Annotated in this window: 187 protein-coding genes, 1 other RNA gene and 1 riboswitch (1 of these 189 only partly in view); of the genes, 89 read left to right on the top strand and 99 right to left on the bottom strand. The window is 45.2% G+C overall.

Annotation, left to right across the window (positions count from 1 at the left end):
• Window positions 1-152 precede the first annotated feature (152 nt).
• The 4 genes from FEM55_RS10870 to FEM55_RS10855 all read left to right on the top strand — a co-directional run bounded on the left by FEM55_RS10870 (window position 153) and on the right by FEM55_RS10855 (window position 4,659).
• A complete protein-coding gene (locus FEM55_RS10870) occupies window positions 153-2,216 on the top strand; it encodes a BatA domain-containing protein (protein WP_138281345.1) in 2,064 nt (687 codons plus the stop codon).
• Between the two features lie 104 nt (window positions 2,217-2,320).
• Complete coding sequence (locus FEM55_RS10865) at window positions 2,321-3,460, top strand: 5-(carboxyamino)imidazole ribonucleotide synthase (RefSeq protein WP_138281344.1); 1,140 nt, start codon at window positions 2,321-2,323, stop codon at window positions 3,458-3,460.
• Window positions 3,461-3,477: 17 nt separating this feature from the next.
• The gene (gene purE / locus FEM55_RS10860) at window positions 3,478-3,963 is read left to right on the top strand and encodes a 5-(carboxyamino)imidazole ribonucleotide mutase (protein WP_138281343.1); all 486 of its coding nucleotides are present in this window, start codon (window positions 3,478-3,480) and stop codon (window positions 3,961-3,963) included.
• 66 nt (window positions 3,964-4,029) lie between these two features.
• Window positions 4,030-4,659, top strand: a complete 630-nt coding sequence (locus FEM55_RS10855; protein ID WP_138281342.1) for a LysM peptidoglycan-binding domain-containing protein — start codon at window positions 4,030-4,032, stop codon at window positions 4,657-4,659.
• 254 nt (window positions 4,660-4,913) lie between these two features.
• On the opposite strand, the gene FEM55_RS10850 is transcribed toward FEM55_RS10855, so the two are convergent.
• The 3 genes from FEM55_RS10850 to FEM55_RS10840 form a co-directional block, all read right to left on the bottom strand.
• A complete protein-coding gene (locus FEM55_RS10850) occupies window positions 4,914-9,005 on the bottom strand; it encodes an FG-GAP-like repeat-containing protein (RefSeq protein ID WP_138281341.1) in 4,092 nt (1,363 codons plus the stop codon).
• A 301-nt stretch (window positions 9,006-9,306) separates the two neighbouring features.
• Window positions 9,307-12,195, bottom strand: coding sequence for an outer membrane beta-barrel protein (locus tag FEM55_RS10845; protein WP_138281340.1), 2,889 nt, complete (start codon window positions 12,193-12,195; stop codon window positions 9,307-9,309).
• A 163-nt stretch (window positions 12,196-12,358) separates the two neighbouring features.
• Entirely contained in the window at window positions 12,359-15,970 is a 3,612-nt protein-coding gene (locus tag FEM55_RS10840) for a PAS domain S-box protein (RefSeq protein ID WP_138281339.1), read from the bottom strand.
• Between the two features lie 87 nt (window positions 15,971-16,057).
• Between FEM55_RS10840 and rsmA the strand changes: the two genes are divergently transcribed.
• Together rsmA and mgtE are read left to right on the top strand one after the other, a co-directional pair.
• On the top strand, window positions 16,058-16,858 hold the full coding sequence (rsmA, locus tag FEM55_RS10835; protein WP_138281675.1) for a 16S rRNA (adenine(1518)-N(6)/adenine(1519)-N(6))-dimethyltransferase RsmA: 801 nt from the start codon (window positions 16,058-16,060) through the stop codon (window positions 16,856-16,858).
• A 59-nt stretch (window positions 16,859-16,917) separates the two neighbouring features.
• Window positions 16,918-18,270 carry a magnesium transporter gene (mgtE, locus tag FEM55_RS10830; protein WP_138281338.1) on the top strand — a complete coding sequence of 451 codons (1,353 nt, stop codon included), beginning with the start codon at window positions 16,918-16,920 and terminating at the stop codon, window positions 18,268-18,270.
• An 11-nt stretch (window positions 18,271-18,281) separates the two neighbouring features.
• Here the strand turns inward: mgtE and FEM55_RS10825 are convergent, their stop codons facing one another.
• Window positions 18,282-19,703, bottom strand: coding sequence for an L-serine ammonia-lyase (locus FEM55_RS10825; RefSeq protein WP_138281337.1), 1,422 nt, complete (start codon window positions 19,701-19,703; stop codon window positions 18,282-18,284).
• 236 nt (window positions 19,704-19,939) lie between these two features.
• On the opposite strand from FEM55_RS10825, the gene dtd reads away from it, so the two are divergent.
• Both dtd and FEM55_RS10815 read left to right on the top strand, forming a co-directional pair.
• The gene (gene dtd / locus FEM55_RS10820) at window positions 19,940-20,392 is read left to right on the top strand and encodes a D-aminoacyl-tRNA deacylase (RefSeq protein ID WP_138281336.1); all 453 of its coding nucleotides are present in this window, start codon (window positions 19,940-19,942) and stop codon (window positions 20,390-20,392) included.
• 31 nt (window positions 20,393-20,423) lie between these two features.
• Window positions 20,424-20,750: a nucleotide pyrophosphohydrolase gene (locus FEM55_RS10815; RefSeq protein WP_138281335.1), complete on the top strand. Its 327-nt coding sequence runs from the start codon at window positions 20,424-20,426 to the stop codon at window positions 20,748-20,750.
• Window positions 20,751-20,820: 70 nt separating this feature from the next.
• On the opposite strand, the gene odhB is transcribed toward FEM55_RS10815, so the two are convergent.
• The 8 genes from odhB to FEM55_RS10775 form a co-directional block, all read right to left on the bottom strand.
• Window positions 20,821-22,446 (bottom strand): 2-oxoglutarate dehydrogenase complex dihydrolipoyllysine-residue succinyltransferase, encoded by a 1,626-nt coding sequence (gene odhB, locus FEM55_RS10810; RefSeq protein WP_138281334.1) that lies wholly within the window; start codon window positions 22,444-22,446, stop codon window positions 20,821-20,823.
• Between the two features lie 51 nt (window positions 22,447-22,497).
• A complete protein-coding gene (locus FEM55_RS10805) occupies window positions 22,498-25,260 on the bottom strand; it encodes a 2-oxoglutarate dehydrogenase E1 component (protein WP_138281333.1) in 2,763 nt (920 codons plus the stop codon).
• A gap of 113 nt (window positions 25,261-25,373) precedes the next feature.
• On the bottom strand, window positions 25,374-26,297 hold the full coding sequence (locus FEM55_RS10800) for a PorP/SprF family type IX secretion system membrane protein (RefSeq protein ID WP_138281332.1): 924 nt from the start codon (window positions 26,295-26,297) through the stop codon (window positions 25,374-25,376).
• A 107-nt stretch (window positions 26,298-26,404) separates the two neighbouring features.
• Window positions 26,405-29,626 (bottom strand): hypothetical protein, encoded by a 3,222-nt coding sequence (locus tag FEM55_RS10795; protein WP_138281331.1) that lies wholly within the window; start codon window positions 29,624-29,626, stop codon window positions 26,405-26,407.
• Window positions 29,627-29,642: 16 nt separating this feature from the next.
• On the bottom strand, window positions 29,643-30,716 hold the full coding sequence (locus FEM55_RS10790) for an NAD(P)/FAD-dependent oxidoreductase (RefSeq protein WP_138281330.1): 1,074 nt from the start codon (window positions 30,714-30,716) through the stop codon (window positions 29,643-29,645).
• 9 nt (window positions 30,717-30,725) lie between these two features.
• Complete coding sequence (cmk, locus tag FEM55_RS10785; protein ID WP_138281329.1) at window positions 30,726-31,427, bottom strand: (d)CMP kinase; 702 nt, start codon at window positions 31,425-31,427, stop codon at window positions 30,726-30,728.
• A 238-nt stretch (window positions 31,428-31,665) separates the two neighbouring features.
• Window positions 31,666-32,262: a LutC/YkgG family protein gene (locus tag FEM55_RS10780; RefSeq protein WP_138281328.1), complete on the bottom strand. Its 597-nt coding sequence runs from the start codon at window positions 32,260-32,262 to the stop codon at window positions 31,666-31,668.
• Between the two features lie 3 nt (window positions 32,263-32,265).
• On the bottom strand, window positions 32,266-33,642 hold the full coding sequence (locus tag FEM55_RS10775) for a lactate utilization protein B (RefSeq protein WP_138281327.1): 1,377 nt from the start codon (window positions 33,640-33,642) through the stop codon (window positions 32,266-32,268).
• A 244-nt stretch (window positions 33,643-33,886) separates the two neighbouring features.
• Here FEM55_RS10775 and FEM55_RS10770 point away from each other — a divergent pair, with 244 nt between their 5' ends.
• A complete protein-coding gene (locus FEM55_RS10770) occupies window positions 33,887-34,282 on the top strand; it encodes a T9SS type A sorting domain-containing protein (protein ID WP_138281326.1) in 396 nt (131 codons plus the stop codon).
• Window positions 34,283-34,335: 53 nt separating this feature from the next.
• Here FEM55_RS10770 and FEM55_RS10765 read toward each other — a convergent pair whose 3' ends face one another.
• The 7 genes from FEM55_RS10765 to FEM55_RS10735 all read right to left on the bottom strand — a co-directional run bounded on the left by FEM55_RS10765 (window position 34,336) and on the right by FEM55_RS10735 (window position 40,782).
• A complete protein-coding gene (locus tag FEM55_RS10765) occupies window positions 34,336-35,112 on the bottom strand; it encodes a (Fe-S)-binding protein (RefSeq protein WP_138281325.1) in 777 nt (258 codons plus the stop codon).
• Between the two features lie 99 nt (window positions 35,113-35,211).
• Window positions 35,212-35,904 (bottom strand): endonuclease/exonuclease/phosphatase family protein, encoded by a 693-nt coding sequence (locus FEM55_RS10760; protein WP_138281324.1) that lies wholly within the window; start codon window positions 35,902-35,904, stop codon window positions 35,212-35,214.
• A 116-nt stretch (window positions 35,905-36,020) separates the two neighbouring features.
• On the bottom strand, window positions 36,021-36,359 hold the full coding sequence (locus FEM55_RS10755) for an L-rhamnose mutarotase (RefSeq protein WP_138281323.1): 339 nt from the start codon (window positions 36,357-36,359) through the stop codon (window positions 36,021-36,023).
• A 6-nt stretch (window positions 36,360-36,365) separates the two neighbouring features.
• Window positions 36,366-37,196, bottom strand: coding sequence for an amidohydrolase family protein (locus FEM55_RS10750; protein WP_138281322.1), 831 nt, complete (start codon window positions 37,194-37,196; stop codon window positions 36,366-36,368).
• 43 nt (window positions 37,197-37,239) lie between these two features.
• A complete protein-coding gene (locus FEM55_RS10745; RefSeq protein WP_138281321.1) occupies window positions 37,240-38,109 on the bottom strand; it encodes a fumarylacetoacetate hydrolase family protein in 870 nt (289 codons plus the stop codon).
• Window positions 38,110-38,199: 90 nt separating this feature from the next.
• Entirely contained in the window at window positions 38,200-38,973 is a 774-nt protein-coding gene (locus FEM55_RS10740) for an SDR family NAD(P)-dependent oxidoreductase (RefSeq protein WP_138281320.1), read from the bottom strand.
• 153 nt (window positions 38,974-39,126) lie between these two features.
• Window positions 39,127-40,782, bottom strand: coding sequence for a UxaA family hydrolase (locus tag FEM55_RS10735; protein WP_138281319.1), 1,656 nt, complete (start codon window positions 40,780-40,782; stop codon window positions 39,127-39,129).
• Between the two features lie 158 nt (window positions 40,783-40,940).
• On the opposite strand from FEM55_RS10735, the gene FEM55_RS10730 reads away from it, so the two are divergent.
• The 4 genes from FEM55_RS10730 to FEM55_RS10715 all read left to right on the top strand — a co-directional run bounded on the left by FEM55_RS10730 (window position 40,941) and on the right by FEM55_RS10715 (window position 45,574).
• Entirely contained in the window at window positions 40,941-41,852 is a 912-nt protein-coding gene (locus FEM55_RS10730) for an AraC family transcriptional regulator (protein ID WP_138281318.1), read from the top strand.
• Entirely contained in the window at window positions 41,849-43,477 is a 1,629-nt protein-coding gene (ade, locus tag FEM55_RS10725; RefSeq protein ID WP_138281317.1) for an adenine deaminase, read from the top strand. The genes FEM55_RS10730 and ade overlap by 4 nt, the downstream gene beginning before the upstream one ends.
• Window positions 43,478-43,635: 158 nt before the next feature.
• Window positions 43,636-44,217 (top strand): RNA polymerase sigma factor, encoded by a 582-nt coding sequence (locus FEM55_RS10720; RefSeq protein WP_138281316.1) that lies wholly within the window; start codon window positions 43,636-43,638, stop codon window positions 44,215-44,217.
• Between the two features lie 85 nt (window positions 44,218-44,302).
• The gene (locus FEM55_RS10715; protein ID WP_138281315.1) at window positions 44,303-45,574 is read left to right on the top strand and encodes a replication-associated recombination protein A; all 1,272 of its coding nucleotides are present in this window, start codon (window positions 44,303-44,305) and stop codon (window positions 45,572-45,574) included.
• Here the strand turns inward: FEM55_RS10715 and FEM55_RS10710 are convergent.
• From FEM55_RS10710 to FEM55_RS10700, 3 genes are all read right to left on the bottom strand, one after another.
• Complete coding sequence (locus FEM55_RS10710; protein WP_138281314.1) at window positions 45,568-45,804, bottom strand: hypothetical protein; 237 nt, start codon at window positions 45,802-45,804, stop codon at window positions 45,568-45,570. The genes FEM55_RS10715 and FEM55_RS10710 overlap by 7 nt on opposite strands.
• 633 nt (window positions 45,805-46,437) lie before the next feature.
• A complete protein-coding gene (locus FEM55_RS10705) occupies window positions 46,438-46,638 on the bottom strand; it encodes a hypothetical protein (protein ID WP_138281313.1) in 201 nt (66 codons plus the stop codon).
• Between the two features lie 247 nt (window positions 46,639-46,885).
• Window positions 46,886-47,386, bottom strand: a complete 501-nt coding sequence (locus FEM55_RS10700; protein ID WP_138281312.1) for a hypothetical protein — start codon at window positions 47,384-47,386, stop codon at window positions 46,886-46,888.
• A gap of 760 nt (window positions 47,387-48,146) precedes the next feature.
• On the opposite strand from FEM55_RS10700, the gene FEM55_RS10695 reads away from it, so the two are divergent.
• Together FEM55_RS10695 and FEM55_RS10690 are read left to right on the top strand one after the other, a co-directional pair.
• Window positions 48,147-48,776 carry a response regulator gene (locus FEM55_RS10695; RefSeq protein ID WP_138281311.1) on the top strand — a complete coding sequence of 210 codons (630 nt, stop codon included), beginning with the start codon at window positions 48,147-48,149 and terminating at the stop codon, window positions 48,774-48,776.
• 153 nt (window positions 48,777-48,929) lie between these two features.
• Window positions 48,930-49,406, top strand: coding sequence for an ankyrin repeat domain-containing protein (locus FEM55_RS10690; protein ID WP_138281310.1), 477 nt, complete (start codon window positions 48,930-48,932; stop codon window positions 49,404-49,406).
• Window positions 49,407-49,564: 158 nt separating this feature from the next.
• Here FEM55_RS10690 and FEM55_RS10685 read toward each other — a convergent pair whose 3' ends face one another.
• Together FEM55_RS10685 and FEM55_RS10680 are read right to left on the bottom strand one after the other, a co-directional pair.
• Window positions 49,565-50,116 (bottom strand): ferritin-like domain-containing protein, encoded by a 552-nt coding sequence (locus FEM55_RS10685; RefSeq protein ID WP_138281309.1) that lies wholly within the window; start codon window positions 50,114-50,116, stop codon window positions 49,565-49,567.
• Window positions 50,117-50,162: 46 nt separating this feature from the next.
• Window positions 50,163-50,612 (bottom strand): hypothetical protein, encoded by a 450-nt coding sequence (locus FEM55_RS10680; protein ID WP_138281308.1) that lies wholly within the window; start codon window positions 50,610-50,612, stop codon window positions 50,163-50,165.
• Between the two features lie 198 nt (window positions 50,613-50,810).
• Between FEM55_RS10680 and FEM55_RS10675 the strand changes: the two genes are divergently transcribed.
• The gene (locus FEM55_RS10675) at window positions 50,811-51,122 is read left to right on the top strand and encodes a hypothetical protein (protein ID WP_138281307.1); all 312 of its coding nucleotides are present in this window, start codon (window positions 50,811-50,813) and stop codon (window positions 51,120-51,122) included.
• 15 nt (window positions 51,123-51,137) lie between these two features.
• On the opposite strand, the gene FEM55_RS10670 is transcribed toward FEM55_RS10675, so the two are convergent.
• The 5 genes from FEM55_RS10670 to FEM55_RS10650 form a co-directional block, all read right to left on the bottom strand.
• Window positions 51,138-52,802, bottom strand: coding sequence for an ArnT family glycosyltransferase (locus FEM55_RS10670; RefSeq protein WP_229209194.1), 1,665 nt, complete (start codon window positions 52,800-52,802; stop codon window positions 51,138-51,140).
• Between the two features lie 32 nt (window positions 52,803-52,834).
• The gene (locus tag FEM55_RS10665) at window positions 52,835-53,065 is read right to left on the bottom strand and encodes a hypothetical protein (protein WP_138281306.1); all 231 of its coding nucleotides are present in this window, start codon (window positions 53,063-53,065) and stop codon (window positions 52,835-52,837) included.
• Between the two features lie 14 nt (window positions 53,066-53,079).
• Window positions 53,080-53,499 carry a response regulator gene (locus FEM55_RS10660; protein ID WP_138281305.1) on the bottom strand — a complete coding sequence of 140 codons (420 nt, stop codon included), beginning with the start codon at window positions 53,497-53,499 and terminating at the stop codon, window positions 53,080-53,082.
• Window positions 53,465-55,618, bottom strand: a complete 2,154-nt coding sequence (locus FEM55_RS10655) for a PAS domain-containing protein (RefSeq protein ID WP_138281304.1) — start codon at window positions 55,616-55,618, stop codon at window positions 53,465-53,467. The genes FEM55_RS10660 and FEM55_RS10655 overlap by 35 nt, the downstream gene beginning before the upstream one ends.
• A gap of 365 nt (window positions 55,619-55,983) precedes the next feature.
• On the bottom strand, window positions 55,984-56,223 hold the full coding sequence (locus FEM55_RS10650; protein ID WP_138281303.1) for a hypothetical protein: 240 nt from the start codon (window positions 56,221-56,223) through the stop codon (window positions 55,984-55,986).
• Between the two features lie 186 nt (window positions 56,224-56,409).
• Here FEM55_RS10650 and FEM55_RS10645 point away from each other — a divergent pair, with 186 nt between their 5' ends.
• Window positions 56,410-56,781 carry an SPW repeat protein gene (locus tag FEM55_RS10645; RefSeq protein WP_138281302.1) on the top strand — a complete coding sequence of 124 codons (372 nt, stop codon included), beginning with the start codon at window positions 56,410-56,412 and terminating at the stop codon, window positions 56,779-56,781.
• Window positions 56,782-56,855: 74 nt separating this feature from the next.
• The gene (locus FEM55_RS10640) at window positions 56,856-57,386 is read left to right on the top strand and encodes a DUF4142 domain-containing protein (protein WP_138281301.1); all 531 of its coding nucleotides are present in this window, start codon (window positions 56,856-56,858) and stop codon (window positions 57,384-57,386) included.
• A 113-nt stretch (window positions 57,387-57,499) separates the two neighbouring features.
• On the opposite strand, the gene FEM55_RS10635 is transcribed toward FEM55_RS10640, so the two are convergent.
• The gene (locus tag FEM55_RS10635) at window positions 57,500-58,249 is read right to left on the bottom strand and encodes an OBAP family protein (protein ID WP_138281300.1); all 750 of its coding nucleotides are present in this window, start codon (window positions 58,247-58,249) and stop codon (window positions 57,500-57,502) included.
• A gap of 267 nt (window positions 58,250-58,516) precedes the next feature.
• Between FEM55_RS10635 and FEM55_RS10630 the strand changes: the two genes are divergently transcribed.
• On the top strand, window positions 58,517-58,969 hold the full coding sequence (locus FEM55_RS10630; protein ID WP_138281299.1) for a YsnF/AvaK domain-containing protein: 453 nt from the start codon (window positions 58,517-58,519) through the stop codon (window positions 58,967-58,969).
• A 44-nt stretch (window positions 58,970-59,013) separates the two neighbouring features.
• Window positions 59,014-59,907 (top strand): YsnF/AvaK domain-containing protein, encoded by an 894-nt coding sequence (locus tag FEM55_RS10625; protein WP_138281298.1) that lies wholly within the window; start codon window positions 59,014-59,016, stop codon window positions 59,905-59,907.
• 77 nt (window positions 59,908-59,984) lie between these two features.
• On the opposite strand, the gene FEM55_RS10620 is transcribed toward FEM55_RS10625, so the two are convergent.
• The 25 genes from FEM55_RS10620 to FEM55_RS24945 all read right to left on the bottom strand — a co-directional run bounded on the left by FEM55_RS10620 (window position 59,985) and on the right by FEM55_RS24945 (window position 91,510).
• Window positions 59,985-60,548: a hypothetical protein gene (locus FEM55_RS10620; RefSeq protein WP_138281297.1), complete on the bottom strand. Its 564-nt coding sequence runs from the start codon at window positions 60,546-60,548 to the stop codon at window positions 59,985-59,987.
• 72 nt (window positions 60,549-60,620) lie between these two features.
• Window positions 60,621-64,409: a metallophosphoesterase gene (locus FEM55_RS10615; RefSeq protein ID WP_138281296.1), complete on the bottom strand. Its 3,789-nt coding sequence runs from the start codon at window positions 64,407-64,409 to the stop codon at window positions 60,621-60,623.
• A gap of 41 nt (window positions 64,410-64,450) precedes the next feature.
• A complete protein-coding gene (locus FEM55_RS10610; RefSeq protein ID WP_229209193.1) occupies window positions 64,451-65,224 on the bottom strand; it encodes an SdiA-regulated domain-containing protein in 774 nt (257 codons plus the stop codon).
• Window positions 65,225-65,342: 118 nt separating this feature from the next.
• Window positions 65,343-66,566 (bottom strand): Pycsar system effector family protein, encoded by a 1,224-nt coding sequence (locus FEM55_RS10605; RefSeq protein WP_138281295.1) that lies wholly within the window; start codon window positions 66,564-66,566, stop codon window positions 65,343-65,345.
• Window positions 66,567-66,594: 28 nt separating this feature from the next.
• Window positions 66,595-69,003 carry a GAF domain-containing protein gene (locus tag FEM55_RS10600; protein WP_138281294.1) on the bottom strand — a complete coding sequence of 803 codons (2,409 nt, stop codon included), beginning with the start codon at window positions 69,001-69,003 and terminating at the stop codon, window positions 66,595-66,597.
• Between the two features lie 149 nt (window positions 69,004-69,152).
• On the bottom strand, window positions 69,153-70,439 hold the full coding sequence (locus tag FEM55_RS10595; RefSeq protein WP_138281293.1) for an NAD(P)/FAD-dependent oxidoreductase: 1,287 nt from the start codon (window positions 70,437-70,439) through the stop codon (window positions 69,153-69,155).
• A gap of 203 nt (window positions 70,440-70,642) precedes the next feature.
• Complete coding sequence (locus FEM55_RS10590) at window positions 70,643-71,371, bottom strand: methyltransferase family protein (RefSeq protein WP_138281292.1); 729 nt, start codon at window positions 71,369-71,371, stop codon at window positions 70,643-70,645.
• On the bottom strand, window positions 71,368-72,117 hold the full coding sequence (cmoA, locus tag FEM55_RS10585; protein WP_138281291.1) for a carboxy-S-adenosyl-L-methionine synthase CmoA: 750 nt from the start codon (window positions 72,115-72,117) through the stop codon (window positions 71,368-71,370). Before cmoA ends, FEM55_RS10590 begins: the two co-directional genes overlap by 4 nt.
• Before the next feature lie 78 nt (window positions 72,118-72,195).
• A complete protein-coding gene (locus FEM55_RS10580; protein WP_229209192.1) occupies window positions 72,196-72,774 on the bottom strand; it encodes a DUF4833 domain-containing protein in 579 nt (192 codons plus the stop codon).
• A gap of 8 nt (window positions 72,775-72,782) precedes the next feature.
• Window positions 72,783-73,691, bottom strand: coding sequence for a PfkB family carbohydrate kinase (locus FEM55_RS10575; RefSeq protein WP_138281290.1), 909 nt, complete (start codon window positions 73,689-73,691; stop codon window positions 72,783-72,785).
• A gap of 49 nt (window positions 73,692-73,740) precedes the next feature.
• Window positions 73,741-74,454: an HAD family hydrolase gene (locus tag FEM55_RS10570; protein WP_138281289.1), complete on the bottom strand. Its 714-nt coding sequence runs from the start codon at window positions 74,452-74,454 to the stop codon at window positions 73,741-73,743.
• Window positions 74,455-74,498: 44 nt separating this feature from the next.
• Window positions 74,499-75,578 carry a lysylphosphatidylglycerol synthase transmembrane domain-containing protein gene (locus tag FEM55_RS10565; RefSeq protein WP_138281288.1) on the bottom strand — a complete coding sequence of 360 codons (1,080 nt, stop codon included), beginning with the start codon at window positions 75,576-75,578 and terminating at the stop codon, window positions 74,499-74,501.
• Complete coding sequence (locus FEM55_RS10560; protein WP_138281287.1) at window positions 75,559-76,536, bottom strand: CDP-alcohol phosphatidyltransferase family protein; 978 nt, start codon at window positions 76,534-76,536, stop codon at window positions 75,559-75,561. Before FEM55_RS10560 ends, FEM55_RS10565 begins: the two co-directional genes overlap by 20 nt.
• Window positions 76,536-77,405, bottom strand: coding sequence for a hypothetical protein (locus FEM55_RS10555; RefSeq protein WP_138281286.1), 870 nt, complete (start codon window positions 77,403-77,405; stop codon window positions 76,536-76,538). The genes FEM55_RS10560 and FEM55_RS10555 overlap by 1 nt, the downstream gene beginning before the upstream one ends.
• Window positions 77,406-77,476: 71 nt before the next feature.
• Window positions 77,477-78,190: a nucleotidyltransferase family protein gene (locus FEM55_RS10550; RefSeq protein ID WP_138281285.1), complete on the bottom strand. Its 714-nt coding sequence runs from the start codon at window positions 78,188-78,190 to the stop codon at window positions 77,477-77,479.
• Between the two features lie 35 nt (window positions 78,191-78,225).
• The gene (locus FEM55_RS10545) at window positions 78,226-80,751 is read right to left on the bottom strand and encodes a DUF5686 and carboxypeptidase-like regulatory domain-containing protein (protein ID WP_229209191.1); all 2,526 of its coding nucleotides are present in this window, start codon (window positions 80,749-80,751) and stop codon (window positions 78,226-78,228) included.
• A 136-nt stretch (window positions 80,752-80,887) separates the two neighbouring features.
• Window positions 80,888-81,892, bottom strand: a complete 1,005-nt coding sequence (locus tag FEM55_RS10540; protein WP_138281283.1) for an NAD-dependent epimerase/dehydratase family protein — start codon at window positions 81,890-81,892, stop codon at window positions 80,888-80,890.
• Complete coding sequence (locus FEM55_RS10535) at window positions 81,889-83,010, bottom strand: GNAT family N-acetyltransferase (RefSeq protein WP_138281282.1); 1,122 nt, start codon at window positions 83,008-83,010, stop codon at window positions 81,889-81,891. The genes FEM55_RS10540 and FEM55_RS10535 overlap by 4 nt, the downstream gene beginning before the upstream one ends.
• Window positions 83,007-84,212 (bottom strand): serine palmitoyltransferase, encoded by a 1,206-nt coding sequence (gene spt / locus FEM55_RS10530; RefSeq protein WP_138281281.1) that lies wholly within the window; start codon window positions 84,210-84,212, stop codon window positions 83,007-83,009. Before spt ends, FEM55_RS10535 begins: the two co-directional genes overlap by 4 nt.
• A 744-nt stretch (window positions 84,213-84,956) precedes the next feature.
• Complete coding sequence (locus tag FEM55_RS10525; protein ID WP_138281280.1) at window positions 84,957-85,571, bottom strand: TetR/AcrR family transcriptional regulator; 615 nt, start codon at window positions 85,569-85,571, stop codon at window positions 84,957-84,959.
• 156 nt (window positions 85,572-85,727) lie between these two features.
• Complete coding sequence (locus FEM55_RS10520; RefSeq protein WP_138281279.1) at window positions 85,728-86,951, bottom strand: acetate/propionate family kinase; 1,224 nt, start codon at window positions 86,949-86,951, stop codon at window positions 85,728-85,730.
• A gap of 1 nt (window position 86,952) precedes the next feature.
• Window positions 86,953-89,058 carry a phosphate acetyltransferase gene (pta, locus tag FEM55_RS10515; protein WP_138281278.1) on the bottom strand — a complete coding sequence of 702 codons (2,106 nt, stop codon included), beginning with the start codon at window positions 89,056-89,058 and terminating at the stop codon, window positions 86,953-86,955.
• Window positions 89,055-89,576, bottom strand: coding sequence for a DUF421 domain-containing protein (locus FEM55_RS10510; protein ID WP_138281277.1), 522 nt, complete (start codon window positions 89,574-89,576; stop codon window positions 89,055-89,057). The genes pta and FEM55_RS10510 overlap by 4 nt, the downstream gene beginning before the upstream one ends.
• A 173-nt stretch (window positions 89,577-89,749) precedes the next feature.
• Window positions 89,750-90,718 carry an FAD:protein FMN transferase gene (locus tag FEM55_RS10505; protein ID WP_138281276.1) on the bottom strand — a complete coding sequence of 323 codons (969 nt, stop codon included), beginning with the start codon at window positions 90,716-90,718 and terminating at the stop codon, window positions 89,750-89,752.
• Between the two features lie 627 nt (window positions 90,719-91,345).
• A complete protein-coding gene (locus FEM55_RS24945; protein ID WP_171036530.1) occupies window positions 91,346-91,510 on the bottom strand; it encodes a hypothetical protein in 165 nt (54 codons plus the stop codon).
• 44 nt (window positions 91,511-91,554) lie between these two features.
• Here FEM55_RS24945 and FEM55_RS10500 point away from each other — a divergent pair, with 44 nt between their 5' ends.
• The 3 genes from FEM55_RS10500 (at window position 91,555) to FEM55_RS10490 (ending at window position 96,408) form a co-directional block, all read left to right on the top strand.
• A complete protein-coding gene (locus tag FEM55_RS10500; RefSeq protein WP_138281275.1) occupies window positions 91,555-93,153 on the top strand; it encodes an amidase in 1,599 nt (532 codons plus the stop codon).
• Between the two features lie 58 nt (window positions 93,154-93,211).
• Window positions 93,212-94,924 (top strand): hypothetical protein, encoded by a 1,713-nt coding sequence (locus FEM55_RS10495; RefSeq protein ID WP_138281274.1) that lies wholly within the window; start codon window positions 93,212-93,214, stop codon window positions 94,922-94,924.
• 233 nt (window positions 94,925-95,157) lie between these two features.
• A complete protein-coding gene (locus tag FEM55_RS10490; protein ID WP_138281273.1) occupies window positions 95,158-96,408 on the top strand; it encodes an asparagine synthetase B in 1,251 nt (416 codons plus the stop codon).
• Window positions 96,409-96,661: 253 nt separating this feature from the next.
• On the opposite strand, the gene lpxB is transcribed toward FEM55_RS10490, so the two are convergent.
• Both lpxB and FEM55_RS10480 read right to left on the bottom strand, forming a co-directional pair.
• Window positions 96,662-97,771, bottom strand: a complete 1,110-nt coding sequence (lpxB, locus tag FEM55_RS10485; protein ID WP_138281272.1) for a lipid-A-disaccharide synthase — start codon at window positions 97,769-97,771, stop codon at window positions 96,662-96,664.
• A 295-nt stretch (window positions 97,772-98,066) separates the two neighbouring features.
• Entirely contained in the window at window positions 98,067-98,486 is a 420-nt protein-coding gene (locus tag FEM55_RS10480) for a 6-pyruvoyl trahydropterin synthase family protein (protein WP_138281271.1), read from the bottom strand.
• 187 nt (window positions 98,487-98,673) lie between these two features.
• On the opposite strand from FEM55_RS10480, the gene rfaD reads away from it, so the two are divergent.
• From rfaD to FEM55_RS10465, 3 genes are all read left to right on the top strand, one after another.
• A complete protein-coding gene (rfaD, locus tag FEM55_RS10475) occupies window positions 98,674-99,639 on the top strand; it encodes an ADP-glyceromanno-heptose 6-epimerase (protein WP_138281270.1) in 966 nt (321 codons plus the stop codon).
• A 167-nt stretch (window positions 99,640-99,806) separates the two neighbouring features.
• Complete coding sequence (sufB, locus tag FEM55_RS10470) at window positions 99,807-101,252, top strand: Fe-S cluster assembly protein SufB (RefSeq protein ID WP_138281269.1); 1,446 nt, start codon at window positions 99,807-99,809, stop codon at window positions 101,250-101,252.
• A gap of 109 nt (window positions 101,253-101,361) precedes the next feature.
• Window positions 101,362-103,632 (top strand): monovalent cation:proton antiporter family protein, encoded by a 2,271-nt coding sequence (locus FEM55_RS10465; protein WP_138281268.1) that lies wholly within the window; start codon window positions 101,362-101,364, stop codon window positions 103,630-103,632.
• Here the strand turns inward: FEM55_RS10465 and FEM55_RS10460 are convergent.
• Entirely contained in the window at window positions 103,625-104,521 is an 897-nt protein-coding gene (locus FEM55_RS10460) for a 1-aminocyclopropane-1-carboxylate deaminase/D-cysteine desulfhydrase (RefSeq protein ID WP_138281267.1), read from the bottom strand. The genes FEM55_RS10465 and FEM55_RS10460 overlap by 8 nt on opposite strands.
• Window positions 104,522-104,562: 41 nt before the next feature.
• On the opposite strand from FEM55_RS10460, the gene FEM55_RS10455 reads away from it, so the two are divergent.
• Entirely contained in the window at window positions 104,563-105,594 is a 1,032-nt protein-coding gene (locus FEM55_RS10455; RefSeq protein ID WP_138281266.1) for an RluA family pseudouridine synthase, read from the top strand.
• A 49-nt stretch (window positions 105,595-105,643) separates the two neighbouring features.
• On the top strand, window positions 105,644-106,087 hold the full coding sequence (locus FEM55_RS10450) for a GNAT family N-acetyltransferase (RefSeq protein WP_138281265.1): 444 nt from the start codon (window positions 105,644-105,646) through the stop codon (window positions 106,085-106,087).
• Window positions 106,088-106,308: 221 nt separating this feature from the next.
• Here FEM55_RS10450 and trmD read toward each other — a convergent pair whose 3' ends face one another.
• The 10 genes from trmD to fabG all read right to left on the bottom strand — a co-directional run bounded on the left by trmD (window position 106,309) and on the right by fabG (window position 116,721).
• A complete protein-coding gene (gene trmD / locus FEM55_RS10445) occupies window positions 106,309-106,983 on the bottom strand; it encodes a tRNA (guanosine(37)-N1)-methyltransferase TrmD (RefSeq protein WP_138281671.1) in 675 nt (224 codons plus the stop codon).
• Window positions 106,973-107,533, bottom strand: a complete 561-nt coding sequence (gene rimM, locus FEM55_RS10440; RefSeq protein WP_138281264.1) for a ribosome maturation factor RimM — start codon at window positions 107,531-107,533, stop codon at window positions 106,973-106,975. The genes trmD and rimM overlap by 11 nt, the downstream gene beginning before the upstream one ends.
• An 87-nt stretch (window positions 107,534-107,620) precedes the next feature.
• Window positions 107,621-108,178: a 30S ribosomal protein S16 gene (locus tag FEM55_RS10435; protein ID WP_138281263.1), complete on the bottom strand. Its 558-nt coding sequence runs from the start codon at window positions 108,176-108,178 to the stop codon at window positions 107,621-107,623.
• Window positions 108,179-108,321: 143 nt separating this feature from the next.
• On the bottom strand, window positions 108,322-109,830 hold the full coding sequence (locus FEM55_RS10430) for an OmpA family protein (RefSeq protein WP_138281262.1): 1,509 nt from the start codon (window positions 109,828-109,830) through the stop codon (window positions 108,322-108,324).
• A 57-nt stretch (window positions 109,831-109,887) separates the two neighbouring features.
• Window positions 109,888-110,284: RNase P RNA component class A (rnpB, locus tag FEM55_RS10425), an RNA gene on the bottom strand.
• A 109-nt stretch (window positions 110,285-110,393) separates the two neighbouring features.
• A complete protein-coding gene (locus FEM55_RS10420) occupies window positions 110,394-111,734 on the bottom strand; it encodes a DUF4403 family protein (RefSeq protein WP_138281261.1) in 1,341 nt (446 codons plus the stop codon).
• 94 nt (window positions 111,735-111,828) lie between these two features.
• Window positions 111,829-112,812 carry a Smr/MutS family protein gene (locus FEM55_RS10415; protein WP_138281260.1) on the bottom strand — a complete coding sequence of 328 codons (984 nt, stop codon included), beginning with the start codon at window positions 112,810-112,812 and terminating at the stop codon, window positions 111,829-111,831.
• Window positions 112,813-112,880: 68 nt separating this feature from the next.
• Window positions 112,881-113,837: a DUF2279 domain-containing protein gene (locus FEM55_RS10410; protein ID WP_138281259.1), complete on the bottom strand. Its 957-nt coding sequence runs from the start codon at window positions 113,835-113,837 to the stop codon at window positions 112,881-112,883.
• Window positions 113,824-115,899 carry a VWA domain-containing protein gene (locus FEM55_RS10405; protein WP_138281258.1) on the bottom strand — a complete coding sequence of 692 codons (2,076 nt, stop codon included), beginning with the start codon at window positions 115,897-115,899 and terminating at the stop codon, window positions 113,824-113,826. Before FEM55_RS10405 ends, FEM55_RS10410 begins: the two co-directional genes overlap by 14 nt.
• Window positions 115,900-115,974: 75 nt before the next feature.
• The gene (gene fabG, locus FEM55_RS10400) at window positions 115,975-116,721 is read right to left on the bottom strand and encodes a 3-oxoacyl-[acyl-carrier-protein] reductase (RefSeq protein ID WP_138281257.1); all 747 of its coding nucleotides are present in this window, start codon (window positions 116,719-116,721) and stop codon (window positions 115,975-115,977) included.
• Between the two features lie 369 nt (window positions 116,722-117,090).
• On the opposite strand from fabG, the gene FEM55_RS10395 reads away from it, so the two are divergent.
• A complete protein-coding gene (locus tag FEM55_RS10395) occupies window positions 117,091-117,804 on the top strand; it encodes an SDR family oxidoreductase (protein WP_138281256.1) in 714 nt (237 codons plus the stop codon).
• A gap of 46 nt (window positions 117,805-117,850) precedes the next feature.
• On the opposite strand, the gene FEM55_RS10390 is transcribed toward FEM55_RS10395, so the two are convergent.
• The gene (locus FEM55_RS10390) at window positions 117,851-118,924 is read right to left on the bottom strand and encodes a hypothetical protein (RefSeq protein ID WP_138281255.1); all 1,074 of its coding nucleotides are present in this window, start codon (window positions 118,922-118,924) and stop codon (window positions 117,851-117,853) included.
• Window positions 118,921-119,559, bottom strand: coding sequence for an ABC transporter ATP-binding protein (locus FEM55_RS10385; RefSeq protein ID WP_138281254.1), 639 nt, complete (start codon window positions 119,557-119,559; stop codon window positions 118,921-118,923). The genes FEM55_RS10390 and FEM55_RS10385 overlap by 4 nt, the downstream gene beginning before the upstream one ends.
• Window positions 119,560-119,883: 324 nt before the next feature.
• Between FEM55_RS10385 and FEM55_RS10380 the strand changes: the two genes are divergently transcribed.
• The 3 genes from FEM55_RS10380 to FEM55_RS10370 all read left to right on the top strand — a co-directional run bounded on the left by FEM55_RS10380 (window position 119,884) and on the right by FEM55_RS10370 (window position 124,182).
• On the top strand, window positions 119,884-120,915 hold the full coding sequence (locus FEM55_RS10380; RefSeq protein ID WP_138281253.1) for an isoaspartyl peptidase/L-asparaginase family protein: 1,032 nt from the start codon (window positions 119,884-119,886) through the stop codon (window positions 120,913-120,915).
• Between the two features lie 150 nt (window positions 120,916-121,065).
• The gene (locus FEM55_RS10375) at window positions 121,066-122,487 is read left to right on the top strand and encodes an alpha-L-fucosidase (RefSeq protein WP_138281252.1); all 1,422 of its coding nucleotides are present in this window, start codon (window positions 121,066-121,068) and stop codon (window positions 122,485-122,487) included.
• A 231-nt stretch (window positions 122,488-122,718) separates the two neighbouring features.
• Window positions 122,719-124,182 (top strand): alpha-L-fucosidase, encoded by a 1,464-nt coding sequence (locus FEM55_RS10370; RefSeq protein ID WP_138281251.1) that lies wholly within the window; start codon window positions 122,719-122,721, stop codon window positions 124,180-124,182.
• 631 nt (window positions 124,183-124,813) lie between these two features.
• Here the strand turns inward: FEM55_RS10370 and FEM55_RS24940 are convergent.
• Window positions 124,814-124,966 carry a hypothetical protein gene (locus FEM55_RS24940; protein WP_171036529.1) on the bottom strand — a complete coding sequence of 51 codons (153 nt, stop codon included), beginning with the start codon at window positions 124,964-124,966 and terminating at the stop codon, window positions 124,814-124,816.
• Here FEM55_RS24940 and FEM55_RS10365 point away from each other — a divergent pair.
• The 11 genes from FEM55_RS10365 (at window position 124,965) to cobA (ending at window position 139,753) form a co-directional block, all read left to right on the top strand.
• Window positions 124,965-128,300 (top strand): SusC/RagA family TonB-linked outer membrane protein, encoded by a 3,336-nt coding sequence (locus tag FEM55_RS10365; RefSeq protein ID WP_229209190.1) that lies wholly within the window; start codon window positions 124,965-124,967, stop codon window positions 128,298-128,300. The genes FEM55_RS24940 and FEM55_RS10365 overlap by 2 nt on opposite strands.
• 42 nt (window positions 128,301-128,342) lie before the next feature.
• Window positions 128,343-130,007 carry a RagB/SusD family nutrient uptake outer membrane protein gene (locus tag FEM55_RS10360; protein ID WP_138281250.1) on the top strand — a complete coding sequence of 555 codons (1,665 nt, stop codon included), beginning with the start codon at window positions 128,343-128,345 and terminating at the stop codon, window positions 130,005-130,007.
• Between the two features lie 285 nt (window positions 130,008-130,292).
• On the top strand, window positions 130,293-131,465 hold the full coding sequence (locus FEM55_RS10355) for a sulfite exporter TauE/SafE family protein (RefSeq protein WP_138281249.1): 1,173 nt from the start codon (window positions 130,293-130,295) through the stop codon (window positions 131,463-131,465).
• Window positions 131,466-131,667: 202 nt separating this feature from the next.
• Entirely contained in the window at window positions 131,668-132,855 is a 1,188-nt protein-coding gene (locus FEM55_RS10350; RefSeq protein ID WP_138281248.1) for a trans-sulfuration enzyme family protein, read from the top strand.
• A gap of 39 nt (window positions 132,856-132,894) precedes the next feature.
• Window positions 132,895-133,122, top strand: coding sequence for a UPF0175 family protein (locus FEM55_RS10345; protein WP_138281247.1), 228 nt, complete (start codon window positions 132,895-132,897; stop codon window positions 133,120-133,122).
• The gene (locus tag FEM55_RS10340) at window positions 133,115-133,573 is read left to right on the top strand and encodes a PIN domain-containing protein (RefSeq protein WP_138281246.1); all 459 of its coding nucleotides are present in this window, start codon (window positions 133,115-133,117) and stop codon (window positions 133,571-133,573) included. The genes FEM55_RS10345 and FEM55_RS10340 overlap by 8 nt, the downstream gene beginning before the upstream one ends.
• 2 nt (window positions 133,574-133,575) lie before the next feature.
• Window positions 133,576-134,277, top strand: a complete 702-nt coding sequence (locus FEM55_RS10335; protein ID WP_138281245.1) for a phosphoadenylyl-sulfate reductase — start codon at window positions 133,576-133,578, stop codon at window positions 134,275-134,277.
• Window positions 134,278-134,313: 36 nt separating this feature from the next.
• Window positions 134,314-135,267, top strand: coding sequence for a sulfate adenylyltransferase subunit CysD (gene cysD, locus FEM55_RS10330; protein WP_229209189.1), 954 nt, complete (start codon window positions 134,314-134,316; stop codon window positions 135,265-135,267).
• A 69-nt stretch (window positions 135,268-135,336) separates the two neighbouring features.
• Window positions 135,337-136,581 (top strand): sulfate adenylyltransferase subunit 1, encoded by a 1,245-nt coding sequence (locus FEM55_RS10325; RefSeq protein ID WP_138281244.1) that lies wholly within the window; start codon window positions 135,337-135,339, stop codon window positions 136,579-136,581.
• Window positions 136,582-136,681: 100 nt separating this feature from the next.
• Window positions 136,682-138,907: a ferredoxin-like domain-containing protein gene (locus tag FEM55_RS10320; protein ID WP_138281243.1), complete on the top strand. Its 2,226-nt coding sequence runs from the start codon at window positions 136,682-136,684 to the stop codon at window positions 138,905-138,907.
• Window positions 138,908-138,979: 72 nt separating this feature from the next.
• A complete protein-coding gene (cobA, locus tag FEM55_RS10315) occupies window positions 138,980-139,753 on the top strand; it encodes a uroporphyrinogen-III C-methyltransferase (RefSeq protein ID WP_138281242.1) in 774 nt (257 codons plus the stop codon).
• On the opposite strand, the gene FEM55_RS10310 is transcribed toward cobA, so the two are convergent.
• Window positions 139,750-140,091, bottom strand: a complete 342-nt coding sequence (locus FEM55_RS10310) for a hypothetical protein (protein WP_138281241.1) — start codon at window positions 140,089-140,091, stop codon at window positions 139,750-139,752. The genes cobA and FEM55_RS10310 overlap by 4 nt on opposite strands.
• Before the next feature lie 105 nt (window positions 140,092-140,196).
• Here FEM55_RS10310 and FEM55_RS10305 point away from each other — a divergent pair, with 105 nt between their 5' ends.
• The 11 genes from FEM55_RS10305 to FEM55_RS10255 all read left to right on the top strand — a co-directional run bounded on the left by FEM55_RS10305 (window position 140,197) and on the right by FEM55_RS10255 (window position 154,655).
• Window positions 140,197-141,096, top strand: coding sequence for a lysophospholipid acyltransferase family protein (locus FEM55_RS10305; protein ID WP_171036528.1), 900 nt, complete (start codon window positions 140,197-140,199; stop codon window positions 141,094-141,096).
• A 100-nt stretch (window positions 141,097-141,196) separates the two neighbouring features.
• Window positions 141,197-142,111, top strand: a complete 915-nt coding sequence (locus FEM55_RS10300) for a lysophospholipid acyltransferase family protein (protein ID WP_138281239.1) — start codon at window positions 141,197-141,199, stop codon at window positions 142,109-142,111.
• Window positions 142,104-143,081 carry a glycosyltransferase family 9 protein gene (locus FEM55_RS10295; protein WP_138281238.1) on the top strand — a complete coding sequence of 326 codons (978 nt, stop codon included), beginning with the start codon at window positions 142,104-142,106 and terminating at the stop codon, window positions 143,079-143,081. Before FEM55_RS10300 ends, FEM55_RS10295 begins: the two co-directional genes overlap by 8 nt.
• Window positions 143,082-143,135: 54 nt before the next feature.
• Window positions 143,136-144,035 (top strand): carbon-nitrogen hydrolase, encoded by a 900-nt coding sequence (locus tag FEM55_RS10290; RefSeq protein WP_138281237.1) that lies wholly within the window; start codon window positions 143,136-143,138, stop codon window positions 144,033-144,035.
• Between the two features lie 768 nt (window positions 144,036-144,803).
• Window positions 144,804-147,962, top strand: coding sequence for a SusC/RagA family TonB-linked outer membrane protein (locus tag FEM55_RS10285; RefSeq protein WP_138281236.1), 3,159 nt, complete (start codon window positions 144,804-144,806; stop codon window positions 147,960-147,962).
• A gap of 30 nt (window positions 147,963-147,992) precedes the next feature.
• On the top strand, window positions 147,993-149,474 hold the full coding sequence (locus tag FEM55_RS10280) for a SusD/RagB family nutrient-binding outer membrane lipoprotein (RefSeq protein ID WP_138281235.1): 1,482 nt from the start codon (window positions 147,993-147,995) through the stop codon (window positions 149,472-149,474).
• Between the two features lie 42 nt (window positions 149,475-149,516).
• Complete coding sequence (locus tag FEM55_RS10275) at window positions 149,517-150,089, top strand: hypothetical protein (protein ID WP_138281234.1); 573 nt, start codon at window positions 149,517-149,519, stop codon at window positions 150,087-150,089.
• A 143-nt stretch (window positions 150,090-150,232) separates the two neighbouring features.
• Complete coding sequence (locus FEM55_RS10270; RefSeq protein ID WP_138281233.1) at window positions 150,233-151,420, top strand: pyridoxal phosphate-dependent aminotransferase; 1,188 nt, start codon at window positions 150,233-150,235, stop codon at window positions 151,418-151,420.
• A 290-nt stretch (window positions 151,421-151,710) separates the two neighbouring features.
• Window positions 151,711-152,805 carry an AEC family transporter gene (locus FEM55_RS10265; protein ID WP_138281232.1) on the top strand — a complete coding sequence of 365 codons (1,095 nt, stop codon included), beginning with the start codon at window positions 151,711-151,713 and terminating at the stop codon, window positions 152,803-152,805.
• 24 nt (window positions 152,806-152,829) lie between these two features.
• Window positions 152,830-153,411: a Hint domain-containing protein gene (locus tag FEM55_RS10260; RefSeq protein WP_138281231.1), complete on the top strand. Its 582-nt coding sequence runs from the start codon at window positions 152,830-152,832 to the stop codon at window positions 153,409-153,411.
• Window positions 153,412-153,596: 185 nt separating this feature from the next.
• Window positions 153,597-154,655 carry an agmatine deiminase family protein gene (locus FEM55_RS10255; RefSeq protein ID WP_138281230.1) on the top strand — a complete coding sequence of 353 codons (1,059 nt, stop codon included), beginning with the start codon at window positions 153,597-153,599 and terminating at the stop codon, window positions 154,653-154,655.
• Window positions 154,656-154,719: 64 nt separating this feature from the next.
• Here FEM55_RS10255 and FEM55_RS10250 read toward each other — a convergent pair whose 3' ends face one another.
• Together FEM55_RS10250 and FEM55_RS10245 are read right to left on the bottom strand one after the other, a co-directional pair.
• Window positions 154,720-155,436 (bottom strand): hypothetical protein, encoded by a 717-nt coding sequence (locus FEM55_RS10250; protein ID WP_138281229.1) that lies wholly within the window; start codon window positions 155,434-155,436, stop codon window positions 154,720-154,722.
• A gap of 102 nt (window positions 155,437-155,538) precedes the next feature.
• The gene (locus FEM55_RS10245) at window positions 155,539-156,342 is read right to left on the bottom strand and encodes a glycoside hydrolase family 25 protein (RefSeq protein WP_138281228.1); all 804 of its coding nucleotides are present in this window, start codon (window positions 156,340-156,342) and stop codon (window positions 155,539-155,541) included.
• Between the two features lie 182 nt (window positions 156,343-156,524).
• On the opposite strand from FEM55_RS10245, the gene FEM55_RS10240 reads away from it, so the two are divergent.
• Window positions 156,525-156,905 carry a T9SS type A sorting domain-containing protein gene (locus FEM55_RS10240; protein ID WP_138281227.1) on the top strand — a complete coding sequence of 127 codons (381 nt, stop codon included), beginning with the start codon at window positions 156,525-156,527 and terminating at the stop codon, window positions 156,903-156,905.
• Between the two features lie 79 nt (window positions 156,906-156,984).
• Here FEM55_RS10240 and leuS read toward each other — a convergent pair whose 3' ends face one another.
• Window positions 156,985-159,852, bottom strand: a complete 2,868-nt coding sequence (gene leuS, locus FEM55_RS10235) for a leucine--tRNA ligase (RefSeq protein WP_138281226.1) — start codon at window positions 159,850-159,852, stop codon at window positions 156,985-156,987.
• A 284-nt stretch (window positions 159,853-160,136) separates the two neighbouring features.
• On the opposite strand from leuS, the gene FEM55_RS10230 reads away from it, so the two are divergent.
• The 7 genes from FEM55_RS10230 to FEM55_RS10200 all read left to right on the top strand — a co-directional run bounded on the left by FEM55_RS10230 (window position 160,137) and on the right by FEM55_RS10200 (window position 171,293).
• Complete coding sequence (locus FEM55_RS10230) at window positions 160,137-160,808, top strand: porin family protein (protein WP_138281225.1); 672 nt, start codon at window positions 160,137-160,139, stop codon at window positions 160,806-160,808.
• A 165-nt stretch (window positions 160,809-160,973) separates the two neighbouring features.
• The gene (locus FEM55_RS10225) at window positions 160,974-162,464 is read left to right on the top strand and encodes a helix-turn-helix domain-containing protein (protein ID WP_138281224.1); all 1,491 of its coding nucleotides are present in this window, start codon (window positions 160,974-160,976) and stop codon (window positions 162,462-162,464) included.
• Window positions 162,465-162,599: 135 nt separating this feature from the next.
• Window positions 162,600-164,180, top strand: coding sequence for an NAD(P)/FAD-dependent oxidoreductase (locus tag FEM55_RS10220; RefSeq protein WP_138281223.1), 1,581 nt, complete (start codon window positions 162,600-162,602; stop codon window positions 164,178-164,180).
• A 124-nt stretch (window positions 164,181-164,304) separates the two neighbouring features.
• Window positions 164,305-164,958, top strand: a complete 654-nt coding sequence (locus FEM55_RS10215) for an NUDIX hydrolase (RefSeq protein ID WP_138281222.1) — start codon at window positions 164,305-164,307, stop codon at window positions 164,956-164,958.
• A 171-nt stretch (window positions 164,959-165,129) separates the two neighbouring features.
• Window positions 165,130-167,928: a DNA gyrase/topoisomerase IV subunit A gene (locus FEM55_RS10210; RefSeq protein WP_138281221.1), complete on the top strand. Its 2,799-nt coding sequence runs from the start codon at window positions 165,130-165,132 to the stop codon at window positions 167,926-167,928.
• A gap of 204 nt (window positions 167,929-168,132) precedes the next feature.
• On the top strand, window positions 168,133-168,726 hold the full coding sequence (locus FEM55_RS10205) for a SanA/YdcF family protein (protein ID WP_138281220.1): 594 nt from the start codon (window positions 168,133-168,135) through the stop codon (window positions 168,724-168,726).
• Between the two features lie 143 nt (window positions 168,727-168,869).
• Complete coding sequence (locus FEM55_RS10200; protein ID WP_229209188.1) at window positions 168,870-171,293, top strand: DUF5686 family protein; 2,424 nt, start codon at window positions 168,870-168,872, stop codon at window positions 171,291-171,293.
• Here FEM55_RS10200 and FEM55_RS10195 read toward each other — a convergent pair whose 3' ends face one another.
• Window positions 171,294-172,271 (bottom strand): ABC transporter ATP-binding protein, encoded by a 978-nt coding sequence (locus FEM55_RS10195; RefSeq protein ID WP_138281218.1) that lies wholly within the window; start codon window positions 172,269-172,271, stop codon window positions 171,294-171,296.
• Complete coding sequence (locus tag FEM55_RS10190) at window positions 172,271-172,846, bottom strand: nitroreductase family protein (RefSeq protein WP_138281217.1); 576 nt, start codon at window positions 172,844-172,846, stop codon at window positions 172,271-172,273. Before FEM55_RS10190 ends, FEM55_RS10195 begins: the two co-directional genes overlap by 1 nt.
• A 229-nt stretch (window positions 172,847-173,075) precedes the next feature.
• On the opposite strand from FEM55_RS10190, the gene FEM55_RS10185 reads away from it, so the two are divergent.
• A complete protein-coding gene (locus tag FEM55_RS10185) occupies window positions 173,076-173,396 on the top strand; it encodes a heavy metal-binding domain-containing protein (RefSeq protein WP_138281216.1) in 321 nt (106 codons plus the stop codon).
• A gap of 6 nt (window positions 173,397-173,402) precedes the next feature.
• Here the strand turns inward: FEM55_RS10185 and metF are convergent, their stop codons facing one another.
• Window positions 173,403-174,359 (bottom strand): methylenetetrahydrofolate reductase [NAD(P)H], encoded by a 957-nt coding sequence (gene metF / locus FEM55_RS10180; protein WP_138281215.1) that lies wholly within the window; start codon window positions 174,357-174,359, stop codon window positions 173,403-173,405.
• A gap of 410 nt (window positions 174,360-174,769) precedes the next feature.
• Window positions 174,770-175,228 carry a GNAT family N-acetyltransferase gene (locus tag FEM55_RS10175; protein ID WP_138281214.1) on the bottom strand — a complete coding sequence of 153 codons (459 nt, stop codon included), beginning with the start codon at window positions 175,226-175,228 and terminating at the stop codon, window positions 174,770-174,772.
• A gap of 124 nt (window positions 175,229-175,352) precedes the next feature.
• Here FEM55_RS10175 and FEM55_RS10170 point away from each other — a divergent pair, with 124 nt between their 5' ends.
• Window positions 175,353-176,069, top strand: coding sequence for a YebC/PmpR family DNA-binding transcriptional regulator (locus FEM55_RS10170; RefSeq protein WP_138281213.1), 717 nt, complete (start codon window positions 175,353-175,355; stop codon window positions 176,067-176,069).
• 6 nt (window positions 176,070-176,075) lie between these two features.
• Here the strand turns inward: FEM55_RS10170 and FEM55_RS10165 are convergent, their stop codons facing one another.
• A complete protein-coding gene (locus tag FEM55_RS10165) occupies window positions 176,076-176,522 on the bottom strand; it encodes a transcription elongation factor (RefSeq protein ID WP_138281212.1) in 447 nt (148 codons plus the stop codon).
• Window positions 176,523-176,679: 157 nt separating this feature from the next.
• Here FEM55_RS10165 and FEM55_RS10160 point away from each other — a divergent pair, with 157 nt between their 5' ends.
• The 4 genes from FEM55_RS10160 (at window position 176,680) to rlmB (ending at window position 180,731) form a co-directional block, all read left to right on the top strand.
• Window positions 176,680-177,600, top strand: a complete 921-nt coding sequence (locus FEM55_RS10160) for an aspartate carbamoyltransferase catalytic subunit (protein ID WP_138281211.1) — start codon at window positions 176,680-176,682, stop codon at window positions 177,598-177,600.
• 138 nt (window positions 177,601-177,738) lie between these two features.
• Window positions 177,739-178,629 (top strand): SDR family oxidoreductase, encoded by an 891-nt coding sequence (locus tag FEM55_RS10155; protein ID WP_138281210.1) that lies wholly within the window; start codon window positions 177,739-177,741, stop codon window positions 178,627-178,629.
• 120 nt (window positions 178,630-178,749) lie between these two features.
• Window positions 178,750-179,985 (top strand): GWxTD domain-containing protein, encoded by a 1,236-nt coding sequence (locus FEM55_RS10150; RefSeq protein WP_138281668.1) that lies wholly within the window; start codon window positions 178,750-178,752, stop codon window positions 179,983-179,985.
• On the top strand, window positions 179,961-180,731 hold the full coding sequence (gene rlmB, locus FEM55_RS10145) for a 23S rRNA (guanosine(2251)-2'-O)-methyltransferase RlmB (protein WP_138281209.1): 771 nt from the start codon (window positions 179,961-179,963) through the stop codon (window positions 180,729-180,731). Before FEM55_RS10150 ends, rlmB begins: the two co-directional genes overlap by 25 nt.
• Window positions 180,732-180,886: 155 nt before the next feature.
• Here the strand turns inward: rlmB and mnmA are convergent, their stop codons facing one another.
• The gene (gene mnmA, locus FEM55_RS10140) at window positions 180,887-181,990 is read right to left on the bottom strand and encodes a tRNA 2-thiouridine(34) synthase MnmA (RefSeq protein WP_138281208.1); all 1,104 of its coding nucleotides are present in this window, start codon (window positions 181,988-181,990) and stop codon (window positions 180,887-180,889) included.
• Between the two features lie 123 nt (window positions 181,991-182,113).
• Entirely contained in the window at window positions 182,114-183,157 is a 1,044-nt protein-coding gene (locus tag FEM55_RS10135; RefSeq protein ID WP_138281207.1) for a hypothetical protein, read from the bottom strand.
• A 208-nt stretch (window positions 183,158-183,365) separates the two neighbouring features.
• On the opposite strand from FEM55_RS10135, the gene FEM55_RS10130 reads away from it, so the two are divergent.
• A complete protein-coding gene (locus FEM55_RS10130; RefSeq protein ID WP_138281206.1) occupies window positions 183,366-184,142 on the top strand; it encodes a glycerophosphodiester phosphodiesterase in 777 nt (258 codons plus the stop codon).
• A gap of 31 nt (window positions 184,143-184,173) precedes the next feature.
• Here FEM55_RS10130 and FEM55_RS10125 read toward each other — a convergent pair whose 3' ends face one another.
• Together FEM55_RS10125 and FEM55_RS10120 are read right to left on the bottom strand one after the other, a co-directional pair.
• Complete coding sequence (locus FEM55_RS10125; RefSeq protein WP_138281205.1) at window positions 184,174-184,950, bottom strand: M48 family metalloprotease; 777 nt, start codon at window positions 184,948-184,950, stop codon at window positions 184,174-184,176.
• A gap of 68 nt (window positions 184,951-185,018) precedes the next feature.
• Window positions 185,019-186,071 carry a homoserine O-acetyltransferase family protein gene (locus FEM55_RS10120; protein ID WP_138281667.1) on the bottom strand — a complete coding sequence of 351 codons (1,053 nt, stop codon included), beginning with the start codon at window positions 186,069-186,071 and terminating at the stop codon, window positions 185,019-185,021.
• A 161-nt stretch (window positions 186,072-186,232) separates the two neighbouring features.
• Window positions 186,233-186,339, bottom strand: a riboswitch (SAM riboswitch).
• A gap of 140 nt (window positions 186,340-186,479) precedes the next feature.
• Between FEM55_RS10120 and FEM55_RS10115 the strand changes: the two genes are divergently transcribed.
• Entirely contained in the window at window positions 186,480-187,421 is a 942-nt protein-coding gene (locus tag FEM55_RS10115) for a M20/M25/M40 family metallo-hydrolase (protein WP_138281204.1), read from the top strand.
• A 285-nt stretch (window positions 187,422-187,706) separates the two neighbouring features.
• Window positions 187,707-188,495 carry a PhzF family protein gene (locus FEM55_RS10110; RefSeq protein ID WP_138281203.1) on the top strand — a complete coding sequence of 263 codons (789 nt, stop codon included), beginning with the start codon at window positions 187,707-187,709 and terminating at the stop codon, window positions 188,493-188,495.
• 9 nt (window positions 188,496-188,504) lie between these two features.
• Here the strand turns inward: FEM55_RS10110 and FEM55_RS10105 are convergent, their stop codons facing one another.
• Window positions 188,505-189,389, bottom strand: a complete 885-nt coding sequence (locus FEM55_RS10105) for a DMT family transporter (RefSeq protein ID WP_138281202.1) — start codon at window positions 189,387-189,389, stop codon at window positions 188,505-188,507.
• A gap of 72 nt (window positions 189,390-189,461) precedes the next feature.
• Between FEM55_RS10105 and FEM55_RS10100 the strand changes: the two genes are divergently transcribed.
• Window positions 189,462-190,853: an OmpA family protein gene (locus FEM55_RS10100; protein WP_138281201.1), complete on the top strand. Its 1,392-nt coding sequence runs from the start codon at window positions 189,462-189,464 to the stop codon at window positions 190,851-190,853.
• A 707-nt stretch (window positions 190,854-191,560) separates the two neighbouring features.
• On the opposite strand, the gene pth is transcribed toward FEM55_RS10100, so the two are convergent.
• Window positions 191,561-192,121 (bottom strand): aminoacyl-tRNA hydrolase, encoded by a 561-nt coding sequence (gene pth / locus FEM55_RS10095; protein WP_138281200.1) that lies wholly within the window; start codon window positions 192,119-192,121, stop codon window positions 191,561-191,563.
• Between the two features lie 66 nt (window positions 192,122-192,187).
• On the opposite strand from pth, the gene pyrR reads away from it, so the two are divergent.
• Window positions 192,188-192,727, top strand: a complete 540-nt coding sequence (pyrR, locus tag FEM55_RS10090; RefSeq protein WP_138281199.1) for a bifunctional pyr operon transcriptional regulator/uracil phosphoribosyltransferase PyrR — start codon at window positions 192,188-192,190, stop codon at window positions 192,725-192,727.
• Between the two features lie 10 nt (window positions 192,728-192,737).
• Here pyrR and FEM55_RS10085 read toward each other — a convergent pair whose 3' ends face one another.
• Window positions 192,738-194,285 carry a hypothetical protein gene (locus FEM55_RS10085; RefSeq protein WP_229209186.1) on the bottom strand — a complete coding sequence of 516 codons (1,548 nt, stop codon included), beginning with the start codon at window positions 194,283-194,285 and terminating at the stop codon, window positions 192,738-192,740.
• A gap of 161 nt (window positions 194,286-194,446) precedes the next feature.
• On the opposite strand from FEM55_RS10085, the gene argS reads away from it, so the two are divergent.
• The 4 genes from argS (at window position 194,447) to FEM55_RS10065 (ending at window position 198,309) form a co-directional block, all read left to right on the top strand.
• Window positions 194,447-196,225 (top strand): arginine--tRNA ligase, encoded by a 1,779-nt coding sequence (argS, locus tag FEM55_RS10080; protein WP_138281198.1) that lies wholly within the window; start codon window positions 194,447-194,449, stop codon window positions 196,223-196,225.
• Between the two features lie 107 nt (window positions 196,226-196,332).
• Window positions 196,333-196,917 (top strand): glutathione peroxidase, encoded by a 585-nt coding sequence (locus FEM55_RS10075; RefSeq protein WP_138281197.1) that lies wholly within the window; start codon window positions 196,333-196,335, stop codon window positions 196,915-196,917.
• Window positions 196,918-197,013: 96 nt separating this feature from the next.
• Window positions 197,014-197,394, top strand: a complete 381-nt coding sequence (locus tag FEM55_RS10070) for a DUF5618 family protein (protein WP_138281196.1) — start codon at window positions 197,014-197,016, stop codon at window positions 197,392-197,394.
• 21 nt (window positions 197,395-197,415) lie between these two features.
• Window positions 197,416-198,309, top strand: a complete 894-nt coding sequence (locus tag FEM55_RS10065; RefSeq protein ID WP_138281195.1) for a 1,4-dihydroxy-2-naphthoate polyprenyltransferase — start codon at window positions 197,416-197,418, stop codon at window positions 198,307-198,309.
• A gap of 3 nt (window positions 198,310-198,312) precedes the next feature.
• Here FEM55_RS10065 and FEM55_RS10060 read toward each other — a convergent pair whose 3' ends face one another.
• The 7 genes from FEM55_RS10060 to FEM55_RS10030 form a co-directional block, all read right to left on the bottom strand.
• Window positions 198,313-200,097, bottom strand: coding sequence for an SGNH/GDSL hydrolase family protein (locus FEM55_RS10060; RefSeq protein ID WP_138281194.1), 1,785 nt, complete (start codon window positions 200,095-200,097; stop codon window positions 198,313-198,315).
• A 68-nt stretch (window positions 200,098-200,165) separates the two neighbouring features.
• A complete protein-coding gene (locus FEM55_RS10055; RefSeq protein WP_138281193.1) occupies window positions 200,166-200,615 on the bottom strand; it encodes a DUF4920 domain-containing protein in 450 nt (149 codons plus the stop codon).
• A 46-nt stretch (window positions 200,616-200,661) separates the two neighbouring features.
• Window positions 200,662-204,123, bottom strand: coding sequence for a T9SS type B sorting domain-containing protein (locus FEM55_RS10050; protein ID WP_138281192.1), 3,462 nt, complete (start codon window positions 204,121-204,123; stop codon window positions 200,662-200,664).
• 17 nt (window positions 204,124-204,140) lie between these two features.
• Entirely contained in the window at window positions 204,141-204,761 is a 621-nt protein-coding gene (locus FEM55_RS10045) for an ABC transporter ATP-binding protein (RefSeq protein ID WP_138281191.1), read from the bottom strand.
• Between the two features lie 45 nt (window positions 204,762-204,806).
• A complete protein-coding gene (bla, locus tag FEM55_RS10040; RefSeq protein WP_138281190.1) occupies window positions 204,807-205,712 on the bottom strand; it encodes a class A beta-lactamase, subclass A2 in 906 nt (301 codons plus the stop codon).
• A gap of 211 nt (window positions 205,713-205,923) precedes the next feature.
• Window positions 205,924-207,129, bottom strand: a complete 1,206-nt coding sequence (locus FEM55_RS10035; RefSeq protein ID WP_138281189.1) for a hemolysin family protein — start codon at window positions 207,127-207,129, stop codon at window positions 205,924-205,926.
• A complete protein-coding gene (locus FEM55_RS10030; RefSeq protein ID WP_138281188.1) occupies window positions 207,126-207,365 on the bottom strand; it encodes a hypothetical protein in 240 nt (79 codons plus the stop codon). The genes FEM55_RS10035 and FEM55_RS10030 overlap by 4 nt, the downstream gene beginning before the upstream one ends.
• A gap of 225 nt (window positions 207,366-207,590) precedes the next feature.
• Here FEM55_RS10030 and fbaA point away from each other — a divergent pair, with 225 nt between their 5' ends.
• The gene (fbaA, locus tag FEM55_RS10025; protein ID WP_138281187.1) at window positions 207,591-208,670 is read left to right on the top strand and encodes a class II fructose-bisphosphate aldolase; all 1,080 of its coding nucleotides are present in this window, start codon (window positions 207,591-207,593) and stop codon (window positions 208,668-208,670) included.
• Window positions 208,671-208,732: 62 nt separating this feature from the next.
• Here fbaA and FEM55_RS10020 read toward each other — a convergent pair whose 3' ends face one another.
• A complete protein-coding gene (locus FEM55_RS10020; protein ID WP_138281186.1) occupies window positions 208,733-209,137 on the bottom strand; it encodes a winged helix-turn-helix transcriptional regulator in 405 nt (134 codons plus the stop codon).
• Between the two features lie 97 nt (window positions 209,138-209,234).
• On the opposite strand from FEM55_RS10020, the gene FEM55_RS10015 reads away from it, so the two are divergent.
• From FEM55_RS10015 to FEM55_RS10005, 3 genes are all read left to right on the top strand, one after another.
• Window positions 209,235-209,867 carry an NAD(P)H-dependent oxidoreductase gene (locus tag FEM55_RS10015; RefSeq protein WP_138281185.1) on the top strand — a complete coding sequence of 211 codons (633 nt, stop codon included), beginning with the start codon at window positions 209,235-209,237 and terminating at the stop codon, window positions 209,865-209,867.
• A gap of 36 nt (window positions 209,868-209,903) precedes the next feature.
• A complete protein-coding gene (locus tag FEM55_RS10010; protein ID WP_138281184.1) occupies window positions 209,904-210,611 on the top strand; it encodes a DsbA family oxidoreductase in 708 nt (235 codons plus the stop codon).
• Between the two features lie 183 nt (window positions 210,612-210,794).
• The gene (locus FEM55_RS10005; RefSeq protein WP_138281183.1) at window positions 210,795-213,359 is read left to right on the top strand and encodes a DUF5686 and carboxypeptidase regulatory-like domain-containing protein; all 2,565 of its coding nucleotides are present in this window, start codon (window positions 210,795-210,797) and stop codon (window positions 213,357-213,359) included.
• Between the two features lie 12 nt (window positions 213,360-213,371).
• Here FEM55_RS10005 and FEM55_RS10000 read toward each other — a convergent pair whose 3' ends face one another.
• Complete coding sequence (locus FEM55_RS10000) at window positions 213,372-215,228, bottom strand: M1 family metallopeptidase (RefSeq protein ID WP_138281182.1); 1,857 nt, start codon at window positions 215,226-215,228, stop codon at window positions 213,372-213,374.
• 282 nt (window positions 215,229-215,510) lie between these two features.
• Between FEM55_RS10000 and FEM55_RS09995 the strand changes: the two genes are divergently transcribed.
• Entirely contained in the window at window positions 215,511-215,675 is a 165-nt protein-coding gene (locus FEM55_RS09995) for a DUF1328 family protein (RefSeq protein WP_138281181.1), read from the top strand.
• 72 nt (window positions 215,676-215,747) lie between these two features.
• Here FEM55_RS09995 and guaA read toward each other — a convergent pair whose 3' ends face one another.
• On the bottom strand, window positions 215,748-217,277 hold the full coding sequence (gene guaA / locus FEM55_RS09990; protein WP_138281180.1) for a glutamine-hydrolyzing GMP synthase: 1,530 nt from the start codon (window positions 217,275-217,277) through the stop codon (window positions 215,748-215,750).
• Window positions 217,278-217,456: 179 nt separating this feature from the next.
• On the opposite strand from guaA, the gene FEM55_RS09985 reads away from it, so the two are divergent.
• Entirely contained in the window at window positions 217,457-217,648 is a 192-nt protein-coding gene (locus FEM55_RS09985) for a cold-shock protein (protein WP_026628253.1), read from the top strand.
• Window positions 217,649-218,004: 356 nt separating this feature from the next.
• Window positions 218,005-220,449 carry a TonB-dependent receptor gene (locus FEM55_RS09980; RefSeq protein ID WP_138281179.1) on the top strand — a complete coding sequence of 815 codons (2,445 nt, stop codon included), beginning with the start codon at window positions 218,005-218,007 and terminating at the stop codon, window positions 220,447-220,449.
• A gap of 123 nt (window positions 220,450-220,572) precedes the next feature.
• Here the strand turns inward: FEM55_RS09980 and FEM55_RS09975 are convergent, their stop codons facing one another.
• Window positions 220,573-221,763, bottom strand: coding sequence for a phosphoglycerate kinase (locus FEM55_RS09975; RefSeq protein WP_138281178.1), 1,191 nt, complete (start codon window positions 221,761-221,763; stop codon window positions 220,573-220,575).
• A gap of 318 nt (window positions 221,764-222,081) precedes the next feature.
• On the opposite strand from FEM55_RS09975, the gene FEM55_RS09970 reads away from it, so the two are divergent.
• Window positions 222,082-223,767, top strand: coding sequence for a VRR-NUC domain-containing protein (locus FEM55_RS09970; RefSeq protein ID WP_229209185.1), 1,686 nt, complete (start codon window positions 222,082-222,084; stop codon window positions 223,765-223,767).
• Window positions 223,768-223,779: 12 nt separating this feature from the next.
• On the opposite strand, the gene FEM55_RS09965 is transcribed toward FEM55_RS09970, so the two are convergent.
• Window positions 223,780-224,592 (bottom strand): endonuclease/exonuclease/phosphatase family protein, encoded by an 813-nt coding sequence (locus FEM55_RS09965; protein WP_138281176.1) that lies wholly within the window; start codon window positions 224,590-224,592, stop codon window positions 223,780-223,782.
• 371 nt (window positions 224,593-224,963) lie between these two features.
• On the opposite strand from FEM55_RS09965, the gene FEM55_RS09960 reads away from it, so the two are divergent.
• The 4 genes from FEM55_RS09960 to FEM55_RS09945 form a co-directional block, all read left to right on the top strand.
• Complete coding sequence (locus tag FEM55_RS09960; protein ID WP_138281175.1) at window positions 224,964-225,821, top strand: sugar phosphate isomerase/epimerase family protein; 858 nt, start codon at window positions 224,964-224,966, stop codon at window positions 225,819-225,821.
• Window positions 225,822-225,949: 128 nt separating this feature from the next.
• A complete protein-coding gene (locus tag FEM55_RS09955; protein ID WP_138281174.1) occupies window positions 225,950-226,906 on the top strand; it encodes an isopenicillin N synthase family dioxygenase in 957 nt (318 codons plus the stop codon).
• A gap of 51 nt (window positions 226,907-226,957) precedes the next feature.
• Window positions 226,958-228,100 (top strand): chromate efflux transporter, encoded by a 1,143-nt coding sequence (gene chrA, locus FEM55_RS09950; protein WP_138281665.1) that lies wholly within the window; start codon window positions 226,958-226,960, stop codon window positions 228,098-228,100.
• Between the two features lie 111 nt (window positions 228,101-228,211).
• A protein-coding gene (locus FEM55_RS09945) for a serine hydrolase domain-containing protein (RefSeq protein ID WP_138281173.1) crosses the window boundary here: on the top strand, window positions 228,212-230,686 show its 5' portion. It continues 495 nt past the right edge of the window; the window shows 2,475 of its 2,970 coding nt (coding positions 1-2,475); it begins with the start codon at window positions 228,212-228,214; the stop codon falls past the right edge of the window.

The raw sequence follows: 230,686 nt of genomic DNA, 5'->3' as shown, positions 1-230,686 counted from the left end.
AGCCACACACATATCAGAAAGGTGCCGAAATAAAAAGTAGTTAGGAGAATTTCATGTAATTTGTCTTTCTTAACTGCGTTGAATTAGCATCATTCTTTAATCTGCGGTCCGGATTATAGGAACAATTGACAAACACGATAATACAGAACCAAATGAGTTTTCTTTTTCCGTCGTTTTTATGGGGCTTACTGGCTGTGTCTGTTCCGATTGCCATTCACATATTCAATTTCCGGCGAACAAAGCGCATTTACTTTACAAATGTCGCTTTTCTGAAAGCAGTGGATACAAAAACGCGCTCGGTCCGGCAAATCAAGCACTGGCTTGTCATGGCGGCGCGGATTCTGGCCATTGTCTGCCTTGCGCTTGCCTTTGCACAGCCGTTTCTGCCGGCAGCAAACAGCCTGGCCGTAGACAGAAGAGGAATCACGAGTTTGTATCTCGATAATTCTTACAGCATGCAGAACGAGCTGAATACCAAACGGTATCTGGATCTTGCAACAAGCCGGCTGAGCGATTTGCTTGGAATTTTACGAAATGTGACAACGCTTCAGATGGTCACCAATGATTTTTCTTCGCAGGAACAAGGGCTTTATTCTGCCGAGAAATTACGTGACCGGCTTACAACCATCGATTTATCCAATACGCCGAGAACGCTGGAACAGGTTTACAGACGACAGGAAAACCTGATGATCAAGCATCAGAATGCGGGTACCAACCAGCTTTTCTGGTTTTCAGATTTCCAGAAAAGTACTTCCGGCGATTTGTCCGGCCTGAAAATCGATACGGCCAGCAAGCTCTTTCTGGTGCCGATTCAGGCCGTACCCGAAAAAAACGTTTTTGTAGATTCCGCATGGCTGAACACGCCGTTCATACGCGAACTTCAGAATAACATCCTGTTTGTAAAAGTGAGCAATTCGGGAAAACAGGAAGCCAAGAACGTCATCCTGAAACTTACGCTGGACAATACGCAGGCTTCGACCGCTTCGGTAAATGTGCCCGCAAACGGCAATGCAACGGCCAAGTTCAATTTCAACCTGAAAGGAAAAGGCTATAAAAAAGGCCAGATTACCTTTGATGATTTTCCGGTTACTTTCGATAATAATTACTATTTTGTACTCAATGCTTCTCCGCTGATCCGGATTCTGCATATTTACGGGCAGAAATCCAGCGGCAATTACATCGAGAATGTTTATGCCAACGACAGTCTGTTTTCCGTGCAGAGTTACAGCGCACAGAATATAGATCCGGGACTGATTAAAAACTCGGACCTTGTTATTCTGGAAGGCGTGGATCAGCTTTCGGGCACATTGCCGCAGGATCTGACCGATTTTGTACGTAACAAAGGCGGCAGCATTGCCGTTGTTCCTCCGGTAATACCTGTTGCCGAAAATTACAGCCGATTTCTGAGTGGTCTGGACATAAGCGGACTGAGCACAACCGGAACGACCAGTCCGGCTCCGATTGCACTGGCACCGCCGGACAGGAACAATCCGTTTTTCAGCGACGTTTTTGAAGAGTCGGTACGGCAGGAAATCAACCTTAACCTTCCGACAGTTGCTTCCGTCTGGAACTGGTCGGGAGCAGGACAACTGCTGCTTTCGTTACGCAACGGGCAGCCGTATCTGAATCAGGCCACATCGGGAACCGGGAAAGTCTATCTTTTTTCTGCGCCTTTCAATCCTGAAAACGGCAATATTGCGCAGCATGCGATTTTTGTTCCTGTCATGTATAAAATTGCCGCTTCCAGCGTACGCGCACAAAGAACTTCTTTCACCTTTGATGAAAACCCGATCGCGCTGAACCTCAACAACCCGGAAGCCAATGCAGTCTACAAATTGCGCCGGAACAAAGCTGAAATCATTCCCGTTCAGCGCATGACCGGAAATCAGTTATTGCTTGAAATCCCGCAGGGCGATCAGCTCAGCGAAGGTCTGGACGCAGGCTATTTTGAACTGGTCAGAAATGACAAAACGGAACAAATCATTGCGCTGAACCATAACCATGCAGAATCCCGGCTTCAGTATTACTCACCGGATGAACTGCGTTCCATTTTCGTGGGGCAGAAGAATGTAGCTGTTTTTGACAAAATTGATGACGACGCTTTTTCCACGGCTTTTCAGCAGCAGAACATGGGCACCAATCTCTGGAAATACTTTTTATACGGCGCGTTGTTCTTTCTGATGATTGAAGTCGCATTGATCCGGTGGATGAAATAAGCCGGACGGGAATTGCAGCCGTTGCAATTTATTAAAAGATCGCGGCAGGGTTTTATGTTAGCGGTTTTTACACCAATTTTGCAAGACATTACCGATTATTTTAAATGCTTTCATCCCGAATAGGAATTCTTGGCGGCGGACAACTTGGATTGATGCTGCTGCAGGCGGCCATAGACTGGAATCTGGAAATACACGTTCTGGACCCGGATGCCGAAGCCCCCTGCAAAAAAATCGCACCTCATTTTCATCACGGATCATTACAGGATTACGATACGGTTTATAATTTCGGAAAAGAGCTGGATGTAATCACCATTGAAATTGAAAAAGTCAATGTGGATGCGCTGGAAGCACTGGAAAAGGAAGGAAAAAAGATCTATCCGCAGCCTGCCGTCATCCGGAAAATACAGGACAAACGCATTCAGAAGCAGTTTTACATTGAGAATGATCTTCCTACCGCCGAATTTATACTGACCGAAAACCGGAACGATACGGCCCGTCATGCATCCTTTCTGCCTGCTTTTCACAAGCTGGGAAAAGACGGTTATGACGGACGCGGAGTGCAGCGGATTGCCTCAGAAAACGATTTTGACAAAGCATTTGACCAGCCTGGACTGCTTGAAAAGGCGGTTCCGTTCCAGAAAGAACTGGCGGTGATTGTTGCCAGAAATCCTTCCGGAGAAGTGGTTACTTTCCCGACTGTGGAAATGGTTTTTCATCCGGAACACAATTTAGTCGAATACCTTTTTGCCCCCGCTGAAATTGACCCTGAAATTGACCGGAAAGCACAGGAAACAGCCCGGCAAACAGCAGAAGCATTTCAGATTGTCGGGTTACTTGCGGTGGAACTTTTCCTGACTGCCGAAGGCGAAATCCTGATCAATGAAGTGGCGCCGCGCCCGCATAACAGCGGCCATCATACGATCCGCGCCAATGCAACCTCGCAATATGAACAGCACTGGCGCGCCATTCTGAACCTGCCGCTTGGAAGCACGCATGCATACGGCCCGTCGGCAATGGTCAATTTGCTGGGCGAAGAAGGTTTTCAGGGGTCAGCGGTTTACGAAGGTATGGAAACACTGCTGGCAACCGAACAGGTTTTCCCGTTTTTATACTGGAAATTCGTTACCAAGCCATTCCGTAAAATGGGGCATATCACCATTATGGATACGGACATCCGTGCATTAAAAGAGAAAGTGGAATTTGTTAAAAGGAATATAAAAGTCATCAGTAAAGAATCGCACTAAAGAAACGAACATTTGAAATGGTTGGAATAATTATGGGAAGCCTTTCCGACAGGAAAGTAATGCAGGAAGCCGCTGACGCACTGAACGAACTGGGAATTGCATACGAAATGGAAATCGTTTCTGCGCACCGCACACCCGAACGCATGCTGGAATATGCAGTTTCTGCCCGCAGCCGCGGATTAAAGGTAATTGTTGCCGGGGCCGGCGGCGCGGCGCATTTGCCCGGCATGGTTGCGTCACTTACATCGCTTCCGGTTATCGGTGTTCCCGTTTTATCCAGCAATTCCATTGACGGCTGGGATTCGGTACTTTCCATTCTTCAGATGCCTTCCGGCGTTCCGGTTGCAACCGTTGCGCTCAACGGAGCAAGAAATGCAGGCATTCTGGCTGCCCAGATTATCGGTGCAGGCGATGCAGCCGTTGCGGAACGACTGGATCTTTTCAAAAACAACCTGAAACAGAAAGTTGCCGACATGAACGAGCAATTGAAAATGAACTTGTAAAACAACAAGTCTTAAGTAATTTCGTAGATATTAAAAAACACCACATTAAAGAATCTCAACTCAGCTATGGAAGATGAATTCCCCAAGAAAAGAAACATTCGCCCGACCGAGAAATCGAATCTGCCCGTTGTAACGCTGCTTGTATTAGTTCTTCTGGTATTGGCAATGCTTTATGTGGGTTATGAATACATTTCTGACAGTTCCACCAACTCGGAAGAACTGACGTCTATTGTTGTGGATTCCAGTGTGGGCCAGAATGCCGAAGAGCCGGTTCTGGACGAGCCCGCAGACGAGGATGAAGCTGTTGCTGAAACCGGCAGGAAGGCAGAGGAAGAAGAACCTGAAAAACCGGCAAAAAAGGAAACGCCTGCTATTTCAGCATCGTCGCTTGGCGGGCAACAAATAACGCATGCAGTAAAAAGCGGCGAAACCTATTCCAGCATCGCAGCGCGATATAACCTGAAAACAGAAACGTTAAAAGGACTCAATTCTTCCGTTCCGGATATCAAGGCCGGTGTAACCAAACTGAAAGTTCAGGTAAAAGCCGTGCATACGGTTGGTCCGGGCGATATATTAAGGGTTGTCGCCAATGAATACAATGTCAGCAAGGGAGCCATTATGAAAGCCAACGGCAAGACAAGGGATATTTCGGAACGTGGCGAAAAACTGATTATTCCGTTTCCTGAAAAGAAATAAAAAAAGTTTATTGTCTAATAACAAAAAATCCCGAAGCGCGATGCTCCGGGATTTTTGTTATTATCAAAATCTGAACTGATTCAAGTAGTTGCTTGAAACCTGCTGAAATAATTCTTCTTCACAATTTACTTTTCTCTGGATAACCAAGTTGCCAGTTGCATGAAAGTAAAGCATTGTACAAGTTGAAGTTTTAAATCTTCATACAAAAACGATTCTTACAATGCACTTACTTTCTGCTTAACCGACGATTGGTGCTATTTAGTAATCAACACTTTCCTGCTGTTCTTTACACCGTCTTTGTTCGTAATAACAAGGATGTAACTTCCTGCTGAAAGTTCACTTACATTGATCTGCTTTACGGATGTCGTGGACTGATAAACGGATTTTCCGTCAACGGATAAAAGTTGTACACTTTTAATCTCGTAAGCGCTTTCCGATTCAATAAAGAGTATATCAGCTGCCGGATTCGGGTATATGCTGACATCCTTTGCAAATTCCTCTGATTCAGACTTTACCTTTGCTTTAATCGTTTCTGACATGTTGTTAACAGCATTTTCCCGTACAGGTGAAGAACTGTTTCCTGTTACGCATTCGGTGACATACCGCCATGGTCCGTACATCTGTCCTGTCAGTGCAGTGGATGGATCGTATTTTACACGTGCCCGAACTCTGGTGGCGTAAATGCCTCGCTTGGCAATTACATTTTTAAGCTCAGTCCCTTTAAGGCCAAGACTTGCATAAGCATTTTGAATGCCCGTGTATTTTGTGCTGGTTGTAATTACCATTTCAAAGTTGCTGCTAAACTGTCCTCCATTCCACTGTGTTTCCCAAACCAGCTTGCCTTTACCACCACCCAGAAAAGATTTAGCATACAGTCCTGCTCCAAAATCGCTTTGGGCTTTTTGAGACTGATTGATAATCGTTGTTAGATTAGAATTGTACAAGCGCAGGTTATTTCGAAGGTTCTTATTGGATTTATTTCCAAGATAAATCAGGCAGATGCTTTTTTCTGTCTGATTATTGAAGTTAGCATATTTTGAATTAATAGCCAGATCGCTGTGCCCGTCTCCATTGATATCTCCGGCAGATGTTACAGATGAATTCATAGAAAGACTCCCGGCAACCGGTGCAGGATTGAAGTTATTAATGCTTTGTGACGGGCTATTGCTGTCTATGCCATTGCCAGTGATTGGAGAACCATAATATATAATTGATTTCCCCTCAGCATTCAAAGGTGCAACAGTATTCGGAAAGTTTACGATGACATCGCTGTATCCGTCTCCATTCATATCACCGGCACCAGAGACTGAAGTACCCATTTTTGCGCCGGGTTGATTGCTTTCCAAAATGGATGGAACAGAAATTAATTTGTGATTGAGCGCATCTCCGTAGTAAATCATTGCTGCACCCTCTTGTGCCTGTCCATTACTATACAAATTTGCACCAACAATCACATCACTCTTCCCGTCGCCATTCACATCTCCAGCTCCGGAAACACTGATACCCATATTGGCAGCTGCAATATCTTTCTCCAATTTCTGAACTGAATTTTTTGAAATACCTGGCGCTGCACCGTAATAAACAAAGGCAGCACCTTCCTTGTTTTGTCCGTTCGAGTACTCAGGGGCTCCTGTAATAATATCAGCATAGCCGTCACCATTGATATCACCAGCGCAGGATACCGAATAACCAAATTGCGCAAAATCTTTGTCGCTCTCCAGTGTAAGGGCAGCGACCGGGTTAATACCGGCTGCCGATCCATGATGAACAAAAACAGCTCCTTCGTCATATTGCCCATTGGTATAACTCACATCTCCTATCAAAACATCACCATAGCCATCTCCGTTGACATCGCCCGCACTGGACACAGACTTGCCAAACATCAATGATTCGCTCTGTTTATTTTTGATAATGGTGCTTACATTTTTATTGATTCCCTGTGCTGAACCATAATATACAAAGGCTGCGCCTTTATTTATATCAGAGTAGGAAACATCTGCAACAATGATATCGCCGTACCCGTCTCCATTCACATCACCAGCACGGGACACTGAAGAACCAAATGCTGCACTCATCGGTATATTCTCTATGGTTGTACTTGGATTCGTGCTGAGTCCCAAAATAGATCCATGATAGATGAATACGGCTCCCTTGGCATTATACCCCGGAACCCCAACAATGAAATCGCTAAATCCGTCTCCGTTGACATCACCAGCATTTGCAATACTCATATTTGGATAAGCAAACTCCAGCTTAGTCGCGTAATTGTTTTCGCTGATGACGCTATCAGGTTTTCCTAACCAAACAAATGCTGCACCGTCATTTGAATATACATTGTCATACAGAGGTGCACCAACAATCACATCGCTGTAACCGTCGCCGTTCACATCTCCGGCACTGGCAACTATATTACCAAACTGGGCAGAGGCTTGATTACTTTCCAGCATTGAAATAGGAGTGGCTGATAATCCTGCGGCAGAACCATGGTAAACAAAGGCAGCTCCTTCATTGTTCTGACCATTATCATATAAAAGCGCTCCTACAATCACATCACTGTAGCCGTCATCATTGACATCGCCAGCACTGTTTACCGAATTGCCAAACTGGGCTTCAGCCTGATTCTTCTCCAATATAAAAGCCGGTATAGCATCAATGCCCCGATCCGAGCCATAGTGTATGAATACAGCTCCTTCATTAGCTTGTCCTTTATCATACATATTGGCACCGATGATGATGTCACTATATCCGTCTCCGTTTATGTCTCCGGCAGTGGCAGCACTGTGGCCCAAGTATGCATAAGACTGGTTACCTTCCAGTACCTTTATAGCTCCGGAAGTGATGCCCAAAGCCGATCCATGGTATACAAAAACAGCGCCTTCGTCAGTCTGACCATTGTCATACTCGCGTGCGCTGACGAGGATATCGCTATATCCGTCTCCGTTCACATCGCCAGCACCATTGACTCGGTATCCGTATAGGGCAGCAGTCTGATTTTCTTCAAGCAACTTAGGGGTAGGATTTAAGCCGGTAGCGGATCCATGGTATATAAATGCGGCGCCTTCGTTAGCCTGTCCTTTGTCAAACATAGGAGCCCCGACAATAATATCACTATATCCATCGCCATTTACATCGCCTGCCATTCCGACACTGCTGCCCATATTGGCATCAAACTGGTTACACTCAAGTATATTTGCAGGCCAGGAAGCTATACCTTGTGCCGAGCCCAGGTATACAAATGCAGCTCCTTCATTGGTTTCTCCGTTATCGTACATACTTGCTCCGATAACAATATCACTGTAACCGTCCTTATTGATATCACCTGCAGATGAGGCATAAGACCCGAAACGAGCCTCTTTTTGATTCATTTCCAAATGAGGTGCAAATCCTGCAATGCCCAAGGAACTTCCATAATATACAAAGACAGCACCTTCATCAACCTGACCGTTATCAAATTTGGAAGCGCATGCCAGCACATCGCTGTACCCATCCCCGTTGATATCGCCTGCACTGGTTACCACACTGCCCAACCAATCCTCTGCTTGGCCCCCTTTCAGAATCGTACTAGCATTGGTCGGATTACCGTTTGCTATGATCGGGTCAATAGTAACGGGATAAGCAGCATCCTGTACGTCTACGCTTAGTCTTACAGTTCCATTTGCATAGGCCAGGGTTGCAGGCAAAGTTTCTCCATTGGCATCCCAGCAACGGATGTCTTTGTAAACCAGACTGGCCACGCGCTCGCCTTTGCGGTTATTTTTATAGAAAAGCAACTCATTGTTTTCAAGGTCATCAACCTTCAAGCCTTTTGCTGAAAGTCTTACCTGCAGCTCTTTGGTAGCTTTTGGGGTTGATTCAATAATAAAGTTCTGGCGTACGCCATCCGCATTGTTAACAAATTCTTCGGTAAAGCCTGCATGCTTGATCGCAAGGGTAGTATCCTGATTTTTCAGGGTTGCATTGGGTTGAGCCGACAGAATTTTTTTACCATCTGCATAAATACCTTCATTGACCAGTTGCAGTGAAAAGTTATGCCCTGCTGAATCAACACGATTTTGTACAGTCAATACGCCCGGCTTGTAATAGGCACGCAGTCCTTGTCGGCGGTTAGGACTTTGCATTGCTGACTTTTGCTCATCGAAGGAAATGTTGTACTCCCGTTTGACCAGCTGCTGCTGGATATCGGGCAAAGCAGTCGAACCGGCCGGTGCATTTTCCATTTTTTTTGTGGCAGTGACTGTGGTAATACTTTTGCTCTGGGGAACTTCCGGATTACAGAGTAAATAGCCTACTCCTACCAGCAAAGGCGAAAAGACAGCATAGATGCCTGTCCTGTAGTGTTTTTTCATGTGTTTGTTTTTATGATTGTTCAGCAGAAAATTCTGCCATGACAAATATGTAAAAACAGCTACTTTCCAAGCCTTGATAATAAGCAACAGGCAGGCACCAATGAGCAATGGGTAAAACCCGGTGTACAGCAGTATCAGTAAATAAGAACAGCAGATCTAATTACTGAATTTGAAACACCCAGTAACAACATCTGCTATTAAATAAGGATAAGAAGAATTCCTTTTTACATGGTTCACATTTTACCGCACAGCCAATAATCTGGTTCAACCATTGATCTCTCTAGCCCCTAAAAGCCAACAGCTAAAACCCGCCCGCTCCTCTTCCTTCACTGCCCGGAAAATTTCCGCGTGAGCCGTTAAAATCACGGCGGCGGTTTTCATTTTCATTGCGGACCGGCATTTTACCAAAATTACGGAGCGTATAAGTGAAAGTCAGCATGGTGTATTGTGTCAGAACGCGGTTTGTAACATCCTGAACATACGTTTCAGTTACTATGCGGTTTACGCTGTTGTTCTGTTTCAGAATATCAAAGACGGTCAGTTTCAGTTCACCGGCATTATTTTTCAGGAATTTCTTTCCAATGCTCGCATTCCATAATGTGAAATTCCGATTGTATCCTTCGCCCAAGCCGCGGTACGACTGATTATTAACATCACTCTGGAATACAAACCCTTTGCCGAAAATCCAGTTTACCCTTCCGGTTATGCCCTGCGTGTAGTAATTATTGTTCAGATTGGGTTGAATGCTGTTTCTGACGATGTTGTAATTGCCTGAATACGAAACGGTAAAATCAAGCTTTTCACTGATGTTGCTGCTGACGACAAGTCCTTGCGAAACAGCATACGTATTGGAATAATTGGCTATGTCATTGATTCGGCCCGGCGATCTTACATAATTAAAGCCCGAGGTCACATTGATGTTCAGTTTCAGCGGTGCCACCGGCTTGCCGTATGCCAGGAAAGTTCTTGCGTTCCAGCTTCCGTCCACATTGACCGGAGCAGTCAGCTTGGCACCTTGTTCCAGAACGATCCCGTTTGGCAGCGTAGTCGGTTGCTGCGCAATATAGGTGGAATTGACAATGGCATTGTTGGTCTGTGTTACAAAAACCATTGCATTGAAATTGTACGGACGATCCGCTCCCGCCAGTGAATACCGCATATTGAACATATTCCGGTATTCCTGCTTCAGATCGGGGTTTCCCGCCGTAAGCGAAAGCGGATTGCTGTTGTCAATAACGTTCTGAAGCTGTGAAATCGAAGGCTGATTGGTCGAACTCCGGAAAGAAGTCCGGAACTGCGTACCCGATCTGGAACGGTAACTCAGCATAAAACTGGGCAAAAAATTCGTAAAAGACTGATCAACTTCCGAGTTCCGCGGAGCCGTTTGCTGACTGTACAATCCGGTGTTCTGAAAATCAATTCCAAAGTTGGCAGTCCAGCTGTTTTTACGGTAACGGTAACCCAGTCCGGCGCGATTGGTTACATATTTGTTATCAAACGTGTTGGACAAAAGTGAATCAAGATCAGCATACACATTTTCATCCGGAATCATGTTGTACGTTTCCTTTCCTGAATTGCTGTTGCTGACGGTAAGACCGTAATTGAACTGTAGTTGTCCGGTTGTGCTGATTGGTTCGGTGTAAATAAAATTTCCGCCGAGCGTTATGCCTCCTGATGACGTAAAGCTTCTCTGATCAATGGTATCGCCGCGCATGGCCGTATCCGGAAACGACAAACTGCTGTAATACAGATTTTCTGAATAAAGATCGCGTGTTCCGTTCCGGTCATTCAGCTGTGTGTTCAGGTTCAGTGAAATGGTACGGCCCTTTTTGTCAAAAGCATGACGGAACAGCATGTCATTGGTAAAATTATAGGCGCTGTTTTTGTTTGTCTGTGTGTTATCGGAACTGTTCAGCCTGTTTCCGTCGGCCAAAGTTGTAAGTCCGGCTTTTGCACTTGCAGCAATGTTTTCCTGAAAACTCAGCTTTGGCGTGATGATCAGGGAATTTTTGGGATTTATGTTGTATTCAACTCTGAAATTCAGCCGGTGATTGGAGTTGACGCTGGAAGTACGGCTGTCTTCATTGTAAAACTGGTTTGCTGTATTTCCTGAAAGAAAATATTCCTGTTCTGTACTCTGCAGATTGGTATTGCCGGTTCTGTTAAAAAAGTAGCTTCCCGAAACGTCCACTTTCTTGCCGAACTTGCTGGCGTAATTCAGTCCGAAAGAATTTGTTCCCGTTATTCCGCTTTGGTTTCCGACCAGAAAGTTGTTGGAGGCTCCTCCAGAGCCACCTCTTCCGCCTCCGCTGCTGCCCGTTACGCCCAGCAAATCCTGACTGGAAAAGTTCTGCATGTTGATATTATTGCTGAGCCCAATCACCGAAATCCGTTGATTGCCTTTGAAAAAGCTTACATTTCCGCCGGCCTGATAACGGGCATCCAATCCGTACCCTGCAAATACTTTACCGAACTGGCCTGTTTTCCTGTCGGCTTTGGTAACAATATTAATCGTTTTCTGACCACTGCCGTCATCAAAGCCTGTAAACTGCGCCTGATCGCTCAGCTTGTCAAATACTTCAATTTTATCTACAATTTCTGCCGGCAATGATTTTAATGTAAGTGAAGCGTCGTCGCCGAAAAATGGTTTTCCGTCTACCAAAACCCTGTTTACCGTTTCGCCATGCGCTGTTACCGTTCCGTTTGCAACCGTAATGCCGGGCATTTTCTGGATCAGATCTTCGGAAGTCGCGTCAGGATTTGTTTTAAAAGCAGCGGCATTGAACTGCGTTGTATCGCCTTTTTGCTGGACAGCAGTCACTTGCCCGGTAACCTTGACTTCTTTCAGGTTTGCAGTTGCTTCGGCCAATGGGATTGTTCCCATATCCTGCACATCTTCTTTGACCGTCACCATTTTCGAGACGTCTTTGTAACTCAGATAAGTAATTTTCACCCAATAAGAAACCGATTTGCTCAGACCATTGAATGAAAATTTGCCGTTTATGTCGGTCGTAACGTATTCCGGACGTGCATCCGGCGTGTTGCGGCTGACGGCTACATATGCACCCACAACCGGCGAGTGGTTTACGCTGTCAACGACGATACCGGTTAACCGTGCACTTGATTCCTGCGCAAAAGCCGTCAGCGAAAGGCAAGTCAGGAACAGCAGGAAGTATGGAATTCTGGTCATGATTTCTACAAGGTTTATTGCAGTTTAGAGCAGGCATCCGTAACAAAGTTTAATCGCGCAATCCGGATCAACCCTGCAATAGACAGAAGCAACCTGTTTATAGACCAAAGCCTGCAATGAACCGATGAATCCTTTTAACCGGAATTCCTTCCAATCAGAAAAATCAGCCCAGCCATTCCTTAAGAAGCCCGTTGTAACTGGTCAGAAATTTTTCATAGGCATGCTGTAATTGCGGAAGCGCTTCAGACAATGTACTGGTGTCGTTGGATTTCAGGTGCCATTCCGCATCTCTGGCAATTTCAGCCACCTGTGAAACACCCACGGTTCCGGCACTTCCTTTAAGCGTATGCAGATTGCTTTTCACCGTTACGATATCGCCTTTTTCATAGGCTTCCACCGCTTCTTCCACAAGCTGATTGGACTCTGTAACAAAATCCTCAAAAACCGACCAGACCAGATCAGCTCCGCCGATTCCGTTCAGCTGATCAATGATTTCACGATCCAGTACCGGCAATACTTTTTCTTCTGTAATTTCCTTTTGTTTCAGTTCCAGCTTTTTGTTTTCCACATTGCTCATCAGATCTTTTACTTTCCGGATCAGCGTCTGGGCCCGGATCGGTTTGGCAATGTAATCGTCCATTCCCTGACTGATAAAGCGGTCTCTGTCTTCTTTCATGGAATAGGCAGTCATGGCAACAATGGGCGGCAATCCGGCGGGATAAAGTTTTTTCAGTTCCTGCGAAGTCTGTACGCCGTCCATATCCGGCATCTGGATATCCATAAAAATAATATCGTAACCCTTTTCCATACCGTTGGCTTTGACCATTTCAATGGCTTTGAACCCGCTTTCGGCCAGATCCACCTGACAGCCTGATTTTTTCAGGATTTCATTGGCCACTTTCCTGTTTACCGCATTGTCGTCCACAAGCAGGATTTTCGGATGATAATCGGAAAATACATTTTCTATCGGCTGATCTTCGTTCAACTGGCCTATGGTACCGACTTGCGCAATGGATGTTTCCTGTGTTTCGAAGGTAAACCAGAACGTACTTCCTTTTCCAAGTTCGGATTCCACGCCGATATCGCCGTGCATGAGTTCACACAATTGCTTGGAAATTACCAGTCCGAGACCGGTACCGCCGAACGATTTGCGCGAGGAATTGTCTAGCTGCGTGAATGAAGTAAACAGGATCTGTTTGTCCATCGCGCTGATACCGATTCCCGAATCCTGAACTTCCACTTTGATCTTGTAAAAATTCCCGTCTTTTTTCTCCAGTGTCAGAAAAACTTTCACGGCGCCATTTTCGGTAAATTTAAGCGCGTTGGAAGTCAGGTTTGAAAGAATCTGAAGCAACCGCGTCTGATCGGCAATAATGTATTTCGGAATTTCCGGTGCGATGTGATAGGTAAGCGTATTGCCCTTGCTTTTGGCCGTTTGTCCAAACAAAGAAACCAGTTTTAAAAGCAGTTCTTCTACGGCGATCGGAGCTTCGTGAAGTTCCATTTTGCCCGCTTCTATTTTGGATAAATCCAGAATATCGTTCAGAATGTTCAGCAGCGTTTCTGAAGAGCGTTTGATCGTTAGCACATAATCCTTCTGCTCTACATTAAGCGGCGTTTCGCCCAAAAGGTCGATCATACCGATTACGCCGTTCATCGGCGTACGGATTTCATGGCTCATATTGGCCAGAAAACCTTCCTTTACTTTAAGCGAACGTTCGGCATGTTCCTTGGCTTTCAGCAATTCCTGTTCATTGCGTTTCAGCTCGGTAATATCCCGCGCCAGCACGGCGACTTCCGTCGGTTTGCCCTTGTCATTTGTAAACATCAGCATATTGATCATAAACTGACGTTCCGTTCCGTCTTTACGGTACAGTGTGATTTCAAAATTGCGAAGGCTTTTCGTACGCCGCAGGCGGATCAGCGCGGAATGAATGCGTTTCTTATCAGAGAAAAATTCAGTAATCCGGTGACCGATTACTTCATCCGGCAAATAACCGAGCCTTTTCAGTACCGACTGGCTGATCATAGTGATTTCACCTTTGCGGTTAATGCGGCAATATATATCCTGAAGATTTTCAAAAATGCCCCGGAAAAGTTCTTCGCTGTGCCTTAACGACAATTCTGCTTCTTTCCGGCGTGTTATGTCGCGTGCAATTCCCGAAACCTCTTCGATCAAACCGTCTGCATAATGAATTGGATTGAGATAGAATTCAAGCCACATTTCGCCATCATCCTTGCGGTCAATCTTGAATTCAAAATACTGCGGCTCTCCTTTCAGCGCCTGGCGGTACTTTGTTTCCAGCGTTCTCCGGTTGCTGTTGCCGACCATACGCCAGCCAAATTTCTCGGAACTAGACTGCAGCGAAGGCTTCACGCCCAGCTGATTCTGGATCAGATCCGCATAATTCCGGTTAAACGAAGTCAGCTGCAAGGATTTGTTGACAGACCATATCAAATGCGAGCTGCTGTCAAAAATGGCGTTCAGACGGGCTACATACTTGCTGAGTTCTTCTTCGCTCTGCTTTCTGGCAATGGCCATCGCCACTTGCCCTGAAATAAATTCAAGCAGTTCCAGATCGCGCGTATCGAACATATTCGGATCGTCGTACGATTTTACGCCGATGATTCCCGTTACGCGTTCGCCGATCCGGAGCGGAACGCAGAGAAGCAGCTTCGGCGTGGCACCATACAAGTAAAGACTGTTCGTTCTGGCAAGGTTTTCAATGTCTTCTTCATAAAGAAAAAGCGGTTTGTTGGAAGCAATGGCATATTCCGTAAGTCCGTTCCCCAGCCGGCGTTTCCGGAAGCGCACGTGCCCGGTAAAATACTCGTCAACGTAATAGGGAAAATAAATAAAGCTTTTGGTCGAGTCGTAAAGGGCAATAAAAAAGTTTTTTACATCAATGATCTTTCCGAGTTCTTCATGAATGCTCTGGTAAAAATCGTCCAGATTCTGCGTGTTTACGGTCCAGTTGGCAATGCTGTAATACAGGCTCTGCGCTTTTTCCGCTCTGATTTTTTCTGTAAAATCATTTAATATGCAGCGGAACGCCGTTGCCTTTCCATTGTCAAAACGGCAGTTCACACTTCCTGAAACAAATACTTTTTTGCCTTCCTTGCTTAAAAATACGGTTTCAAAGTTCGGATTGGCTTTTCCCTGTTCAATCAGTTTCAGCTGCGCAAGCGCCTGTTCCTTATGCTGCGGATTGATGATATCTTCCATGCGCATGGAAGCAATTTCGTCCAGGCCATAACCCAGCACCTCGCGCCACGCTTTATTTACAAAAATGAATTTGCCGTCGATCGCGACAAGCTGGATCAGATCACTCGTATTGTCGACAAGATCCTGAAGCTGGGAATTGGATTTGGCAATGGAGGATTCCATTCGCCTGCGGCGCGTAATGTCATCCCCGACGAGCGTTATGCACTGGACTTCTTCATCTTCGCGGTGAATCAAAACCGAGTTTATGGAAAAAGTACGCAGCGTTCCGCTTTGTGCCAGAAAAGGAATTTCCCTTTGTTCCAGTTTCCGGATTCCCTGAATGCCTTCTTCCAGCATTTGCCTGATTTCATATTCGTCGTCTTTGGGTATCAGCTTGTCAAATATACTTTGCCCCACGAGATCCGATTCGAGCCAGCCGGTTTTTCGCAAGGCATGCGCACTGATGTTCTGAATGACAAAATCCGGCGAAAAGGTTACTCCGATCAGATTCAGATGCTGCAATGTGGCATGTATAGCCTGCCAGTCGGTATGGGACGAGATCATTTCCATGGTATCCGGGTATTCGTATTTTTAAAATTCCTTCGTGTTCTTTATTCGATAAATCTACGAATTAAGCCGTAATTTTGACTTGTGAAAATAAATTATAAAAATCGGAATGATTCGAAAGTCAGAGCCAAAAAGCATCTTGGCCAGCACTTTTTAAAAGATCTTGCTATTGCCCAGAAAATCGTTGACGGGCTTTCAGGACACGGCTGTTATAACAAGGTTCTGGAAATCGGGCCGGGTATGGGCGTGCTTACACAGTTTTTACTGGAAAAGAACGGTTTCAGTACTTTTGTGATCGAGATAGATACAGAATCTGTCGATTACCTCAACCAGCATTTCCCCGAACTTTCCCCGCGGATTATTTCCGGCGATTTCCTGAAATTCAATCCGGACGAGTTTTTTCCCGAACCGTTTGCCATCATCGGAAATTTCCCGTACAACATTTCTTCGCAGATTTTTTTCCGGGCTTTGCAGATCCGGGACCGGATTCCGGAGATTGTCTGCATGCTGCAGAAGGAAGTGGCGCAACGGATTGCCTCGCCGCCGGGAAACAAGGATTACGGGATTCTGAGTGTCCTTTTACAGGCTTTTTACGATATAGATTACCTTGTTTCAGTTCCGCCGGGCGCTTTCGACCCGCCCCCCAAAGTACAGTCCGGCGTGATCCGTTTACGAAGGAACGCTACGGTTTCACTGGACTGTGATGAAAAGTTGTTTTTCCGGGTTGTAAAAACGGCTTTTAACCAGCGCAGAAAAACGTTGAGGAACGCGTTAAAACCAGTGGGTGAATTTCCGGAACATCCGCTTCTGACGAAACGGGCCGAACAGTTAAGTGTCAACGACTTTGTGGAACTGACCAGACTTGCGGAAAGCCTTACTTCGCAGGCCTGAAATAAACAGATGCTTCATCAAGTCAGAGCCGTTTTGAAAAATGCCAAAAGCCAGTAACAATGACGTTTGAATTAACCAAAGAATACGTAGGCCATGTCGAGGAACTGATTGCTAGAGAAGATGCTGTATCCATCCGTTCCGAAATAGAAAGTCTTTTTACAGCGGATATTACAGGACTTTTGTACGAGCTTGAAACCGAAGATGCCAAATACCTCATCAGTCAGCTGGACATGGAAACAGGAGCCGAAATCCTTGCGGATATGGACCCGCACCGGCGCAAGGAATTCCTGAAGGCTTTTTCATCCGAGGAAATATCCCGTTTTGTCAATCTGTTTGATTCCGATGATGCCGTGGATTTGCTGAACGAGCAGCCGATCCGGGTGAGAGAAGAAGTGATTGCCTTGCTGGAAGACCGCGAACAGGCGCGTTTCATTCTGGATCTGCTTCATTACGACGAAGACGTTGCGGGCGGCCTGATGCAGAAGGAACTTGTAAAGGCAAATGTAAACTGGACTGTAAATGAATGCATTGAGGAACTGAGAAAGCAGGCCGAAGATGTCGGGAAAGTTTATGCCGTGTATGTCATCGACGATGCCGGCAAACTGCTCGGGTTGCTTTCCCTGAAAAAGATCGTGCTGGCGCACAAAAATACGCGGATCGAAAGCTTGTATGATAAAGATGTGATTTTTGTCGAGACGTACAGGCCGGCCGAAGAAGTGGCAGAGCTTATGCAGCGTTATGATCTGGATGCATTGCCGGTTGTGAACGTTCAGGGAAAACTGCTCGGACGTATTACGATTGATGACGTGATCGACGTCATTACGGATCAGGCTAGTTCCGATACGCTGGCCATGGCGGGTATAACGGGCGATGTGGAAGAAGACGATACGATCTGGCAGCAAACCAAAGCGCGCCTTCCCTGGCTGCTCGTCGGCATGACAGGCGGTATTCTGGCGGCCAAATTCATCAGTTTTTTTGAAGGTGACCTCAAAATCATTCCGGCCATGGCTGCCTTTATTCCGATTATCGGTTCCACGGGCGGCAACGTAGGAATCCAGACTTCATCGATTATTCTGCAAAGCCTGGCGGATAAAACCGGCCTGGATACGACGGTTGGTCAGCGGCTGATCAGAATGCTTGCCGTAGCCTTTATCAATGGATTAATAATCAGCTGCATCGTGTTTGGCTTCAATCTTCTGATCGGGAATGAAATGCAGCTTGCACTGGTTGTTTCCACGGCTTTGATGTCCGTTGTATTCCTGGCTTCTTTTATGGGAACGATTACGCCCATTCTGCTGGAAAAAATCGGGATCAATCCGGCGGTTGCTTCCGGGCCGTTTATCACAACGGCCAATGATCTGATCGGTTACGGCGTTTACTTCGGGCTTGCGCATTTGCTTTTAAATCTATAAGATCAATCAGCTCAGCATTCACTAAGGCTGATCGGAATGTTTACGGCCAGTCCGGCTTCGGAGGTTTCCTTGTAGCGGTTGTTCATGTCCAGCGCCGTTTGCCACATGGTTTTAACCACATTGTCAAGGGAAACTTTTGCATTGGAAGGATTGCTTTGCATGGCAAGCTGCGAAGCAGTTATCGCTTTGATCGCGCCCATTGTATTGCGTTCGATACACGGAATCTGCACCAATCCGCCGACGGGATCGCACGTCATGCCCAGATGATGTTCCATGGCTATTTCCGCTGCCATCAGGCATTGTTCCGCCGTTCCGCCCGAAACCTGCGTCAAACCGGCAGCAGCCATGGCAGAAGAAACACCGATTTCCGCCTGGCAGCCGCCCATAGCAGCCGAAATCGTCGCCCCTTTCTTGAATATGCTTCCTATTTCTCCGGCGGTCAGTAAAAACCGGAATACATCTTCTTCCGTACCGCCGCAAAAAGTAAGATAAAACTGGAGAACAGCCGGAATAACGCCTGCTGCGCCATTCGTAGGAGCGGTAACCACGCGGCTGAACGACGCGTTTTCTTCATTAACTGCCAGTGCAAAACAGCTTACCCAGTCCAGTGTGTAGTTAAAACCCTGGCCGCCTGCACGGATCAGATCAATCCAATCGTCACAGCCTGCACACTGTTTTCCATTTAAAAGTTTCTGGTTTAACTCGGCCGCACGTCGCTGCACATGAAGTCCGCCCGGCAGAATGCCTTTGGTCTGGCAACCGTGAAAAATACTTTCCTGCATGACATGCCAGATATTCAGCAAATCTTCGCGTACCCGTTTTTCATCTTTCCAGACTTTCTCATTTTCCAGTACAATTTCCCAGATCGGCTTTCCGGTTAATTGATGCCAGTTCAGCAGATCAGCTGCATTGTCGATTGGAAAAGGAAGTTTTACATGTGGCAGTAAAGCAGTATCGTCACTTTCTCCGCAAACGACAAAACCTCCGCCTGTTGAATAGTAGGTTTCTTCAATGCTGGTTTGGGACTTGGTGACTGCCTTGAAAATCAGGCCATTCGGATGAAAAGGCAACGATTCTGAATTATGAAAGACAATATCGGTTTCTGGTGAAAAAGGAATTTTCAAATCACCGTGAAGCTGAATGGTTTCCGATGCAGCAATTTCATCCAGAATCCGGTCGATGGATGCCGTTTCCATTGTCACCGGATCATACCCGCTCAAACCCAGCATTACCGCAATGTCCGTTCCGTGCCCTTTTCCGGTTTTCGCCAGCGAGCCGTAAAGGTGTACTTGTACGGAGTAAATCTCATCCGCTTTGTTTTTCAGCGATTTGAGAAAAAGCTGTGCTGCACGCCAGGGACCGAGTGTATGTGAACTGGAAGGACCAATTCCTATCTTAAAAATGTCAAAAACCGATATGCGCTCTTCTTTCATGGCAAGTTTCCGGACCGGATTAATTGTTTCCCTAAATTGTAACTTTTCCTGCATCTTTAATATTGTTCCGTAAAATACCTTCTGATAAATGAGCAGGCTGATCTTGCCGGTAAAAATGTTGATACGGATTAAAATTTCACGGCAGAAGCGCAACTTCCTGCGTTAAAAACCTTTCTAACGCTTACTTTTGACATCATACCAAATTCATAACCTGATTCAAATTACGTTTCTTTTTCATGATTGCAGTTATTCAGCGGGTAAGCAATGCATCGGTTACAATAGAAGGAAAAATTCACGGCGAGATCGGAACCGGTTTTCTGGTATTACTCGGCATTACGCATCTGGATAACCGGGAAGATATGGAATGGCTTGGAAAGAAAATTGCCGGTCTGCGCGTTTTCAGCGACGAGGAAGGCAAAATGAACCTTGACCTTAAATCTGTTGACGGCGATATTTTACTGATCAGTCAGTTTACCCTTCACGCAAGTACCAAAAAGGGAAACCGCCCGTCGTTCATCGAAGCAGCCCGGCATGACGTAGCCATTCCGCTCTATGAAAATATGATCACGTTTCTGGAAAATGAACTCGGAAAACCGATCCAGTGCGGAAAATTCGGCGCTGATATGAAAGTAGCACTGCTGAATGACGGCCCTGTAACCATTGTAATTGATTCCAGAAACCGGATCTGATTCTTAATTTTCATCTTTTTAATACAAATTTATGACGCTTGAAGATGCTCAGTCACAAGTGGATATCTGGATAAAAACATACGGTGTCCGTTATTTCTCTGAACTTACCAATATGACGATCCTGACAGAGGAGGTCGGTGAACTGGCGCGCATTATGGCCCGTACTTACGGTGATCAGTCTTTCAAGAAATCGGATCTCGGAAAGGATCTCGGCGATGAAATGGCGGATGTTCTCTGGGTCCTGATTTGTCTCGCCAATCAGACCGGGATTAATCTTACGGAAGCTTTTGAAAAGAATATGGCCAAGAAAACACAGCGTGACAGCACAAGGCATAAAGAAAATGACAAGCTGAACTAAGATTAAACTGCAAACAAAAAAGGGAGAATCAGACGAACTGACTCTCCCTTTTTCTATATCCTGAAACAGATTACATATCCAGCAATAATCGCATCGGATCTTCCAGAAGTTGTTTTACCCTTACCAGAAAGCTTACAGAATCTTTGCCGTCAATCGTCCGGTGATCGTAAGATAACGCCACATACATGATCGGTCGAATTACAATTTGTCCGTCTACAACAACAGCGCGCTCCACAATGTTATGCATGCCGAGAATGGCTGACTGCGGCGCATTAATGATCGGAGTTGAAAGCATCGAACCGAATGTTCCGCCATTCGTAATGGTGAACGTTCCGCCAGTCATTTCGTCCATTCCCAGTTTTCCGTCTCGTGCACGAACGGCAAGCCTCACAATTTCCTTTTCAATGGCTGCAAATGACAGTGTTTCTGCATTGCGGATAATTGGTACAACCAGTCCGCGTGGCGTTGAAACAGCTACTGAAATGTCGCTGTAATCATTATATACCAGTTCTTCTCCATCAATATAGGCATTGATAACCGGGAAGTCTTTCAATGCAATGGTTACTGCTTTGACAAAGAATGACATAAAGCCCAAACCGACTTCATGCTTTTCCTTGAACTTATCCTTGAACTTCGCACGTACGTCCATAACCGGCTTCATATCCACTTCGTTGAAAGTAGTCAGCATGGCCGTTTCATTTTTAACGGCAACAAGCCTGCGGGCAATGGTTTTGCGTAGTGACGACATTTTTTCTCTGCGCTGTCCGCGGGCACCGGCCTGTGTCTGCACAGGAGCAGCAGGAGCAGGTTTGGACGGAGCCGATGCAGACTGTGCAGCTGGTGCCTGTTCAGCAGGTTTGCTGCCCGCTTTCAAAGCATCGTCTTTCATGATTCTTCCGCCTGACCCTGAACCGTTTACATCTTTCGGATCAATTCCTTTTTCAGCAAGGATTTTTGCAGCAACCGGAGATGCATGTTTGTCGCTGGAATTCTTGTCAGCAGCAGCCGGTGCAGAAGCAGGAGCCGCCGTTTGCGGAGCAGAAGCTGCCGCCGGTGATCCGGATCCTTGCTCGATGGTGCAGATAACCGCACCGATCGGAAGCGTATCGCCTTCTTTGCCGACAATCCTTAGAGTTCCCGCAGCTTCTGCCGGAAGCTCAAACGTGGCTTTGTCAGATTCCAGCTCACAGATTATTTCGTCTACTTCCACGTGGTCGCCGTCTTTTTTGCTCCACGAAGCAATAGTGACTTCTGTAATGGATTCTCCTACCGTAGGAACTTTCATTTCGTAAGCTTTTTTTGAACCTGCAGGCGCTTCTGCGACTGGCGCAGGTGCTTGTTGCTGTGCTGCTGCAACGGAAGCAGGCTCGCCGGCTTTGTCCGCTACGTTTTCAGCACCCGCTTCACTTGGAGCCGAGGCTTTCTGCTGTGGAGCCTGCGTTTTGGTTTCTCCGTTGGACGATGAATTTATGGTTGCAATCAGGTCTCCGATATTCAATGTATCGCCTTCCTGTGCTTTGATATTCAAAACACCTTCGGCTTCTGCTGTAAGTTCAAACGTCGCCTTATCCGAATCAAGTCCGCAAATGACTTCATCCATTTTCACAAAATCGCCATCATTTTTGAACCAGTTTCCTATTGTAACCTCCGTAATCGACTCGCCAACGGGCGGTACTTTTATTTCAATTTCAGCCATTTTATGTGCAATCTTGTTATCGAATTAAGTGTCTAAACATTATAGGAATAATCATTCAAAAGCTCTGTTGATGATTTCGGCCTGCTCTTTCGCATGGATTTTGGAAAATCCGGTTGAAGGCGAAGCACTGGACTGACGGGCAATTACTTCCAGAGGTTTGGCTCCTTTATACATTCTCAGCATAAATGTCCAGCCGCCCATGTTGAAGGGCTCTTCCTGCACCCAGTATACCTTAGCATTTTCATATGGTCCGAGCAATGCATCGATCTGGTTCTGCGGAAAAGGATGCATTTGTTCCAGACGGATAATTGCAACATCATCCCGTTTGTCAGTCTGCTGTTTTTCAAACAGTTCGTAATAAAGCTTTCCGGTGCAAAGAAGCACTTTGGTAACTTTTGCCGGATCCGCGTAAGTATCGCCGATGGTTTCCTGAAAAGATCCGTTCACCAGATCATCAATCGGAGAAATACAAAGCGGATGCCTCAGCATGGATTTCGGCGACATCACGATCAGCGGCTTGCGGAAAGGAAATTTCAGCTGCCTGCGGAGCAGATGGAAAAAGTTCGCCGGTGTTGTAACATTGGCAACAATGATGTTGTAATTGGCCGATAGTTGAAGATATCGTTCCGGACGTGCATTCGAGTGCTCCGGCCCTTGTCCTTCATATCCGTGAGGAAGCAGCATAACCAATCCCGTCCAGCGGTCCCATTTGGTTTCACTGGAAGTCACAAACTGATCAATAATAACCTGTGTGCCATTCGCAAAATCCCCGAACTGTGCTTCCCAAATTACAAGTGCATTCGGGTTAGCCATGGAATAGCCAAATTCAAAACCCAGCACGCCATACTCTGAAAGCAGCGAGTTATAAATCATGAACGGACCCTGATTTTCCTGAATATGGTCCAGATTGCTGTATGCAGCGTTGGTTTCGACATCTCTCAGCACGGCATGACGGTGTGAAAACGTTCCGCGCTGCACATCCTGGCCGCTAAGCCTTACAATATTTCCTTCGGCCAGAATAGAACCGTAAGCAAGCAACTCGGCTGTTGCCCAGTTTACTTCTTTCTTGTCAAAAATCATCTGCTCGCGGTCTTTGAGCAGCTTGTCGATTTGTTTCAGCCTGTTGAAATTCTCAGGCGTCGAGATCAATGCTTTTCCAACTTTTTCAAGTACTTCCAGCGGAACACCCGTTTCAGGAGATTTTTCGAAATCTTCCGGTTTCGACTTGCGGAGCGTATGCCATTCCTGTTCCAGTTTCGGCATGGTATAAGGCAATGCTTTTTGCTTTACCATATCCAGCCTTTCCTGAAGAAGCTGTTTGAATTCCTTATCCATATTGGCAGCAAGCTGCGCATCTACGTCCCCGCGGTCTGCCAGTGTTTTCTGGTAAATTTCTCTCGGGTTCTGATGATTTTCAATGGATTTATATAAAACCGGCTGTGTAAATTTCGGTTCGTCTGCTTCGTTGTGACCGTGACGACGATAGCAAACCATATCAATGAAAATGTCTTTGTTGAATTTCTGACGGTATTCCACGGCAAGGCGCATACAGAAAACAACCGCTTCCGGATCGTCTCCGTTCACATGAAGTACAGGCGCATCCACAATTTTGGCAATATCCGTACAGTAAATACTCGATCTTGCATCAATAAAATCCGTTGTAAAACCAACCTGGTTATTGATCACAAAATGGATTGTTCCGCCGGTATAATACCCGTTCAGCGCGGACATCTGCGTTACTTCATAAACAATCCCCTGTCCTGCAACGGCTGCATCGCCATGAATCAGGATTGGCAGCACACGGTCATAATCGCTGTCGTACATGCCGTCGGCACGTGCGCGGATATAACCTTCCACAACCGGATTCACGGCTTCAAGGTGCGACGGGTTAGGCGCCAGTTTCAGATGTACTTTTTCACCGTTCTTGGTTGTGATCTGGCTTGCAAAACCCATGTGGTATTTTACGTCGCCATCGCCCCAGACCTGATCCGGCAAATTTCCTTCGAACTCGTTAAAAATCTGTCCGTAGGTTTTCTGCATGATATTGGCAAGCACATTCAGACGTCCGCGGTGCGCCATACCGATCATTACTTCCACAACGCCCATTTCTGCTGCCTTGTTGATCATGGCATCCAGCGCAGGAATGGTGGTTTCTCCGCCTTCAAGCGAAAAGCGTTTCTGACCTAAATATTTTGTATGAAGAAAGTTTTCAAAAACAACAGCCTCGTTCAGCTTGGAAAGAATATGTTTTTTCTCATCAATCGAGAATGTCATATTGAGTGCTTCTTTCTCTATTTTTTTACGCAGCCAGCTTTTTTGTTCCCGGTCGCGGATATACAGATACTCAAAACCTATATTTCTGGTATAAATTGTTTTCAGCGAATCTACAATCTCGCGAAGCGTTGCAGGACGGCCAAAAACTTCAACTCCGGCTTCAAAGACAGAATCAAGGTCCTCGTTTCCAAGGTTGAAATCGGCAATGTCCAGCTGTGGCTGGCGATCTTTGCGTTTCTGGATCGGGTTGGTTGTTGCAAGCAAATGGCCTCTCGAGCGGTAACCCCGAATAAGGTGCACCACTTCCATTTCCTTGCGGATGCGGGATGGGTCAACTTTGCCTGCAGCAGCCGTTTCCTTGCCGTTTGCAGCACCATTTGTATGACCATTACCGTTAACGGGATATTTTTGTGAAAAGTCGAAACCTTCAAAAAACTTTTGCCAGCCTTCATCTACTGAAGCGGCATCATGCTTATAGGAATTGTACAATTCCTCTATGTAAGCGGCGTCGGAATTTGCTATATATGTGTATTTATCCATCACAAAAGTGAGTATTTCATTTACCGGACAAAGGTACGAGAGTTATGTAAACATTACGAATAAATTATCCTTTTAACTTGTAAGCTGTAATCATTATAACGCACGCATTTAGATCAGTATTTCTGGAATCCGATTGGATTTGGTATAAACTTCAGCATCAGCTCGTGGATCCCTTTCGGACCGGAATAGGTTGCATAAATCTGCTCCGCCTGCCGGGTACTGTAAAAGTATCCGAGCCTGATATTTCTTCCAGCCTGAACTTCCGCAGATACCTGCAGGTAATTCACCTTGGCCGAAAAAGAATTGTATCCGCCGCCTGCGCGGTAAGATGCCCCGATTCCTACTTTTTCGTCAAACCAGAAGCGCGAGCCGATATCAACTCTCAGCTTATGGTCTTTTTCCTGTACAACCAGTGCATGCGGAAGCATCATTACATCGTCGGCAAGTTCATAGCTTCCGCCGGCCATGATGTACAAAGGACGACGGTAAAAGCTGTTAATTGCCTGAGAACCGAATTTCTGTGACAGTATTTCAGGTTTGGAAACGCCGAAGTACAGGTTTTCAGAACGCAGCCAGGCTCCAAGCCCGAAAGTACCGAGCGCTCTGTTCGTACCATTGAAAGTCAGATCCGAAACGGGAAGTACATTGATTCCGCCCTGCGCCCCGATGCCCAGTTTCCATAGATCACTAACAGGAATATGATAAGCAACGGACGCTGAAATGCCGGTTGTTGTAAAATAACTTGTCTGATCGTTTAAAGCCTGAAACCCGATCCCGACTTTTCCGCCGGCTACAGTTCCGTCTGCGGCAAATGTCTGGCTGGAAGGCGAATTCTGGATCGTAAACCATTTTCTTCTGAACATGGCCGTCATATTGAAGTTCTCCCTTACACCCGTAAAACCCGGATTGATGGACATCGGATTCTGTACATATTGTTCGTAAAGTACTTCTCGCTGCGCAAAAGCTTGTTTGAAACTGAGCATGGATAATAACGTTAGACCTATGCAGATGCGGGTTAACGAAACAGGTGTGTTCATGGAATATCGTTTAAGTTTCACCTTTTATTACACTAAAAATGGCAGGGGACGAATATCCCTTGCCATTATAATAGCTGTAAATACCGGATTTATACTGTTTGTTTTTATCAAAAATCGTAACCCAGTGTTACGTAAGGAATTGGCTTGTTGGTGTAGCCGTTGTCCACGCCCCATGCATAATCAAACTTGGCATAGAAGCCGAATAACGTTGTTCTTGCACCGACACCGTAACCCATCAGATACGGATTTTTGAAATTTGTAACGGTTGCACGGAACGGATCTCCCTCACCACCAATAATCTGCGTATTCAAGCTGTTGTTTTCACTGAACGGCCCTTTGCCCGTCCACGCTGTTCCGATATCACCAAAACCAACGATCTGGAAATTGCGGAGGAAGCTGGAAGTAATGGCGCCCCGGTACAAATATTTGACCAAAGGAATGCGCAACTCGGCATTCAGCAACATGTAACTTGTTCCGGAAAGACGGTTCAGATTGAAGCCGCGCAGGTTGGTTGCAAAATCCGCAAAGAAGATATCCCGGTTATCCTGCTGAAAATTAAGCGGGTTTTCTCCGGTACGTGTTTCTTTTTTGTTTCCAAGCCAGTTTTCCATGCCGCCCAGTATGTTTTGTTTCGGAGCCTTGCCTCCTGAATGGCTTGCAGCAGCACGAACTGCAAAAATCAGGTCCCTGTGAATTTTCTGGTAGTGACGGAAATCAATGCTTACGCGGTTAAAGCTTTCATTGCCGTTTGTTAAACCCAGATACGAATCATAACGTATTTTGAAACGCGTTCCCTCGATCATGTTCATGCCGTTTACACGTGAATTGTCAAATACATATTCACTGCGCACACCTCCGTAACTGGAAGCCATATCCGGAGTGGAAAGCATACTGATATCCATATCGATCATGCGTGTGGAAGTAAACATCGGCGACACGGAAAAGCGGCTAGTCGTCGAGAACGGATAGGAAGCTGTGAACATCAGCTGGTTGAAACGATATTTCTGCGGCGTACCTTCACTATCAATGTAAAGACTTTTTCTGTCAACCCGGACACCGAAGTCGATGCGGTAAGTATTGTTGGAATATTCGGCAAACAAGTCGCTGTTCCGGAAGTTGGAAGAGATAAAAAGGCCGGCTTTGATGATATGATTTTCCAGCAGGTCATTCATGGAAATGGATTGTGCATAACCGAATCCGCGAATCGGATCAATCCGCCAGTCGGAACTCGCGTCATTGGTTACAAACAGACCTTTATAAGGATACGGCCCTTTGATGGCAATATTTTCGCGCGTTGCTTTGGTACGCGTAAGTGCGCCCGGCGTGTTCTGGAACGTGCCTCTGCGCTGACGCGATTCAAATGCTTTCAGGACATCTTCATCAAACTCATAATTTTCCGTATCAACCTCTCCGTCCTTCAAAGCCATTTTCGGAGTTTCTGTCTGCGCAGCAACTTTGGCTGCCGAATCTGTTTTTACGGCTGCCGGTGCATTTTTGTCGGCAATCGCAGTGGCTGCTCCATTGCTCAGGACCGGCGTATTAACCGTTGCATTCAGGTCAAAACCGTTTTTGAAAGCAGCCGTATAATAGCCGTCATTCAGATAAGTATAAGCCAGCCCGCCGCCGGATTGCAGCGTAAAGTCCGCATTTCTGATGCTTTGAATATAATTTGTCAGCTGAACACTGCTGTTCGAAGCGCGGCTGTACTTGAAAAGATTGTTTACGCCTTTTGCATTGGAAAGGTAAACAACGTCATTTTCATTCGCATAAACGGGCAGAACTTTGGTCTTGCCGTCCGTTTGCAGCAATTTCAGCAGATCATTCGACTTCGGTGTTCCGTCGTGTTCAAATAGCGAGAACGAACCGGAGATGGATTTGAAACTTCCCTTATCTCCAGTTCCCAGCGAATCGAGCGGACGATTGGAGGAGAAAACAACCCTTCGGGAAGAACCCTGAACAAATCGAGGCGAAAGATCGTCGTAAAGGTCGTTGGTCAGCGGCAGCAGGGAAGCGCGGGCCACGCTGATCAGAAACAGATCATTCTGACCGCCTTTATCCGCACTGACAGCCAGCATCGTACCGTCACTGGATATGTCCATATCCACGATCTGATCCAGGCCTCGGATGTTGCGCCGCAGCTTGACCTTTACCTTTTTGGTGCCGATATTTTCATACATGTAAAAATTCTTGCGGTCATTTTCATTGGCCAGAATGGAAAGCGTATTGTTTCTGGACCAGCCAAGAAGCGGCGGCTGCGTTTTCATTCTTCCGCCGATAATATCGAGTTTTCCCTGACGAATAATTTTCTTGGAACCGCTTTCACTATTGAACAAGTACACTTTGTACCGGCCATTCTTGATTTCACTGACGGCTGTAAACTTTTTATCCGGCGATACTTTGATAACGGCATTGGCGTCCGACGTACTGAATTCATTCAGTTTATACTTCCAGGACGGGTTCGGATCAGCATAAAACTGCTCGGCATTTTTGTTCTGGTTCAGGTAATACGCACGCCAGTCACGCAAAAAGCGATTGTACGATTGGATTCCCAATGTGCTTGTAATACTGGTTTGCTCTGTCCGGATAATCCGCGTAAGGTTCAGGATATCGGAAATTTTGTCTTTCCCGTATCGTTCTGCAATGTAGTTCCAGATGGAATGTCCGATCAGCGTTGCGTCATTTCCCGTCATCAGCGTTGGTTTTCTGACATTGCGGTTTTTGAAGAAATCACGCATGTAGTCGTTCAGTTCCGGCGACCAGCCTTCGGCGATGTAGGCGGCGGTGCCTGCCATAAACCATTCGGGCAGCGTAAGCAACAGTGAACTTTGCAGTGCTTCTTTCATATTACCGCCATAAAGCATGTCATAAACGAAAAGAAGGCTGATATCCTTAATCAGTTTCTTGCGAAAACCAACCTGATCGCCCGTATAGGCAACTTCCACGCGTGACTGGGAAAGATCGAGCTTTTGCTCGTTCAGATTATCCAGTGTGGACAATCCCATATTGCTCTGTTCCAGCTCGGCAGGAGAATTGTAAAGAAATATTTTCACCCGGCTGTAAGGTGTCCAGCCAAGCACATCGGTAATCCTGTCAAATTCACTTTCGGCATATTGCGCCGTCAGTTTTGCCAGTGCAGTTCCACCCTGATAATGATAAATCTCAAAATTGGTTGTTCTGAAAATTTTCCAGTTAAAGGTTTTATATTGAACCCTGTTTTTTCCAAAGGTTTCCTGAGACGGATAACGTTGTGCGATTGATCGGGTTATGAATCCGGAAACTGCTAAAAAACCGACTGTTAAGGCTAATTTGTATATGTGTTTTATGCTCATAGTGCTAAGGCTGACTTCAACGGAAATATAACGAAAAATACCTGTTAATATTAACTAACGGGTTCAATTCTTTGCCGTTTTCAAGGTGCTGAACGAACTGATTTGCAAAATAAGGCGCCAGTGTTACGCCTTTTGTGCCTAATCCGTTGAAAATACCAACTTTATGATACTCCGGATGAACCCCGACAAGCGGCCGGCGGTCTTTGACAGACGGACGGATGCCAGCGGTTTCCGACTCAACCCGGTACGGGATTTTAAGAAGCGATTGCAGTTTATCTTCCAGTTCGGCGGTTGCTGCGGCAGTCGGTTCCCAGTCCAGCGGGTCCCACGAATACGTTGCTCCTATCCTGGCTTTGAATTCCGTTACGGGCAAAATAAAAATTCCCTGATTGATAATTTCCGGCCCAAGCGCCTTTTCTGTCGTTATTTCAAGAATCTGGCCTTTTACAGGCGTAAACGGCAGCCAGTTGAAAAACGCATTTTCATGCGCCATAAATCCCTGACAAAAGATCACTTTCCCGAACGTCCTGTTTTTCCAAATTATATATTCTTCCTGAATGTTCAGATCAGCTGTTTGAAATCTTTCCTCGGTATACAGGTTTTTTTCTATAAAATAGTCCCGGCTGCTATCCAGCAAAACCGGAAGATCAATCCAGCCCGACTGAATTACTTCCAGCCCGCCGTAAGCCGCATCAACATACGCTCGTAAATCGTTGGTTTGCTGCGGTCCGACATACGGAAGAATGGTCGGATCGGCCGTTCTGGCCAGATAGGTATTTTGTTCTTCAATGGAACGAAAAGGCCGAAAAATGGAAGCAGAATGAAAAAACTTCGCTCCAAGCCTTTTTTCAAGATTGGTGTAAAATGCACTTGCATAGGGAAAAAGCGCATCTGCAAGCCAGGTCTTAACCAGCTTTTTACCCGTCAGCGGATTGAAAATCCCGGCTGCAACTTTGGATGATGACGGCAGATTCAAATCCCCGGCAATCTGTATTTTTTTTCCTGCATCCAGCAAATGCCAGGCCAATGAAGTTCCGGCAACTCCCTGCCCGATGATCAGGTAATCAAAATCCGGGTTATTTTTTGACATATTGAATCTTTATTCCGCACTGCGACGCAACGACAGCCCGATTTGTTCATCCGCAAGCCTTACAACCAGCTCCACCTGCTCATCGAGTGTCATCAGCGAATTATCAACGTAAATGGCATCTTCTGCTTGTTTCAAAGGACTTTCTGCGCGGTGTGTATCAATGTAATCCCGCATTTTCAGGTTTTCGGCAATTTCTGCAAGCCCGACGGTTTCTCCTTTTTCAAGCAGTTCCATCTGGCGCCGCTGCGCTCTGATCAACGGATCGGCGGTCATGAAAATTTTAAGTTCGGCCTGCGGAAACACAACCGTTCCGATATCCCGTCCGTCCATGACGATTCCTTTGGTTTTTCCCATCCGCTGCTGCTGCGCAACGAGCGCATGCCTTACTTCTGCAATTGCACTTACATCACTGACTTTTTCAGAAACATACATTTTGCGGATTTCATCCTCCACATTCAGGCCATTGAGATACGTATCATTACGGCCAAGCTCGGCATGTCTTTTAAACGAAATATGGATATTGTTCAGCGCCTGCTGTGTTTCCCTTGGATTGGTGAGGCTGATATGATTCTGCAGAAAGTAAAGTGTAACTGCCCTGTACATGGCACCGGTATCAATGTAAGGATAGTTTAATTGCCTGGCCACCAGCTTTGCAGTTGTGCTTTTGCCACAACTTGAATAGCCATCAATTGCAACGATTATTTTAGGCATACGTATAAAGCGTAGTTTTTAGCAAACGGCTAAAAAGATTTTCATTAAAAGCGAACTTTGCAAAAATAGAAGAAAGTACCGGCGGGAGAGGAATTTAATCGAAGTTTTTGATTTGCCGCCGGATTATTTTCGGAGTGTCCGGATTCCGGTTAGCTGTAAATACCTTATTTTAACAGACATGCATGCACCGTAAACGTGCATGCATGTCTGATTTCAGAATCATGTGCCGCTGGAATTGTCAAAGGACGGGATAATCTTCAATCAGGAATATCACCATGCTTCGGGCACCGTGCGCGCCAATAACCAAAGATTGTTCAATATCGGCTGTTTTGGAAGGGCCTGCTATAAAACAGCCCCAGCCGGTTGTATCACTCAGGCGTTCGTAGGCGTCGTGCATGTTGTTTACAATCGCATTTCTCGGAATCACAAATGCAAGGTTCTGCGTAATGAAAGGCAACGCACGATGCGGCAGATGTCTTTCCGAAATCCATACCGCGCCGTTTTCCGCCACGCCGAACTCTGCTTCCAGAATGGCTATTTCAATCAATTCCAGCTCATGCGGATCAGCAATGTTGAGACTGAAATCCGCCCAGCTGTTCAGGAAAGGGATTGTCGTTGCCCGGTTTGTAACGGAGGCATAAAGCTCATCAGCCTTGGCCTTTAATTCGTTAAGATCTTTAACAACAATTACTTCGGTGTAAATCGCAGAAAGTGTCTCCACAAACTTGCTTTCCGTACTTTCGAAATGACTGTCGAAACGAATTTTTTCGGGCAGAATGGTTTCTGAAGGCATATTCAGCTTGATCTGCTGCAACATTTTATCGCGTGAGTTCATTGTTTATGCTTTACGGTTACGTACATACCAGTCTCTGAAACTTTCTTTCGGCGGTTCCGGCATATCTCTTTGTTTAAACCAGGGATTAAGCCCGTTATTGACCACAAAAGGAATCGTGCGCATAACGGAGCGCCCCAGCCTTCCCGACCACTGGTAAAATCGCGGCTGCGACAATATTACGGACATAGCCTTTATTCCCAGCTCCTTGGATTGCGGAACATGCCCGCCTTTCACCAGAACCTGACGCCATTTATAAAGCTGATCGTGAATATCGATTTTAACCGGGCAAACATTGGAACAGCTTCCGCACAACGTACTGGCAAACGGCAGATCCGCATTTTTGGTCATGTCCAGATTGGGCGCCAGTATGGAACCGATCGGACCGGCAACGGCATTGTGATAGCTGTGCCCGCCGCTTCTGCGGTAAACCGGACAAGTGTTCATGCAGGCGCCGCAACGGATGCATTTCAGCGAATTCCGGAAATCCGGCCTTCCCAATTGCGTAGTTCTGCCGTTATCCACAATAATGATGTGCATTTCCTGACCTTCACGCGGCTTTTTAAAATGGCTGCTGTAAGTAGTCACCGGCTGCCCGGTTGCGCTGCGTGCAAGCAATCGGAGGAAAACACCGAGATGTTCCTGCTTCGGGATTATTTTTTCAAAACCCATGCTGGCAATATGAATGTCCGCAAGATGCGCGCCCATATCGGCATTTCCTTCATTGGTGGCCACTACGAAGCCGCCCGTTTCAGCAATGGCAAAATTAACGCCCGTCAGAGCCGCTCTCCGCGTCAGGAATTTGTCCCTTAAATGCTGCCTGGCCGCTTCGGTCAGATATTGCGGATCGGTTGCGCCGGCTTCGGTTCCGAGATGTTCATGGAAAAGATCGCCGATGTCCTTTTTCTTTAAATGAATTGCCGGAAGCACGATATGGCTTGGCGGCTCGTTGCGAAGCTGGACAATTCTTTCTCCCAGATCCGTATCAATGACTTCAATGCCGCTCTTGCTCAGAAATTCATTCATATGGCACTCTTCGGTAAGCATGGACTTGCTCTTCACCATCTTGCCGATGTTGTGCTGTCTCAATAGTCCGAGTACGATTTCGTTATGCTCTGCTGCATCCGTGGCCCAGTGAATATGAATGCCGTTTTCCTTTGCTTTTTGCTCAAAAGAAACCAGCAGCGTGTCCATATGCGACAGCACGTAGTTTTTTATCGTGGAAGCAGCTTCACGCAATTGCTCCCATTCCGGCAGCAATTTGGAAGATTTATCCCTTTTCTGACGTACAAACCATAATGTTTCATCGTGCCAGTCTACGTACGACTCATCCTTGTTAAAGGTCTCGGAAGCGGTGGCATGTTCAATAATTGTTCTGGACATGATTATAATCACAATTATTTAATTGTATTTTTTAAAGAATATAAATTGTACTTTTCACATTCGTTGCATTATTTAAAGTTTGCACTTTATTAAACAAACAACTTTTTCAAAGCACACAAAAAGGCTATTTTATTGGAATGCAATATGTTATACCTTTGGATCATAAAGTTTTCTGATCAGGGAATAACATCCCCATCAAAGCATAATTAAACTTTTTATAGATACTTTAAGAATTTACACTCCTATGAAAACCAAGAACATTCTATTTGCAGCAGCTCTTTCCGGCTTGCTTTTAACCGGTTCTGCTTTTACCTGCAATGCACAGCAAAACGATGTTACCTCAGAAAAAAGCGCAGTCACTTCCGAAAAGCTGAGCGTTCTGCAGATCAAGCCAATGCAATTCCGCGTTTCCTATTATAATCCGCAAACAAAATCTGTTCTGGTCCGTATTCTGGACACAAACAATAATGTCCTTTTCTCTGAAACCAAAGCCACTGAGAAAAACTATCTTAAGTACTTCGACCTTTCTACATTGGCAGACGGCACTTATACTTTTGAAGTTACAGACGGCAAAGACAAAGCTTCACAAGCTTTTGACATCCTGACAACAACCAGCCGTGTCATTTCTTCCATTAACTAAATCGAACTTCACTCAGATTACTCAAATCTGTAAACTTCGCAATGTACCGGCGTTCATATCATGGGCGCCGGTACTTTTTTTACGGCGCTGTTCAGGATTTCTGCAATGTGCATTACTTTGACATCCGAGTTTCTTCTTTTCAGGATTCCTTCCAGATGCAGCAGACAACTCATATCCGAGCCCGTAATGTATTGTGCATGATGGCGGATATGATCTGCAACGCGGTCTTTTCCCATTTTAACAGAAACCGCTTCTTCACTCACGCAGAACGTCCCGCCAAATCCGCAGCATTCATCCGCCCGGTCCAGCTCGGTCAGTTCCAACCCTTTTACTTTCTTCAGCAAGGAAACCGGTTTGGAAAAAGGCGCCGCATTCAGTTCCGACATCTGCGAAAGATGCAGCCCGCGTTGCCCGTGACAGCCCTGATGCAATCCGACGCGATACGGAAATTCGGCTTCAATGGAATCCACTTTCAATATATCGATAATAAACTCGACAAGTTCATAAACTCTTTTTCGGAGCATTTTAGATTCTGCGGGCTTTTCCTCCACTTTCAGATGTTCCTTGATATGCAGCACGCAGCTTCCCGAAGGCGAAACAATGTAGTCGCAATCAGCAAAAAGATCGTAAAACAGCTTGTCGCATGATTTGGTCAGATGCTCAAACCCGGAGTTGGCCATGGGCTGGCCGCAACAAGTCTGATTCAGGGGAAACGTAACCGTACAGCCCAGCTTTTCCAGCAATTCCAGCGTGGCAATCCCGACCTGCGGATAAAACTGATCTACGTAACAGGGAATAAACAATCCGATTTTCAAACTTGAGTAATTCATCTTAAGTTATAGCAAAAGTATAATGGAGATTGTCAGTTCTTACGATGTGCTTTTTTTATCACATTTCAATTTGCTAACCGCTAAAAGCCAATTGGCTGCTCACCAGAATTCGATTGTGGCAAGAATAGGGTAATGATCAGAAACGTTCGGGTAATTTCTTATGACCTTGTAGTTCTTGACCCGTACTTTGCTGTTCAGCAATGCAAAAATATAATCGAACCGGTCGCCCGGTAAACCTTCGTTCCAGGTTTCAAGCTGTGAACCCTGTGCCGCATCCTGCCAGTTTCGTCTGAAAGAAAAGTAAGGCTGCTCATTGGGTCGTGCGCCCATATCCATGCCCAGAAGCACCGGCTGTATGCTGTTCACCAGCATCTGGTTAATGTAAGCCGCCTGCAGAGCCCTGTCGAATACAGAAGCATATTCCAGCCGTGAGTTACAGAAACGCAGTGTTACATGCCGTGCCGGCTTGATCAGTCCGCATAACAGTACTTTTGTATCAGCGCCGGGTGTGTGCGGCAAATTAATAGTCTGTGTCTTTTCAAACGGCCACGTTGACAATATGCCGACTCCCTGCGAACCGTTGGCCGACTGATCTGCAGCGCCGTATGCATAATGCATGCCGGTCTGGACCGCAATCTGCCGGAGCTGAAACTGCACTTTGCCCTTATTCACCAGGCTGTCCACTGCCTGAAGCGCAATCAGGTCCGGGCGGTGATCCCTGATAATTTTCAGGATGTCCATGAGATTTGGTTCGTCTGCGGTGCTGAGGCCGTGACGAATGTTAAAACTCATTACTTTCAATTCGACGGCCCGCCGGGGCTGTGATGCAGATAACGTTAAGCAAATAATTATAACGAATATCAAATAGCGTGTTCTATTTAACATTAATAACGTTGATTCTCAATTATCTAACTATTATTCAGGGCAAATATCTGTTTCATTAAAATCCACTTTTCACCCGGTTTGGCAGAGGGTAAAGCCTGCTGGTATTTCCACATCAGCTGCTCCCATTCCTGCACTTTCGGGTTGGAAGCATCCATTTGTGCCTTCTTTTCAAAACTGAAATCATCTTCCGCTTCCATGATCATGAACAGCCGGTTTTCCAGCCGGAAAATATCCATTCGCGTGATGCCTGCGTCTTTGATGCTTTTCTCGATCTCCGGCCTGATCTGCTTGTGAAATGCTTCATATTCCGCGATCATGACCGGATCATCCACGAGATCCACAGCCAGACAGTATTTTTTCATACGTTGTTATATATCAAGATTGTAAAAGCCGACTGCATTTTTGCCCATTATTTTCTGAAACTCAGAATCAGAAAACATGCCGAGATAATCCGTCACAATTCCTTTCGCTCCTTCATATTCTGCGGCAACAAGACATACCGGCCAATCGGAACCGAACAGGAGCCGGTCTGTTCCGAATGCTTCGTAAACAACGTCCAGATAAGGCCGGAAATCTGCTTTTTCCCATTCTTTCCAGTTCGCCTCTGTCACCATTCCGGAAATTTTACAGCTGACATTCGGCAACTCGGCCAGCTTCCTGATGCCTGTTGCCCAAGGCTCCAGTTCGCCTACTTTGATCAGGGGCTTCGCCATATGATCGAGTACAAAATGCACGTTCGGCAGCTTTACGGCAAAATGGAACGCTTCTTCCAGCTGATGCTGATGAATCAGAATATCATACGTAAAATCAAAAGCAACAAGCTGACCCACACCTTTCATAAATGCCGGCTGCAGCATAAATCCTTCCGGCTCGGCCTGCACCACATGCCTGAAACCTTTCAGCTTTTCAAACTGTGAATACCTTTCCAGCCGGCTGTACAAATGATCGCCGCGAAGGTCAATCCAGCCGACAACGCCTTTTATAAAATCATTGGCTTCGGCCAGCTGAAGCAGAAATTCGGTTTCGGAATCGGATTGCGAAGCCTGTACCGCCACGCAGCCGTCAACGCCATTTGCATCCAGAACGGGGCCAAGATCTGCAGGCAGAAAATTCTGACGGATTGCCTGCATTTCCGGCGTAATCCAGGAATCTCTTTCTTTATCAAAAATCCAGAAATGCTGATGCGAATCAATGATCATAAACGTGGATTGAAATTTCGAAGAATCGGTTTATTTGCAATATTTAATTCTGCACCGGTTTCCAGGCAATGGCTTCCTGTTTTTGTTCACCGAGCTTTTCTATTCCGAGTTCCACTATGTCGCCCGGTTTCAGATAAACCTGCGGCTTCATGCCCAGCCCTACGCCGGCCGGTGTTCCTGTTGTAATGACATCGCCCGGCAGCAGCGTCATAAACTGGCTCAGGTAACTGATCAGGAAAGGCACCTGAAAAATCATGTCCGAAGTGTTGCTGTCCTGAATTTTCTTGCCGTTCAGGGAAAGCCATAAATCCAGACTGTTTGCATTTTCAATTTCATCCGAAGTAACAAGGTACGGCCCTAGCGGCGCAAATGTGTCGTTGCTTTTGCCTTTCACCCATTGCCCGCCGCGCTCCATCTGGAATGCACGCTCGGAATAATCATTATGCACGGCATATCCGGCCACATACTGCAATGCATCCGCTTCTTCGACGTAACTGGTTCTTTTACCGATAATGACGGCAAGTTCCACTTCCCAATCCGTTTTTTCTGAATTTCTCGGAATAATCACCTGATCGTTCGGTCCGCATAATGCAGAAGTGGATTTGAAGAAAACAATCGGTTCTTTCGGCAGTTCGGTTGCACCCGATTCGTATGCATGTTTGGCATAGTTCATGCCAATGCAAATAATTTTCGACGGACGTGCCACGCATGATCCGTACCGGAAACCCGCTTCAACTTGCGGACAAGTTCCGGAATTCTCAGCCAGCCAGTCACCAAGGCGTTTGATACCGTCTGTTGAAAAGAATTTTTCATTAAAATCTTCACCAAATGCGGATACATCCAGCTTTGTACCGTCGGCCAGTTCTACACCCGGTTTTTCCTGTTCAAAAGCACCAAATCGAAAAAGTCTCATGGGAAAAATGTTTTTGGCTTCCGGTTTTTATGCCTCGGCCATTGTATTGTTAATTGATTAAATTAAAAGTGTGTGGAAACAAATTTGTTTCTAGTTATTCAGCTTTTCAAAACCGCCGTCGATCAGATAATCGCATCCGGTTACAAACCCGGCTTCGTCCGAGCATAAGTACAACGCAAGCGCACCGATTTCCTCCGGCTTCGCCATGCGGCCGATCGGTTGTGTTTTGGACAGTTTTTCAAACATTTCCTCTTCCTTTCCAGGATACGTTTTTGAAATAAACCCGTCCACAAAAGGCGTATGCACGCGTGCCGGAGAAATGCTGTTGCAGCGGATGTTATCGGCCAAGTAATCCTTTGCAACGGATAAAGTCATGGAATAAACAGCTCCTTTGGCGGTAGAATAGGCAAAACGGTCCGGAATTCCGACGGTCGCCGCAATGGACGCCATGTTCAGGATCACGCCGCCGCCGTTGCTTTTCAAATGCGGAATGGTGGCAAGCAGACAGTTATAAACGCCTTTGACATTCACATTCATTACTCTGTCGAAATCAATTTCGGTTGTCGTATCCGCTTTTCCGATGTGCGCAATGCCGGCATTATTTACCAGAATATCGATTTTATGATTGGCAGCAATGGCATTTACAACATTCACAACATCGGCCTGCTTCGAAATATCCACGGCATGCGCCTCGGCCTGGCCGCCATCGGCTACAAGCTGGCTTACAACCTGATTGGCAAGTTCGATGTTCAGTTCCAGAATATGGACGAATGCGCCCTGCTTTACAAAAGTCTGTGAAATGGCAAGCCCTATGCCGCTTGCGCCTCCGGTTATAAGTGCTGTTTTACCGCTTAAATCAAACATGTATCTTGTAATATAAAATGCCCGCTGACATGCAGGGCACAATGAATTTATTTAAAACGCTTTATATATCGTAAAAGGAAAAGGTTTCTCCGGATCGTCTATACTCTGCCAGATCCGTTTCAGCAGCCTTTTTCCTGACTTTTTATTTTGAATCTACAGCGAAACGCCGCGCTTCCACGGAATGAAATCGTCCTGCCCGAGCTGCTGTGCTTTGGTGAGTTCGCCGCTGGCCACTTTGATAACGTATTCCAGCAATGCTTCTGCATTCTGTTCAATGGTCTGTGTTCCGTCCACAACCGGGCCGCAGTCAAAATCGATTACGTCAGGCATTCTTTCGGCCAGTTTCGTGTTCGTAGCCACTTTGGCAACTGGACAAATCGGATTTCCGGTCGGGGTTCCGAGGCCGGTTGTGAAAAGAATGATGTTTGCGCCTGCGGCCGTCTGGCCCGTTGTTGCTTCCACGTCGTTTCCGGGCGTACACACCAGCTGCAAACCGGATTCGGTCGCTCTTTCCGTATAGTTCAGAACATCCGTAATGTAAGCGTTTCCGCCTTTTTTCGCCGCACCCGCCGATTTGATCGCATCCGTAATCAGGCCGTCCTTGATATTTCCCGGAGAAGGATTGAATGCAAATGCAGAACCGACTGCTTCCGCTTTGCCGGCATAATCGCGCATCAGTTTTTCAAATTTGGCCGCTTTTTCCTCCGTCACGCAACGGTTCAGCAGTTCCTGCTCCACGCCGTTCAGTTCAGGGAATTCGGCCAGAAGCGTTTGTCCGCCCAGACCCGTAACAATATCCGAAAGGTGCCCGAGAACCGGATTGGCCGAAATGCCTGAAAATCCGTCCGAACCGCCGCACTTAAGTCCTACGGACAGTTTGGACAAAGGCGCATCCGACCTTTCAAATTCGTTGATTTTGGCAACGCCCATAAATGTTTCCTTGATCGCACCCGACATCAGCGAATACTCGGTTCCTTTCTGGTGTTCAAATGCATAGAACGGTTTGTTGAAATGCGGATCTCTTTTCCGGATCTCGTCTTCCAACGTCTGCAGTTCGGAATTCTGGCAACCCAGGCTCAAAACCGTTATTCCGGCAACGTTGGGATGAACGGCATAAGCCGCAAAAAGCGCGCATAACGTATTGGCATCCGTTCTTGTACCGCCGCAGCCGCCTTCGTGCGTGAGAAATTTGATGCCGTCTACATTTTCAAAAGGACGCTTCGGCTTCTCATACCCAACAGGCGGCCGTTCCGTAAATGCTTCCATGCTTTTGATTTTCCGGATATCGCCAGACTGGTAAAAATGCAGGAATTCCCGTACGTGTTCCCTGTAAATATCCGTCTGCGCATAACCAAGTTCACGTTCAAACGCATCTTTCATAATCAGCACGTTCCGGTTTTCACAAAACACAAGCGGAAGCACAAGCCAGTAATTATAGGTTCCCACGCGGCCGTCTTCGCGGTGATATCCCCGGAAAGTCCGGTTCTGCCATTTGCTGATGTCGGGCGCAGTATAAAAATAAGGCTGTCTGTTGGCTGTGCTGTAATCGTGTGCGTCGTGCTTTAGATTGAAAGTTGTAATAGGTTCGCCTTTTTTAATTGGCTGCGTAGCCCTTCCGACGAGAACGCCGTACATAATGACCGCTCCGCCGGTTTCAATGTCTTCGGTTACAAACTTGTGCTTCGCCGAAACGCCATATTGTAAATGGTAAGGATCGTTTCCCCAAATGGCATCGGTACCCGCCGGCAAATCGCGCAGCGCCACAATCACATTATCGGAAGGATGTATTTTCAAGAGTTGAGACGCCATAGTCTGCAGGAATATATTTAGATCACAAAAGAATTTCGCCGGTATAATTTACAGGCAAATGAACAGAAATATTTCAATACATTGGTTTGTAATACTGGCAAATTTTTCAACTATATTGGCATATATTTCATGTTTATGAATCAATTGTGTAATTATTTGTGAAACCGCTGCTACTCAAGGTTCCAAAAGGATTGCAGAAATCGTTCAGTATACGGCAGGATGTTGTCCTTTATTTTTATGACCGCTGGCATTATCATCCTGAATTAGAGCTTATTCATATTGAACAAGGCTCCGGTACGCAGTTTGTTGGCGACAATATCCGGAACTTCCGCAGCGGCGACCTGCTGCTGATCGGCCCGAACCTGCCGCATTACTGGCGCTGTGACGAAAAATATTTCCAGCGGGAAAGTCAGTTGTACGCGCAGGCAACGGTTGTGCACTTTTCGGAAGAGATTTTCGGCAAGTCGTTTCTGGCTCTTCCTGAAAACAAGGCAATCCATGAACTCCTGACAAATTCCAGACGCGGATTAAAAATAAGCGGCGGCGGAACACAGGAAGTAAAAGCGCTATTGAAAGATCTGCTGAATCAGAAAAGCGGCAATACGGTGATATCATTACTGAGAATTCTGGAAAGCCTTGCGCAATGTGCTGGCGTGGAAATGCTTTCCGAATTGCCGTTTCAGGAAGAATTTGACCCCTATGATACCGACCGCATCAATCATATTTATCAGTATTCCATTCGTAATTTCCAGAAAAAAATTTCCATTGAAGAAATTTCCGAAGTAGCCAGCATCAGCCCGAATTCTTTCTGCAGATATTTCAAGAGCCGCAGCAGAAAAACCTATTCGCAGTTCCTGCTCGAACTCCGTATCGGACATGCCTGCAAGCTGTTGGCAGAAACCAATTTGTCCGTTGCACAGGTTTGCTACGAAAGCGGATTCAACAATTTTGCCAATTTCAACAAGTACTTTAAAATCTACACCGGCAAAAGTCCTTTGCTATATCAGAAGGAATTCCGTAAAATGCCGGTCAGTACCAACCGGCCGTCCAGCCTAAATCCAGTCCCATGAAAGCTAATCTGGTCAATATTTTTGAAAAAAGCATTTACGAAGCAGAAATCCATGTGAAAAACGGCCGGATCAGCAGAATAGAAATTCTTGGACCCGAGGATGCTGCTTTACCTTATATGTTACCCGGTTTCACGGATGCCCACGTACATATAGAGAGTTCCATGCTTACGCCTGCACAGTTTGCCCGGCTGGCTGTTGCTCATGGTACCGTAGCCATCGTTTCCGATCCGCATGAAATCGGCAATGTACTGGGCGTTCCCGGCGTGGAGTTTATGGTGGAAGACGGAAAAAGAACTCCTTTCAAGTTTTGCTTCGGTGCGCCGTCCTGCGTGCCGGCCACGGTTTTTGAAACTGCAGGTGCGGAGATTTCCGCAGAAGAAGTCGGGGCACTGCTTGCGCAGGATGAAATCGGGTATCTGGCTGAAGTGATGAACTTTCCCGGCGTGCTGAACGAAGATCCGGATATGATGGCCAAAATAAACTGGGCGAAGCATTACAACAAAGTCATTGACGGACATGCGCCGGGCCTGCGCGGGGAAGCTGCCAGAAAATATGCGATGAACGGCATTTCAACGGACCACGAATGTTTCACATATGAAGAAGCATATGAAAAAACAGGTTACGGCGTCAAAATCCTGATCCGCGAAGGAAGTGCCGCCAGAAACTTTGATGCACTGATCCCTCTGATTGACGAATTCCCGGAAATGATCATGTTCTGCTCGGATGACAAGCATCCGGATAATCTCGTAGAAGGACATATCAATTTACTTGTAAAACGTGCGCTCGCACTTGGTTACAATATTTGGAACATTCTGCTGGCTGCCTGCGTAAACCCGGTTCTGCATTACACGCTTCCGGTCGGATTGCTGCGGACTGATGATCCGGCGGATTTCATTGTTGTTGATAACCTTCGTGATTTTACGATACTGCAAACGTGGATAAACGGACAGGTTGTTGCCGAAAATGGCACTTCTCTCCTTCCCGACCTGCGAAGCAAGCATCCGAACAAATTCAATTGCGCACTCAAATTTCCGCAGGATTTCCAGTGTACAGTAGAAAACTTGAATGCTAATATCAGAGTTATTGAAGCGCTGGAAGGCCAACTGATTACCAATCAGCTTGCAAGAAGTGCCAAACATGACGGGAAATTCCTGCTTGCCGACCCGGACTCCGACATTCTGAAAATTACGGTGATCAACCGTTATGAAAATGCTGCTCCGGCCGTTGCTTTCATCAAAAACTTTGGGTTGAAATCCGGAGCCATTGCTTCGTCCGTCGGCCATGATTCGCATAACATCATTGCCGTAGGCTGCGATGATGAAAGCATATGCCAGGCCGTGAATTTGATAATTGAAGCAAAAGGCGGCGTTTCGGCTGTCGGGAAAGGAGAAAAACACTTGCTGTCGCTGCCCGTAGCCGGACTGATGAGCGACCTTGACGGCTATGAAGTCGCAAAATCCTATACGGCGATCGATCTTTTTGTGAAGGAAGAACTCGAGTCCACACTGCAGTCGCCGTTCATGACTTTATCTTTTATGGCATTGCTCGTGATTCCGGATCTGAAATTAAGCGATAAGGGATTATTTGACGGAAAAGGTTTTGATTTTGTACCTTTAAATATATAATAAGTTACATTTTATTAAAATTGCATCATTAAACTTTGAAATATAATTTTATGATGAAAATATTTTTTTAATATGTTTTTTTATAAATATATTTACAAGTGTTATTATGACCCTTATTCATAATCATTCCTAACCTTAATCAATTCCTATCCAAAAAAATGGCTCACCTACGCTACAAGCAAGAAGAAGAACTGTACTTCTGGGATCAGTTCAGAAAGGGCGATGAAAATGCTTATGCATGTCTTTACCGTTCTTATGTTCACATTCTTTACCAGTATTGTTCCCAGTTTACAATTGACAAACCGTTGATTAAAGATTGCATTCACGACTTGTTTGTGGAATTGTGGAGAAACCGGATGACACTCGGCGACACTACTTCGGTGCGGTTTTACCTGATGGCTTCCATCAAAAGGAAACTGGTAAGACACCTGAACGCGCAGCAAAAGCACACAAGCAATGAAGATATTCCGGTTGAATACTGGCATATCAACACGCCTTCGCATGAAAATCACCTGATTTCGGAAGAGGAATTCGAATCTACAAACCAGCACCTGAATGTAGCCATCAACGGACTGCCGCGCCGGCAGCGGGAAGCAATCTTTCTCAAATTTTACATGAACCTTAACAATCATGAAATTGCCGATCTGATGAAGATAAATATACAATCTGTTTATAATCTTGTTTTTGGAGCTTTGGGAAACCTGAAAAAACAAATGACACTGGAAAGACTTACTTTCTGAATTATTTTTCAAAATCATTATAGCAAAAGCGTGGCTAACCAAGCCACGCTTTTTTTGTTTATTTACCGGATAAAACAGAACCTGAATGACTCCGATGAACATACCGCTCGCCGAACGCCTTCGCCCGAAAACGCTGGACGATTTTGTCGGGCAGGAAAAACTGCTTGGCCCGAACGGCCCTTTGCGCAGAGCGATATTGCAGAATACGATTCCGTCCATGATTTTCTGGGGACCGCCGGGCGTCGGCAAAACGACATTGGCATTATTGATTGCAGAAACGACGAAAAGACAGTTTTACAACCTCAGCGCAATCAGTTCGGGCGTTAAAGACCTGCGCGAAGTCCTGGCGAGGCCGTCGGGGCTGTTTCCGGCCATATTGTTTATTGATGAAATTCACCGGTATAATAAAAGTCAGCAGGATGCATTGCTGGGTGCAGTGGAAAAAGGCCAGGTTACACTGATCGGTGCCACAACGGAGAATCCGTCGTTTGAAATCAATTCTGCATTGCTTTCCCGCTGTCAGGTTTATATTCTGGAGGCATTTGGCGAAAAGGAACTTAAAGATCTGGTTGCAAGGGCGCTGGAAAAAGATCCCTGGCTGAAAGAAAAAAACATCCGTTTTGCTTCGTACGATGCATTGCTGAGACTTTCCGGCGGCGACGGACGCAAATTGCTGAACTTGCTTGAACTTGTCGTGCTTGGCAAAGGTGAAGAACAGAAAATCGAAATTACAGATGAATGGGTAACGGAGGTTGCCCAGCAGCATATTGCCCGTTATGATAAATCCGGAGAACAGCATTACGATATTATTTCAGCATTCATTAAATCGCTGCGGGGAAGTGACCCGAACGGCGCCGTTTACTGGCTTGCGCGTATGATCGTTGCCGGCGAAGATCCGGCTTTCATAGCCCGCCGAATGCTGATCATGGCATCGGAAGATATCGGAAATGCCAACCCGACGGCGATGATCATGGCAAATGCGTGCATGCAGGCGGTAAATGTGATCGGCTATCCGGAATCGAGGATTATTCTGTCGCAAGTTGCTGTATATCTGGCTACTTCCCCGAAAAGCAATGCGAGTTATCTTGCCATTAACGATGCCATGGAAACAGCCAAAAATACGGCGCATTTGCCAGTTCCGATGCATTTGAGAAATGCACCTACAAAGCTGATGAAACAGATCGGCTACGGAAAGGAGTACAAATATTCACATGATTTTGAAGGCAATTTTACTAAACAGCATTTTTTGCCGGATGAAATAAAGGGAAGCAAGTTTTTTGACCCGGGCAAAAATGCACGTGAAGAGGAAATCCGCAAAAAGCTGCAGAACTGGTGGGGAGATTGGTACAATTACTGATTTCTGGCTTCTTTAAGCTTCTTTTCAAATGCCGCGAATGACAGATCAGGCTTTTTCGGAGTTGCTTTTGAAGTACTCCATTTTGCATTCAGGTTTTCTGCCAGCTTGTTCAGATTCTTTACCGTTTCCTTTTTCCTGAGCATATCGGAAAGCAGCTCGTCATTTCTGCCCGATTCCGGCGTAAGCCCGAAATTCTTGTAATCTTCCAGAGGGGAATGTGTATTTTCCATTGTACGGAAACAAAAGAAGGTAATAGTAAGAACACAGAGTATATACACAAAGATGCATGCAAAGGATTACTTTTCCAGAAAAAAAATCACAGAAGAAAAACTTTTATCGAGGGAATTATAAAATTCGTACATTCCACAGGTTGTTGCCACACGCAGATTTGCCTTTTACCCATTGTACAAACTGCTGAAAACCGGACTGAAGTGTCAAAATGACGATTGCTTTGATGCTGATACGCAACGCTTTATTAAAATCCACAAAGACAGAAATAGAGGAGGAAAACGATCTTTCAGAAGAAATGATACTATTTAATAAAGCAATAAGCCAAATTTGCCTGAAAAGGCCATTTTTCTACTCTAAAAAATGTCATTTCTTAAATAAAAAGCAATGTTTTAAATAAAGAAATGGTTAAATTTGATGTTGAAAACCAGTCAAATGGCTTTCAATAACGTTGAGTAAAATCAGACATCCCGGATACTTTGTTTCTGGGATGTTTTTCATTTACACGAGTTATAAAATTCAAACTTGTTCCGATGAAGAACAGAACAGACTCTTGACGGTGCGAAAGCAAAAAAAAGCCCTATCCGTTTGCAGCATTTCCGGATAAGGCTTCTTGTATATTTATGTATATTTTTTTAATGAAATTCCATCTTTCTTAATCTCGAAGCATTGCGTTTCAAAAACAAACGATCACTGACAGAGTAATTGTTCTGAGAACCGTTATGTGATTTTTTCAGCTCGGAAATGAGCCAGATCGCACAAAAAGCAGTAGCAAGTAAAACGGCTACAAACAAGTATGGTGTAATAAAGTAGATATTTTGAAGGAGCTGTGTCATAAGTCTGTTGATTAGTCAGGCAAAACTGTTTTATAACCTGCATTATCAAACAATCGTGCCAGATTTTATCCGCTTTTTACTTGCAGCTTCTAAATACAATCCTGATTAACAAATTGAATTATAAAGGTTTATCTGACTACACGAACCTGGTGAATTCTGTGGAATATAAGCATTAATATGTGGACATCTGATGAATCCCGCACCCTCTTTGATGACTTATACCGACATCCAATGGTACTTTTTGATGCTAAAAAGTACCATTGATTACTTTCAGATCGCATCCTACAACAGAATTATTGACATACCCCACACTGATGCCTGCAACTTTCGTTGATTTTTTTGGTGGCAGCGGTGTTTTGATGGTTACAATTTTTGAAGTAAGCACCGACTGGGTTCCTGAAAGATATTTGAACTCGATTTCAAGGTTTTTTACCGTTGCCGCCGTTGCATTGTTGATTGTCAGGCTATGTATGGCAATCCCGCCGACCGTATGCCATTCATTTTCCATGATTTTGATATTGTTCAGTAACTTTTCCTTATTGCTGCCAACCAGTGCGGAAATGGAGTCAGCCTGAGTAACAACCTCTGTTCTGGACTTTACAACCGGTTTCTTTTTGAGGAAGTCAAATTGCTTGTAGTAATAAAGGATGTAAATAAAAGCGCAGACGGGGACAATCGCGCTAAGCCATTTAACAGTTGTAATCAAAGTCTTTCTGAACCTGGCTTTACTGCCTCTTTTCCTTGACATAAATAATGATGCGTTAACGATGAATACGTTGAATTACAAATCTGCTTTGGCCGGAATTTTCCTGCGGCCAATCAGGATTGAAATGTTTTCTGCAAATATACAGAACACCGTTTCATATTTCATTTCGAAATAAGTTAATAAAGTAGGTTAACTTATTCTTAATCCTGTAAAATAATGCAGGAAGTAACGGATAGCAAAAGCTACCGGAGTTATCCTTCGGCGGCTTTGCAGACAAATTGCCCGTGGCTTTGTCATTACTGCTTTGTAATCCTACAAGATTCAGCTGTTGTGTTCCATCGTTCCGATGCTTTGTCTTAACCTCCTTAACCAAGTGACAATTTCTTTTCAGCATCAACGCCGTGTGTGACAGTTCCGCAATGACGGCAACGAGCAATTCACATCTTAATTGAATGCAGCTTCCGGAACCATCCCACGCAATTGCAGCTTGCGGCAGGAACAGATTTTCCGAAAGCAACGGATTTTGTTCCCGTTTTCAAATCCGGAACTGCTCTGCTTGCACGGCCTTATGGACAATGCCAAGCACAGAAGTGGAGACAGTATCAGATTGTTATGTTTTAGCAGTTTACCGCAGGATAAAACGATCCTTTTAATTGTCAAACTTTGATCATATTTGGATCAAATGAACATTATACAGATTTATCTGGTAGAAAAACTTCATACACCATGTATATAAAACACCCATAAACACTGCTTATGGGTAAAAACTTTAAATCCATTTGTTGCTATTAAAACCGGTTCTATGAAAATTACTTTGGTTGACGAACTGCCGATACTGACAAGTGCTTTACAAAATCTGTTTCTCCAGCTTCCCCATGTACAATACGTTGACATATTCGAGGACGGCAAGGAATTTCTGGCTAGAAAGAAAAACCATCCACCGGATATTCTGATCCTTGATCTGCTGATTAACGGAAAGACGGGAATCCAACTGGTGGAAATATGCCGGAACACATTCCCGAAGGAAATGAAAATAATAGTCCTTTCAACAATGACCGATTTCCAGACCATCAAACATGCGCTGAAAAAAGGGGCGAACGGCTATATGTCAAAGTGTACGTCCTTCGAGGAATTACAGGAGTGCATTGCGGATGTATGTGACGGCAAACAATACATTGGCCGGGAAATAAGGGATTATCTGATTAACAATATATTTACCGAAGATCAGATTGTAATGCACCTTTCGCCGCGTGAAAAGGAAGTGCTTCAGAAAGTATGCAGCGGACAGACCATCAAGGAAATTGCCCAAGACCTGAAACTGAGCGTACATACGATTCATTATTATCACCGTTGCGTCATGGACAAGATGAAAGTAAAACGGACAGCGGATCTGATTGTGTTTGCGATCCAGAACAAACTTTATATTCCATAGCAGGTTCGTTCATACTTCCATGCAAACGGTATAAAATTGGTGTACGAAATTACCGGACACAAACCGGTACAAAACATGCACTACCCTAAAAGAGCAATCTGGCACGATAAATGCAACAAACCTGAATGAACCTTAATTTTATAAAATCATTCAATGGACAATTTAGATCAGGTTATTTTGCATGCAGCACGTCTTGGAAACACGGAAGTTCTTGAAGAACTGATTAACCGTCAGGTAAATGTAAATACACAGGATGATAAAGGATACACGCCACTGATCATTGCATGCTACAATAATCAATATAATGCCGCCAAATTGTTGCTGGAAGCAAATGCAGATGTAAATGCCAGTGACTTCGGCGGAAATACGGCATTAATGGGTGTCTCCTTCAAAGGCTATTCTGACATTGCGGAATTGCTGATCAGTTATGGCGCAGATCTGAACAAGCAGCATGGAAACGGCGGCACTGCATTGATGTTTGCCACTATGTTCGGGCGAAATGAACTGGTCAGAATTCTACTGAAACACGGTGCAGACCGAAACCTTGTCGATGTCAGAGGCCTTTCTGTTTTCGACCTTGCCGTACAGCAAGGCAATGAAGAAGCATTGATTATTCTGGAAGAGCAGTAATGCCTTTTTTGTATAAGGAAAACAATCAGGCTGAGCAAACCCGATTTAAAATGATCAAAGCGCATTACTGATATTTTGATCGGATTCCGGTTTTACTCAGCCTGTGGGAAAATTATCTTATAAACAGTTTTTTCAATTCATTCCAGGGACCAAACAATTCAGACCTCTTCCGAAGCTTTATAGTTTACGCAGTTTTCTGCAATTTCGGTTAGTATGAAGTCGGCATCTTTTTCTTCGCTCAGAGTCTGGGCAAATACTTCTGCTATATCATTCAAACCGAGCGTTCTGGCAAGCTGAGTCAGACCGCCGTATGTTGCAATTTCATAATGTTTGATTTTCTGCGCAGCAAGAATAATTCCTGCATCCCTGGTTGCAGTTCCGGCTTCCGTTCTTTCCACAATATGCCCGCCTTCTTTGGTAAGGCCCTCCATAGCATCGCATTTTCGTGCTACTGCTTTTTCATTCAAAGTATCAAAAACCTGTTCAATCCTCTGGACATGCTTTACCGTAAGGTCAAGATGCTTCTGCAATGCGCTGGTCAAGTCTTTCAAAGTGGCGGAAGCTATCATTTCAGGGAGCGTTTTTTGCAAATGGTTTTCTGCCCAGTATGTATCCCGGATCAAGTCCAAAAACAATTCATGCAATGCAGGCTCTGCTTTCACCTTTTTTTTTGTCTTGATTTCTGATTCTTCCCGGAACTCATTTTTCATAAATTGATCTGGAATTAGATAACAGTCCTGAAACCGGACGGCGCTATTATTTATTCGGAACAGTTGACTCTGCCGTTCCTTTGTTTTTCCTGTTTTTACCCTTTTTCGAATCTTTGTTCATCGTTCCGTTTGTTGCTTCATTCAGAGACGAACTTTCAGGTGCCTGCGTCGTACTTGCCGCTGTTCCCGTAGCTTGTGGCCAGGCCGAAGTTCCCTGTGCGCTGTTTCCTTGTGTTTGTACGGAATCTCCTTTGGCAGTTCCATGAGACTGATGCGTGTTTCCTATGGCATTGCCGTCGTCTCCGGACATGGTGCTTGCAGCTGTGCCCGTAGCCTGCGGCCAGGCCGAAGTTCCCTGTGAACTGTTTCCTTGCGTCTGTGTGGAATCCTTGCCCGTACGTTTTGTACCTCCGGCGTTGTTATTGGTAGTTTGTGCCATTGCTGTTCCGCCGGCGATCAGCGTAAACATGACAATGCTGGTGATGAATCTTTTCATGATATTGATTTTAAGCTCGTTTTATATTGTAGAATGAGCTAATCAATTATCGTTCCAGAAACCAGAAATATATTCAGCCACGTTCAGGAACAAACTACTTCCCCGCACATTCCGGCCTTGCTGCTGAAAAGGCTGGTTAACTATTTGGTACAGTTTTAATGCTCCTTGTAGAAATCAGAAAACACAACACGAACGGATATGAGTGAGATCAAAGATTATAAAGCGTGGCTTTCCAATGTAGACCTGGAAGGTCATGAAGAAGTATACCAGCTTTACAGTTCAATAACCAACTTTGAAGGTTCCGGTATTTTTTATACGGATAAGAAGGTCAAGAATGACGGGTATGAGTACCGCGTCAAGGCAGATGGCAATGAAGATGTATTGTTCCTGGAATCCGATGAGGCAAAACATGAGTTTTTACAATATCTGGCCAGTGAATATACGGATTCCGATGAAAGTAATATACAGAAGTGGTATGAGCTTAAATCCGAGATCGGTAAAGTAGACTAGTCAGTCCGGATGCATTTACCGGATGTAAAGCAAATACCGCGTTTCCAGCGTTTCATTTCTTTTCTTATCGTTAAGAAAGTTCGGTTTTAGCTTGGTAATACGGTAATATGCCGGTTTTCCTAAAATGTCTGCTTTCACACCCGACCGGATCAGACTGTCACCCAGTGCGGCAGACGTAAATAGATAAGCAGGTTTTTTATCCAGAAAATGCTGCAGACGTGCATGGTCTGGAAGCAATGTTACATCACCCGGCGAGTAGAACTCGAAAGTATACGAAAAAGCACCATAAGCCCCAACAGGAACATGCCTGTCACGAACCGGAATCAGTCCGGCTGCCTTGCGGCCGGACTGATATTCCAGCAAAAAAGGATAAAAAAAGAAAAAAAGAAATACATACATCATGGCGGCTGCAGCATAGCCTTTAAACAAAAAAGACAAAAGCCGTTTTTTGAATTTGATTACGCTTCCAGCCAGCACCAGCAGCAAAGTTATCGTTGCTGCTGTAATCGTATGTCCGATCCCCGTTATATAAAGAAGCCACAAGATGATTGCACCCAATAATAAAACCAGTACAGTCTGGATTTTCACCAGATGCTTCAATACGGAATTTTCAGCTTGCTGATCAATAAAATAGGCCGTAATGATGGCCAGATAAGGAAAAATGATGACGATGTAATGCGGAAGCTGGAATTTGGAAAGCGAAAATAATACGAAAGTTACCAGTGCACTGCCGTAAATGATCCAACGGGCAGGATCACGGTTTTTGTCATAGCCGATCAGATAAGCGATTCCGGCTACAAGCCCTGCCGACCAGGGAAGGAATGCCCATAAAGTCGTATGCAGGAAAAACAGTTTGTTGCCGCTTCCTTTGATTGGCCCGGTATTGAAAAACCTTCCGAACTGGCTGTCCCAGAAAAAAAACCGGATCCCGGAAACATTTGTCCTTCCAAAAACAACCTTTTCAGGATGCATATCAAATTGTACATACAAGCTGTATAGCTCAGGAATGATGAAAACCAGACAAAGTACGGCCATGATCCACCATTTGTAATTCACAAACTGTTTCCATTGCCTTGTCATTATCCAGAAAATAACCCAGCCTCCGCCTATGGTTGCCAGCACAAAAATTCCTTTTGTCATCATGGCGCAAGCCGCAAAAAATGCTGCAGCCACCACATGCCAAAAATTTCCGTTCCGGTAAGCAACCAGCATATGCCACACGGAAGCAATAATGCATGTCGTAAGATAAGGTTCCGCGCGCACGTCGAAATTGGCAAGTGTGCTGTGCAGGGCGACGGTATACAACAGTACGGAAATCCGGGCTACCGAGTCGTCAAAGAGATCTCTGGCTGTAACATACGTATACCATAAACCTCCAAGCCAGAACAGAAATGCCGGTAATTTGTACGCAAAGCCGTTAATTCCCAATAGTTTATAACTGAAAGCCGCCATCCAGAAAGGGAAATGGGGTTTGTCCAGCCAGTCATGCCCGTCACCGAAGAGGTTAATCCAGTCGTGATGCAGTACGATGTGCTTGGCAATGGTTGCGTACAGTGCGCCGTCGGGTTCCATAATATCCAGAAACAATCCCGGAATGTTCAGCAGAATGCCAAGTGCAAGCAGCCATGAAAAATTACGTTTTAATACAATGTCTGCCTCACGCATTTGATTCTTATTCAATTAGTAAGCCATTTTCCCGGTCAGAGCATATTTCAGATCTTTAAACAGGAAGTGACGGTATGCTCAAAAATAGGGTTCTTTGACGGTTTTTCCTGAAAAAAAATCGGAGCAATGTAACTTATGGCCAAACAAAGGCCATTTTCAGGATCGGGCAAATGATTCCTTTTTTCACTTGCATCCGGCCGTACTTTCCAAAGCGGAATGATGTAGCTGTAAAAATCGTCCGGAATAAATCGTTTGGTAAGACTGTCCAGGTCGGACAAAGGTCTGTTTTCCCCTATTTTTTATTGTCAAAAAACGCTTTTACCGGTTCTGCACTGGTTATTTCGAGGCAACCCTGCAGTGTGAGGGGCTTTTGCTGATAACCGATAACCCGATCAAAGCTCAGTGCTTTTTCCTTTTCCGAAAGCTCTGTAGCCGAACTGACCATTACAATCCACAGCCGCTGAAGATACGGACGCTCCTGAATGGCATTCAGAAAATCCCAGCCGTTCATAACGGGCATATTGATATCCAGTAAAATGAGAAATACGGTATTTTCCGGTTCGTACGAATCCAGATAGCTCAGTGCTTCTTTTCCGTTATGAAAAAGGACAGTATCGTGCAGCACACCTGTTTTCCTTAAAAACATCTCGTTCAGAAACAGCATGATCTTGTCATCATCAACCAAAATTATCTTTAACTCCTTTTCCTCCATTGCTGCTTTGTAGTTTATCTGCCTTTTGCGTAATGTCCTTGATCACTACATCCAGTTCCTGCGCCGATTCAAGTATATGATTCAGAATATCCTTTTGGCTAACATCTCCACATGCTCCTGTTTTCAGCAATTCCACCAGTCCCATCAATCGGGCAAGCGGCGCCCTTACAATATGGGACTGCGTCCAGGCAATTTCTTTCAGCTTTTCATTCTGAAGCCGGATCTGCAGCAGGTTCTGCCTGTAATCTGTAATGTCCCTCAGCGACCCCACCGCACGTATGGCAAGTCCCTGCCGGTTGCGCAGGAATATAATACGGTGTTCCACCAGCGCCAGTTCTCCGCTGGCCTTCCGGAAACGAAATTCCGAAACCAGCATTTCCGTACCGGGATTAGCTGCGGCGGTCTTCAGTTCTGCCAAAAACCGTTCCTTGTCATCCGTATAAATATAGTCATACCCTGACTTATTACTGTATACAGTCAGGTCAAAACCAAAAATATCCTGAAAACCCGGCCCCCATTCCACTTTGCCTGTCTCCATATCCCAGTCGTAAATGGCCTCGTTTGCAGCTTTCTGGATCAGTTTATACCTTTCGTTACTTAAAACCAGATCGTTGGATTTGAGAATAGTATCTGTAATATCCCGTGAATTGGTGACAAACCCGTTAATGGCCGGATCGTACGACAGATTTGTTATTGTTGTAACGATCCACCGGTAATTTCCGGTAGCATCCTGAAACCGGTAAGGATTCGTTTTGGTCCGTTTCTGCTGCCTGACTTTCAGAAACAATCCGGCAAGCCTGCTTTTATCTTCGGGATGAATGTACTGGAAGGCATCTTTGCCAATCAGTTCATCGGGATGCAATCCCAGAACATGATAATAACTTTCACCGGCAAACTTGTATCGTCCGTTGCTATCGAGAATGGAAATGAGGTCGGCACCTTCCTGAACAAGCGCCTTGAAACGCCTTTCACTCTGGATCAGCTGTTTCTTTTTTTCCATTTGATCGGTAATATCCTTTACACAGTAAAGGTGTACGCCTGTCACAATATTACGTGTTGCATTCAGGTTTCCCAAAATAGGAGTCCCATCCTTACGCATCAGCTTCACGATCTGATTGGAGATGTTTTCTTGCAAAAGCCTTTTCCCGCTTTCTTCCGGTTCCTGCTCATTTCTGAAAAGATAAAATAAAGTCAGATTATTCAGTTCGCTTTTGGCATAACCAAACATTTTTACCGCCGCTTCGTTTATATCCAGACAATTACCCTGATCGTCTCCGAGGAGAATTGCATCGCTGGTATGATCAAACACAGCCTTGAACTTTTTATCTGCCTTGCGCTTTTCAGTAATATCCTGAATAATTCCTTTGATCCCGACTACCTCGTTTCCGGCATCTGTCAAAAGCTCTATCCGCTGAAAAACCCACTTTACTTCTCCTTTTTCTGTTATTATCCTGTGTTCAAAATCATTGTATCCGCCTTTTTCCAGCGATGTGAAAGTTTCTTCACAAAGCAAATAGCGGTCATCCGGATGAAAACAACTGATCAGATTCTCAAAAGTGGGCACAAAAGTCTGCGGATTTCTTCCGTAGATTTCAAACATTTCCACAGACCAGTAGGAAATATCTTCTTCCAGCCGCCGGGTCCAGTATCCGAGCTTTGCTATTTTCTGCGCATCAATCAGCTTTTCACTCCATACCGACTTTTCTTTTTCCGCTGCAACTTTGGCTGTAATATCCAATGGTAAAATCAATTCCGCTTTTCTGCCATTGATATTGAATAATCTGCTTTGTATTTCTACATCAATCAGCTCACCGTTCTTTTTACGATGCTTCCATATGCCTCTGGAAAAAAAATTCTCCCCTTTTCTTAGCTTGCTTACTTCTTTTACCAGATCCGGAATATCGTTTACCGGCCGGATATCCTTTATTGTAAGTTCCAGAAACTCACTTCGGCTGTAACCATAATTTTTGATTGCTGCCTGATTTACCTCAAGAATCCGGTAGGTCCGCAGGTCGTAAACCCACATGGGCTGTGGATTGAGGTCAAACATATCCTGGTAAATGGTTGCCGGAATAGCCGGCATACGGACTGCTGCTAAATCGTTATTCTCTTGAACCATTGGTATGAACTTGTTTCAGGAGTTTATTTTCCTGAACCATTCGAAGGTGACACCCTGTTTTATCTAAACTCAGTTTGCTGCAATCTAGAATAAATTTTTAAGATATTGTAGAACAATTATTACTATTTAATCGACGTTTTGCAAATTGCAGTTTGCGCTGTTTAACATTTCAATCAAGTACCTCATTTAGAAAAACTTAAAGTATAATTTCCTTCAAACTATTTTGTAGCCGCTTGTATCATCCAAGGTAACATAACAGATTGATGTGACAGATTTTATGGATGGCAACAAACAAAGGGCAACCGGCTGTTGCCGGTTGCCCTTTCTACCAAAATTACTTCAATAAAATAATTTGTTACTGCGGCTTAGTCGTGACCTTCCAGTTTGACAAGCTTGTTATAAAGACCCAAAAGAAGGAATGGAGCTGCCCATTGTCCTACGAATAAAGCCGTGTGTTTGTGATCCGTCAGTTTAAGTGCCAGCGACACTCCCATGGATCCCAGTGCTGCCCACAAGAAAATATCAGAAGGTAATTTGGCAGTCTGTTCTTCTATTGCTGTCGCTACTTTTCCCTCTTTGTGCTCGGGATTGAAATCATTTTCCATACCTAACATTGGTTTTTAAGTTCAATATTTATTTCAAATTGGAGTATTAACAAAAACCATTCCTTCAAAAATCACACTTCAATATTGTTTGGCATATTTTTTATTACGCAAACATGGTTCGGCCGTAAAATATGGCAAGGTCTCGTTTCAATCAACTTGGGTTATAACCTTTAATCATCTCAAACCATGAAAATTATAAGTACAAAAGCACATGCAGTACTCGATTATCTGAGCGGCATTTTTTTTATCGCTTCTCCGTGGATCTTTGGCTTCAACGATGTTCCCACAGCAACCTGGATTCCTATTCTGATCGGTGCAACGACACTTGTCATGTCCCTGTTTACAGACTATGAAGGCGGTATTGTACGCAGTATCCACATGTCCGTGCACTTGATCGTGGATGTTGTTTCCGGCATTTTACTGGTTGCTTCTCCATGGCTTTTCGGCTTTGCAGATGAAGTTTATCTGCCGCATGTAATCCTCGGGATTTTTGCCATCGGAGCCGGCTCACTTACCAGCAGCAATGCTCCTCACCACAGTCCCAATACCATTAACTGATTTCCGGGTTCTTTACCTTTTGGCATCAGGAATTGAAAAAAATTGAAATTCATCAACAACCAAAACCAATCTTAATGAAAAAGCAACATCTTTTATTTCTGTTCATGTCCGTATTGATGCTCACAACAGTAGCCTGTAATGATGATGACGATGATGACAACAATACCGTTGCACAGGTTGACAGACAATTTGTACTCTCGGCAGCAGACGGCAATCTGTTTGAAATAAATTCAGGACAAGTGGCGTCGAGCAAAGGAACTATGGCAAATGTTAAAAGTTATGGTCAAATGATGGTTACCGACCATACGGCGGCAAGTCAGGAACTGATGTCACTCGCGAACAAGAAAAATGTAGAAATCCCGACAACACTTTCCGATGCCAAGCAGGATAAGCTGGACAGTCTTGCAGCCGTTTCGGGAGCTGCATTTGATTCCATATATGTCAACATGATGGTTGTTTCACACATGGAAACGGTTAATCTGTTTGAAAAAGAATCCACCGGCGGCGCCGACAGTGAACTCAAATCATGGGCAGCCTCCAAACTGCCGGCATTGAGACATCATCTGGAAATGGCCGAAGCTATGAAAGATTCACTGGCGAAATAATCAAGATTTCAGTAGCTTTAAACCATCAAAAAAGGATGACGGCATATGTTCGCTGTCATCCTTTTTTGTGTCTTATTCTTAATGTGCAATGTGAAAAGTACGTTTTCAGGTCGTTAATGATGACCTTCTACTTTTTTATTGCTCCATTGCAGTTGTCTTACTTCTCCTTTTTCCCAGGCGTTTGCCAGAGGATCAATGGACGGTGATGGAATGTCCTTTCTGTTTTCCCGCTTCTTGCTTGTTGAAACCCCGAAGTTCTTATCCCGTTCTGATACCATTGCGGTATCAAGCTGGCCATCTTGAGTAAAGCCCATCATCAGCATCGGAGCACCCAGAGGAAGCTGAAGATCGCGGTCGGTGTGCCAGGTGTGAATTGTTTTCCCGTATGTGGAAACCAGCTTCTCCATGAGTTCGTGTTCAACGGCCTCAGGTATGCCGGGTGCAATCAACTCACCGGATTTTACTTCATAAACATGGCTGTGCCAGAGTTTTTTCTCCTCCGCCGGCAGCTTTGCAAACAGCTTTGCAGAAACAATGTATTCAATGCCCATGATTTTGGCATTTTCATCATTTCCGTCAAAAATGATGGCCTGATGCACATCTTCGTTCAGCTGTGTCACATAATGATGCGCTTCCATCTGGCCTTTCATATCACCGTTGTAAAAGTGAAAACCGTCCAGGTATGTGTTCAGTTTTTTCAAAGGCGTTTTATCCTGGATGAGGTCGGCGCCGGCTCCGAGCACTTTGGTTTTTGCCGTCTTTTCTTCACCGGGTGCCTTTACATTGGAATCGGTATTTTCACCGCCGCAGCCCGACAGCACAAGGAACATAAGGAAAGTGGCAGGCAAGTTGATTTTTTTCATAATAAAAGGAGAAAATGGTTGAAACTGAAGGTGCATTTGGACTAAAAATTATGCCTGCGGCTGAACAAGTTCCAGTTGTAAGACATTCCGGAACTGACAATCAGTTGCATACAACCTCCGGCTTTGCGAATTGAAATCTACAAATTGAGTAATTCCACATGCCAAACCAGGCGAATACATCTTGGAACCATTTTTGAAACCATATTATCACTTTAGTTAGTGTGAACTGACCCAAGGACAATTCATCATCATAAATACTGCAGTAACATGATCAATCAGAACGAAAATGGCGAGATCCCGGATTCCGACAGCCGGACAGAGCATTTCAGCGATATTACAGAACAGGAATCCATGGTTATTCCGGTAATAGAAGAGTTATTGCAGATAGATAAAAAAGTAATCGAAACAGGCCGGGTCCAGATCGAGAAAAAAGTGACGGAAAAGGACGTCATGCTGGAACTTCCCCTGATTCAGGAAAGAATAAATATAGAGAAGAAAGAAGTAAATCAGTTTGTGGAAATGGCACCCCCGCCGGTCAGATATGAAGGCGACACCATGATCCTTTCCGTAGTGAGAGAAGAAGCGGTGATTGTAAAAAAGCTGTTTCTGGTCGAGGAGCTACATGTTACAAGATATAAAACAGAAACACAGATGATTTCAAAGGAAACATTGAGAAAAGAAGAACTGATCATCAACCGGTCAGACAGTGCGGAAGAGTAATTTTCAATAGAATAAACTATATTAACTATTTAACGATCAGAGTTATGTCACAGACAGTCATAGGAATTTTCGAGAACAGTACCGAGGCTTATCAGGCCAAACAAACCTTATTAAACCGCGGGTTCAGTCCGGATGATATTGATATCAATCATAACGTAGATACTGAAGACAACCGCAGTACAGATGGACAGGTTACTGATACAACTGACCGTATCGGAGACTTTTTTTCACGCCTTTTTGATACGAATGATGAAACGGACCGTTACACCAAGGCCGGTCGTACGGGTACCATCATGACAGTGCATACCAATAACATGCAGCAGGCGCTGGATGCCTCCAACATTCTGGATGATTACGGCGCAGTGGATGTAAACGAATTTGAATCCAAAATTTCCGGAACAACAGCTTACGACAGCAGCATTACAGCAGATTATAACAACACTTTGCCGGCTGATGTAGAAGTAAACACACGCAATGCAGCCCTGATGTCCGACGTTGCCGATTTGAGTACAAGTTCGGATGCGGTCATTTCCGGTGATGAAGATCTGAACACGGAATCCATTCCGGTAATCAGAGAAACAATCCATATCGGCAAACGCAGTGTCGCTACCGGCGGCGTAAGGTTCAGAAGCAGGATTATCGAGCGTCCGGTGGAAGAAACTATTCGCTTAAGGCAGGAACGCGTTGAAGTGGACCGCACGCCTGTAAACCGGGTAGCAACAGAAGCTGATTTCGCTAATTTCCAGGAAGGAACAATTGAAGTAACGGAAAGTGCCGAAATCCCGGTTGTAAGCAAAGAAGCAAGGGTTGTTGAAGAAGTAAATGTAAATCTCAACACACAGGAAAAAGAAGAAGTAATTCGCGATACTGTCCGCCATACAGAAGTAACGACTGAGGATCTGACTGAAACGGATCGCCGTAGTTCAGGCAACATGTAATTTTGTCAACCTGCTGTTTTAACTTGAAAAACCCGGACGCCGCAGCAAGGCGGCATCCGGGTTTTCATTTATATCGTTCAGTCCAAATGTGCATAACCGTCATTTCCAAGTATATCCTGGCCATGAAATTGCTTGAATTCACTGATAATGGCATTTCTGTCGGCTATATTTCTGGGATCGACGCTGATGATAATGCCGCCTTCTTTTACTCCGTCTTCATACGAGCCTGTATTTTCCTTTTCAACTTTTGAACAGATGATATTACCGATTGCTCGGCCGGTTATTGCTCCCGCTGCTGCACCCGTCAGTCCGGCTATCCACCACGGGCAGGCAATTCTTAACCGGGGAATGGAACCCAGAGTTAGTGCATAAAGTATTCCGGTGATGGCGCCGGCAGTTCCTCCAAGCATGGTACCCAGACTGATTTTAGGTTGTTCGGCCAGCTTGGCCTCCGGTTCCGAATGGTAACCAGACTGGTTGAAATGCTTGTTCAGCGTTTCATCCGACATCAGCAGGGAAATTTCATCGCGTGAATATCCCCTTTTCATCAGTGCATGGTATGCTTTGTCTGCATTTTCCGTTTCTAGAAATACAGCAGATACGGTGCCGTGTGAATCATACGCGTAAGTAGAAGAATCCATTCTGTTTCAGTTTAGCTTGTAGCATGGCAATTGGCCCGGCTACTAAAATTATGATGCCACCAATGGTTTGTTTCAGAACCAGAATCCAAGCTGAAAAGCTATGCGCGGCTTCTCTTCATTCTTTTCTTTCGGGATAAATGCGCCTACCGAAAGTGTCAGAATATCGACCGGTGCAAGCCATATGCCGCCTCCGTAATTATAATGCCAGTTTTTGGAAGGATCATCTTGCAGCCATACGCGGCCGTAATCAAAACTTCCGAAAATGCCGTACGTCAGCGGAAGTGTCGGATTGTAACTGCTGCCAATTTTTACCCGCAGATCGGTATCATGCCAAACGGTGCTTCTGCCGTAAAAACGTTCGGTACGATAGCCCCGCAAACCTTGTCTGCCCCCAATAACAGGCATTTGAAAGAATGCATAGCCTTCTCCGAAATTAACTCCCGTTCCGATTTGTGTAGCCAGAACAATATTTTCCTTTGGATCAAGGCTGTTGTAAAATGCCAGCTGTGCGCGTAAAGCCCCGAAGTTTTTACGGGTTCTCAGATCATTCGTCCAGTTCATACCGGCATGAAAACGGATTCCGGTATGCGGCGCAAAAATGTTGTCCACGCTGCTGAAATCTGCTAGAAACCGGGCTCCGCTGTAATATTTCGTTTCAAAAATCCGGTTGTCTAATCCATTTTCATTGCTGGTTATAAACCGGTTTGCTGTCGCCTGAATATCCGAAAGTTCAAAGTAAGGCCCGAGCGCGATAAATCCGCTGTTTCCTGCAAACCGTTTTTTCAATGCGGGATAAACGTGAAATGCTGTCTGGCGGACGCGGTAATAATCGGCATTGTCAAACACCCGCACCGAATTGTTTCCCAAGCCGGCGAAGTTGAAAGCGTAAGTCGGGCCGCGGTAGTAAGTGTCCAGGTAAAAATCAAAAATCCGCAAGGCATTGATGAAATCGCCGGTGTAATTCAGTTTGAACCCTTTTGTTCCGAATGCATAGCTGCCGCCGAAATTTTGCACCGAAGCATAAGGTTCTTTTTCAAACCCGTACTTTGTCCTGCTTACATTCGCTCCGATCAGCAGTCCGTCGTCAGGATTGACACCGAGAACGGGAAAGGGAATCGCAATGTCATAGTTACTGTCTGCACTTCTGCGGTCGTACACATTGTATCTGTAAAGATTGCTGCGTTTGTCTGCCGTAACGTCGCCTGCATGCACTTCATTATTACCTTTGTCGTCGTAAATAAACGTTTTTTTGCCGCCGGAACTTACGCGTGCACTGTCTGTAAAAAGGTCTTTTCCCTGGCCGCCGATCAACCGTAATCTGATTCCTTTTTTCACATCGCCTTTTACAATGAACTCGTCATTGTCGCCGTTTCCATAAATGTTAATGGTTTTTGTAATGCTGTTTTCAAATATCCGCTGGAAATTACGCTGTCCGATCTGTTTGTTTTTCCCGATTTCAGATACGGTTACGCTTGTCCGGTTATTGTCCATTCTTTCGATTACAAAACGTTCCTTTTCCTCCGTTCCGATGACATTAACGGATTCACTTACAAATTCATAATGCGTTCTTGCAATCTGAAGCAGATGATCACGACGTGATTTTATACTGTTTATCAAAGCGGGTGCAGCCAGTTCCCTGGCTTTACCGGGCCATTCGGCAAAAGAGCTTTCAATGACTTCATCCGTCAGGTTTTTCTGAATAAATTTTACTTCATTTTCCCATTGTTCCCAGCTCAGGCTGTTCAGGAAAGTCCGGTCAAACAAACGTGCGCTCCATGTTGTCCATTTCATGCTTTGTATTTCAGGACTGAAACTTTGAAGCTGCCTTAAGAACGGCAAGGTCAGCCTTGCAACACCCGTAATGGCACCGTCGTAAAGGGAGAAAGCCTGATCTCTGTCGCGCGGGATGGGCCGGTACAATGTCGATCCGTCTTTCTGTTTTGATGCCGACCATGCCCATTGATCGTCATGCCGGTCCCAGTCACCGATCAGAAAGTCAAAAAGGCGCGTTCGTACCGCCCATTGCTCGTCTACTTTGTGCTTGCTGTCGTCCAGCAGATTTTCGACCAGTTCCGGCGAACTGACGATTTTGTCGGGATTTCCGAAAAAGTCGGCTTGTTTCCATCGTTTGCCGTCCGGCCTTTCTTCCAGCAGATTCATGGTTCCGCCAAAAAGCGGATTGTACGTGGCAAGCGCAGGCTGCGCCGGAACATAATACAGTTTTGGGTTGGTATGATACACGTTTACCGCCTCTGCAAGTACAGGCATGGAAAGCGGCGCAAACGGATTGGTGGAAAGAAAGTTATCTTCAACAAGGTATTTGGCAGCAACCATCTGGTTAAACGGAAACGGAAGAAAACGGCTGACATCTTTGGTGAGTCCGCGCATGGCGTATTCCTTCCCGTCACTGCCGCGTAAACGCAGCGAATTGGTCTGGTTTCCCCCACCCTGTTTTACGGGTGTCAATCCGCCTTTGTAACGGTTCAAGTCCAGAACGGGAAACGGGTATTTTTGCAGATAAAGCGGACGATTATGCTTCCCGAACAAAAATTGATGAAACTTTCCGACCGGCTTTACTTGCATACTCGATACGAAACGGCTTACGCTGTCGGCATGCAGGTTATATTCTGTATAAGTAGCCGTTGAATCCCGAACAGAGGCTACTTGCCTTTCTTTGATTTTTTTCCGGAAAACAAGCTTTGCATTTTTGCCGTCCGGCTGCACTTCCCAGTAACTGACCCATGTTTCACCGCCTTCATAAAAGCTGAGCGTGGCATAACCAAGCGCCGAAGCTGAAAACAGCGAACCTTTTCCCAAACCCACCGGACTTGTCTTGGAGCCGCTTCCGCTGACGATGAATTCCTGTCCGTCATTTTCGATAAACTGCAGTGTATGCTCGTGGCCGCTCGCAAAAATGAATTCCCCGTTTTTCTTTGCTCCTGCCAGCAGCGCGGCCCGCAAATCTTTGTAATGCCTGTTGGCCATATCCTGCCTTGACCCGATCGTTGCACGGAACAATGCACTCAGGCTTCCGAGTCCGGGCAATGGAATGTACAGTTTAGGGTTGATTTCGGTAAGCGGAAAAATATGCTGCTTGATCGTGAAGCGTCCGCCGTGCGGGCCGTACGTATAAGGCGGATGATGCATGGCAATAACCACGTTTTTGTTGCGGTACTTGCGGACTGTATTTTCAAATATGAAGCGGAACTGTTCCCTGTTCCTGATTTCACAGCCGTCATTGATCCGGGAATCATGGTCCCAGTTGGTAAGCCACCACTGCGAATCCGCTACGATAACCACCACATTGTCGTTCAGTTCCACCACTTCGGGGCCGGAGCAGCCGTCGAGCGGCAGAAAGTAATCTTCCCAGTTGTCCTTGTCCTTTTTGCCACGACGTTCATTGATGTATTTCTGAACGTATTTTTCCTGTCTTTTCAACCCTTTTACACCCCAGCCACGCCAGTCGTGATTTCCCGGAATGAAAATGGGCCGGCCTTTAAAGTCATTCAATGTTTCCAGCTGGCTGTCGATACGGAATTCGGCCACTTTGCGGGCGGCAGAGTCTTCGGCAGGCGGCATGCCGTATTCGTAAATGTTATCGCCCAGGAAAATGGCCGAGCTGTTTGCAGGTTCCGTTGCCAGTTTATTTTTCAGGTATTCCAGTACCGGTGCCCTGCTTTCGGGTGAATCGTTGCCGGCGTCGCCGATCAGATACATCGTATGTTTCAGTTCCAGAGAAGAATCCGGCGCTTCTTTTTGCCAAATTTCACCTTCTCTGGAAAAACCGGTTTTGTAGCTGGCGCAGGAGAAAGTCCCGGCCACAATTACAAGAAAAATAACGGTTCGAAGAAGTAAACTCATAGGAGTATTGTGAGTATCATTGTCAGATTTACGGATTGCTGTCAGTGTGCAGCAGGCTTGAATTTCAGAATGTTGCCGTTTGACAAATCATCGCCTTCATTGGAAATATACAGGTTTCCGGCCTTGTCAAACGCAATGCCTTCTGGCTGTATAAACACATTGCCGTTCAGCGGAAAAGCATCTTTTACTTTCCAGTTTTTATCCGTGACGACAAGCAGTTTATTCACTGCCGACAAAATATACCAATCGCCGGTTTCAGGGTTCTTTGCTATTCCGGACGGACGAAAGCCCCTGGAAACCTTTCCGGTTATGGCTTTGATTTCATCCACCTGAATGGAAAATGTTTTTACGTTTGTGGAATCTTTAAACGGGTTAAAAATATATCCGGTTACGCTGTCTTTGGAATCATCCTGCGGGCATTTTTTACAAAGTATGTACAGATCGTCCGTGGCATTGTCGGCGTACATGCCTTCGTATTCTCCTTTGGGCAAAATCTTTTTCCATTCCCTGGTTTGTTCCGATTCTTCAAATACCGTTTCGGACAAAGGCAATGTGTACAAAAAGCCGTTGCTTTTCAGGATAACGGCCTGGTCTTTCAGAATGGCAACATCTTCGTAATCTCCTTTTCTGGCAAATCTGGTATGCAGCTGCCGGTTATTTTTCCAGCCCAGCCTGAACAGCTTCCCTTCTTCGTCCTGAACGGCATAAACCGTATCGCTGTTGCCATTCCGAAACGTGATGCCCGAAATCTCGAACAGACTTTCGGGCATGTTGAACTTTTCGGGATTGCCCATATCGAATTTCCCCAAGCTCATTTTTTTCTTTTGTACAGAATTGCAGCTGCTTACGCAAAAGCAGCATAAAGCCAGCCAGATAATCCTTCTATAATGTACTGCCATTTGATTTCAGTTTGTGGCGGACCAGCTTATTCCGTCAATGTTCAAACAGGGTGGAAGCAATTACAAATGCAATGACAGACCCAATTATACCGAACATGAAAACATTGTATGCAATCCGCAGCAAACGATACTTTCTGCCCAGCACCACGCCTTGTGAATACACATCTTTGGTAAGACTTCCGTATAAAAACTCCCTGTCCATCATCATGCGCTGCATGCCGCTGGAAAATTCCTGAAAAGGCATTCTGTAAAAGTTTCCGAAGAAAAGCAGATTCACACTTTTTGCTTCTATCTCTTCCTGCGTGAAAGTACCGTGCGGAATAGACGGCCGTGTAGCCAGTATGGAAAACACCATCGTGATCATGCAGATGGTGAGCAGCAGTGTCGTCGGGATGATCAGATACGTATTGTCTTCCAGCTTGCGGACGAGCACGCTGAGCAGTACGGAAATGATAATGGAAGTGGTCGTCACCATGATATGCGCTTTGTTATCGGCCATATCGCTCAGTCGCTGGTGGTTATTTGAACTGATCCGGAACATGGTTTCTATTCCCTTTTCAGGCCGGTCTCCTTTCGGCTTTTTGCTGTCACCGCCATCAGTAAATTGTTCAGGTAACTGTGTAGTCAGGAAATCCGGCTTTTCTGCTGCCGCAGGAATTTCTTCTTTATCCTTTTGTTTCAGTTTTTCCAGATTTTTATGTTTCTGCGCGTCCAGATTTTCTCGACAGAAATCCGTATGAAAACGGTGCGCTTCCAGCAGCCTGATTGTACTCCGGCGCCATTCCACCTTATCCATTTTCTTTCCGCTCCGTTGCTCTTCTTCTTTGCGTACGAGCTTGTTCCAGTCCGAAAATTCCGGCGTGCCAAAATGGTAAAGATCGGCATCGCAGACAATCTGCTGCAACAGGTTTACAGGCTTTTGCGGCCAGATCGTTGCCAGGATACAGCCTTCCACTGCTCTGACAATGCTTTCCTCCACTTCTTCTTTTACCAGATATTCCGCAGCCAGCTGTGCGCCTCTTCGCTCGTGCCCGGATGCCTCGCCGTTGCTGTAACCGGTATCATGAAACCATGCAGCGGTAGTTACAATGAACGTTTCCTTTTCATCCAGTCGGTAGTGACCGGCAATTTTGGCTGCACTGGAAACTACGGTTTCCGTATGCGCCAGGTTATGATAACTCAACTGCGATAAAGCTTTGGTCTCGAAGAAATGCCGGACATGGTGCCTGACTTTATCAATCTGATGGTTATAATTCATGGAACGGTCAGTTATATTGTAGACAATTTCAACTCCATTCATTCTCCAGGTTAACGCCGATCCGGAGTGCTCTCAAACCTGTGACGCCCTGCAGTTCTTCCAGCTCAAGATATTCAAGATCATCGCATAATGTATTTTTTTCCTGCAGATAACGGATGTAACCCGCATATTCTTCCGAGGATTTTTCATTGAAATACACCATTGCAATCTTGCCGGGCTGTGTAAGGCGTTCTCCTGTTCCTTTGACCCTGACTTTGTCAATCCGCTTTTTGATCACCTGATACCGGATGTTGTAGGCACCTTCCACGTCGAATCGGCGTTCATCGTCCCGGAAACTGATGTCTATGCTGCTTGAATGGATAAAAATCAACTGCGTGGTTTCAAGAGGTTTTTCCATTTTCGGGATCAGCAGACTGGTGATTTTGGTAATGGCTGCCATGGAAGTAAGCTGCCACAGCCGGATATTTTTCAGGTAAAGTTCGCTGAATTTCTGATCCGGCTTAATGGACTGGCCAATGTAAATATCGTATTCAATGCCGTCCGTCCTGAACTTTTCAAAATAACACGGGTAAGACTGCTGTATTTCGCTTTTAAAAAGATCAAGATAAAGGTTTACGGACGAATTGATCTGCTGCATGGACGTTTCCAGTGCCCTTCTGTTGGCAAATGCTGCGCCGTGCTGCTCGTCTGTGATTTCGAAGTAGCAGTCAATAATCTCTTTGATTTCTGATTTTTCCTTGTTGTGGCTTACACTTTCCCGGCTGTATTCGGCCATGCCGTTTTCCCTGAAATGCTGTAAAAACGGATGTGCTTCAAAATCCAGGAAATCACGCACTTTCATTTCATCACTGTCCGTTGTCTGATCATAAATTTCGGAAAACCACTTTTTACATTTATAAGTCATTTCATCGGCCAGCCCGAATCCCAGTTTTTGTTTTAATGCAGTAAAAGTTTCTGTCAATACGGTGAACTGAAGTTGTAAATCTTTTTTGAGTGCAAGGTTTCTTTCAACGGTTGAGTTGCGGATGTCAATAGCGCCGTAAAGCGGGTACACATTCTTGAAATGGATGTTTTCAATAACTGCATTTTGCGGATTGGCTGCTTTGTCTCTCAGAAAATGCCACGCCGTTTCCCTAAACCGCCACTGAACGGCCGGCTGTAAAGAAGTGAATTTTTCCCGGATTACATTTTCAATGTTTGCATTGAATTCATCAATGTAATTTTTCATGATCTGCGAAATCAGCGGCAGTGCAGAATCCAGCCGCGCCAGCACTTTTTCATCAATGCTGTTTTCCATGCGGGAATAAACTTCCAGTACGCCAATGGCCCTGTTATCATAATAAACCGGCAGCAATGCAAACGACTCGATTTGCTGATTTCTCAGCTTTTTGACGAGCTCCTTTTTATGTTCATTCTCCGTATCCAGATTTCGCATAAAAAATAGTTTCGGATCGCGGAAATACTCCGTTGCCATGGAAAGGTACATTTCCTCCGCCGAGCTGCTTTCTGTTGAAGTCTGCATCAGCTTGCTGTACAGCAGCGTATTGCGGTCAAAAACCAGCTTGTTGTTCACTTTCAGAACAGGCAGCATGCCGAAATCGATATGGGCATTTTCAACCAACATTTTCAGCGACTCATTGATATTCCTGAAGTAAGCAGCCGGCTCGTACGACTGTCTTTCCAGAATAGTGCTTTTAATGTGTTCCAGCGCATGCTCGCCCGTCACATCCGTCATGGTAACAATGGAAAATCCTTCGAACCGGAACAAATCGACTGGTAAAAGTCTGGTTATGACATCCAGATTAAACGATTCCATCAGATCCTGACGCATTTCCTTCAGGTTCAGCTCGGGCAGCGCTTCTTTCGGGTATACATCACAAAAACGGTTGTCAACGTTCAGGCGGTAAAATTTCTGCAGGCCGGAATGGTCATCTTTAAGCGTGATGATCATATCGCTGTGATGAATCGGCGGAAAATGGTAAAGTCTTTCCAGAATGAAGGTATAGAGCATCTGCATTTTATGCCGGTAAACGTCTCTGTTGTCATCAATCAGATCACATCGGAGATTGCCGGTATGGTTCTGGTCGGTTATCAGATTGTAAAATCCGGCCGTACCATAAAAAACCACCGGGCCAAGCGGCATGCTCAGTGCCCAGTAAACATTATTTTCATCGGCAACCGGAGGCACAAGCATGCCGTATACAAGACTTAACTGATCTTTATACGCAGCTACTTCTGTCAGCGGAATCTGCCTGTTAAACCCCGGCTCTGCCTTAAGCCGTTCCAGTACAAGTGAGAAAAAGGTTCTTTTTACAGTTTCTTCCTGATCAGCTTTGCTTTCAAGAAAAGAAATAAAGCTTCGGAATGAAACCGAGGAATCAATTTTCTGGAGCCCGTACGGTGTGTTTTGTGTCACATCAACAGTAATGAGTTCCATTTGGTAAAATATTAGGTACGATCTATTCCTCCGGAAAAATCCCGGATCGTTTCAAGGTTTGAATAATGAAGTACAGCTGTTTTTTCCGCCTGTCCTCCGACTCCGGACAGCGCATTTTAATTCATGACAAATGACATCCTTCCGCCGGTCTAGGAATTCTGGACAGCTTCCGCCTTTTTCATGGTCATAGTGGGCTTGATAATCATCCGCAATGACTGGTCTTTAGTAAAGTAGGCAACCATCCAGTTATACAGCGTATTGATCCGGTTACGATGGTTTATCAGAGAAAGAAGGTGAATAAACAACCATGCAAGCCACGCAATTACTCCTTTGAAATGCAGCTTGGGCGAAGGAAGATCCACAACCGCTTTGGCCCTGCCGATAATGGCCATTGATCCTTTGTCGTGATAAGCAAACGAATGAAGCGGCTTGTTTTCCGCAATAAGCTGCAAATTCCTTGCAAGCAGTTTTCCCTGTTGTATGGCAACCTGCGCTACCTGCGGATGGCCGTTCGGAAAGTTTTCGTCCGTAGTCTGAAGACAGGCATCACCGATCGCATAGATATTATAGGAACCTGCAATTCTGTTATGGGCATCCACAAGCATTCTTCTGCCGCGGCCATACGCCTCCGGCGGAATTCCTTCAAACACCTTTCCGGTAACGCCGGCAGCCCAGATCAGCGTTTTGGCTTCGATACTTTCGCCATCTGTAAAAACAACCTTGTCATCCACGAAGTCGGTAACGTGCGTATTCAGCTTAATCTTGACACCCAGTTTTCTGAGCGCCTGCAAGGTATCTTCCTGAGATTTTACGCTCATCGGAGAAAGCAGGGCATCGCCACCGTCCACAAGGTAAATTTCGCTTCCTCTTCCGGCAAGTTCCGGATATTCCTTGCGCAGGATGCCATTACGCATTTCTGCGAACATGCCGGATATTTCCACACCGGTGGGCCCTCCGCCTGCAATTACCACGGTCAGCAGTTTCTTTACTTCTGCCGGATCTTCAGAAACGGATGCTTTTTCCATCTGGAGAAGCATTCTGTTACGCATTTCCAGGGCATCGTCAAGGGTTTTCATCGGTGTGGAATTCCGCTTTACGTTTTCCATGCCAAAGAAGTTTGTTTCTGCTCCGGTTGCAAAAACCAGAAAGTCGTACTGCAGTTCTCCGTTATTCAGAATGATTTTGTTCTCGTTTGGTACTACTTTGAGAAGCTCGCCCATGCGGAAATAAACATTTCCCCTGCCGCGGAGCAATTTCCGGAACGGGTAGCTGATGCTTGAAGGTTCCAGATAAGCCGTCGCAACCTGATATATCAATGGCGGAAAAAAATTGTAATTGTTTTTATCCACCAGTACGATCTCGAACTTATTACTTTTAGCAAGATCCAGGGCAAGATTTACACCGGCAAATCCTCCACCAACGATTACAACTTTCATAACGTTACAGATTTTATTTATTAAGAAGGGTTATTCTGCGAATACATTAATATTCAGTAGGTTAACTAAAATATGAGCCTTTTGTAACCTGTCAAAATAACACTTGTTAAATTATTATTAAGATGCAAAATGACATTGCCATTACAAGAACGCAACCAGATTAACCTTTAAAAAAATGATACCAACAAACACCTGTCAAAAGGTCAGGCAACGGCATCTGTCATTCTTCCTGATTTCTTCAGGTACTTGATGTATCCGTAAACGGCGCCCAGAACCAGCACGATAATGACAAATGTTTTCATCCGGTTTTCCTCATCCGGAACCAGCTGGGGATATTTAAACAACAGAATGGCAATGATGCCCGTCATCCATACGAACAGCGTGTTGTATTCTTTGAGCAGCCAGCGTTTGTAATTGAACCTCATACCATTAAACGTTGCACCGATCCCGTTGAAATTGATCAGCCATCTGTTCACACGCGCACAGTAACTGTCGAACTGCGCACCGAACTTGTTGCGCAGAAAGTTTTCTTCTGCAAGCACAATCGCCTGGTAGATAAAAAGAAACAAAGGCATCACTACGGCAACGTATATAAGGGAATTGGAAAGAATGCCCACACCCAGCAGCATCAGAATGTTCCCGACATACAACGGATTGCGGCAATGCCTGAAAATGCCTTCGGTGACCAGTTTTTCCGCATAAACCTTTTTGTCCTTTCCGCCCCGGATAATGTAAGCAAGGCCAATGGTGATTCCGCGGATCAGTTCACCGGAAAATGTAACAAGCAGTCCAAGGATGATCGGTAACAAATAATATTTTTCACCAAAGGCTTCCGGTGTAAACAACATGGGTGAAGGTATAAAAAGCAGCAGATACAGGAAAATAAACAATACATTCCTGAACCTGAAAAAGAAATTACCGATGGCGATCATGATTTTTTATAAGCTATTAATCCGGAGAAATTATACCATTTGAAGAAGATTTCACAATCCCCGAAGCCGGCTTCTTTCAGCAGAAGCAGGTTTTCAGAAAGCTTGTACGGGATCAGAACGTTTTCCAGTGCTTCTCTTTTCTGGGAAATTTCCATTTCGCTGTAATGATTGCGACGCTTGTAATTGTAATAATATTTAATAAAATCGCGGTTGAAAACGGTGCTTTCCGCAAGTACTTTCTCCACCAGAATCAGAACACCGCCCGGGTTCAGGCCGGCGTAAATATTCCGGAGCAGCCTTTCGCGGTAAAGCGGGCGGACAAACTGAAGCGTAAGGCACAGAATCACCACGGACGCATTCTGGATCGGGAGCGGCTCATGCAGATCACCTGTAACCAGATCGTACGGACGGACAAAATCTGCTTCTTTTAACTTGACATCGCATTTCGCAAGCATTTCAGGTGACTCGTCAATGCCTATAAAGCGGATGTCGGAAGGAATCAGCTTGTCCACTTCGATCATTGTTGTACCTGTAGAGCAGCCGAGATCGTACAGGCAGGAACCTTCCTTCACGTGATCAGCAGCTATTTCCCCCACCATGCGCTGCATTTCATTATAGTACGGAACCGATCTGCTGACCATGTCGTCAAAAACCTTCACTACGGTTGTTCCGAACTTGAAATCCGAAACTTTTGTAATTTCATCCTTAAAGACTTCGTCCTGCTCAAAATCCGGCGAATTTGTCATGTTATCAGTTTAGGTAAGAATTTGATGCTATTATCAACAACTATTTAAAAAACATCAAATATAAATTATTTACCCGTTTCAGGTTGGTTTAATACGCTGAATTATTGTCTTTCCCGTGGCAGTATCCGTTCCTTTCAGTTCGATGTAAAGTACGTTCGGCGACCAGAACGTGCCACCGTCTATATGAATGAAAACCCTGTTCAGGATGCATTCCCTTTTGTTGATGCTGGCATAAACATGATATTCGTCTTTACTGTCTTTCCGAAGGTACAGCGGCATTTTGGAGTAAGCTACAGACCTGAGTTCAAAAGAGGAATTTCCGGTCTGTTTGGAATTGATACCGTATGCAAATTTTCTCTGAAGGTAATTCAGGTCTTTGCGCACGCCTCCGTCCGTATAACGGATCCAGAATGTATTGACCGGATTTTTTTCACTGATCCGCCCCTGCTTGTCCACATTCAGCTGGTAGCAAATGGTATTGGAATTCGGGTCACGCTGAATATAAAACAGCAGTCCGGGAACATTGGTTGGTACCGGAAAGTCATCGGAATCAACGGATTTCTCAGTTGATTTCCTATCAGTGGAATGGCTTTCTGAATACGAAAACAGCACCAGGCAAAATGCCGTCAGTATGCTAAACACGTATTTCATCATCATTAAAATTGTTATAATAACATTGCTTGCGCAATCATTTCCCTGTCGCATTCGCCGGAACGAAGGACTTCTTCCACCATTTCCGGATCGCCGGAAAACGGTCCCGACGACTGGATTTTCAGCGTCGCCATGGCTGCACCGAACTCGCCCGCTTCCTGAACATCCGCGCCCTGCACTTTTTTACTTAAATAACCGGCCATGTACGTATCTCCGCAGCCCGTTGCATCTACGATTGCCGCAGGTTTATAGGCCGGAATCTGGAAAAATGCATGGTCCTTGTAAATCAGCGAACCTTTGCTGCCAAGCGTAATAATCACCTCTTTCACACCCAGATCGGCCAGATACTGCGCACCTTTGCGGACATCGCTCGTGCCGGTCACGACTTCCATTTCAAATTCATTGGCTTTCAGCGTGAACACATGCGGAAGTACTTCTTTCTTTTCGGCCCAGTCTTTATACAGAACCTTTTGATCTTTTACATAGCGCAGAAAACCCTGAATATCCAGTGAAACCAGCCCTTTTGCAGCCAGCTGTTTAACCAGATCGGCAGAAATATCGTCGGAAAGCAACGGCCCGAGATGGAAAATTTTCGCATCAATGGCCGGCATCAGTTCAGGCGTGAAAGGCGCCGCTTTGTGCAGTACATTCTGCTCGCGGTGATCCTGATTAAAGCTGTAAATGTTTTCGAAATAAACCGTGTATTCGCTATCCAGAGAAAATACTTCAATATTTTCCTCGCGCAGGCCGGCGACAATGTGACTTTCCTTTTCTGCCAGTGCAGTTACCAGCGTATAATTTACATCAAACTGCCTGAGTGCTTTTGAAAAGTAAAAGGAAGTGCCGCCCGGCATGTATTTGACGGAATTCGCCGTAACAACCTTATCCAGGGTAATATGCCCTATGGTGCAAATGTCGTACATACTGTTTCTTTTAATTTCCATTGCGGCATTAATCGTGCCACAACAAAGTTTACAATGAACCTAAATTTTTCAGGGTTTCCGGCAATTGTGCAAAATCGGAAATCTCTGCATCTGCATGCTTCTGTTCGTGATCCGTGGCTTCATCCCAGCCTTTCACGTTTATCCAGACACTTCTGCAGCCCAGCTTTTTAGCCGGCAGAATGTCTTTGCTGTACGAATCGCCCACAACAGCGCATGCTGCAGGATCAAAGCCCAGTGCATCAACGCCAAGCTGATAAATCTGCGGATCGGGCTTGCGTACACCCACAACCGCCGATTCCACAACGGACTGAAAATATTCTCTGATTCCAAAATCCTTCAAAACGCTGTTGATATTGCCGTAAAAATTGGAAACCATTACCAGCGGATAATCATTTGCCAGTTCCGCCAGAACCGGCGCTGCTTTTTCTACTGTTGTGCGTGCAAAATGATTGCAGGCACTCGCAATGGCTTGGATGGCTTCATCATTCATGGAAAAGCCTTTTTCCTTCAAAAAAGCAAACTGCTGCTCCACTTTCAGGAACAATACATCGTAAAAAACATGATGCGGTTTGATGATCGGATTCAGTGCCAGTGCCCTTTCACCAAATGTATAGGCACTTGCAAATGCGTCTCTGTCCACATTTACCTGATTCTGCTGATAACTTTCCCACAATACATTCGCCCAATGCAGGCCGTTTGTATCAATTGTTCCGCCGTAATCAAGTAAAATTCCTTTAATCATAATTGTTTGTTTTCAATCATACCCGTTCTAGCGGATACTGTTTTTTATAAATTCTGCTTTCTGAATGTGTTCACCGCCCCGACCGGAACAGGCTCCATGTTTTTATCATCATTATCCTTGTCACTGTTCGGGTTCCTGTTTTTGACCTTGCGGTTAATAAGCGCAAGTCCGATGGCGATCCATACAATTTCACGGATGCGCATGACGATTCCGATAAAAATTCCTTTGGAAGCCAGAAGGCCTACGCTGCTCAGCGCAAGTGCCAGTCCGCCTTCGCGTGTTCCCAGCTGCATCGGAAAAAAGAAAACCAGATTGGCAAACAGCGACGAACCCGAACTCACGATCAATGATTGCGACAAAGTCATTTCCAAGCCGATCGCATGCGCTGTAAAATAGATTTCCGCACAGGAAATCAGCCGGGCTGCAAACTCGTAAAACAGCGAAGCGTAAAATACATTTCTCCGTTCGGCGTATAAAATGCGGATCTGTTCGTCCACCTCAAACAAGTTTTCAGCATTTTTCTGCGCAAAGGCATTCGCTTTTTTTCGGATAAAAGGAATTTTTTCCAGCAAGCGAAAAGTACTTACGGTAAAGCCTTTTTTATACACATTGATAAACCAGTAACCAAGAACCAGCCCCGTAACAAGTAAAAGTCCGCAGCCGGCAAGCATCATATTGTTCAGCGGCACGACGGCCACGATGAGGATAATGGAAGCAAGCCAGAAAATAACATGCGAAAACATGTGCATCAGGCCGTACAACAGCACGGAAGACGTTGCTTTCTGAATGCCAAGCGCGGGCTTCAGTTCCAGAATCCGGTACGGCTCTCCGCCCAGTGCTACAAACGGCGTAATGTAATTGATAGCATAGCCCGAAATCGTAAGCCGCAAAACTGAACGAAAGGAAATATTGCTTTCGGGCATGGCCGGCTCGCGGATAATGGCACGGAACGCAAAGGCATTCAGCAGATAAATCAGCAGCCAGCTTCCGATTACTGGAATAAACCACAATCCGGTACGCTGGATATTTTCCCAGATTACAAGCATTCCGGTGCTATAAATCATATAGCTCAGCGAAACAATTCCTATGAACAGAAAAACAGCTTTATACAGTTTGGTACCCATTCGTCTTTCCGTTCAGGATTTTCTTGTAAAAATAGCGGCTTACTTTTTCCTGATTGACGATCATATAAATCAGGATCGGGTTCAGGACAAACATGTCAAAAAAGAAATAAATCCATGACTGATCCAGAAAAAGCCATAGAAACAGAAACAAAACCCGCGTATTGAACTGGACAATGTTCGTATATTTCATCAACGGCTTGTTGTGCGCACGGAAATCAACGACAAGTTCATTCGGAAGGCCGTTGCGGTATTTGTCCCGTACAAGCGCAAGCAGTTTCTGAAGCTGCGGTGAAAAGCTTTCCTGCAGTTTCGTATAGTTCAGATACGTTCTGGCAATGAATTTCATTCCGAAATCGGAAGACCAGCTCAGGCGGTCGTATTCCTGCTGCAAGTCCCGTGAACTGTCCAGCTCGCTTCCGGAAGTTCCTTTGATAAAGAACAAATGCACATTGCGGTAATAATCCGCCATGGCCGACTGCACCACGTGCGAAGCGCCGGCGAGTACGCCCGGAACCCATATCCATGCACTCCAGCCTTCATTCTGGCTGCGGAGGCAAATGGCAATGTGAATGGCAATAAACCAGAAATCACCCGCGGCACCGTCTAGAATCCGGCCGAGCCGGCTTTTGTCGTTCGTCATGCGGGCAAGCTGCCCGTCGGCGCTGTCGAGCGAATTGGCAAATACCAGCAGCAGCATGCCGATTACATTGATCCAGAGTTCCTGATAATAGAAAAGTATTCCGGCGGCAACCCCGAAGAAAATGCTGACGATCGTAACCGGATTGGGCCTGATGCCTACTTTTGCACAAAATAATGCAATCTGGTAACCGATTGGACGGTAAAACCAGATATCGATCTGTTCTTCGGTATCGCTGGACTTGAGTGAATTTTCGAAAGCTGAACCGGATTTGACTGCCTCCTCTTTTTTTCCGCTTTTGCCTGAAGTAGTTGTCTCCATTAATTCTGGTTGGTAAATTGATTGTAAAGCATGCGTGCGATATGGCCGGCGGCCTGATCCCGGCAGGGTGCAAAACTCGGCCAGTCGTTGAGGTCAATAATCCGGAAACTTCCGTCTTTGCCGACAATGGCATCTCCTCCATAAATAGCTATTCCAACCACTTCCGCTGCGACGGTCGCTACATTTTTTAAATTCTCCGCATCGAACGCATGATAAACAGAATTTCCGTTGATGCTTTGGTAATCAGCGTACTTGTGATGATTGTTATCGTAAGGATAAAACCAGAAGAAAAAATCGGTACCGCGCACGCCGTAAAATTTCACCAGATCGCCGATCAGATGTCCGGAAATAACTGCATCGGGAATATCCCGCAGTGCATACTCGCGCAAGATTTCCTTGGCTTCATCTCGTGTATTTGCAAAGGAAACGTCCTCTTTATGGATTGCATGAAAATCTCCGCGCTTGATCCAGTACCCTTTGCTGTCTATTTTATCAAAAACATCGTTGTCGCTGTAAGAAGTCGGAACAATGTAACTTTCTGCAACCGGAATGTTGTTCAGGTTCAGCGCATTGGTCAGATTGGTGCGGTAACAGTTTTCAATGCCGAATGCCGAATTGATAACCTGCGTTCCGTTTTTTTCAAATTCCTGCAGTTTCCTTACAACTTCTTTTTGACGGGCCATTGTAAATATTTTCTGCTGCGTGACTTCATTCATTCCCAGCAGTTCATCTTCGGAACAAATGCTGATTCCGCATCCCATTTTAACAAGTTCCTGGGCTGTCAGAGAAAAAATGGCATCGTCATTTCCTATATGATTCGGCGAAAACTTCCGGTTACGGTGCACGCCAAGTATTTCTAATTCATTCATGTACGCTGCTGACCGGTAAAAGCCGCCGGTCATTTAAAGGGTAATTTGGTTAATTGGTGTCTGTATTATATTCAGTAGGCATTTTCAGGACTTAAAAAAAGCTCCGCCGTACGAATGTCGCTGACATGATCCACATCCACGATTTTCGAGAACGGATAGGCTTCCAGTCTGATGCCGTTTTCCAGCAATTGCCGCTGAAAATTCCGCATTCTGCTTGTACCATTTTTCACCGCTTTGTCCACAACGGCAATGGCATTTTTTTTCAGACAGTAGATTCCGCCGGACACAAATGAGGTTTGCGTCACATTCTGATCGGTAAATGCAGTAATTCCATTTTGCGAATTTACGCTTACATACAACGGACTTTCATCATCAATGAAAGAAGTAACTGCCATCAAGCCGTCTATGCTGCTGTTTTCCTGAAAATAGTCAATGAATTCGCTGAATTCCTCTTCCTTGAAAACGGTATCCGTTGTTGTAAGGCAAACGGAATCCAGTTCCGGATCGGATTTCAACAGCTCGTAAACACTGTGCAGTGAACTCGGCGTTGATTTTTTAATGATATCAATCGGAAACGTACGGCTTAACTCGGTCAGATGTTTTTCAAGGCTTTCCGATTCTTCATTGATGATGATCTTGATCCGCTGCGCGTTGTTACGCATAAAAATTCCGATCAGACGATCTATAAGCATTTCTCCGTAAAGGCTGACCATGGGCTTCGGAAGCTTGAACCCTTCCTTCGCCAGGCGCGAACCTTCGCCGGCTGCTATAATTGCATAATTCATATAACTGGTGTTTTAAACTGAGCCCTTTTCTTCTCTTAAAAATCGAGCCTGAACCTTGCCCGCACGCCCCACTCCGAAACATTGGGATTATCCAGATACGTAAATCTTTTTACAAGGTCTACGCGGAGCAGTTTGAAAATGTTGGCAATGCCTATACTTCCTTCAATGTACGGTTCTCTCGACAGCGTATACGTGATCGGCTTGCCGGCCTCATCCACAGGAAAGCGGTAAAGTGACGGATTCAGACCCGGATTGTTTTCGTCACGCAAGCCGCCCATCAGTCCTTTGAAACTGAACACTTCTCTTAATTTCAGTTTTTTGATCAGCGGAATCTTGTTGAACAAAAATCCATTCATATAATACTGAATATCCAGACTTGCATAATGGTCACTGACAAATTCCAGGAAGTTCATCAGGTTATAGGAATTCAACTGATAGGCATAAGTCTGGTTGGCGCGGTGAATGGTCAGCAGCGGAAACAGGACTTTATTTCCAAAAATATAGCCGCCTTCTGCAGTCACATCCGCATAGCCGAACTGGGATAAATAAACCCTTTTAGCAACATTGGCCGTAAGATTATGGTACCGGTTTTGTCCTTCAAACACACCTTTCAGACCGGCATTGTAGCGCAGTGTGAAAATCGGGTATTTGTTGATAATCGGCGTACGGTACAATTTTCCCTGATAAAACTGCTCGTTCGGCGCATAACGGAGTTCCAGATTGGCTTCGGTGTTGCTCAGCGTGCCGGCATTCTGCAGACCGCCTTCGTCATTCAGTCGTTCGTACCGAAGTATTCCGGCGGGCGTCTGCCTCCATTGCGTAAAACCGATCCGGTAAGAAAAGTGACTTTCAAGTTCCCTGACGTATTCCATTTTGTACACGTCATTGTACAGCCAGCGGTTGTTTTCCCCTCTTTTAAAGGATAAAAGAAAATTGTCTTCCTGAACAAACTGCAGATCCTGACCGGGAATTTTGGTATCGCGCTGATAACTCGCACGGATGTAGTTCAGCGGAAAATGATAAACGGATTTATTATTGAACGAATACGTGCCGCTCAGGAAATACTTCCATTTCTTGTCCTTGAAGCCGTATGCCGCATACGTTTCGAAATAAACCCTTTTGCTTAAATCGGTCGTTGTTCTTCCGCCGAAACGCAGCCGGAAACCTTCAATCGGGTTGAAACTGTAAAACGTATTCACCGGCCCGATTTCCACTTTACCCAAGGATTTATACCCCGAAAGCAAAAGCGTGGAAATATCCATGGTGCGCCGGAAAGATGGAATCGTCTGCAGGGTATCGATATTTTTATAAATATCCAGCTCCATTTTATCCAGCGGAATGTGCCTTGCCGTGTTCCAGAAAGACTCTCCGACTTTCACATCCGGATTGTAGGCAATTTCTTCGCCCGGACCTTTGTACGTGCTGTCCGGCCGGCTCTGATTGATAATGTAGTTTTTGAAATTGACAATCCGTTGTCCGTAAAAACCTGCATTCTTCTCACCAAGTGCAAATTCCATGGCAAGACTTGTTTTATTCAGCCGGTAACGTCCGTCTGTGCCTTTTTCAAATTCAATATGCGCTTCCAGATCACGCATAAAGTTCAGGTTAATGTCTTTGTTAACTGTCAGATATGCATTCTGAACGCCATAATTCCCGTCCAGCGTGACAAACAGCTTGCCTTCAAAAAGCATATCGGTTTTGTTTCTCGGGACAAATCCCAGCTCCACAAGCCACGGCGTGCTGGTTTTCACCGTATCGCGGATAAAAAACTTGTAAAATGTCGGCGCCGTATTGGCGATCGGGCTCAGCAAAAGGTTGGTTGCAATGGAAATGTCATTGTCATAAAGATTAATATCTTCATAAAGCCGGTTGAAATAGGCGCTCAGACCGTCATTATCCACAAATTTTGCATCAAACTCGGCACGGCGGTTTGCGAGTACAAGCTGCTTTTTCGTGTAGGGATTTTTTCTGAAATAAACCTGTGAAAGCTTTTCCTGAATGTAGGCCGGCAACATGTTTTTGCCTCCGATCGCCGCCGAATCCTGATCTTTGAACAAAAACTGATAATTCTTGAAAATCCTTTTTTCCTTGAAATTTTCAGAAAGGTTACTCAGCGCAAAGGAAATTTTTTCATACTGCTCGTACTCGACGTAATTATTGCTGGCCATTTTATTCTGGTCTTTGTGCGCAATGACTTCGCGGATCAGCTGAACGGCAGGATTGTCGCGGTTGCGGTATTTTGCTTTTCCTTTTACCGTTACTTCCTTAAGCATGGATGCATCGACCGACATTTTTACATCAATAACCTGACTAACGCCCGGCTTGATTTCCTTTTCTACGCTGAGGTAACCGATGTAAGTAAATTTAACTTTCGTGTATTCTTCACGTAACGTTAGTGCATAACGTCCGTCAACATCCGAGACGGTTCCCATTGTCGTACCCGGAATCAGAATCGATACATACGGCAGTGTTTCGCCGGATTTTGCATCCGTAACCGTTCCTTTGATTGTTGTGTTTTGCGCTATGGCTGTTCCGCTGAAAATCTGTACTAAACAGATCATCAGGAGCATGTTTAACCATACCGGCTTAATTGTTGTTTTCATTTTTAAACATCATAACGTGTTATTTTGCAGTCCTTAGCCTTCGGTTAATCAAGTCACCGGAATTCCGGATGTTGATCAAGAGGGTACAGAAATGTCAGAGCCATTTATTTTCCTTGTACCACATCAGTGTTTCGGTAAGTCCCTGCTGCAAGTTGTATTGCGGCCGGTACCGCAGATGATTGCGGGCTGCGTCTATACTACAGATCCAGTTTGGCGCTGTAAGCTCTTTTAATTTTTCTTTGTTCAGAACCGGCGTTGCCGCTGAAAATGCATAAACCGCATCGAGCAACCCGGCGACCATTTTCACCAGTGTCATCGGAAGGTGTGTGCGAAGGCTGGTTTTGCCGCTTATTTCCCTAAACTTGTCGGCCAGCGCATACCGGTCGTAAGCATGACCGTCGGAAATATTGTAAACGGAGACTTCTTTACTGCTTTCCTTTAAAGCAGCCATTGTTGCCGCCACCAGATCTTTGACATACACGAAGCTCAGCCGCTGAGGGCCATTGCCAATGTAAGCGTCCAGACCTTTGTTCAGTGTTTTGAAAAGAACAAAAAGATCCTTTTCGCCCGGACCATATACGGCAGTCGGGCGGATAATCGTCAACGGTAAATTTTCAACATCCGAAAGGTAATTTTCGGCAAGCAGCTTGCTCCTGCCATAATCCGTTACCGGAACCGGCAAAGTGTTTTCCGTAATCGGCTGTTCAGCTGCATAAGCCAGCGGCCCGATTGCCGCCAGACTGCTCAGAAAAACAAACCTTTTCAGCGGAATGCCCGTTGCCAGCGCAGCCTGCGCCAGATGAAGTGTGTAATTGGCATTTACGAGGTTGTAAGCCGCTGCACTTTTGGCTTTTGTTACGCCCGCAGCATGAATAATATACTCACAGCCCGACTTTTCAAGTGTGTGTTTCAGCGATTCCTGCGAACTGAAATCGGTGTTTGCAAATACAAGAGAATCCGTTTTCAGCTTCTTCAGAAAAGTCAGATCACTGGATGGGCGCACGGCTGCATGTACTTCCATGCCTGCTTTCAGCGCAGTTTCCACCAGATGAAAACCAATGAATCCGCTGGCTCCGGTTATAAAAACTTTCTCTTTCATATTGCTTTTTCAAACAACCTGTACCGTTTGTACAGCTGGCCGTTGATCTGCTCAATGGCGTGGTTCATCAGGTAATTTTCTTCCAGCATCCACGAACATTCGCCGCCTGTAACTTTTGTGCCGTACGTGTTCTTGATGATATGGCCGTAAAGACAGGCTTCAATGCCCATTTTCCGGTAACCTTCCACAACACCCAGTGTAAGCACGCGTATGCGGGTAATATTTTTCTTGCCCATAAGCAGCTTGAAAATTCCTGTCGGAAGCAAACGTCCTCTTCGGATTTTGATCAGAATTTGGTTGATATCCGGAATCCCCAGTACAAAACCGACCATTTCACCGTCCTTTTCAGCGACAAGACAAAAATTCGGATCAAGGATCATTTTAAGGTCTTTGGCCAGATAGTCAAATTCCTTTTCAGTCATCGGAACGAAACCCAGGTTTTTGTCCCACGCTCTATTATAAACCTGACGGATCTTGACGACCTCGTTCTTGAAATCCTTCATATTCACCTTACGGATCACCACGCCGCTTCGTTTCAGCCGGTTTTCCAGCGCGTCAATAAGCCTTACGGATTTGTCATTGGCCGTATTTACATTGATTTCATAAGCCAGAAGATCTGTTTGCTTTGTCAGACCTGCATTTTCAAGCAGTTCAATGTAATACGGCGCGTTGTAAGGCATCATGGCCATCGGCGGCCTTTCAAAACCATCAATCAGTAACCCGCAGGTATCGTTGGTGGAAAGGTTGACCGGCCCGACCAGATTGGAAGCCCCTTTTCCTTTCAGCCATTTAACTGCTTCGTTCAGCAGCAAATCCACGGTTTCCTGATCATCAACAGTGTCGAAAAAACCAAAAAAGCCGTCGTTCTTGCCCGTGAATTCAATATGATTGCGGTTGTAAATGGCGGCAATCCGTCCCGTAATACTTTCCCCGTCCCGTACCAGAAACAGCTTTACTTCCGAGTGTTCATAAAAAGGATGCTTTCCCGGAGAAAGCATATCCTTTTGCGCAATGAAAAGTTCCGGAACATAATTTTTATCGTTTCGATAAAGATCATGCGGAAAATCAATAAACAGTTTAAGTTCTTTGGGAGAGTTTACGTGGACGATTTGTTTCATAGTCTTTCAGTGACAGGCTGAGGACAGATCTGACGATAAATTTTGGTAATTTTATCCACTGCTTCTTCAATCTGGCTGAATGTATGCGTTGCCATGAGTGAGAAACGGATAAGCGACTGTTCAGGAGGAACGCCCGGCGAAACAACCGGATTCACAAAAATTCCTTCGTCCTGTAAAAGTTTTGTCAGCACGAATGTCCTTTCATTATCCCGTATGTACAAGGGCAGAATCGGGCTTTCGGTACGTCCGAGATCAAAGCCGTTGACAAGCAGCAGCTCTTTCGCATATCTTGTATTGGCCCAAAGGCGTTCAATATGATGCGGCTCGGATTCGATTATATCCAGTGCAGCCAGCGTACTTCCAACCGCAGCGGGCGTCATGCTCGCGCTGAACATCAGCGAACGCGCGCGGTGCTTAAGGTAATCAATTGTGCTTGCATCCCCTGCAATAAATCCGCCCAGGGAAGCCAGTGACTTGCTGAAAGTTCCCATAATCAGATCCGTACTTTCCGTCAGTCCGAAATAAGATGCAGTTCCGGCACCATTATGCCCGATCACGCCCAGACTGTGCGCATCGTCCACTAAAACAGTTGCATCGAATTCGGCTGCAATGGCATTCAGTTCAGGCAATTTGACGATATCGCCTTCCATACTGAAAATCCCGTCCGTAGCGATCAGCTTGATAGCCTCTTCCGGCAAAAGGCTCAGCTTTTTCCGGAGATCGTTCATATCGTTATGCGCGTACTTGATTACTTTGGAAAAAGACAGCCGGCTTCCGTCGATGATGGAAGCATGGTCGCTTTCATCCAGAACAAGGTAATCGTTGCGGCCGGTCAGGCAGGATAATGCGCCCAGATTGGCCTGATAACCGGTACTGAAAAGGATTGCATCTTCCTTGCCCGTGAATTTGGCAAGTCTTTCTTCCAGCTCTTCGTGTATGTCGAGTGTGCCGTTCAGAAATCGGGAACCCGCACAGCCGGTACCGTATTTCTGCGCCGCCTTTTGCGATGCTTCAATGATATAAGGATGGGATGTAAGTCCCAGATATGAATTTGACCCGAACATCAGGACCGGTTTTCCATTGATGATAACCTCCGTATCCTGACCCGATTCGATTGGTCTGAAGAAGGGATAAAGACCTTTTGCTCTTACATTGGCCGCGTCTTTGAATTCGGCAATTCGATTATTTAATTTTTTACCCATAGATAATTAGTGTCAGAATCAACAGCTTCTTTTTATAAGGTGCCGGATGGCATCCGGCCGTAAACTGATTGGAAAGATCTGGAAGGTCAGTTGGTATTGTAGTTGTTCTTTTCCATAGTATAAATTTTGAACCTTGAGTGATGGTAAAATGTCTTTTCCTTGCGTGTTAATGCGTGGTTTTCGGCCTTCTGCACCGATCCGTTTCACAGTTATCCTTTCCTGCCGGATTATTCCTGCTTAAAGTTATCAAAGTATTGAAGAACTGTGATGAATAATTCCGCTGCAAATAAATTTAAAAGGTAAACCCGATACCCTCCGCAGTAGTTCACAAAGCTGGTCAATCATTTTGTATTTTACCAGTAATAAAAAGAGCGCGTCTTTGTGCCGGCTGCTCATTCATATGTGTGTTTATCCTGATTCTGAAATCTTTATTTAAAAAACATGAAAGTATTGAACAATCTGTAAAAAGTGAATTTTATTTATTTGCCACAAAACTTTTTCTTCCGTGTTTTTCAGAATGATCCTTATATAAGTGTGTTATCCGGACAGCCTGCATTTTCCGGTATTTTGCCGGCGCCCGATTCAAGGTTGTAACTAGCCTTTTACTATTCTGCCGGATGGACGATTTTTCATCAAAACCGCGCCAGTACATGTGATGCCTGCACTATCTATTTGTGGTTTACACGCACTTTGGTTAAACAAATGTTTATTTTAAATAGTTGTTTAACGTTTATGCAAAAAAATTCAACTTTCCAGTATCAGGTAATTACAGATCATTGCTTTGACATGTTCTTTCTGCTCCTGCGCATACCGGTTAAATTCCTCTTCGCTCATGCCGTAAATCTTTTTATGGATGTGCTTTCCAAGAAAGATAAACTCCACACAGCTTTTAATCAGCGGAATAATATTTTCAATGTGGATTTGCCGCAATGTACCGTTGGCAATGCCTTCATCCAGCTGCTTGCAGAACAAGGTCGAGCGGATCTGTTTAAAAAATGAAAGATCAGGAAAAAGACGTTCCGGTTCCTTGTGGATCTCATTCATGATGAAAATTACCAGATCGGGTTCTTCATTCATCATTTTGAAGTCATTCTCGATCATGTCCGAAATCTTGGTTTTGATATCCACCGGTTTGTTGAGGATATTCACCATATTCTTAAAATACAATTCCAGGATATCCTTGAAGATTTCCAGAAACAGCTTTTCCTTACTTCTGAAATAATAATTGGTCAGCGCAATGTTCATGTCTGCTTCCCGCGCAATGTCACGCGAAGTAGTCCCGTCAAAGCCCTTCTTCAGAAAAACCCTTCTGGCCGCTTCTTTGATCTTGTCCTCACTTTTTTCTGTTACACACTTCACATTCAATTGAGTTAGGCAATACCTTATTAAATATCAGACCGTTTTTCTTCTGATTTATGATCAAATGTCTGTATTAATTTTGTTACACTCAAGTGTTTTAAATAAATAATTTAAACAACTATTTAAAATAATTATTTAATAGAAAATTATATCCGATTAGTACAAAATAACCTGCTCGCAAGGCGGGTCTTCCCGCAACAGTTCGAAACTCTGACGGGCAATTTCAAGCTCTTCATTGGTCGGGATTACAAGCACTTTCACCCCGGCACTTTTCTCACTTATTTCCCGGATCTGATCCGACTTGATCCGGTTGCTTTCAGCGTCCAGCTGAATGCCGAAGTATTCCATACCGCGGCAGATTTTTTCCCTCATCAGCGCATCGTTCTCTCCCACGCCTGCAGTAAATACAATAGCATCCAGGCCGTTCAGTACGGCTGTATAGGAACCGATGTATTTTTTTATCCGGTAAGCATACATATCAATGGCCAGTTCTGCATCGTAATTGCCGGATTCCAGCATTTTCATCACATCGCGCATGTCGTTGGAACCGGCAAGTCCGAGCAATCCGGATTCATTGTTAAGCAGTTTATCCATTTCGTCGGCTGTTTTTCCTTCTTTCCGCTGCAGATGCAGGATTACCGAAGGATCAATATCGCCTGAGCGCGTTCCCATTACCAGCCCGCTGAGCGGTCCGAAACCCATGCTCGTATCAATGGATTTCCCGCCGCTGACGGCCGTTATGCTGCATCCATTTCCCAAATGGATACTGATCATTTTTACATCCGGTTTTCCAAGCCACTCCATCGCTCTTTCAGACACATACTTGTGGCTCGTTCCGTGAAAACCATACGCGCGGATGTGCATTTCCGAATAGTACTTTTCCGGAATGGCATACCTGAAAGCAAATTCGGGCATGGTCTGATGAAATGCGGTATCAAAAACGGCGATCTGTTTGGCATTCGGAAAGATCTTTTCCGCAAATTCTATGCATTTGTAATTCACCGGATTGTGAAGCGGCGCAAGCGTGGACAAACCCAGGATTTTTTGCTTGACATCCGGATCAATGACGACTGCCGTAGAAAAATACTCGCCGCCATGCACGACTCGATGCCCGATTACTTCCAGATCATCCGTGTTTTTGATAAGTCCCGAGTCCGTCAGCAATGCAAGTACATGTTTCATTCCCTCGCCAAAATCTTTTACCGCCAGGGTTTTTTCTGTTACCTGTACATCCTCTTCTCTGATCGTTTTATGACGTATCAGTGAATCTTCTTTACCGATTTTTTCTATCAGACCTGTACAAAGCGGCCTTTCATCGGGCATGCTGAAAAGCTGGTATTTGAGTGAACTGCTTCCTGAATTTATAACGAGAATATTCATTTTATAAGGATTGTCCGCTTTCCTGGCACTGGATCGCAGTAATGATTACGGTATTGAAAATATCATCCACAGTACAGCCGCGGCTCAGATCGTTGATCGGCTTGTTCAAACCCTGAAGCATCGGTCCGATTGCCAGCGCGCCGGTCTCGCGCTGCACGGCCTTATAAGTATTGTTGCCCGTGTTAAGATCCGGAAAAATAAGCACGCTTGCTTTTCCGGCCACTTCCGAATTGGCCATTTTCTGGTTTCCTACGATCGGGTCTACGGCGGCATCGTACTGGATCGGGCCTTCCACTTTCAGGTCGGGGCGCTTTTGTTTTACAATGGCCGTTGCTTCCCGCACTTTCTCCACATCCTCGCCTTCGCCCGAAGTTCCGGAAGAGTAGGACAACATGGCAATGCGCGGTTCTATGCCAAAACGTGCGCTGCTTTCCGCAGATGAAATCGCAATTTCTGCAAGTTGTTGCGCAGTCGGATTCGGATTGACCGCACAATCGCCGAAAACAGAAACACGCTCGGGAAGGCACATGAAAAAAACGGACGAAACAATGGAAACGCCGGGTTTTGTCTTGATAAACTGCAAAGCCGGCCTGATCGTATGCTGCGTTGTATGCACCGCGCCGGAAACCATTCCGTCGGCATCGCCTTTGTAAACCATCATTGTACCGAAGTACGAAACATCGGTCATGAGGTCACGCGCCATTTCCTGATTTACATTTTTATTCTTTCTGAGTTCAAAAAGCGTTTCCACATACTGTTCATAGTAATCGGAAGTAGCCGGATTGATCACTTTAACCGCGTTCAGATCCAGATCCAGCCCCAGTCTTTTCAGCGATGCCGCTATTTCCGCCTGATCGCCGAGAATAGTCAGATCCACGATATTCTGGCTTATGAGCCTTGCAGCAGCTTTGAGAATCCTGTCATCGTTTCCTTCCGGCAGTACGATGTGTTTTTTCTGGCTTTTGGCCCATTTTACAAGCTGGTACTGAAACATATGCGGCGTAATTCCTTCCGGCTGGAAAGTGATAATCCGGTCGTCAAGCGCTTTCATATCAACGTACTTTTCAAAGGTATCAATCGCAAGACTGATTTTGTTGGTATTATCGGCCGTAATCCGCGAATGGATTCCTCCGATCATTGTCGTCGTTTCAAATGTTCCTTTTTTGACTGCTATAATCGGAATAATCGTCTGAAGTCCTTCGATAAGGCGAACAACAGGTTCGTCCGGCTCGGTGCCGGCAGTCAGCACAATGCCCGCCACTTTCGGATAACTGGCGGAAAGATTGGCCTGAAGAGCACCGATAATGATATCGCCGCGGTCGCCGGGTGTGACAATGAGTAGGTTTTCCTTGATATGGTTCAAGAAATTCGGCAGCATCATGGCGCCTGTAACAAAATTGTCGACCTGACTGGAAAGGAGGTTTTCACCAAAAAGCACTTTGGCCTCAAGTACATCCGCAATTTCTTTCATTGTCGGACTTTGCAGCCCTTTTTCCAAAGGAATAATGGTCAGGATAATTTCTTTCGGCAACTGCATGTGCAGCAGTTCGCGTACGTCATCGACTTGTTCCTGTTTTACCCGGTTTGCCACAATCCCGAGAACCTGAACTTCGCGTGACTCAAAATTCCGCAGCACATTTAATGCTGAACTTACGATCTGGGCAGTGGATTTGTTTTCTCCGTTAATAATCGTCAGAACCGGTGCGCCGAGGTTTTTGGCAATGGCTGCGTTGGACTCGAACTCAAAAGCAACGCCTTCTCCGAGGAAATCGCTTCCTTCGATCACGGTGAAATCATACGCATCTTCCAGCTTTTTAAATTTGCTGATGATCGTATTGATCATTTCACCCCAGTTTTCGGATTCGGTCTGCTGAAGTACTTCCTGACGGGTAAAAGCGTAAGTATCTTCGTATGGAATCGGCAGGGAAAAGTAACTCAGGACCGCTTCAATGTGCTTGTCTTTGACTCCGTTTTCCTGTTGTGAAATAATCGGCTTGAAAAACCCGACTTTCTTGGTTTTCGCCAGCAGCATATTTACAAGCCCGAGTGCGATGACCGATTTTCCGGCATAAGGTTCTGCCGATGCAATGAATATATTCTTTGTCATAAAATCCCTGCTTTTTCAGATGTTATATTTGTGTTTTTCCTGACAAAGCTGATTTGCCCGTCGCTTTCCATAAACGCACTTTCTATATTTTCAAAATTGTCTTCCTGCAGATGGTTTCTCAGGCTTGCGTACAGGTCTGTTTCACTGACAAGTGCTCTTTTCAGGTTTTCCTTCATAATGTGCCCGTTTTGATATAAAGCTATTTTCCTGCCTTTGATCATCCTGCCGAATCTCAGATTGGAAGATCCGATCCACGCAAACAGGCGGTGAAGCACTGCAATGACAAGCGCCGCAGAAATGGTAGGCACAAACTCCGATGCACCGACGACGGTCCTGCTCAGTATGGCGCCCAGCAATATGACAATGATGTTGTCAAAAGGTGTTTTCATGCCGAATGAACGGCGTCCGGCAATGCGCAGTAAAAGCAGTGTGATCATAAAAATAGCAGCCGCCCTCAGAGACATCTGAAGTGTGGAGAGATTTTCACCTTCTCCAAATATTTTTATGATACTTTCCATAGATACCCGCAAAATTTCCTGTTTTCCTGAAAGCTGTATTCAGCTGTTTCTTTAAAGATTCCAGAAAATCTCTGCAGCAAAAAATAAACCACGAGCCGGGCCAGGTTTGCCGGCTGTGTGTTTTGAGGTATGAGAAGTAAGGTGTGAGAAGTAAAATGTAAAGCAGACCCGTGTCATTCCAGCATGTTCCAGTCGGCAACTTGCTCGTTTTGCTTTTCTACGAGCCATACCTTGCTTTCCGGAAAAAACTTCATGTACTTTTTGCTTTTTGCAATTCCTGCTACGCTGAATGCCGTTGCAAGCGCGTCCGCGACGGTTCCGTCCGGGGAAATAACTGTTGTTCTTACGTGATAAAGCAGGCCGACACCCGTTTTCGGATCCACAATATGTGAGTAACGCACGCCTTTGTATTCCATGTAGCGGTAAGTAGGGCCGGAAGTAGCGAGTGAAGTATTGGACAGTTCCATGGTCTTTAATGAGTCGCTGCCGTTTGAAACCGTTATTTTCCATCCGCCGGTGCCCGGAGGCGAATCGGTGAGCACGATTTTGCCGCCCGCATCCATCATTGCCGACTTTATTCCATAACTTTTCACAACCTTGATCGCTTCTTCTGCTGCAAAACCCTTTCCAAGTCCGCCGATATCCAGGCGCATTCCTTTCTGGGCAAGCAAAACTTTATAGCCGTCTGCATCCAGTTTCATTTTTTTAAAACCGGTTTTGGACAAAGCCTCTTCTATTTCCTGTCTGGCCGGGAAAATACCTTTTCTTGTAGCATGGCGCCACATCTGCACTACGGGTCCGAGTGTCGCATCGAAAGCCCCTTCCGTTTTCTGACTGATATCCTGCGAAATGGCCAGGATGTCAAACAGTTCCTTGCTTACAGCAACCCATTTTCCACTTCCCGACTGGGCAGAAAGCAGATTGATCTCGCTGCCGTCACGGTAATCGCTCATGATTTCGTTCAGCTTTTCAACCCTTTTAAATGCGCTGTTTGCAGCCGCATTGGCCACAGAATCGTCCGGAGCGTACAGCACCAGTTTGAACGGAGAACCCATCATCCCTTTCTCAAAGCTGTAACGATTTAACTGCGCGTACGATAAATTGCAGAACAAGGTCAAACTCAGCATGATGCATTGTCGCATTAAAACGGACTTCGAAATAAATAGTTTGACTTTGATTTGCTGTATGGAAGAGAAATTGCGGTTAACGGGCATCAGGAATTGGTCAAATGTTCTTTTGCAGATTAAAAACGAAAATTAATTCATTTTATGAGAAGAAGCATAATTCGTACCGGCATAAAACCGTTTCTAACATATCCAGAAAACAAAAAAGGGCCTGAAACAAGAATTTCAGGCCCTTTTTACTGATATAAAAGAAATGTACTAACTGTAATTATCCACGTAATTGTTGTCCGGCTGAGGTGAATAGGAATTCACTGCATCTTTGATTAGCCCCGCTCCGATGAAAGGAAGCGAGATGATTGTTGATATAACCATAGCAACAAACAGTATCGTTGCAAAGAGTAATTTTGCTGAATAATATATGATATTTGACAGGAAGTTCATGGTGCAAATGATTTATATGATATTTTCTATTGCCAAAGTTAAATAAATTATTGTGCCAGCCAAAAATACTGTGCAAAAATTTATAAATTTAAGTCAATTTTAATGTACAAAGTATTCTATAAGCCTGATTTGCAATAGTTTCTTTACTTTATTAGAAATATAATTCAATAAAGTCGGAAAATAGTTCTACAACATCACACACACTTACTTATGAGCCATATTTTCATTTTCCTCGCGAGGATTGTATTCTCCACTATTCTCATTTTTGCAACCCTCTTTTCCTGCATTGTCATCCTGCCTTTCTGGATTCTGCTGCGCATTATGAAAAAGTCGGATTAAATCACAGCCGGAAACGGATTCTGGATTCATAGTCCTTTATATTGCACATTAAACTTCCATGTGCATTTACTCCTATGAAAAGAAGAGCGTTTATTCATATCGCCTCAGCAGCGGGTTTGTCTTCTGTAGCGTTCCATTTTGCCGGCTGCAGCAAGAATGAAAAGGACAGCGGAAACAAGGAACCTGAGTCTTCTCAGGTTTCCGAAATGACGATTGCGGACATGCAGAAGAAAATGCAGGATGGCGCACTTACTTCCCGTTCGCTCACGCAGCATTATCTGCAACAAATAGAAAAATACGACCGCAACGGTCCCAAGCTGAACTCAGTCATTGAACTGAACCCGGATGCACTCAGCATTGCCGATGCCATGGACAAGGAAAGGAAAAGCGGCAAAACCAGAGGTGCCTTGCACGGCATTCCTGTCCTGATCAAGGATAACATCAATACCGCAGACAAAATGCAGACAACTGCCGGATCGCTTGCTCTGGAAGGAAACATTGCCGCGACAGATGCCTTTGTGGTAAAACAACTGCGTAAAGCCGGTGCGGTGATTCTGGGCAAAACAAATCTGAGCGAATGGGCAAACTTCCGTTCCACAAGGTCGTCGAGCGGATGGAGCAGCCGCGGTGGGCAAACGCACAATCCATACGTGCTCGACCGTTCCCCATGCGGATCGAGTTCCGGTTCTGGCGTTGCCGTGGCAGCAAACTTATGCGCTGTTGCCGTCGGTACGGAAACCAACGGCTCCATTGCATGCCCGGCATCGATGAACGGCGTTGTCGGCATCAAGCCCACCGTCGGACTAGTGAGCCGTTCCGGCATTATCCCGATTTCCAAAACACAGGATACAGCCGGACCAATGGCCAGAACCGTTGCGGATGCAGCGGTTTTGCTCGGAGCCATGGCGGGTTTTGATGAGCAGGATGCAGTTGAAAACAGCTATCGTGAAAAAGTACCGGATTACACGGCTTTTCTGCTTCCAAAAGGATTGAACGGAAAGCGCATTGGTGTTGAAAAAGGTTTTCTGAAACAGCATGAAGGCATTGATTCCTTGCTGAAAAAGGCTCTGGACCAGATGAAAAGTCAGGGTGCAACGATTGTAGAAGTGGAATTCATGAAAACCGGCGATGTGGACGGTGCAGAATCAGCCGTTCTTCAGTATGAATTCAAGGATGGGGTAAATAAATACCTTTCCGCTTCCAATGCGAAAATCAAGTCGCTGGAAGAACTGATCGCTTTCAACAAAGCCAATGAAGAAAAGGTTATGCCCGATTTCAAGCAGGAACTGTTTGAAGTCTCGCAGTCAAGAGGCAATCTGGAATCGAAAGAATACAAAGATGCACTGGCAAGAATCATTAATGTAAGAGATTTGCTGAACAAGGAACTCGAAGCCAGCAAACTGGATGCGCTATGTGGCCCGGCAACCGGCGCTTCGTGGTGTATTGATCCTGTAAATGGCGATTTCTGGACGGGATACGGCTCCTATGGTCCGGCGGCGCTTTCCGGTTTTCCGTCCATAACGGTTCCCATGGGCAGTATCGACGAATTGCCTGTCGGGATTTCATTTCTGGGAAAAGCCTACAGTGAGCCGTCGCTGATCAGCATGGCTTATGCTTACGAGCAGGTTTCCAAAAACCGCAGGGCACCGCGCTTTATCAAAACGGTTCAGTAACCAATTAGTATGCTGTCTCAATTAAATCCTTTTGTACGGAAAGCAACCAAAAACTTTCATGGACAGAAGAGGATTTGTTAAAAGCAGCGCAGCTGTACTTTGTGCCTTGCCCGTATTGCCGGCAACGCATTTTGTACCGGTGAAAACCAATGATGAAAAAGCACCTTTGTGGTTAAAAGCCTTGGTTCAGCAGAACGATCTCGGCGTTGCATCACTCAGGTCTTTGCAGGTGAAGGACACAAACAGCAAGGACTTTGGCGGCCTGATGGATGCCTTTGACATCCTAAACCCGCATAGCACGGCTGCATTGATCCAATGGGGCGCCTGCGCGCTTTTTTCTTCTTCGTCCCGGTTCTACAAATCGGCACAACTGCTTGATGAAATCAATGTGGCTGTACTTTATCTGATCAGGACGCAGCATGAAGATGGAACCATTGATCTTTTATCTACCAATTTCCACTCCACGCCTGACACCGGCTTTCTGGTTAAAAGGCTTGCAATGGCCTATACGCTGCTGGACAAGTCCGGAACAGCGGACGTGGAAAAAGTACTGGCAAACCTGAAGACATTCCTGCTCCGTGCCGGCACCGCTTTGAGCACAGGCGGAATTCATACGCCCAATCACCGCTGGGTTGTAACTGCTGCATTGACCAAACTGAACGAACGCTGGCCCAATCCAGCGTACACGGCAAGGGCAGAACAATGGCTTGCCGAAAAAATTGATATTGACAAAGATGGACAGTACAATGAAAAAAGCACTTTTATCTATTCTTCGCTGACTGACAGGCTGCTGATTACCATTGCCAACGGTCTGAACAAACCCGAATTGCTGGACGCAGTACGTAAAAATCTGAATATGACGATGTATTATGTTCATCCGAACGGTGAAATCGTTACAGATGCTTCCGGAAGGCAGGACAAAGCCGTAATCGGAACGCTTGAAAACTACTATTATCCGTACCGTTATCTGGCGTTAAAAGATCAGAACGGGGAATATGCGGCCATGTGCGAAATGATTGAAAAAACGGCCGGGCTCAAAATTGGCGGATTTCTGGACTATTTTCTTTCGGATACTTCCTTATGGAATGAACTTCCGGCTACAAAACTGCTGCCATTGAACTACATACGCACTTTCCCGAACTCGGGGCTTGTCAGAATCAGAAGAAATGAGCGGGACTGCACGTTGATTGCCAACAATCCCGTTTGGTTTACATTCATGAAAGGCAACGCCGTTTTACAGGGAATGCGGTTTGCTTCGTCGTTTTTCGGGAAAGGTCAGTTTCAGGCTGAAAAAATAGTTCAGCACGGCAATGTATGGGAACTGACCCAGAAACTGGAAGGACCGTACTTTCAGCCTTATCCAAAAGAACAGCTTCCGGATGATGGTGACTGGGACAAAATGCCCAGGAATGTCAGGCCGCAAAGTGAAATTCAGCTGCTGGAAACAAAGGTTTTGGTGAGGGAAACAGAAAACGGGATGGAAGTGGAAATAGCAACTTCCGGAACGGAACGCGTTCCGGTGGCACTTGAACTGATATTCCGCGCCGGCGGAACATTTACCGGAATTTCAAAAATAGAAAATACCAAAGACGCCTGGCTTTTGAAAAGCGGTGCCGGAAGTTACAGTGTTCAAAAAGATACAATCACTTTCGGCCATGGAACGGGTTCACATAAAAATATTTCTTTACGCGGCGCACTGCCCGCAATGGACGCGCCAACGGTTTACCTGACGGGCTTCACTCCTTTCCGGCACGTCGTCCGTTTTTCTTGAAACGACAGTTAATACCACAGACAGTCGTTTGAAACAGGGTATTTCAAAGCGTAAATCCGAATGCGTTAACGATGCTGTATCTACGTGCCTGGATACTTTTCAGGGTACCCGTTTTTTTTATTAAAAAATACATTGAAATACCTCAATTACAGCGACTAATCTTATTAATATTCATTAAATTTGATTAACCCTCCTCTATTCATGATGCCACGGATTTCTAAACATCTACAGTCATGCTCAGAAGCGTTAGAATATTCATACTGGTGCTTGCTGCACAGGTTTGCAATGCCAACCAGATTTTCATTCCGATGGATAAATCGCAGACCAATCACCTGAAAGCATACGGGCTTGCCTATGTGCTGCTGAAAGGTGAAACGGATGTAGACTGGCTGCTGAATTACCGCGGCGGGAGCTTTATGGTGCAGTATACCAAATCGGTTGAAAATGAATGCAAACTCCGCGCTATTTCTTATGAAATCCTCTCAGAAGCTGCCAGCCAGCAGATCATCAGCCAGATCAGCAATCCGGACATCAATATGGATGTTGTAAAACTGCATAAAGCGGCAAAAATAGCCGTTTACTCCCCGATCAAGATCAGCCCTGCCGAATTTGAAAATACAGATGCTGTCTTACTGGTCCTGAAATATGCCGAAATTCCGTTTGACGTCATTTACGACGAAGAAATCCTGAAAGGCGATCTGCCCAAATATGACTGGCTGCACTTGCATCATGAAGATTTTACAGGGCAGTTTGGAAAAAATCTACGCCGCACTACGCAAGCGGACATCAAAGCACAGGAATCGATTGCAAGCCGTTTTGGTTTTACCAAAGTATCACAAATGAAACTGGCCGTTGCCAAATCGATCAAGGAGTTCTGTGCAGGTGGCGGTTTTCTGTTTGCCATGTGTTCCGGTGCCGAAACATTCGACATTGCACTGGCTGCCGAAGGAATAGACATCGTTGATAATATGGACGGTGACGGCATTGATCCGGACGCACAATCCAAACTGGATTTTGAGAAAACCTTTGCATTCCAGAATTTCAAATTACAGCTGGATGAATATGACGGAATGAACTTTTCGGATATCAATTCTTCTTCCGGACGATACCGGAACTGGGGTGAAAGCGATGCCTACTTCTCATTGTTCGACTTTTCTGCCAAATGGGACGTTATTCCTGCCATGCTCGTACAGAATCATGAAAACCTGATCCGGGAATTTATGGGCCAGACAACTGCATTTACAAAAAGCATCATAAAACCGGGCGTCTTGGTCATGGGCACCAGCAGCTCTTCAGACCGGTATATTTACGGAGAATTAGGCCGCGGTCAATGGACATTCTATGGCGGCCATGATCCGGAAGGCCGCGGCGGTAGTCATCGCATGCCTACGGATCTTAACTTATATCCCAACTCGCCGGGTTACCGGTTGATCCTGAATAATATCCTGTTTCCTTCCGCAAGAAAGAAAAAACGTAAAACCTGAGATTTGGTGGCAGGCTCCGGAGGAGCCTCCTGTTTATAGCACCAGATTTGAAGGCATTATTGAGCGGCTCCGGAGGAGCTCCCTGTTTCTAGCCAAGATTTAGAAGACATTGTAAAAAGCGGCTCCGGAGGAGCCTCCTTAATATCAAATAATTAATAATCTACAAACAGGATGCCCCTCCGGGGCAAAACTTACATCCTGCAACTTTTGCTACAAACAGGATGCCCCTCCGGGGCGCTTTGGCGATTGTCTTCTATTTTAGATATTCAACCATTAACCTTCCTGCTTTTACAGAAGCGCCGGATTCACCAACCAACTCCCGCAAAACAGCATAATCACTCGTTTGCGCCTGATGTTTTGTTCCGCCAGGCAAAATCAGTTTCAGTTCATTTACCAGATTGGCTTCATTCAATTCATTCTGAATGAGTTCTTTCACTGTTTCTTTGTTCATGATCAAATTAACCAGTGAAATGTAAGGCACACGGATAAGCTGCTTTGCAATGGCATAAGACAAGGCACTCGTTTTGTAACATACGACTTCCGGCACATTAAAAAGAGCTGTTTCCAGAGTTGCAGTTCCGGACGTAACCAATGCAGCTTCTGAAATAGCTAACAGATCGTAAGTTGATTCATAAACTATTACCGCATGGTGAGCCGAAACATATTTGTCATACAAAGAAGCGGGAAGATTGCTTACACCGGCAATCACAAACTGATGATCCGGGAAATGCGGCTGAGTACGCAGCATGATGTCCAGCATTCCCGTTATTTCCTGCTGCCTGCTTCCGGGTAGCAATGCGATGACTGGCTTGTGAGCAGGAATTCCGTTTTTACTTCTGAACTCCGGATCAGGGCGGAATGATGCAATGGCATCCATCAGCGGATTGCCTACATAATCTACTTTGTAATCGTATTTCAGGTAAAAATCAGTCTCAAAAGGAAAGATCACAAACATATGATCCACATTTTCCTTGATCTTCAGAGCACGTTTCTGATTCCATGCCCAGACTTTCGGAGAAATATAATAGAATACTTTCAGACCCTTTTTTCTGGCAAATGCAGCAATCCGCAGATTAAAACCGGGATAATCGATCAAGATGAGTGCGTCGGGCTTGTAATTCAGAATGTCCGTTTTGCAGTCTTTCAGAAATCGGGAAATTTTATGAAGGTTAAGCATTACTTCCAGAAAACCCATGTAAGCGGTATCTTTGTAATGCTTCACCAGTTCCAGTCCCTCGGCTTTCATCATGTCTCCGCCCCAGCCTCTGAACTGCGCATCCGGATCATTTTCCCTTATTCCTTTGATGAGATTGGAACCATGCAAATCGCCCGAACGCTCGCCGGCAACAAGGTAGTATTTCATTCTGATTTGTTTTGATGGCTGTTTGGCAGAGAACTATTAGCGGCAAGTTTGAAAGCAAGTGGCTGAGCAATATTTTACAATGGATTTCAGGTTGAAATTTACCAACGCAAACCAATGTTAACAACCAAGACAAATTGCCAACAAATCAAGATTGATAAAGAATTAAATCCAGTTGCTGCAAGAAAAGGAAAAAAACCAATTACTTACAATTGATGACTAACCATGACTTACAATGACCAACCATGACTTAAATACAAATGCCAACAAGTCATGTACACTTGACTAAAAGCCAGCCCTATTCTCCGTAATATTCAACAAAATTCTTGGGTGTTTCCACAAGCTTGATATAGTGAAGCTTTGCTTCCGGGGCTGCTTCGGCGATTGCGGGTGCCAGTATATTCCAGATTTCAGTTACGAAAATTTCGCATGATGCCATTTTGCCCTGCATGAAATCCACGTCGAGGTTCAGGTTTTTATGGTCTACTTTATCCACGATCATTTCCTTGACCAGATTTCCCAGCACTTTCAAATCGATTACAAATCCTGTTTCAGGATCTGGTTTTCCTTTTACCGTAACAATCAGCTCAAAATTATGTCCATGCCAGTTGTTATTCGCACACGGACCGAATACTTCCTGATTTTTTTCTTCTGACCATGCCGGGTTAAAAAGCCGGTGGGCCGCATTGAAATGCTCTTTTCTTGTTACGTAAATCATAAATCTTCTTCACTTGATAAATAGAGTACAAAATTACATCTTGTATCCGTAGTTTTGCAGTTCAACAAGAGGATAACTAAAAAAAATCCTATTTCAACAGAAAGTTTAGGAACGGACCGGGATTTCCGACTGTTCTTTTCAGGCATTCTTTTTACAGATTAACCTTATTAAACATCTATTTTCTCGCATGATTATCGTAACAGGTGCAGCCGGATTTATCGGCAGCGGGCTTATCAGCCGGCTTAATCGGGATGGTTTTAAAAACATCATTGCAGTCGATGATTTTTCAAAAATTGAAAAAGCGGAAAATCTGCATGGAAAAACGATCCGAGAAAAAGTGGAGCGCGATGCGCTTTTCGAATGGATTGACAGGAACAACCGTGCTATTGAATTCATATTTCATATCGGCGCACGTACGGATACAACCGAATTTGACAAAAATATTTTTGACGAACTCAATGTTTCCTACTCCAAACAGATTTGGGAAAAATGCGTTGCTTACCAGATTCCGCTTGTGTACGCATCTTCCGCGGCAACTTACGGATTGGGTGAAAACGGGTATGACGACGACGAATCGTCCATCCCTGCCTTAAAGCCGCTGAATCCGTACGGAGATTCCAAGAATGAATTTGATATCTGGGCCTTGCAGCAGGAAAAAAAGCCGTTTTTCTGGGCCGGACTGAAATTTTTCAATGTGTACGGTCCTAACGAATACCATAAAGGCCGCATGGCTTCAGTTGTTTTTCACGCTTATAACCAGATCAAAGCCACCGAAAAAATGAAGCTTTTCCGCTCGCATAATCCGGATTTCAAAGACGGCGAGCAAATGCGGGATTTCATTTATGTAAAAGATTTGCTGGATGTATGTATATTTTTGATGCATCACCGCAAAAACTCGGGCATTTACAATCTCGGAAGCGGCCGGGCAAGAACCTTTAAGGATTTGGTCACCAGCACGTTTCTGGCCATGGAAAAAGCACCGGACATTTCCTACATCGACACGCCTGAAGATATCCGTGACAAATACCAGTATTTTACAGAAGCAAACATGGGCAAACTGCGCTCAATCGGGTTTACGCAGCCATTTACTTCACTGGAAGACGGTGTTCATGACTATGTAAAAAATTACCTTTCCACAGGAGCATATCTTTAATCATTTTACCCGGCAGCGGATTTCGGCTGCATGGGGCCGTGATTGCGGATTTACAGGAAAATCGCGAATAAATCCGCTTTTTTCTGTATTTTTGATACAATCAATAAACTCTATCCTGTTTCCCTGTGTTACAGTTAATAGAGACACATGGCGATAATTATATGACTATGAGCAAAGAAGAAGAATTGTTGGAGGAGATCACCAGTTCAGAATACAAATATGGTTTTGTAACGGATATAGAAGCAGACGAAGCTCCTATGGGGCTGAATGACGATATAGTCAGGTTTATCTCGGCCAAGAAAAACGAACCGGAATGGATGCTTGCATGGCGCCTGAAAGCGTATCATCTGTGGCTGACCATGAATGAACCGAAATGGCCGAATGTGCATTATCCCGAAGTTAATTTTCAGGCTATAAAATATTATTCGGCTCCCAAGAAAAAGAAAGCTGTCGAAAGCATCGAAGACATTGATCCCGAACTGCGCGATACATTTGAAAGACTTGGGATTTCCCTGAATGAACAAAAAAGGATTTCCGGTATTGCCGTGGATGCTGTCATGGATTCCGAGTCGGTATTTACGACTTTTAAAGAATCTCTTAAAGAAAAAGGAATTATTTTCTGTTCGATCAGCGAAGCAATCCGCGAGCATCCCGAGCTGGTTAAAAAGTACCTTGGTTCGGTTGTTCCGCCAAAAGACAATTATTACGCAGCGCTGAATTCTGCTGTTTTTTCCGATGGCTCCTTTGTATACATTCCGAAAGGCGTGCGTTGCCCGATGGAACTTTCCACTTATTTCCGGATCAATGCAGCCGGTACCGGACAGTTTGAGCGTACGCTGATCGTTGCCGACGAAGACAGTCACGTAAGTTACCTGGAAGGTTGTACGGCCCCGATGCGCGATGAAAACCAGCTGCATGCAGCGGTTGTTGAAATTTTCGCACATGAAAATGCGAACGTTAAATACTCGACCGTACAGAACTGGTATCCGGGCGATAAAGATGGAAAAGGCGGTATTTACAACTTTGTGACCAAACGTGGTCTTTGTGACGGCGCCAACTCAAAGATTTCATGGACGCAGGTCGAAACCGGTTCTGCCATTACATGGAAATATCCTTCCGTTATCCTGAAAGGCGATAATTCGATCGGTGAATTTTATTCTGTTGCTGTTACCAACAACATGCAGCAGGCAGATACCGGAACAAAAATGATCCACATCGGAAAAAATACCAAAAGCCGGATCGTTTCAAAAGGAATTTCAGCAGGAAAAAGCCAGAACTCCTACCGCGGCCTGGTTCAGGTGTTCAAGAAAGCCGAGAAAGCACGCAACTTTTCACAGTGCGATTCCCTTTTGCTCGGTGACAAATGCGGCGCGCATACTTTCCCGTATATTGAAGTAAGCAATCCGTCCGCAACGGTGGAACACGAGGCCACGACTTCAAAAATCGGTGAAGACATTCTGTTTTACTGCAATCAGCGCGGTATTCCGACCGAACAGGCCGTTGCACTGATTGTAAACGGATACGCAAAAGAAGTATTGAACCAGCTTCCGATGGAATTTGCAGTGGAAGCACAGAAGTTACTGGAAATCAGCCTAGAAGGTAGCGTAGGTTAAGTTCACGGAAATACTTTTTTACAGCTTTATATCTGAAAAGCCTTTGATTCGTCAAAGGCTTTTTGTATTTTATTGATTCCATTAAACTATCCACTCACATTATATCTTCATGACACACGTTCCGCAACTGATTGTTGACCTTTCTTTAATACTCACAATAGCGGGTATCATCACCCTTATTTTCAAGAAATTGAAACAGCCTATTGTGCTTGGTTATATACTGGCCGGATTACTTGTAGGACCTAATTTTCACTTGTTCCCGACCATAACCGATATAAAGACCATTGAAATATGGGCTGAAATCGGGGTTATATTCCTGCTGTTCAATCTTGGTCTGGAGTTCAGTTTTAAAAAACTGGTCAAGGTTGGAAATACTGCAGCCATCACCGGGCTTTTTGAAGTTTCCATGATGCTTGTTACCGGTTTCGTAACGGGTCAGCTTCTGGGATGGAGCAAAACGGACAGCCTTTTCCTGGGCGGTATCATCGCCATTTCTTCCACAACAATCATTTTCCGAGCATTTGACGAACTGCGAATCAAAACACAGCAATTTACAAGAGTCGTTCTCGGCATTCTGGTCATTGAGGATTTAACAGCTGTTTTGCTGATGGTTTTGCTGTCGACGTTATCCATAAGCCAGCAATTCGCGGGCTATGAACTGCTGCAATCCATTCTGAAGCTGTTTTTCTTTCTTACAATCTGGTTTCTGGGCGGGATCTTTATCTTCCCGACGCTGCTCCGTCGTTACAGCAATCTGATGAATGACGAAAGTGTATTGATCACTTCCATTGCGCTCTGTTTCGGAATGGTTTTCTTGGTTACGCAAGCCGGGTTTTCGGCTGCACTCGGCGCATTTATCATGGGTTCTATCCTGGCAGAAACCACGCATGCAGAAAAGATTGAGCATTTGCTGAAACCCGTAAAAGACCTTTTCGGCGCCATATTCTTTATTTCGGTCGGCATGCTGATTAATCCGAGCTTGCTTGCAGAATATGCAGTTCCAACGGCTATTCTGGTTTTCGTTGTCATTTTAGGCAAGACTACGTTTGTATCGCTCGGGGCCATTATATCCGGTCAGCCGCTTAAAAAATCCATGCAGTCGGGAATGAGTTTGTCACAGATCGGTGAATTTTCTTTTATCATCGCCAATCTCGGGCTTTCGCTCAAAGTCACCAGTGAATTCCTTTATCCCATTGCGGTCGGCGTATCGGTGATTACAACCTTTACAACTCCATATATGATGAAAGCATCCGAACCTCTTTCCGAATGGCTGGAAAAAAGATTGCCGGAAAAATGGAAATTATACCTGAACCGTTATAGCACAAGTACGGAGACAATCGGGCAGACAACGCACTGGAACCAGATATTGAAATCGTACTCTCAAACGGTAATCCTCAATGCTGTCGTAATCGTAGGCATTATACTGGCGGCTTCCCGGCAGCTTGCCGATCAGCTGCACACGCGCATTCCTGAAACTTTTATCACGAATGCAGTCCTGTTTTCAATTACATTTCTGCTTATTTCCCCTTTTCTATGGGCATTGGTATTCAAAAGATCAAACCGCAAAGCCTATTCTGCAATCTGGCTGAGCCGCAAATACAGCCGCGGGCCGCTGCTTTTACTGGAATTTTCAAGAGTGCTCATTGCGATTCTGCTCATGGGATTTTTGCTCAACTCATTTTTTGCAACGATCACGGCCTTGAGCTTTGCAGCCGGCATTATGATTCTCGGAATGGGTATTTTTTATCAGAGACTTCAGGTATTTTACCATAAAATTGAAGACCGGTTTTTACAAAATCTCAATGCGCGCCAGCTGGAAGGAAGCGGCAAATCCAAAAAAATTCTTTTGCCGTGGGATGCGCACTTTGCATTTCTGGAAGTAAGCGCGGATTCCAACCTCATTGGAAAAAGTCTGCAGGAATTAAAGATCAGGGAAAAATTCGGTATTAATGTCGTTCTGATTGAACGCGGAAGCAAAACCATTTACTTGCCCAAACCAACCGAAGTGCTTTATCCATGTGACCGCATCGAGGTAATCGGTACGGATGAGCAACTGGACTCTTTCCGCGGCCATGTGGAAATCAGTATTGACGGCAACAAATATCTGGCGACTGAAGAAAGCGTTGCACTTGCACGCATTGTTGTCAGAAATGAGTATAACATCCGCGGCAAAAGCATTCGTAACAGCCTCATCCGGGAAAAAACGCATGGAATGATCGTCGGTCTGGAAAGGAACAGCGAACGAATCCTCAACCCCGACGCTTCCATGATTATTGAAGACGGAGACGTTCTGTGGGTTGCAGGTCAGAAAGATTTCATCAAGGAATATGTAAATACAAAAACGGCAAACAGTAACGACGAAGTTTCCGCAGTTATTTGATCCGTAATCCTTGTAAACCGCCTGTATGAACGGCAACAATTACGGTTCCTTTTGCAAAGTAGCCGCTTCGGATCAGCTCGAACAGGCCGAAAAACATTTTGCCGGTATAAACCTGTTCAAGCTGAATTCCATGATTATTTTTAAAGCTTTCTATAAAATCAAGAAGTTCCGGATTCCATTTGGCATAGCCTCCAAAATGATAATCAGTAAATAATTTCAGTTTGCCCATGTTTTCATAGCCGGCAAGCAAAGCCTGGATTTCATTTTCAAGAAAACCGCCACCTTTTAACGCAGAAAATGCAAGTACATTCGCATTTGCATAAAGTATTCCGGCAGCCGTACCGCCGGTTCCGGCAGCCACTGCAAAAAAATCCGGTGCAGATGCCAGTTGGCTTCGTACTTCCGTAACCATTTCAGCAACCCCTTTTAACGCAAGGCCCGAAGTTCCGCCTTCCGGAATGATAAAAGGAAAGTCAAACTGTCCGGATAGCTGTAACAAATATTCTTCAGAATGTTTTTGCCTGTATTCCTGTCTGGAAACGAAATGCAGCTGCATATGCTGTTCACGGCAGAATTTCAGTGTTGGCGTTTCTTTTTCAGCCAGCTCCTCGCCTCTTACAATCCCGATTGTTCTGAATCCGAGTGCATTTCCGGCAGCTGCCGTTGCGTACAGATGATTGGAGTAAGCGCCTCCGAATGTCAGCAAAGTGCTTTTATTTTCCGCTTTTGCCTTTACTAAACTGTATTTGAGTTTCCGCCATTTATTGCCTGAAACAGTCGGATGAATAAGGTCATCGCGTTTGATAAACAGTCGGATTCCTGCTTCTTCGGTGAATTTGCCGGAAAGTTCCTGCAGAGGAGTCGGTGTCGTAGGGCCAAGTAAATCCACTAAATTTGATATTTTTGCCAATAGTAAATTAAAATCGAAAAATGTCCGAAGATAACGTTGAAATTACCTCTGAAGAAGATGATTTGTTTGAACATTACCGAATCGTTATTGACAAAGGTCAGAGCGCAATCAGGCTGGACAAATACCTTAGCATTCATGTTGCGAAAGCTTCACGGACAAAAATACAAAACGGCATTGAAGCTGAGGCTGTACGCGTAAACGGGCAGGCCAAAAAAGCCAGTTATAAAGTAAAGCCGTATGATATTATCACGCTTTCCCTTCCTGAGCCGCCGCGTGATACCGAAATTATTCCGGAGGACATTCCGTTAAATATCCTGTATGAGGATGACGCGCTGCTGATCGTTAACAAACCGACCGGAATGGTTGTACATCCGGCTTTCGGGCATTGGTCGGGAACGCTGATACATGCACTGGCTTTCCATTTCAAGCAATTGCCGACGGGAACCAACGGCGACATCAGGCCGGGGCTTGTTCACCGGATCGACAAAGATACATCGGGATTGCTGGTGATTGCCAAAACGGAATTTGCCATGTCATTTCTGGCAAAACAGTTTTCCGACCATTCCATAGAACGCACATACAATGCCATCATCTGGGGCGAACCTAAAAATGACAAAGGAATGGTTACCGGCCACATCGGAAGAAATCTCAAAGACCGAAAAGTAATGGATATATTTCCGGATGGCAGTCATGGAAGGCATGCCGTAACGCATTATGAAGTTTTGAAACGGCTTCGCGAGGTTTCTTTGATTCAATGCAAACTGGAAACCGGCCGTACGCACCAGATTCGCGTTCATATGAAGTATATCGGTCATCCGATTTTCAATGACACCACTTACGGCGGAAATAAAATCCTCCGCGGCGCATCAAGCGGAAGTTACAAGGCAATGGTCGAAAACTGTTTCAGTCTGCTTCCAAGCCAGGCATTGCATGCCAAATCACTGGGTTTCGTCCATCCCACAACCAAAGAATGGATGCAGTTTGATACGGAACTACCCGAAAATTTCAAGGCGATTCTGGATAAGTGGGAAAACTACGTAAATCATCCGTAGCAGATAGTATATTTCTGGCCTTTGCCGGTTTTAACAATAAAAATGACATATGACAATTTCAACCCGACAAGGAACAACTGAAGATATACCCTCCGTTTTTGAACTGGTAAAAGAACTGGCGACTTATGAAAAAGCACTGAATCAGGTTTCCAACAACGTTGAGAAAATGACGCGTGACTACAATGAGAAATTGTACGATTTCTTTGTAGCAGAAGCAGATTCAAAGATTGTCGGCCTGTCGCTTTATTACTTTCGCTATTCTACCTGGAAAGGAAAGAGATTGTACATGGAGGATATCATTGTTACCGAAAGCATGCGCGGAAACGGAATCGGCAAGATACTTTTTGATGCAACCGTTAAAGCGGCAAAGCAAACAGGCTGTACCGGCATGTTATGGCAAGTACTCGACTGGAATACTTCCGCCGTAGGCTTTTACAGAAAGTACGGAACGAACTTTGACAATGAATGGATTAACTGTAGTCTGGACTTTTAGGGTGTTGGCTTTTGGCGGGAAGTCATTGATGATTATTTTTTGTCATTGATGGTCATTTGTTGCTATTGGCATTTAGCCTTTAGCTTTTGATGGAAAATCATTTTTAGTTGATTGCTGGCCTTAAAAGCTTTTTTTATCGTATTAATTTATTGCAATACATTTGAATCAGCTTTAAAGGTAGTGTGATAGCTATTAGCTAAAAGCCAATCGCTAATAGCTAATCATTCCAGCAAATCCGGTCTTCTTTCTTTTGTCCGCTGGAGAGATTGCTCGTGGCGCCAGGATTCAATTTTGACTTCATGCCCGGACATCAGGATCTCCGGCACTTTGTTTCCTTCAAAATCCGCAGGTCTGGTGTAAACGGGCGGTGCAAGCAAATTATCCTGGAAAGAATCTGTCAATGCAGAAGTTTCATCATTCAGCACGCCCGGCAATAAACGGATGATGGCGTCAGCAAGTACGGCCGCAGCCAGTTCCCCGCCAGAAAGCACATAATCTCCGATACTCACTTCCCTGGTTACAAACAAGTCACGGACCCGCTGATCCACCCCTTTGTAATGGCCGCAAAGCAGGATCAGATTGCCTTTCAAGGATAGCTGGTTAACCATTCTTTGCTGCATCAGCTCGCCATCAGGCGTCAGATAAATAACTTCATCATACTGCCGCTCGCTCTGCAGTTTACGGATGCAACGGGCAATAGGTTCTATCTGCAGCACCATACCGGCACCACCGCCAAAAGCATAGTCGTCAATGGTACGGTGCTTGTTGACCGAATAGTCTCTGATATCATGAATCACAACTTCCACGAATCCGCCCTGCTGTGCTCTTTTTAAAATGGAATGCGCAAAAAAGCTGTCAAGCAGGCTCGGAACGCAGGTAACTATGTCAATCCGCATCATCCGGAGTATTATCTGAATTGTTGTCTAAGTAAACTTCCAGCAGGCCTTCTGGCAGATTGACGATCAGCTGCTGCTTTGTTTTATCGGCTCTTAAAACAATATCTTCTGCAGTGGGTATCAGCACTTCACTTCCTTGATAATCCATAGCAATCAGATCCTGGCCATTCAGCGAGTATACTTCTCTTACAATCCCGAGTTCACCTTTGTTTTCATCCACAACTGTGAAGCCTTTGATTTCATGATAATAAAATTCTTCGTTATCAAGCTCTTCCAGCTCATCCAGAGAAAGGTAAAGCGAAGTTCCGACAAGCGCCTGTGCTTTTTCAATCGTATTTACATCTTCAAAGCTTACGATTGCATTTCCTTGCTTCTGAAGATTGAAATTCTGAATAAAATAAGGAACCAGCTCTCCTTTGATCTCGACATAAACGGCGTCAAGTTCTTCATAATCTTCCGGATAATCCACATCCAGAAAAATAACAACATTGCCCGAGGTTCCGTGTGTTCTTACGATATAACCCAGCAAATAACAATTATCCTGTGTCACGAGAATGAAATGTTTATATATGGTATAAAAACAATATGAGTCTGTTCGGTAAACCGACAGACCCATAAAAATGTATTTTCAAGCAAATTATTCAGCAGATTCTTCTGCCGGCGCATCTGCTGCGGCCTCATCAGAAACTTCGTCTGTAACCTCTGCATCGTCGCCAGCAGGCGCTTCTTCAGCAGGAGGTGTGTTTTTCTTAGCAATTGCTTCGGCGCGGGCCTGATTTACCTTACGCTCAGCTTCCAGCTTGGCAAATTTCTCAGCATCTTTTTTCTGAGTCAAGGTATCGGCAGCAGTAGCCTTGCGGTCTGCTTTTGAACCTTTCCATTCTTCAAAACGTGAATCGGCAACTTCCTGCGTAATTGCACCTTTGATAACACCAACCTGAAGGTGCTTGCGAAGCAATATGCCTTCATGCTGCAAAATGGAACGGGCTGTATCTGTTGGCTGGGCACCTTTAAGAAGCCAGTCAACTGCCTTGTCTGATTCCAGAACGATGAAAGCAGGATTTGTTCCAGGGTTGTAAACACCCAGTTTTTCGATGAAGCGACCATCACGTGGTGCTCTGGCATCTGCGACTACGATATCATAGATCGCTTTCTTTTTGCGTCCGCGACGCGCTAACCTTATTTTAACTGCCATTATTGAATTTGTTATGACCGGGAACTCGTCCCTTGATTAAACAGGGTGCAAAGGTAAGTGAATTTCCTGATTTTACTGATATCAGTGCACAAAAAAAGGAAGGCATGTAATGCCTTCCTTTTGCAAAAAGTATTTTCTGAATCCTAGCGGCGGAAACCGGCAGGATAGGTAGAACGCAATGTGTTGTTAGGAAGAATCTTGATTTCCACACGACGGTTAGACTGCAAGCCTTCTACGGTGGTGTTTTCAGCAATCGGACGATACTCACCATAATACTCAGTCAGGATGCGGCTTGGATCTGCAATACCGGCGCGGATCAGGAATCTTTTGGCTGCATCAACACGGCGGCGTGAAAGCCCTACGTTATAGCTGTCAGAAGCACGTGCATCCGTGTGTCCTACCAGAACAATGCGGCAGTTTGTACGCAGGTTCAGAAGCTCAACAACCTTGCTTAATGTTTCTTTCGAAGGGTCACGGATAATTGCTTTATCTGTATCAAATTCAATGTTGCTGAACAATGCTTCGCATTCGTCTTTCGGAAGGTTGTTTTTAATGGCATCTCTGATGATTTTATCAAGATCCATGGCAACACCGCCACCTGAAACAACACTTCCGCTTGGTGTGTTCGGCTCTTTGTCAAAAAGGTCGGCAACACTGTCACCATCAGAATCCGTATAAAGACGTGGATCAACCGGATCCGGCATCACTGCTTTTGCAATGGAGTCAGCATCGCTCATCGTTGGATTGTAAGGTACCGGAATCAAAGATTGCGGATTCGTCCAGCGCAGGTGATAACGGCCGCTTGCAGCATCGTATTTGCCTCCTTTGGCTCTCACTGCATTTTTACCCAGTTTGTAAGTCAATGCAAGGTTCAGCATACCGTAAGAATCGTTTCTTGATTCTCCTCTTGCAAATGTCCAGATTCCTTGCTGTGAAGTATAATCGCTCAAATCACCAACCGTTGCATCAAGCTTTTCTGTATTTACAAAATTGTGTGTGTAGTCAATGCCAAGGTCAAAGCGTGAAGAAAGCTCATAATGAATGGCCAAGCCTGTTGGAACAACCCATTCACGAGTATAAGTAGATCCGTTACGTTCCCACTCACCGGCTGTCTTGGAACTGTTGTCCGTGTTGGTTGAGAAGCTGCCGCTTATTCCTTTGGTTATGTTAACATAATCTACATCGGTGTGGTAATAAATAATACCAGCTCCCAAATGCGCGTCAACTTTCCATCTGCGAAGTTTTTTGTAGCCGAACAGCAAGCGGCTGATGTTGGCAGTTCCATCCAGGGAAACCTGAACAAATGACGGGCTGTTGAATGTAGCACTGTAAACATCACCTGTCAGAGAACTGACGCGTGAATCTTTGGAACCCTGAAGGCGTCCGTTGTAGCCGACGATCTGAAGACCGAATATAGGGGAAAGCTGTTTGTTTACTGATAATCCCCAGCCACCGGTCAGTTTTTCATTGTCTCCGCGTTTGAAGCCGTCGTACTGCGTTAAATCTCCGAAGAATTTTGTGATCCCTCCATATCCTGTTATGGACCAGGTATTCATTTTATTGGGCCCGTCGTACGTTCTGTTTTGGGCAAACGTATCCAGGCTCAGCAGGGACAAACAAATTAAAGCAACGTAAAGATTCTTTTTCTTCATGGGAAACACCAGTTATGTGATTCAATTATTCACTGTATTTAATTAATTCAAAACAGAAAAAAGGACAAGCCTGTAAGCCGGGTTCTGTATCTTTTACAAACTAAAAGGTTCCTACCATTTATCCGGGATTCCGGTCACCCGGAATCTCTAACGATCTACCCGTGCCAGCGTTAGAAACGGGAGCGAGTAACTCCGCAAACTGACACCTATTTGATCTTTCAGCCCGTAAGGTTTACCCTGCCTCAATGGTTACCCAGAGAGCGGTGGGCTCTTACTCCACCATTTCACCCTTACCCTGATACATAAAAAACATGCCAAGGCGGTATCTTTTCTGTGGCACTTGCTGTCAGCAAATCGTCACCGGTTTGCTGCCTTCCCGTTAGGAAGTACGGTACTCTGCGCTGCCCGGACTTTCCTCCCCGGTAAAAACCGTGGCGGTAGGACAGCTTATCCTTTCCTCTGGCCACAAAGCTAAGAAATACTTTCTTTTGATCAGCAGTTAATATACTATTAAAAGTAAAAAAATATGGTAAACAAGCTTATTATTGTACAAATTATATCTCTCAAATTCCTTTTAGCCCGTCAACCCGCAAATTAACCTTTCCGTGTGCAAACACAACAGAATAAATGTGTTTAGGAGTTAAATAAACCTTATCCGGAACAATATCGGAGAGATTACCTTTCAGAATGACACCATCGGTTACTTTGTAATTCTGCAGTGCTTTCTGGATTTTAGCCTTTGCATCGATGATCTGCTGACCTACCGGAAACACCATTTTCTTTTCCATCATTCTGCTGAACTGTCCTTGCAGCAGCCATCCGGCAGTTCGAACTATTGCATTTCTTGTGTCAAGATCGTAGTCCAGGTTTTTTAGAGATAATTGCTGGTTGTCAGGGTTATAATCCGGAATACCTTTTAAATATATTGTACCGTTTATACTACCTTTCATCGCAGCCTTTATTACAAGCCTGTCGTTTTGCCCATACATTTCAACAGACGTAACTTCTACTTTATACTGGCCGTTCAAAAATGAAAACGTTTCGCCTTTCAGTTTTGCCGTTGCAAGCCGGGCCGCGTCTTCATAGGAAACAAGACTGATCAATCCGATTTTGAAATCCTCATTTACATGATTTACAATTTCCAGATCCGGAAGCTTGTGAACCGTCGGAACTACCGGCTTGACGGCTGATGTAACCGTTTGGGTATAAGCACTAATGCCAATGACGGCACGAAGAATATTGTTTTTGGCCAGTAATGGCGTCATAACGACTTTTGACGGAGCGACCACAAGCCATGTATCAAATTCTTTTGCAAGCATAATCGGCTGGCGGGCCATTTCCCACGCCATTTCAGCACTTTTTTTAAGTTCGATATTGGCAGAAACCTGTTCGTCGATTGCTTCTGTAATTTTATCAAAATTTTTGTTCAGAAGCCGGCTGGCCATGCTTTTGATTGGAATGTTGATGCCGGCAACCTTTACATTCGGGTCCGTGATCCAGTCGTAACTGTCTACATAAGTTTCCGATTTTATTTTCCAGTTCGGCAAAATGCCCAGTTTGGAAATCAGCCGGATCCTGATTGAAAATTCCGTATCCTTGAATCCGGACATTTTTATGCCCAGCGGACTAATTCTATATCCTGCGCTGACCCATATCTTCAGAGGAACCTCAAACAAAAAGGAAGAATCAATGGCAATGACCTTGATCGGACTTATTTTCCAGACCTTTGCTTTTAAATTGTCGTTATTGTCATCTTCATAGCTGTTGTCTTCATAAATAAGCCCTTTGATCTTCATGTTAATCTGATTTTCAAGTTCCGAAACGGGTATTTCTACGGGAACGTTGATAACAGAAAGGTGTTTTTCGTTCTGAATCTCTTTATCAGAATATTTATATTCTTCCATAGGCGCTTTTGGAGCAGTTTTCTTTGAACGACATTGCCACAGGATCAGCATGATACCTGAAATAAGAATCAGATACAAGCATTTATAAAGCCATTTATTTGATCTTGACGAGGGTTGCACCGTATCCGAATTTTTCTTTCTGAGCATCCTTGAAATAATTGACATGCGGGTTTTTACCCAGTCGGCGGTGCAGCTCTTCCCGGAGCACGCCGCTTCCTGCGCCGTGAATAAACGTAATTTCATCCATTCCGTTTGCAATGGCCAGCTCAAGGTTGGTTTCAAAGGCCGCAAGCTGTGTTTTCAGCAGGTTATCTTTCGAAATCCCTGCTGTGTTAACGGCAAGTTTCTCAATGTGCAGATCCACAACGGCCTGCGGCTTTTCCATTGCCAAAGGCTTTGATTCCGTTCCGCCCAGCATGCTGTTTTTGAGCTCTTCCGACAAATTTTCAGCATGTGGCTGCACTTCCTTTTTCAGGTTTTCTTCGTCGAGCTGATAAATAAAAGCCTCTTTTTCAAGCACCGGTGCTTTCCTTTTGTTTTTATAAAAAGACTGCGCACGGCATTTGATTCTCTTATGCAAAGTCTGCGGCAGGCTGTAATTTCCGCTCCGGTAATAAAGGATTTTAAATTCAAAAACCGGCCAGCTTTCGAAATCTTTCATCAGCAGTTCCGTCAGCTTTTGCGAAGTACGCGGCAGCAGTACACCACCCGACAAACCCGTACTAACCTGTTCATTCACAGAAGCCGCTGTAAACGGAAGCGTCCAGTCTGAATTATTAATAACATGCATCGTAACCGCTTTGTCATTAATGGCAACAAAAGCCAGATAAATCCCCTTTTCCGCAAAAGGCGCTGATCTTGAAACGATGTTGTCGCTTTGAGAACCTATTTTTTTAGTATCCTTTTCTTTTACCAATCGTTGCGATTCAACAGGTGAAATCGTCACGATCTCATTGCGCAGAACCGGAATCCGGAAACCGTCTTCTATTTCTATTTCAACCACATTTCCGGGTAAAAAAGCGTAAATTACGCCCTCTTCCCTGCCGTGTACAAGCCTTACTTTATCTCCTATATTCATTTTTTTAAATTTAAATTCCTGAATTCTGTTTCAGGCATATTCATTCCGGCACTTTTACAATCATCCGATCAGAAATAAAAAGGCTTGAACGCAACGCCCTTTTTACTGAACTGCAACGACGGTGCCGGGATTTTGATCGAATTTGCCAGAAACCCGATTGTACGAACAAATTTTTTCCTGCTTTTGATCTTGGTCAGATCAATATCCAAAGACAAATAATACTGTCGATAAGGAACGTAACCAAGTTCTATACTTCTTGACTTCTCAGCAGAAACCATATCATGCATGCCGTAACCCACTGAAAAACAAAGCCACAACGGCCAGCCGCTGCCTTTAAAAAAACTTCCGGGACTGAACGAAAGCCAGTAAGTCTGTCCGTTGTAATCTTTCAGCCAGCTTTCCAAACGGCTGCTGCCAAGCAGCTCGGGCCTTACCCGCGACAATGAAGTATAATGAAAGGAAAATTTGGGTTGTATGCGCACTTCATCCCATAAGGCGATTTGCCCGAGGTAAATGGCTGAGCCGGTTATGTTTGCAACCATATCGCCGGGAGAAAATCCGTAATCGGGAGAAAATCCGTCAAGGATTTCAATGGGTGTCTGGAAAATAACGCCTGAAATTGCTCCGTAAATGAGCATTTGTTTTTTGGATATACCCGTTTTCCTGTAAATGGCCGCAGTATGGCGTGCAATCTGGTACGATGTGTAAACGTGCCCCAGTTTGTCCATTTGGAGCCACTCGTGTGTATCGTCTTTGATGCTAAACTTGGTGAGCGGATTTTTGTACCAGGATTTACCTAACCCGTAAATAGTGCCGAGATACAATGCAGATTGGGCCGCAAATATTCCGCGCAGCATTTTATAATCCGGGTTTATACGGCTGACGGAATCGGTAAGAACGCTGTCTGGTTCAACAGCATTCTGAAAAGCGAAAGAAGCGGTACTTTTAAATATAAACCATACTAAAATAATCTTGGGCAAAAATCCGGCAAACAGCAAACAAGGTTTTCTTTCAATATCCGCCATGGTACTTTCTTAGTCCCCATTCAACGCCCAGAAGTACAACCAGCAGAAAAAACAGCCACTTCAGGTAAATCAATTCGACCATTTCCTCGCTGCTGTCCAGCCGGTCGGAAGGCCGGTTCTCTTTTATTTGGCGGATAAAATCAGGCAAAGCCGAAGCTGTCAGGAACGTTCCGCCCGAGCGGTTTGCCAGTTCGCGCAGCATGCCAAAATCTGCTGTCGTATTATTTGCTTCCAGGTCGGCATTCCGGATCACAAACTGTCCGCTTGCTTTTTCCTGTCCGTTCCGCATTGAAGCTGATGCAACATAACGGTAAACGCCTTCCGAGAGCCCGGTTACGTTAAAAGAAGGATTTTCCTTTGTATGCGTATAAGTAAATTGCTTGGTTGCTCCTTTCTCGTCCGTTACGTTCAGACTTACTTCCTGACCAAAAACAGGTTCATAAATGTCATTGTAAATTTCCGTCTGGAACACAACCTGCTCGCCGGCTTCCAGTTCATTGCTCAGCGGGTACACGCGGAACTTGCGCTTGTCTTCTCTGACGGAAAGCACCTGAATTACTTTCTGGAACAAATTATCCACCACTTCCTGCTTGCTCGTCTGGGCAAATTCTTCCTGCCGCCACTGCCAGATTCCTTCGCCTGCCAGCACGGCAATTTTCTGCTCGCCGTTTGTGTTCAGCACAAGCAAAGGTTTACTTGTATTCAACGTTCCTACTTTCTGAAAAAGGATCGTTTCCGTTCCTGAGGAAATATTGTACTCACCAAAAGGCACCGACAAAGGTGGAAGGCGTTCGAGCAGTTTAAGGCTTTCCGCATCAAAATTCATTTGCTGAAAAGAAGGGTTGAACCGCGCCGTTACTTTATCGATCTGGTTATTGGAAGCATTGATAATCAACGACCTGTTCATTGTATTGGCCAGCGGAACAGCCGACTGATTTCCCAGAATGTAAAAAACAGGCGTCTTGGCTTCCATAAATTTACGGATCTGCGCATTGCCAAGACCCAGCACGTTCGGAACCTGATGCAAAATCACCAGATCGTACGGCTTCGCAGAAGGCGGCAGGTTATTCGAAATTGAAAGTATGCTGATATCCAGTTCATAATTGTCATTGGCCTCGATCATGCTGCGAATGCTTTTAATATCCGGATGCGGGGCAAGCGCCAGCAGCAGAATCCGCTGACGACCGTCAATGATGTCAATGTAAATATCCTTTTTATTGTTCTTTGCAGAAGTTTCACCGGAAACCGCGCCGAGTTCCACGGTATAATGCTGTACACCTTTCTGGCTGGAAGAAGCTTTGAAATCAACGGCTTTGTAAAATTCAGGACGGTCAATTACGATATTCTGGCTGGCAATCACGCGTCCGTTCTGCTTTAAAGTCACGGTTGTGGACTTTCCAGCAAGGCCGTTGGCAACAATTTCGGCACGAACAGGAAACTCATTTTCAAGATACGCAATACGGTTGCTTATTACATCCTTGATCCGGATATCCAGATCCGGAACCGTATCTCCTACTGCCAGCGCATTGATTTTGAATGGAAAACGGTTATATGCCGGAGAAATTCCCTGATTGACAATCCCGTCCGAAAGCAGAACCACATCCGTCAGATTGCGTCCTTCAAAGTTGCTTTTTACGTTTTGAAGCATGCCGGAAAGATCCGTTTTGTTCTGATTGAAACGTACGGAATCCGCAGAAGCCGATTTTGCCGTTTTGTCAAGCGTCTGAACACTTACTTCAAATCCCGATTCTTCCAGGTCTTTTGTGGCAGCAGTTATCTGCGACAGCAGCGTTTCGCCGTAGGGTTTGACAGATTCCGAATTGTCGATGGCAAAAACGATTTTTGCCTTATCCACCGAGGTTTCCGTTTTCCTCACCAGAGGGCTTAACAGCAAAAAGCAGATCAGTGCAACCGAAAGGCTGCGGAAGAATGCGAGCAAGTAATTTAACCTTTTTCCCCACGACGGCTGAGGCTGGTACAGCAGGTATGCATACAGTGCTCCTGCCAGCAGGCAAAAGATAATAAACCAGTAAGGAGTTTGGAAAATCAGTTCAGACCGCATGAGTGAAATGTCAATAGCTTGGCAGCGGTACAATATACAAGGAAACTGCCAGCTATTTACTAACGAAGAAAGAGACTATGTTAACATACCACCGTCCACCTGAATAACCTGCCCGGTAATATAACGCGAAAGGTCCGAAGCAAGGAACACGCAGGCATCCGCCACTTCTTCCGGCTGGCCGCCTCTTTTCATCGGAATAGACTGCTTCCAGTCCTCCACGGCTTTGGCATCAATGGCATCGGTCATTTCGGTTTCTATAAAGCCCGGCGCTACGGCATTGGAACGGATGTTCCGCGAGCCGAGTTCCAGCGCAATGGATTTGGTAAAACCGATTATGCCTGCTTTGGAAGCCGCATAATTGGACTGACCGGCATTTCCGCGGATTCCCACCACCGAAGTAATATTGATAATCGAACCGCTTTTTGCACGCATCATGCTTTTGATAGCGGCCTTTGTCAGGTTAAAAACCGATTTTAAATTGATATTGATTACCGTATCCCACTGTTCCTCGCTCATGCGCATCAGCAAACCATCGCGCGTTACGCCTGCATTGTTGATCAGGATATCCAGCTTGCCGAAATCTGCCAGTACGTCGGTTACAAGCTGATCCGCTGCTTTGAAATCGGACGCATCCGAACGGTACCCTTTTGCCCGGATGCCGAATTCTTCTAGTTCTTTTGCGAGTGCTTCGCCTTTTTCCACGCTGGACAAATAGGTAAATGCAACATCGGCACCTTCCTGGGCAAGACGCAATGCAATGGAACGGCCAATGCCCCGGGAAGCGCCGGTAACCAATGCGACTTTATTTTCTACAATTTTCATAAACGAGTTAGATCGGTCAAAATAATTTAAGGTTGGCAAAAATAGGTGATTGGTCAGAGACGGTCAAAAAAGAAAATGCAGACTGCTTGCGTGACTTTATTGACAGAAGACCGTATTCCGTAAAATTAACCTGACAAGTCCAGTATATTTTATTGCATGCTGCTATGGGCAAATAGCTTTTAACTTTTATAAAAAAGAACTTTTAATAACCTCAGCTAATTTCAGGCATTTGATCAAATCAGGATATGAAGGGATATGCAAAATTTCGAATCCCTTTCATGAAATTACATTTTACAAACCAAACCTTCTTTGTTTTGGCACTGTTACTTTATTATTCTTAAAATTTTCATTTACTAAAAACCCGGAATAATGGCAGACCAAAACAAAATCGCATTAATTACAGGCGGCTCAAAAGGAATCGGATATGGCGTGGCAGAAGTGCTGATCAGACAAGGCATCTCTGTTGCAATAACAAGCCGCTCGCAGGAAAGTGCAGATGAAGCAGCGGCTTCACTTAATAAAATCAGGGAAGGAGCCGCAATCGGAATCCAGTCTGATGTCAGAAACCTGGAATCACAGCAGAAAGCAGTTGATGCCGTTATTGCCAAATGGGGCCGGCTGGATTATCTCATTGCCAATGCAGGCGTCGGACATTTTGCCCCCGTTTCCGAACTGACCGCGGAACAGTGGCATGAAACCATTGATATCAATCTTACCGGCGTATTTTTCAGCGCAAAGGCAGCTATAAAGGCGCTGACAGAAACAAAAGGTTATTTCATTACCATTTCCAGCCTTGCAGGAACCAACTTTTTCGCCGGCGGCAGCGCTTACAATGCAAGTAAATTCGGCGTTGTCGGTTTTTCGCAGGCCATGATGATGGACGTAAGAGACGCCGGAATCAAAGTAACAACCATTATGCCGGGTTCCGTAGCGACCGAGTTCAACAATCACCAGCCTTCCGAAAAGGATGCATGGAAAATTCAGCCAGAAGATATCGGACAAATTGTTGCCGACCTTATTAAAATGCCGGCCCGCACGCTTCCGAGCAAAGTGGAAGTAAGGCCGACAATGCCGGCGAAGTAACTGTTTCCACTGATCACAAATTTGCTTTTTCACGTCAAATCTGTGATCAGTGGATTTTACGCCATTTTGGATAAACGAGGATTGAAAACAGGAAAAGCATTCCGGCCATCATCAGAACCGGTATTTTGTAGAGAATCAATAAAGTCAGCAATATGAAGCCTAAAAAGACGGTCTTTGCAGAATCTTCCGGAATTCCTTCTTTTTTGTAAAAAAACAGATGCAATAAAAAAATCAGCGACAGTCCTAACATGTACAACTGAACGATCTGATAAAAAGTCAGCAATCCATCCCGCAGCAAAATCAGCGTTTCGGGCAGAATAATCATTGCATGGATTTTTACGATTTGCCGGATTTGCATGAAAACAGAAGCCGGAAGCGTTCGGCCCCACATCCAGATTTCACTTTCCCATTGGTAAATTTCATAGGAAATGCCGGTATTCAGCAAATAAGCAAACGACATGCCGATTGCGGGAAGGCGCAGGTCGTAATCACCGGTTGAAAAATAAAGCAGCGTTCCAAATGTAACCAGAACAGAACCTGCTTTTCCGATCAGCAATGTAATTCCTTTTTCTTTTAACAGCCATTCCAGTTTCCAGTACGTAAGTGAAACCGGTCTTTTGAATGGCAGTTTAACAATGCTGTTACTTTTCCTTTTGATAAATGCCGCCGGCTGACGGATTTTCCATTCCAAACTAACCGCCACCAGCAGTGCAAGTGCAGGATAAAACAGCAGCACCGGCCATATGCTCGGAAGTATTTTGTCCTGAACAGCGATAACAATCAGGTAAACGCCATAATAAAGAACCGGCTGAAGCAAGCCGAATGCAATTACCGTAAAGCGGTATATTCTGACGGGCACCGGCCAGAGTCTTGTCAGGTAAATGAAACCGTACTCCGGCTGCTGCAATTGCTGCAACAAGGACTGCATGCAGAAAAGCGCGTAGAAAAGCCAGATCAGAAAAAGATACAGTTTTCCGAAAGATGCCGTCAGGAAGAAAACAGCGAATGCATGATGCTCTTCTCCCCTCAGAAAGCCGAACAATATCCCGATCAGCACCAGAAACAGTCCGGCCCGTTTTCTGAAAAATTCGGAAACTGTAGATAAGACCAGTGCTTTCATAAAGCGGAAACCGGGACAAGCGTTTTGTCTTTCAATGCAAAACTTTGTGAAACCGTCAATCCTTCGTGCTGGAACGGCTGATGGGAAGAAAGCAGAAAAGTAACGCCTTTCAGGTAACAGGATTTAATCAGCTCAAACAACGAAGCCCGCGCTTCCTGATCAATCGTGATCAAAGGCTCGTCCAGAATAATCACGGACGGATTCCCGAGAAAAGCCAGCAAAAGCGAAACCTTTTTAACCATGCCGCTGGAATAGCTTCCGAACGGACTGGAAAGATAATGGACACCAAAGGCTTCAATCAGCATTTCGGCCTGCCCTTCGGGACTTTTTTTGGATTCCGCGACAAAGGCAATCAGATCAGCAGGGGTCAGAAAGGAAGGATATAACGGCTCGGCTTCGCCCAGATTCAACCGCAGTTTGTAATCAACCGGATTTTTTCTCAGATCAAATTTGCCGTCAAGCACAATGGAACCGGTATACGGCAGCATTCCCGAAAGCGTCCTGAAAAGCGTCGATTTGCCAGCTCCGTTTTCGCCCTGAATCCAGTAAATGCCTTTTTCTATTTGCCAGTACGGAATGTTCAGAATTTCAAGTTCTCCGTATTTCTGTTGCAGATCCCTTATTTCCAGAACCATATGAATGCGAAAAATTTAATACTTTCTGCCAAATAAAGCTTTTTGTTTTTAATTAGTAAAGGATGAATTTTTTTGACAGATCCGGATGATCAAAACACCTATAAACAGATTTCAACAGACGTTCTATCTTCTTTTATAACGATCTACAAGTCCTTGCATTAAGTACTTTATTCTAAATTAATTATGAAATACTTACCTAAAATCTTACCGTTTCCATGTTCAACAAAATATTATTACCTTATTGGCAAGTAGTGCTTATAACTGTATATTTGAAAAAATTTTAAAGTCAAAAAGGACTTTTTAAAAAATATTAATATAAATCCTATGTCGTCATCTCGCCGCTCTTTTCTACGCTTGTCTGCTGTTGTACTTCCATTTTCCCGCATCAGCGATTTATTTGCCAAATCTGCTATAAACAAACCGGTTGTCATTTCCACCTGGGACAGCGGGCAAATTGCCAACGGCGCAGCCTGGCCGGTTCTTGAAAAAGGCGGAAAAGCACTGGATGCAGTGGAACAGGCAGCGATCGCGATTGAAAACGACATTAATTGCTGCGTAGGTCTCGGCGGAAACCCGGACCGCGACGGGCATGTTACGCTGGACGCCTGCATTATGGATGAAAAGGCAAACTGCGGTTCGGTCGCTTTTCTGGAAAGGATCAAACACCCGGTTTCGGTTGCAAGAAAACTGATGGAAACCACGCCGCATGTATTTCTGGCAGGGGTTGGCGCACAACAGTTTGCACTGGCAAACGGCTTCAAGCTGGAACCGGACAAGCTTTCGCCCGATGCTGAAAAGTCGTATAAACAATGGCTCATCAAAGCGGAATACAAGCCTGTTATCAACATTGAACATCAGCAGTCGCACCCGAAAGGACACGGACCGTTTGCGCCTGCACGGCTCGAGGACGGCTCTTTTAACCATGATACCATGGGAACGCTCGCACTGGACGCAAAGGGCGATCTTTCAGGCATGTGCACGACAAGCGGCATGGGCTTCAAAATGCGCGGCAGAGTCGGCGATTCGCCAATTATCGGCGCTGGTCTTTTTGTGGATAACGAAATCGGTGCTGCTACCTCTTCCGGTCAGGGCGAAGAAGTAATCCGGGTTTGCGGAACGCATCTGGTTGTGGAATTCATGCGCTCCGGGCTTTCTCCGGAAGAAGCGTGCAAAAAGGCCGTTGAACGCATTGTGAAGCCGAATCCGGAACGTGCAAAAACGTTTCAGGTAGGATTTATTGCCATTAACAAACAAGGAGAAGTCGGCGCGTATTCCGTTCAGAAAGGCTTCAATTACACCGTTACGGAACAAGGCGGAAAAGGAAAGGTCATCAATGCCAAGAGCTATTTTGCCTGATTCAAAAAAGTAAGACTGTTTATCTGTAACTGATTGAAATCCGTCATATTCTCGATTTATATTTTACCCATACTAACCATCTATTTTTCCAAAAGGTAATAGCTAAAAGCTAACAGCCAATTGCTTCAACCCACTCATTAACCCATTACAATGAACTTTAAATTGACCGTTTTCCTGCTTGCAGGTTTATTAATCAAAAGCAGTTTATACGCGCAGCAGCATGCGGAACAGGATCATTCCAAATACATTGCACCAACAGATCCGCTTGTACAGCAAAAACTAAGCAAATGGCAGGATGTAAAATTCGGTTTGCTGATGCATTGGGGAACGTATAGCCAGTGGGGAATTGTGGAATCCTGGTCGCTTTGCCCGGAGGATGAAGGCTGGTGCGAACGCAGAGGGCCGCATGCGCATGATTACAATGAATATAAAAAAGCTTACGAAGCTATTCCGCAGACGTTCAATCCGGTCAGATTCAATCCGGAAAGATGGGCGCAGGCAGCAAAGAATGCAGGTATGAAATATGTGGTTTTTACTACAAAACATCATGACGGCTTTGCCATGTTCGACTCCAAATACACGGATTACAAGATTACCAATACGCCTTTCAAATCCAATCCGAAAAGCAATGTGACGAAAGAAGTGCTGTCGGCATTCAGGAATCAGGGATTCATGACCGGGACTTACTTTTCCAAACCGGACTGGAACACGGATTCTTACTGGTGGCCGTACTTTCCGCCAAAAGACCGCAACGTTTCCTATGACCCTAAAAAAAGGCCTGAAATGTGGCAGAAATTCAAGGATTTCACCTATAACCAGATTGAAGAACTGATGTCTGATTATGGCTCGGTGGATATTCTGTGGCTGGATGGCGGCTGGGTGCGGCCTTTCAACACCATTGACCCGAATATCAGCTGGCAGAAAAGCATTCCGTACGATCAGGATATTGACATGCCCAAAATTGCAAAGATGGCAAGATCGCATCAGCCCGGCCTGCTGGTTGTAGACCGTACCGTGACGGGCGAATTTGAAAATTATGTAACGCCCGAGCAGTCCATTCCGGATCATTATATGTCCATTCCGTGGGAATCGTGCATGACAATGGGCGACTCATGGTCTTATATTCCGAAAGAAAATTTCAAATCCACCCAAAAACTGGTGCATACGCTGGTGGATATCGTTGCCAAAGGCGGAAACCTGCTGCTGAACATTGCGCCGGGCCCGGACGGAGAATGGCATGAAGAAGCATACGGCCGGCTGGAAGAAATGGGAAAATGGATGCATGTCAACGGCATCGGCATTTATGAAACCAAGCCGCTTGCGCCTTACCGCCAGGGCAAATGGGCCTATACCAAAAAAGGAAACACAACGTATGCTTTTTATCTGGCCGAATCCGGCGAAAAAATTCCTGCAAGCCTGAAACCGGAAGGATTAACGCTTGCACCGAATGCAAAAATCACATTGGCAGGAAAGAAAAAAATGCTTAAAGTAAAAGACGGTTCCATTCAGATTGCATCGAAAGAGTTGGCTGAAATCGGCGGCCAGCCTGCATACCTTTTTGTGATTAACTAAAACTTGGCTGCCGGGTTCATTTAAACCGGGTTGCTCAACAAATTGCACTGAACACGGTTTTACAGTAAAAAATTTGATACATTGGCGGGCCATTTGGTTTCCTGAATCCATAAAAATGAACAAATCAGAACGTGACCGGAACACGCTGAAAGCCTTTCCGAAAGAACCATTTCCGGCAATGATTAACAACCAACAATGCTGCTTGCATTAACCAAGAAACTTTTTTTTCAAATGATAAAACCCCTATCCTTTCTTTTTCTGTTGACGGCACTTCATTCTTTTGCCCAGACACCTCCAAAACCTTACGGCGCATTGCCGGCTCCCCGGCAGGTTGCCTGGCATGAAACCGAAGTTTACGGCATCATGCATTTTACACCCACTACATTCGAGAATAAGGAATGGGGTTTTGGCGATGCCGATCCGAAAACATTCAATCCTTCTGATTTCAATGCTGAACAAATCATACTGGCAGCAAAAGCGGGTGGACTTAAAGGAATTGTACTGGTTGCCAAACATCATGACGGCTTTGCGTTATGGCCGACGAAAACCACAGAATATAATATTACAAAAAGCCCGTTCCGCGGCGGAAAAGGCGATCTGGTAAAAGAAGTGGCCGACGCTGCCAGAAAACACGGACTGAAATTCGGCGTTTACTGCTCGCCATGGGACCGCAACAATGCCGCTTACGGAACACCGGAATACCTGAAAATTTACCGGGAACAGCTCCGTGAACTGTATACCAATTATGGCGAACTCTTTATGTCGTGGCACGACGGTGCCAATGGCGGCGACGGTTATTATGGCGGCGCAAAGGAAAAGCGTTCCATTGACAACACAACCTATTATCAGTGGGATTCCACATGGACCAATCTGACGCGCAAGCTGCAGCCTTCAGCAAATATTTTCAGCGATATTGGCTGGGATGTACGCTGGGCCGGAAATGAGGACGGAAGTGTGAATGAAACTTCCTGGGCAACGCTGACGCCAAAACCTTCGGAAGGAAAAAATGTCGCTGTGCCGGGACAAGCCAATGCAACGGAAAACCCGGGCGGAACAAGAAACGGAAAGTTCTGGATTCCGGCGGAATGCGACGTTCCGCTGCGCAAGGGCTGGTTTTACCATCCGACAGAAAAGCCCAAAACACCTGAAAAACTGTTTGACCTGTATCTTAAAAGCGTTGGCCGCGGTGCGGCACTTGACCTCGGACTGGCACCCGATACACGCGGACAGCTGCACGATGACGATGTAGCCAGCCTGAAAGCTTTCGGCGATCATATCAAAAAGACATTTGCCGTAAATCTGATTGCACGTGCAAGTTCAAGAGCCGTGAATGTGCGCGGGTATAATTCCATTTACAGTGCAAAAAATATCCTCGACGGAAAAGCGGATACGTACTGGGCAACGGACGATGATTTCAAAACGCCGGAAGTTACGATTGACCTAAGCCAGCCGGTTACGTTTGATATCATCGCTATTCAGGAATTCATTAAGCTGGGACAAAGAGTAGAGGAATTTGCAGTGGATGTCTGGGAAAACAACAACTGGAAAGAAATCCATAAAGGAACCAGCATCGGTGCCAAAAGAATTGTAAAACTGGAAGTTCCGGTTACGGCGCAGAAAATGCGGCTGAGAATCACCAAATCGCCGGTCAGCGTGGCCATTAGCGAATTCGGACTTTACATGGATTCAGAATAGTTTCAGAGTCAGTTTAAAATAACCTCATTTAAAATCCGGTACAAACGGGAACTGTGCTTTTGCGCAGGCCGTGTTTGTACCGGATTTCTGTTTTACAGCAAAAAGGCTTCTGCCGTGCATATCGTCCGGAAGTATTTTGTAACCGGATATTTACTTTTTCTAATAAGTTCTACAAAGTAAGTTACAATCCAACCGGCAGGCCTGATCTCAGTATCAAGTTCAATCACAATGGGTTATAAACAAGTATTTCAATGGCTTATTTATTAAAATACAATAATAAAATTTTGTTATTCCAATATTCTACAATATACTATTTCATATAATACATTCATTACCTATTTTTGGCCAGATCAGTAACCTTTGATTTACTTACACTTGGTATTTCCGGTAATAAATAACAGACCTTCTTTACTTTGGAATTTTCCGAGACTGGTAAATGACGATCCGTACAGTTTGCAGCAGATCAGACACATAGCCGGATTTGATCCGTTTTTTATGCATTTTCCAAATGGCGTTACAAATGCAGCCATCATCTTCCGGCTCTCCTGCTGTTATCAGCATTGCATTCAATACTTACTCGACCTCAGGAATCCCTTTCAGCATTCCATGTATATTCCTGTTACATCCTTAACTAAACCTGAAACAATGTGAAGAAAAACAGCAAAGGCAATCCATGCAGCAACATGGCCCCGACTTGGAAATCATTGCCGGCAGCCCTTAACATGCTGCCCGTAGCAATGGAATTAACATCTACTATTTTATAACCTTTAACCAAACCTTTCATGAAAAAAACATTCTACCGAGGGAATGACCTGCTTAAACTGATGCGGAGCAGCGTTATTCTGCTATTAAGTGTCGGGCAGATTACACAAGTGGCCGCAAAAACCGGTAAGCCAGCCGAAAGCAATCTTACACTCCGTTTGAATACCAGACAAGCTGCGGACATTGCTATCAAAGGAAAAGTAGTGGATGCAGCCGGCGGCGTCATTCCAGGCGCGACCGTCGTACTGAAAGGCAGCAGCTCCGTGGGAACCACTACGGATTCCGAAGGGCAGTTTTCACTCAATATTCCAGACGGCAGCACAACGCTCGTTGTTTCTTCCATCGGCTTTCTGACGCAGGAAGTTCCGATCGGAAACAAAACGCAGATTGACGTGACCCTTTTATCCGACGTGAAATCACTGAGCGAAGTGGTTGTTACCGGTTATTCTTCCCAGTCCAAAAGAGATATTACCGGCTCCGTATCCACCGTTGATCCTGTGGAACTGACCAAAGTGGCCGCTCCGAACGTAGCGCAGCAGTTACAGGGAAGAGTCTCGGGCGTTACCGTTACGACCAACAACACACCGGGCGGTGAAGCGACCGTTCGTATCCGCGGATTCGGTACGATCAACAACAACGATCCGCTTTATGTGATCGACGGCGTTCCGACCAAAGGCGGATTGAACAGCATCAACCCGAACAACATTGAATCCATGCAGGTACTGAAAGATGCTTCTTCGGCTTCTATTTATGGTTCCCGCGCAGCAAACGGCGTCATTATCATTACAACGAAAAAAGGAAAAGCCGGGGCTCCGCAGTTTACGTTCAACAGCCGTTTCGGTGTGCAGAAAGGAAAAGTGGATTTAGACCTGATCAAAGATCCGCAGCAATTCGGTGATCTGTTATGGACGCAGCGCAGAAATGCAGGCTTGCTGACCGGCGGCAATCCATCGCATCCGCAATATGGCAACGGCACAAATGCCGTGGTTCCGGATTACATACTTGCAGGTTCAAATTATGGCATTACACTGAATCCTAGTAATCCGAATGATCCTGCGGCTGCGTTGGTGAATCCTGCGCTATACAATTACAACCGTACGGGTTTTTACCAGATCGTGGAAGCAAACAAGCAAGGCACCGACTGGCATAAGGAAATCCTGCGTCCGGCTGCCATCCAGGAATACAATATCGGTGCAACGGGCGGAACGGAAACAGGAAGATATGCGCTTTCGCTGAATTATTTCAAGCAGGACGGCGTACTGCTGAATACATCCTTTAACCGGTATTCGCTTCGTTCCAACACCGAATTCCAGTTCAAAAAGAAAATCCGTTTCGGTGAAAACCTGGAAGTAAGTTATACGGAAAACAAAGGTTATTACAACAATAACGGTACGGCCAGCTCCACGAACAACCAGGATGGAAACCCGATCGGAAACGGATACCGCATCCCTTCAATCATTCCGGTTTATGACATCATGGGCAATTTTGCGGCCACGCGCGCTGCCGGCCTCGGGCCTGCTACCAATCCGGTGGCTCAGCTGTACAGAACGAGAAACAATCAGACGAACAGCTTCCGGGTGTTCGGAAACGCCTATGCCGAAGTGGACATTTTGAAAGACCTGGTGGCAAAATCAAGCATTGGTGTGGATTTTACCAATTCCAACCGCGTTGCCTATACCTTGCTGGATCTGGAAGAAGCAGAAATTGAATCGAATAACGCCTTGACCAATGCGTATGCTTACGATGTAAACTGGACATGGTCCAACACGCTGAATTACAGCAAAACCTTCGGAAGTATACATAAGCTGAATGCATTGCTTGGAACAGAAGCGATCAAAGGAACAGGACGTGACATTTCGGCAACGCGTACGACGTTTTTCTCCGAAGATCCTTTGTATATGTACCTGAGCTCGGGAACGGCGGGGATCAACAACTCGGGTGCAGGCTACGAATGGGAACTGTTCTCGATTTTCGGCAAGATAAACTATGCGCTTAAAGATCGTTACTTGCTGGAAGCTACGGTAAGACGTGACGGATCGTCGCGTTTCGGACAAAACAACCGTTACGGAACGTTCCCTGCATTCAGCGCGGGATGGCGGCTTTCGGAAGAGGAATTTATGAAAAACCTGACCTGGCTGGATGATTTGAAACTGAGAGGCGGCTGGGGACAAACGGGTAATCAGGAAATCGGGAATTACAACGGTTTCAGTACGTACCGCTCCACGCTTAACCAGTCTTCTTATGCCATCGACGGCTCAAACAATTCCGTACAGCCGGGCTTTGATACGCAGGCATTCGGAAATCAGGATGCAAAATGGGAAACCACCACGCAGACCAACCTTGGACTGGACGCGACTTTCCTGAAAGGAATGTTCGGCATTAACCTGGATGTTTACACCCGTACAACTTCCGATATGCTTTATCAGGTGAGTTTGCCGGCCACTCAGGGCGTTGCAACGATTCCATTTGTGAACGTGGGTTCGATGAACAACAAAGGTTTTGACCTTGCGATTGACTTTAACAACAAGGCACTGAACGGCGATCTTACCTATTCGATCAGCGGTAACATTTCGGCTTACAAAAACAACGTTGAAAAACTGAACAACAGCGCTTCCGCAGTACTTCTCGGACCAGCCATCCGCAGTTATACCTGGACGCGTTCGGTAGCCGGAATGCCTTTGTACTCTTTCTATGGTTTACAAATCGACGGAATTTACCAGAATCAGGGCGAAGTGGACAACGGTGTGAAATATCCGGGATATGCGGCAGTCGGAAAGTACAAATACCATGATACCAACGGCGACGGAACGATTACAGACGCAGACCGGAAATTCATCGGAAACCCGCATCCTGACTTCACATACGGTATCAACCTGAATGTAGGTTACAAAGGGTTTGACGTTTCTGCATTTTTCCAGGGTGTACAGGGAAATCAGCTGATCAATATGGTAAAACGCTGGGTTGATTTCAACAATCAGGCCGGTAACAGAAGCCTTCGCATGCTGAACGATTCCTGGACTCCGCAGAATCCGGATGCCGTACTTCCAATTCTGGACGCCAATGACAGCAGAAGTCAGCAGCCTTCCAGCTATTTTATAGAAGACGGTTCTTATTTCAGAATGAAAAATCTAACCATCGGGTATACACTGCCAAATACCGTATTATCAAAAATCGGTCTGACCAGCGCACGCATTTATGTACAGGGCCAGAACCTTTTTACGATTACCAATTACAGCGGCATCGATCCGGAAGTTACTTCGGTTGGCTCCACGCCGGGAAGCACAGTTCTGGGTGTTGATCAGGGCAATTATCCAAGATCAAAAATGTACCAGATCGGTATCAATTTCGGATTTTGACATTAAAACAAACCAGTAAAGATTCATATATATCAAAAAACTATGAAAAAGAAAGTCTTAATATTTTCAGCATTGGTTTGCATGGGAATAATGACGGCCTGCAAGGAAGAATTTCTGGAAACAACGCCGCTGGGTGTAGGAAACGAAGAAATGCTTTCCAACAAAACGGGCGTCAATGCCGTATTGATTGGTGCATACAGCCTGCTGGACGGCGTGGGTTCCGGTTTCAATTTTACTTCGTCTGTGAGTAACTGGATCTACGGCTCCGTTGCCTCGGACGATGCTTATAAAGGCAGCGACGTTGGTGACCAGTCCCAGATCACGACCATAGAACGTTACATTCCGCAAGCGGATATTGGCGCCTACAACGATAAATGGGTTTCACTGTACGACGGTGTTTCCCGTTCCAATGATGCATTGAAGCTGATTGCAAAAGCAAAGGATATGACGCCGGCCGAAGTAACGCAGGCCTCGGCAGAAGCCAGGTTCTTACGCGGTTGGTATCATTTTGAAGCCAAAAAAATGTGGAACATGGTTCCTTACGTGGATGAAACGGTAACGGATTATATCAATCTTCCGAATGACAAAGACATCTGGCCGAACATTGAGGCGGATTTCCAGTATGCGGTTGACAATCTTGCTGTAACAAAAGCGCAGGCCGGAAGACCAAGCAAGTGGACTGCAAAAGCCATGCTCGCGAAAGTGCATATGTATCAGAATGACTATGCAGCGGCAAAACCGTTACTGGTGGATGTGATCACAAACGGCACTTTTGCACTTGTGCCGAATTTTCATGACAATTTCAGGATTGCAACCGAGAACAATTCCGAGTCTGTGTTTGAAGTGCAAATGTCTGTCGGCGATGGCGGAAGTGGTGAAAACGGAAGCTGGGGCGACAACCTGAACTTTCCTTACGGTTCGGCACCGGGCGGCTGCTGCGGTTTTTTCCAGCCTTCGCAAAACCTGGTAAATGCGTTTAAAACAGATGCAAACGGCTTGCCGCTGCTGGATACGTTCAATGATGTGGATGTAAAAAGTGACGAAGGACTTTCTTCCGCCGATGCTTTCACGCCCTACGAAGGAACGCTGGACCCGAGACTGGACTGGACCGTTGGACGCAGAGGTTTGCCGTTCCTGAACTGGGGAATTCATCCGGGGAAAAACTGGATCCGCGATCAGAGCTTTGCCGGACCTTATACTTTCAAGAAATATTTTGCCAACAGCGGTGAAAATGCGGGTGCGGAATCTCCACGTGCCAATGCCAATAATTTCAGGTATTTGCGCTATGCCGACGTGCTGCTGATGCGTGCGGAAATTGCCGTTGAAGAAAACGATTTGCCAACGGCCTTATCGATTGTAAACCAGATCCGAACCCGCGCTGCAAATGAAGTTGTTATGGCAGCTGACGGAAAGCCTGCTGCCAATTACCTGATCAAACCTTACCCTGCATTTGCTAGCAAGGACTATGCAAGAAAGGCTGTCCGTTTTGAGCGCCGCGTTGAACTCGCATTGGAAGGCCACCGTCATTTTGATCTGGTTCGCTGGGGAACTGCAAGCGAAGTGCTGAATGCATACCTGGCCAAAGAAAGCAAGAAAAGATCTTACCTGAACGGGGCAACTTTCGTAAAAGGCAAAAGTGAGTACTTCCCTATTCCGCAGGCACAAATTGACATCATGGGTGCAAATGTCCTGAAACAGAATCCGTAATCCATGTTTCTGACACAGCTCTTCCGAAAATTCCGGATTATTCGGATTCGTTCCGGACTGGGCTGCAGCATGCAAAATAGTAGTTATAACCAGTAAGTAAAAAAGTACGTTTTCAGATGAGAACGTACTTTTTTTCATGCAAATCAATCCGTCACAGCAAACCGGGAAGGTTTAAAATTCTTTGAAAACTAACATTTTGATCTTAAATTTGTGATCAAAGCAGCAAACCGGGGTTTGCTATTTTTACGGCGAATTACTCTACAATTTTAGTATACCACATAGACTTTGAAGGAAGCAGCGGATTTTACACCCTCAACGAAGACGAACGACTGGGAATCTCTTCAGGTAGCGTACATTGCAAGCGGCAATCCGGAAGAAGACCGGCGTTTGGCAGCACTTGCCCGTGAAAAAGGGCAGGTTGTTTATTTACGGGATCTTCCTCAGGAATCCGATGTACGTTTCAGCCAGTTATCGGCACCTTCCCTGCCGGTCTCCAACGACAACATTTCCGCAGCGACAAGAACAAAAACGCCTTTGACGTGGGAAACGGTCCAGCAGAAGATATGGGCGGCAACCATCCGGAAACGAAGCCGTACCGAAGTAGCAGTCAACATATTTTCGGCAATTGCATTGATGATCGTCGGCCATTTGCTGTTTACTTTTTTTACTTATGACCGGCTTACCGTACTCTGGAACGAGCTGGAACTCAATGAGACTTTCTTCTATTACGTGCTTGGCGGGTTTGTGGCGCAAATGATCGACGGCGCTCTGGGCATGGCTTACGGCGTTACCGCAGCTACTTTTTTGCTTACGCTGGGCGTTCCGCCTTCGGCAGTAAGTGCAAGCGTTCACACTTCCGAGATATTTACAAGCGGCGTTTCGGGTTACATGCACCTGAAATTCGGCAATGTAAACAGCAAGCTTTTCAAGAAAATTCTTTTTCCGGGTGTAATCGGCGCTATTACAGGAGCGTATCTTTTATCATCGCTGGAACACTATATTTATATCATCAAGCCGCTGGTTGCAGTTTATACGCTGATTCTGGGAATTCTTATTATTCAGAAAGCGTTAAAGAAGCGTATTGAAAAAAGACCGTTTACGAAAATCGGCTGGCTTGCAATGGCAGGCGGAACGCTGGATTCAATCGGCGGAGGAGGCTGGGGACCGATTGTAACCTCCACGCTGATCGCACGCGGACGTCATCCGAAATATACGATCGGATCTGTAAACCTGGCGGAGTTCTTTGTATCGCTTGCAAGTTCGGTCACTTTTATCAGCATTATCGGTTTTTCACACTGGAAAGTTGTATTGGGACTGATATTGGGCGGAATGGTCGCCGCTCCGATTGCAGCAAACCTGTCGAGAAGACTGCCGATCAAAACCATGATGATTATGGTCGGAACCATTGTTGTGATTGTGAGTCTGAGGATTATTTATATGGTTTTGTTTAGCGACTAGCTGTTAGCTGTTAGCTGTTAAGATAATATAAAATGGCTTTTACTATACTTGCCGAACCCGAATAAACCTGATAAAAACACTGCTGATCATTGCAGCAGGAACAATTAACAGATATTAATTAAAACAGAATTAAATTTTAAATGCCGGAAGCCGATAGCTAAAAGCCAACAGCTAACCGCTAAAAGCTTTTCACCAACCAGATATGAAAAAGCAAACCAAAGCAATACGCACGCAAACAGGGAAAACCAAATACCGCGAACATTCCACACCGCTTTTTTTAACCAGCAGTTTTACCTTCGAAAGTGCAGAACAGGGAAAAGCGCTTTTTGAAGAAACAGAAGAAGGAAACATTTACAGCCGTTTTTCCAATCCGAGTGTTCAGGAATTTGTAGACAAGGTTTGCCTTCTGGAAGATTGTGAAGACGGCGTTGCTACGGCAACCGGAATGGCTGCGGTTTTTGCAAGTATGGCTGCATTGCTGAAAAACGGCGATCATATTCTGGCAAGCCGCGCATTGTTTGGCTCAGCGCATCAGATCATTACACAGATTCTGAGCAAATGGGGCATTACCTATACTTATCTGGACTCCGATGCAAGTGAAGCGGATTGGGAAGCTGCTGTACAGCCGAACAGCAAAATGATTTACCTTGAAACACCTTCCAATCCCGGCCTCGATTTGGTTGATCTGGCCATGATCGGCAGAATATGCAAAAAACACAATCTGATTTTCAACGTTGACAATTGCTTTGCTTCTCCGGCCTTGCAAAATCCGGCGGAATTCGGCGCTGATCTGGTTGTACATTCCGCTACCAAATTCATGGACGGACAAGGACGCGTACTGGGCGGAATTGTTGTCGGCAAAAAAGAATATATCAAGGAATTAAGGTTTTTCTGTCGCCAGACGGGACCGTCCATGTCGCCATTCAATGCATGGGTTTTAAGCAAAAGCCTCGAAACACTGAGCCTCAGAATGGAAAAACATTCCGCCAATGCATTGCAGCTTGCAAAAGCACTTGAAAGTCATGCAGATGTAAAAAACGTAAAATACCCGTTTCTGGAATCACATCCGCAGTTCCAGCTTGCCAAACAGCAGATGAGCGGTGGCGGCGCGGTTGTTACCATTGAGCTGGAAGGCGGTTTTGAAAGAGTAGCTGCGTTTATGGATGCACTGGAAATCGCTTCCCTTTCTTCCAATCTGGGCGATACGCGAACAATTGTAACAAATCCGTATACGACAACGCATGCCAAGCTCAAACCGGACGAAAAACTTGCTTTGGGCATTACGGAAGGGTTGATAAGAATATCTGTTGGTTTGGAAGACATTGAAGACCTGATTGAAGATTTTACCAACGCCGTAGAGGTCTCGGTAAAAAGTGATATATTGGAGTAAAATCCGGATTTTTCCGAGCAGCTGTTTCAAGAAATAAATATGAAAGCACTCACTATTCATTTGCCTGAATCCCTTGATTCAGAAGAATTTGAAATTAAAATGCTTTTAGCCGGTCAGTTATATGAGCGCGGAAAAGTAACAATCGGTCAGGCTGCTGAAATTACCGGCATCAGCAAACGGTCATTCATTGAAATGATGGGCAAATTCGGATTTTCCTTGTTCAGTGAATCTTCCGAGGATTTAAAAAGTGATATTCTAAATGCATGACAGTCTGGTAATTGCTGATTCAAGTTGCCTGATTATTCTGTCAAAAATTGATCAGCTTGAACTGCTCAGAAACAACTATAGCAGGATCATTATTACAGAAGAAATCGCAGAGGAATTTGATTTGGAACTGCCTGCATGGATCGAAATAAAAGGTATTAAAGATAAAAAATTACAATTGCTTTTTGAAGAAGTGCTTGATTTGGGTGAAGCAACGGCTTTAACGCTAGCCTTTGAAACTGAAGATTGCACGGTTATACTGGATGATCTGAAAGCCAGAAAAATCGCAGCAAAACTGAATCTTAAAGTCACCGGAACAATCGGCGTAATTGTAAAAGCAAAGCAGCGTGGCACTATCCATTCAGTAAGGCCATTGTTTGAAAAAATACAAGCTACTGATTTCAGGATCAGTGACAAAGTTATAAAAGAAGCTATATTAGAAGCTGGCGAATAATCATGAACACCCTATTATCCTCTTTAAACGCAGCCATTGAAGGCAAAAATGAAATCGAATCACTGGCGATTCTGGCTGACCTTTTTCCCGGTGAAGTCGTTTTTTCGACCAGTCTTGGCTACGAGGACCAGGCTATAACTGATCTTATTCTGAAGAATAACATCAACATCACCATTTTTACCCTGGATACCGGCCGTTTGTTCAGCGAAACGTACATGACGCTTCAAAAGACAAATAACCGCTACGACACCAAAATCAAGGTTTACTACCCGCAGACCAGCGCAGCCGAGGAACTGGTGAGCACCAAAGGCCCGCTGAGTTTTTACGAATCGGTGGAAAACAGAAAAGAATGCTGCTTCATCCGGAAAGTGGAACCTTTGAACCGCGCCTTGAAAGGTGCCAAAATCTGGGTCACGGGCATCAGGGCAGAACAGTCGGGAAACCGTCAGGGAATGGAAAGGCTGGAATGGGACGAGGCGCATCAGCTGGTGAAGTTCCACCCTATTCTGGACTGGACTTTCGAGGAAGTTAAATCGTATGTAAAATCCAACGGAATCCCTTACAACCCATTGCACGACAAAGGCTTTGTAAGCATTGGCTGCGCTCCGTGCACCCGTGCCATTCAGGAAGGCGAGGATTTCCGCGCCGGACGCTGGTGGTGGGAAGATGAATCCAAAAAAGAATGCGGCTTGCATGCCAAATAATATAATCAGAAGAGAAAGTTAAATAATAAAGCGAGTATGTCAATTTCAGTTAAAGAAGTGTCGGAAATCAGCGATCAGGATGCCGGACGCAGAACGCCCGATTATCTGGACCAGCTAGAAGCCGAAGCTATTTATATCATGCGTGAAGTGGCCGGCCAGTTTGAGCGTCCAGCCTTGTTGTTTTCAGGCGGAAAAGATTCAATCACCCTTGTTCGCCTTGCTCAGAAAGCCTTTGCTCCGGGTAAAATCCCGTTCCCGCTTGTACATGTTGATACCGGACACAATTTTATTGAAGCAATCAATTACCGCGATGAACTTGCCCAGCTTACGGGTGCCAAGCTGATCGTCCGCTATGTGGAAGATACGATCAAGGCAAAAGGACTTAAAGAGCAGACCGGTAAAAATGCAAGCCGCAACTGGCTTCAGACATTTACTTTGCTGGATACCATTGAAGAATTTGAATTTGATGCCTGCATAGGCGGCGCACGTCGTGATGAGGAAAAAGCACGTGCAAAGGAACGGATTTTCTCATTCCGCGACGAGTTCGGCCAGTGGGACCCGAAACGTCAGCGGCCCGAGCTTTGGAACCTTTTCAACGGCCGCATTCATAAAGGCGAAAACGTGCGCGTTTTCCCGATTTCCAACTGGACTGAACTGGACGTCTGGGCTTATCTGAAAAGAGAAAAAATAGCGCTTCCTTCCATCTATTTTGCACACGAACGGGAACTGATCTTACGTGACGGGCGTCTGCTGGCCAATACGCCGGTGATTGAAAAAGATGAAGATGACCAGATTGTAACCCGTCAGGTCCGCTTCCGTACGGTTGGCGACATGACCTGTACCGCTGCCGTGGAATCCAGTGCGGCTACTTTGGACGAGGTTATTGCTGAAATTACCGTTTCTAGGATCAGTGAACGTGGCGAAACGCGCATCGATGATCAGCAGACCGAAGCGGCGATGGAAGATCGTAAAAAAGGAGGTTATTTCTGATCGGAAGTACAGACGGAGAAGAAAAGGTTTATTTGCGGCTGAACGGCCGTTTTCAAATTCAATGACGAAATGGATTTATTAAGATTTATTACAGCAGGTTCCGTTGATGACGGAAAGAGTACATTGATCGGACGCTTGCTTTACGATACAAAAAATATTCTTGCAGATCAGATGGAAGCCATCGAACGCGCCAGCAAAAGCCGCAACGTTGGAGAAATCGATCTTGCATTGCTGACTGACGGCCTTCGTTCCGAGCGCGAACAGGGAATTACGATTGACGTTGCCTACAAATATTTTCAGACGCCAAACAGGAAATTTATCAGCATTGATGCACCGGGCCATATTCAGTATACAAGAAATATGGTAACAGGCGCTTCCAACGCGGATCTTGCCATTATTCTGGTGGATGCGCGTCACGGCGTTGTGGAACAAACCCGGCGTCATTCGCTGATAGCTTCCATGCTCGGTATTCCGCATGTCATTGTGGCCATCAACAAAATGGATCTGGTAGGAAATTCAGAGGACGCTTTTCTGGAAATCGCAAAATCCTATCAGGAACTGGCTTCAAAGCTTTTGATCAAAGACCTGACCATTATTCCCGTAAGTGCACTGAACGGCGATAATATTGTAGACAGATCTGCTAACATGCCTTGGTATACAGGCGAAACGTTGCTTTCCGTTTTGGAAACTGTCAATGTTTTAAAAGATCAGAATCTGGAAGACAGCCGTTTTTCGGTACAATACGTGATCCGTCCTCAAACCGAAGAACTGCACGATTACCGCGGATACGCAGGCCGTGTACAAAGCGGAACGTTCAAAAAAGGCGATCTTGTCAAGGTGCTTCCTTCCGAGCAGGAATCAAAAATTGCCAAAATTGAATTCGGCGGAAACGAAATTGAAGAAGCCTCTGTTTTAGAATCGGTTACCATACTGCTGGAAGACGACATTGACATCAGCCGCGGAGATATGATCGTTTCCCTGAATAATTCTCCGGTTGTAAGTCAGGATATCGAAGCGCTGGTGTGCTGGATGGATGACAAAAAACAACTCAAACCCGGAAATAAATACGTATTACAGCACGGAACTGCAAGGTCCCGCTGTTCCATCCGCGACATAGAATACCAGATTGATATCAACTCATACGAAAAGCTGGACGAAGTAGAAAGTCTGAAACTGAATGATGTGGCAAGAATTGTCTTGAGAACAGCCCAGCCGATTGCTTACGACGCATATCAGAGAAACCGCTCAAATGGCGCAGCCATCCTGATCGATGAAACTTCTAATGTGACTGTCGGGGCATGTATGATTGAATAAAAAGACTATCCATAACGGTCATATTGAGCGAAAAAGCATTATTATAGATCACATAAGCTTCGGCTTCGCTCAGCGTGACAGTGCAAATAAGAATATCAACATGAGCGAAATAATCATTTCTGAAAAAGTATCCGCCGTTGCAAAGCGCGATATCATTGATCTGCAGCAAAAAATCGGTGCGTTCAATACCGGTGAAACGCCGGATGAAGCATTCCGCAAGTTTCGTCTGACCCGCGGCGTGTACGGACAACGTCAGCCGGGCGTTCAGATGATCCGTATCAAACTTCCTTACGGCCGCGTTACGGCGGATCAGCTTGTGCGGATTGCGGATACTTCGGATAAATATGCAACCGGAAACCTGCATGCGACAACCCGTCAAGATATTCAGCTTCACTTTGTAAAACTTTCTGATTCGCCGCAGCTTTGGGCTGACCTTGAAGATGCGGGCATTACATTGAAAGAAGCCTGCGGTAATACGGTTCGTAACGTAACGGCCTCGTCCATAGCCGGAATTGATCCGGACGAACCTTTTGACGTTTCTCCGATTGCGCATTCCATATTTGCCTATTTTCTGCGCAACCCGATCTGTCAGGATATGGGACGAAAGTTTAAAATTGCCGTTTCTTCCTCCGAAAAAGATTCCGCGCTGGCATTTATTCACGACGTTGGGCTGATTGCAAAATGGGGACAAAATGAAAACGGCGAACAGGTAAAAGGATTTAAAGTTCTGATCGGCGGCGGATTGGGCGCACAGCCTTTTTCTGCACAAACCGCTTACGAATTCCTTGAAGAAGAACATGTAATTCCTTTTATAGAATCATTACTGCGCGTTTTTGACCGTTTCGGAGAACGTACACGCCGTCACAAGGCCCGTATGAAATTTCTCTTGAACGAAATTGGCCTGGAAGATTTGTTGGAAAAAGCAAAAGCAGAACGTACGGCATTAAAAAATAAAGTTTTCAGCATACCTGAAGATCTGTTTCAGAAACCGGCAGAAAGCATTGAATACGCTTCCCGCCCTTCATTGAACAACGATGAAATCATCAGTCTTGCAAGTGTGGCATTGAAAGCAGATGAAACTGATGAATTTGAGAAATGGCTGAAAACAAACGTTTTTGAGCAAAAACAAAAAGGCTGGTATGCTGTTCAGCTGCGTGTTTTACTGGGCGATATGAACTCGAGTATTGCACGTTCACTGGCTGATCTGGTTCGTGCGTATGCAGCGGATGATATCCGGGTGACTGTAAATCAAGGCTATTTGTTACGTTTTATTAAGCCCGAAGATCTTGCAGCTGTTTTCCAGCGGTTGAAAGGACTCGGCCTGGCAACGCCTGGTTTCGACAGCACTGCAGATATTACGACCTGCCCGGGAACCGACACCTGCAACCTTGCCATTTCAAGCAGTTACGGCATTACCCGCGCGCTGGAAGATGTGATGCGGGATGAATTTCCTGAGATGATTTACAATCAGGATATCAAGATAAAAATCAGCGGCTGCATGAACGGTTGTGGACAGCACAATGCTTCTAACATCGGATTTCATGGCAGTTCCATAAAGAACGGCAAACTCGTACTTCCGGCATTGCAAGTACTGCTCGGCGGCGGTTTTACCGGAGATGGCGTTGGTCTGATCGGTGACAAAGTAATTAAAATCCCGACAAAAAGAGGTCCGGAAGCATTGCGCATGCTGTTCAATGATTATGAGCAGAATGCTTTTGACGGTGAATATTATAACCAGTACTACAATCGTCAGACTAAAAATTACTTTTATCAGCTTCTGAAACCGCTTGCCGATCTGACAAATGTTCAGGACAGCGATTACCGTGACTGGGATCATGACGAACTGTTCAAAACAGAGGTTGGCGTTGGAGAATGTGCCGGTGTAATGATTGATCTCGTGGCAACCACCATTACCGAAGCACAGGAAAAACTGAAATTGTCCAGAGAAAACTACGAAGCAGAAAACTGGGCCGATGCTATTTACCATGCTTACAATGTGCTGATTACCGGTGCAAAAGCGCTGCTGATGACCAAAGACATCAGCACCAATACGCAGTATGGCATTGTCAATGACTTTGAAACCAACTTTGGCAAAGAATTCCGGTATGAAATTCCTTCAGAGTTCGTTCTGCCGGATTCGGCAGAAACGCCTTTCCGTTCACTTGCGTTCAGCATCAACAAGTTTGAGCCGAGTGAGGAATTTGCAACTTACTATATCAATACAGCTTCTGAATTCCTGAACTATGTTCAGCAATCCCGCGAAAACCAGCTTGTCGAAACCGGCGAGCCCGTATTGCAGGAACTGACATTCGGAAAAGACAGCTAAAAGAATCCCGGCTTTCTGTAAACAATAACAGAATCTGATACTTGTTTGCTGAAAGCCGGGTTCAATTTAAATATGAAACTTACATTAATTGGTGCAGGACCGGGCGATCCGGAGCTTATAACCCTCAAAGGAGTTAAGGCCCTGCAAAACGCACGGGTTGTATTATACGATTCACTCGCGCACCCGGCTCTTCTTGATTACTGCCCTTCTGATTGCATCAAAATTCTTGTCGGAAAACGCTTTGGCAAAACCAGCTGCGGACAGGATGAAATCAATGATCTGATTGTTGAGAATGCCCGAAAGTATGACAAAGTTGTCCGGTTGAAAGGCGGTGACTCTTTTATTTTCGGACGTGGCTACGAAGAAATTGCTTTTGCCGCACAGCACGGGATTGAGACAGAAGTCATTCCGGGTATTTCCAGCAGTTATGCAGCTCCTGCCTCGGCTGGCATTCCGCTTACTTCCAGAGGCATCAGCGAAAGTTTCTGGGTCATTACGGGTACTACGAAAGCACACGAACTTTCTCAAGATATTTATCTGGCCGCACAGTCAACGGCAACAGTTGTCATTTTAATGGGTTTGCATAAGCTGGAAGAAATCGTTTCCATTTATTCCGCCATTAACAAGCTGGACGAACCAATTTCCATCATTCAGAACGGAACGCTTGAAAATCAGAAACTTGTTACAGGAAAAATAAGCAACATTGTGCCGCTGTCCAAAGTGAGCGGAATGGCTTCGCCGGCAATTATCGTCATTGGAAAAGTGGCTGCGCTTCCGGATTTGTCTTATGAACAGATTCAGGAAATGATAGTAAAAAACAAATCAGCCAATCTGAAGGAAGATTAAAAAAGGCTCAGCACCCAGTTCAGGTCAATAAAATTTTCCTTGCCCCGGAATTCAAGAAAGTAAATGATTACTGCCAAGGCAGCATAGCTGATAAAAAGCCATTTCTTTTTCATTTCATACTGATCATGGTGATGAAAATAATTATAAACCATGGAAGCACTGAATCCGAAAATCATCAGTACGAACGACAGCAATCCGCAATCCTGGCGATAATGATGGTACGTATGCAGTGCGGGCGCTCCGAGCACAAGATACATAAGCCACATCCCGAAGCCTATCCGGTAAAGGTATACGCTCATGCGGCGATCATTTTTTATATCCAATAATTCTGCCAGCATGTCGTTATGGATTTGGTTAGAAACAGTGAATTTAACAATTCTGAAAACAATTGCCAACATTTTATATACATACTATATATACGTATTATTGTAAAAATTGTTTTCATGAAACACACTATTTCCCAGTTTCTTTTTTCCCTGCTCAATCAGGTTTCGCATCTTTCCTGGAAAAATGCTTTCCGGCTTTCCGACTTTCTTTGCTGGTCTGTGTTCGGCGTGATCGGTTACCGTAAAAAGGTGATCCGTGAAAATCTCAGAAACAGTTTTCCTGAAAAAACAGATGCAGAACTAAACCGTATCGAAAAGAACTTCTGCATTCACTTCACCGATCTGATCGTGGAAACGATCAAATTCCGAAGCGCAAGCCCGGAGTGTGTCCGCGAACGGCTGCAAGGCGATATCAGCATCATGGACCGGTATTATCATGATAAAACCAACATTATTTTTCTGATGGGACACAGAGGCAACTGGGAACTGGCCAATTTGTTTTCATCGCTTTGCTTCAAACACGAATGCATTGTGGTGTACCGGCCGCTTCAGAATCCGGCATCCGATCAGTGGTTTCTGGATCTGAGAACGAGGTTTGGTGCTGTGCTGGTGCCGATGGACAATATTTTCAAAGAACTGCAGAAACCGAGGGACAAACCTTACGTTGTGGTACTCGCAAATGACCAGTCGCCCAATCCGAAGACGGCTTTCTGGACCAAGTTTCTATGTCAGGATACCGGCGTTTTCCGGGGCGTCGAAACCATTGCACGCCGCTATAACCTGACTGTACTGTATGCCGATTTCAGTAAAGTTGCCAATCAAAGAGGGTTTTATGAAGTGGCCATTTCGGTCATTACTGAAAACCCGAGGGAAGTCCGCAATAATGTAATTCTGGAAAAACAGCTGCAGATTCTGGAAAAAAATATTGAACAGCAGCCGCATAACTGGCTGTGGAGCCACAGGCGCTGGAAACACAAAAGGCCGCAGAACCTGAAACCCGAGCAAACACTGTCCTAGAACTTACCCGTTCAACAAGCGCGGCCGGCTGATTTAAATGCTGATTTCCGGAACTATTTCCTTTGCAGATTTGCTTTTTACTGCAAAAGAATTTTACTCAATGAAAACACTTTCCACCCGATTATTACTGTTTATCCTGACAGCGATTTCGAGGCTTTCCTGGAAAAAACTCTATAAACTTTCTGACATTTTCCGCTTTCTGATTTTTAAAATAGGCCATTACAGAAGAAATGTCATCATCAGCAATCTGCAAAACAGCTTTCCGGCTTACAATGAATCTACAATCCAGTCCATTGCGAAAAAATATTACCGGAATTTTACGGATATTATCTTTGAAACCATCAAACTGAGATCTGTTTCAAAAAAGGATTTACTCGAAAGATTCGAGATAGAAACCAAGTTGCTTGATCATTATTATGCCCAGCAGAAAAACGTTGTAGTCGTCTCAGGCCATCTTGGAAACTGGGAAATGCTTAATTTATTTGCTTCTGCCAAATTATCCTACCAAATTGTTGTCGTTTATCACGAGCTTGCCAATGAAATTTTTGAAGACTGGTTCAGAAAAGTGCGGACCAAGTTCGGCACCGAAATGGTCCCGATGAAAGAAGCCATGGTAAAAGCACTGGCACCACGCGAAAAACCGTTTTTATTTGTGCTGATCAATGATCAGTCACCGAATCCGGAAAAAGCGTACTGGACCCGTTTTCTGAATCAGGATACAGGCGTTTTCCGCGGAGGCGAACTCATTGCACGCCGGCTCAATGCACCGGTTTTGTATATGGGAATTTTACGGAATGAAATAAAGAGAGGCTTCTATAAAACCTATTTTAAACTGATTACTGAAAATCCGAAGCAGGAACCGGCCAACAACATTCTTCAGTGCCAGATTGAATTTCTGGAAGAAGACATCATCAAACAGCCGGACAACTGGCTATGGAGCCATCGCCGGTGGAAACACACACGTCCGGACCATCTGCTTCCCTTTCAGAAACGTCAAGAATTGAAAAGTGAATAAATCTGTTAAATTCCTTGTCCTGCGCTTTTCTTCCATCGGCGACATCGTACTCACTACGCCGGTTGTCAGGTGCCTGAAGCAACAGCATGGCCATGCGGAAATCCATTATTTTACAAAAGACAAGTTTGAATTTCTGCTGCGCGACAATCCTTACATTGATAAAGTCTGGACGCTGGATTCGGACATCAGCAAAATCCTGAAAGCGCTGAAAGCAGAAAAGTTTGATTACATCATTGATCTTCATTCCAACATCCGGACACTGCGCATCAAACTTGCCCTTGGAATTCCGTCGTTTAGCTTCGACAAGCTTAATGTACAGAAATGGCTTTTGACAAGTTTCAAGGTCAATTATCTTCCGGACGTTCACATTGTGGACAGATACCTGGAAACGGTAAAAACTTTCGGCATCAGCAATGACGGAAAAGGGCTTGATTATTTTATTCCGTACAAAGATGAGGTGGAACTGAGCTGGCTTCCTGAAACGCACCAGAAAGGCTTTGTAGCTTATGCAATCGGCGGACAGCATCACACCAAAAAACTGCCCGTCCCGAGAATGATTGAACTTTGCAGAAAAATCAGCTTTCCAATAATACTTCTCGGCGGCAAGGAAGATGCAGAAGCGGGTGAAGCCATAAGGGCAGCAATCGGCGACACGCTTGTATTCAATGCCTGCGGAAAATATAACTTCAATCAGTCTGCTTCACTGATCAGGAAATCCGTTATCGTATTTTCGCACGATACGGGCTTGATGCATGTGGCTGCAGCATTCAAAAAGAAAGTTTATTCCATCTGGGGAAATACGGTTCCTGCTTTCGGCATGTATCCGTACAAAACCTCCTTTGAAGTACTGGAAAATAACAACCTCCGCTGCCGGCCATGTTCCAAAATCGGCTACAAGGCCTGTCCCCAAAAACACTTCAGGTGCATGAACGATATTTCATTTGAATTTCCGATCAAAGAACTACTGTGAAGAAATTAATGTTAAAAAATTTACAGTAAAGAGAAAATCCACGAATTATAATCCATGACAAAAAAGGTAAACATAGGTATAGTACAAATGAGTTGTACTGAGGATGTTGATGCTAATTTTCAGAAAGCCATTGCCGGAATTCGCGAAGCGGCCGCAAAAGGCGCTCATATAATTTGTCTTCAGGAGCTTTTCAGGTCGCTCTATTTTTGTGACGTCGAAGATCATCATAATTTCCTGCTTGCAGAAGCCATTCCGGGCCCGTCAACAGAAACGCTGGGCTCTGTTGCAAAAGAACTGGGCGTTGTGATCATTGCTTCGCTTTTTGAAAAAAGAGCGCATGGATTATATCATAATACGACTGCAGTTCTTGATGCCGACGGCGCATACCTCGGCAAATACCGCAAAATGCACATTCCGGACGATCCCGGCTATTACGAAAAGTTCTATTTCACGCCCGGAGACGCTGCGCAGGGCGATCAGGTTTCGGATACGGACGGTTACCGGATTTTTGAAACGAAATTTGCCAAAATCGGTGTACTGATCTGCTGGGACCAATGGTACCCGGAAGCGGCCAGAATTACAAGTCTGATGGGTGCCGAAATATTGTTTTATCCGACTGCAATCGGCTGGGATACCAATGAAAAAGAACCGGCAATTAATGAAGAACAGTACGGCGCGTGGCAGACGATCCAGCGCGGACATGCCGTTGCTAACGGAGTGTACGTCGTGGCTGTAAACCGGGTGGGGCGCGAAGCTGACCAGCAGTTCTGGGGCGGTTCGTTCATTGCCAATCCGCACGGAAGGCTTTTGTACCTTGCACCGCACGAAGAAGAGGTAACGCATGTGCAGGAACTGGACCTTGAGAAGCTGGATCACTACCGTACCACCTGGCCTTTTCTGAGAGACCGGAGAATTGACTCTTACCGGCCGATTCTGAAAAGATACATAGACTGAGTTTTCGGCAGCAATATAATTTTTCCAAGTAAAAAAGCAGCGGGCTTCCAGATTGAAGCCCGCTGCTTTTTTATTTAGGCCCTAATAGCATATATAATTAGTTTGGGTCGGTAGTAACTGCCTGTTACATGAAAATCAACGATTTTAAGGTATAAACGTCTACTATTTAGCCGATTACTCTAATTAAATCCGTAAAAATATTTTTCAACAATCAACTTCTGCCTGAAAACCATTTAAATCAAATTATTTATAAAATAATTAATATAATATTTTATACTGGTTTTAAATGACCAATTATTATTGTAAAATTTGCTACTTTTTTAAACTATTCTCTTGCATTTTTTATCATTGTCAGTATATTTGAGAAGTCATTAAACGAATGACTGAACTTCTAAACCGAAGATATATTACAGCCGCACAATAATATATCTGGACGTATTGAACGAATAATAGCGATAACCCGAAGGTGCATGGTTGCATCCTTCCGGTCGGTTCTGCTTCAATACAATATAATTTTTTTTATACGAGTATCTGTTATTGTGGACAAGCGACAAGAAGTTGTCCTGCACTGGCATTGACATGCTTCATGCTGTTGTTTGTCCTCGATTAAGAGGGTATTGCTTTCCGGAAAAGCAGTTTTACAAGCTTATGGCTGTGTTGTTCTGTCCACGCGAAAGTGTGTGCGGCGCACGGCAACGTGGACATCACACAGCCATAACTTTCTTCACTTGCCTGTTCAAACCTAACAACAATTTAACCGTACTTCCCATGCGTAAAGTTTTACTCTTATTAGTATGGACATGCCTGTGTTCTTCGCTTGCTCATGCTCAGGTGCGTGAGATCAGCGGAAAAATAACGGCGTCCGAAGACGGGCTGGGCCTTGCGGGCGCATCCGTGATTTTCAAGGGGACAAATGTGGGTACCAATGCAGATGCAGACGGAAAATTCAGCTTTTCTGTTCCCGGCGACGGTATTCTTGTGATTTCCTATGTCGGTTTTCTGATTCAGGAAATTCCTATCGGCAATCAAACACAATTTGATATAAAACTCGATGCCGACACACGGCAGCTTTCCGAAGTGGTCGTAACGGCTTTCGGGATCGAACGCGAGAAAAAAGCATTGGGCTACACGGTTCAGGAAGTAAAAGGAAGTGCACTGACGGAATCGCGTTCCACAAACGTAGCCAATGCATTGTCGGGTAAAATTGCGGGTGTAAGGGTTCAGTCCAACGGCGGCCCCGGAAGCGGTTCCAACATCCAGATCAGAGGCGCATCTTCAGTTTCAGGAAATAACCAGCCGCTTATCGTCATCGACGGCGTGCCCATGGAACAAACTGCCAACAAAACCTACGGCGGCGGTATTTCAGAAGTCAATCCGGACAACATCAAGGAAATGTCTGTACTGAAAGGCCCGAACGCGGCTGCATTGTACGGATCACGCGCTGCAAACGGCGTTATACTCATTACGACCAAAAACGGACAGGGAACAAAAGGACTTGGCGTGGAAGTCAATTCCAATATTACGTTCGAGCGTCCGTGGATCAAGCCTGACTTCCAGAATACATACGGCGGCGGAAACGGTTACCGCACGTGGTACAATGACGGATGGAGTTCACAGATCACCGATCCGGCACAACTTGCGCAATACAGAGCCGTGTATGATCAAAGATATCCGGCTGCGGGTTCAGCGGGAACAGACGAAAGCTGGGGAGCTCCAATGGACGGGCGCCTGGTGAGACAGTGGTGGACTGGTGACGATGTTGCACCACTGACTCCTCAGCCCAACAACTGGGAAGAATACTGGCAGACAGGACGCACGATCACCAACAGCGTGGCTCTTTCGGGCGGCAATGACAAAGGTTATTTCCGTCTCGGACTGAGCCGTCTGGATCAGAAAGGAATTATGTATTACAATGACTTTCACCGAAACAACTTCAGGATTAATTCCGGTTATAACCTTACCAAAAACATCAGCATTACTTTATCCGGCGAATATATCAAATCCGGATCCGACAACAGAAGCTATGCGGGCGGACAGGAATTCATATGGTCTCACCGCCATGTTTCATGGGATCAGCTGCGGAATTATGAAGCTTATACCGCAGTCCATAACCAGCCGGAAGGCGATACCGAGCCACCAAACTGGCAGCATACCTTTTTCACCAACCCGTATTTTTCCCAGAGAAATCTGCCTTCGGGAAATGAGAAAGACCGCTTGCTGGGAAATATTGCGCTGAACTACAAAATCCTGCCTTCATTGAGCCTGATGCTGCGCAGCGGAACAGATTACTGGACAGATACCCGCGTGAATGTTTCCAACTTCCTGCGTGTCCGTAACGGCGTGCGTACGCCGGGCCGCTATTCTGAAGAAGTACTGCGCAGCCAGGAAACCAACTCGGATTTCATGCTGACTTACAATAAAGACATTTCACCGGATTTCGGCCTGAATGTTCAGTTCGGAGGAATCCAGCGGACCAATTATTACAAGAGAAATTATTTTTATGTAGGCGAGCTGGTGGTGGACGGCCTCTACAATGCCGGAAATTCGGTTCCGAGTACCAATACAATTGAAAGCCTGATCCAGAAATCGGAAACGCAGAGTTTGTTCGGAACGGTTAACCTTTCGTGGAAAGATGCGATTTTTCTTGACCTGACTGCCAGAAATGACTGGTCGAGCACTTTGCCTTCCAATGCAAGATCCTACTTCTACCCTTCTGCTTCGTTAAGCGCAGTCCTAACAGAACTGTTTGACGTAAAAAGCAGCGTCCTGACTTTCGGCAAAATCCGGGCCAGTTATGCACAGGTCGGAAACGACGCCACGCCTTATCAGCTTGCACAGACTTTCGTGGCCAGCGGCTCATGGAACGGATCGGTTCCGAAATTTACCGAAAACATCCAGATCGCCAATTCCAACCTGAAACCCGAAATTACGACCGGTCTTGAACTCGGGGCCGACCTGCGTTTTTTCAAAGGCAAAGTAGGCGTGGATGCAACTTACTACGAACAATCCACGAAAGACCAGATTCTGGGTGTGGAAATTTCCAAGGCGAGCGGCTACAATAACCGCATTCTGAATGCCGGAAAAGTAACCAACAAAGGCGTCGAGATTTCCGTTTCGGGAACACCTCTGAAATTTTCAAATGGTTTCAGCTGGGATGTTTCTCTTAACTATGCCCGCAACCGCAACAAAGTCGTTGAACTGGCAGAAGGACTTACAACCTATACGCTTGCCACACAGAGAGGAATGTCGTCAGAAGCACGCGTCGGCGAATCATACGGCACTTTCTACGGCGTAGGTTTTCAGAAATCTCCCGACGGACAAATTGTCTACGGCGCGAACGGACTTCCGGTAACGGTTTCCAACCAGAAACTCGGCAACATTCAGCCGGACTGGATCGGCGGTATGCTCAATACGGTCAACTACAAAGGTTTTACACTGAGCGCACTGGTTGATGTACGCATCGGCGGGGACATTTACGACGAAGGAACAGGAACAGCCCGCTGGACAGGCCAGTATGCCGAAACAGCGCTTGGACGCGAAGAAGGTGTAATCGGAAAAGGAGTGCGTGAAGTTACAAGTCCTGACGGCAGCAAATCCTATATTCCAAATGACATTATCGTAACGGCCAATCAGTTATACGGTTACAGCAATCCGAGAAATTATCATGAGTCGGCTATTTTCGATGCCAGCTTTGTAAAGCTCCGCGAGGTATCGCTGGGTTATAATTTCAGCCCGTCATTCCTGAAAAGAATCAAAATACAAAGTGCAAAACTCTCCGTTGTGGGACGCAACGTCTGGATGATCTTCAAGAACACGCCGCACATTGACCCGGAAATTGATGGAAAAGGAGGAAACCAGCAGGGTTTCGGATACGGCGAACTTCCAAGCTCGCGCAGCGTCGGCATGAACCTGTCCTTGTCATTCTGATAACGTCAACCTAAAAACAGATCTTAAAAGATGAAAAATATACTGAATCATAAAACCATCTGGATGGCGGCGATTGCAGGAATGCTGACTGCGACAAGCTGTACCAAAGATTTTGACGAAATGAACACGAGTCCTAACAACCCGACGGCGATAGGACCGCAATACCTGCTTCCAACCGGCATTGAAACGGCTATTGACCGTTACTGGGGCCACCGCAACCGTTTCGAACGGATCAACATCGATGCGGCGGAATTGTACGTACAGCATCTGACCCGGAATATCTATTCCAACGAAGGCGATGATTATACGGTTTCTCCGGCTTTGGTAGCCAATAACTGGAAAGGGTTTTACAACGATTCGCAGCTTAATTTCCAGCGCATCATTCTGCTGACCGGCGAAGGCTCGGCTAACCCGAACCCCAATTACGAAGGCGTTGCACTCGTAATGCGCACATGGGTTTTCTCCTTGCTGACAGACATGTACGGCGCCATTCCTTACACGGACGCCGTAAAAGGAACCGCTGACGAGCCCATTTACACGCCCAAGTACGATGCCATGGATGTGGTGTATGCAGGCATGCTGAACGACCTTAAAATGGCCAATGAAAAACTGACTGTCGGCGGGCCGGCTGTTGCCGGCGATATTCTGTACGGCGGCGATATTCTGAAATGGAAAAAGTTTGCGAACTCGCTTCGCCTGCGGCTTGCAAACCGCCAGGCTGCCAAGAAATCCGCTGAATCGCGCGCCATTATGCAGGAAATAATGGCCAATCCGACTACATTCCCGATTTTTACCAGCAACGACGACAATGCACAGCTGAAAGGAACTGCCGTACTTCCAAGCAATAACGAATGGAACCAGATTCTTCTTCAGGACGGTCGGACCGACTGGAATATCAGCAAAACGCTGGCCGACAAAATGAATTCGCTCGGCGATACGCGGATCACCGTTTATGCCAATCCAAACAAACAGGGCAATTATCAGGGACATGCGAACGGCCTTCCGGATGCGATTGCCACTTCGTATCTGGCGACCAGTTCCACAATCGGAAACGCATTCACCAAAGCGGAAGCACCGGAAGTCATCATGACTTTTTCCGAACTCAACTTCATTCTTGCCGAGGCTGCGTTGGACGGAGACATCACAACCGGAACTGCCAAAACCTATTTCGAAAACGGCATCAATGCATCTTTCAGCCAGTACGGACTGCCGACGCCCGCCACTTTTCTTGCGAATGTAGGGGCTGTTACGCGTGAAAAAGTGCTGGAACAAAAATGGATTTCCCTTTTCGGACAAGGCGTTGAAGCATGGATCGAATGGCGCAGAACCGGGTTCCCTGTTTTTCCCGCTCCGGACCCGCGTGCCGTTCTGCAGAATGGAGGAATTCTTCCGACACGCTTTCCGTATCCGAACTCCGAATATTCACTGAACGCCGAAGCCGTAAAAGCAGGCGAAACGCTGAACGGCGGCCCGAATGATATGAAAACCAAATTATGGTGGGCAGAAAAATAATTGTCCGCAGGCTCTTCCATACTTAATCAAGAACTCAGCATTATGAAAAATATCAAAACATACTTTGCAACCATTTGCCTCGCTATGGCGGTAACCGGCATCACCTCATCGTGCAAGGAAGAAGACCCATTTCTGGACCGGGATGTAGCGCCGGTACTGGTGGATATTGTCGGCGCCGCATTTGGCGCGCCCTTTGCAAGCACGCCTTCCGTTTCCTACGACAGCTCCATGAAGGAACTTACGCTGACTTCCCGGTTATTTGAACTGGACAAAACCAACATTCTGGATCATACCAAAGGCATTGATTCCATCCCGGTTTCCAACCTTGCCATTAAAATAGGTTATGATCTGACCAAAGTGGTGAAAACCGAAACGCTGAAATACAATGGCGCCACGTATACTTTCAGTCCGGAAACCTTCAAATCAAGCGGTCAGCTTGGTGAAGTTTCTTCGGATGCAAACGGCGTTGTCACCATCAAAACTTCCTATGCAGCACTGGGACTGACCGGAAACCGGATCCAGCGAAAAGATGACATTATCAATCTGACCTGGACCGGAACTTACAAGGGAATCGCATTTACAAGAACTTCCAGAATGACGGTCAGCAAAAATTAATTTTACCAAAGAAAGTCTGGTATATTACGATTTTAAGCTAAATAATTTTAAATTTAAGAAACAATAAGAAATCTTATTCTGCACTTTTCAATTTATACAATATATTATTATTATCGTCACATTTACTACTAAACAAGAATACAATGAATCAGAAAATGGACCGTCGGAATCTGTTAAAATCCGGTTTAATGGCAATCGGAGGTATGACTTTGGCTCCGCATTTAAGCATGGGCGCATTTGCAAACGCACCTTTACCTCTTGATCCTGAAAGCAGGATCTATCGAAGCCCAATGGTGAGAGAGCATTTTTTACCCGCTGACTTCAAAGCTCCGAAAATCATTGCGCGCTTGTCCTCCAATGAAAATCCATACGGGCCGCCCATGTCGGCACAGAAAGCCGTTGCGGACTCTGTGAAATACGGAAACCGTTACGCATGGAAAGAAATGTATGATCTCGTTGATAAAATTGCCAAGAAAGAAGGCGTTCCTGCAGACCATATCATGATGGGACCGGGCTCATCCGATCTTCTGGAAAAAGTGGCACTTGTATTGTTCATGAACGGCGGAAACGTGGTTTCGGCTGATCCCTGCTATATGTCGCTCATAAAAGTAGCCGAATCCGTAGGCGCAACGTGGAAAGCAGTTCCCTGTACTGCCGACTGGTCGCATGACCTGAAAGCAATGGAAGCAGCCGTTGACAAAGATACTAAACTGGTTTACGTTTGTAACCCGAACAACCCGACCGGAGCCATCACAAAAGGCCAGGATCTGCTGGATTTCTGTTCACGCGTTTCGGAGAAAGTGCCTGTATTTGTGGATGAAGCTTATATCGAACTCGCCGTTGGCGCTGACACGCAAAGCATGGTTTCGCTGCTTTCGCAGAAAAAGAACGTGATCGTGGCACGTACATTCTCGAAAATCATGGGAATGGCCGGTATCCGCGTCGGTTACATGGCTGCGCTGCCTTCGTTTCTGGAACAGATCAATAAAATCACGCGCGGCGGAATGGGCATTTCCTATACTTCCATTTTTGCAGCTTCTGCCAGTCTGGACGATAAGGATTTCCAAGGAAATACGCGCAAGCTGAACCACGAAGCCAAAACCTATCTGTACGAGAATCTGGATAAAATGGGATACAAGTACATTCCATCGTACACCAATTTCGTACTGTTCCCGATCAGCATGCCCGGCAAGGAACTGCTGACAAAGATGACTGCAAAAGGTATTTCCATAAGGTCATTCGATATTCAGAACAAACCCTGGTGCCGTGTAAGTATCGGAACCATGGACGAAATGAAAGCATTTGTTGGAGCACTCGGCCAGCTGAGCTGATTTTATTGCAAATTGTTAAAACCTGTCATATCAAGCGCAGTCGAAGCAGTTAAAATACAAAGAAATCGATTGCTTCGACTACGCCCGATATGCCAACGCATGACAAAAAATGATTCTCATTTTAATCATGACCAAACATGACATCTCATTCCAACCATGACATTCCAAACAATTCATGACCAAAAATGACATTTCATTCCAATCATGACACATGTCTCAAAATTCTGACGCCCGAAAACCCTTCCATCAACCCGTAAGTAACAAATTGACCAAACAAATATTTTTTGATCATGAGTGATGCATTGCAAAAAACCATAACACTCCTATTACTGATTGCTTTGGGTCTAATGCTCAAAAGCAAGTTCAGGAACAAAGACCAGACGAACGGCATCAAAGAAATTATCTTATCCGTTGCATTGCCATCCACGATCTTTATCTCGCTGATGAAGATAGAAATCAGTTCTTCCATGATCATTATTCCGGTGGTCACACTGGTTTTCAACTTTCTGATGTTCTTTTCCGCTCCGCTCGCTTTTACGCTTTTCGGCATTGAAAAAAACAGCCCGACAGGCAGAACGCTGATGATGCTGATTCCTTCCCTTGCGCCCGGCTTGTCCTGTTTCCCGTTTATTGCCGAATTCCTGGGTGAAAAAAGTCTTGCTATTGCTGCTTTGGCCGATGTTGGAAACAAGTTTTTTGTGCTGATTTCGCTGTATATCCTTGCCATGAACATGTTCCTGAAAAACAGCGACGACAAGGAAACCAAAATGGGCGGCAAGCTGAAGAGCCTTTTTGCAAGCATGTTTCAGGAACCGATCAATATCCTGATTTTTCTCGCGATCATTCTCCTGAGTTTCGGGGTAACTTATAATACGTTGCCGTCGGTCATCACCGAAATTTTTGACAAAACCAGCGCCATGATGACACCGCTTGTGCTTTTGTTCATCGGACTGGCCGTTCAGCTGAAAGAAGGAAAGAAAAGAATTGTGGCGAGTATTCTGTTTTTCCGTGCCGGAATCACGATGATTATCAGCGCAGGAATGATCTATGTTCTCAACATTACGGATCTTTCCATGATTTTGCTGGCCATTGTTATTCCGCTGAGCGCGGCAAGTTTCTGGCCGCTGGCGCATATTTCCGCATTCAACCTGCGGGAAGAAGCCAAATCCATGCCAAAGGAAAAAAGGACTTTTGATCTGGAACTGGCTGTTTTGCTGCTTGCTTTTTCACTGCCTTTTTCAACCATCCTGATTCTTGCCATTTTGTCGTCAGGCTCATTCTTTGCGCACACTGCCACGCTTCTTACTACGGGACTCATACTGATTGCACTTGGTTCACTGCCGAATGCGCTGAGCAAAGTATTTGTAAAAGTGTCCAAGGCCTGAATTTCCTGAATCAAAAAATTCTTTATGCGAAAGGTTAGCGTTTTCACCACTTTACTTGTTTTATTCTTCAGCCTGCTGGCTGCTCCTGTAACAAAGGCGGCCAATTTCAGATCTGAACCTTTTCATTTTTTGAAAAAGCATAAAGGCGGCCGTTTTTTCTCTGCCAATGCAGCTGTTACAATGGCCGACGGAAGCATCAAACGCATTGCCGATATCAGAGCGGGCGAACATGTGCAAACCTGCAAAAGAGGCAAAAGCAATACGACCGAAGTAAAACACGTGAATGTTTATGACAAGCCTGCTTCTGCGCTGACCGCCGTGTATCTTAAACCTGCCGGCAAAAAAACGGATCAGCAAACCATGGTTCCGGCCATCTTGCTGGAAGCCGCCCCGCAGCATTACGTGCAGACACGTCATGGCAAAAAGAGGATGAGCAAACTTTCCAAAAACGACATACTTTACCGCTACGAACCTTTGACCGGCATGGCATCTTCCTGGAAAGTAGGCGCTATACAGGAAAACGCAAGAAAAGTGAACAAAGCATACAATCTTGAAACAGCCGACGGGACTTTCCTGGTCGGGAATGTAGTGATTGCCAACAACTGAAACACATCATTTACTCCACTGCATTGCTCCATGGTTCCTGTTGCGGGAACCATTTTTTTCTTAAGAAGGTAAATCAAAGTAACGGCCGCCAAAAAGATCAGGAAGTTACGGGTAAAGGCAATTGCCCGTGCGAAACTGTTCCTGCCATTTGCCGGCTTTTGTTTTACACTTATATAGCATCCGTTGTGCCTGAATTTACCGACCCACTGACTCCGAGAGAACTCGGGTTTTCATTTCCAGCCGAATGGTTTCCGCATCGTGCCACCTGGCTTACATTTCCGCACAATGATTCTTCCTGGCAAGGCGACAGACTCGCCAGAATGCGCCCGCAGTATCTTGCGTTTATAAAAGCAATCAGCCAGGGCGAAAATGTCGGAATTATTGCAAATGACGAAAATCTGAAAAAGGAAATTAGTAAAGAACTGGACAAGACAGGCGTTGATCTGTCCAGAATTGAATTCATTGTGAAGCCTACGAACGATGCATGGTGCCGCGATCACGGCCCTGCTTTTCTGATCAATAAGAAAACATCGGAGAAAATGATCGTAAACTGGGGCCATAATGCGTGGGGCGGCAAATATCCTCCTTATGACGACGACAACCGCACTCCGGAAGCAGTGGCAGAATACCTGGATATTCCGGTTGTAAATCCGGGCATCATCATGGAAGGCGGCGCAGTGGAATTCAACGGTGCCGGAAGCCTGCTGACGAGCAAATCCTGCCTGCTGAACCCGAACCGCAACCCGCACCTGAATCAGAGCCAGATTGAAGAAAAACTGAGTCACTTTTATGGTATCGAGCAGGTTCTGTGGGTGGAAGGCGGCATCGTCGGTGACGACACCGACGGGCATATCGACGACACAACGCGCTTTATCAATGAAGATACGGTTATAGCATGCGTGGAAAATGACAGGAATGACGAAAACTACGGCATTCTTCAGACTAACCTTGAAATGCTGAAAAAAATGCGTCTTGTAAACGGCAAGCAGCTGAACATCGTGGAGATTCCGATGCCGAAAGCCGTTGTCATTGACGATTTCCGTACGCCGGGTTCTTATGCCAATTTCCTGATCTGCAATGCGGGTGTTATCGTTCCTGTTTTTAATAATCCAAATGACCAGACTGCAATTGATATACTGGAAAAAGCATTTCCGGACCGTAAAATAATTCCGCTGGCAGCGACTGAAATCATCTGGGGACAAGGAAGCTTTCATTGTCTCAGCCAGCAGGAACCGCTGATATAAAAAATTCCTCAGACAACCGGTTTTGTACGGTACAGTCTGAGGAATGAAGTTTTAGAAGTGCAGTTCAAGGCTGCTTTTTACTGATGAATATTTCTTCCAGCACATATTGCCTTGTATCCGAACTGCCGTCTTCAAACCGGAAACCGATCGCCGGCCGCGAAGGATTCGCATAGGACAATATGTTTTCTGCCAGAACCGGAATGTCTTTGACCAGAATATTTCCGCCCGATTTCAGTATGGACAAATTGTACTTGCCGTTGTTGAGATTGAGCGTAAAAATGATTGTATGCGACATACCCGGCGGTATGTTCCCGACTAGTTCTTCGTTGGAAGGAAAACTGCGTACAACAATTACATCGCCGTTTGAATTGATCATCATTCTTGCAAACAGGTTGGCAACGCCGTCTGAAACATCAATCGTCAGCCTTCCGCCTGTTCCGGAATGCGTAGCCGTAAAGTAAAACCACAATGGCTGCGTAAGGTTTGTTGAAATTCCCTTGAATCCGAGCCATTGATTATGCGCGGTAAGGCCCGGAGCCGAAACCTGGTTAAAACGCAATGCTTTCTGGCCGGCGCCTACCGAATTGACGATGCGTATCCGGGGCTGAAGTTCCGTAACATAGGTTATTTCATCACCGGAAGGATCTCCGGGAATGTTGTGCGCGGGCAAGGTTTCAGCCGTATAATTTTCAAATTTGGACGAAAGAATGGCCGTTGTAGTGCATGAAGCTGCGGAAAGGCAGGACATAAGCAGAATCAGACATTTGTGAAGTAATTTCATGGCATATAAAAGTTTGATTGTTTATCAAATTTACAATTATAAGCCACTGTATTTCAGCGTATAAATACCTGCTTTATTATTCGGTTGCGGCAATGAACCCAACTAACGACCAGCAAGTGTTTTCCAGTCTTCCGGCTCGTGAAGGAATACATTGTAATCCACAAAACCATGAATTCCGTCGGCCCAGCCTTTTTCGCTGTGCTGCCAGAACAGAACCTGCGAATCGGTTGCAAGATCATTTACATGCGTGCGCGAATATCCTGCGAGCCAGAGCGGGTAATCGTCAAAATTCCCGGCAATGTATTTTTTGTAAAAATGTTCGTTTACATAAATCACCGGCCGCATTCCGTAATGCGCTTCAATTTGTTCAAGCCAGTTGCGAACGCCGCGGATGATGATATCGTCCGGCTTGTGCGCGTGCGTTTCCAGATCCAGAACAGGCGGCAGATCGCCGGGTTCCATTCTCACCTGACCGATGAAGTTCTGCACCTGCCGGTCGGACATGACCCTTGGATTGTAAAAATGATACGCACCGCGCCTCATCCCTACCCTTTTTGCCTCACGCCAGTTTCTTTGAAATTGCCTGTCGAGATGCGTGGCGCCTTCGGTGGCTTTGATATAGACAAAATCAATTCTGACGTTCCCTGAATGCGTATTTTTCAGTTTGTCCCAATTGATCTTTGCGTTATGGTGCGAAACATCAATTCCGTGAATGGCATATCGTAACGGCAGCTTAATGCCAAATTTGCTGACAAATTCCCACTGGTTTTCATCTTTCCTGTCGAGCCACCAGACCAGCCCTCCAATCAGTAAAACAATTGCTGCAATGATTGCCCAGCCTTTTGCAGGAAGCGGTTTTATGTACTCGGGGTCATCCGCAGGAATTTGCACTTTCTTCTTTGCCATGTGTGCAAAAGTACAAAAGATCGGCAACGGAAATCAGGATTGTTCCAGATTGTGACGGGTATCCGGCCGTTCATTTTATCCATTTGCCACTCATGTACTTTGTAATGCATAGTACCTGTTATAGCCATTATATTTGTCATGTTCATTCAGAACAACATTAGCCAACTTAAATAATAAAAGCCATGAAAAATTCACTTAAAACAATCGCCTTAGCCGTAGCATTTTCTGTAACTTTTGCATTTAGCTCTTTTGCATCAGACAAAGAGGCTAAAAAAGCAAGCAGCTTCGGAACCAGTATTTACGCTGCAAGAAGCGGCAAAATTCAGGTTTGTGTAGATAAATTTACTGCTTCCAAAACCATTATTGTACTCATGGATAAACGCGGAAACACGATGTATAAAGAAGTAGTTGGCAAAAATGTGGACAAGTTCAGAAAATCGCTGGATGTGAGTGAATTGCCGGATGGAAGCTATTATATTGAAGTATATGGCAACGGTGAAAAACACTCGCACCATTTTGAACTGAGCGAAAAACCTGTCGAAAGAAAAATCAGCTTTGAATAATCAAACTTTCATGCAGCATAAAAAAAGGTGACGTTGCCAGATCGGCAGCGTCACCTTTTCGCTTGTACATACAGCCGGATCAGATCACCACATTCACGATACGCTTCGGCACGATAATGACTTTTTTAGGCTTGTTGCCTTCCATCCATTTCTGAACGGTTTCATTGGCAAGCACCTCTTTTTCAATATCAGAAGCCGGTGTATCCAGCGCAAAAGGAAGTGAAATCCGGACTTTCCCGTTGATCTGGATCGGATATTCGAAAACGGCATCGATCATAAACTTCTGTTCCCACTTCGGAAAACTTGCCTTTGTCAGCGTTCCTGCTTCGTTGCCCAGCAAAGCCCACAGTTCCTCCGTGATATGCGGAACATAAGGCGAAAGCAGCACAACCAGTTCCTGCAGAATTTCCCTGCTCTGGCATTTCAGGCTTCCCAGCTCGTTTACACAAACCATAAATGTACTTACAGCCGTATTGAACGAGAAGTTTTCGGTATCCTCTTCAATTTTCTTAATGGTTTTATGCAGGATTTTAAGTTCTTCAGGCTTTGCCGCCACGTCTTTTACCATCCATTGTCCGGCATCGTTGTAAAACAGTCGCCAGAATTTCCGGATAAAGCGGAATGTTCCGTCAATGCCGTTTGTATTCCAGGGTTTTGCCTGTTCGAGCGGCCCCAAAAACATTTCGTACAGGCGTAAGGTGTCCGCACCGTATCGTTCTACTATGTCATCCGGATTGACTACATTGAACTTGGATTTCGACATTTTCTCAATCTCCACACCGCAGTGATACTTTCCGTCTTCCAGAATAAATTCCGCAGCTTCACCTGCAATATCCTGACGTGTTTTCCTGAATTTTTCCATATCCAGTACGTCATTTTCTACAATATTCACATCCACATGCAAGGCAGAAACCTCATACTGGGATTTTAAACCGGCACTTACAAAAACGGGCTTGCTGTAATCGTCGCTTTTGACGCGGTAAACAAAATTGCTTCTGCCCTGGATCATACCCTGATTAATGAGCTTTTTGAACGGCTCTTCTTCCGGAACGTAACCTCTGTCTTTCAGAAACTTGTTCCAGAAACGGCTGTAAAGCAAATGCCCGGTCGCATGTTCGGTACCGCCAATGTACAAATCCACATCGCGCCAGTAATTGATTGCATTTCCGGAAGCAAATTCCTCCTGGTTTTTCGGGTCCATGTAACGGTACCAGTACCAGCTGCTTCCCGCCCAACCCGGCATCGTACTCAGTTCGTAAGTATTCCCTGAACCATGCGACCAATCGTGTGCACGTCCCAACGGCGGTTCTCCGTTCTCCGTCGGCAGGTATTTATCAACTTCCGGCAGATTCAAAGGAAGTTCGTTCTCTTCCAGCAAATACGGCAGCGGGTTTCCTGAAGAATCATTTTTGTAAAAAACCGGAACTGGCTCGCCCCAGTACCGCTGCCGGCTGAAAACAGCATCTCTCAAACGGTAATTTACTTTTCCTTTTCCAATTCCTTTTTCTTCCAGATAACGAATCAGGACTTTGTTGGCTTCGTGAAAAGTAAGTCCGTTGATCATTCCGGAATTGATATAATGTCCTTCTTTCGTAGCATCCGCCTGCGTTTCAACGCCTTTCTGCGCATCCAGAATCTGCACAATAGACAATCCGAAATGCGTAGCGAAGTTCCAGTCGCGCTGGTCACCGGACGGAACGCCCATTACCGCACCCGTACCGTAACCTGCCAATACATAATCGGCAATGTATACCGGCACTTTTTCACCATCAAAAGGATTGATCGCATAAGCGCCGGTAAAAGCGCCCGAAACCGTTTTGACATCCGTCATCCGGTCACGTTCGGATTTCTTCTGCGTAGAAGCAATGTATGCATCAATTTCTCCACGCTGTTCCGGTGTTGTAATCGCATCCACCAGCTCATGCTCCGGCGCAAGTACAATGAATGTAACACCAAAAATCGTGTCCACACGAGTCGTAAAAACCTCGATAGTTCGTGAAGCCGAAGAAGTTGAATCCAGAGAAACATCGTCCCTTTCCTCCATTCCTCCCTTACTCCCTTCTCCCGAAACCTCAAACTTCACCAAAGCCCCGACAGACCGCCCGATCCAGTTGCGCTGCTGTTCTTTCAGCGATTCGGTCCAGTCAATGGAATCCAGTCCGTCCAGCAAACGCTGTGCATAAGCAGTAATGCGCATCATCCATTGCCGCATCAGTTTCTGAATGACCGGAAACCCGCCGCGTTCCGAAACGCCGTCTTTCACCTCATCATTGGAAAGTACGGAACCCAGTCCCGGGCACCAGTTTACGGTTGCATCCGCAACGTACGTAAGCCGGTATTTAAGCGTGATTTTATATTGTTCTTCTTCCGTCCAGGCATTCCATTCGGCTGCGGAAAAAACAGGTGTATCTTCATCGCAAGGCGCATTCACCTTTGCATTTCCGCTCTCTTTGAAAATCGGAATCAACGTTTCAATAGGTTCTGCACGCTGTGTTTCATTGTTATACCAGCTTTTGAAAAGCTCCATGAAAATCCACTGCGTCCACTTGTAATAATCCGGATCAGACGTGCGCACTTCCCGGTTCCAGTCGTAGCTGAAACCCAGGTTTTTCATCTGTTCGATGTAACGCGTTATGTTCTGCTCGGTTGTAATGGCCGGATGCTGGCCGGTCTGGATCGCATATTGTTCAGCAGGAAGTCCGAAGCTGTCGAATCCCATCGGATGCAGCACATTGAAACCTTTTTGTCTTTTGTAACGGGAGTAAATATCCGAGGCAATATAACCCAGCGGATGTCCCACATGCAAACCTGCACCGGAAGGATACGGAAACATATCCAGAACGTAATATTTGGGACGATCAGACTGGTTTTCAACGCTGAAAGTTCCCTGGCTTTCCCAGTAAGCCTGCCATTTTTTTTCTATTTCCCGATGACTGTATTCACTCATATTATTAATATTTATCCCTGTTCCGAAACGGTGCCGCTACAAATCCCGTCTTCATTCCAATGGTTTCAGAAGAAAATGCGAACCGCTTCCTGTTTGTAAAATCGACCGCAAAATTAGCTTTTTTGATCATATTCAGGCATTTCCGGCTTAATTCATTTTCTCTTGCTTGCATCATCCGGCTTTGTAGAAACAAATGCACAGTTTTCTTTATTTAAAGGTACTATATAACGGGCACAGCTTTTTAGCATGTTGCTAAAGTACAATTCATTTAAATTATTGAAATTATGAAAAACATTATGATTGCGCTGTGCGCCATGCTGATCAGCTATACTGCATCTGCACAGTATGATCCGGCTTTCAGATTTGGTATCAAAGCTGGTGCAAACTTGTCAAACATCAATGGCAGCAACGATTTATCCCTTTCACAAACCAGTACGGCCTTCAACTTTAAAGATAATGATAATCGCTCTCTGGGCTTCGTAGGCGGTGTTTATTTCCGTTACGGCAAGAAATTTTACATTCAGCCGGAATTCCTGCTTTCTCAGAAAGGCGGTCAGTTCAATGTATTTGAAAATGGCGTTCAGAACTCGGAAGGGAAAGTAGACGTACGCTTTTCCAACTTTGACGTACCGGTACTTTTCGGTGTCCGCCTGGTTCGTTTCCTGCGTATCAACGTTGGTCCGATGGCTTCCCTGAGATTATCGAGCAATGGAAAAATCGGTGATTCTTTTAACGACATAACTGGAGATAATGCAAATGCCGAATTCAGGAACAGAGTGGCGTACGGTTATCAGGCAGGCGTTGGCGTCGATTTTGGAAGGTTAAGCGTGGATGTCCGCTACGAAGGAAATTTTACGGATGTAGCCAAAATTAATTTTGACAATGCCACTACTGCTTCCCAGTTTGGCAAGAAAAGCAACTTGTTCCAGGCTACACTGGGCTACGCTATTTTCTGATAAAACAGGGTTAAAACCGGAGAAGCGGAATCGGTCACGGACGGATTCCGCTTTTTGTTTGTAAATGAATTCTGTGAATATGGCGGGTATTTCTAATTTTGTGTTTCCTGTTAAAATCCCCTGATAGCATTTTCATTGCCGTTCAGGTCATTACACTTTTATACCGTGGCAATAAACACCGATAATGTAAGACTGGTTTTTGGATTGAAGCTCAAACAGCTCCGGCTCGACAAAGGAATGTCACTCAGTGAACTTTCGCAGAAATCCGGACTGTCCATTTCCTATATCAATGAAATTGAAAAAGGGAAAAAGTATCCGAAATCAGACAAGATTATTGCCCTGGCGAATGCCATGGACGTTGATTATGACACGCTCGTTTCCCTGAAACTCAGCAAAAGGCTCGAACCGATTTCCGATCTGCTGAGCTCCAACGTCCTGACCGAACTTCCGCTCGAACTTTTCGGAATTGATCCGGCCAATCTTCTTGAAATACTTTCGGATGCGCCTACCAAAATCAGTGCATTTGTGGGAACGCTGATTGAAATTGCCCGGAACTACAATATGTCGATTGAGAAATTTTATTTCTCAGCACTGCGCACTTATCAGGAAATGCACGACAATTATTTCGAGGACATCGAGCAGGAAGCCGAACGTTTTCTGGAAAGTCACGGCGTTGAACAGGAAAAACTTCTGGATGAAAATTACCTTGCCGAAATCCTCACAAACCGGTACAATTATGTCATTGAAAACATCAATGAAAGGATTAACCCCGAATTTGCCAGTGTCCGTTCGCTGACGATAACCGGCGCGAACAGCAACCGTCTGCTCATGAACATGCATCTGACTTCGGTTCAGCGGGCATTTATTTTCGGAAGGGAAATCGGTTATATCGTCTTGAATTTAAAAAACCGCCTGCACACGACCGCGCTCGTGGAAGCCGAGTCTTTTGAACAATTGCTGAGCAATTTCAAGGCATCTTACTTTTCCAGCGCCATTATCATCAAAAGAAACCTGCTTGTTCCGGCTATTGCAGAAGTATTTCAGCAGCAAACATGGCAGCCGGAAAAGTTTATCGGACTTATTCATCAGTTCAACACAACGCCTGAGTCGTTCTGTTATAGATTGAGCAATATTCTGCCGCGCTATTTTGGTATAAACCAGATCTTTTTTTCCCGTTTCAACAATTTCGTAGGCCAGAATATTTTTGATATGACCAAGGAAATGCACATTTCCAGAAAGCATTATCCGCACACGGTCAAAGATGAACATTACTGCCGCCGCTGGGTCGCACTGACCATTTTGAATGATCTTGGCGATTTAATCCGTAACAAGGAAACGCCTCGCATCCTCTGCAAAGCACAGAAATCCACTTATATTGACACACGCGACGAATACCTCGTAATCAGTTTCGCGCAGGTCATGTCCCCTACTCCGAACCTGAACGTAAGTGTTTCCATGGGAATTTACCTGGATGAACAAACGCGTGAAAAGCTGGCATTTCTGAACGACCCGAACCTGGTTGCAAGAGAAGTAAACCAGACTTGCGAACGCTGTTCACTGTTCGACTGCAAGGAACGCATTGCAGCGCCCGTCATTCTCCAGAAAAAGCATAAAAACGAAGAACTGAGAAAGGCTTTGAAAAGAATGATCAATTGAATTCATCAAGAAAGGCTTTACTGGTTTAATCCGGATTTCAGCGATGTATTTTACGACTATTCTTGAAGTCTGTTAAGCTGAAAAATGCCGAAATTCCGTATCTTTGCAGCATTAAAGGCTAAATCCCTTTCTAAAATGCAATATACACTTCAACTTACGCTGGCGCCGGAAATAGCGCTGGACGATGACAATTTACGTCAGCATATTACAAAAAAACTGAGGCTTCGGAAGAAAGAACAGCCGGTGATCCGCAAATTGCGCCAGTCCATCGATGCCCGGAGCAAACAGGTAAAAGTCAATGTTCAGGCTGAGGTCTTTGTCAATGAAATCCCGCCGTCCTTAATCCCGCAACTGGATTACCCGGATGTAAGCAACCGGCCGCAAGCCATTATTATCGGATGCGGGCCTGCGGGTATGTTTGCCGCCCTGCGGATGATTGAACTGGGTGTAAAACCCGTTCTGTTTGAAAGAGGAAAAGATGTGCGCGCCCGCCGCCGCGATCTGGCCGCCATCAACAAGGAACATATTGTAAACGCCGAATCCAACTATTGCTTCGGAGAAGGCGGCGCCGGAACTTACTCGGACGGAAAACTTTACACCCGTTCCAATAAACGCGGCGATATCCGCAGGGTACTTGAAATTTTTGTGGGGCATGGTGCCAATGAACAAATCCTCGTTGACACGCATCCGCATATCGGCACCAATAAACTGCCGCTTGTTGTTTCGGAAATGCGCGAAAGCATCCTGAAAGCAGGCGGTGAAATCCATTTCGACACCAAGGTTACGGACCTGATTATTGAGCAGAACAGCATCAAAGGCATTGTCACGGATTCGGATCAGGAACATAGAGGCATTGGCGTAATTTTGGCAACCGGACATTCCGCGCGTGATATTTACGAAATGCTACATGCCAAAAGTATCCTTATTGAAAGCAAGTCGTTTGCAATGGGCGTCCGCATTGAACATCCGCAGCGCATTATTGACAAGATTCAGTATCACTGTGAAACTGACCGCGGGCCTTATCTTCCGGCAGCGTCGTACAGCCTTGTGACCCAAACGCGCTACAAAGGCGTGCAGCGCGGCGTATTTTCCTTTTGCATGTGCCCGGGCGGATTTATCGTACCGGCTACAACGGCTTCGGGCGAAGTGGTTGTAAACGGCATGTCGCCTTCGAGAAGAGATTCGCCTTTTGCCAATTCCGGCATTGTGGTTTCCATTGAAGAAGAAGATCTTTTGCCGTATCGTGAATTCGGTCCGCTGGCGGGCCTGCACTTTCAGAAAGAACTGGAACAAACGGCTTGTATGGCTGCCGGCGCAACGCAGACTGCTCCTGCGCAGCTTGCCACGGATTTTATCAAAGGAAAGGTTTCTTCGGAGCTGAGAGAAACGTCGTATCAGCCGGGATTGCATGCCGTTGACCTGCGCGATGTGCTTCCGCCCAACATTGCATTTCCGCTTAAAGACGCACTTTCTGATTTCGGACAAAAAATGAAAGGCTACATTTCTCCGCAGGCGCAACTCATTGGCGTGGAAAGCAGAACTTCGTCACCCGTGCGGATTCCGAGGGAGCGCGACAGTTGTGAACATCCTGAAATAAAAGGATTGTTTCCGTGCGGAGAAGGCGCAGGTTATGCCGGCGGGATTATGTCGGCTGCCATGGACGGAGAACGATGCGCGGAACAACTGGTAAAGTTGTACGCTAATTCGCAGCAATAAATACTTATTATATCTTTTATCGTTATTATTATATTTGCATAAACAGGTTTTCCCAGGCGAACAGGCCGGAACCTGAAATTTATACCAAAGCTAACAACAGATACATATTCAACGGAAAGCCTCTATGGCCACATTAGGATCTTTTTCCTTATTTACTTCTCAACTTACCAAAAAACTGAAATATCCGCTTCCCGGTGAGTCAGCACACCGGATCATGCAGGCATCAAGCAAACTCAGGCTGAACTTCAAACCCAATGCAAGGACCAGAAAAAGTGCCGTTCTGGTGTTGTTTTATCCGCACAAGGATGAAATATATTTTCCGCTGATACTCCGTCCGGCTTATGACGGCGTTCATTCCGGGCAGGTTGCGTTTCCCGGCGGGCGGTATGAGCCCACAGACGAAAATCTGATGCGCACTGCCCTGCGCGAAGCACAGGAAGAAATCGGGCTCCGGCTCACGGATGTGAAAGTACTGGGAATCCTGACCGAGCTTTTTATTCCTGCCAGTAATTTTTATGTTTTGCCGGTGATTGCGACCATGCCTTACCGGCCGGATTTTTATCCGGACCCGCGCGAAGTGGAAGATATTTTCGAGATAAAACTGGAAGAGATTTCCGACGTCAACATCATTGGTTCCAGCGATATTCAGATTCGCGGCGAACAGGTTCATGCTCCGCATTATATGGTGCAGGGTTATAAAATATGGGGTGCAACGGCTATGATGATCAGCGAACTTCTTACTGTGCTCAATGCAGATATTAGTGACTCCGAAAACTAAGAAATATCGCATTTTTTTGCTATATTAGCAGGTAAATCAAAGGATTCTTACGGCAATCTTCACTCAGCTTCGTTCAATGGAATGTACCGGTTCTGCAGTGAAAGCCGGTAAGAAAAATTTGCCTTATTTTATTTTTTACAGAATACTTAAAACCTGGTTCCTCCTTAATTTATGGACGAAAACGGAACTACGCCTGACGTAGAAGATAGTGGATTACACGATAAATTGCCCATTTCGGGTTTATATGAAAGCTGGTTTCTTGATTATGCATCCTATGTGATTCTGGAACGTGCCGTTCCGGCAGTAGAAGATGGCCTTAAACCCGTCCAGCGGCGGATCATGCATGCGCTGAATGAAATGGACGACGGACGGTTCAACAAAGTAGCCAATGTAGTCGGCTCGTCCATGCAGTATCACCCGCACGGAGATGCTTCCATTTATGATGCGATTGTAAACATCGGTCAGAAAGAACTGCTTTTTGATACGCAGGGAAACTGGGGCGATATCCGCACGGGCGACAGCGCGGCAGCGGCACGTTATATTGAAGTACGGCTTTCGCGTTTTGCACGGGAAATTGTTTTCAATGATGACACGACCGAATGGCAGTTGTCGTACGACGGACGCAAGCGCGAACCGGTAACGCTTCCTGTGAAGTTCCCTTTGCTGCTTTCACTTGGCGTGGAAGGGATTGCAGTCGGTTTGTCGACGAAGATCATGCCGCATAATTTCTGTGAGCTGATCGAAGCTTCCATTGCCGTACTGCAGGGAAAAGAGGCAACGATTTATCCTGATTTCCTTACCGGCGGACAAATTGACATTTCCAATTACAATGACGGACAGCGCGGAGGTAAAGTACGCGTACGCGCCAGAATCGAGGAGGAAGACAAAAAGATGCTGGTGATCCGCGACATTCCGTTCGGAACCACAACGACTTCTCTGATCGACTCCATTGTAAAAGCCAATGACGCCGGTAAAATCAAGATCAAAAAGGTTGTAGACAATACGGCCGCGGAAGTGGAAATTCAGGTGCACCTTGCGCCGGGCGTTTCACCGGACATTACGATGGATGCTTTATACGCCTTTACGGAATGTGAGGTTTCCATATCTCCGAATGCCTGTATCATTATTGCCGAAAAACCGCATTTTGTAGGCGTAACGGATATTCTGAAATACAACACGCATCAGACCGTTCATTTGCTGCAGCGTGAGCTCGAAATCAAAAGGCTGGCTTTGCTGGAAAAAATCCTTTACGGTTCGCTTGAAAAGATATTCATAGAAAAACGCATTTACCGCAACATTGAGGAATGTGAAACTTTTGAAGCTGTTATCCAAACCATTGACAAAGGACTGAAACCTTACAAAAAACAGTTCTACCGGGAAATCACAGAAGACGATATTGTTGCACTGACCGAGATCAGGATCAAGCGTATTTCAAAATACGACGGCTTCAAAGCGGATGAGCTCATGCGTAAATGGCAGGAAGAACTTGCCGAAACGGAAGACAATCTGGCCCATATCACCCGATTCGCAATCGATTACTTCAAGGATTTGCTTAAAAAGTACGGAAAAGGACGTCAGAGAAGAACCGAAATCCGGGCATTCAACCAGATCGCAGCCAATATCGTAGCGGCCAATAACCAGAAACTGTATGTAAACCGCGCAGAAGGTTTTATCGGATACGGGCTTAAAAAAGATGAATACGTAACGGATTGCTCGGATATTGACGACATCATCATATTCCGTGCAGACGGAAAATGCCTGGTTACTAAGATTCAGGAAAAAGTATTCGTCGGAAAAGACATTATTCATTGTGCGGTCTTCGTGAAAAACGATGAACGCATGGTTTATAACCTTGTTTACCTCGACGGAAAAAGCGGCATGTCCTATATCAAACGATGCCAGATTACAGCCGTGACCCGTGACCGTGAGTACGATCTTACGCAAGGCACACCCAAATCGAAGATCACGTATTTTACAGCCAATGAAAACGGAGAAGCCGAGATTATAACCGTTAACTTAACGGCGCAGAGCAAAGCGAAAGTAAAACAGTTTGATTTCAACTTTGCCGATCTGCTGATCAAGAACCGAAATGCCATGGGAAATATCCTTACGCGTTATCCGGTCAGAAAACTTACGCTTAAACAAGCCGGAAGGTCAACGCTCGGCGGCGTGGATATGTGGTTCGATCCGATCGTAGGAAGATTGAACCGGGACGAAAGAGGTGAATATCTTGGCAACTTTGACTCTGCGGACAGCATTCTGGTTATTTACAAGGACGGTACTTACGAACTGACCAATTATGACCTTACAAACCATTACATGTCCAATGAAGTGCTGCTTGTGAAGAAGTTTGATCCATTGCTTCCGATCACGGCTTTGTATTACGACGGCAGCCAGAAACAGCATTTTATCAAGCGTTTTAACATTGAGACTTCATCACGTGACAAGAAATTCCTGTTTATCAGCGACTCCAAAAACAGCAAACTGCTTCTTGCGAGCACAGACAAACGGCCGCAGCTTCGGATTGTCCTGGCCAAAACGGCACAGAGGGAACAAACCCATGAAGAGTATAACATAGAAGAACTCGTGGACATCCGCGGCTGGCGCGCCATGGGTTACAAGCTGCCTACGGAAAAGTTCAAGGAAGTAAGCTGGCTGCCTTCTCTGCCCGACCCGGTGGAAGAAACAACCGGATTGCCGGAAGAAGAAGTACAGGAAGAAAATGACGCAGAAATCACCGCAGAGGAATCTGCCGGCAATGACGCTGAAACGAGCAACGACGGAGAATCAGCCAATGTGCAAGCTTCCGAAGTAACTGAGACAGACGTTCCGGCGGAAACAATCGCAGACGTGCCCGATGAACCCGAAGTTGCTGAAACAGCAGAAGAAGATCTCGAAGGTGATGTAAAAGCCAAAAAGAAAACGAAAAAGGGAGCACGTTCTCCTAAAAGTCAGCTTGGTCTGTTTTAGAAAGATTTCAGAACCCTGAAATCTTTCTAAAATACCGGAAGACATTATCAACAGAAAGCACCGGATTGTGCGTACAGAATTTTAAGCATGAAATGATGTACGACAGGATGGAATTTTACAAAGAGTTGGTAGATTTAAAGTGTAACTTTAAGTATACAGGTGAAAAAAATTTTAAAAACCATATTGGTTCTGCTATTCGTCTGCATGGTTTTCATCTTGCTTTGTAATTTATGGGTTGTATACTGCACGCGGCAGTACAACTATTTTTCTATTGACAATCTTCCTTCCAATGATGTTGCGCTGGTTTTGGGCACGAGCAGAAATTCGGAAAACGGAAAAGAAAACCTGTTTTTCAAATACCGGATGGAAGCCACCGCAAGGCTTTTCAAAGAAGGAAAAATCAAATACATTATCCTGAGCGGAAATAACGATTCGCAGTATTACAACGAACCGCTGGACATGCAGCGGGCATTGCTCAACCTCGGGATTCCTGAAAATGTCATGACGCTGGATTATGCCGGTTTCCGGACTTTTGATTCCGTGATCCGCTGCAAGGAAGTTTTCAATCAGGATGATTTTACGATCATTTCGCAGAACTTTCATAATGCAAGGGCGCTTTACATTGCGCACAGCGAAGGCATTAATGCCATCTCGTTTGCGGCTCAGGATGTGCCCGACGGATATTCGGTTCGGACGCTGATACGCGAATACCTTGCCAGGCCGAAGGCCGTTCTGGACGTTCATATTCTGCGGCCGCCTGCGGATGTTACTTCAAATAACGAGATCAGGAAAAAATGAGAAACCGGAATGGGAACAAATGCATTTTATACAGGCCAGTCCGGAATTTCAGCTCATATGGTTTACTGCCGTGCATTGTTTTGCTGCTGACAATTTGTTGTAAAAATGCATTTTCCCAGACATCATTCATCCTGAAAGGCCGTGTGACCGACGCAACAACGGGCGATCCGATTCCGTTTGCAAACCTTGCCGTCAAAGCTTCCTTATCCGGAACGACAACCAATTTTGACGGTTATTACCGGCTTGCCTACACGCCGCCTGCGGATTCCATTCTCATTACCTACATTGGTTACGAAAGCAGAAGCAAGGCCATTGCACCGGATTTGCCGGAACAAACCATTGATATCCAGCTTACGCCCGGTTCTCTGCAGCTGCGGGAAGTTAAAATATTTGCAGGCGAAAATCCGGCGTACACCATTCTTCGAAAAATAATTTCCAGCAAAAAGCAGAACAATCCGGAAAACCTCAATGCGTACGAGTACGAAAGCTATAACAAGATCCAGATTGATATTGACAATCTTTCAGACAAGTTCAGAAACAGGAAATCAGTAAGAAAACTGACGCACATTGTGGATCAGTACGATCAGGTGAAAGGTGAAAACGGCGAAACCGTTATTCCGATCTTTATATCCGAGTCCGTTTCAAATGTGTACTTCCGGAACAATCCGAAGAAGAAAAAAGAAGTCATCAGCAAAACCAAGGTTTCCGGCGTGGGATTGACTGACGGCAGCTTTGTTTCGCAACTGATCGGCTCGTCGTTTCAGCAATACAATTTTTATAACAACTGGCTGAACATCCTGGAAAAGGATTTTGTATCACCGGTGAGTGAAAGCTGGAAACTGTACTATGAATATTACCTTGCCGACAGTAGCTTTAACGGAAAAACATATGATTACCAGATTGATTTTGAGCCTCGTCAGGAACAGGATCTGGTTTTTACCGGATCTTTCTGGGTGGATGGAAGTACGTTTGCACTGACGCAAATGGACGCAAGCATCAGCAAAAAAGCAAACCTGAATTTTATTGAAAAGATCAAGATCCAGCAATCCTATGAACTGACGGAAGATGAAAAAAGCCGGGTACCTTCAAAAACCCGCGTACTGATCGATGTGGACGAGCCGACCAAGAAAACAGCCGGCATGCTTCTGAAATTTTATTCTTCCAATTCCGGCTTCAAAATCAGTGCAGCACGCGATGTAAAATTTTATGACACTGCCGTTGAGCTTAAGGAAGATTATGCCGAGTATGATTCCACTTTCTGGCAGAAAAACCGTCCTGAAACGCTGAGCCTGAATGAGCAGCTTTCATTTCAGCTTGTGGATTCGCTGAAAGTACTTCCGGTTGTAAAAACGTATTCCGAAATCCTCAACGTGCTTGTCAACGGGTACAAAAGGATTGCTAAATGGAACATTGACATTGGGCCATACCTTTATCTTTATGCGTATAATGCGGTGGAAGGCCACCGGTTTCGCCTGGGTTTCAAGACGGATCCGGGTTTTAGCAGAAAGTGGATCTTCAGCGGTTACGGCGCATACGGCACACGCGATCAGGCATTTAAATACGGAGCCGGACTGGACTATATCGTAGACCGCAAACCGTGGACAATGGCCGGAATTGCTTACTCCAGAGATCTGGAACGGCTTGGTGTTTCGGCTGAAACCATTGGGCCAAATACTATTTTTGGTGCATTTTCACGCTATGGCGCTTTTCGCCGGCCTTATTGGCAGGAAGATATTTCGGCTTACTTCAAACGGGAAATAATCAAAGGGCTTACGGGAAGCGTACAGATCAGGCACCGCGATTTTCGGCCGCTGTTTCCTTTTGCTTACAAGACAAATCCTGCTGCCGGCAACGAGTCGCCTTTAAAAAGTACATTTGACATTACTGAAATCAATCTGGAAGCAAGGCTGGCTGGCAAGGAAACTTTTCTGCAGAATGACAATGAAAGGATCAGCATGGGAAACGGAAATGCGCCTGCTTTTACGCTGCGTTATACGCTTGGAACAAGGAATTTCCTGGGCGGCGATTTTACTTACAACAAAGTATCGCTGAATATAAGACAGAGCTTTCGGGCCGGTGTCATCGGACGCACTTTTTATAATCTTACCCTGGGCTATATCCCGACCACGCTGCCTTATCCGTTGCTTTACACACCTTTGGGAAATGAATCGTTTTTCTATGTCGACAACGCGTATAACCTTATGCGATACTTTGAATTCATCAGCGACCGCTACATTGCGCTCCGAATGGAGCATAATTTTGAAGGCCTGGTTCTAAACCGCATACCGGCCATTCGAAAGCTGAAACTGAGAATGCTGGCAACCGGAAGGGTTTTTTACGGCAGCGTAAGTAATGCCAACCTTGCACTGACAACCACGCTGGACGAGTCGGGAAAAGAGATACAAACTTTCAGCCGACTTAAAAACAGGCCTTATGTGGAACTTGGTTACGGCATCGACAACTTTTTCAAGTCAGGACGAATTGACTTTATCCATCGCCTCACGTATCTGGGTAATCCTGATGTGACGCCGTTTGCAGTAAAGATTTCCTTCCGTTTCAATTTATAACTAAATACACTTCAGGTCTTTGGAAGAATAAGTCAGAAAAATAGTTTGTCCAACTTCCAGATCCATGCGGCTGCGGTAAAATGAAAGTTTTTCGGTTTCATTTTCGCACCGTACTTCCCAGTAATTTCCGTGAAACCGGATGTTTTCTACTCTGCCCTGCCATTTGCTTTTCTCCTTATACTTTGTAAGTTTCAGTTTTTCAGGCCGGATAAAACAGGCTTTATGGTCTTTTTTATCCGCCAGCCAGTTGATAGCTCCGGTCAGTTCGGCGACATAACTGTTCAGCGGATTATTGTAAATTTCAGAAGGCGTGCCGGCTTGAACCATATGACCATCTTTTAGAACGGCAATCCGGTCCGACCATGCAAGCGCATCCGCCGCTTCGTGCGTTACAAAAATGCAGGCCATATTATGCTTTTTACGCATGACTTCAATGGCATTGGCAAGCACCCGGCGGTTGTGGTTATCCAAATGAGCAAACGGCTCATCCAGTAAAAGTACATCCGGCTGTTCTGCAATGGCGCGAGCGATGGCCGTACGCTGTTTTTCTCCTCCGGACAACAATTTGGCTTTCTGATTTCTTACATTTTCCAGACCAGCGGTGGCAATCAGTTCCGAAACTTTTTCTTTCCGGTACTGCACTTCATAAAACCGGAGCGAGTAAGCAATGTTTTCCTCGACGGTCTGATTGGGAAAAAGCTCAAATTCCTGATGAATAAGCCGGATGGACGGATGCCCGGGAATCAGCTCGCCACCAACCGGTTTCAGCTTGTTTCCCTTAAAGAAAATATTTCCTTGCTCTGCATCCAGGAAACGTCCCATGATGCGGAGCAAAGTACTTTTTCCCGAGCCGCTTTCACCCAGAATGCCAAGCCATTCCCCGGCATGAAGTTCCAGATCAATACCAGAAAGCACCAGATTGTCACCGAAACTTTTTGATACGGCCTCCGCCTTCAGAACGGATTTTTCAGCCACCATTATTCAGCCCATGTTATTTTGTCTTCAATAGGCGTGCGGCGCGCAGGAGCTGCTGCGGCGTCATGATAACCCATAAAGTACAATCCGAGACATTTCTGGTTTTCATCCAGTTCCAGAAATTGTGAAAGCTCTTTCAGTATGCCCGGGCTGCTCCAGTACGAACCGATTCCATAGGCAGTAGCCGTAAGCCACATGTTCTGAACGGCGCATGCAACGGCTGCCACTTCTTCCCATTCGGGCAGCTTTTCCGGATGAAGTTCCGCACTGATGATAATGACGCAACCCGATCTGAGGACTTTTTCACCTGCGGCTTCATATTTGGCCTGGGAAAAAGATTCGGGAGGCGTTATCGTACGGTATCTTTCCGAAAAGAAACCTGCGAGCCGTTTCAGGCTTTCACCTTTGAATACGATGAAACGCCACGGTTCTGTCAGTTTGTGTGTCGGTGCGTAATTGGCATTTTCAAGAATCGTCCGGATGATATCGTCCGGAATTTCTTTTTGTATATAGTTCTGAGGTTGGATACTGCGTCTGCTTCTGATTATATTATTTACCGCTTCAATAGTCTGCTCCATCTTTTAATTTGTTTTTTGCTTCTGTTTTGTTCGAAACAAAGCTAGCAATATTGTTATCAATTGTGACAATCGATCTTGCCGCATTTTAAAATACACAAATATTCAGATCGTAGGATAATTTTACCAACATCCTGTGCAACTTTGCCATTGAACATATATTTTGGACTCATAAAAAATGAAATAAGCTAAATTCAACCGGTCATATTCACTTTCATTCAACCAATATACTATGCTTGTTACGACTACTCCCAATATTGAAAATAAGAAGATCATCAAATACATTGGCTTGGTAAACGGTGAAGCCATTATCGGGGCCAATTTTGTGCGCGATTTTCTGGCCGGCATCCGCGATGTGGTGGGCGGCCGTTCCGGCGCTTACGAGCAGGGACTTCGTGAAGCCAAAAGTATTGCAATCAGGGAAATGATGGATCAGGCGCAGCGACTGGGCGCCAACGCCATCATCGGTGTGGATCTTGACTTTGAAACCATTGGCGGCAACGGTTCCATGCTGATGGTCAGTGCCAACGGAACTGCTGTCTGTTACGAATAATATTTTTCAGAAAACCTGTTTTGCAATCTGCGCTACGTTGTCCGACTTTCCCATGGTATAAAAATGCAGTACCGGAACGCCGTAATCGATCAGCTCTTTGCATTGCTGGATTCCCCATTCAATCCCGACCTGGCGAACTTCCTTGTCGGAAGCGCATTTTTCCACTTCACTGACCAGTTCTTCGGGGAATTCCAGGTGAAAGATCTGAGCAAGTACCGTCAGCTGTTTTTTGGTAGCAATAGGTTTCAGCCCCGGAATGATCGGAACCGTAATGCCTTCGGCCCGGCATCTTTCCACAAACTGAAAATACTTCTTATTGTCGAAAAACATCTGGGTTACAATATAATTGGCGCCCAGTTCCACTTTCTTGCGGAGGTGTTCATAATCCATATCCATGCTGGCCGCATCAATATGTTTTTCAGGATAACCGGCCACGCCAATGCAGAAGTTCGTCGGTGACATTTCCGTTTCTGCATTCAGTAAAATGCCCTGATTCATATTACTGACTTGCTTTACAAGTTCCGAGGCATACGTATGGCCGCCGGTTTTGGCCTTGAAAACGCCCGCAGACTTTTCAGGATCGCCGCGCAACACGAGTACATTGTCAATGCCAAGATAATGCAGATCGATCAGCACATCTTCGGTCTCATCTTTTGTAAACCCGCCGCAAATGACATGCGGAACCGCATCAACATGAAAACGCTCCATTAACCTTGCACAAATCCCGACGGTTCCCGGCCGTTTACGAATGGGAATTCTTTCGATCAGGCCGTTTGGCCCTACTCTGTCGATCAGTTCTTCGCGGTGGTAAGTAACATCCACAAACGGAGGCTTGAACTCCATCAGCGGTTCAATGGAATTCAGCAATTCGTTTATATTCTGACCTTTCAAAGGAGGGATAATCTCGATGGAGAACAATGTATTGCCTGCGGCCTGATCAATGAATTCTGTTACTTTGGTCATGTAGGGAAATGGTGTGTTCTTAAAGTACAAATGAACACGTTTTAAGCGTGCAAACCTATTGAATGCACAAAAAAATGGCCTACCGCATTACAGTAGGCCATTCCACGTAAACCCTCCTCTATCAGTGTTCGTCAAAAATGTTAATGGAAGCTAACAGGGCGTCAGTTCCAAAGCAACAATTTGCTTGACTGAATACTAATAACTAAAATTCTGTGCCAAATTAGGAAACAAAGCGTTACAGAGCAATTTATATGAATTTTATTTCCATTTTTTGTAGTTACTGTTCTACAATTTTATCCAAATCAGCTAAATAGAAAATTTTATCTCCAAGAGGCTCTGAATCAGGATTGTTTCATTATTCGTCAATTGCGGGAATTCATTCCCCAAAAATCGACATTATTTAACAAGCCTTATAAAACCGGCCTTGTCATTTCAATATGCTCGATTTCATCTTCCAGATAAATGGCTCCGGACTGCCTGAAATAGAACGATTCGTAGAATTTTTTAAGATATAACTGTGCCCCTATACGTATAGGGGTTTTGCCGTAAAGCTGTTCCGCTTTCTCAATGGAAACATTCAGAAGTTCTGCACCAAACCCGCTCTTCCGCCCTTGTGCGGAAACGACAATCCGGCCAATAGACGGGTATTCATACGAAACGCCGGGCGGCACAATCCTTGAAAAAGCCATAATCTGCCCATGGAGGTAACCCGACAAATGATGGCATTTCTGATCTTTATTGTCTGCATCCAGAAAGGTGCATCTTTGCTCCACGACAAATACTTCACTGCGCAGCCGGAGAATCTGATACAGTTCTTCATTGGCAAGTTCATCAAACGTTTGGAAACGCCAGTCCAGTTTTAAATTCATTTCAAGCTGTGTTCGGGAAGAAATATATTTTACCTGATTTTAATTGTCTTTTATAAATTTGCAGCATACTTGGCAATAAGCAAGGTATACGTAATTCAAACTTAACTACAAATACACAATAAGCATGGGAAGAGCTTATGAATATAGGAAAGCGCGGATGTTCAAGCGCTGGGATAAAATGGCCAAAACGTTTACCCGGATCGGAAAAGATATCGTCCTTGCCGTAAAAAGCGGTACAGCCGACCCGGATACCAATGCCCGGCTCCGCGTACTTCTTCAGAATGCACGGGCGGCAAACATGCCGAAGGAAACCATAGAAAGAGCGATCAAAAGAGCTTCATCCAAAGACCAGGAAGATTACAAGGAAATGGTGTACGAAGGTTACGGACCGCACGGTGTGGCCATTCTGGTGGAAAGCACCACTGACAATCCGGTGCGTACGGTTGCCAATGTCAGAAGCTATTTCAACAAACTGGGCGGCAGCCTCGGAACCATGGGCATGCTGGATTTCATCTTTGACAGGAAGTGCATTTTCAAAGTAAAAAATACAGGAAACAAAGATCTGGAAGAACTTGAATTTGAACTGATCGACGTAGGCGGCGAAGAGGTTTTCCTGGATGAAGAAACCAATCTGATCAACATTTACGGTGAATTTACCGCATTCGGCGCATTACAGCATTTTCTCGAAGACAACGGATATGAAATCGTGGAAGCTGATTTCGAGCGCATACCGAGCGATACCAAAACCCTGAGCGAAGAAGAAGCTGCCGAGGTTGAAAAACTGATTGAAAAAATTGAAGAAGATGACGACGTTCAGCGCGTTTATCACAACATGGCCTGATCCTGACTAGTAAATAGCCCGGATCTCATGCTGTTTCTTCATAAAATCAAATGTACTGCCGGCTTCTTTTCCCAGAAGAGAATGGCCGACAGGCGACGAAGATGAGACTGCGATCACAGTCTCATCTTCTATTTTTACCACGCCGAGACTCACTGCAATAAAAAACCATCCGGCGGAAGTTTCCAGCAACGAACCGACTGCACTGCGCTGCGAAGTTTCGGACTCACCGATTTTTTCCAGCAGCAGCCTTTCCTGCCTGACCTGTTCGTACTGGCGTGCATGCATGTTGCGGTCGAGCTGGCCCATAGACCGCGAAGTTTCATATTTGTCACCCATAGAACTTTTTCCCTGATCATTGGCTGAATCCTGTGCTGCCTGCATGGCGTTCCAGGCGACCATCATACGTTCTTCCAGCAAGGCTTTCAAATAAACAACAAGTGCGGTTTTGTTCATAAAATCTGGATAAAGGTTACAGAACGGCAACCATTCTGAAACGGCTTTTGACGGTAAAGTTAAAGGGGCATTGCCATATTCAACAACAAAAATTCAATTTCCTGTTCCCTTTGACGGCTTCCTTGTTATCTTTGCAAAACTTTCCAGAACACCAGCAATGACAAAACTTTCGGTCCGGCACTTACTTGGAATTAAAAACCTGAACGAGAATGACATTCAAACCATACTAGACACAGCGGCTCAGTTTAAGGAAGTCATCAACCGGCCTATCAAGAAAGTTCCTTCACTCAGAGACATTACGATCGCCAACGTTTTTTTTGAAAATTCCACGCGTACACGGCTTTCTTTCGAGCTTGCGGAGAAAAGACTTTCGGCGGATGTAGTCAATTTTTCAGCTTCCGGCAGCTCCGTTACCAAAGGTGAAACGCTGCTCGATACCGTCAATAATATTCTGGCGATGAAAGTGGACATGATCGTGATGCGCCACAGCAGTCCGGGCGCGCCGCATTATCTTTCCACACGTATTCCTGCCAATGTTGTAAATGCCGGTGACGGTACGCACGAGCACCCGACGCAGGCATTGCTGGATGCATTTTCCATGCGTGAAAAACTGGGTGACCTGGCCGGAAAAAAAATCGCTATCATCGGCGATATCACGCATTCCAGAGTTGCATTGTCCAATATTTTCTGTCTTCAGAAACTCGGAGCGGAAATAATGGTCTGCGGCCCTTCCACCCTGATCCCGAAACATCTGGACGAACTGGGCGTAAAGATCAGCCACAATGTAAAAGAAGCGCTGGCCTGGTGCGATGTGGCCAATGTGCTTCGCATTCAGCTTGAAAGACAACAGATCAAGTATTTTCCTTCATTGCGCGAGTACTCGCTTTATTACGGAATTAATAAAGCCATGCTTGACGACCTGAACAAGGAAATTGTGCTGATGCATCCCGGCCCGATCAACCGGGGCGTGGAACTGTCCTCGGATGCAGCCGATTCACCGCATTCCATTATTTTAGACCAGGTTGAAAACGGGGTTGCCGTACGTATGGCTGTACTTTATTTGCTTGCCCAGCAATAAAGCTGACTTTCCAGTTTCGGTTTTCAAGATATTTCCTGTTTAAAAAAGGTGCAGCCTATAAATTCCGGATTGGAAATATAACAATTGCAATAAAATTTTATCTTTACTGCAATACGCTATCCATTAAAATCAAACCCCATGGCTTTTACCGACGGAATGCTTCGCGACGGAGCATTGGAAAACAAAACGATTATTGTAACCGGCGGCGGAACGGGACTGGGCAAATCCATGGCCTCTTACTTCCTGAAACTCGGTGCAAACATTGTGATATGCAGCCGGCGTATGGAAGTGCTGGAAAAAACAGCGAACGAGTTGATCGAAACCATTGGCGGAAATGTGCTTGCCATTCCGTGTGATGTACGCCAGACTGAACAGATTGAAAATGTCATAGCAAAATCCATTGAAAAATTCAGCCGTGTGGACGGCTTGGTCAATAATTCAGCCGGGAATTTTATAAGTCCGACGGAAAAGCTTTCCTACAAAGCAGTGGATACCGTTGTGGATATTGTTTTGCGCGGGACTTACTATTTTACGCTGGCACTTGGCAAATACTGGATTGAAAATAATATTAAAGGAACCGTTCTGAATATTTCCACGACTTACGCCTGGACGGGTTCCGGCTGGGTCGTTCCGTCGGCTATGGCCAAGGCCGGCGTACTCGCCATGACGAAATCGCTGGCATTTGAATGGGCATCGCACGGTATCCGTCTGAATGCCATTGCGCCCGGGCCATTTCCTACAAAGGGTGCCTGGGACCGGCTTTTTCCGGAAGAACTTGCCAAAAAATTTTCTTTTGAAAACCGGATTCCGCTTCAACGGGTCGGCAATCATCAGGAACTTGCCAATCTGGCCGCCTATTTGATGTCGGATTACTCGGCATACATGACGGGAGAAGTCATTACGCTCGACGGAGGCGAAATTCTTTCAGCAGGCCAATTCAATTTTCTGAGAGAAGTAACTGACGATCAATGGAATGCTATTGAATCCCAGACAAAAAATGCAGGCCGGAGCAGCAAGAATCCGGAATAAAAATTTTCTTACCGTTTTATTGGGTAATTTTACCTGTTCATTCGTTATTTCTCAAATGATGAAAACACGTATATGAGAACCAGATTTAGCCTTTGCATTTATATATTGTCGGTGATGGTCATGGCCGGGTGCGCTTCGTCGAACAAGACTGCAAAGCAACTGCCGGAAGCACAGGTACGGCCGTCGCAACAGTCTGCTCCGGTAAATGAAGAACTTTCGCTTATTTCCATTCAGAGCAAATATCTTTTAAAAGATACAACGCAGACCAAAGTTTTCCTGTATGTGGATGCATATAAAGGAAAAAACCCGATGGCTGCGGAAGAATTTACAAAATTATACAACCTGAATTATGTAATCTATTCCGATTACGGGACAAGAGAACGCCTGGGTTACGGAAATGTAAAACTCGATTCGTCCAATGTTTCCCGGGTTGGCGACAAGATTGTAATCGCTTACGATATCAAAAGCCCGAACAAGGATTACGGCGTTCTGCTGAGCGAAATCAGTCAGGCCGGAACACTGAAAAAAGTACTGAACGACCTTACAATCCGGTTTAAGAAGCAGGATGTAAATGTTACCTACGGTGTTTATACGGCAGCCAGCCAGCAACCTTTACAACGCCATTACGTGAATATCAATGAGCCTTTTACATTGAAAAAAGCAGATGGCAACGGTGAAAAACTGCATGTATATTATTACAATCATGATTTTGAAGCGGCAGGCTCGCCCATGAACGTGGCACAGAAAAACGTGAGCAAATCGCTGGAAGTGGACAGTACTTTCATGATCAACTCCAATGAAACGCTGCAATTTGCCAAAGAAGGACTTTATAATATCTTTTCTGATACAACACAATCCGAAGGACTTGGCCTGCTGGTTGTAAATGAGCGTTTTCCAAAGCTGACACAACCGCAACTGCTGCTCGGCCCGCTGCTTTACATGAGCACGAACAACGAGATCAATGAAATGAAAAAGGCCGAGGATTATAAAAAAACTTTGGATAAATACTGGCTTACGCTGATGAACGGAAATGCACCGCTTGCACAACAATCCATCCGGTCATTTTACAGGCGCGTGGAAGAAGCCAATCAGCTTTTCACAACGTATAAAGAGGGCTGGAAAACAGATAAGGGAATGATTTACATCGTTCTGGGATCGCCGGATAAAGTGCAGCGCAGCAAAGACCGTGAAGTCTGGACGTATGACCAGCGGGGCAATGCTCAGAACGTCAATTTTACATTTAATCGCAAAAACAATCAATTTGTGGATGATCATTATGAACTGGTTCGCTATGCCGAATACCAGCCTATTTGGTATCCAGTAGTAGAAGCATGGAGAAACGGAAGTATACGGTAAGAAAACCCGCCCCAAGACAGTCCCAGGCCGATATGGTTTTTGGTACGCAATCGGTACTTGAAACCCTGCGTTCGGGCAAGGAAATAGAACGTCTGTTCATTCAGCGTGAATTCGGATTAGCTGAAATCGAGAAACTGGCCAAGGAAATGGGCGTTCCTTTTCAGCGCGTGCCGGTTGAAAAGCTGAATCGTGTAACACGTAAAAATCATCAGGGCGTTATTGCGTTTGTATCCCCTATTCAGTACATGCCACTGCATAATGTATTGACACAGGTTTACGAAGAAGGAAAAACGCCGCTTTTACTTTTGCTTGACAGGGTTACGGATGTTAGAAACTTCGGCGCTATTGCCCGAACAGCCGAATGCGCAGGCGTACAGGCGCTTATCGTTCCCATGAAAGGCGGTGCGCAGATCAATGCGGATGCCATGAAAACTTCATCCGGTGCATTGAATTTCCTGCCCGTTTGCCGTGAACCAAACCTGTACGAAACCCTTTTGTATTTGAGAAACAGCGGCCTGCAGATCATCGCCTGTACTGAAAAAACAGATAAATCACTTTACGATATTGACTTTTCCATTCCGACTGTCATCATTATGGGCTCGGAAGAAGACGGGATTTCCAAAGAATTTATACAGCTTGCCGACAGCGGCGCAAGAATCCCGTTGATCGGGCAAGTGGAATCGCTGAATGTTTCCGTGGCCAGTTCAATTGTTTTGTACGAGGCTGTAAGGCAACGAATCAAATAAATTTCTTGAAATCATAAAGCACCTGAACCGGCGCTGGATTGCATCTCCTTTAAGCACGTCAGGTTTTTATTTATTATTTTCTTTTGCTTTGAAATAACAAAAAGCCCCGGAACATCAGCTGTTCCGGGGCTTTGCTATTTGAATGATATTTTTTTTTACTGCCGGAAACTTTTCATGATCCAGCCTCCGCCGATTACATCGTCGCCTTCATAAAATACCGCCGCCTGTCCGGGCGCAATGCCATTTACGCCGTCATGAAAACGGGCTACAATTCTGTCCGGCTCTGTTTGTTCAATTAACGCCGGCGTTCCGTCGTGTTTGTATCGTACTTTGGTGATTGTTTCAAGCGGTTTTTCAATGGATGCATATTTTTGCAGATTCAGCTTGCTGACGTTCATGCCGTCGCGGAACAAGTCCGGCAAATCGCCCAAAACCACTTCATTCGTTTCTTTGCGTATTTCGGTTACAAAAGCCGGTTTTCCCAACGCGATGCCAAGTCCTTTACGCTGACCAACGGTATAAAACGGATAACCTTCATGCTTTCCTACAATCGTTCCGTCTTCAAAAACGAAATTGCCACCAGCCACTTCCTGTTCAAGACCCGGGATTCTTCTTTTTAGAAATCCGCGGTAATCGTTATCCGGTACAAAGCAGATTTCATAGCTTTCCGATTTATTAACGAGATCAATAAACCCTCTTTCGCGAGCCATTTCCCTGATTTCGGATTTATGCAAATAACCTAACGGCAACTTGGTTCTTGAAAGGCTTTCCTGCGAAACGCCCCAAAGCACATAACTCTGATCTTTCCAGCTGTCAATTCCTTTTGAAACATAATAACGGCCGTCGTTGAACTGCATATTGGCATAATGTCCGGTAGCAATGAATTCACAGTCCAGCCGGTCTGCACGTTTTAGAAGCGCATCCCATTTAATGTGTGTATTGCACAAAACACACGGATTCGGCGTACGTCCTTCAAGGTATTCCCCTGTAAAATGATCAATGACATAATCGCCGAATTCGGTTCTGATATCGAGAATATAATGCGGGAATCCCAGTTCAACGGCAATGTTCCGGGCGTCGTTGATGGAGTCAAGCGAGCAGCAGCCGGTTTCTTTTTTGGTACCGCCGCTGCTGGCGTAATCCCAGGTTTTCATCGTCATGCCGATGACTTCATAACCTTGTTCATGTAACATGACAGCTGCAAGCGAGCTGTCGATGCCGCCACTCATGGCGACGAGAATTCGTCCGTGTTTGCTCATTTCTGTAATCTGCGAAGGTTGAATGCCTTCCGATTTTGATTGATTTAAATTAAAGAAGTAACAGCTTTCATCCGCTGAATGGTTCTGCAAAGGTAGGATTAATCTTTCAGGAAAGTCCTATTTTCACGCATTCACCTGACGGATCACGTTTTTGATGTTGAGTTCAATAATGTCCGTCATGCTTTCGCATTTATGATAATGGCTGTCAGCATAATGCCTGAAAAGCCCTTCCCGGAGCTGATGAATGTTTTCTATCGTGGAAATATTGTCTTTTTTGGAAACATCGCGCAGTTCCTTCAAGCGGTGTTTTTCACTTCTGGCCTGATACATAATCGACGATTGCTCTTCCTGCTGATACTGCAGAACCGTTTTATCCGTCAAATGTTCCATGGCCAGTTCCACATACGGGCGGTTTTCCTTGAAAAACTGCGGCATGTATACTTTCAGATTGCCTTCATAAAACTGCTGGTCAAAATCAATGGCGCGTAAACGGAACTGAAAATCATCGAAATCGGGCGTGATCTGCATCACGAAATTATACGCACGCATATCGCCCAGCAGCGTAATCATGCAGCGTTCGTTGAACTTTACGAACTCCTTTGCAATGCGGATCGGATTGTAATCGGTATGGCCCAAGCGTGATTTCGCAAATTCATCACCCGGAATGCCGGCAATATGTTCTTCAATGAGGCTGTCGCCGTCGACAAGATAATTAACCTGATTAGGCGAAAAAATCTCTTCCAGTTCGAGGCCGTAAATGCGCGAAGCATCGGCTTTTTTTACATAAAAATAATCGTAAATATCATTCAGCCTGTTCACGATCTTGATCCGGAAAGGATTCGAATTGCCGAACTTGCAGTAATCAATGCGGTCAATGTATTTATGCTCGACAATGCGCAGATTGCCCGAAGCTTTCAACATGGCATACGCTTTTTTCAAACCGTTATGAAGCCGTTCCATTTCATGCGGCGGATACATCGGACTTTCCCATAACGTATCTTTCCCGTTTTTATCCATAACCGGAAATGATTCGTAAAAGCCAAGCAAATCCTGATAACCGACCGGCAACTTGGCGTCCCGCTGATAAAAACGCAGATATTTCCTTAACTCGATACTGACCGGATAAATCGGTTTTTTCTTTAAAATTTTGACATCACCCTGTTCCATAGCAGGAAGTTAGCATTTAAAATGCATACTTGCACAGCGCATGGTTCTCAGCCGGCCTTAGAACGGAACAACCCGTTTCATTAAAATTTAACATTCGGCTAATACCGTTTACTCAAACTAGCCGTAATTTCCGGCTTTCAATGGAAAGAACAGCATGCGGTATAAACCGCTATAAACTGACTTTTATAAAAAATCCAATCATTCTAAAATGAAGAAGTATATTTTAACGCTTGCAGTTGGCTTACTTTGCCTGATCAATTTTGAAAGTATGTCTCAGAACAAAAACAAAGTAATCGCTCACCGCGGTGCATGGAAAAATACCGGCGCAACGGAAAACTCCATTGCTGCGCTGGAACATGCTATCAAGCTTGGATGTTACGGCAGTGAATTTGACGTGCATATGTCGGCGGATTCAGTCCTTTATGTACTGCACGATCATGAAATCCAAGGAACGCATCTTGAAAAAACCACTTCTGCCGAGCTTTCCAATATCAAACTGGCAAACGGCGAAAGCCTTCCGACGCTGGAAGCGTATCTGAAAGCCGGTTCCAAACAGAAAAAGACGAGGCTTATTCTGGAGATCAAAACTTCTTCCATGGGAAAAGAGCGTTCGCTTGCGCTGGCAACCAAATGCGTTGAAATGGTCAAAAGAATGAAAGCCGAGAAAATAACGGACTACATTGCCTTCGATTTTGACGTTTGTAAAAAAGTAAAAGAACTTGCGCCCAAAGCGCATGTGGAATACCTGAACGGAGACAAAACACCTGAAGAAATTGCTGCCGCCGGACTGGACGGAATGGATTATCATTTCAGTGTTTACAAAAGAAAAGAAGATTACATTGCTGCCATGCGCCAGCAAAAACTGATCACAAATGTGTGGACTGTAAACGACGAAGCGACCATGAAATGGTTTCTGGAAAAAGACGTTGACTTTATCACCACCAACGAGCCCGAACTGCTGCTTGGCTTAACAAAGCAGAATTGATCCTCCTGACTGAATATTCCTGAACCCTTTTTCAGTTATTAGTTTGCCTGTATTTTTCGATAGCGGCCTTGATGCGCCCAGTCCGATTGGCCGGGCTCGGATGCGTGCTCATGAATTCAGCAGAACGGTTTCCGCCTGACGCTTCTTCCAGCACTTTCATAACATCCAGCAATGCTTCGGGATTATAACCGGCATCCAGCATGAACTTTACGCCAAAATCATCGGATTCCAGCTCATCGTCACGTCCGTAACTCAGATTAACAAGATTGGCTACATACTGTGCAGTCTGAGCCGTGGTATAGTCGCCGCCGGCAACGCCCGCAGCGCCGGCCAGTCCGCGTAAAAGGTTCGTTTTTGCCATTTGCTCGGCAGAATGCCTGCCAATGACATGTCCTATTTCGTGACCTAAAACGCCTGCAATCTGGTCTTCGGATTTCAGTTTTTTGAGCAAGCCCATGGTAATAAAAATCTGTCCGCCGGGAACAGCAAAAGCATTCACGGTATTGGGATCAGCCAGAACGTGAAAATCAAATTTATACGGAGATTTGTCGGCATGGGTTGCCAGAACCAGTTTTTGTCCGATGGCTTTTACCTTATTCTGCTCTTCCTGATTTTTATAAAGTCCGCCGAATTCGGCTGCCATCTGCGGCGCGGATTGCAGCCCGAGCTGCACTTCTTCTTCCGGCGACATGCTTACACGCTGCTTTCTACCCGTTACAGGATTTACCTGCGTTTTACTGAAATAATTGAATAACGTTATCAGAACGACAATAAGGGCAAAGATTAATCTGGCGCCGAATTTGAACATTTAAAATTTCCATTAAGTGAAATTCCGGTGTTTCTGCAAAATGCATACCAAACGTAAACCTTGTATTTTTACCCGATCCTTGCCGTCTGAAGCTGCCCGTTAGTTTCCTGCCAGGCGCGGATTACTTGCGTAAGCTGCTTGTATTCAATCAGAAATCCGTCGTGACCGTACAAAGAATCAATTTCCTGAAAAACAGCATCGGGAATATGTCTTGCCAGGAACTGCTGTTCGGATAAAGGAAAAAGAAGGTCCGATTTGATTCCCAGAACCAGCGTTTTGGCTTTTACAAGTCCCAGTGCATGCACGATCCCGCCACGATTCCTGCCGACATTATGCGAATCCATAATTTTGGAAAGCACCCAGTAGGAAAATGCATTGAAGCGTTTCACAAATTTATCGCCCTGATACTGCTGATACGAAGATGCCCGGAAATCATCAATCTGATCCGGATTGTCGCGTGCCTGCGTAAAATTATAGGTATCGTAATTCCGGTACGATAACAGTGCAATGGACCTTGCAGCGCGCATGCCCATACTGCCCGCGTCTTCATGATCTTCTGCGTAAGTTGGATCAGCGGCGATAGCCATCCGCTGCGATTCATTGAATGCAATTCCCCACGGAGAATGCAGCGCATTGGAAGCAATCAGGATCAGTTCTTCACAAAGGTCTGGCACTTCCACCGCCCATTCCAGTGCCTGCTGGCCGCCGAGCGAGCCGCCGATACAGATTTTGATCTTACGAATTTCCAGTTCCTGCCTCAGCAGTTCCATCGCGCCGACCACATCGCGAACGGTTACAGTCGGGAAATTGCGGTAATAAGGTTCACGCGTTTTCGGATTAATGGAAAGCGGCCCCGTTGAGCCATAGGCAGAACCGATTACGTTGACGCAAATGATAAAGTATTTTGCAGGATTAAAGTATTTGTCCTCTCCTACCAGCCCGTCCCACCATTCGGCAACGTTGGAGCTTCCTGTCAGTGCATGGCAAACCCATACAATATTGCTGTCGTCTGCATTCCTTTCGCCATAAGTTGTATAAGACAGTTCAAAGCCTGGCAATTCGCCTCCTATTTCCAGAAAATAGGGATATGGATATTTAAAGATCTTTTGTTCCGCTTGCATAAGTGCCAAAGCACAAAGGTTGATTCAAAAATAAATATGCTGCGTTCCATGCATGGCATAAAAAGCAGCCTGAGCAACTGAAAAATTGATTTTCAATTGTAGATGCGAGATTAAAGCCATCCGGCTTACGGAAATTTCTAACAGTAAGTTCACACGAATTGAGTTTATATCTCCTAATAACTTAGGTGGGAATTAGCACCTTTCTCCAAATGGTAGCAGGTTGCCAGAGGTTCATTGAGCCCATTCTCTCGCCTCTTCTTTATAAATCAATCGCTGATAAAAGTGAAGCAATTGACTTGATGGTGCAATATTAAGTGCCGGTGCCTGAAAATGCAAATAAAAGCGCAATTACTATTTTGAACCAATAAGGACGGTTTTATCTTTGCCGGCCAACGATTCCATGTTTCAATGAAAAATTATCCGATTGTATTTCTATTGTTGTTTATTGCTCACATTTCTCTTTCCCAAAGCATAGAACCTTCTCCCGAAAACATTTCCCGCCATATCCGGAAACTTGCTTCCGACAAAATGAAAGGCCGGGGAACCGGAAGCCGGGAAAATGACAAAGCATCGGAATACGTAAAGAAACAGTTTAAAAAATACGGACTTCAGCCAAAAGGCACTCATGGATTTTATCAGCCTTTTACAGCAAAAGTAAGGCGCGTAACGGTTTCGGACAGTATCTGGCAAACGAGAAATGTCATCGGTTTTCTGGACAACGGAGCTGCATATACCATCATCATCGGGGCGCATTTTGACCATCTCGGGCTGGGCAGACAAGGAAGTTCGAAAGCGGAAAAACCGAAAGGCCAGATTCACAACGGCGCCGACGACAATGCTTCCGGAGTGGCCGGCCTGCTTGAACTGGCGAGGTATTTCTCAAAAAATGATGTGAAGGAATCATGTAATTTTCTGTTTATCGCCTTTGGCGCAGAAGAATTGGGCCTGCTGGGTTCCCGGCATTTTGTAAACAATCCGACGATTCCACTGGATAAAGTAAATTTTATGTCCAATATGGATATGATTGGCCGGTACGACCCGAACCGCGGCGTTGGCATCGGAGGCTTTGGTACCAGTGAAGAATGGCCGGCTGTTTTCAAGGACGTAACGGGTAAAATCAAATTTTTTACAGATCGGGCAGGAAGCGGCGGCTCCGATCACGGATCTTTTTATGCAAAGCAAATCCCGGTTTTGTTCTTTCATACCGGCGGCCATGACGATTATCACAAACCTACGGATGATCCGGAAAAGATTGATACTGAAGCAGAAGCCGGCATCCTTGCCGTCCAGATCAGGCTGATTGAAAATGCCATGAAATTTCCAAAATTGACGTTTACCGAAGTAAAGTAGAAATTTATAAAACTATTGAATCTTGAAATGTAAACATATTTTACAAAGATATTCTTACATTTATAACTTTATAAACAGAAACACAAAGAGCCGGCAATGATCTTTACAGGTTTTGAAAAAATGAATATTGCTGGTTAAGCAGCAGATACTATATTTTCCGAACTGGCGAAATGCGGATAATTTGTTCTGATTCCAATATTAATGTTAGAATTTTCCGGAGACAACTTCATTCAATAGAAAATATTTTTAATACCTTGGTATTGCCAACCCCCATTTGCGATTTACATGAAACTTCCTATCTACCAGATTGACGCCTTTACCGACAAGCTTTTTTGTGGAAACCCTGCAGCAGTTGTTCCGTTAACCGAATGGCTTTCGGATGAATCAATGCTTCAGATTGCTGCCGAAAATAATCTGGCCGAAACGGCCTTTTATGTGCCGACTGAAACGGGGTTCCATATCCGCTGGTTTACACCGGCTGTAGAAGTCGATCTTTGCGGGCATGCCACACTTGCAACGGCTTACGTCATTTTCAATATTCAAGGCTACGAAGGACAGGTGATCCGTTTCAGCTCCCGGTCCGGCGAACTGATCGTTGAATGCAAGGAAGACTGGCTCACGCTGAACTTTCCCGTAGATCATTTCCAGGTTGCCGTTCCGCCTCCTGCTTTGATGGAAAGCCTTAATTCGACCACCATGCTGGAAGTTTACAAAGGCAAAAGCGATTATCTGGTTGTACTGGAATCCGAAGAAGCTGTGCAAAATCTCGACTTTGATATCATTGTTCTTTCCACCATTCCGGCGAGAGGAATCATTGTTACTGCTGCCGGCAACGATGTGGACTTTGTTTCAAGATTTTTTGCACCGCAATCCGGAATTGACGAAGATCCCGTAACAGGTTCTGCGCACACGACATTGATTCCATATTGGGCGGAAAAACTTTCAAAAAACAAACTGACAGCAAAACAGCTTTCCAAACGCGGCGGATACCTAAAATGCGAGTTGGACGGAGAACGCGTTCTGATTGGCGGCCAGGCAAAACTGTACCTGCGGGGTGAAATCCTGGTGGATTGAAATTCCCGATCAGCTTTCTTTATTACGCATCAGTTTGGTCCGCTGTCCTGCATACAGGCCGGCTATCACGAGTACGGTTCCTGCTATTGTATAAATGGTAACGGGTTCCGACATAAGCCACCATGCAAAAAAGAATCCGAACAGCGGACACAGAAACAGCCATAAAGAAGCCCGGACTGTATCGATTCGCAACAAATAAAACCAGCATATCAACCCTATAATTGAAACGGCAAGGCTAAGCCATAATACAGAAAACCAGAAACGCTGATCCCATGCAGTTGCCGAAAAGTCAGTGATGAAAAAAGTGGCAGGAAGAAGGAAAATTCCGCCCAGAAAAACCTGCCATCCGTTAATAAGCAGGTTGGGCAATGTCCATTTTACGGTTGCATAGTAAACACTTGCTGCGGAAACGGCAACCATACTAATCAGAAGCAACGCAATGCCGCCCAGCGTCGTGTAACTATCCGCCAAAAGCGGGTAAGTGGCAATGCCGACACCGGCCATTCCAAGAATAATTCCCAGCCATTCATTGGTTCCCGGCCGTCTTTTCAGCCACCAGGCAGACAATAAAACGATAATCAGCGGATTTACTGAAACGGCAAGGCTGCCGATTCCGGCTGCGGTATATTTCATGGCATACACGTAGAGGCCCAGATAAAGCGTTGTATTTAAAAATCCGAAAAGTGCCAGCTGTTTCCATTCATTTTTGTCGGGCAAACGATAGGATTTGTCTTTTCCGAACAGATAGGAAAACGAAAGCAGCAGAATGCCGGCTATAAAAAACCGGATGTTGGCCAGGATCAGCGGAGCAGCAGATTGTACACCAAATTTGGTAGCCACAGAAGCAGAAGACCATAATATGGAAAATAGAATTCCGGTTGCAATATTTTTCACACTTCTAATTATTATGCGCCAAAAATACGTGATGCATTTCGGCTTCCGCTTTCACTTTTTATATTTTTGGGCATGATTAGCAAAAAAAATGCAAGTTACATCCTGGCGATTCTTTTTACCGGATTGTATTTTCCTTCATTTTCCCAAAGCCAGTGGACATATGATTTTAATAACGCCCTTCTTCCTATCGAAAATGCCGGACCGGCGCTGAAACCACTCGGGCAGGCAGGCCAGTTTATAAAGGAAAAGATCCCGGGATCCGATGATTTGAGCCGAACCACTTACCGGTTTGAAAAAAACAGCGGTCTTCAGTTCAACAACTCCGAAGCAAAAGGGTTTCTGAACAAGTCATTTACGGTTGAGATTTATTTCAAACTGGACGAGCTCGACAGCTGGAAACGTGTTCTGGACTTCAAGAACAGAAAAAGCGATTACGGCAGTTACATATATGATGGAAAACTGAACTTTTACGATTTTGCAATTGGTGAAAAAGCGCCGGTAAAAGCGAACCAATACGTGCATTACGTCTATTCGCGCGATTTTGAAACCAAGATCATTAAAATGTATATCAACGGCCAGTCCAAGCTGGAATTCAAGGACCCGGGTACGGAAGGAATGCTGGACAATGATCAGGTTCTCAATTTTTTTCAGGATGATCTGATTGCAAACCACGAATCAAGTGCCGGCTCTATTGCGCTCATCCGTGTTTATGACCGCGTGATGACGCCTGTTTTTATCCGACGGAGCTATCAGACGATTAGTAAAGATTACAAGGAAACTGCAAAATCCGAAGATGAAAAGCCGGAAGTGACGGCATCCGCGCCGGAGAAGCCTGTCAAAAACAACCGCAATCTTGTGAATGTGACCGGCCGTGTCTACGATGGCAAAAATCTGAAACCGGTTAATGATGCCGAAGTAACTGTCAGAAAAAGTGTGAACGATTCACTGGTTGCACTGGCTAAAACGGTGAACGGCATTTACAAATTCGAACTTACGCCCTTTGAGTCTTACAAAATATCGGCACAGGCAAATGGTTTCCAGTCCCGGAGCATTGCGGTTAAAACGTCCAACCGCTACGAAGAAGTCAAATCGCTGATCAGCCTTTCAGCCGAAACTTACGATGCTCCTTTAAAGACTTTGTATTTCACACAAAGTACGGAAGTGCTGGAAGATGAAGCACTTTCCGAGATCGATTCCATTGTTTCCTATTTTCAAAGAAGGCCGGACCTGAAGATTATTCTGAAAGGACATACGGACAATACCGGCAATTTCGAGAAGAATCTGGACTTATCCAGAAAACGCGTTGAAACGATTAAAACGTATCTGACGGGCAAAGGGATTCCTGAAAACCGGATTGAAGGAGCTGGTTACGGTCCGGCACAACCAAATAAAGTAAATCAGTCCGAAACTCAGAAAAAATCCAACCGCCGCGTGGAAGTATGGGCAGAGCCTGTAAAAAGATAAAGCCATCTCACTGAGACGGCTTTATACTGACTATTCCTAAACCCTTAACCTTTTCTTATCTTTTATAACCTAAAAGTTGCTAAATAAATTCGTTTCAGGATACTCGAATTCAGATAAATCAACTCTGTATATTTTCTTTAATTGAACTCTGAAACCCATTCTGTTTATTTTCAGAAACATAATTTCCGAATTTTAAAATGAACCTGTTTAAATCAGGCAGATTTCAGTTTTCGTTTGACTTTTGAATCTGGTATCATACTATAAAGTAACAACCTACTCAATAATACTCCTCATTTTCAATTTTACAAAAAAATCATTCCTATACAAATAAATACGTCAAATAAATTAGAAGAAGTCAATTAATTATTTTTTACTTAAACTTCTAATCTCTTTATGTAAATACTGCATTCCGCAGCTTTGTAATTGTAACCTCGTCCAAGCACTAGTTTGACTTCTTGTACTTCCCGGATTTATTCAATTCCGTTTTACATCAACTACAATGCAAATGTCCGTATTAATTTTGAAATTACAAATTCATTCAAAACGCTTCAACAAAATTTTATTTGGAAGATTATATTTTTATTAATTATAAATATACAATATTATACTCATTAACAAGTACCAGAATATTTAATATTTGGCAATTTCAATTTCAAACAGAATAAATTGCAATCTTGAAATATTTATATTTTCTTTAAATAATTCAATCATTGATTATAATTATTCATTGTTGACTGTATCCCCAAAGTACAAAAAGATAAAACCATATCTCCCGCATTGTCCAGAAATATGGGAAGTTCCGGCATCTCTTCATTGGAAAATGGTTTAAGCACGTAATCTACTTGCCTGCCGCGCGGAAAATTATTGCCGATTCCGAACCGCAGTCGAGGATATTCCGTTGTCAAAAGCAATTCTTCAATATTTTTTAGACCGTTATGCCCGCCATGGCTTCCTTTGGGTTTAATCCGTAAAGTCCCGAAAGGCAACTGCAGTTCATCTACAATAACCAGCAAATTTTCAGTCGGAATTTTAAACTGATCCATATAATACCGGATTGCTTTTCCGCTCAGATTCATGAAAGTAGTCGGTTTTATAAAATAGATCTGCCGGCCTTTATGTTTCCATTCCGCTACAAAAGCCAGACGCTCAAAGGAAAACTTGAAATCGTGCTGTGCTGCCAGCCTGTCCAGAACCATAAAACCGACGTTATGTCTGGTAAATGCGTATTCGGGACCGATATTTCCTAACCCGGCAATAAGATATTTCATTTGATAAAAGTTTTTGATTTCATTTTTGAGCACTTAATTTAGGCTAAAATTCAGGGAAATTATATCATGCCCCAAAAACGATTAATACTAGCCAGCCCGTTACTTGAAATCATGACCAGCCGGTTATGTCAGCAACTTATTGAAAATCATCAGGATTTTTCAAATTCAGTAGTAATGGGTCTGCAGCCGAGAGGAATATATTTTGCGGAAAGGATCATTGCGGAATTACGTGAACGTACAGGCAAAAATATTCCGCTGGGTTATCTGGACGCTACTTTTTACAGAGACGATTTCCGTCGACGGGAATCGCCGTTGTTGCCAAACAAAACCAATGTACCTTTTTTGATTGAAGGCAAAAGAGTAATCCTGATCGACGATGTGCTGGCCAGCGGACGAATGGTCCGGGCTGCGCTGGATGCCATGACCGCATTCGGGCGTCCCAAAATGGTCGAGTTAATGGTACTGATCGACAGACGCTATAACAGGGAACTGCCCATTGATCCGGATTATGTAGGCATGAATGTAAGTACAGTCGAAAGTCAGCGCGTACAGGTGGAATGGAAAGAACAGGGCTTCCATTCCGACCAGATCTGGATGGTTGACTGAAACTTCCGTATTAAGGCCTTGATGCTTCTGCTTTGGTCGCTTTGCCGATGTCTTCTGTTTTGTACGTAAGCTTGTCAATATAGAAAACCTCCCTGCCCTGGCCTACGGATGAAGTTCCCAGCCGCTGCATGCCGTAAGCCAGAAAATACTGTCCGTACCACGGAGAAAGATAAGCATCTTCGCTGTTAAGAACCTTTTCCTTTTCAGACTTTGGCACAATCTTGAACTTTTCATTTTTCACAACCACCGTATTACGGCTGATTACCTCTGTGTGGATTTCACCATCCTGCGGATATGCAAGCACAAAATAATCGTCAACGGGTGTAATCTGGACCATTTCCTGAAGATCATAACTAGTAAGATCTTTTATCGTGATGCAATTGTCCCAGATCAATTTACCGTTCAGGTCAAAACCGCATACGATGGCATGCGTGTAACGGTAACCTTCGAGCGAGCGCGAAAAATAAGGCCGGGAAAGTCCGCCTGCAATAACCGGATTGGATGACCGCTGATTGGGATAATAAACTTCCGCAACGAGCACGATTTCATTGTCAGTCTGGATCAGTTCATGCACAAGCAGCCGGTACCTGAAACGGTTTTCTTTGCCCAGGCTTTCTCTTTTACCAATCCGTTCCAGCATTTTCTGTTTGCGTTTCGGCTTCATGTAGTTGAAAAAATTCTGAAGCTGGGAAAATTCTATAAACTGCGGTTCCTGAGGTTCGTCGTCTTCAATATGCGTTACAAAAAGACCTTGGGAATATTGCGTGCATCCAACGGAGTAATTGCCGATCAGATAAGAATCGTCCGGGTTCAGCGGAACGATCTGACCTGAAATAAAGCTATACCGCGGATCGCTGAGCGATGTTTTTTTAAGCAGCTTTCCGTCGTAATTATAAGTTTTGATCTCAAAAACACAGTTTTTTTTGCGATAGGCATACGTAATTACATTGATATAGCCGTCCACTTCATTGATATCAACATTATTAAGTTCTGTATTTTTTTCGAACAATCCCGGCAAAACGCGTGTCGTGTGATCAAAAAAGGAATGCACTATGACAATCGGGCGTGAGCGGTAATAACCGGAAACAAGCGCTTTGCTTCCCATAACCTTGAAATGCTGCACATCTACGCCGGCCAGCAAGTTTCCTTTGTATGTATCAATGGAGCCATCACTGAAATTGAGCTGCATAAACAAAAAACGATCCGTGTCCGGCTCGGCAAACAGCCAGTAACCGCTTTCCGCACCTTTGTAGGCCATTACCGGTATATATCTGAAATCCAGTTTGTAAGTTGTACGCCAGAGTACTTTCAGCGTGGTATCATATTTTACAAACTGCCATTGTTCATTGCGGCTGTTACCATAATCATTTCCCCGCACTACAGATAATATTCCACGCTCGCCCAGACTAAATACTTCAAATTCCTCGGGTGTAGCAGAACTTGTTTTAATTTCCAGGCGGTCCGATTGCTGCAGTTGCGCCCATGCGCCGCATAGCGGGAACAGGCCCAGCAGCAGGATCATGTAAATCCGCGTCGAATATAATGGATGGATATTCATAACTTCTTTGTCCGGGGTGTGAGTCTCATCAATAATTACTCTAATTTTGCATCAAAAAGAATAACATTGCTATTTATTTTGTAAATAATTTCAATCAAATAAAAACCTGGAGAAATATCATTCTTTAACAGAATCTGCTCTCCTGCTTGACCCTATTTTTCATGTCAATTGAAGCCATTTTAAAGCAAGACATTCAAAAAGCAATCCAACAGCGTTTTGACATTTCTGCCGAAGACATCATTTTACAACCTACAAAGAAAGAATTTGAAGGATTTTATACTTTTGTTACTTTTCCATTAGCCAAATCCACTCGCAAAGCGCCGGCAGAAATCGGGCAGATTATTGGCAACTATCTCAAAAACAATAGCTTAGTTGTAGATAATTTCAATGTTGTCCAAGGTTTTCTGAACATTAACCTCAAAGACAGCACGTGGCTGAACCTGTTTGACCAGATCCTCAGCGATACGGCGTTCGGTACATTTCCTGCTAATGGTCAGTCGGTTATGGTGGAATTTTCTTCTCCAAACACCAATAAACCTTTGCACCTGGGACATTTGAGGAATAATTTCCTTGGTGATTCCTTGTCGAAAATACTGGAAGCAGGCGGCTATGATGTGGTAAAAACCTGTCTTGTCAACGACCGCGGTATTCACATCTGCAAATCCATGCTGGCTTACCGCGAACTGGGCAACGGCGAAACGCCGGAATCCAGCGGCATCAAAGGCGATCACCTTGCGGGAAAGTATTATGTAAAATTTGATATTGAGTACAAATCGCAGATCCGCGAACTTGTAGCGCAGGGCATGCCTGAGGATGAAGCTTCAAAAAAAGCGCCGTGGATGCTGGAAGCACAGCAACTGCTGCTGTCATGGGAAAACGGCGATCCGGAAACGGTAGCCTTGTGGCAAAAAATGAACAGTTGGGTGTATGAAGGTTTCAGTGAAACGTACAACAAGATCGGCGTCGGATTTGATAAAACGTATTATGAATCCAATACGTACCTGTTAGGAAAAGACATTATTGAAGAAGGTATTGAAAAAAATGTTTTTTACCGGAAAAGCGATAATTCGGTCTGGATTGACCTTGCAGAAGAAGGACTGGATGAAAAACTGGTCTTGCGCGGCGACGGAACTTCCGTTTACATTACGCAGGATCTCGGAACTACGGAACTGAAAAACAATGATTACCATAACAATCGCTATTTGTGGGTTGTGGGCAATGAGCAGGATTATCATTTCAAAGTGCTCTTTGCCATCCTGAAACGGCTCGGCCGCCAGTATGCCGAAGGTTGTTATCATATCAGTTACGGAATGGTCGATTTGCCTTCCGGTAAAATGAAATCGCGCGAAGGTACCGTTGTCGATGCCGACGACCTGATTTCGCAGATGATTCAGACCGCTTCTGATCGCACGCAGGAACTTGGAAAAATTGATGATTTTGAAAGCAAGGAAGCCAATCAGCTTTATAACCAGCTTGCACTCGGCGCGTTAAAGTACTTTCTTCTGAAAGTGGACCCTAAAAAAAGAATGCTTTTCAACCCGGAAGAATCCATTGACTTTCAAGGGCATACCGGGCCGTTCATTCAGTATACTTATGCGCGGATCCGTTCGATCATGCGAAAAGCGGAGCAGTCCGGGATTGAAGGCAAATTGCCATCAGCGAATTATGAAGTGCACAAAGCTGAAAAAGAGCTGATTTTTATGTTGTCGCAATATCCTGCAAGGGTATTGAGCGCCGCCGGTGACTTTGCTCCTTCGGTTATTTCGCTTTATGCATTTGAACTGGCGAAAGTCTACAACCAGTTTTATGCCGAGGTTTCCATTTTCTCCGATCCTGATCCCGAAGCCGTACAATTCCGGGTTGCATTATCAAAAGTAGTTTCGGAAACGATTCGCAAAGCTTTGGGGTTATTGGGCATAGAAGTACCGGAACGTATGTAGCTGTTGGTAAGCAGGGTTATTAGTAAAAAAAGGATGAATCGTTTTGTTAAAAATTACGTATATTATACAGTCAAACAGTTAAAATCTAACAATAACCAATTCTTATCATGGACCTCGTAAAATCGCTTTTTATTATGATTGCCTCTTTATTCAGCGGTATTTTTGCTGACAAATCCGAAATTGCCAAAAGACCTGCGGAACATGTAACTGCGAAACTTTCCTTGTACGACTTCAAAGTAAAATCGCTCGTAGGCGACGAAACGGTGGATTTGAGCAAATACAAAGGAAAAAAAGTGGTTATCCTGAATGTTGCTTCCAAATGCGGCTATACCAAACAGTACGCTGACTGGGAAAAATTCAACAAGGAACATGGCGATAAAGTGGTCGTTCTGGGTTTTCCTGCCAATAATTTCGGCGGTCAGGAGCCGGGAACCAGTGAAGAAATTGCTACTTTCTGCTCCAAAACGTACGGCGTTACATTTCCGATGTTTGAAAAAGTTTCTGTTCTTGGCGAAGATCAGGCGCCTATTTACAAGTGGCTTACAACAAAAGACCTCAACGGCTGGAACGACAAAGTTCCGACCTGGAATTTCTGCAAGTATGTTGTCAATGAAAATGGTGAACTGACAAATTTCTTTGCATCCAAAATCTTACCAACCGATCCTGAATTTTTAAAGGCAGTCGGAATCTGATGATTTGAAATGCAATGATCAGCGGAGCCGGGATCAATAAATTTGATCTGGTTCCGCTGATTAATATACTAAAAATGGAAAACATAACAGCACACTATGAAAATCAATGAAATTGCAGAAGCCAAAAGATACCTTTCCAACGCCAGGGAAATCCTGCGTGACAAAGCGCTTAAAGAAGATGGTTATTACACGGATCGTAAATACGTAAAAATGGCCGGACATACTGCTTACACCGGCGTTCTGGTCGCACTGGACAGCATTCTCGGGGGAAATAAAAAAGGCAGGAAAAGTGTAGAATGGTATCAGAAGGAACTTTCTGCGGTAGACAAAAAAATATTATCTGCATTTCTGGCAGCTTACGATACACTGCATCTTTCCATGAGTTATGATGGAAATCTGAGTGCAGCCATTTCTTCAGAAGGTTTGCAGCTTGCAGAAAAAATCATTGACTGGGCAGAAATGAAAGCTCAGGCATGATGTTAATCAAATTGATATAAAATGAATCCCTGGATTGAAGCGGCACGCCCGCGCACTTTGCCTCTTGCGCTTTCCTGCATATTAATGGGTTGCTTTCTGGCCGCCTCCAAAGGTAATTTCAGCTGGTCCGTTGCAGCTTTAAGCATTCTAACAACCATTCTTCTTCAGGTACTTTCCAACTTCGCCAATGATTACGGCGATGCAGTGAACGGCAAGGATACAGACTTGCGTGAAGGCCCGCGCCGGGCCGTTCATTCCGGCCATATTCCGGCTTCCGCTATGCTGAAAGCGATTATTCTTTTTTCGGTACTTGCGTTGGTTTCCGGCATTTCACTGTTGACGATTGCCTTACGCAATGCCTCAGCAAACGTATTTTGGGTATTCCTTGGAATCGGGATTGCATGTATTATCGCTGCCATCACTTATACCGCAGGCAAAAGACCGTATGGCTATGTCGGGCTTGGCGACCTTTCGGTACTGATCTTTTTTGGATGGGTCGGTGTTCTCGGCAGCAGTTATCTGCATACGCATGTATGGGACTGGAGTTTGCTGCTTCCGGCTACAAGCTGCGGACTTTTCGCAGTTGGCGTTCTGAATATTAACAACATTCGCGACATAGAATCGGACAGGGCAACGGGCAAGAATTCCATTCCGGTCAGACTTGGCAGGGAAAAGGCGATCCGTTATCATTGGTGCATTCTCCTGATCGGCATGCTGTGTGTTCTAATTTATACAATCCAGAATTTTTCAGGGTATACAAGTCTGTTTTTCCTGCTCAGTTTTCCGCTTTTTATCAAAAACGGTCTGGCCGTTTCCAGATTGCAGAAAGCCAGCGAACTGGACCCGTACCTGAAACAAATGGCACTTTCCACGTTGCTGTTTGTGATTCTTTTTGGTTTAGGGATTATTTTATAGAGTTTACTTTACAAATGATTTGATTGCTTTTCCAAGAACCGAGTAGCCTTTTGCATTGGGATGCAGCCCGTCTGAAAACAGCGATTCGTCAATTTTACCGTCTTTCTGCAAAAATACTTTTCCGGGATCCAGATAATCAACATTGGTTCCACCGGTCAGCAATGCCAGTTTTTTATTGAGTTTTTCCACTCTGGCTTCCTGCGCGCGTCTCGGATAAATGCCTAACATGGTGATTTGTGCCTTTGGCTGCCGGTATTTTATTGCCTTAATCAGCAACCGCCAGCCTTCCACAATTTCATCATCCGTATTCAGATGAAGGTTGTTCGTTCCGATATTGACAAAAATCCGGCTGATCGGATCGCCGTCCAGCTCGCCATGATGAACCCGCCACAGAACATTTTCAATCCGGTCCCAGCCATAACCCAGATTTCTTGCATTTTTGCCGAACGTATCCATCCAGGAATCCTCGCCTACTGCACGCGGACCTTTCGGCATGCCGCCCCAGAAATGCGTAATGGAATTGCCGATGATTACATTCGTTGGTACAGATTTCTTGTTCAGTTCAAGGATTTCACGGTGCCTTGCTTCCCAGTCATAATTATACAGTTCCCGCATTTGCGTCAATGGCTTTGTCGTTGAAAACGCACCGGTTTCTTCATGGAGAATGATACGGATGTGCTTTTCGTAACCCTCGGCATAGCGCATCATGCCAAGGTCATTCGGGTGCGTTCCATCAACCATCGTTTCCGTATCCTGTTTGAAATCTTCTTTCGGAATCATGTAAAGCTCCTTTATTCCTTCCGATTTCAACGCGGCATAAGCCTTTTCCAGCGTCTCGTTTACTTCCATGTAAAAATGCCTGCTTTGCGGATTGATGTCTCCATCCGTATAGCCGGCATGTGCGGCGAGGACAATCGGAACACTTGGCCGTTTTTCACGCAAAGTATGCACCGAAGCGAGAATCCGTTTGTAAACGTCTTCAATCGTCAGATCACTATCAGGATCCTCCGGACGGATGGTCATATTCGGAAGGCAATCGAGTACATACATTTTGGCATCTATTTCCGAAATCATGTTGATCAATTTATTTTCAAGCATTCCGTTTCCGGAAAAAGCAAGGTTAATCAGCGGACGATCCAGCTTTCTTCCAAGTATCGACGTCCAGGCCATTCCCGGCCGGGAAGCACAGGCGCCCTGCGCGATGGAAGTTCCGTAAACAACAACCGGCTTGTCAGGCCTTACTGCCAGAGGCGTAAATTCAGCTTTTTCCGGTGTTCCTATTTCTAGCCACTTTATCTTGTTATACAATGGCAGAAAAAGTCTGTACTCCCGACCTTTTTTATGATAGTTGTCGTTTGGATTCAGGTTTTTAAAATCAAAGGTAATCGTATCGCCGAAAGCATATTTTGCTGCACACCAAAGCCAGTCTCCGTCATTTGACAATGCATAAAGATCCACGCCGCTCACGCCGGTTGCAGGCATATGCGGCAAAGCATGTTGTCCGCTGACCACATAACGGACGCTGATTTCAGATGAATTGGCGCGAAATCGAAGCATTAAACCCGAAGGCATTCCGGCAAGGTCCCAAACCGGTTCACGAACCTGCTTTTCTGCGCGTGCAGGAAGCCGGTCATACGGGCTTTTCAGTTCCTTCGGCCACGCCTGACCTTCAATGACGGGAAAAGTTGCGGTCTCCGGATTCCACCATTTGATTTTGCCGTTCTGGGCAAACAGTAACCGGGAAGTAAAAAGCAGAACAAACAGAAAACAGGTAAATGCAGATTTCATAAATAAAGACGGACACTTTTGCTATACAAAAGTGTCCGTCCGATTACTTCTAACTTTATAGAATCCGATTATTTCACAATGACGCCATCTGCAATGAATGTGAGCTCCTCTTTTGGTTCGGTGATTTTGGCAATTTCTTCCTGGCTTTTGCCCGCGTCTTTTGCATAATGCTGCAGATGTTCGACAGGAACGGTTTTCTTTTGTGCTTCTCCTTCAAACACAACGGTTTTGCCGGCTATATCTTTCGGAACAAAAAAGGCATAATCCTTGAACATCACGCGCATGGTTTCACCATCGGCCATTTTGACTTTCATCCAGCAGCCTTTCACCTGACAAACGGATTCAACGGTACCGCTTACCTTGGCATCCATTTCTGTTTTGTTTCCCATCTTTTGAGGCAATGCGCTTGCCTCCATGGCTTTGCTATCATTTATCTCTTTTCCAAAATGGCCTGCGTTTTGTGCATGAGCCGTACACATGGCGATTATTCCCAGTAAAAACAGGATCAGCTTTTTCATAAAATCGGGATTATAGTGACAAGAAACAATTTAAGCTAAAATTTATTTATTCCAAAACCTCAACCCAGCCTTTGCAGTGGTTTCCCTGCGGCGTATCCACTACATAGAAATAAGTACCGTTGGCAATGCCTTTTCCCCAGTCATTTTTATAATCCGACGCTTTGAAAACGGACTTTCCCCAGCGGTTAAAAACTTCCAGCGACGAAGCCGGAACCGGAACAACAAAGAAATCATTTTTGCCATCGCCATTCGGGGTAATAACGTTGCTGAGCGTAAATGCCGGAGCAGCCGACAGCGTTTTGGACAATGAAAGTGCGCATCCCGCAGCATTGTAAGTCGTCAAAGTAACGGTATAATCTCCCGGTGTTTCGTAAACATATTCCTTTATGTCCTTTTCACCCGTCACATGGCCTGCGCCCAGATCCCATTCATACTTTTGTGCATTTTTGGTATGATTGATCATGGAGTAAGAAAAAGGAGCATTGCACGCGCCGCCCGACTGCGCTATTTCAAAAGCCGGCTCAAAGGTTCTGTCCACTTTAACGGTAATTTCCCTGACCGGCCTGCAACCGTCGTCATAAATGCCTTCAATCGTGTAAGTTGTTGTTTTTTCCGGTTTTACCGTTACAGATTGTCCGATTGTTTCCGGCAAACCGTCATTGGGCAGCCAGCGGTACTGTTTTGCATCTCCGGAAACGGTTAACACTACAGTAGAACCTGCACAAACTTCGGTATCGGGCATATCAACAAAATCGGATTTCTTTTCCACGTTTACTTTTACATTTTCAGTTACCTTGCAACCGCTTGCATTGCTGATTTCCACCGTAAATTCCGTATTCTCCTTTACCGTAACAGTTGGTGTTGCACTTGCCGCATTGTCCATTCCGGCAGCAGGCGACCATTTGTACTGCGTGCCGCCGGATGCAAAAAGCTTGACGGAAGAATTTTCACAAACTGCAGTATCCGCCATTACTTTGGTATTCAGCGTTTCCACAATGATTTTTTTCTGTGCTACATCCATGCGCTTGCAGCTCAGACGGTTATACGCTTTTAGAGTGACAGTATATTCGCCCGGATTTTTAAAAGTATATTCCGCCTGATCTTCTTCGCGGGAAATGGTGCTTTCGCCGACGTCCCAGATATAATCCACGCCGCCTTCGCTCGTATTGATAAACGTAAGTTCCAGCGGCGCACATCCGCGGACTACATCTTTGGTACTTCCGGAGTAAACGTCAAAGTCTGCTTTTAACCTGTCGATATCGATTTTAAAGGCTGCATTGTTGCAGTTTTCGCTGTTGTTCGTTTTGGACCAGGCTTGCGGTGTTACAGGAAAATGCGTTCCGCCACAGGCGCAGGTTGCATGATAAATAGTTCCGTTTTTGTCAAACCGGCTTGTACCGCCGTCCACATGATCGCCCTGAATAAAGCCCGTGCGCGTGGAGCTTCCGAAATAGGTAGCATACAGAAGCGACTTGGCGCCCTGTTCCAGAATGGCAATGTAAAAGTTGTTCCCGTTGGTTGTGGATTTGATGGCATCGTCCGTTACTTTAAGGTTATTCGTACTGCTCGCCGGATTGAAATCCGTATCTGAATTGACGTTTCCGCCCCAGCCGGCTATGTAAATATTCCCGCATTCGCTCACCAGAAATGCCGTCGGGGAAATATCCGGCGTACCCCGCCCCGATCCTATAACCGTTGAAAAAACTGTTTTGGACAATGTCGCATCCAGCGCGTGAATGAACTGGCCGCTTTTTTCATTGCTGTAAACACCCGGACTTACCGGGTATGCTCCGTTTGTAAGTCCATAAACGTACACATTACTGCTTGCATCCAGGTCGATAAGATAAGCGGCATCCGCATTAGCCGTTCCCAGATACGTCATTCCGGCCAGCTTGTCGGCTGAGAACCTTGCAACGAATGCGTCTTCGGTACCGCTAAGTTTCTGCTGAAAAGAACTGGAACTGGTCGGAAGCGTGCTGCTCTGTGAATTTCCTGTGACGTAAATATCACCGTTTGCGGCAGATTTGATTGAATAAGCGGCATCTTCCTTGTCGCCTCCGATGTAAGTGCTCCATAAAAGACTGTTCAGCTCAGGTGCCAGCCTTAAAACAACGCCGTCCTGATTTCCTGCCAGCTTGTTTTGAACCGGGTTTTTCAATGGAAAATCCTGCGAATTTGTAGACGACGCCACCAGCACATTGTCCGCCTTGTCCAGCACGATTTCGCCCCTGAAACTGTCGCCGTAATTCCGGATCGTGAAATTGGTCGGATTGCTTACGCCGTCGTTGCCTTTTCCGCCCAGAAATGTAGATGCCGTCAGCTGCGCTCCGCTTGCACTGAGCTTTGATACGAAAATATCGCTTCCATTCGGCAAGTCCAGCCCGGATATCGGAACCACTGAAGAGCCGCCGCCAAATGTTGCCTGAAAAGCGGAACTCCGGACGGGAAAGTTAGCGGAAGAAGTAAGTCCCAGAACAAGCAGTTCGTTTTTGCTGTTGACGATCAGGCTGCTTGGAATATCGGTGCTGTTCCCGCCCAGAAATGTAGCATAGACAAGCTGACTTCCGTCCGGCGTAAATTTCAGAATGGAAACATCCACCAAACCTTCGAACTTCACCTGAAAAGCGCCGGTCGTTGCAGGGAAATTGGTACCAAAAACAGTTCCGCCGGAATAAAGGTTACCTTCCCCGTCATACGTTGCGGTATGGCCCCAGTTATCGGCAACGGACCCGGAGTAAGTTGAAAATATCAGTTCGGGATCAATCGTCAGTTTTTTGGTCTTATCATAACCTTTGGGCAGCACGAAGTGAACGCTTTTATCCGGAGTTACCGCAAAATGTGAAGACACATCCGCTTGTTTTCCGTTGACAGTCTGAAACGTATAGGGCTCCGCTTCCTTAAACTGGCCAATGGAAGTTTTCACAACAATTTGTCCGTTTTCGTTCAGCGAAATATTTTCGGCTCCATTGTATTTCAGCCTGATCTGAGCAGGGTCCGCATTCGGCTGAACGATGAATTCATATTTGAGCTTGAACTGATGCATGTAAATACGCAGGTCAATTCCGGTATAAACATTTTTGTAAGTTACTTCTTCAAAGGCTTTTACATTTCCTGCCCACTTGCTTTCCTCTTTTCCGAGAAAATAATTATAGTGAATCCGTGTTTCTCTTTCCGGTTTGTAACGGATGCTTTCGGAAGCATTCTGAAAAACCACTTCCACGCCGTGCGCAGGAATCATATGGCCGGCTGCGGCATTGTTCCGAATGTTTCCGGAGTCAGCGGCTTTTTTCCCGTGCATGGCCGAAACCCTGGCGGCGTCATACAATACATAAACAAGCGACTTGTTTTTCAGAAAAAGAAATCCGCCCGGAATTTCAGCGCGGTATAAAACTTCCGGCTCCCACTGGCCGCGGTTTTCAATAAAATGCATGTCACCGGCGAGTGTATTTTGCAGCGGCTGGAAAGAAATAAGAAAAAGAAGGAGGATTAAAAGTAGATTTTTCTGCATAGCGTGACTTGTAATTTCTATTTGAACGCAGAAACTGAAATGATATTTTCACAGAATTCGTATTCCTGTTCTACATTGGAGCCCAGCAAAAGCAATTGATCGCGGGTATGCTCCGTTACGTGTTCCAGATACCATTTTATTCCCTGTACATCCAGATTTGTCGTGGGTTCATCCAGAAAAATCACCGGAACATCCGACATAAAAGCGAGGCCCAGCTTTACCCTTTGCTTCATACCCGATGAAAAATGGCGGATGACCTTGTCGCTTGCATGCGGAAGCTGAATGAAGTCTTCAAAATCGCGCGATGAAATGCCGTTTTTGAAGGGTTTGAACTTTTTATGAAAGTCGAGCAGCTCACGAAGCGTAAATTCCTCGATCAGTTCCAGATAAGGCGCGGCAATAACCAGCTGTTTATACCAGTTGTCTTCTTCGATTTCCCTGCCGTCAGTATTTACATAACGTATTTTTCCCTCGGTAACCGGCACCATGCCTGTCAGCAACTGAAGCAAAGTAGATTTTCCGCTGCCATTCGGCCCGACGAAAGTATATTTCTGCCCTGCTTCGAGTTCAAAATTGGCATTGCGGACAATCCATTCCCTGATAAATTTCTTTCCTATATTTTCAACCCTGATCTGCAATGCTGTTCGGTAAAAATGGAGCGTTTTAAATAAATTATTTTTGAGTTATCTGGAATAGTAATCCCATGCAGCCCGGCTGATCTGCGCAATGACCAAATCCCGCGTTTTTTCATCTGCAGCCGTGTTGGAAACGAAAGCAACAATGGCAATGTATTTTCCATTTGGCATTGTAACGATTCCTGCATCATTGAAAGCGGCGCTAATGCCTTTGTCGTTCGTGCCGGAAGAACCTGTTTTATGCGCGACTTTTGTATTTTCCGGAAGCAATCCTTTGATACGGTTCAGGCCGGTCGGCGTTTCCGTCATGATTTTCAATAAAAATTCCGTACTGGATTCTGAAAGGTTTTTTCCCTGATGAAGTATATGCAAAAGCTGGATCATGGCAGGCGGCTGGCACCAGTTTGTAAACTGCACATCCCAAGATTTGGCCATTTCAGCTTCCGTCGCCACAATGTTAATGTCTTTTACGCCGAGGTTATGAATATACTTGTTAACGTTCCGAGGTCCGCCGACAAGTTTAAATAAAATATCACACGTATTATTATCGCTTAGGGAAACCGTGTAAATCAGCAGATCCCGTAGAGAAATATCCAGATTTCCTTCAGGAAATTTCTTCTGCAGCGGGCTCCACGTATCCGGATTAAGATCATCTTTTGTCACATGGATTTTCTGATCCAGTGAAAGTTTGCCTTTATCAACCTGATGCAGAACAGCCATTCCCAGAGGGAATTTGAAAACACTCTGCATCGGAAATTTGTGCGCTTTATTCAGAAAAAATGTTTCGCCGCTTTTCAGTTCCATGATCCCGACCCCGACCGTGCCTTGCACCCGTTTTGAAATGGAGTCTATGCTAGCATGTAATTCGTCTTTCTGGGCAACTGAATTTTCCGGTAAAAAAAGAAAACCTGTTATTAATGAGGCTAAAAGGATTCGGAACACGTGTATTTTCATTTGGATGATTGGCTTTTAGCGGTTAGCTTTTAGCTTTTAGCTTTTAGCTTTTGTACTTTCAGGAAAATGAAATGATTTAATGGATTGCTTTTGATTTAGCGGGATGTTTCGTTTGTAATTGTTTACTGACCAAATATTAATCTTTCAGAAAACTTGAACCTAGTCGCTATTTGCTAATCGCTAAAAGCTAACAGCCAACAGCAAAGGACTATCAGCTTTTATCTGCATTTTTATCTTTTTCCTCAATCGTCAGACGAACCAGTTCAATCCGTGTGTCCTGCATGGATACGACCTGAAACAGATACGGCGGAATACTTACAGTGTCATTCACATCCGGCAAATCGCCATAAAAATGGATCAGCATGCCCGCCAAAGTGTCGTAATCGCCTTCCGGCAACTCCCAGCCGTACTTTTCATTCAGATAATCCAGCTCATGGCGGGCGCTGAAAATATAGCTTTCATCATCCAGCTTGCGCTCCGTCCAGTCTTCCGTGGAGTCATATTCATCCTGTATTTCCCCGAAAATCTGTTCGACCACATCTTCCACACTCACCAGCCCCGAAGTTCCTCCGAACTCGTCCACAACCAGCGCCAGACTTCTTCTTTCTTCCAGAAACCGCAGCATCAGATCACTTGCAGGCATGGCTTCCGGCACAATCAGGATCGGTGTAATGATATTGCTGATTTCCCTGGGTTTTTTAAAAAGGGAAAGCGCATGGCAGTAACCAAGCACGTCGTCCACAGAATCGCGGTGCACAATGATTTTGGAATGTCCGCTGGTCAGAAAGATGGTCCGTAAATCTTCAATGCTGGCATTAACATTCACTGCAGAAATCTCGGTTCTGGGAATCATGCAATCCCTTATTCTCAAATCCTTGAAATCAAGTGCATTGATAAACATGCGTTCTTCAATGCTGTGATCATCGAAATCCGGGTCATCCGCAGAAGCCGCATCATCGCGAAGTGAAGCAGAAAGTATGTTTTCCTTGACAAAAGGCTCTACAATCCAGTATAACGGCGTCATAAACCATTCACCCAGCCTGACCGGAAAAGCAGTAAGATCAAGCGTTTTCGGAAAGCTCCTGCCTATTTTAATCCAGCCGGTGTAAGACAGCATCCAGGTAACCGCCAAGCCTACAAACATCAGCAACACAACCAGTTCCTCCTGTAACGTCGTATGCAGGGAAAGAACCGGATAAAGCGCTTCAACTGCAAAAAAGCATCCGAATGCAACGGTTACAAGGCGGATCATGCGAAGAATTCGGCGCCAGTATAACGTCTGGTAAATTTCCTCCGCTTTTTCGTGTCTCCACGAATAGCGGTCCATACTGATGTCCAGCAAAACGGAACGCACTGCTCCGTAATAGCCGGTCAGGATGAAAAATACAACGGTTATACAGAGATATACAATGCTCATTTTTTCACAGTTTTGGCAGATTTGCTTTTAACAGGGTTGGAAACGGAATTTTCTGTTTTTCCGGCCTTTAAAGAGGCTTTAAGCCTGCTGAACTGAAAAAAAAGCAGACATACAATGCTCAGCAGCAGCAGCCAGTAACTTTCAAAAAGCGTAGTGCGGCGGAATTCCAGAACCCATACCACAAAAAAACCGAGCGCAAGCGCAAGTAAGATCGTTCTTGTCAGTCTGGAATTCATGAACCGGAAAATTTAATGTAATCGGAAATCAGCATTTTAATAAGTTTCAAAGATACACAGTTTTGTCATAATGGCTGTACGCGCATAAATCTTCGTTCCGGATCATAATATGTAGTACATATTTCCGCCATTTTCTTTAAAATACCTAACTTGCAGCAATTGACAGACAGTTCATTACTTATATATGAATTGTAAAATAATTTATTGAAAAAATATCCTTTTACTATGAGCGAAACCACAAAACGCTTTGCACCCGGCGTTGTAACCGGTGATGGAGTTAGCGAAATTTTCCGCCATGCCAACGAAAACAATTATGCCCTTCCGGCAGTTAACGTGGTTGGAACCAACTCAGTAAATGCAGTTCTGGAAACTGCAAAGGCAGTAAACAGCCCGGTTATCATCCAGTTTTCCAATGGCGGTGCTATATTTTACGCAGGAAAGAGCGTTCCGAACACCAATCAGCAGGCTGCAATAGCGGGCGGGATTTCCGGCGCCATGCATGTACACCAAATGGCAGAACTTTACGGCGTTCCGGTTATTCTGCATACCGATCACTGCGCAAAAAAACTTCTTCCATGGATTGACGGGCTTCTTGAAGCAGGCGAGCGTTACTTTGACCAGTATGGCAAACCGTTATACAGTTCACACATGCTGGATTTGTCAGAAGAATCCATCGAGGAAAATATCGAGATTTCTTCTAAATATTTTGAGCGTATGGCCAAAATCGGTATGACGCTGGAAATTGAACTTGGCGTTACAGGCGGAGAAGAAGACGGTGTGGATAACAGTGATGTGGACAGTTCCAAGCTTTATACTCAGCCTGAAGAAGTAGCTTATGCTTACGAAGAGCTGTCAAAAATTTCTCCGAACTTTACCATTGCGGCTGCTTTCGGAAACGTTCACGGCGTTTACAAACCGGGTAATGTGAAGCTTCAGCCAAAAATCCTTAACAATTCACAGAATTACATCAAAGAGAAATTCGGAACGGGCGATTTGCCGGTGAACTTCGTATTCCACGGAGGATCAGGCTCGTCGCGTGAAGAAATCCGCGAGGCGATTGAATACGGTGCAATTAAAATGAACATTGATACCGATATGCAATGGTCTACATGGGAAGGAATTCTGCAATACTATAAAGAAAAAGAACCATATCTGCAGACGCAGCTGGGCAATCCGGAAGGCAGCGACTCTCCGAACAAAAAATATTACGATCCGCGCGTATGGCTTCGTAAAGGAGAAGAAAGCATGATCAAACGTCTTAAACATGCATTCGAAGATCTGAACTGCATTAACCAGCTTGGATAATCCGCAATCAGGAACTTACAAAAAAGGCAACCGTAAAAGGTTGCCTTTTTTGTATCTGTGTATCATTCTGCGCCCATAATTCGCTTGCGGTGCGTTGTGCCCCAATTGCGCAGTACGGCAATGACATTCTGAAGAGAGAATCCATATTCAGTTAGTGAGTATTCGACGACAACGGGAATGGCGTTGTAAACACTTCTCTTCACCAGTTCATTTGCTTCCAGATCCCGCAGCTCCTTGGACAACATTTTGTCCGTGATGCCGGGCACTTCCTTTGCAATCTGTGAAAAACGCTTGTTTCCGAACATTAACGATATAATAATCGGCAGTTTCCACTTTCCGCTCAGCACTTCCAGCGCATCACGGACCGGCAGTATACTTTTGGTACACTCACCAAGCGATTTTGTACACGCCGAAGACGCGTGATTTCCAACTTCTTCAGGATTTTCCTTCGTTACTGTATTTTCCATCTTTACCGAACTTATTTAACTATCCTTTTGTATAGTACTTACAAATGTATAGCTTATTTATTTAAGTTTGTGCACTTAAATATCAATTCAAAGAAAAATGAGTGATCTAATCGAAAAATTAAACTGGCGGTACGCTACCAAACGCATGAACGGAACAGCCGTTCCACAGGAAAAACTGGATACAATCCTGGAAGCAATCAAACTTTCGCCTTCTTCAGTCGGACTTCAGCCATATACTATTCTGGTTATTGAGGATAAAGAAACAAAAGAAAAAATACATACCATAGCCAACAACCAGCCTCAGATCCTTGAATCTTCTGCCCTGCTGGTTTTTGCGGCGTGGGAAAAAATTACTGCAAACGACATAACTGAATACATGAATCTGATCGCAACAACGCGCGGTATTTCCGTTGAATCGCTTGCCGGATTCCAGAGCAGCATTCAGGGCGGTATACTGAGCAGGTCGGAAGACGTGAATTTTCAATGGGCTGCCAGACAGGCTTACATTGCACTCGGACATGCATTGGTGGCAGCTGCAACGGAAAACGTGGATGCGACGCCGATGGAAGGATTCAATGCCGAGCAATTGGACGAACTTTTGGGCTTGAGGGAAAAAGGTTTGCGCAGCGTTGTCATTGTGACGCTTGGCTACCGGGATGAGGAAAAAGATCCGTTGGTGCGTGCCAAAAAAGTGAGAAGGCCGCATGATGAACTTTTTATCCGGATTTGATATTCCCTATTGACTTTGACTTAAACACATTCGGTTATGAAAGTAGAAATCTGGAGCGATGTCATGTGCCCTTTTTGCTATATCGGAAAACGCAAGTTTGAGAAAGCACTGGCAGAATTTCCTCACAGGGATAGAATAAATATTGAATGGAAAAGTTTTCAGCTCAATCCGCAGATGAAAACCGAACCGGGCAGGAGCATTAACGATTATCTTGCCGAAACAAAGGGCTGGACGCCGGATTACGCTGAACAGGTTACAGATCATGTTACGAATCTTGCAAGGGAAGTCGGGCTGGAATACAACATGGAAAAATCCGTTGTGGCCAATTCGTTTGATGCACACCGGTTTGTTCAGTTCGCTAAGACAAAAGGCTTAGGCGATGAAGCCGAAGAGCAGTTGTTCAAAGCCTATTTTACAGATGGCAAAAATACAGCCGACCATGAAGTGTTGATTGAACTCGGAACAGCAACCGGCCTTGACGCATCGGAATTGCGGAAAGTACTGGAAGGAACGCGGTTCAGTGACGAAGTGCGTAAAGATATATATGAAGCCCAGCAGGTTGGAGCCAGAGGCGTTCCGTTTTTTGTTCTGGACCGCAAATACGCCGTTTCCGGCGCTCAGCAGCCTGAAACATTCCTAGGTGCACTGGAACAATCTTTTGAAGAATGGGAAAAAGCAAATCCTGCTCCGTTACTGACATTTGCTGATGGCGCCGCCTGTACGCCGGACGGAGCCTGTAAGTAAAAACAAGAATCACGGATAAAAGCAGTGGATCGCAACAGGCGGTTCACTGCTTTTTTATTTTCTTTGAAACCAAACAAATGCGACGGCAGGTGAAAAATTTCGCATGGATCAATATCTGGTACAATTATATACGTATAATTAAGATCAGTAAAATAGTTTCGTCCGAACCATACACTTGACTTTATGCGCTCAGCTTTATTCCTGATTGCTTTTATTGCCATTATCAACACATCTTATGCCGGAGGTATCAGCGGACGGATCACAACAAAAAACGGAGAGCCGCTTCCATATGCAGGCATTGCGGTAAAAGGCACAAGCAACGGAACCATGGCCAATGAAGAAGGCGCTTATGAATTTGCTTTATCGCCGGGTACTTATGAAATTGTTTATCAATACCTGGGCTTTAAAAGTGTTAACAGAACTGTAACCGTAGGCAATGATTTTTCAGAAATCAACATACAACTGGAAGAACAGGCGCTTAACCTGCAGGAGGCAACCGTAGGAAGCGGTAAGGAAGATCCGGCATATACCATTATGCGGCGCGCTATTGCCAAAGCCCGTTTTCACCAGCTGCAGCTACGCGGCTATACCGCAAAAGTTTATTCCAGAAGTACCGCTATTCCAACCAAAATCCCCTATCTCGTAGAAAGCAGGCTGAAAAAAGAAGGCATTCAGGAAGGAAAGGCCATTCTGAACGAAAGTGTGGCAGAAATTAAATACCGCAGACCGAATACGTACAGCCAGAAGATTGTATCAACTCGCAACAGTCTGGATAACAGCATCCCTTCGCCGAATGAATACATTCTGGCCAGTTTGTACAGTCCGGAAATTGCCAATACCATTACGCCGCTTTCACCGAAGGCATTCAGTTATTACAAGTTCGAGTACGAAGGTTTTTTTGAAGATCAGGGCCAGATCGTAAACAAGATCAAGGTGATTCCGAAGGCTTACGGCGAAGGCGTTTTTAAAGGAAGTTTGTTCATTCTGGAAAATCGCTGGTCGATTCACAGCTACGACCTGCAAACAACGACAAGCGGACTGAACATTTCGGCCAAACAGATTTTCAGCCCGGTTCAAAATGTCTGGATTCCTGTAAATCAGCAATTTCGTATTAATGGCAGTTACCTCGGCTTTGCGGGTGAATTCCGGTATCTGGTTTCGATCCAGTACAATAATCTGGATGTTGATCCCAATCTGCGTGAAGACATCGTTATTGCCGATCACAAAAAAGAAAAGATTGCGACAAACGGCCAGCGCAAAAAAAACCTTGAAGAACTGATCAAAGATCAGAAGGAGTTTTCTACCAGAAATTTCAGGAAACTGACGAAGCAATTCGAAAAAGATCAGAAAAAAGAGAATAAAAATGCAAAAAGCAGCCGCCTCGTTCGCCAGGATTCCATCACCATCGATTCCATGGCTAACAAAAGGGATACAACGTACTGGCAGGAACTGCGCCCGATTCCTTTGACAAAATCCGAAGTTTCAAGCTATGTTCTGCAGGACAGCATTCAGGAAATTAAAGAAGCAAAAAAAGTAAAATCACGCCCGGATTCATTGTATTTCAAACCTTTTCATATTGTAACGGGCAATACGTATTCGCTGGGCTCCGGCAAAACCTTTTATTTCAAAAGCCCTCTGCTTTCCATTACGTACAATACCGTTGAGGGAAATGCCATAAACCTGCTTACCGAATGGCAGCGAAAATGGAACAAAGGCTATTTCTGGAGCATACGCCCGCTTGTCCGTTATTCTTTCGGCAGGAAACGCGTTTACGGCAATCTGGAGACAAGCATTGGAAACGAGAAATGGAGCTTTAAGCTTTCCGGCGGTGAAATGGCCAGCCAGATTAATCCGAACAATCCGATTCCGCCGCTTCCCAACAGCATTGCAGCCCGTTTTTTCGACCGCAGTTTCATGAAACTTTATCAGAAGCAATATGCAATGGCCGAGTTTTCACTTTATAACATCGGCGATATTTTCAGCCTGACGGGCAATCTCCAGTACGAGCACCGAAAGGAACTTTTCAATCAGGAAACGGCCCGGCCTATTTTCTTCTGGGATAAATTCAGCTATACGCCAAACCGGCCGGTCAATCGCGAGCTTGCAAATACCGGTTTCAACGAACATAATGCTTTGCTGCTTGATCTTACGGTCAATATTCGTCCGTGGCGCAGATACCTCATCAGAAACGGAGAAAAAAGATATTTGCGGAGCAAAGGCCCTTCTTTCGGGATCAATTACAAATCCGGGCTGGCAGTTGTCGGAGATGTGGATTATTCCATGTTGCAGGCCACGGCTCGCCAGAACCTGAATCTCGGCCCGCGCAGCAATCTGGAATATTTTGTGAACGCAGGTGCATTTCTGAACAAAAGCCAGATTTGCTTTCCTGATTACCGGCACTTTATGGGCAATGAATTTTTCTTTCAATACGCTTATCCGCCGGATCAGTTCAGAATGCTGCCTTATTATTTGTACAGCACATCCAAACGGTTTTTTCAGGTTCATGCCGTCTGGACTTTACAACGTTTTTTGCTAACGAGAATTCAGGCATTGCGCGTAACGGGCATTTCGGAAACCCTGCAACTACATTATCTGAGCGTTCCGGCGATGAACAATTATGAGGAACTTGTTTACGGAATTGATGATATCCTGCGCGTCATCCGCCTGGAAGGCGTCGTACAGTTTCATGGAAGTCAGTATAAAGGGATTGGCTTCCGAATCGGGACGTCACTCAGATTCGGAAGATAATCTCCATATTTTTTACCTTACTTTTTCGGCTTTTAACCTCGGCGATCCTTTGATGATGGACGGATACGAATTATTTTCTGCATTCACATCCGCCATTCTCTGGCTAGGGTCAATAACAATGCGCTGAATATCGGCCAGATTGCGACCAATCGAAAAGGAATATTCCGGATAAGTCCAGCCCCAATCGGATAAAAGCGTTGTTTTTGTATACAGGTTTTCACTTTTTTCACCTCGCATCATTTCCAGCGGAATGTAAAAGTTTTCCTGCGTTCCATCCTTGTAACTTACAACGACATCCAGCGGCATAGGCATCTGTCCTTTTCTTTCCAGCACAATGTCCGTATTGCTTCCGCTTGCAACAACTTCTTTAATGCCATAGTCAATGGTTTTGGTTGTTCCCACAAAATCTTCCCAGTACCAGTCCAGTTCCAGGCCGGATTCTTTTTCCATGATGCGTTTCAGATCGGTCGGGTTCGGATGCTTGTATTTCCATTCGTTGAAATACCGTTTCATTCCGCTTTCCAGTTTGTCTTTGCCAATGATATTACCAAGCTGATTCAGAAAAACGGCCCCTTTGGAATAACTTGCAACACTGTAAGCACGATTGGTATTGTAATGATCGGCATGCGTCGTCAAAGGTTCTTCCAGGCCGGATTTGACCAGATTGATGTAACTCTGCGTCGTGCTCCGCTGCGGATCAGACTTGGAAGGAAACAACTCGGCCATCACGAGATTCTGCGCGTAAGTAGTGAAACCTTCGTCCATCCAGGAGTATTTGGATTCATTGGTTCCCAGCAGTCCCTGAAACCAGCTGTGAATGGATTCATGGACCGTTACGCTGATCAGTGCCGGAAGGTTCAGACGACCGGTTATTAATGTCGCCATCGGATATTCCATGCCGCCGTCACCGCCCTGCACCACAGAATACTGCTTGTAAGGATAACGACCGAATTTTTCGTTCATGATTTTGAAACAGCGTACGGCAAGCGGCTCCATTTCTTTCCAGACGCTGGCAAGCGTGTCTGTCTGGTAAAAAAAGTGCATGTCCAGATTATCGTCCACTTTCAGAATATCATGCTGATAACCACGATCCGCAGCCCACATAAAATCATGGACTTCAGGTGCAATGAAATGCCATGTCAGTTTGTCGCCGGCTTTATGCTTTACTTCTTTTTTGGAATAGCCGTGCCCTATTTTGTCCGGATTCTGAAGATAACCCGTTGCAGCAACAGTATATGAAGCATCCAAAGTCAGTTTTACATCAAAATCGCCCCAGACGCCATAGAATTCCCTGGCAATGTACGGGTTTGCATGCCAGCCTTCATAATCGTACTCGCATAATTTAGGGTACCATTGTGCCATGGAATAATCAATGCCTTCGCTGTTGTCACGGCCTGTACGACGGATCTGAACCGGAACCTGCGCATCGAATTCCAGGTCAAAAGTATGTTGTGTTCCGGGAAGAATCTTTTCATTAAGCGTCACTTCCAGAATTGTCCCTACTTCCTTGTATATTACCGGCTTGCCGTTATGTTTGAGAGAAGTAATACGTTCATATCCGATTTCGGAAGGCGAGAGTTTTGAAATACGATCTTTAACCCGCGAATCCGGATCGCTGATGGTTCTGGAACGGACATCCATCTGGCTTCCCGGCTGAAATGCATTCAGGTACAAATGATAGAATACTTTTCCGAGCGTGTCCGGAGAATTATTGGTATAAGTCAGCTTTTGTGTTCCCTTATACTGATGCTTTACAGCATCAAAATCCACATTCATTTGATACTTAACCCTTTGCTGCCAGCGATTACTTTGTGCGGAAACGGATATTGTAACAGAAGCAAGAAACAGTACTAATAATTTAACTTTCATTCTTAACATTAATATAATAGATAGTCATGCAAAATAGCAGATTTGTGCGGCTTTTGCGGTAAAAAATAATTACGGAACGAAGGTTTTATACTTTGTTGAAAAAAAGAATACAGGAATTTGCCGATCTGGGCATCATTCTCCACACCGGATTCGTGCAAAACCTGCATTCACATTTGATTTAAAGCGTTTTAAACCAAAATACATAAACTACAAGCTTTTGGCATATTATTGGTAAATACCCAATCATAACAATTCATCTGAAACTTAAACTATTTGTCAATCATGCTTAAATGGACTGTAATTTTTCTGATAGTTGCAATTATTGCCGGAGTACTTGGCTTTGGCGGAATCGCTGCCGGGGCAGCTGGAATTGCTAAAGTATTGTTCTTTGTTTTTCTGGTATTATTCGTATTGAGCCTGATCAGCCGCGGAGTCGGACGATCCTGAAATATCAAAAAGCACCACAAATATAAAAAGCGGATTTTCATCCGCTTTTTTGCTATACGTTCATTCCGATTCCTATTCCCATTCAATCGTTGCCGGCGGCTTGGATGAAATATCATATACAACCCTGTTGACGCCTTTTACACGATTGATGATTTCATTGGAAATTTCCGCCAGAAACACATAAGGCAAATGTGCCCAGTCCGCCGTCATTCCGTCAATCGAAGTTACTGCACGCAGGGCAACAACACTTTCGTAAGTTCTTTCGTCGCCCATTACGCCCACACTCTGAACTGGCAAGAGCATCACACCTGCCTGCCATACCTCCTCATACAAGTTCCATTTCCTTAAACCGCCGATGAAAATGGCATCGACCTGCTGAAGAATGGCTACTTTTTCCGGTGTGATTTCTCCCAGAATACGAATGGCTAGCCCGGGACCGGGGAACGGATGACGCCCCAGAATTTTAGGATCAATTCCCAGTGTTTTTCCAACAGCCCTTACTTCGTCCTTGAACAAAGTATTCAGCGGCTCCACGATTTTCAGTTTCATGAAGTCCGGCAGACCGCCCACATTGTGATGCGATTTGATTGTAGCCGAAGGGCCGTTGATGGAAACGGATTCAATTACATCCGGATAAATCGTTCCTTGTCCGAGCCATTTGACTTCTTCGATCAAATGTGCTTCCTGATCAAAAATATCGATAAAGGATTTTCCGATTGCCTTTCTCTTTGCTTCCGGATCGGTTAAGCCTGCGAGTGCTTTATAAAAATGATCTTTTGCATCAACGCCTTTGATATTCAGCCCCATATCCTGATAAGAATGCAGTACTTCTTCAAATTCGTCTTTGCGCAAAAGTCCGTTGTCCACAAAAATACAGAACAGGTTCGGCCCGATCGCCTGATGCACAAGCGTAGCTGCCACCGTAGAATCGACGCCACCGGAAAGTGCCATCACAACACGATCGTTTCCAAGCCGCTGCCGAAGATGCTGTACCGTCTGCTCCACAAATGATTCCGCCGTCCAGTCCTGGCTGCATCCGCAAATATTAACGACAAAATTCTGCATCAGCGTTTTGCCTTCCGTCGTATGGGTTACTTCCGGATGGAACTGGATTCCGTATGTCAGCTCATCCTCAATCTTGAACGCAGCAACCCTTACCGACTCGGTGGAAGCAATGATGCGGAAGTTTTCGGGCTCGCGTACAATGGTATCGCCGTGCGACATCCATACCTGTGAAGATCCGGAAATTCCTGTGAGCAAAGACGAATCGGTGTCATTGATTTCCAGGCGTGCACGTCCGTATTCTCGGAACTGCGAAGGCTTTACTTCGCCGCCAAGTACACTTGCCATCAGCTGTGCTCCGTAGCAAACTCCGAGAACAGGCACAATGCCGCGAAACTTTCCTAAATCAACACTGGGAGAATTTTCATCCCGCACGGAACAAGGGCTTCCGGAAAGAATGACACCTTTTATTTGAGGAGTGAGTTCAGGGAAATTGTTATAAGGATGGATTTCACAATAAACATTAAGTTCACGGACGCGGCGTGCAATCAATTGAGTGTACTGTGAACCAAAATCTAAAATCAGAATTTGTTCAGTCATATATATATGCTATCTAAAACGCAAAGGTAGCCAGATTGCCCGAAATGAAAAAAAAAGGTTCAGGAACAACAAACAGCTTCAACAGTACTTTTCTGTGCTAAAATTTAATTTTTTGAGGCGTCCTTGTTCCAACGACCGCTTGTGTGTATATTTACCGAAATTTTCAATAAATAATTAATATGAATCAAGGAACAGTAAAATTCTTTAATGACTCAAAAGGTTACGGGTTTATTAAAGACACAGAAACAGGACAGGATTATTTCGTACACATCTCCGGTCTTGTTGACGAAGTTCGCGAAAATGACGACGTAACTTTTGACCTTCAGGAAGGACGTAAGGGACTTAACGCGATTAATGTTAAGCTTGCCTGAGGGCCCTTAATATAAAATTCCAGACCGTTTCAAGGCATGTGCCGCGAAACGGTTTTTTTATGCCCTGCCCTTTCGATCCTTTTTCCTTCCTCCGCCGCTCATTCATACGGCAAAGCAACCGCTGAAACTTTTTTTCTGCACTTGAGCAACTTTGTTTGTTCTCTTTGTATCTATAAAACAAACACCGGGTACACACCAGCCGCTTATAGCATTTTAAAACCACTTGTGTAATCTAAGGTTCTATGTTATACAAAGTACTTACTTTTGCATTGTACTAACAGCCGGGTTACAGGATTTCGTTCTTCTCACCTCCTTTTTCCTGACAGTTAATACATGAAACATTTAATCTGTTAGCCATGAAATTCTTTATTAACCTAACTGCGGCATTGCTGCTTACCAGGATTTTTGCATTCGCCCAAACGCCTTCCGGCAGTGGAAAAATTTCCGGCAGCGTACTGGATGAAAAGTCCCAGCCTTTTCCGTTTGTCAACATCCTGCTGCTTCATGCCAAAGATTCTGTGCTTGTAAAAGGACTTGCAGCGGATGAAAACGGCAAGTTTTTGTTTGATCAGGTTGCAAACGGGAAATACCTGACGCTGGTTTCCATGGTCGGTTACCAGAAAAAGTACAGCGAAGTATTTTCAGTTGCCTCCAATTCCGTAAATCTTCCGGCCTTTACATTGAAAACTGACACCCAGTCACTGAATGAAGTAACGGTTGTTTCAAAAAAACCATTTATAGAACAGGAAATTGACCGGACGGTCGTCAATGTGGAAAACAGCATTGTTTCTGCGGGTGCCACAGCGCTGGAAGTACTGGAACGTGCGCCGGGCGTTACCGTTGACCAGCAGAACGAGCAACTGAAGCTGCGCGGAAAAGAAGGCGTTATCGTACAGATTGACGGAAAACAGACTTTTTTATCGCAGCAGGAACTCATTACGCTGCTCCGCAACACGCCAAGCGACAACATAGAAAAGATTGAACTGATCACAAATCCTTCGGCAAAATACGATGCGGCAGGAAACTCCGGAATCATTAACATCAAAATGAAACGTAATAAAAACTACGGAACCAACGGAAACCTGAATCTTGGCGCTGCATACGCCCGCTACGGAAGAGCCAATGCTTCGGCTACGATCAATCACAGGGCCGGTAAAATCAGCACGTTCATCAGCGGCGGCGCTTTTCTCAACAAGGGATTTAACAACAACGACATTTACCGCAAGATTCCGTACGAAAACAAGGTGACCATTTTTGACCAGAGAACGGATCGTATCAATGAATCGCAATACTATAATGTGAGAGCGGGTATGGATTATTTTGCATCGGACAAAACTACAATCGGCGTGCTGGTTTCGGGTTTTCATAATGACTGGAGCAATCCATACGGCGTAACCAACACGCGGATCCTGAACGAAGACCTTGTTCTTCAGCGGACTTTCAGAACGAATGTTTACAACGGCAGCAAAATGAACAACATAAGCTCCAACATCAATTTCAAGCATCAGTTTAATGACAAAGGCAAAGAACTGACATTTGATGTAGACTACGTGAACTACGACGGCAGACAAAAAAGCAATCTGGATACACGGTACGCCAAACCGGACGGACAGCCGGACGGAGCACCGGAAATCGTAAGGAACAACATGCCCTCAAACATCAATATCGGCGTGGCCAAACTGGATTATGCGCAGCCATTGGGAAAAGGAAAACTGGAAACAGGATTGAAATCCAGTCTTGTGGCTTCGGATAACAACATGGTTTTTGAAATAAAAACGGATGACTGGAATCTGGACCCGAAGCGTTCCAACCAGTTTAAATATTCTGAAAACGTAAATGCGGCTTACGTTAATTATGGCGGAAGCATTTCCAAAAAAATCAAATATCAGCTCGGGCTTCGCGGCGAGCATACGCATTCCGTCGGCAATTCGGTTACTTTGAACCAGAAACGCGACCGCAATTATATCAATCTTTTCCCAAGCATATTTCTATCCAATCAGCTGGACACCAATAATGTAATCAACATATCTTACAGCCGCCGCATTGACCGTCCGAACTACCAATCGCTCAATCCGTTTGAATTTTATCTTGATCCGTACACTTTCCAGCGCGGAAATCCGAATTTGAAACCGCAGTACACGAATTCGTTTCAGCTGGTGCACGTTTACAAAAGTTTCCTGAACACGACACTGGCTTACAGCCGGATCAAGGATATGATTGCAGACGAGCTTCCGCAGCAGATTGCTTCTGAAAACAAGACTTTTGTGACATCGGACAATCTTGATAATCAGGATAATGTAAGTTTGACCATTTCATTCCCTGTTCCGATTACAAAATGGTGGAAGCTTCAGACCAACTTCACCGGCGTTTACAATCATTACAATTCCATTTATCTGGACGAAAAACTGGAAATCCGGCAGGCGTCCTGGAATATGTATGCAAGCAGCCAGTTTACAATTCCGAAAGGCTGGTCTGCCGAACTTTCCGGCTGGTATAACAGCAAAGCTTTCTATGGATTGTATGCGGCCAAATCGATGGGAATGATCAATGCGGGCTTACAAAAGAATATTCTGAACAAAAAAGGGACGATCCGTCTGAATGTAAACGACATTTTCTGGACCAACCGTTTCCGTGGAAAAGCGGTTTACAAGGACATCGATTTCCTGGTTCGTTCGGAATGGCCAAGCCGCCAGTTCAGGCTCACTTTTACTTACAATTTCGGAAATCAGAATGTAAAAGGAGCACGTGAGCGCAACACCGGATCGGACGATCTGCAGAAACGTGCCAACGGCGGCAGTTAAATCAGGAAAGCAGACTTTAAACAGTCTTTTTCATAATTAGTTAGGTTTGTTATGCAGAAAATCCATCCCCCGCCATGAGGGATGGATTTCTTATAACGGCTAATATATAGAATGGCTGCCGTATTAACTTTCCAGTGCCGCAACGCCGGGAAGTACTTTTCCTTCCATGTATTCGAGCAATGCGCCGCCGCCTGTGGAAACGTAACTTACACGGTCGCCGTATCCTGCATTGTTGATTGCAGAAGCCGAATCGCCGCCGCCGATCAGAGAAAATGCGTCGTTTTCTTCTGTTACTGCCACCACGGATTCTGCAATAGCATTGGTGCCTTGTGCAAAGTTCGGGAATTCAAAAACGCCCATCGGACCGTTCCAGAGTACGGTTTTGGAATTTCTCACGATTTCGGAGAAAACCTTGATTGTTTCCGGACCAATGTCCAGCCCCTGCCAGCCATCCGGAATTTCACCGGCATTTACCACTTTGCGCTCGGCATCGTTACTGAATTTATCTGCAATGACGGTATCAACCGGCAGAATCAGGTTTACACCTTTGTCTTTCGCCTTTTGCACCAGTTCCAGCGTAAGTTCCTGCTTGTCAGCTTCCAGCAGCGACTCGCCAATACTTCCGCCTTTCGCTTTGGCAAAGGTGTAAGACATTCCGCCGCCAATGATCAGGTTATCCACTTTATCGATCAGACGCTCGATAATCAGGATTTTATCCGAAATTTTGGCACCGCCCATAATGGCTGTAAACGGCCTTTCCGAATGTTCAAGCAATCTTTCTGCATTGTCCAGCTCGGCCTGCATGACATAACCGCAAACCTTGTCGGTAAAGAATTTGCCGATAACCGCCGTAGACGCATGTGCGCGGTGCGCGGTTCCGAATGCATCCATCACCCATACATCGCCTAATTTGGATAACTTCTCTGCAAATTCCTCGTTTCCTTTTTCCTCGTCCTTATAAAAACGCAGATTTTCCAGCAGCAATACTTCTCCCGGCTGCAAGGCATCTGCCAGTTCTTTTGCATTTTCCCCGATGCAGTCGTCAGCGAACTTGATCGTTTTTCCAAGTATCAGCGACAAGGGGTTTACAAGGTGCTTCAAAGAATATTTTTCGGTCGGGCCATCTTTCGGACGTCCAAGGTGAGACATCAGGATAACAGCGCCTCCGTCATTCAGGATTTTCGTAATTGTTGGAATCGTGGCACGGATACGTGTATCGTCCGTAATCTCGAATTTTTCATTTAGCGGAACATTGAAGTCAACGCGGACCAAGGCTTTTTTGCCTGAGAAATCATAGGAATCTAATGTTGTCATGGGCAGGTAAAATTGTTTTCCATAGGTAACAAATGTAATTTAAATTCTTTATTATATACTATATAAATAGAAAAAGCAAGCATTTATAATAAGTATAATCCAATTATTGATTCTAATTTTTCTATTATTTGGCAAATTAGCAAAATTTTTACCAAGCTTCATTTGGCTCTTTTTTCCCGTTGCATTTATTCCATGAATATGGAAATATTCCTGTAAAAAGTTACGGACCGCTTCTGTTCAAAGAACTTATTTTATTAATTTTAACTTTACGTAAAATCAGATTTATCCGTTTTCAACGAAGTGCTTCCGAATCCAACAGTGCAGAATACAGGGTTTCCGACGGATCTTCCTCCCAAATATTATCATGATTATTTCTGTTATGTGCTGGATTTCGTACGTAAAAGGTACGCGCATGTCCTGAATGAAAATGAAACGGCGTTTCTGGAAAATTACTACGCACTTTCCGAGGATGCACAATGCCTTTTTATCCGTTTCAGCAATCGCAGCAAATCTTTTTTCAGGGTAAACAGCCTTGCCTATTCCGAAATCTCCGACTTGCGCGCGGTACTGAACGAGCTGCTGGAAAAAAACTTCATCGAATCCGTCTGTGAACATCATTCCGACCGCCTTGAAGAGATTATGGATCTTTTCACCAAGCCCGAGCATCTGTTTTTCACAAAACAGCTTGAACCCGAAATCATGCCTTCCAAAAGCATCCGGAAACCGGACCTTGTGCGCTGGCTCGTTCATGAATATGACTGTTCCACGTTGCTGAAACTGATTTCCGGATCGGAACCGATTGTCAAGGTAAGTTTTGAAGCAGAAGTCATGCTGATGAAATTTCTGTTTTTCGGCAACAGACATGCCGATATGACCGAATTCGTGATCCGCGATCTTGGGCATGTCCGTTTTCAGTCCTTCGATGAACAGCATCTGGCCATCCGTTTCGATTCCAGAAAAGATGTGGACGATACTTTGATGGTTTCGCTGATGAAAGAAACCTTTGACGCCCTTAAAAACGAACTGCCGCCGGAAGAGATATTCGACTGGTTTATGAACTGGCAAACCGTAAACGGTACCGGGCTCAGCAGCAAGGCCATTCCTTCTTACAACGCTTTCATACTCCGCGTAAGCGCATGGCTGGAACGTAAAAAAATGCTGTCGCAGGCGCTGACGATTTATCAGCTGACCAACGACGCGCCGGCGCGTGAAAGACGTGTACGGCTGCTGTATACGCTGGGCGAAACGGATGAGGCGCTGGCCCTTTGTGAAGAAATAGCAGAAAATCCTCAGAACGCAGACGAACGTTATTTCAGTCAGGATTTTTATGAAAAAATCAGCAACAAGAAAAAGCGTGTTGTAAAACGTACGACGCAGGCGCTGAAAGCTGCGGATGCCATTGAAATTCCGGTCATGTACCGCCATCAGGTCGAACTGGGTGCACTGCATTATTACCGTGCGCAGGGATTTCAGGCTTTTTTCAGTGAAAACGAACCGTGGCGCGCATTGTTCGGACTTTTGTTCTGGGATATTATTTACGATACCAACGTAAAAACCATTCACAATCCCATGCAGCGCGTTCCTTCCGATTTTTTTCTTCCGGATTTTTATTACAAAAGATCAGAGCAGCTTCACGAACGGCTCAGATCGGCAGCTACAAAGGAAATTATTGATCGGATTGTATCACAGACGTACATGGAAAAGTTCGGCATGACGAACGTGCTCGTTCCGTGGTATGAAGGTGCGCTGGATAAAGTACTTACGCTGACTTCCCTGCTGAGCCCGCAACAGCTGCATGCCATTATGATCGAGATTGCACAAAATTTACGCGAAAATACGCGCGGCTTTCCCGATCTGCTCGTCTGGAATGAAAACGAATATGCCTTTATCGAGATCAAATCACCGACGGATCATTTGTCATCACGGCAATTGCACTGGCAGCATTTCTTTGCAGAACACGCAGTACAAAGCAGGATCGTGCGTGTCAACTGGATCAAGGATTAAAAAAACTTCCTTTTACTCAAATACAAAATCGGCTACAACAGGCAAATGATCGGATGCGTATTTTTCATCCATCACGCGCGTTCCCAGGCTTTTCAGTTTATTTCCTTTTTTATAAAGAATGAAATCAATCGTTTTTGAAGGATTTTCAACCGGAATCGTCGGCTTGCAATCGGAACACGAACTTGCGAAATACGGATTAAAAACAGCCATAACGGGACTTTCCGGAACGGCGTTGAAATCGCCTGCCAGAATCATCGGCAATGCTGTTTTTCCAAAATGGCTGATAATCGTTTCCGCTTGCAAAAGCCGGTTCGCTTCTTTGAGGCCGAGATGCGTGCTTGCAAAAATCATTTTCTGTCTGGACGGCAGCATAACGGTAATCGCGGCAATTGTACGGTTTTCTTCCGGCTTATCCGCATGGATCGGCAGGCTGTATTTTACCGAATCCAGAACCGGAAAACGGGAAAGAACGGCAACGCCGTATTCGCCGCCCTGATGATCAATAGCCTTTGAAAAGTAAAACTGCATTCCCGTCAGTTCGGCAAGCTGCTGCGCCTGGTTTTTTCCTTTTCCCGAACGTTCCGTATTCACATCCACTTCCTGAAGCGCTACAAAATCCGGTTTTTCGGCATGGATTACTTTTGCAATGGCTTCCACATCAATTTTATCGCCGGCCGAAGGCGGATTGCAATGATGGATATTGTAAGTCATGACTCTGAAACCCTGCTTTCTGAACGTTGAGCCGTTAATATTTTGACCATTTTCTTCGTTTGCAAATGCAGCAACAGAAAGCACAACCAGAAAGCTGAACAGGAAATTTTTCATCGCATCAATAAGGATTTTAGGACATTACGATTTCAAAAGTAGCGTTTACATGCGTTTTTATACCTGTATTTTCCAGATTTTGCTAACATTACATCGCCAATGAACTTGATGCATAAGCTTTCTTTTAAATAACTTCCGGCAACCTGAACGAACCCTTTTTGTTAAATACGGCTTGTAAACGAAATTACGGCAATCAAACAAATACAGACATAAAAGGCCAAAATAATGTTTACAAGCTGAAAACAGGCAGTTTGGCCGACAAATAGAAAAGGCCTGTTTTTAGTATTGAAAAGAGGAAGTACATTTACTTGCATTTTGTTCTTGAAAAGTATGATGCTTTTACATTTATCCAACATTAATCTATTATTTACATGAAAAAAACAGTGTATTTCTGCTGCTTTCTACTGACGTTGATTTCAGGCAGCAGCAATCTTTTCGCGCAGGGAAAACCTTTATACACCAATCCGGTCGGTCTTCAGGCATATACGTTCCGCGGCAGCTGGCCAAAAGGCATTGAGGCAACGCTGGATACGATCAAATCGCTAGGCGTAACGGAAATGGAAGGCGGCCCGATCAAAGGAATGGCTACGGAAGAACTGCGCAAACAACTGGATAAAAGAGGCATCAAAATGGTCTCGATCGGTGCGGATTACAATGCGCTGAGCCAAAGTACAGAACAGACGATCAAGGATGCCAAAATCCTCGGCGCGTCGTACGTAATGGTTGCCTGGATTCCTCATGGAAAAACTTTTGACCTGGAAACGGCAAAAAAAGCAGTCGCCGATTTCAACAAGGCCGGAAAAGAGCTGAAAGAAGCCGGTATTACGCTTACGTACCATAATCACGGTTACGAATTTTACCCGTACGAAGACGGAACGCTTTTCGACTACATTGTAAAAAACACCAACCCGGAATACGTTTCTTTTGAAATGGATGTGCTATGGGCTGCTTTTCCGGGACAGGATCCTGCCAAACTGCTGCTGAAATATCCTACGCGCTGGAAACTGATGCACCTTAAGGATCTGAAAAAAGGCGTGGAAGGCAACTTGTCAGGCGGAACGCCCACAACCAATGACGTGGCGCTCGGAACGGGCTCCATTGACATTCCTGCCATTCTGAAAGCGGCGAAAAAAGTTGGCATCAAGCATTATTTCATTGAAGACGAAAGCCCTTCTTACCTGAAACAGATTCCGCAGACGATCGCGTACATAAAAGGTTTGAAAGAGTAGCATTTTTGTCAGTACAGCCATTTTTTATACTTATCAAAAAAAACAGACCTGTCATCAGAACGGCAGGTCTGTCTGAAACTTTTGAAAGAAAAATTGGCCCGTTTTATACAATTCAGAAAATACAAATTATGGAACCAGCATTGTTGAATCAGGTCCCGTCGCTGGATTTGGCCGATTTCACTTCGGGAGAAATACAGAAAAAGGAACAATTTGTTGTAGCTCTGGGCGAAGCTTTTACCAACATCGGATTTGTAGCCATCAAAAATCATGGTCTTGACGAAAATCTGCGCAATCAGCTTTATGATGCAGTAAAGGCGTTTTTTTCATTGCCGGAAGAAGTAAAAAAGAAATACGAGTTTGCAGAGCTTTTCGGGCAAAGGGGTTATATAGGAAAAGGGAAAGAAACGGCAAAAGGCTTCAAAGTAGCCGATCTGAAAGAATTTTATCATGTAGGGCAGCCTGAACCGATTGGTAACATGCCTTCCAACATTTTCCCTGACGAACTTCCTGATTTCGAAAAATACACGCTGGAAGTTTACAAAACCTTTGAAAATACCGGAAAAACGCTGCTGCGTGGCATTGCGTTATACCTTGAACTGCCGGAAGATTATTTTGAAGACAAGGTGAAAAACGGCGACAGTCTGCTGCGTGCCCTGCATTATTTCCCGATTCCGAATCCTGAGCTTGTGCCGGAAGGTGCGGTAAGGGCAGCTGCACACGGCGATATCAATCTGATTACACTGTTAATGGGCGCCAGCGCAGAAGGCCTGGAAGTACTCCGAAGAGATGGCGAATGGATTGCCATTACAGCACTTCCGGATCAGATCGTCGTGAACGTAGGCGACATGCTGGACCGCCTGACCAATCATAAACTGAAATCCACGATTCACCGGGTCGTCAATCCGCCGCGTGAAAAAATGGGCACTTCGCGTTACTCCATTCCGTTTTTCATGCACCCGCGGGCCGACATGAACCTCAAAAGTCTTGAAAGCTGCATCACATCCGAAACACCAAAGCTTTACACGGATATGACCGCCGGAGAATTTCTGGATGAACGGTTAAGAGAACTCGGATTAAAGAAATAAGCACCGTTGTCCAGCCCATCTATCCGCCGCTTTCGTTACATCATTTATCTGATGGATATCCTGCTGTTATCGCTGACGGCTTTCGGAGGTCCGCAGGTGCATCTGATGATGATGATTGAAAGGCTGGTGCGTAAAAGACGCTACATAACCGAAGAAGAACTACTTGAACTTCAGGCACTTTGTCAGGTTCTGCCCGGGCCGAGCTCCACACAGACGGTTACAGCCATCGGACTGAAAATCGGCGGGCAGCCGCTTGCTTATCTGAGCCTGCTTGTATGGTCGCTGCCGGCTATGGTGCTCATGACTATGGCCGCCATCGGCATTCATTACCTGGAACAAAATGCGATTTCCTTGTCATTCACAAGATTCGTGGGGCCAATGGCCGTTGCATTTCTGATGTACGGCGCGTATGCCATTGCACGGAAAGTGATTCATAATGCGCTGGGCTGGACTCTGCTTATTTTTTCCACTGTTCTCGCCTATTTGTATCCTTCGCCGTACATGACACCGGTTCTGATTGTTTCGGGCGGCATCGCGGCTTCGCTGAATTTCAAAAAACATGAGAAAATGGAGAAAGGCCCGATCCGGATTCGCTGGCGGCCGCTTATTTTCTGGATTTCGGTTCTGATTGCAGCCGCAGTCGTGGGCAAAATTACCAATTCCCTTCCTGTTCGCCTTTTTGAAAATTTTTACCGGAACGGCAGTCTGGTTTTCGGCGGCGGACAAGTGCTGATTCCGATCCTTTACAATGAATTTGTCGAGTTCAAGCATTATCTTACCGATCAGGAATTTCTGGCCGGCATGGCGCTTACGCAGGTTGTGCCCGGGCCGGTTTTCTCCATTGCGACCTTTGTAGGAAGTGTGTCACTGCAGGCAGACGGCGTGCCCGGAGAAATTTTAGGCGGTTTTGTGGCAACTGCCGGCATTTTCCTGCCGGGAACATTCTTTATCTTTTTTGCTTATCCGTTCTGGGACCAGCTGAAAAAGTACCGCGGCATCCGTGCTTCGCTGGAAGGCGTTCATGCAGCAAGCTGCGGACTGACGATTGCGGCGGCCATTTCGCTTCTGGAACCCATGACGGCAAGCTGGCAGCCGTTACTGACCGTAGCCGGCACGTTGTTGCTGCTGTTTTTTGCCAGAGTTCCTTCGTATATTATAATCATTGCAGGACTGCTGTTAGGAATTGTATTCTAAGTTCAGTTTAAAAGTCCGCACATTTTTTCACGGCATTACCTTACGGGTTCAATTGCATTAGTCAAATGGTTTTCCAAACTTTGAAGACTGATTTCTTTCATTTCCCGATTCATGAAAAATAAGATTGTAATTCTTTGCCTTTCTTTGCTTAGCCTTTGTGTACATTTTTCAAATGCCCAGATCAGCACACCGCCGAGCTTTCTGCACAAAAACAAGCAATGGGTCGATTCCGTTTTTGCAACGCTGACACCCGACGAAAGAATTGCACAGCTCATTATGGTGGCAGCCGTTTCCGACGTTAAAAGGGCGGTTATTGATCCTAAAACCAGCAATCCGGCTGCGGTTGAAAAACTCATCCGGGAAAATAAAGTCGGCGGCGTCGTGTTTTTTCAGGGCGGCCCCGTTCCGCAGGCGAAGTTGACCAATCATTTCCAGTCTGTTTCCAAAGTTCCGCTCCTGATTGCCATGGATGCCGAGTTCGGGCTTGCCATGCGTATTGACAGTACGGTAAGGTATCCGTATCAGATGACTTTGGGCGCCATTCAAGGAAACAATGAACTGATTTACGAAATGGGCGCGCAGCTTGCCAGACAGGCGCGCCGGCTGGGCATGCACATTAACTTTGCACCTGTTGCCGATGTAAATAACAACCCGGACAATCCCGTCATCAGCTTTCGTTCTTTTGGCGAAAACAAATACAAAGTAGCGGACAAAGCTGTGGCGTACATGAAAGGAATGCAGGACAACGGACTGCTTACCAGCGCCAAGCATTTTCCCGGCCATGGCGACACAGGCACGGATTCGCATTTTGACCTGCCTGTAATTGCCCATGATGCCAAAAGGATTGACTCGCTGGAACTGTATCCGTTCCGGGCTTTGATGAACAATGGATTAAGCGGCATGATGATCGCGCATCTGAGTATTCCGGCACTGGACAAAACGCCGAACCTTCCTTCCACACTTTCCAAACCGATTGTAACCGATTTACTTCGCAGCCAGCTCGGGTTTGAAGGCCTGATTTATTCGGATGCCATGAATATGAAAGGCGTTACAAAGTATTTCCCGAATGGAAAAGCGGATGCAATGGGCCTGGAAGCAGGCATGGATATTCTGGAATTTACCGAAGACGTGAACAAATCCATTGCCGAAATCAAGAAAAGCATTGCCGAGGGAAAGATCACGCAGGCGGAAATTGATTTCCGGTGCAGAAAAGTGCTGGAAGCCAAAGCGTGGGCCGGCCTGAACCGTTACAAACCGGTGGATCTAAATAATCTGTATGAAGACCTTAACCCGAAAGAAGCTGAACTGACAAACCGGCTGCTGACGGAAAAAGCACTGACTGTCCTGAAAAATGACAATAACCTGCTGCCGCTCCGGGAACTGGATACTTTAAAAATCGCATCCGTTTCGCTCGGCGCCGATACCGTCACTGTTTTTCAGAAAACCTTGCAGCTTTATACTTCGGTTGATCATTATTTTATTCCGGCCAAAGCGACAGATTCACAGATTGCCGAGCTTAAAGCAAAGTTGAACCAATACAATTTACTGCTTGTCGGTGTGCATCTGGGAAGCATTTCGCCACGTTCCAGTTATGGTCTTACGGAGCCGATGAATGCCATCCTGGAATCGCTGATCGCAACAAATAAAGCTGTTGTTTCGGTTTTCGGAAATCCCTATGCATTGAACAAAATGAAAAAACCGGAAGGTGCAAAAGCGCTGATTATGGCTTATCAGCTGACGCCGTATACGCAGGATCTTTCCGCACAGCTTATTTTCGGAGCTATTCCGGCAAGCGGGAAACTTCCGGTGACGGTCAATAAATTATTCCCTTATAACAGCGGAATGGATACGCCTGCAATCGGCCGCCTGAAATATACGGTTCCCGAAGAAGTAGGGCTGGACTCCAGGATCGTTACGTTCAAAATTGATTCCATTGCCAATGTGGCCATTACGCAAAAAGCAACGCCCGGCTGTGTCGTTCAGCTTGCCAAGGACGGAAAGGTATTTTTCCGCAAAGCTTACGGCAAACACACTTACGAAGGGCCGCAAACGGTTAAGCTGACGGATCTTTATGACCTCGCCTCGGTAACAAAAATCACAGCTTCCACGCTTGCCTTGATGAGCCTTTGGGATCAGAAAAAGTTTGATCTGGATGCGACCATGAAGGATTACTTGCCGGATTTTAGAAATTCAAACAAGGCTGATCTGCATTGGAGACGGGTTCTGACACATAGCGCACGGCTGAAAGCATTCATTGTTTTATGGAAAGAAGCGCAGAATCCGGACGGTTCGTGGAAAAAGAAGACATTCAGTACCAAAATGTCAAAAAAGTATCCGACGTCCGTTGTCGGAGACAGCCTTTTCATTTTTAAAGATTATGACAAAACGATTTTTAAATCCATCCGCGATTCGCCGCTGAATGAAAAGGAAGGTTACGTTTACAGCGATCTGTCTTTTATTTTGTACCCTCAGATTGTAAAATCACTATCAGGCGAAAATTTTGAAGATTACCTTAAAAATCATTATTATCATAAACTGGGCGCCAATTCACTGACTTTCAATCCAAAAAGATTTTACAAACTGGAA

It is taken from the genome of Dyadobacter sediminis (assembly GCF_005860765.1).
Taxonomy (GTDB): Bacteria; Bacteroidota; Bacteroidia; order Cytophagales; family Spirosomataceae; genus Dyadobacter; species Dyadobacter sediminis.
This window is presented reverse-complemented; position numbering and strand designations above follow the sequence as displayed.

Excerpts from the sequence above, each read along its gene's own strand:
- FEM55_RS10015 (WP_138281185.1), top strand. The coding sequence starts at position 209,235 with ATGAGTGATCTAATCGAAAAATTAAACTGGCGGTACGCTACCAAACGC.
- FEM55_RS10465 (WP_138281268.1), top strand. The coding sequence starts at position 101,362 with ATGACACACGTTCCGCAACTGATTGTTGACCTTTCTTTAATACTCACA.
- FEM55_RS10845 (WP_138281340.1), bottom strand. The coding sequence starts at position 12,195 with ATGACCAGAATTCCATACTTCCTGCTGTTCCTGACTTGCCTTTCGCTG.
- cmoA (WP_138281291.1), bottom strand. The coding sequence starts at position 72,117 with ATGACAAATTCGCCGGATTTTGAGCAGGACGAAGTCTTTAAGGATGAA.
- FEM55_RS10520 (WP_138281279.1), bottom strand. The coding sequence starts at position 86,951 with ATGAATATTCTCGTTATAAATTCAGGAAGCAGTTCACTCAAATACCAG.
- FEM55_RS10030 (WP_138281188.1), bottom strand. The coding sequence starts at position 207,365 with ATGAATTCCAGACTGACAAGAACGATCTTACTTGCGCTTGCGCTCGGT.
- FEM55_RS10335 (WP_138281245.1), top strand. The coding sequence starts at position 133,576 with ATGAACACCCTATTATCCTCTTTAAACGCAGCCATTGAAGGCAAAAAT.
- FEM55_RS10500 (WP_138281275.1), top strand. The coding sequence starts at position 91,555 with ATGAAAAGAAGAGCGTTTATTCATATCGCCTCAGCAGCGGGTTTGTCT.
- FEM55_RS10065 (WP_138281195.1), top strand. The coding sequence starts at position 197,416 with ATGAATCCCTGGATTGAAGCGGCACGCCCGCGCACTTTGCCTCTTGCG.
- FEM55_RS10320 (WP_138281243.1), top strand. The coding sequence starts at position 136,682 with ATGAGCGAAATAATCATTTCTGAAAAAGTATCCGCCGTTGCAAAGCGC.
- FEM55_RS10115 (WP_138281204.1), top strand. The coding sequence starts at position 186,480 with ATGAAAAATTATCCGATTGTATTTCTATTGTTGTTTATTGCTCACATT.
- fabG (WP_138281257.1), bottom strand. The coding sequence starts at position 116,721 with ATGAAAATTGTAGAAAATAAAGTCGCATTGGTTACCGGCGCTTCCCGG.
- FEM55_RS10075 (WP_138281197.1), top strand. The coding sequence starts at position 196,333 with ATGGACCTCGTAAAATCGCTTTTTATTATGATTGCCTCTTTATTCAGC.
- FEM55_RS10150 (WP_138281668.1), top strand. The coding sequence starts at position 178,750 with ATGGCCGGGTGCGCTTCGTCGAACAAGACTGCAAAGCAACTGCCGGAA.
- FEM55_RS10605 (WP_138281295.1), bottom strand. The coding sequence starts at position 66,566 with ATGAATTATAACCATCAGATTGATAAAGTCAGGCACCATGTCCGGCAT.
- FEM55_RS10745 (WP_138281321.1), bottom strand. The coding sequence starts at position 38,109 with ATGAGACTTTTTCGATTTGGTGCTTTTGAACAGGAAAAACCGGGTGTA.
- FEM55_RS10650 (WP_138281303.1), bottom strand. The coding sequence starts at position 56,223 with ATGGAAAATGATTTCAATCCCGAGCACAAAGAGGGAAAAGTAGCGACA.
- rlmB (WP_138281209.1), top strand. The coding sequence starts at position 179,961 with ATGGAGAAACGGAAGTATACGGTAAGAAAACCCGCCCCAAGACAGTCC.
- FEM55_RS10385 (WP_138281254.1), bottom strand. The coding sequence starts at position 119,559 with ATGGTTCTGGAAATAAGGGATCTGCAACAGAAATACGGAGAACTTGAA.
- FEM55_RS10750 (WP_138281322.1), bottom strand. The coding sequence starts at position 37,196 with ATGATCATTGATTCGCATCAGCATTTCTGGATTTTTGATAAAGAAAGA.
- FEM55_RS10780 (WP_138281328.1), bottom strand. The coding sequence starts at position 32,262 with ATGAACTCACGCGATAAAATGTTGCAGCAGATCAAGCTGAATATGCCT.
- FEM55_RS10700 (WP_138281312.1), bottom strand. The coding sequence starts at position 47,386 with ATGTCAAGGAAAAGAGGCAGTAAAGCCAGGTTCAGAAAGACTTTGATT.
- FEM55_RS10555 (WP_138281286.1), bottom strand. The coding sequence starts at position 77,405 with ATGAATGAATTAGAAATACTTGGCGTGCACCGTAACCGGAAGTTTTCG.
- argS (WP_138281198.1), top strand. The coding sequence starts at position 194,447 with ATGTCAATTGAAGCCATTTTAAAGCAAGACATTCAAAAAGCAATCCAA.
- FEM55_RS10265 (WP_138281232.1), top strand. The coding sequence starts at position 151,711 with ATGAGTGATGCATTGCAAAAAACCATAACACTCCTATTACTGATTGCT.
- FEM55_RS10055 (WP_138281193.1), bottom strand. The coding sequence starts at position 200,615 with ATGAAAAAGCTGATCCTGTTTTTACTGGGAATAATCGCCATGTGTACG.
- mgtE (WP_138281338.1), top strand. The coding sequence starts at position 16,918 with ATGACGTTTGAATTAACCAAAGAATACGTAGGCCATGTCGAGGAACTG.
- sufB (WP_138281269.1), top strand. The coding sequence starts at position 99,807 with ATGAGCAAAGAAGAAGAATTGTTGGAGGAGATCACCAGTTCAGAATAC.
- FEM55_RS10870 (WP_138281345.1), top strand. The coding sequence starts at position 153 with ATGAGTTTTCTTTTTCCGTCGTTTTTATGGGGCTTACTGGCTGTGTCT.
- pth (WP_138281200.1), bottom strand. The coding sequence starts at position 192,121 with ATGAAATATCTTATTGCCGGGTTAGGAAATATCGGTCCCGAATACGCA.
- FEM55_RS10160 (WP_138281211.1), top strand. The coding sequence starts at position 176,680 with ATGACAAAACTTTCGGTCCGGCACTTACTTGGAATTAAAAACCTGAAC.
- FEM55_RS10205 (WP_138281220.1), top strand. The coding sequence starts at position 168,133 with ATGGTTTTCATCTTGCTTTGTAATTTATGGGTTGTATACTGCACGCGG.
- FEM55_RS10070 (WP_138281196.1), top strand. The coding sequence starts at position 197,014 with ATGAAAATCAATGAAATTGCAGAAGCCAAAAGATACCTTTCCAACGCC.
- FEM55_RS10535 (WP_138281282.1), bottom strand. The coding sequence starts at position 83,010 with ATGAAACAAATCGTCCACGTAAACTCTCCCAAAGAACTTAAACTGTTT.
- FEM55_RS10855 (WP_138281342.1), top strand. The coding sequence starts at position 4,030 with ATGGAAGATGAATTCCCCAAGAAAAGAAACATTCGCCCGACCGAGAAA.
- FEM55_RS10360 (WP_138281250.1), top strand. The coding sequence starts at position 128,343 with ATGAAAAAGAAAGTCTTAATATTTTCAGCATTGGTTTGCATGGGAATA.
- FEM55_RS10770 (WP_138281326.1), top strand. The coding sequence starts at position 33,887 with ATGAAAACCAAGAACATTCTATTTGCAGCAGCTCTTTCCGGCTTGCTT.
- FEM55_RS09980 (WP_138281179.1), top strand. The coding sequence starts at position 218,005 with ATGAAATTCTTTATTAACCTAACTGCGGCATTGCTGCTTACCAGGATT.
- cmk (WP_138281329.1), bottom strand. The coding sequence starts at position 31,427 with ATGCCTAAAATAATCGTTGCAATTGATGGCTATTCAAGTTGTGGCAAA.
- FEM55_RS10735 (WP_138281319.1), bottom strand. The coding sequence starts at position 40,782 with ATGGCGTCTCAACTCTTGAAAATACATCCTTCCGATAATGTGATTGTG.
- FEM55_RS10195 (WP_138281218.1), bottom strand. The coding sequence starts at position 172,271 with ATGGTGGCTGAAAAATCCGTTCTGAAGGCGGAGGCCGTATCAAAAAGT.
- FEM55_RS10125 (WP_138281205.1), bottom strand. The coding sequence starts at position 184,950 with ATGTTCAAATTCGGCGCCAGATTAATCTTTGCCCTTATTGTCGTTCTG.
- FEM55_RS10545 (WP_229209191.1), bottom strand. The coding sequence starts at position 80,751 with ATGATCTGTTTAGTACAGATTTTCAGCGGAACAGCCATAGCGCAAAAC.
- FEM55_RS10660 (WP_138281305.1), bottom strand. The coding sequence starts at position 53,499 with ATGGAGGAAAAGGAGTTAAAGATAATTTTGGTTGATGATGACAAGATC.
- bla (WP_138281190.1), bottom strand. The coding sequence starts at position 205,712 with ATGAAAATACACGTGTTCCGAATCCTTTTAGCCTCATTAATAACAGGT.
- FEM55_RS10215 (WP_138281222.1), top strand. The coding sequence starts at position 164,305 with ATGGCCACATTAGGATCTTTTTCCTTATTTACTTCTCAACTTACCAAA.
- FEM55_RS09960 (WP_138281175.1), top strand. The coding sequence starts at position 224,964 with ATGAAAAAAACAGTGTATTTCTGCTGCTTTCTACTGACGTTGATTTCA.
- FEM55_RS10245 (WP_138281228.1), bottom strand. The coding sequence starts at position 156,342 with ATGGCAAAGAAGAAAGTGCAAATTCCTGCGGATGACCCCGAGTACATA.
- FEM55_RS10120 (WP_138281667.1), bottom strand. The coding sequence starts at position 186,071 with ATGCAAGCGGAACAAAAGATCTTTAAATATCCATATCCCTATTTTCTG.
- FEM55_RS10410 (WP_138281259.1), bottom strand. The coding sequence starts at position 113,837 with ATGGCGGATATTGAAAGAAAACCTTGTTTGCTGTTTGCCGGATTTTTG.
- FEM55_RS10560 (WP_138281287.1), bottom strand. The coding sequence starts at position 76,536 with ATGGAGACAACTACTTCAGGCAAAAGCGGAAAAAAAGAGGAGGCAGTC.
- lpxB (WP_138281272.1), bottom strand. The coding sequence starts at position 97,771 with ATGAAATACTACCTTGTTGCCGGCGAGCGTTCGGGCGATTTGCATGGT.
- FEM55_RS10630 (WP_138281299.1), top strand. The coding sequence starts at position 58,517 with ATGATCAATCAGAACGAAAATGGCGAGATCCCGGATTCCGACAGCCGG.
- FEM55_RS10675 (WP_138281307.1), top strand. The coding sequence starts at position 50,811 with ATGAGTGAGATCAAAGATTATAAAGCGTGGCTTTCCAATGTAGACCTG.
- cobA (WP_138281242.1), top strand. The coding sequence starts at position 138,980 with ATGAAACTTACATTAATTGGTGCAGGACCGGGCGATCCGGAGCTTATA.
- FEM55_RS10590 (WP_138281292.1), bottom strand. The coding sequence starts at position 71,371 with ATGATCGCCATCGGTAATTTCTTTTTCAGGTTCAGGAATGTATTGTTT.
- FEM55_RS09955 (WP_138281174.1), top strand. The coding sequence starts at position 225,950 with ATGGAACCAGCATTGTTGAATCAGGTCCCGTCGCTGGATTTGGCCGAT.
- FEM55_RS10260 (WP_138281231.1), top strand. The coding sequence starts at position 152,830 with ATGCGAAAGGTTAGCGTTTTCACCACTTTACTTGTTTTATTCTTCAGC.
- FEM55_RS10610 (WP_229209193.1), bottom strand. The coding sequence starts at position 65,224 with ATGAGCTTGGGGAAATTCGATATGGGCAATCCCGAAAAGTTCAACATG.
- FEM55_RS10865 (WP_138281344.1), top strand. The coding sequence starts at position 2,321 with ATGCTTTCATCCCGAATAGGAATTCTTGGCGGCGGACAACTTGGATTG.
- FEM55_RS10625 (WP_138281298.1), top strand. The coding sequence starts at position 59,014 with ATGTCACAGACAGTCATAGGAATTTTCGAGAACAGTACCGAGGCTTAT.
- FEM55_RS10190 (WP_138281217.1), bottom strand. The coding sequence starts at position 172,846 with ATGGAGCAGACTATTGAAGCGGTAAATAATATAATCAGAAGCAGACGC.
- FEM55_RS10230 (WP_138281225.1), top strand. The coding sequence starts at position 160,137 with ATGAAAAACATTATGATTGCGCTGTGCGCCATGCTGATCAGCTATACT.
- FEM55_RS10505 (WP_138281276.1), bottom strand. The coding sequence starts at position 90,718 with ATGCGACAATGCATCATGCTGAGTTTGACCTTGTTCTGCAATTTATCG.
- rfaD (WP_138281270.1), top strand. The coding sequence starts at position 98,674 with ATGATTATCGTAACAGGTGCAGCCGGATTTATCGGCAGCGGGCTTATC.
- FEM55_RS10455 (WP_138281266.1), top strand. The coding sequence starts at position 104,563 with ATGTCCGAAGATAACGTTGAAATTACCTCTGAAGAAGATGATTTGTTT.
- FEM55_RS10695 (WP_138281311.1), top strand. The coding sequence starts at position 48,147 with ATGAAAATTACTTTGGTTGACGAACTGCCGATACTGACAAGTGCTTTA.
- FEM55_RS10250 (WP_138281229.1), bottom strand. The coding sequence starts at position 155,436 with ATGAAATTACTTCACAAATGTCTGATTCTGCTTATGTCCTGCCTTTCC.
- leuS (WP_138281226.1), bottom strand. The coding sequence starts at position 159,852 with ATGAGTGAATACAGTCATCGGGAAATAGAAAAAAAATGGCAGGCTTAC.
- FEM55_RS10155 (WP_138281210.1), top strand. The coding sequence starts at position 177,739 with ATGGCTTTTACCGACGGAATGCTTCGCGACGGAGCATTGGAAAACAAA.
- FEM55_RS10010 (WP_138281184.1), top strand. The coding sequence starts at position 209,904 with ATGAAAGTAGAAATCTGGAGCGATGTCATGTGCCCTTTTTGCTATATC.
- FEM55_RS10415 (WP_138281260.1), bottom strand. The coding sequence starts at position 112,812 with ATGAATATAGGAGATAAAGTAAGGCTTGTACACGGCAGGGAAGAGGGC.
- pta (WP_138281278.1), bottom strand. The coding sequence starts at position 89,058 with ATGACAAAGAATATATTCATTGCATCGGCAGAACCTTATGCCGGAAAA.
- cysD (WP_229209189.1), top strand. The coding sequence starts at position 134,314 with ATGTCAATTTCAGTTAAAGAAGTGTCGGAAATCAGCGATCAGGATGCC.
- FEM55_RS10550 (WP_138281285.1), bottom strand. The coding sequence starts at position 78,190 with ATGAATTATGCAATTATAGCAGCCGGCGAAGGTTCGCGCCTGGCGAAG.
- FEM55_RS10275 (WP_138281234.1), top strand. The coding sequence starts at position 149,517 with ATGAAAAATATCAAAACATACTTTGCAACCATTTGCCTCGCTATGGCG.
- fbaA (WP_138281187.1), top strand. The coding sequence starts at position 207,591 with ATGAGCGAAACCACAAAACGCTTTGCACCCGGCGTTGTAACCGGTGAT.
- FEM55_RS09975 (WP_138281178.1), bottom strand. The coding sequence starts at position 221,763 with ATGACAACATTAGATTCCTATGATTTCTCAGGCAAAAAAGCCTTGGTC.
- FEM55_RS10305 (WP_171036528.1), top strand. The coding sequence starts at position 140,197 with ATGAAACACACTATTTCCCAGTTTCTTTTTTCCCTGCTCAATCAGGTT.
- FEM55_RS10390 (WP_138281255.1), bottom strand. The coding sequence starts at position 118,924 with ATGAAAGCACTGGTCTTATCTACAGTTTCCGAATTTTTCAGAAAACGG.
- FEM55_RS10600 (WP_138281294.1), bottom strand. The coding sequence starts at position 69,003 with ATGGAACTCATTACTGTTGATGTGACACAAAACACACCGTACGGGCTC.
- FEM55_RS10300 (WP_138281239.1), top strand. The coding sequence starts at position 141,197 with ATGAAAACACTTTCCACCCGATTATTACTGTTTATCCTGACAGCGATT.
- FEM55_RS10790 (WP_138281330.1), bottom strand. The coding sequence starts at position 30,716 with ATGTCAAAAAATAACCCGGATTTTGATTACCTGATCATCGGGCAGGGA.
- FEM55_RS10210 (WP_138281221.1), top strand. The coding sequence starts at position 165,130 with ATGGACGAAAACGGAACTACGCCTGACGTAGAAGATAGTGGATTACAC.
- FEM55_RS10050 (WP_138281192.1), bottom strand. The coding sequence starts at position 204,123 with ATGCAGAAAAATCTACTTTTAATCCTCCTTCTTTTTCTTATTTCTTTC.
- FEM55_RS10430 (WP_138281262.1), bottom strand. The coding sequence starts at position 109,830 with ATGAAGAAAAAGAATCTTTACGTTGCTTTAATTTGTTTGTCCCTGCTG.
- FEM55_RS10240 (WP_138281227.1), top strand. The coding sequence starts at position 156,525 with ATGAAAAATTCACTTAAAACAATCGCCTTAGCCGTAGCATTTTCTGTA.
- FEM55_RS10270 (WP_138281233.1), top strand. The coding sequence starts at position 150,233 with ATGAATCAGAAAATGGACCGTCGGAATCTGTTAAAATCCGGTTTAATG.
- FEM55_RS10380 (WP_138281253.1), top strand. The coding sequence starts at position 119,884 with ATGTCGTCATCTCGCCGCTCTTTTCTACGCTTGTCTGCTGTTGTACTT.
- FEM55_RS10100 (WP_138281201.1), top strand. The coding sequence starts at position 189,462 with ATGATTAGCAAAAAAAATGCAAGTTACATCCTGGCGATTCTTTTTACC.
- FEM55_RS10815 (WP_138281335.1), top strand. The coding sequence starts at position 20,424 with ATGACGCTTGAAGATGCTCAGTCACAAGTGGATATCTGGATAAAAACA.
- FEM55_RS10450 (WP_138281265.1), top strand. The coding sequence starts at position 105,644 with ATGACAATTTCAACCCGACAAGGAACAACTGAAGATATACCCTCCGTT.
- FEM55_RS10170 (WP_138281213.1), top strand. The coding sequence starts at position 175,353 with ATGGGAAGAGCTTATGAATATAGGAAAGCGCGGATGTTCAAGCGCTGG.
- FEM55_RS10635 (WP_138281300.1), bottom strand. The coding sequence starts at position 58,249 with ATGAAAAAAATCAACTTGCCTGCCACTTTCCTTATGTTCCTTGTGCTG.
- FEM55_RS10825 (WP_138281337.1), bottom strand. The coding sequence starts at position 19,703 with ATGAAAGAAGAGCGCATATCGGTTTTTGACATTTTTAAGATAGGAATT.
- FEM55_RS10655 (WP_138281304.1), bottom strand. The coding sequence starts at position 55,618 with ATGGTTCAAGAGAATAACGATTTAGCAGCAGTCCGTATGCCGGCTATT.
- FEM55_RS10575 (WP_138281290.1), bottom strand. The coding sequence starts at position 73,691 with ATGTACGACATTTGCACCATAGGGCATATTACCCTGGATAAGGTTGTT.
- chrA (WP_138281665.1), top strand. The coding sequence starts at position 226,958 with ATGGATATCCTGCTGTTATCGCTGACGGCTTTCGGAGGTCCGCAGGTG.
- metF (WP_138281215.1), bottom strand. The coding sequence starts at position 174,359 with ATGACCAAAGTAACAGAATTCATTGATCAGGCCGCAGGCAATACATTG.
- FEM55_RS10595 (WP_138281293.1), bottom strand. The coding sequence starts at position 70,439 with ATGAAAGTTGTAATCGTTGGTGGAGGATTTGCCGGTGTAAATCTTGCC.
- FEM55_RS10165 (WP_138281212.1), bottom strand. The coding sequence starts at position 176,522 with ATGAACAAAACCGCACTTGTTGTTTATTTGAAAGCCTTGCTGGAAGAA.
- FEM55_RS10310 (WP_138281241.1), bottom strand. The coding sequence starts at position 140,091 with ATGCTGGCAGAATTATTGGATATAAAAAATGATCGCCGCATGAGCGTA.
- FEM55_RS10375 (WP_138281252.1), top strand. The coding sequence starts at position 121,066 with ATGAACTTTAAATTGACCGTTTTCCTGCTTGCAGGTTTATTAATCAAA.
- FEM55_RS10510 (WP_138281277.1), bottom strand. The coding sequence starts at position 89,576 with ATGGAAAGTATCATAAAAATATTTGGAGAAGGTGAAAATCTCTCCACA.
- FEM55_RS10220 (WP_138281223.1), top strand. The coding sequence starts at position 162,600 with ATGCAATATACACTTCAACTTACGCTGGCGCCGGAAATAGCGCTGGAC.
- FEM55_RS10345 (WP_138281247.1), top strand. The coding sequence starts at position 132,895 with ATGAAAGCACTCACTATTCATTTGCCTGAATCCCTTGATTCAGAAGAA.
- FEM55_RS10570 (WP_138281289.1), bottom strand. The coding sequence starts at position 74,454 with ATGATTAAAGGAATTTTACTTGATTACGGCGGAACAATTGATACAAAC.
- FEM55_RS10000 (WP_138281182.1), bottom strand. The coding sequence starts at position 215,228 with ATGAAAGTTAAATTATTAGTACTGTTTCTTGCTTCTGTTACAATATCC.
- guaA (WP_138281180.1), bottom strand. The coding sequence starts at position 217,277 with ATGACTGAACAAATTCTGATTTTAGATTTTGGTTCACAGTACACTCAA.
- FEM55_RS10680 (WP_138281308.1), bottom strand. The coding sequence starts at position 50,612 with ATGAAAAGATTCATCACCAGCATTGTCATGTTTACGCTGATCGCCGGC.
- FEM55_RS10340 (WP_138281246.1), top strand. The coding sequence starts at position 133,115 with ATGCATGACAGTCTGGTAATTGCTGATTCAAGTTGCCTGATTATTCTG.
- FEM55_RS10130 (WP_138281206.1), top strand. The coding sequence starts at position 183,366 with ATGAAGAAGTATATTTTAACGCTTGCAGTTGGCTTACTTTGCCTGATC.
- purE (WP_138281343.1), top strand. The coding sequence starts at position 3,478 with ATGGTTGGAATAATTATGGGAAGCCTTTCCGACAGGAAAGTAATGCAG.
- mnmA (WP_138281208.1), bottom strand. The coding sequence starts at position 181,990 with ATGAGCAAACACGGACGAATTCTCGTCGCCATGAGTGGCGGCATCGAC.
- FEM55_RS10720 (WP_138281316.1), top strand. The coding sequence starts at position 43,636 with ATGGCTCACCTACGCTACAAGCAAGAAGAAGAACTGTACTTCTGGGAT.
- FEM55_RS10740 (WP_138281320.1), bottom strand. The coding sequence starts at position 38,973 with ATGTTTGATTTAAGCGGTAAAACAGCACTTATAACCGGAGGCGCAAGC.
- FEM55_RS10395 (WP_138281256.1), top strand. The coding sequence starts at position 117,091 with ATGGCAGACCAAAACAAAATCGCATTAATTACAGGCGGCTCAAAAGGA.
- FEM55_RS10435 (WP_138281263.1), bottom strand. The coding sequence starts at position 108,178 with ATGGCAGTTAAAATAAGGTTAGCGCGTCGCGGACGCAAAAAGAAAGCG.
- dtd (WP_138281336.1), top strand. The coding sequence starts at position 19,940 with ATGATTGCAGTTATTCAGCGGGTAAGCAATGCATCGGTTACAATAGAA.
- FEM55_RS10365 (WP_229209190.1), top strand. The coding sequence starts at position 124,965 with ATGAAAAAAACATTCTACCGAGGGAATGACCTGCTTAAACTGATGCGG.
- FEM55_RS10020 (WP_138281186.1), bottom strand. The coding sequence starts at position 209,137 with ATGGAAAATACAGTAACGAAGGAAAATCCTGAAGAAGTTGGAAATCAC.
- FEM55_RS10135 (WP_138281207.1), bottom strand. The coding sequence starts at position 183,157 with ATGGAACAGGGTGATGTCAAAATTTTAAAGAAAAAACCGATTTATCCG.
- spt (WP_138281281.1), bottom strand. The coding sequence starts at position 84,212 with ATGGGTAAAAAATTAAATAATCGAATTGCCGAATTCAAAGACGCGGCC.
- FEM55_RS10175 (WP_138281214.1), bottom strand. The coding sequence starts at position 175,228 with ATGAATTTAAAACTGGACTGGCGTTTCCAAACGTTTGATGAACTTGCC.
- FEM55_RS10840 (WP_138281339.1), bottom strand. The coding sequence starts at position 15,970 with ATGGAAATGATCTCGTCCCATACCGACTGGCAGGCTATACATGCCACA.
- FEM55_RS10615 (WP_138281296.1), bottom strand. The coding sequence starts at position 64,409 with ATGAGTTTACTTCTTCGAACCGTTATTTTTCTTGTAATTGTGGCCGGG.
- FEM55_RS10350 (WP_138281248.1), top strand. The coding sequence starts at position 131,668 with ATGAAAAAGCAAACCAAAGCAATACGCACGCAAACAGGGAAAACCAAA.
- FEM55_RS10480 (WP_138281271.1), bottom strand. The coding sequence starts at position 98,486 with ATGATTTACGTAACAAGAAAAGAGCATTTCAATGCGGCCCACCGGCTT.
- FEM55_RS24940 (WP_171036529.1), bottom strand. The coding sequence starts at position 124,966 with ATGAAAGGTTTGGTTAAAGGTTATAAAATAGTAGATGTTAATTCCATT.
- FEM55_RS09965 (WP_138281176.1), bottom strand. The coding sequence starts at position 224,592 with ATGAAAAATTTCCTGTTCAGCTTTCTGGTTGTGCTTTCTGTTGCTGCA.
- FEM55_RS10800 (WP_138281332.1), bottom strand. The coding sequence starts at position 26,297 with ATGAACACACCTGTTTCGTTAACCCGCATCTGCATAGGTCTAACGTTA.
- FEM55_RS10685 (WP_138281309.1), bottom strand. The coding sequence starts at position 50,116 with ATGAAAAATGAGTTCCGGGAAGAATCAGAAATCAAGACAAAAAAAAAG.
- FEM55_RS10005 (WP_138281183.1), top strand. The coding sequence starts at position 210,795 with ATGCGCTCAGCTTTATTCCTGATTGCTTTTATTGCCATTATCAACACA.
- FEM55_RS10705 (WP_138281313.1), bottom strand. The coding sequence starts at position 46,638 with ATGACACAGCTCCTTCAAAATATCTACTTTATTACACCATACTTGTTT.
- FEM55_RS10620 (WP_138281297.1), bottom strand. The coding sequence starts at position 60,548 with ATGGATTCTTCTACTTACGCGTATGATTCACACGGCACCGTATCTGCT.
- FEM55_RS10755 (WP_138281323.1), bottom strand. The coding sequence starts at position 36,359 with ATGAAAAAATACTGTCTGGCTGTGGATCTCGTGGATGATCCGGTCATG.
- FEM55_RS10405 (WP_138281258.1), bottom strand. The coding sequence starts at position 115,899 with ATGCGGTCTGAACTGATTTTCCAAACTCCTTACTGGTTTATTATCTTT.
- FEM55_RS10760 (WP_138281324.1), bottom strand. The coding sequence starts at position 35,904 with ATGAGTTTTAACATTCGTCACGGCCTCAGCACCGCAGACGAACCAAAT.
- FEM55_RS10035 (WP_138281189.1), bottom strand. The coding sequence starts at position 207,129 with ATGAGCATTGTATATCTCTGTATAACCGTTGTATTTTTCATCCTGACC.
- FEM55_RS10640 (WP_138281301.1), top strand. The coding sequence starts at position 56,856 with ATGAAAAAGCAACATCTTTTATTTCTGTTCATGTCCGTATTGATGCTC.
- FEM55_RS10325 (WP_138281244.1), top strand. The coding sequence starts at position 135,337 with ATGGATTTATTAAGATTTATTACAGCAGGTTCCGTTGATGACGGAAAG.
- FEM55_RS10185 (WP_138281216.1), top strand. The coding sequence starts at position 173,076 with ATGCTTGTTACGACTACTCCCAATATTGAAAATAAGAAGATCATCAAA.
- FEM55_RS10495 (WP_138281274.1), top strand. The coding sequence starts at position 93,212 with ATGGACAGAAGAGGATTTGTTAAAAGCAGCGCAGCTGTACTTTGTGCC.
- FEM55_RS10805 (WP_138281333.1), bottom strand. The coding sequence starts at position 25,260 with ATGGATAAATACACATATATAGCAAATTCCGACGCCGCTTACATAGAG.
- FEM55_RS10690 (WP_138281310.1), top strand. The coding sequence starts at position 48,930 with ATGGACAATTTAGATCAGGTTATTTTGCATGCAGCACGTCTTGGAAAC.
- FEM55_RS10060 (WP_138281194.1), bottom strand. The coding sequence starts at position 200,097 with ATGAAATCTGCATTTACCTGTTTTCTGTTTGTTCTGCTTTTTACTTCC.
- FEM55_RS10565 (WP_138281288.1), bottom strand. The coding sequence starts at position 75,578 with ATGGGTACCAAACTGTATAAAGCTGTTTTTCTGTTCATAGGAATTGTT.
- FEM55_RS10285 (WP_138281236.1), top strand. The coding sequence starts at position 144,804 with ATGCGTAAAGTTTTACTCTTATTAGTATGGACATGCCTGTGTTCTTCG.
- FEM55_RS10850 (WP_138281341.1), bottom strand. The coding sequence starts at position 9,005 with ATGAAAAAACACTACAGGACAGGCATCTATGCTGTCTTTTCGCCTTTG.
- FEM55_RS10715 (WP_138281315.1), top strand. The coding sequence starts at position 44,303 with ATGACTCCGATGAACATACCGCTCGCCGAACGCCTTCGCCCGAAAACG.
- FEM55_RS10290 (WP_138281237.1), top strand. The coding sequence starts at position 143,136 with ATGACAAAAAAGGTAAACATAGGTATAGTACAAATGAGTTGTACTGAG.
- FEM55_RS24945 (WP_171036530.1), bottom strand. The coding sequence starts at position 91,510 with ATGAATCCAGAATCCGTTTCCGGCTGTGATTTAATCCGACTTTTTCAT.
- FEM55_RS10775 (WP_138281327.1), bottom strand. The coding sequence starts at position 33,642 with ATGTCCAGAACAATTATTGAACATGCCACCGCTTCCGAGACCTTTAAC.
- FEM55_RS10280 (WP_138281235.1), top strand. The coding sequence starts at position 147,993 with ATGAAAAATATACTGAATCATAAAACCATCTGGATGGCGGCGATTGCA.
- FEM55_RS10490 (WP_138281273.1), top strand. The coding sequence starts at position 95,158 with ATGCTCAGAAGCGTTAGAATATTCATACTGGTGCTTGCTGCACAGGTT.
- FEM55_RS10645 (WP_138281302.1), top strand. The coding sequence starts at position 56,410 with ATGAAAATTATAAGTACAAAAGCACATGCAGTACTCGATTATCTGAGC.
- odhB (WP_138281334.1), bottom strand. The coding sequence starts at position 22,446 with ATGGCTGAAATTGAAATAAAAGTACCGCCCGTTGGCGAGTCGATTACG.
- FEM55_RS10765 (WP_138281325.1), bottom strand. The coding sequence starts at position 35,112 with ATGAATTACTCAAGTTTGAAAATCGGATTGTTTATTCCCTGTTACGTA.
- FEM55_RS10085 (WP_229209186.1), bottom strand. The coding sequence starts at position 194,285 with ATGAATATCCATCCATTATATTCGACGCGGATTTACATGATCCTGCTG.
- FEM55_RS09985 (WP_026628253.1), top strand. The coding sequence starts at position 217,457 with ATGAATCAAGGAACAGTAAAATTCTTTAATGACTCAAAAGGTTACGGG.
- FEM55_RS10370 (WP_138281251.1), top strand. The coding sequence starts at position 122,719 with ATGATAAAACCCCTATCCTTTCTTTTTCTGTTGACGGCACTTCATTCT.
- pyrR (WP_138281199.1), top strand. The coding sequence starts at position 192,188 with ATGCCCCAAAAACGATTAATACTAGCCAGCCCGTTACTTGAAATCATG.
- FEM55_RS10710 (WP_138281314.1), bottom strand. The coding sequence starts at position 45,804 with ATGGAAAATACACATTCCCCTCTGGAAGATTACAAGAATTTCGGGCTT.
- FEM55_RS10795 (WP_138281331.1), bottom strand. The coding sequence starts at position 29,626 with ATGAGCATAAAACACATATACAAATTAGCCTTAACAGTCGGTTTTTTA.
- trmD (WP_138281671.1), bottom strand. The coding sequence starts at position 106,983 with ATGCGGATTGACATAGTTACCTGCGTTCCGAGCCTGCTTGACAGCTTT.
- FEM55_RS10110 (WP_138281203.1), top strand. The coding sequence starts at position 187,707 with ATGAAACTTCCTATCTACCAGATTGACGCCTTTACCGACAAGCTTTTT.
- FEM55_RS10420 (WP_138281261.1), bottom strand. The coding sequence starts at position 111,734 with ATGGAAGAATATAAATATTCTGATAAAGAGATTCAGAACGAAAAACAC.
- ade (WP_138281317.1), top strand. The coding sequence starts at position 41,849 with ATGAAAGCTAATCTGGTCAATATTTTTGAAAAAAGCATTTACGAAGCA.
- FEM55_RS10540 (WP_138281283.1), bottom strand. The coding sequence starts at position 81,892 with ATGAAAGAGAAAGTTTTTATAACCGGAGCCAGCGGATTCATTGGTTTT.
- FEM55_RS10580 (WP_229209192.1), bottom strand. The coding sequence starts at position 72,774 with ATGATGATGAAATACGTGTTTAGCATACTGACGGCATTTTGCCTGGTG.
- FEM55_RS09995 (WP_138281181.1), top strand. The coding sequence starts at position 215,511 with ATGCTTAAATGGACTGTAATTTTTCTGATAGTTGCAATTATTGCCGGA.